Raw genomic sequence first — 223466 nt, forward strand, 5'->3', positions numbered from 1 at the left:
TCTACCGGGGCGACGACGCCCGCAGCCGGCGCGCCGACGGGCACGGCCTGGGCCTGGCCATCGTCCGCGCCATTGCCCGCATGCACGGCGGCAACGCGTTCGCCCGTTGCGGCGGCCAGGGCACCGAGGTCGGCTTCACGCTGTCCCGGACGCCGAACATTACAGGAAAGTAATCCTCCCGACAGGTTGCGGTGTGGAGCGCGTCACTAAAGTGGCGCCTCCTACCCCCAATTCGAGTCTAGAGGATACGCATGAAGAAACTGGTGAAACTCGCGCAGGGCGCCGTCGCCGCGGGCGCCCTTTTGCTTTCCTTCGGCGCCATGGCTGCCCCCGGCCACGGCGCGGGCCACGGCGGCGGCCATGAAGCCGCAGCCCCCATCGGCAAGCCCGGCAACCTCGCCAAGGTCTCGCGCACGATCGTGGTCGACATGACGGATGCGATGCGCTTCACGCCGGACAAGATCGACGTCAAGGCAGGCGAGACCATCCGTTTCAAGGTCAGCAATTCCGGCAAGATCCGCCACGAAATGGTGCTGGGCACCACGGCGGACCTGAACAGCCACTACCAGATGATGCTCAAGGATCCGGGCATGCGCCACGAGGAGCCGAACTCCGTGTCGCTGGAAGCGGGCAAGGCCGGCGACATCGTCTGGACCTTTGACAAGGCGGGCACCGTCGCCTTCGCCTGCCTCGAACCCGGACACTATCCCGCCGGCATGAAGGGCGCGGTTTCCGTCAAGTAATCCACAGCCGGGATGCCGGTCCGGCTACCGGGGAGATAGAGCATGAGTAGAGCAGTTTCGAATCCGCGCCGCCGGTTTGTGCAGGGCCTGGCCACGGGCGGCGCGCTGGCCGGCATGGGTCTGTGGAGTCCGTCCTCATGGGCGCAGTCCGGCGCCGCCCGGCAGAGCGTGCTGTCGGGCACCGAGTTCAACCTGGAGATCGGCGAGAGCCCCGCCAATTTCACTGGCGCTCCCCGCATCGCAACCACGGTCAACGGCATGCTGCCCGCGCCCACGCTGCGCTGGCGCGAAGGCGACCGCGTCACGCTGCGCGTCACCAACCGCCTGCGCGAAGATACCTCGATCCACTGGCACGGCATCATCCTGCCCACCGGCATGGACGGCGTGCCCGGCCTGAGCTTTCCCGGCATCGCGCCAGGCGAAACCTTCACCTACCAGTTCGACGTGGGCCAGAGCGGCACGTACTGGTATCACAGCCATTCCGGCTTCCAGGAGCAGACGGGACTGTACGGCGCCATCGTCATCGATCCCAAGCGCCCGGACCCGGTACGCGCGGACCGCGATTACGTCGTCCTGCTGTCCGACTGGACCGACGAGGACCCCATGAGCGTGTTCCGCAAGCTCAAGGTGATGCCCGACTACTACAACTACATCCAGCCCACGGTCGGCAGCCTGATGGACGACGCCGAGAAATCCGGCTGGAAGAACGCGCTGAACGAACGGCTCATGTGGCAGAAGATGCGCATGAACCAGACCGACCTGGCCGACGTCTCGGGTGCGACCTACACCTTCCTCACCAACGGCAAGTCGCCAGCCGGCAACTGGACCGGTCTGTTCCGTCCGGGCGAACGGATCCGCCTGCGCTTCATCAACGGGTCTGCCATGACCTACTTCGACGTGCGCATCCCCGGCCTGAAGATGACGGTGGTGGCCGCCGACGGCCTGGCCGTGCGCCCGGTGGAAGTGGAAGAATTCCGCATCGCGGTGGCCGAGACCTATGACGTCATCGTCGAACCTCAAGACGAGCGCGCCTACACGATCTTCTCGCAGGCCATGGACCGCTCCGGCTATGCCCGCGGCACGCTGGCGCCGCGCGAAGGCATGCAGGCCGAGATCCCGGCGCTGGATCCGGTGCAGGTGCTGACCATGATGGACATGGGCATGGCGCACGACATGCCCGGCATGGACATGGGCGGCTCGCAGGCCGGCGGCATGGACCACGGCGCACAGGTCGCGATGAACCATGGCGCCCAGGGCGGCATGAATCATGGCTCCATGGCAGGCATGGACCATGGCGCGGGCGGCAACGAAGGCGGCATGGTCGAGGTCAAGCACCCCTACCCCGCCGAATACAGTCCCGCCAACTCCATGGTGCCCGACATCGTTTCGACCCGGCTGGACGATCCCGGCGTGGGCCTGCGCAACAACGGCCGCCGCGTGCTGACCTATGCGGACCTGCATTCCATGGTCGAACCCGCCGACAACCGCCCGCCGACCCGCGAGATCGAGCTGCACCTGACTGGCAACATGGACCGCTACATGTGGTCGTTCAACGGACTGAAGTTCACCGAAGCCAAGCCCATCGTGCTCAAGTACGGCGAGCGCGTGCGCTTCGTGCTGGTCAACGACACCATGATGACGCACCCCATCCACCTGCATGGCTTGTGGAGCGACCTCGAATCCGCCGATGGCAATTTCCAGGTGCGCAAGCACACGATCAGCCTGAACCCGGCGCAGCGCCTCAGTTACCGCGTCAGCGCGGACGCGCGCGGCAACTGGGCCTATCACTGCCACTTGCTGTTCCACATGGAGGCCGGCATGTTCCGCGCGGTCGTCGTGGAATAGGAGGAATAATGAGAACAACGACTTCCAGAAAGCACTGGCCCGGGCTCGTCGCGGGCGCCGCCCTTCTTTCCGCCGCATCCGGACTGGCCGTGGCGCAGACGCCGGCGGGAACCATGAGCGGCATGGACCATGGTTCGATGCAAGGCATGGATCATGGATCGATGCAAAGCCAGGCGCCAGCCGCGAAGCAGAGCATGGATCACAGCACGATGCCGGGTATGGACCACAGCTCGATGCCCGGCATGGATCACAGCGCCATGCCCGGCATGGACGAAGCCCCGCCCAAAGGCCCGCCGGTGGGTTCGCTGCCCTCCAGCGACGGCAGCACGGAGCAGCGCTACGCCGCCTATCGCATCCATCCGCACATGATGGACAACGTCGTCACCAGCCACCTGCTGTTCGACAAGCTCGGCGTCGCCTACGACCGCAACGAACAAACCAGCCTGCAATGGGACGGCCAGTTCTGGATCGGCCGCGACCTGAACAAGCTCTGGATCAAGAGCGAAGGCGATCGGCTGAACGGCAGCACGGACGCCAAGATCGAGGCCTTCTGGAGCCACACGATCTCTCCGTTCTGGGATCTGCAGCTGGGTGCGCGGCGCGATTTCGGCACGGGTCCGAAACGCAACTGGGCCGCGTTCGGCGTGCAGGGCGTGGCGCCCTATGGCATCGAAACCGAGATCACCGGTTATGTCGGCGGATCCGGCAGGACCGCGTTGGCGCTGAAGGCGGAATACGATCTGCTGCTTACCCAGCGCCTGATCCTCACGCCCGAGATCGAAGCCAGCTTGTACGGCAAGAATGACGAAGCGCGCGGCGTGGGTTCCGGACTGTCCGACGCCTCGTTCTCCTTGCGGCTGCGCTACGAAGTCACGCGTGAGTTCGCGCCCTATGTCGGCGTGTCGTTCGGACGCAAGTTCGGCAAGACCGCAAGCTACGCCAGCGAAGCCGGAGAAAGCCGTTCCGAACGCGCGATCCTGGCCGGCGTGCGCATCTGGTTCTAAGCATCGCCGGCGCCGCGATTCGCGGCGCCGGTCAGAACTTTTTCAACTGCTACGCCCGCATCCGCGCAAGCTGTGCTGAAACACGGCCATTTCCGCTCGAACATTACAGGAATGTAAACCGCCAGCAATCTGGCGGTCAGACGCGCCTCCCTATAGTTTCCCCTTTGTCCACACAGCGGCGGGGCGGCAATGCTTGAAGCGATGGATCTGGGTTGCATGCGCGCTGAGCGCCCGCTGTTCAAGCAGCTGACCCTGCGCGTGGCGCCCGGCGAATGCCTGTTCGTCCACGGACGCAACGGCAGCGGCAAGACCAGCCTGCTGCGCATTCTGGCGGGTTTGGCGCGGCCCGCCCGCGGCAAGGTGCTGTGGCAGGGGCTCGGCATCTCGCAATCCGGCAGCAGGTATCGCAGCCAGTTCTTCTATCTGGGCCATGCCGACGGCCTCAGTGGCGAACTCAGCGCCATCCAGAATCTGCGGGCGCTGCAGGCCACAAGCGGAGACGCGGACCGTCCCGCGGCGATTGCGTCTGCGCTGCGCGAGGCAGGCCTCGAAAGCAGGCAGCATCTTCCGATCCGTGCCCTGTCGGCTGGCCAGAGGCGGCGGGCAGCCCTCGCTCGCTTGCTTGCCGATTTCCGCCCCCTCTGGATTCTCGACGAACCCGTGACCGCCCTGGACGCCGCCGCCCACTCATGGCTGGCACGCGCCATGGATCGCCATCTGCGCGATGGCGGCGCGATCGTGGCGACGAGTCATCAGGAGATCGCGCTGGACCATGCGCACCAGCAGATCCGGCTTGGCCCCTAGCGCATGAGTTCCATGACGAAATCGTTCGCAGCCATTGCGCTGCGCGACCTGCGCATCGCCCAACGGCGCGCCAGCGACACGCTGACACCGCTGGCCTTCTTCCTGGTGGCCGCCAGCCTGTTCCCCCTGGCTGTCGGCCCCGAACGGGAAATGCTGCGCGCCATTGCGCCAGGCGTGCTCTGGGTGATGGCCTTGCTGTCCTGCCTGATGTCGCTGGGCCGCCTGTTCGAGGCAGACCATCGCGACGGTTCGCTGGAGCAGTTGATCCTGTCCGCCGCGCCCTTGCCGGTGATCGTGCTGGGCAAGGTCGCGGCCCACTGGCTGCTGTCCGGTTTGCCGCTGACCCTGCTTGCGCCTGTGCTGGGCCTGCAATTCGGCCTGGATGCCGCCGCCCTTCTGATCCTGACGCTGGGCCTGGCCATCGGCACGCCCGCGCTTGGCCTGATCGGCGCCATAGGCGCGGCGCTCACCCTGACCGCGCGCGGCGGCGGCGCGCTGCTGGCCCTGCTGGTGCTGCCCCTCTTCATTCCCATTCTGGTATTCGGCGCGGGCGCGGTACAGGCGGCCCAAAGCGGCCTGGGCGCGAATGCGCACCTGTCGCTGCTGGGCGCCGTGCTGGCCTTGTCCCTGTTCCTCGCGCCGCTGGGCGCGGCGGCCGCCATACGCATCTCGCTTGAATGAGGAGCCCATGATCCGCTGGTTTCACTATGCCTCGCCCAAGGCCTTCTATCCCCTGGCCGGAAAAGCGATCCCCTGGTTCGCCACGGCCGCGGTCCTGCTGGCCGCGGCCGGCCTCTATATCGGCTTTATCGCCGCGCCTGCCGATTTTCAGCAGGGCCAGGGCTACCGCATCATCTTCGTCCACGTCCCGGTCTCCTGGATGTCGATGTTCGTTTATCTGGTGATGGCGTTCTGGGCGCTGATCCACCTGGTTTTCAACAGCAGACTGTCGGCCATGATGATCGCCGCGCTGGCGCCCACCGGCGCGCTGTTCACGTTCCTTTCGCTGTGGACCGGCGCACTGTGGGGCAAGCCCATGTGGGGCGCCTGGTGGGTCTGGGACGCGCGTCTGACCTCGGAATTGATCCTGCTGTTCCTGTACGCGGGCTACATCGCGTTGAAGGCCGCCATCGACGATCCGCAGCGTGCCGACCGCGCCGGATCGGTGCTGGTGCTGGCCGGCGTGGTCAACATTCCCATCATCTATTTCTCGGTGCAATGGTGGAGCACCCTGCACCAGGGCGCTTCGGTCTCGCTGACCGCAGCGCCCAGCATGGCCGGCATCATGCTCGCCGGCATGCTGCTGATGTCCCTGGCCGCGTGGATGTACAGCATCGCAACGGCGCTGGCGCGCCTGCGCTGCATCGTGCTCGAACGCGAGCGGCACGCGGCCTGGATCCGCGAACAATGGAGTAGCGAATGATGCACTGGTCCAGTCTGGGCGAGTTCCTCGCCATGGGCGGTTACGCGGTTTACGTGTGGGGATCGCTGCTGATGACGGCGTTCCTGCTGGGCAGCGAGCAGCTGCTGCTGGCGCGCCGCCGCCGCGCGATCCTGGCGGGGCCGCACCCCGCTGAACGGCGGGAGGACAACGATGAATAAGCGGACGCGGCGCTTGTGGCTGGCCCTGGGCGGCCTGGCTTCGGTGGGCGTGGCCAGCGCCCTGGTGCTCAACGCCTTCCAGAGCAATCTGGTGTTCTTCTACACGCCCACCCAGGTCAGCAACAACGAAGCGCCGGCAGGACGCGCCTTCCGCGTGGGCGGCATGGTCGAAGCCGGCAGCGTGCAGCGCACGCCGGGCGCGCTGACCGTCCGTTTCGTCGTGACCGACACGGCCCACACCGTCCCCGTGGCCTATGAAGGCATCCTGCCGGACCTGTTCAGCGAAGGAAAGGGCGTCGTGGCGCAGGGCCGGCTGGACGGCGATGGCCTGTTCCGCGCCGACGAAGTGCTGGCCAAGCATGACGAGAACTACATGCCGCCCGAGGCGCAGCACGCGATCGATCAGGCCGTATCGCAGGCCGCACCGAAGACCGCCCCCCAGGAGGCCCGCTCCCGATGATTCCGGAACTCGCTCATTTCGCCCTGATCCTGACGCTGTTCGTGGCACTGGCGCAAGGCGCGCTCGCGCTGCGGGGCGCGGCCCTGGACCGTGCGGACTGGATCGCCATTGCCCGGCCCGCCGCACGGATCCAATTCCTGCTGGTGTCCTTCAGCCTTGCGGCGCTGGTCTGGTCGTTCGCGGCCAAGGACTATTCGGTGGCCTATGTGGCGTACAACTCGAATTCCCAATTGCCCTTGTTCTACCGCATCGCGGCGACCTGGGGCGGGCATGAAGGCTCGCTGCTGCTGTGGCTGTTCATGCAGACCGGCTGGGCCTGCGCGGTCAGCCTGCTGTCGCGGCAATTGCCGGACGCCATGGTCGCGCGCGTGCTGGGCGTGCTGGGCTTGATCAGCGCGGGTTTTCTGCTGTTCGTGTTGCTGACGTCGAATCCGTTCGAGCGCCTGGTCCCGGCCCCGGCCGACGGGCTGGACCTGAACACGCTGCTGCAGGACATCGGCCTGATCTTCCACCCGCCGCTGCTATACATGGGCTATGTGGGCTTCTCGGTGGCGTTTGCGTTCGCCATCGCCGCGCTGCTGTCGGGCAATCTGGACGCGGTCTGGGCCCGCTGGTCGCGGCCTTGGACCACGGCGGCCTGGCTGTTCCTGACCCTGGGCATCGCGGTCGGCAGCTGGTGGGCCTACTACGAGCTGGGCTGGGGCGGCTGGTGGTTCTGGGACCCGGTGGAAAACGCCTCCTTCATCCCCTGGCTGGCCGGCACGGCGCTGATCCACTCGCTGGCCGTGACCGAGAAGCGCGGCAGCTTCAAGAGCTGGACCGTGTTGCTGGCGATCGGCACGTTCTCGCTGGCGCTACTGGGCGCGTTCCTGGTGCGCTCGGGCGTGCTGACCTCGGTGCACGCGTTCGCCACGGATTCGGCGCGCGGCGTGTTCATCCTGGCTCTGTTCACGGTCACGGTCGGCAGTTCCCTGTTCCTGTATGCCTTGCGCGCGCCCCGGATAGGTCACGGCGGCCAGTTCGCGTTCGTATCGCGCGAGTCGCTCTTGCTGGTCAACAACGTGCTGCTCGCGGTTGCCGCCGCGAGCGTGCTGCTGGGTACGCTGTATCCGCTGATCATCGACGCGCTGGGCCTGGGCAAGCTGTCGGTCGGACCGCCCTACTTCAACGCGGTCTTCGTGCCGCTGATGGTGCCCGCGCTGCTGCTCATGGCGGTGGGGCCTATCGCCAACTGGAAATCGGCCGATGCCGCCAGCCTGCTCAAGCGCCTTGCGATTCCCGCATTGCTGGCCGTGCTGGCGGCCGCGGGCGCCCCCCTGCTCTTCGGCCGCTGGTCCGCGGGCGCGGCCTTGGGGCTGGGACTGGCCGTGTGGTTGGCGGCCGCCATCGCCGCAGACGTGGCCAAGCGCATCCGCGCGACCCGCGACCGCTGGTGGCGCCAGCCTCGCAGCTGGCTGGGCATGCATCTGGCTCATCTGGGCGTGGCGGTATTCGTCGCCGGGGTTGCGCTGGTGGGCAGCTACGAGACCGAACAGGATCTGCTGCTGCAACCCGGGCAAAGCGCGCCGGTGGCCTCCTACCGCGTCGAGTTCAAGGGCGTGGCACGCGTGCGCGGCCCGAACTACGAATCCGATATGGGTACCTTCGCGCTCTACCGCGGCGAAAAGCGCCTGCGCGACCTGCATCCCGAAAAACGCACCTATGCGTCCTCGGCGCTGCCGATGACGGAGGCGGCCATCGCCGCCAACGGCCTGCGCCACGTCTACGTCGCCCTGGGCGAACCCATGGAGCAAGACGCCTGGAGCGTGCGCCTGTACTACAAGCCCTTCGTGGACTGGATCTGGGGCGGCTGCATCCTCATGGCCCTGGGCGGCCTGCTGGCGATCAGCGATCCGCGCTACCGCCTGAAACGCCGCGAAAAAAAGCAGCCGCAACGCACAGTACCGCAGGCGCCGGCGGAGGCCCGGCCATGAGCCGCTACATCTGGCCCCTGGCGGGCTTCGTGGTGCTGGTGTTCTTTCTGGGAATAGGCCTGACCCTCAACCCGTCCGAAGTGCCGTCTCCACTTATCGACAAGCCCGCGCCCGCTTTCGCCCTGCCCGAACTGCATGAACCCCGCAAGACCTTCACGCCTGAGAGCATGAAAGGCCGGGTCTGGGTGTTGAACGTCTGGGCGTCGTGGTGCTATGCCTGCCTGACGGAACACCCCTATATCCAGGAGTTGTCATCGCAGCACGGCGTGCCTGTCATAGGCTTGAACTACAAGGACATACGGGACGAAGCCATCGCCTGGCTGGCGCGCAACGGCGATTCCTACGAGGCCTCCGTGTCCGACACCGACGGCAAGGTCGGCATCGACTATGGCGTCTACGGCGTGCCGGAGACCTTCGTCATCGACCAGGCCGGGACCATCCGCTACAAGCACATCGGCCCGGTGACGCGCGAATCCCTGCGCGACACCCTGCTTCCGCTGATCCGGGGGCTGCAATGAAGATACTCCTGCGCGTATTCGCGCTCTCGCTGGCGCTGGGCCACGGCGCGGCCGCCCATGGCTCGCCCGAGGACCGCCGCGTCACCGAGATCGCCTCGGAACTGCGCTGCCTGGTCTGCCAGAACGAATCCATCGCCGCCTCGCGAGCCGACCTCGCCGTCGATCTGCGGCGTCAGATCCGCCAGCAACTGGACGCCGGCAAGTCCGAGGCCAACATCCTGGCCTATATGGAGGCCAGGTACGGCGACTTCATCCTCTACCGGCCGCGCCTGAAAGCCTCCACGCTGCTGCTCTGGTTCGGCCCCGCCGCGCTGCTGGCCGCCGGGCTGGCCGCGCTGGCCCTGACCTTGCGCCGGCGCAGGCTGCGCCAGCACCGCCCCGCGCTGACGCCTGCGGAGCGCCGAGCCGCCGACGCCCTGCTCGGCATCGACGCTGAAAAAGGACCTGGAACATGATGCAGTTTTTCTATCTGTCGGCCGCCTTGATGGCCGCCGTCGTGACCCTATGGTTGATCGCCGCGTTGCGGCGCACGCCCGCCGCCAGCGCCGCGGACAAGCGCCGGGCGGCGAACGTGGCGGTGCTGCGCGACCAGCTGCACGAACTTGAACGGGACCGCGCAAACGGCATCCTGTCGCAAGACGCCTTCGTGGAAGCGCGCACCGAACTGCAGCGCCTGGCGCTGGAAGAAGCCAGCCAGACGCAAGGGCATGCACCCGCGCCCGGCCGCGGCCGTCTGCTGCCCGCCAGCCTGGCCATCGCGCTGCCGCTGGCAGCCATACTGGTCTATGTCGCCCTGGGCAATCCTGGCGCCATCGCGCCGCCCCCGGCGCCTGCCGCCCAGCCCCAAGTCACCGCCGCCGACATCCAAGCCATGGTGGCAAAACTGGAGGCCCGGCTGGCCGCCAATCCCGACGACTATCAGGGATGGCTGATGCTGGCCCGGTCCCACCGCTACTTCGGCAGGCACGCCGACGCGGTCCAGTCCTTTGCCCGGGCCGCGCCGGTGGTGGACAACAACCCGGCAGCGCTGGCCGAATACGCCGAATCCCTGGTGCTCAGCGCCAACAGGGGCTTCGGCGGGCAGCCTGACCAGCTGTTGCGGCGCGCGCTGGACCTCAACCCCGAGGAGCCGTTGGCCCTGATGCTGGCGGGCGCAAGCCGCTTCGACCAGCGCGACTTCCCGGCAGCCATCGATTTCTGGCAGCGCCTGCTGGCCAGGCTGCCTGCCGGCAGCGACATGGCGCGCACGGTCAACGAGGGCATCGCGCTGGCCCGCGAGCGCCAGCGCGAAGGCGCGGCGCCATGACCGCGGCGGCGCGTCATGCTTGACCTGTCCCTCATCGGTTTCGCCACTGCCTTCATCGCGGGGACCGCGTCGTTCCTGTCGCCTTGCGTGCTGCCGCTGGTGCCAGGCTACCTGTCCTACATCGCGGGCGGATCCGGCGCGTCCGCGGACGATGGCCGCACGCTGCGCTGGCGCATGCTGGGGCTGGCGGCCTGCTTCGTGGCCGGCTTCTCCGCCGTCTTCGTCATATTCGGCGCCAGCGTCACGGCGCTGAGCCGCCTGCTGCTGTCCTACCGCTACGAACTGAACCTGGCCGCAGGCGCCATCATTGCGCTGGCGGGCCTGATGCTGCTGGGCGTGCTGCGCCTGCCCGCCTGGGCCCAACGCTACTACCGGTTCGATCCGGCGGGCAAGGGCAGCCCCGGCAGCGCCGCTGTTCTGGGCCTGGCGTTCGGCTTCGGCTGGACCCCTTGCATCGGCCCGATCCTGGCCGGCATCCTGGCGCTGGGCGCGGCGTCAACCAGCGTGGGGCAGGGCGTGGCCCTGCTGGGCGTCTACGCGCTGGGGTTAGGCGTCCCCTTTTTAGCCGCAGCCTGGTTCATGAGCCCCTTCCTGCGCCGCATGCAGGGTTTGAAACGCGCCGGCCGGATCCTGCGGATCCTGACCGGGCTGATCCTGATCGTGATGGGCTGGGCCATCGCCACCGGCCAATTGGCCCGTTTCGCCATTTGGATGCTGCTGACCTTCCCCGCCTTGGGCAGGCTGGGCTGAGCCAGGTCAAAACCCGTCCGATCAAACGCTTGACCTTGACATCATTGGAATCTTTATAGTGACACCCATCAGCAGGAAATTCCAAGTTTTCAAGGAGCGGATATGAGTGCCATCCCAGCAGACAGCGTCGCGGTCAGCCTGCCTATCGAAGGCATGACCTGCGCCTCGTGCGTGGGCCGGGTCGAAAAGGCCTTGAAGGCCGTGCCGGGCGTCAACCAGGCCAGCGTCAACCTGGCGACCGAACGCGCCGACATCACGTTTGCAGGCACGCCGGACGTTGCCGCCGCCGTGCAGGCGGTGCAGAAGGCGGGTTATGCCGTCGCCGAAACCACGATCGAACTGTCGGTCACCGGCATGACCTGCGCCTCGTGCGTGGGCCGCGTCGAAAAAGCCCTGAAGGCGGTGCCCGGCGTCAGCAGCGCCAGCGTCAACCTCGCCACCGAGCGCGCCAGCATCACCGCAGCCGGCGGCGTGCCCGCCAGCGCCCTGATCCAGGCCGTGGCCAAGGCCGGCTACGAAGCGAAGCCGCTGGCCGCCGAAGCCAGCGACACCGACGCCGTGGCCGAACGCCAGGCCGCGGAACTGAAGTCGCTCAAGCGCGCCCTGACCGTGGCCACGATCTTCGCGCTGCCCGTGTTCATCCTGGAAATGGGCGCGCACATCGTGCCGGCGTTCCACCACGTCATCGCCGAAACCATTGGCACGCAGAACAGCTGGTACCTGCAATTCGTGCTGGCCAGCATCGTGCTGTTCGGCCCCGGCCTGCGCTTCTTCAAGAAGGGCATCCCCGCGCTGCTGCGCGGCGCGCCCGACATGAACTCGCTCGTCGCGGTGGGCACCTCCGCCGCCTATGCCTATTCGGTGGTCGCCACCTTCGCGGCCGGACTGCTGCCCGCCGGCACCGTCAACGTCTATTACGAGGCCGCCGCGGTCATCGTGGCGCTGATCCTGCTGGGCCGCTACATGGAGGCGCGCGCCAAGGGCAATACGTCCGAAGCCATCAAGCGCCTGCTCGGCCTGCAAGCCAAGACCGCGCGCGTCGTGCGTAACGGCACGACGCTGGAACTCGCCATCAAGGAAGTGGTGGCGGGCGACCTGATCGAAGTCCGCCCCGGCGAGCGCATCCCGGTGGACGGAGAGGTCGTGGAAGGCAACAGCTACATCGACGAGTCCATGATCAGCGGCGAACCCGTGCCGGTCGAAAAGCAGCCCGGCTCCGAAGTGGTCGGCGGCACCGTCAACCAGAATGGCGCGCTGACGTTCCGCGCCACCAAGGTCGGCGGCGACACGCTGCTGGCGCAAATCATCCGCATGGTCGAACAGGCGCAAGGCTCCAAGCTGCCGATCCAGGCCTTGGTGGACCGCATCACGATGTGGTTCGTGCCTGCCGTCATGGCGGCCGCCGTCCTGACCTTCATCATCTGGCTGACGTTCGGCCCCGAACCCGCCCTGACCTTCGCGCTGGTCAATGCCGTGGCCGTGCTGATCATCGCCTGCCCCTGCGCCATGGGCCTGGCAACGCCGACCTCCATCATGGTGGGCACGGGCCGCGCCGCGCAGATGGGCGTGCTGTTCCGCAAGGGTGAAGCGCTGCAGTCGCTGAAGGACGCCCAGGTCGTGGCCGTGGACAAGACCGGCACGCTGACCAAGGGCCGCCCCGAGCTGACCGACCTGATCGTCGCGCCGGGCTTCGAACGCGCCGCCGTGCTGGGCAAGGTCGCCACCGTCGAAGCCAAGTCCGAACACCCGATCGCGCAAGCCATCGTGGACGCGGCGCGCGCCGAGAACATCGCGCTGGGCACGATCTCGCAATTCGAATCGATCACCGGCTTTGGCGTCAGCGCCCGTGTCGACGGCGACCTGGTCGAGATCGGCGCCGACCGTTTCATGCGCGAACTGGGCCTGAGCGTCGAATCCTTCGGCTCGGACGCCGCGCGCCTGGGCGACGAAGGCAAGACGCCGCTGTACGCTGCCATCAACGGCAAGCTGGCCGCCATGATCGCCGTGGCCGACCCCATCAAGGAAACCACGGCCGCCGCCATTCGCGCCCTGCATGACCTGGGCCTGAAGGTCGCCATGATCACCGGCGACAACCGCCGCACCGGCGAAGCCATCGCCCGCCAGCTCGGCATCGACGAAGTCGTCGCCGAAGTGCTGCCCGACGGCAAGGTCGCGGCGGTGCAGCGCCTGAAGCAGCAGTACGGCCCCATCGCCTACGTGGGCGACGGCATCAACGACGCGCCGGCCCTGGCCGAAGCGGACGTGGGCCTGGCCATCGGCACCGGCACGGACATCGCCATCGAAGCCGCCGACGTGGTGCTGATGTCGGGCGACCTGGGCGGCGTGCCCAACGCCATCGCCCTGTCCAAGGCCACCATCCGCAACATCAAGCAGAACCTGTTCTGGGCCTTCGCCTACAACGTGGCGCTGATCCCGGTAGCGGCGGGCCTGCTGTACCCGGTCAATGGCAGCCTGCTGTCGCCGGTGTTCGCGGCGGGCGCGATGGCCCTGTCCAGCGTGTTCGTCCTGAGCAACGCGCTGCGGCTGCGCCGCTTCGCGGCGCCCTTCCCGGCCCGCGGCTGAGCGGGACTTCCCGGCAGGCGCCAGGAAGCGCCCTTCCTGCTGGTTCTACTGCTTCGGCGCGCTGGCCACCAGCGCGCCGAATTTCTTGTCCAGCTCCGCCAGCGCATCATTGATGTAGGCGCGGCGCGCCTTGATCCAGGCGTCCTGCTCGGCCAGCTGCGCGCGCGCCTCCTTCAGCATGCGGTCCATTTCCGCCGGCTGCGGACCGCCCGAAGTGGCGCGGTTCTTGACGATGGCCACGGGGTCCAGCGTCGAGCGGAACTCCGCCTCGCTCATCGGCAGTTCGTTGCCGTACTTCGAGTCCTTCATGGCGTCCGCATAGATGCGGCGCGCCTGTTCGTACGGAAAGTCCAGCGGCTTGATGTTGTTGGTCTTGGCGTAGCTGACGACCTCGGACGCGAAGTGGTGGCCGTCGCGGAACGGCAGCTTGTACTTGCGCATCAGCACGTCGGCCAGTTCCTGCGAGGCGGTCCAGTCGCTGTTCAGTTCCTCCAGCGCCCGCTCGGGGCTGAGAACCATCGCTTTCAGCACCCGGTCCCAGCGCTTGAGCGCCGAAATGCCGGCGTCCACCATGGCGGAATTCTGCTTCACGTCCTTCGGGTCGCTCATGCCGGGCGTGATGTTGTGCGTCTGCACCACCGGCCCCATGGCCAGCGTCACGGCGGTGGACGCATCGCTGCGGGTGTCGTTGAGCAAGCCGGGATTACGCTTCTGCGGCATGGCGCTGGACACGTAGGTATTGCCGCCGCCCTCTTCCAGCAGGATCCAGGGACGCGGCTGGGCGTACTGCGTCATCACGTCCTCGACGAAATTGCCCGTGCGCAGCGCGATGCTGGCGACGATGGACGCGACTTCGACGGGCTGATCCATGGACGAGATCTGCGAGGCGTCATAGGCGTTGTCGACCAGCGCGGCAAAGCCCAGGTATTGCGCCATGCGCTTGCGGTCCAGCGGCCAGCTGGTGCCGTTGAGCACCGTCGTACCCATGGGCGAACGGTCGATGCGCACATAGGCTTCGCGGATGCGTTGGGCGTCGCGCGCCAGGCCGGCGGCCTGCCCCAGCAGATAGTGGCCATAGCTGTTGGGCTGCGCGGCCACGCCGTTGGTGTAGTTCGGCACGATGGTCGCGGCATGCTTGCCCGCCAGTTCCACCAGGGTGGTGGAGGTGGCGTTCAACTGGGCCGCCAGGTCCAGCAGCTTGTCGCGCAGGATGGCGCTGCGGTAGGTCGCGTGCATGTCCTGGCTGGAGCGCCCCGCGTGCAGCAGCGTCACGTCCTCGCCCGCCGCCTTGATCAGCAGCGGCTCGAAGGTAATGACGCTGGCCGGCCGCTTGGCGCCGGGCTGGTTGCCGTCGTTGATCACCTTGGCCACGCCGGCCGCCAGTCGCGGCGCCATGGACTTGTCCAGCAGCCCCTCGTCCGTGTTGATGACGGCGGTGGCCTTGTTGATCTCGCCCAGCCAGAAGAACGGATCGCGCGGCACGGAGGCCGCGGGCTGGGCTTGCTGGGCCGATGCCTGCGCGCCGAGCGTAAAGGCAAGCGCGGCGCCCAGGGCGGGAAGTAGATGTCTCATGGCTGTCTCGTTAGGATGGCGAGCGGCCAGTGTATCGGCGGGCCTGGCGGCGGGAAATGGCGGATTTCACCGAGCCATCCGCCCGCATGTGCCGGCAGGATCTTCAGGACTTGGTCAGCCTGACCAGCATCTTTCCCGTGTTGGCGCCCTTGAACAGCCCGATGAAGGCCTCGGGCGCACGCTCCAGCCCATCCACCACCGTTTCCCGCAGCTGCACCTGTCCGGCCTTGATCCACGCGCTCATCCGGGGAATGAATTCCGGCAGTACGTCAATGTGATCGGATGCGATCAGGCCCTGCAGCTTGATGCACTTTTCAATGGCCGAAAACAGGTTGCGCACGCCGACGGCCGGCTTGCCCTCGTTGTAGCCCGAGATCATGCCGCACAACACGAAACGCGCGTGATCGCGAGCCAGCGCCAGCGCGCTGTCCAGGTGGTCGCCGCCAACGTTGTCGAAATAGATGTCGATGCCCTGCGGCGCGGCCTGCGCCAGCGCCGCGGTCAGGTCAGGCGCGTTGCGGTAGTCGATGACCGCGTCGGCCCCGGCCACGTCGCGCAGCCAGCGCGCCTTGTCCTCCGACCCCGCGGACGCCACCACGCGCAACCCCATCCGCTTGGCCATCTGGACCACCACGCTGCCGACCGCGCCGCTGGCTGCGGACACGAAAATGGTCTCGCCTGCTTGCGCGTTGGCGATCCGCGTCAGCCCCACGTAGGCCGTCAAGCCCGGAAAGCCCAGCGCGCCCAGATAGGTCTGCAAGGGAATGCCGTCGTCGGCGACAGGGGTGGCGTGCGCCGCGTCGATCAGCGCGTGCTCGCGCCACCCGGCGAAATGCACCACGCGGTCGCCTGTAGCGAAGCGCGGATCGGCGCTCTGCTCGACCACGCCGACCGCCGCGCCGTCCATCACCTGATCCAGCGCGAACGGATCGATGTAGCTCTTGCGTTCATCCATGCGGCCGCGCATGTACGGATCTACCGACATCCACAGATTGCGGACCAGGATCTGCCCCGGCTTGGGCGCGGGCAGCGTTGTTTCGACCAGCGCGAAGTCGGCTGGCGTGGGCAGCCCCGTGGGGCGATGCTTCAAGTGGATTTCCCGGGTGGCGATGGACATGGCGGACCTCATTGAAAAGAGTAGGAAGAGAAAGGGTCAGCGCGCGGCTCGTGAGCCAGGCGCCGCGTACGACAAGCCGAGCGCGTGCGCATCCGACAGGCCGCGCACGCGCGCCTCGTCGTCACCGCTCTCGACATCAAGAAACAGGTGCGTGCGCACATCGCTCACGCCGCTGTAATGGAAGACCCCGTGTTCGATCTGCGTTGCAATCGCGGCGCGGTAGCCGTGTCCGTCATAGGCTTGCGCGCCGGCGCCGCCGGTCGCGATCAGGCGCACGCGCTTTCCGGCCAGCCGGCCGGGCTGCCCGTCGCCGACGCCGAAAGCCCATCCCTTGGTGAACACGCGATCGATCCAGCCCTTGACCAGCGCCGGCATGCTCCACCAGTAGACCGGGAACGCCAGCACGATCAGGTCGGCGGCCTCCACCCGCAATTGCTCACGCCGCGCGTCGCCGGGCAAGTTGCCGTTGCCGCGATAGAAGGCCAGGTCGGCCGCGGTCATGCGCGGGTCGAAGGACTCCGCGTCCAGGTCCGCCCAGACGACGCGGGCCCGGCCGCCAGCCTGGACGCCGGCCACGTAGCGCTCGGCAAGCGTGGCGGAGTAAGAGCCAGCAGGCGCGCTGGCGGCGATAACCAGGATGTTCATGTTGGCCCTTTGTGTCGCGATGACGATGAGCCATTGAATCATCTACCCATCAGATAAAATAGTTCAATATTTCGTTAAAACCTATCTAACCGGTAGATATATATGCCGCCTCGGATTTCGCTGGAGCAATGGCAGGCCCTGGTCGCCGTGGTGGACGCGGGCGGCTATGCCCAGGCCGCCGACGCGCTCAGCAAATCGCAGTCGACCATCAGCTACGCGATCCGCCAGATCGAGGAGCGGCTGGGCGTGGCCGTGTTCGCCATGGACGGACGCAAGGCCTTGCTCACGGACGACGGCAAGATCCTCTACCGGCGCGGCAAGTCGCTTGTGGGCGAGGCCCAACGCCTGGAACGGGCGGCGGCCAATCTGGCCAAGGGACGGGAGCAGATGCTGACGCTGGCCGTGGAAAGCCTGTTTCCGACGGACCTGCTGTTGCGCTGCCTGGACAGGATTGCCGGCGAGTTCCCCGAGACACGCATCGAACTTCACGAATCAGTGGTCGGCGGCACGGATGAACTGTTGCTATCGGGCGAGGCCGACCTCGCCATCTGCGCCGACCACATTCCGGCCGGCCATGTCGGCGACGCGCTGCTGCGCTATTGCGCGATCGCGGCGGCCGCGCCGTCGCATCCCCTGCACCAGATGAACCGTCCGCTGTCGCTCGAAGACCTCAAGGCGCATCGCCATCTGGTGATCCGCGACAGCGGCCGCCAGCGCGTGCGGCCCAGTGTCTGGGACGTCGCCGAGCAGCGCATCACCGTCAGCCACAAGAGCACGTCGATACGCGCGGCGTGCATGGGCATGGGCTTCGCGTGGTATCCGCAGGACTGGATCCGCGAACAGTTGGCCTCGGGCGAATTGAAGCCGCTGCCGCTGCTGGATGGCGCGCAGCGCTGGGGCGCGCTGTACCTGGTCTACCCCGATCCCGACGCAGCAGGACCTGGCGCGCGCCGCCTGGGCCAGATACTGCGCGAGGAGAGCCAGAAATCCGAATGAAACCGCGGCGCGGGCAGCCCGTCCGCGTCCTTTGGCCTTAACATACCGCCCAAAAACCACACCATGCGCCCATGCCCCGTCCGAATCTGACCAACGCCGAAACCCTGTGCCAGATCGCCAAGCTGGGCAGTTTCCGCGCCGCAGCCGAACGGCTGCACACTTCCCAACCCGCCGTCTCGGCGCGCATGAAGGAGCTGGAGCAGTCGCTGGGCTTTCCTCTCTTCGAGAAGCGCGGCCGCCGGCTGGAACTTACGGTGCCCGCGCGCCGTTTCGTCGAACGCGTGGAACCGCTGCTGCTGGCAGTGGAAGACGCCTTCACCGACGCGGAGGCCGTCAATAACGCTGCCGGCACGGTGCGCATCGGCATGGGCGAGATTTCCATGACCTGGTTTTCACGCGTGGTGCCCGAGCTGCGCCGCGCCCTGCCGCGCGTTTCCTACGAGATCGAGCTGGACCTCGCGGTCAAGCTGCAGGAGCACCTGACGTCCGGCGCGCTGGACATCGCGATCATGGCCAATCATCTGCGCGACGACCAGTTCATCTGCGAGTCGCTGGGTACGACCCGCATGTCGTGGATGGTCTCGTCCCGGCTGCTGAGCAACGCTGAAGGCCAGCCTCGCACCATGCAATCGCTACTGCAAACCGAGCCGCTGTGGTGCGTATCGCGCCCGTCGGGTTTCTTCGGACCGGCGCAGGACGAGCTGCGCGACATGGGAGCCAACCTGGACAACATCTGCAGTTGCAATCGCCTGAACAGCCTGATCGAAGTCGTCGAGGCGGGCGGCGGCATCGCGCAGTTGCCGGAAATGATGGTGGCCGAACAAGTTCGCGCCGGCACTCTGGTGCTGGTGGACCCGGCGCAGACGCCGCTGACGCTGGAGTTCACCATCGCCATCCACCGCAACCAGGGCCAGTCCGTCGTCCATCAGGTCGCCGAAGCCCTTGCCCGCCTGGGCAAGGCGGCTACCGGCCACGCCTGATGACTCGCGGCCGCGTTCAGGCGTCGAGCAGCGCGCGCTTCTGCACTTTGCCGCTGGCGTTGCGCGGCAACTCAGTCATGAACTGCACGTGCTCGGGTACCTTGAAATATGCGAGCCGCCCGGCGCAATAGGTCTTGATGGCATCCGCATCCGCCTGGTGCCCGGCGTGCAGCACGACGAAAGCCTTGACCGACTGGTCGCGCACCGGATCGGGTATGCCCACCACGGCCACGTCGCGCACGGCGGGATGCCCCATCAAGGCCTCTTCCACCTCCGCCGCCGAGATGTTCTCGCCAGCCCGCTTGATCACTTCCTTCTTGCGGCCGAAGAAAAAGAAGTTGCCCTTGGCATCCTGGTAGCCGAGGTCCCCCGTGTGCAGCCAGCCGCCCTCGAACACGGCCTGCGTCGCCGCCGGGTCGCGGTAGTAGCCCAGGGTCAGCGTGCGCCCAGGACGTCCGCGCACCACGATCTCGCCGACTGCGCCCACGGCCACCGGCCGGTTGTCGTCGTCGACCACGAACACTTCGCGGTCGGGCGTGGCGCGCCCGATGGACGGATAGGCCGAGGGCGAGGCATGGGGCTGCAAGGTGATGTAAAGCATGGTCTCGGACTGCCCGTAGCCGTTGCGCAACGGGATACGGAAACGCTCGATGAACGCCGCGATCTCGGCTTCCGAAATATTGATGGCATAGCCCGCGTACCGCACCTGATGCGCCGTATCGAAAGGCGTGGGCGGCTGGTTCAGCAAGGTGCGGCACAGCATGCCGGACAGGCTGCATATCGTGATGCGGTGTTCGATGAGCTGGCGCAGGTAGCGCGTGGCGCTATAGCGTTCCCCGATCACCGCGGTGGCGCCCGCGGTCAGGCAGGACAGCACGGTTTCCTGGCAGTTGGCGTGGAACAGCGGCTTGTTGTTGAACACGCGGTCAGCGCGGCCTATGCCGCTGTTGGCCGCGCCCGCCTGGCCACACCAGAGCAGGTTGGCGTGCGTGAGCATCACCCCCTTGGGCCGCGCCGAAGTACCCGACGTGTACAGGATCTGCGCAAGGTCGTCGCTGCATAGCTCGGGCTCGCGGTAATCCGCGGACGTCGCAGCCAGCGCGCCGCTCACGCCTTCCGGCCCCAGGCTGCCGCGCGCCACCGGCACGATTTCCGGGCCTTGATCCATCGCGTCGCGGACTTCGCGGATCAACGCTTCGTGCGCGGGCTCGACCAGCGCCAGCGCGGGCTGACAATGCTCAAGCTGATAGGCTACTTCCGGCGCAGTGAGATGGATGTTGCCGGCCACGATGACGGCGCCCGCCAGCATCAGGCCCATCCACAGCGGCACGTACTCTGCGGTGTTGCCCATGAAAACGAATACGCGGTCGCCCGGCTGCACGCCGCGCGCCTGCAAGCCCGCGGCGAATGCGCGGGCCGCCTCGCGCAACTGGATGAAGCTCATCTGGCTGATGTCGCCGTTCTGGTACTCATGCACGATCGCCAGCTTATGCCCGTGGCACAGCGCCTGTTCATCGAGCAAATCCGTGATCCCGCGGTTTCCTGCTGCGTCCATCCAGCCTCCGGCTATTCTGATTTTTCAACGGCGCGCCGGCTCCTTGCGGCTGCGCCCATGAGTAGGAAAATCAGTATAGGTAGCGGCATTTCGCGGCACTAGCTAAACGTTTTTATGCATATCCATCAAGGTTTTTCATGCATGCCGGCAAGGCTGAATGATTGATGGGATTTATGCTTTTCCATCAAAACGTTTGCTTAGTCGCCAGCTGTCGGAAAACCTATACTCCGGTTCAAAGAGGCCACGCAGCAGAAGCGCCGGCCAGACCAAGAAGAATGCAAAACTGGAGGAGCTGCCGTGCAAGAGGCATCGATCAAGGACCAGGTTTCGGCCGAGGAATGGGCAGTGCGCGTAGACCTCGCCGCAGCCTATAACCTGGCTGTCGAAATGCGTATGACCGACCACATCTATACGCATATCTCGGCGAGGGTTCCCGGCGCCCAGCCGCACTTCCTGATCAATGCCTACGGGCTGATGTTCAACGAAATCACCGCGTCCAACCTGGTCAAGGTGGACATAGACGGCGGCATCCTGCTGGACCAGACCGGCCTGGGCATCAACCCCGCCGGCTTCGTCATCCATAGCGCCATCCATCGCGTCCGCCACGACGCGGCCTGCGTCATGCATACGCATACCGCAGCCGGCATCGCGGTATCCGCGCAAGAGGCCGGCCTGCTCATGATTTCGCAGCATGCCATGCGCTTTCACAACCGCATCGGCTACCACGACTACGAAGGCGTCGCGCTCGACATGGACGAACAGCAGCGCCTGATCGCCGATCTCGGCCCCCACAGCGCGATGATCCTGCGCAATCACGGCCTGCTGGTCTGCGGCGCCAGCGTGCCAGACGCCTTCGACGCCATGTTCTATCTGGAGCGCGCCTGCCAGGCGCAGGTCGCGGCACTGGCCGGCGGCCTGCCGCTTGTAACACCCTGCGCCGCAGTTGCCGAGAAGGTCGGCCGCCAGTTCGACCGCCTCGACCGTCCGTCCCGCCACAAGCACTGGCCTCCCCTGCTCCGGCTGCTGCAACGCATCCGGCCCGAATACCAGGAATAGCGGCAACCGCGCCGCCCCCTGGCGGCCACTTTTCGTAGAGTAGAAATGGAAGATGCTCATCAATGCCGCGTCGCGGTATATGGTGCGGGCGCGATCGGCTGTCTGCTCGCCGCGCGCCTGGCCCAGGCTGGCTGCGAGGTGACCATGATCGCCCGCGGACAAACGCTGGCCGCCCTGCGGCAACATGGCGTCGGCTTGACGGCTGACGGCGCCACGCGCCACTACCCGGTGCGCGCCACCGACGATCCGCGTCAGGTGCGCGGCGCGGACTACCTGATTCTTGCGGTCAAGCAACAGGCGCTGGACGATATCGCCGCGCACCTGGCGCCGATGCTGGCGCCGCAAGGCGCCGTGGTGCCGGCCGTAAACGGCATCCCCTGGTGGTATCTGCCCACGCTGGACAGCCCGCTGGGCAACATGCCGCTGCAAACGGTGGATGGCCGCGGTGCCCTCTGGCAAGCGCTGCCATTGGAGCGGGTGCTGGGCGCCGTGGTGTACATCGCAGCGAACGCCACCGCGCCTGGCATCACGGCCCAGAACGCACGCAACACTCTCATACTCGGCGAACCGGACGGCTCCAGGTCTGCGCGGGCCGACCGGCTCGCCGGACTGTTGCACGCTTCAGGCCTGCAATGCGAGGTCAGCGGCGACATCCACCAAGCGGTCTGGGTCAAGGCGATGGGCAATGCCACCTTTAACCCCTTGAGCGTGCTGGCCCACGCCACCATGGAGGCCATGGTTCGCGATCCCCATCTCGGCAAACTGGCGCGCGCCATGCTGGGCGAGTACCTGGCGCTGGGCCAGGCGCTCGGGCTTGCGCTGCCGGTGACGGTCGAGCAACGCATGCAGGCAGCCGCCAGCGCGGGCGCCGCCCAGACCTCGATGTTGCAGGACGCGCTGCAAAACAAGCCGTTGGAAATCGACGCCATCGTCGGCGCCATGATCGAGATCGCAGCAAAGCTGAACCTGGACATGCCCCACGCCAACACGGTCTGGGGATTGATCCGGCACCGGAACCTCAGCGCAGGCGCCATCTGAACACCCCACCTAGAAAACCACAGGAGACAATCCATGAAATGGCTATCGCATTGCCTGGCCGCAACCCTGATCTGCACGGGCGCAGCCGCCCACGCCCAGGACTATCCCAACAAGCCCATCAACATCGTGGTGCCCTTCACGCCGGGCGGCGTCACCGACGTGATGACCCGGCAGGTCGCAGCCAAGCTGCAGGCAGATCTGGGCCAACCGGTGGTAGTGGTCAACAAGCCCGGCGCCGGCACCATGATCGCCTCGGCCTATGTGGCCAAGGCGCCGGCCGACGGCTATACGCTGCTGATGGCGGCATCGTCCCTGGGCATCGCTCCCAGCCTGTACAAGAACACCGCGAACTATGACCCGGTCAAGGATTTCCAGCCCGTTTCGCTAATCGCCAGCGTGCCTCACGTGCTGGTGACGGGCAAGCAGGTGCAGGCGTCCAGCGTGAAGGAATTGATCGCCACGCTCAAGAAAGACGGCAAGTCGGCGACCTTCGCCTCTTCCGGCAACGGCACGTCCAACCACCTGGAGGGCGAGCTGTTTGCCGCGCTGACCGGCCTGAAGATGACCCACATCCCCTACAAGGGCAGCGTTCCGGCGCTGACCTCCTTGGCAGGCGGTGAAGTCGACATGCTGTTCGTGGACATCGCGGCCGCGCAGCCCTTTCTCGACAGCGGCAAGGTACGGCCGCTCGCCGTCACCACCAAGACGCGGTCCTCGGTGCTGCCCGACCTGCCCACGGTCGAGGAATCCGGCCTGCCCGGCTACGACGCCATGCCCTGGCTGGGGATCGTGGCCCCGGCCGGCACGCCGCCCGCGGTCGTCGCGAGGCTGCAAGCATCCCTGCAGAAGATGAAGGCGGCGCCCGACGTGCAAGAGCAGTTCAAGAAAATGGGCCTGGACGCCCTGTTCACCAAGCCGGGCGATTTCGGCGCCTTCATCGTCAGCGACAGCGCCAAATGGGCCGAGTTGATCAAGAAGTCCGGCGCAACCGCCGAGTAGGCCGACACCCCCAACCCCCACGCCATTCCAGGAAGGACCCTTACATGCATCGCGATACTCCGGCCCCGGCAAAACCGCTCGGCAACGACGTGTGGGAGGCCACGCTCAAGCGCGCGCTGGCCAGCGCCAACATCCCCACCTTGCTCATGGTGCTGGTGCACCTGACGGGCGACACGCAGTGGCTGTCCGAACGCTACCAGTGTTCGCGCATCCGTGGCCTCGAAGACAACGACCCCGGCGGGCTGCCGCAAGCCGTGCAGGAGGAAATCCGTGAAGCCGCGTACTCGGCCATCCTGCGCAGCCGCAGCGGCCACCCGCCCAGACTGCCCGCCCCCACGCACGAACAGCTGGTCGCGATGCTGCGCACCAGCATCGGGGAAACCGTTCCCGACTCGTACGGCCCCATGATCGCCGCCTGGCTGGGACTGGATCCGGACTTCGCGCTGGAGCAACGCCATGCGTTCCGGGTGCCGCGAGGCTATCGGGTCCTGGTCATCGGCGCCGGCGTGGCCGGCCTGTGCGCCGCGATCCGCCTGCAAGGCGCGGGCATTCCTTATGTCGTGATCGAGAAGAACGCCGAAGTCGGCGGCACCTGGTACGAGAACCGCTACCCCGGCGCGGGCGTGGACACCCCCAACCACATCTACTCGTACTCGTTCGCCAAGCACGACTGGTCGCGCTACTTCGCCCTGCAAGGCGAGATCCAGGGCTATTTCGAAAGCGTCGCCGACCAGCATGGCGTACGCTCCAACATCCGCTTCAACACGCGCGTGGAGTCCGCCCGCTACGACGAAGCCGCACTGTGTTGGAACGTACGCACGGTCGGGCAGGACGGCCAGGTCCAGGACTACGTGGCGGACATCGTCATCAGCGCGGTCGGTCTGTTGAACGTACCCAAGCTGCCCCCCATACCCGGCCTGGAGAGTTTCAAGGGCCCCTGCTTCCATACGGCGAACTGGCCGGAAGGCCTGGACCTGCGCGGCAAGAACGTGGGCATCATCGGCAACGGCGCCAGCTCCATGCAGGTCGTGCCCGCCATCGCCGACCAGGTCCGCTCCCTGACCGTGTTCCAGCGCTCCAAGCAATGGGCCGCGCCGTTCGAGAAATTCCAGAAGCCCGTGCCAGAGGACGTCCGCTTCCTGCTGCGCGAGGTACCGTATTACCAGGAGTGGTATCGCCAACGCCTGGCCTGGATCTTCAACGACCGGGTGCACGCGACGCTGCAAATCGATCCGCAATGGCCGCACCCCGAGCGCGCCATCAATGAGATCAACGACAAGCACCGCGAACACTTCACCAGCTACATCAAGGCGGAACTCGGCGAACGCCAGGATCTGCTGCCCGACGTTCTGCCCGACTACCCGCCCTTCGGCAAACGCATGCTGATGGACAACGGCTGGTTCCGAACCATGGCGCGGGACCATGTCGAGTTGGTCACCGGCGGCATCGCGCGGGTCACGGAAAACGCAGTGGTGAGCGACAACGGCCAGGCGCACGAACTGGACGTGCTGGTGGTCGCCACCGGTTTCGACGCGATCAATCTGCTGTCCTCGTTCAAGCTCTACGGCCGCGGCGGACGCTCGATCCGCGAGGCCTGGGACGAAAAGGGAGCCGAGGCCTTCATGGGAGTCGCGGCGCCCGGCTTTCCCAACCTGTTCATCCTGGCCGGTCCCAACACCGCGCTGGGCCATGGCGGCAGCGTCGTCGCCCTGCTGGAGACCCAGGTGCGCTATGTCATGGGCCTATTGCAGCAAGGACTGGACAAGGCCGGCGGACGCTTCGAGATTGAAGTCCGCAGGGACAGGCACGACGCCTATAACGCCCGCGTCCAGGCCGCCCACGACCGCATGATCTGGACCCACAAAGGCATGAGCAACTGGTATCGCAACGCGCATGGCAAGGTGGTGGCGCCCACCCCGTTCCGCAACGACGACTACTGGCACATGCTGCGCAAGACGGACATGGGCGACTACCACTACCGCCCGGCGTCTCGCGTGAATGAAGCCGAGCCGTCCGCATCCGACCGCGTCGAGATTGCCTGAATGCCACAAGCGCAGAAGAAGCGTTGCCTGGTGCTGGGCTGCGGCGGCGTGACAGGGCTGGCCTGGGAGATCGGCATTCTGGCGGGCCTGGCGCGCCACGACGTCGACCTCTGCTGCGCGGACTTGTTCATCGGTTGCTCCGCCGGTTCCGTCGCCGGCGCGCAACTGGCGCTGGGCGTCCCGCCCATGCAGCTGCTGGCGACGCAGCTGTGCGGGACAGGCGCCGAACAATACCGTCCGTACTCGCAACAGGCGGCTGACGACAAGAACCGCGAGCTGTACGGCAAAGTGGGCGCTGACCTGGGGCAGGCGCGTCGGCGCATCGGCGCCTATGCGCGGCGCTCCGCCACGCCCACACTGGCAGAACGCCGCGCCATCATCGCCTCCCGTCTGGGCGCAAGCGACTGGCCCTCCCGTCCATTGCTGGTGGTCGCGGTCGACACGGCCACCGGCGAAGGGCGCAGTTTCAGCGCCGCCGACCAGGTCGATTTCATCGATGCCATCGCCGCCAGCTGCGCCGTGCCGGGCGCCTGGCCAGCCGTGCCCATCGGCGGCGCGACCTACATGGACGGCGGCATCCGTTCCATGACCAATGCCGATATGGCGGCCGGCTACCAGCAGGTCGTGGTGCTGGCGCCGCTGGGTTATCGGGAAGGGAATCCTGTCAGCGGCCATCTGCGGCGCGAACTGCAGACCCTGTGCGAGGCCGGCAGCCTGGTCCACGCCGTGCTGCCCGACGCGGCCAGCGTACAGGCCATCGGCGACAACGTGCTGGACCCTGCGCGGCGCGCCGACGCCGCCGAGGCCGGGCTGCGCCAGGCATCGGCGATCGCGCAAGCCCTGCGGCAAGCGTGGCGCTGATCCTGTCCCGCATTCCGCCCAGCGCTGTTCCCGTCAGAAAGCGGTCTGCTCACTTTCCTGAATGTGGCAGGTATCGACATACCGCCAGCACCCTAGACTCCCCGTTCAAGCCCGGCCGCCACGCGGCCTGGCCCCACCACGAACGCGGAGTGAACCATGAACGCATCACCGGCTGGCCTTAGACCCGCCGACTTCTTTTCCCCCACCGTCGCAGCCCTGATCTCGGTGCTGGTGAACTACGGCGGCACCTTCGTGCTGGTGTTCCAGGCGGCGGAGCTGGCCAGGCTGACGCCGGCCCAGACCGCGTCCTGGGTGTGGGCGGTTTCCATCGGCGTCGGCATCACCGGCGCGCTGCTGAGCTGGCGCTACAAGGCGCCCGTCATCACGGCCTGGTCCACGCCCGGCGTGGCGTTCCTGGCGACCGTGATGCCGTTCACGCCCTACGGCGAGGTCATCGGCGCCTACATCCTGTCGGCGCTGGGCTTCATCGTGCTCGGCCTGTCCGGCGCATTCGAGAAGCTGGTGCGCATGATTCCGGGCGGCATCGCCGCCGGCCTGCTGGCCGGCATCCTGCTGCAATTCGGCGTCAATGCCTTCGGCGGGGCCAGCGCCGATCCGCTGCTGGTGATCGTGCTGGTCATCTCCTACGCCCTGCTCAAGCGCTACACCTCGCGCTTCGCGGTGGTCGGCATCCTGGTCATTGGCCTGGGACTGCTCATCGCGCAAGGCCGCATCGACTTCTCGGCGGTCCACCTCAGTCTGGCCGCGCCGGTATTCGAGATGCCGCGGTTCTCGCTGCAGGCGCTGCTGGGCGTCGCCTTGCCGCTTTTCATCATCACGCTGACAGGGCAATACATGCCCGGCATGCTGGTGTTGCGCAACGACGGCTACCAGACCAGCGCGAATCCCATCCTCACCGTCACGGGCCTGGGCTCGCTCATCATGGCGCCCTTCGGCGCGCACGCCTTCAACGTCGCGGCGATCACCGCCGCGATCTGCACCGGCCGGGATGCGCATCCGGATCCGGCCAAGCGTTACCTCGCGGGCCTGGCCTGCGGCGTGTTCTACATCCTGGTGGGCACCTTCGGCGTCACGCTGGCGACCTTGTTCATGGTGCTGCCCAAGGCGTTCATCACCACGCTGGCCGGCCTTGCCCTGCTGGGCGCGATCGGCGGCAGCCTGGCCAATGCGATGGCCGACGCCCGCACCCGCGAAACCGCGCTCATCACCTTTCTGGCCACTGCCGCCAACGTCACCCTGCTGGGCGTGGGCGGCGCGTTCTGGGGCCTGGTCGCCGGCCTGACCGCGCACCTGCTGATCCATGGGGGCCAGCGAGCGCTGGCCGCCAATTCTTGACCTCCCGTCGCCACTTGCCAATCGAAACAGGAACCACCGTGACGAACACCGATCTTCCCGACAGCCTCGCGCTGCCTAGTGTCAACGCCCAGCCCCTGGCGCAGGCCGATCCCGGCATCTGGGGCGCCATCGACGCCGAACGGCGCCGGCAGAGGCACTCGATAGAACTCATCGCCTCCGAGAACTTCGTCAGCCGCGCGGTGCTGGAAGTCCAGGGCTCCGTGCTGACGAACAAGTACGCCGAAGGCTACCCCGGCCGCCGCTATTACGGCGGCTGCGTCAACGCCGACGTGGCCGAGGAAATCGCAATCGAGCGCGCCACGCGTCTGTTCGGCGCCCGCTACGCCAACGTACAGCCCCACTCCGGTAGCCAAGCCAACCAGGCGGTCTACCTGGCGCTGCTGGCGCCCGGCGACAAGATCCTGGGCCTGGACCTGAAGGCGGGCGGACACCTGACCCATGGCTCCAAGGTCAACATGTCGGGACGCTGGCTGCAGGCGCTGAGCTACAGCGTCGATCCCGCCACGCACCGGGTGGACATGGACGAGGTCGAGCGCATCGCGCGCCAGGAAAGACCCAAGCTCATCATTGCGGGCGGCTCGGCCTACTCGCGCACGCTGGACTTCGCACGCTTTCGCGCCATTGCCGATGAGGTGGGCGCGATCTTCATGGCGGACATGGCCCATTTCGCCGGCCTGGCCGCGGCCGGCGCGTATCCCTCGCCGGTGCCGCATGCGCACGTCACGACCACCACCACCCACAAGACCTTGCGCGGTCCGCGCGGCGGCATGATCCTGACCAACGACAGCGAGCTCGCCCGCAAGATCGATGCGGCCGTATTCCCGGGCCTGCAGGGCGGTCCGCTGATGCACATCATCGCCGCCAAGGCCGTGGCCCTGGGTGAAGCGCTGCAGCCCGCCTTCCGCACCTACGCCCACGCCGTGGTCGAGAATGCGCGCGTTCTGTGCCGCCGGCTGGCCGAAGGCGGCCTGTCCATCGTGTCTGGCGGCACGGACTGCCATCTGGGCGTGGTCGATCTGCGGCCCTGGGGGTTGGCCGGCAATACCGCGGAGCAAGCGCTGGAACAGGTTGGCATCACCTTGAACAAGAACGCCGTCCCCAACGATGCCGCCAAGCCTGCCGTCACCTCCGGCATACGCGTGGGCAGCGCCGCCTGCACGTCGCGCGGCATGGGGCCCGCCGAATTCCAGGAAATCGGCGACATGATCCTGGCCTTGCTGGGCGGCGTGCGCGCCGGGGCCGTCGACGCCCGCACGGAAAGCGCCATCCGCGAAGGCGTGGCCGGGCTGGCCAGGCGCTTCCCGCTGCCGTACTGAAGCGCCCTAGCGCTTCAGTGCATTCGACAGCCGCAGCACCGCGGCTTCGATCTCGTAGGCCGTCAGCGAGGCATAGCCCAGCAGCCAGCCCTGCTGCTTGTGATCGCCCGCATAGAGCCGGCTCAGTCCGGGCAGCCGCAGGCCTGCGGCCTCGGCCTGGCGGATGGTCTGTTCCTCGGACCATCCGCGCTCGAGCAGGCATGGGATCTGCAACCCTCCGGGAGGCCTGTAGGCCTGCACGACTCCGCCGAGCTGCTTGCCCAGCGACTCCAGCAACACCTGCCGCCGTCCCGCGTACAGTTTTCGCATGGCCCGCACGTGCGAGTTGTAATGGCCGTCGTCCATGAAGCGCGCCAGCGTCAGCTGCAGGATTTGCGGCGTATGCCCGTCCATGATGCTGCGCGCTCGGGCAAAGGCATCGACCAGGCCGGGCGGCAGCGCCATGTATCCCATCCTGAGGCCCGGATACAGCGTCTTGCTGAACGTGCCCAGGTAGAGGGTGCGCTGGTGCATGTCCAGCCCCTGCACACAGGCTGTAGGCAGGCCGTCGTAGTGGAATTCGCTGTCGTAGTCGTCCTCGATGATCCACTTGCCGTGTTCCGCCGCCCAGCCGATCAGATCCAGCCTGCGCTCAAGCGACAACGTCACGCCGGTGGGGTATTGGTGCGACGGCGTCACGTACACGCAGTTGGCGCCGCTGCGGTCCGCGCGCAGCAGGTCCATGCGTATGCCCTGCGCGTCGACGTCAATGGGCACGATGCGCGTTTCCGCGGATTCGAAGGCCTTGCGGGCGCCGAAGTAGCCGGGGTTTTCCATCAGGATGGGCTTGCCGGCGTCCGCCAGCAATTGCGCGCACAGGAACAGGGCCTGGCGGGTGCTGCTCAACACCAGCACCTGCTCGGGCAAGACCTTGGCCCCGCGCTCCAGGTTCAGGTAGGCGGCGATGGCGCGGCGCAAGGGCTCGGCGCCCTGCGGGTCGCCATGCAGCAGCACATGGCTGCGGTAGTCCTTCAGGACCTGGCGCTGCAGCCGTTCCCAGACGTCGGTGGGGAAGGTACGGGTTTCCGGCAGCCCCGTGGCGAACGCCTTGATGACCTGCTGGTCCGCGACCCCGCCGCTGTCCAGGATCATGCGCCCGCGCCGGCTCAGCCCCGCCCCAGGCGGTAGCGCGCCCAGCTTGCCATCCAACTTCGCACGCCTGCGCGCGGCGCCGCGCAGTTCGGTGCTCACGGTCTGCGACACGTAGCTGCCCGAGCCCTCGCGCCGCACGATGTAACCGTCGCGATGCAACTGCACATAGGCGTTCTCCACCGTATCGCGCGCCACCCCCAGCGATTTGGCCAATCCGCGGGTCGCGGGCAGCCTGAGGCCGGGCTCCAGCGCGCCGTCCAGGATCAGGGCGCGCAGCGCCCGCTGGATCCTCTGATGCAGCTCCAGGCGCTGGAGCTCCGCATCGTTCATGCGCATCTTCAGTGTATCCAGCTCGAAGGTCTTAGGCATGCGGTCTGCTCACAAGAAGAAAACTGGCCTGTCCGGGCCGGCCATTCTATCCGTAGACTCACCCCTTCGCCACGACAACCGCGGGCGCAACCATGCAGGAGCCCGCGCCAGGCGCGGCAGGATCGGGAAACATGGCAAGGTCATACAACTTCAGCGCAGGTCCGGCGGCGCTGCCGCTGGAAGTGCTGCAGGAAGCGCACGAAGAGTTCTTCGATTTCGCGGGCACCGGCATGTCGGTGATGGAAATCAGCCACCGCTCGCGCGTGTTCATCGATATCGCGCGCCAGGCGGAATTGGACCTGCGGGCCATCCTGCAAATCCCCGACCGCTACAAGGTGCTGTTCCTGCACGGCGGCGCTTCGCTGCAGTTCTCGCAGGTGCCGATGAACCTGCTGCGCGGCAAGGCGTCGGCGGACTATCTGCACACTGGACTCTGGTCCGGCAAGGCCATCGAGGCGGCGCGGCGCTACGGCAAGGTCCGCGTCGCGGCCAGCAGCGAGGCATCGGACTTCGACCGCATCCCCGCGCCCGGCGAATGGCGGCTTGACGCCGACGCGGCCTATCTGCACTACACGGAGAACGAGACGGTGCATGGCGTGCAGTTCCAGGCCGCGCCGGACGCATCCGTCCCGCTGGTGTGCGATGCCTGCTCCAGCCTGCTGTCCAAGCCGATTGACGTGTCCCGGCATGGTCTCATCTACGCCGCCGCGCAGAAAAACATGGGGCCGGCGGGCGTCACGGTCGTGGTGGTGGACGAAGCCTTGCTGGACGGCGCGCTGCCCATTACGCCCGATGTGCTGAACTATGCGCACGCCGCGCGGGCGGACTCGATGCTCAACACGCCCGCCACCTTCTCCTGGTATCTGACCGGGCTGACGCTGCGTTGGATCCGCCGGACCGGCGGCATGGAACGCATCCATCAGGCCAACCAGGCCAAGGCCGGGCTGCTGTACCGCGCCATCGACGCCAGCGGCGGCTTCTACCTCAACAAGGTCCGGCCGGAATTCCGGTCCATCAACAACGTGCCGTTCTTCCTGGCCGATTCCACCCTGGAGCCCCTGTTTCTGCGCCAGGCCGAGAGCGCCGGGCTGATGGGGTTGAAGGGACACTCCCACACCGGCGGCGTCCGAGCCAGTCTCTACAACGCGGTCGACCTGCCGGCGGTGGCCGCGCTGGCCGATTTCATGACGGACTTCCAGCGCACGCGAGGCTGAAGCCGGCGCGGCAGTCCTAAAAAAGACACGGGAAGACTGGCATGGATTTCAGGCAGCTCAGGCAGTTCGTGGTTCTGGCCACGGAATTGAACTATCGCAAGGCGGCCGCCCGGCTGCACATGACCCAGCCTCCGCTCAGCGTCGCCATCAAGCGGCTCGAAACCGAGATCGGCGCGGACCTCTTCGAGCGGGACCGCCTGGGCGTGCGCCTCACCGTCGCTGGCGGCGCCTTTCTGCGCGAAGCGAAGCGCCTGCTGGAAGGCGCCGACGCCGCACTGCAGGCCGCACGCGATGCGGCCGAAGGACGCATGGGTACGCTGCGGGTATGCGCGGTGCCCAGCGCCGCGTTGAACCTGCTGCCGCGCATCCTGCCCGAATTCGCACAGCGCTTTCCGCACATACGCCTGCGACTGACCAGCGGCAGCACCGTCGGCATCCTGGCGGGATTGCAGCGCGGCGAGCTGGACGCGGCATTCCTGGTGCCGCCCGCGTCCGGGGTGCCGGGCATCGCAATCACGGCCTTGCGGCGGGAGAGGCTGACGCTGGCCGTGCCTGCCGGCCATCGGATGGCGGGCATGAATAGCGCCAGGCTCTCGGACCTGGCGGACGAAACGCTGGTGACCCTGGCGCACTCCGACAGCCCGGGATTCGCGGGAGAGATCGTCGCGGCCTGCCAGCGTGCGGGATTCCATCCCCGAGTCCTGCAGGAATCGCCCCACGCCCTCATCAGCCTGCCGCTCATCGCCGCGGGCCTGGGCGTCGCCATCGTCCCGGCGGCGCTGCGCCGGATCGCCATCGACAACGTGGCTTATGTGGACCTCATGGACGTGGCCGGCGCGCCCTTGACCTACGCCATGGCGCTGGCGGCGCCCGCCGAGTCCATGAATCCGGCGGTCCGCTGGTTCATCGACGTGGCCCACGAGGTGCTGGGCGCGCAATCAGCCTGAGGCCCCCCCGGGGCTTACTGCGCCGGTCGCGAAAGAATGCCCGCCCACTTTTTCTGTTCGGCCACGACCCGCTGCTCGAACGCCGCCTGCGATCCATCCACGGGTTCGCTGCCGCGCGCGTAGATCTTGTCCTGCACAGACGGGCTTTTTGCCACCGCGGCGATGGCCGTGTTCAGGCGCGCAACCACATCGGCCGGCGTGCCTTTGGGAACGGCAATGCCCGACAGCGACCCGCCTTCCACGTCCTTGCCCAGCACCTCCTTGACCGTAGGAATGTCAGGCAGGTTGGCCAGGCGTCGCGACGACGTCACCGCGTAGGGCCGAATCTGCTTGGCCTCGACGAATCCCACCGCGGTGACGGCGGAAACGGCCGTCAGATCCGTGTTGCGGCTCATCACCGCCGTCATGGACTCCGATCCGCTCTTGTAAGGCACATGCAGCATCCTCACTCCGGTCGCCTGTTGCAGCAGCTCCAGGACTTGATAGTTGTCGGAACCTTCACCCGCCGTCGAAAACGCGATCTTGTCGGCCTGGGTCGACGCGGCCTTGATGATTTCCGGCAGCGACGCATACGGGCTGTCCGCGCCCACGGCCAGCACCGTGGGCGTATTGGCCAGCATGGCGACGTAGGTGAAGTCCTGGTTCGGATCGTAGGGCAGCTTCTTGTAGATCAGCGGATTGACCGCGACCATGCCGTTGGTGATCACCAGCAGCGTGTAGCCGTCGGCGGGCGACTTCGCCACCGCGCCCGCGGCGATGGAACCGCCCGCGCCGCCGCGGTTCTCCACCACCACCGGCTGGCCCAGTTCGCGCGTCAGCCCCTCGGCGAAGACCCGCGCCGTGGTGTCGGTCACGCCGCCCGCGCCGAACGGCACGATCAGGCGTATGGGCTGGTCGGGATATGGCCCCGCCCATGCCGCAGCCGGAAGCATTACACCCAACACAGCCGCCATGCAGCGGCGCAATCCCTTGTTCATCGCGTTATCTCCATTTTTTTGAGGATTTCAAGAAGCCGTCGTTCCAGGTCCGGGGCCAGCGGCGCCAGCGGCGCGCGCAGATGGCCGCTGTCCAGGCCGCGCAAGCGCAGGCCTGCGGCCACCGTCCGCGGCAGACCGTGGTCCATGAGAAAGTTCAAGAGATCGATCTGGCGGCCGAACCATTCGTCCGCGCCGCGCGCGTCGCCGGCCATGGCGCAGCGATACAGGTTCAGGGCGAATGACGCGCTGACGTTGGCCGACGCCGTGCACCAGCCCGCCGCCCCCTCCGCGAACCCGGTCCGCGCCATGCAATTCAGGCCGATGTACACCGCTGTCCGGTCCGGGCAGGCCGCGCGCAGCCGCGCGATCTTGGTCGGATCCGGACTGCTTTCCTTGATCATGGTGACGTTGGGCAGCTCGGCCAGCCGGGCCAGGAACTCCACGGGCAGGTCCATGCCCGTGGTGAACGGATTGTTGTAGACCATCACCGGTGTGGAGACCGATACGCAGACCTCGCGGTAGTAGGCGTGGATTTCGTCCTGGGTCAGCTTCCAGTAGGTGCTGGGCAATAGCTGCAAGGCTGCGGCGCCCGCGCGTTCGGCGTAGCGCGCGTGGCGCACCGTGCTGACGGTACTCAGGCTGGACACGCCCGCGAGCACGGGCAGCCGCCCGCGCGCCGCCTGGATAACGGTGTCGATGACGGCCTCGCGCTCGCCGTCGTCCAGGTAAGGCAGGCAGCCGACGCTGCCCAGCGGCGCCAGCGCATGCACGCCCTCGCCGATCAGGCGCTCTACGTGCGCTTCCAAGAGCGCGTGGTCCACCCGCCCGCGTTCATCGCAAGGCGTCAGCAGGTAGCCGATGATTCCCTTCAAGTGCATCGCTCGTTCTCCATGTCGGCTTGCAGTCTAGGGAGGCCGCCCCGGCCGGTCCAATACCTATTTCCAGGGCGCCTGATAGCTCCCGCCCGCGCTGCCGCGCGGGCGAATCTTGTATCCAGTAATTCCCGCGCAAGGCCGATAGACTTTCCCGGCCACTCACCAAGGAGCAAGCCATGAGCAGCAATGACGTTCTCGACCACGCGCAGACCCACCACATGCCGGAGTACCGCAGGCCGGAGGACATGGAATGGGAAATGGGCCGGTTCAAGAACAAGACGAAGTTCCTCTTCCACACGCGGGCAGAACGCCCCACCGAACCCAACGCGGGATTTCTGCGCTATGAACCGGGCGCGGGCTTCCGTCTGCACAAGCATGACTTCGCCCAGGTCTGGTACGTGATCGAAGGGGAATTCAACATGGGCGGAAAGATGTACGGCCCCGGCACCGTGGTGTTCCATCCGGACCCGCACATCGAGGAGGCCCTCAGCACCGAGACGGGCGGCACCTTGTTCTTCGTCCAGTATCAGGGTCCCACGACCGGCGGCCGGCCGGTGTACGAAGGCCGCATGAACATCAAGGGCGAGCCGCCCGCGATCACCGCGCAGGATCTGGAGCACTGATACGCGGTTCCCCGGGCGGCAGCCAGGACTGGCAGCCGCCCACGGCAGGACTGTCAAGACCGGCCCGCCCACCAAGAAATAGAACATTCCAAGGAGACAACCCTCATGCACGCACGATTTCTGCGCGCCAGCCTCGCGTCGTTGACGTTTTCGCTTGCCGCTCAGGCTCAGGCCCAGGCCCAGGCAGTAGTCGACTGGCCCGAGCGCCCCATCACGCTGGTCGTGCCGTTCGGCGCCGGCGGCATCACCGACCTCACCGCCCGCACCGTGGCCAAACAGCTGCAGGCCGAGCTCGGCAAGCCGGTAGTCGTGGAGAACAAGCCCGGCGCCGGCGGCAACATCGCCGCCGACATCGTGGCCCGGGCCAAGCCCGACGGCTACACGTTGATGGTGATCACCAACGGCATGGTCGCGGTCAATCCGCTCATCCACAAGCAGCTGAACTACGACGCGCTCAAGGATTTTGCCTACGTCTCCATGATCGCCAATACACCGCTGGCCCTGGTCGTGCCCCAAAGCTCGCCGATCCAGGACCTGCCGGCGCTGGTGGCGCGGGCCCGCAGCCGGCCGGATGCCGTCTCCTTCGCCAGCGCCGGACAAGGCACCTCGATACACCAGGTATTCGCCCTGATGCAGCAGCAGACCGGCACCACGCTCATGCACGTGCCCTACAAGAGCGGCGCGGAAGCCGCCACCGCCCTGCTTTCGGGGGTGGTGCACGTGACGGCGGTCGAGACCGTGGTGGTCGGGCCGTTCATCCAGTCCGGAAGGATGCGCGCGCTGGGCGTGACCTCGGCACAACGGGTGTCGAACCTGGCTGACGTGCCCGCGGCCCGCGAAGCCCTGGGCGGCGATTTCGATGTAGGCTCGATATCCGGACTGGTAGCCCCCGCCGCCACGCCGCAGAGCATCCTCGACAAACTGGAACAGGCGATGCAGGCGGTGGCGCAAAGCGAGGGCATGGCGCAGCTCCATGCGCAAGGCAGCCAGCCCATGCCTGCGGGATCGCAGGTCTTTCTGGAGCGCATGCGCCAGGAACAGCAGAAGTGGCGGCTGGTATTCTCCGCGGAGCCCGGGAAGTAGCCCGCGGAGAATAGCCGCAGCCGTCAAGAACAGGGGAGTCGGGCCATGGATCGCATATATCCCGCCGCGGAAGAACTGGTGCAGCATCTGGTGGAGTCGATCTCCGCGAAGATCTTCAATGGCGCCTACGCGCCTGGGCAGAAGCTGCGGCAGGAGACCCTGGCCGAAGAATACGACGTCAGCCGCACGCCGGTGCGCGAAGCGTTCCGGCAGCTGGAGACCAAGGGCCTGATCGTGCAGCAGCCGCGCTACGGCGCCACGGTGGTGGCGCCGACCCTCAAGGACATAGGCGCGAATTACTGGCTGCGTGGCGAACTGGAGGGCATGGCGGCCGAGCTGGCGGCGCGCTGGATATCCGACGCCGATCTGCAAAGACTGCAGGCCGCGCACGCCGAATGCGCCGAGGCGGTCGCCGCGCTGTATGCCGAGGTCAACGCCGGCGGCGCGGCCGCGCCGCGCCAGGCCGCCGCGCCCATGCGGCATTGGGTGGTCAAGAACCAGGAGTTCCATGCCCTGATCTTCCGCGCCGCCGGCAATCCGTCGCTGGAGCGCATCATCAAGGACCTGCACACGGACTACACCAAGAACATCCTCAACATGACCGTGCTGGGCATGTACGAGACCCGCATGAAGAAGAACGTCGAACATCATGCCACCATCGTCGAGGCGCTGACGGCGCGCGACAGCGCAGCGTCGCGCGCAGCCATGCGCACGCATATCCATGAGTCCGGCGAGTTCGTGGTGGACTGGCTGCAAAAGCGTCCCGCAGGCCGCAAGCCGCCACGGTAGCTGCGCCCTCGATTCGGCCGAAAGCCACGTGCTACCATGCCGGCGGAAGGGCGCAACGCAGACGCCAGGGACACGGATCAGCCTGGCCACCCGCAAGCCGTGGAGCGCCTGCCGACCCGCACAGGAAGCGACACGGATTCGAGCATGAGCGAGACCAGGAACACGTCTAGATCCTCGATCGAGATTTCGGAAGAAATTCTGCGGCGGATCAGGAACGGGCAATACCTGCCCGGCGATGCCTTGAGCCAGTACGAGCTGGCGACCGAGTTCGAAACCAGCCGCACCCCCATCCGCGAAGCCTTGCGGTTTCTCGAAGCGCGGCGCGCCATCACGCTGACCAGTACCGGCCGCGCCGTGGTCACCGTGCCCTCCATCCGCGCCATCCGCGAAGCCTTCCAGATCCGCGCCGAACTCGAAGGGCTGGCCGCGCAACTGGCGGTGGACTGGATCGACGACCATGACCTGGAGCTGCTGGCGCAGCACCAAAAGCACTACGCCGATGCCCTGCGTTCGCGCGTGCGCAGCGAAAGCGGTTCCGACTGGCTGAAGTTCAACGCCAAATTCCACAGCCTGATCACCCAGGCCAGCCACAACGAACGTCTGCACGAGCTGGTCGCCGAGTTGCAGGGCAGCATCGTTTCCAACGTGCTGGGGTTCGCCTCGAAGATGCCGCCCCGCCTGATGGAAGAGAACATCAAGCAGCACGAGGACATCATCGCGGCGCTGACCCTGCGCAATGGCCCCGCCGCTCGCGAAGCGATGGCCACGCACATATCCCGGACGACCGAACTCGTCATCGAATGGATGGAGTCGCGGCGCTAGCCAGCTTTGCGCCGCTCGCGCCTTGCGGCTTCCCATAGGGACGCATCAACACGCCGCACGCCGCCGCGACCAATCCCAGTCCCGCCAGATACAGCACAATGAACCGCGGCGATCCTCCGCCCAGGGACAGCAGGTACGTCGCCACCAACGGCGCGGTGCCGCCGCCTATCGCCCCGCCTATCTGCACGGCCAGCGAGATGCCGGTATAGCGGACGTCCGGCGGGAACATGCTGGAAAAGAGGCTGGATTCCTGCGCATACATCGCGGCGTATACCAAGCCGAACGCCACCAGCATCGCGATGTTCGTGTGATAGGCCGTCTTCTCATCCAGCAGCGAGAAGAACGTCGCGCTGAACAGCGAGATTCCCAGCGCGCCGGCGATGAATATCGCCCGCTTGCTGATCATGTCGCCCAGCAGCCCGAACAGCGGGATGGTGAACAAGGCCCCGACCGCTCCCCAAATGACACCCGTCAAGATGGTTTCACGCGGCAGCCCCAGCGTACCCACGGCATAGGTCAATGAGAACGTCGCCAGCGTATAGAACCAGGTCTTTTCGGAGATGCAGGCCACCAGCGCGGTCAACACGGGAACCTTGTGCTCTCGGAGCACCGTCTTCAAGGGCAGCGCGTCCTGTTTCGGCTGGGCCTGCGCCTGCTTGAATTCCGGCGATTCGCTGACCTTGGCCCGGATGTACCAACCGACCAGCAGCAGGAACACGCTTGCAAGGAATGGCAGCCGCCAGCCCCAGCTCAACATGTCCGCCTCCGGCAACCTGGAGACCGCGCCCATCGCCAGCGACGAGAGGATCAGGCCGGGCGCGACCCCGACCTGCGGCAGGCTGCCGAACAGGCCCTTCTTGCCTTCGGGCGCATGCTCCACCGCCATCAGCACGGCTCCGCCCCACTCGCCGCCCACCGCCAGGCCTTGCAGGAAACGGAAGAAGACCAGGGCCACCGCGCCCCAGTAGCCGATCGTCTCATAGCTGGGCGTAAGTCCGATCAGGATGGTGGGCACGCCCATCAGCATCAGGCTGATCATCAGCATCGACTTGCGGCCGACGCGGTCGCCGAAATGCCCGAAGACGATGCCGCCCAGCGGGCGCGCAATGAAACCGACCGCATAGGTGCCAAAGGCCGCCAGCGTTCCGCTGATGGGATCGATCGCGGGAAAGTAGATCTTGTTGAAAATCAGCGCAGCCGCAATGCCGTAAAGAAAGAAGTCATACCACTCGATGGTGGTCCCGATCATGCTGGACAGTCCCGCGTTCACGTAATGCTTCTTCGAGCGCGAGGACGGCTGTTGTGAGATGGCGTTCATCCCGGTCTCCCTTGTTTTCTTTTTTTGCGCCCGACTACACGGCGGTGGTCTCTTCCGCCAGGCTCTTGCGCTCGCTGACGTTGAAGCGGCCGTCGTAGATCGCGCCCTGGCGGGTGTGCGGGCCGACGTACTGCACGTACAGGATCGTGCCGGCCTCGATGGTTTCCAGCTTGCTTTCGAAATGGGGATCCGGATGGAAGATCATCGAACCCTTGCCGTGGAGCTTGCCTTCGATGAGGAACTTGCCGTTCAGGATGTACCAGATCTGCGCGAAGTAATGGTTGTGCAGCGGGTGTCCCGATCCCTTTTCGTAGCGCACGATGCCGGCGTTCGGAATGGTCGGATCCTCCGCCGTCGGATGGAACATCATCTTCGCGAACTGGCCTTCGTAGCGCAGGTTGGTCCACTCGAGGTCGTCCTCGTGCCGGGCGCGCATGCCCTGATGGTCCTCGGTCAGCGGACCGCCGCGGCCGCCCTCGTTGATGATCTTCTTGCCTGTGATGGTGTCGATGCTGCTCATGTGCTGTCCGTCCTGAAGAAAGAAAAGTGACAAACACAAATGGGATCCCATTTGTATAAAACGGGATCCTATTGATCGCATGCCAAAGCGGCTACTGGGTTTAACCCTTAGATTCAGCGGGAGAGATGGCGAGCGGAAGAAACGCCGAGAGCCGCGGGCCGCGGCGGGTTGGAACGGGGCGCGGCGCGGCCCTTGCGCCTATGCAAGGCTACGGTTGCGAAGCGCCCTGGCCGCCGGCAGGCACCAGGGCATGGGACGGACTCAGAGCTGGTCCAGCCATTGCTCCATCGCCTGGCGCGCGACGTGTTCAAGCTGGGGACCATAACGCCGCGCGTCCTCGCGGATGACCGCGGGATCGATCTGGCGCAGGCTCAGTTCGCAGGCATGGCCGATCAGCCAACGCTCGATCTGCGCGGAATCCGCCTCCAGGTGGAACTGCAGGCCCAGTATCCTGGGTCCCAGCGCGAACGCCTGGTTCGGAAAACCCGGCGTTTCGGCCAGGCGCGCCGCGCCTTCGGGGATGGCGAACTGGTCCCCATGCCAGTGCAGCACAGGCACGGACTCGACCGCGCTCAGCACGGAATCCTGCCCTTGCGGCGTAAGCGTCAACGGCGCATAGCCGATCTCGGCGCGGCCGGTGGACACCACGTCCGCGCCCAGCGCCGCCGCCATGAGTTGCGCGCCCAGACAGATGCCCAGGGTCGGTTTGTCCTGGCGCAGACGCTGCGCGATGGCGCGCAGCTCCTGCTCCAGGAAGGGATAGCGGCCGGTTTCATAGACGCCGATGGGGCCGCCCAGGATCACGACGAGGTCAGCGTTGGCCAGGGTGGCGGCGTCAATGGCGTCGACGCCGGCCTCCAGGTATCGCACGCTGTAGCCGCGATCAGCCAGGACCGGCGCCAATATGCCCAGGTCTTCAAAGGGAACGTGGCGGATCGCCAAAGCGCTGAGGCTCATTCCAGGGACTCCTATTGCGGGCTCGGATGGCGGTCCAGCCCGCCCAGCAAGCCTTCGGGGGTTGAGACGAACAGGTTTTCCGACGCCAGCAGCCGTATGCCTTGCGGCGTGCTTTCCAGCAGGCGCCGTTCGCCTTCGGCAACCTGCAAGCTGAGCTGATAGCCGTCCTTGGCCGGCAGGCGCGCCGCGATGTCGCGGCTGTCGTCCAGCGCGGACGCCGCAGTGGACTCGAAATGGCCGATCAGGCGGCCGTCACGCTTGATGATGAGTCGGTACACCGGCATGCGCGCTACTCCTGGGAGCCGGACGCGCGCGATTCCGCGCCGTTGTCGGTCGGCCAGTAGTAGGAATCGGGCGTGTTGCGCGCGCCGAAGATGGCTTGACCGACGCGGACCACCGTGGCCCCTTCCTCGATGGCAATCTCGTAATCGCCCGACATGCCCATGGACAAATCATCCAGGCCGATGCCCGCCGGCGCGTCCTGGCGCAATTGGTCGCGCAGCGTGCGCAACAGCACGAAGCACTCGCGCACGCGCGCGGCTTCGGCCGAGAACAGGGCCAGGGTCATCAGGCCGCGCACCCGCAGCCCCGAGAATGCAGGCAGTTCGCGCAGGAAGGCCGCGGTCTCGTCCGGCTGCAACCCGTACTTGCTGGCTTCGCCCGAGGTGTTGACCTGCACGAACACGTCCAGCTGACGGCCTTCCGCTTGCAGCCGGCGGTCCAGCGCTTCGGCGACCCGCAGGCTGTCGAGCGCCTGGAACTCGGCCGCATAGCGGGCCACGAGCTTGGCCTTGTTGGTTTGCAGGTGGCCGATGACAGACCAACGCAGATCGGTCAGGTCGGCCATGGCTTCCCATTTCCTCGACACTTCCTGCAGCTTGTTCTCGCCCAGATAGCGGCAGCCGGCCTCGTAGGCCAGCCGGATGCGCGCTTCCTCCACCGTCTTGCTCACGGGCAGCAGCCGCACCGTGGCCGGATCGCGCCCGGCGCGGCGCGCGGCATCGGCGATGCGTCCGTTGACCGTGGCCAGATTGCGGCGAAAGTCCTCGACCGACTGCGCCTGCGGCCAGCGGCCATGCTGGTCATGCTGTGTCTGGGTGTCCTTGTCTTGCCCAGGGTCTTGCTCGCTCATGCCTGAACCTCGCGGAGGAACAACGGCAGGCGTTTTCCATTACGCTTATGCCGTCTTAAGTTTTGTCATAGGTCAATATTATCACGCCGGCGCGAAGCGGGCTGATGCTACGCGTTGGCGGCCAGCCACTCGCGCGGTGAAACCCCCATCCGCTGCCGGAACGCCTTGGACAGGGAAGAGGCGCTGGCAAACCCCAGTTCCGCCGCCACCAGCTTGACCGCGCGGCCAGACCGCATCATGGACGCCGCAAGGCTCAGGCGCCAGTCGGTCAGGTAGGCCGCAGGCGTGGCGCCGGTAGCGTCCTTGAAGGCTGCCGCAAAGGCGCTGCGCGACATGCCCGCCATCGCCGCCATCCTGGCCAGGGACCAGTCTTCATACGGCGAGCGGTGCAACGCCACCAGCGCCCTGGCCAGACGGGGATCCGACAGGCCCATCACCAGGCCGCTGGTCACGCCCACCTCCTCCGGATGGTCGAGTATCCACCGGAGCAGCTGGATCAGGACCACCTCGAACAGGCGGTCGGCCAACAGGCGCGAGCCGCAGCGCACGTGATCCGCCTCGGCGAACAGCAGGTCCAGCGCGGGCCGCAAGCCTTCGACCGCGTCCAGCGGGATCCGCACCACGGACGGCAAGGACTGGACGATGGGATTTCGTTCGCCGCCGTCGAAATCCAACGCCGCGCAGGTGAAATCGGAACCGTCCCGCGGCGGGTTCACGAACTCGTGATGCACGGCGCGCGGGTAGAACAGCAGGGTCGGCTCGGCCAGCCGCAGGCGTGGCGTGGCGGTCTCGCCCGGCCGATGCCGTACCTCCATCTCGCCCCGGCGCAGCACGTGCAGAAAGCCGCGCCCCGGCACGGCTTCGAAGGCCTGGGTGCCGCATAGCGCACCGGTGTGGAACAGCGTGGCACGCACCCGGAAACGGTCCAGCAGCGCCGACAGCCGGTCAACCTGGAGAGGAAGAGGATCGCTCATATCTTGGACGAAATGACAATTTTTCAGGATTAAAAAACACCTTTCGTCCAGGCATTCTACGTACGATTTCTCCAGCCCGTCCGAAACCGGCGGCCTTTTTTTCATTTCCAGGAGTTACCGACATGTCCCGAGTCCCTCTTATCGATGCCAGCAGCGCCAGCGCGGACCGCAAGGCGCTGCTCACGCAGATCCACGGCGCCTTTGGCGCAACGCCGAACATGTTCAAGGCCGTGGCCAATTCGCCGGCGGCGCTGCAGAGCATGTGGGGCGCCTTCGGCGCGCTGGGCGGCGGCGTCATTCCCGCCAAGCTGGGCGAACAGATCGCGGTGGCGGTAGCCGACCGCAACGCTTGCGAATACTGCCTTGCGGCCCATACGGCCCTGGGCCGCAAGGCCGGCGCCAGCGCCGAAGAAATGGCGGCCGCGCAAGGCGGCGACGCCGCCGATCCCAAGACCGCCGCGGCGCTGCGCTTTGCGCTCAAGCTGGTGGAAGCGCGCGGGCAAGTAAGCGACGGCGACGTGCAGGCCGTGCGCGCGGCAGGCTACAGCGACCAGGAGATCGTCGAGATTCTGGCGCACGTCGCGCTCAACCTGTTCACCAACTACGTCAACGTGGCGTTTGCCGTGCCGGTGGATTTCCCGGCCGTGAAACTGCGCCGCGCCGCGTAGCAGGGCAACCGCGGCCGGCGGCGCGTGATTGCTCCGCCGGCCGCCTCACTGGAGTCTTCTGATGCCACGATCCGACACCCACACCGACGCACTGCCCCCGCCCTTGCAAGCGGACGAATGGCTGAATGCGGATGGTCCCATCGACCTCGCCGCCCTGCGCGGCAAGGTCGTGCTGCTGCATGCGTTCCAGATGCTATGCCCCGGGTGCCTGTCGCATGGGCTGCCCCAAGCCGAACGCGTGCACCGGATGTTCCGCGGCCAGGATGTCGCGGTCATCGGCCTACATACCGTGTTCGAACACCACGACGTCATGGGTCCGGCCGCGCTGCGGGCCTTCAATCACGAGTACCGCTGGAGCTTTCCCATCGGCATCGACCGGCCAGCGGCGACGGGCTCCATCCCAATGACCATGCAAGCCTACGGCTTGCGCGGCACGCCCAGCCTGGTCCTGTTGGACCGCCAGGGACGCGTGCGCTTGCAGCACTTTGGCAGCATCGACGACCTGGCCCTGGGCGCGGCCATCGGCAGGCTGCTGGCGGAGAACGATGCTCCTGCGGAACATGCGGCCGCATCAGATGATCCCGCCCGCGACGAGTGCAACGCGGAAAGCTGCCCCGCGCCGCGTCCGCAATAGGCACCGCGGGCCCCGCCCGTGCGGCTATGGCTGGACCTGGGTGCGCAGCGCGCGCACCAAACAGGCCGCCTGCTCCTCGGTACCCACGGAAATGCGCAGGTATTGCTCCACGCGCGGCCGCGGAAAATGGCGCACCAGTATTTTCGCGTCCCGCAGGCCGGCCGCGAGCGACCGCGCGTCGAAACGCGGATGGCGGACGAACAGAAAGTTCGCCTGTGACGGCAAGACCTCGAAGCCCATCAGCCGCAAATGCGCGCAGAGCAACGTACGGGTGCCGATGATGGCCTGCCGCGTCTCCTCGAAATAGGCCCGGTCCTGAAACGCCGCTGCGGCGCCCGCCTGGGCCAGCCGCCCGAGCGGATAGGAATTGAAGCTGTTCTTCACCCGCTCCAGCGCGGCGATCAACGGCGCCTGTCCCATGGCGAACCCCACGCGCAGGCCGGCCAGCGCCCTGGACTTCGACAGCGTCTGAACCACCAGCAGATTAGGATATTGCTCCACCAACGCAATGGCGGATTGCCCGCCGAAGTCCACATAGGCCTCGTCGACCAGCACCAACCGGCGAGGCTGGATCTCCAGCAACCGCTGCACGCGATCCAGCGGCAGGCACTCTCCCGTGGGCGCGTTCGGGTTGGCGATCACAATGCCGGCTATGCCGGCATCCGCAGCGCCCAGCGCCGCGAATCCGTCCAGGTCCAGCCTCAAGCGCTCGTCCACCGCGATCTGCGCACAGCGTATGCCGAACAGGCGGCAATACACCTCATAAAAGCCGTAGGTCACGTCCGCCATCAGCAAGGGCTGGACACCGTGCTGGAAGAACGCGCAGAACGCCAGCGCCAGCACTTCGTCGGAACCGTTGCCGGCGAAGACTTGCTCCAGCGGCACTCCGTGGTACTGCGCGATGGCCGCGCGCAAATGCGCGGCCTGCGGGTCCGGATAGCGCTCCAGGCCATCGGCAGCCGCCGCGGCGATGGCCGCTATCGCGGCCGGTGACGGCGGATAGGGATTCTCGTTGGTGTTGAGCTTGATCCATCCGTTTCCCGGAGCCTGCTCTCCAGGCACATAGGGCGACAAGGTTTCAACGCGCGGGCTGTGTAGGGAAACCATGTTGTTGCGGCAGCGGCCTCTCGGTAAGCGATCGACGGGATTCTTACTGTGTATTTTGTCCTATGCCATACTACACTATGATTCAGGACAATATCCGCCATCACGCACAGCCGCGAGTTTCATGTCGACCTCTCTTTCCCTGTTTGTCCACCGCATCGCGCCCAAGCGCTGGCTGACGCGTTGCGCCGGCCGGCTGGCCTCATGCCGCCAGCCATGGGTAGCCCAGCCGCTGATACGCGGCTACGCCAAGTGGTACGGCATCGATCTGAACGAAGCGCTGCACGCCGACCCGAAGGCCTATGCCAGCTTCAATGCCTTCTTCGCGCGCGCCCTGCGCCCGGGCGCGCGCAAGCTGGCCGATGCGGACTGGACCAGCCCCGCGGACGGCACCGTCAGCCAGTTCTGCCGCATCAGCCTGGGACAGCTGATCCAGGCCAAGCAGCGCCGATACAGCGCGGCTGCGCTGCTGGCCGATGCGGACCTGGCGTGCGCGTTGGGAGGCGGCTGGTTCACCACGATCTACCTGAGTCCGCGCGACTATCACCGGGTGCACATGCCCTGCGAGGGACGCCTGCTGGGCATGCGCCATGTGCCAGGGACGCTGTACTCCGTCCGGCCGGAGATCGTGCAGGGCATGGATGGCCTGCTGGCGCGCAATGAGCGGCTGGTTTGCTGGTTCGAGCATCCCCTCCATGGCGTCTACGCCATGGTGCTGGTGGGGGCCGCCATCGTCGGCAGCATCGCCACGGCCTGGCATGGCCAAGTGGCGCCGCATGGCCGGCGCATCCAGCAATGGGACTACGGCAGCCTGGCTCCCTTGCGCTTGCCGCAAGGCGCCGAGATGGGCCATTTCCAGTTGGGGTCGACCGTGGTGGTGCTGATGCCGGGCAGCGCCTGGCGCTTCCATCCCGGCTGGAAGACAGGGCGCGCCGTCAGATTGGGACAAGCCATGGCCGACCGGCGTTGACCCCGGCCGTGGCTAGAGCATGCTTTCCCGGATATCCCGCGCCAGCTTGCGGCACTGGCCGGGTTCGATCGCCGAGATGGTGATGCGCAGGCCCCTGACCGGATCCTGGACCCCGAAGGCATCGCCGTGGCGCACCAGCCAGCCGCGATGGGCCAGAGCCAGCGCAACCGCCTGGTCGTCGGTATCCAGCGGCACCCACAGGTTCAAGCCGTCGCCGTCCGCGGCGCACGGCACGCCTTGCTCCAGCAAGGCGCTTTCCAGGGCCTTGCGCCGCTGCGCGTAATCCTTACGGGCCTGGGTCATCTGCTTGGCCACCTCGGGCCGACCCAGCGTGACCTCGACCATGTCCTGCAGCAGATGGCTGACCCAGCTGGTGCCGGAAGCCAGCCGCAGGCGCAACTGGCGCGACGTCGCGGCGTCGCTGGCCACCATGGCCAAGCGCACGTCGGGACCCAGCGTCTTGGAGAATGAGCGCACCAGCGCCCACCGCTGCGTTCCCGCAGGCAACACCGAGTGGTATTCCTTGCCCGACAGCAAAGCGTAGTGGTCGTCCACGATGACCATGGCATGCGGATACTTGGCCAGTACCCGCGCCAGCGCCTTCGCCCGTTTTTCGCTCAGGCTGCAGCCCGTGGGGTTATGGGCCCGCGGCGTCAGGATCACGGCCTGCGCGCCCTTGGCCAGAGCCACCTCCAGCGCTGCCGCCTGCATGCCTTCGGCGTCGACCTGCACGCCCAGCGCCTGCAGGCCGGCGATGCGCAGCATGTTGATGCTGCTCAGGAAGCAGGGATTCTCGACCGCCACCTTATCCCCAGCCACCAAGTGCGAGCTGAGCAGCCGTTCAATGGCGTCCACCGCGCCGTGGGTCAGGTTGATCTCGAAAGGCGCCGGGCAGTCTCTCGCGAACCAGGCGCGGGCATAGCTTTCCAGCCCCGCGTTGACTGTGGGTTCGCCATAGAGACGCGGCTGATAGGGCCGGATGGCGAGGGCGGCGCTCAGGTCCGGCAGCCAGGCCGGATTGGGATTGCCGCTGGCCAGGTCGGCCAACGGCGAGTCCGACAGCGCGCCCTCCTGTTCGCCCGGGCCAGACTGGTCGCGAATGATGGTGCCCAGGCGGCCTTGGGTCAGCGCGATGCCCGCCGTCACCAACCGCTTGTAGGCCGCGGCAACCGTATTACGGTTGATATCCAGTTCGACCGCCAGATCGCGCACCGGCGGCAATGCCTGGCCCGGCGGCAGCTGGCCCGATTGAGCCAGCCCGCGCACGCAATCGAAGATCTCAGCGGCGGTCTTTCCTTGTATTTTCATAGCGTCCTAAGACAATTCCGTTCCTGGCACGGACAGCGGCCGGGCCGCGTCAAGTCAATGGGGCCGACTCCTGGCCGGGCCAACTCCTGGCCGGGCCGACTCCTGGCCGGGCCAACTCCCCGCGTAAGTTTGACATGGATTCCCGGTCCGCATAAAGCGTGCCTACCGCACGCAATCCACGTAATAGCGCAGGTTTCCGTCCGCGTCGCGCAGCTCCACGAAGCCATGGATGTCCGTGCCGAACCCCGGACACTCCCGGTTCAGCTCGCGCGAGAACTTCAGGTAATCGACGATGGTCCGGTTGAATGCCTCGCCCGGGACCAGCAAAGGTATGCCCGGGGGATAGGGTGTGATCAGACTGGTGGTGATGCGGCCTTCCAGATGGTCGATCTCCACCCTCTCGGTGCGCCGCTGGGCGATGCAGGCATAGGCATCGCAGGGCTTCATCGCGGGAGTGACGTCGGTCAGGTACATGTCCGTGGTCAGCCGGGCGATGTCATGCCTGGCATAGGTCGCATGAACATGCTGGCACAGATCGCGCAAGCCCATGTTCTCGTAGCGGGGATACTTGCGGCAGAACTCCGGCAGGATCCGCCACATGGGCTGGTTGCGCCCGTAGTCGTCCTTGAATTGCTGCAACGCCGTCAGGAGCGAACTCCAGCGGCCCTTGGTGATCCCTATCGTGAACATGATGAAGAAGCTGTACAGCCCGGTCTTCTCCACGATCACGCCATGCTCGGCCAGGAACTTGGTGACGATGGAGGCCGGAATGCCGCTGTCCGCGAAGTTGCCATCCAGGTCCAGCCCGGGCGTCACGATGGTGGACTTGATCGGATCCAGCATGTTGAAACCGTCCGCCAGCGCGCCGAATCCGTGCCAGGACGAATCGCCATCGCCGCCGCGGATGATCCAGTCCTCGGGCGAGCCTATGCCCTCCGGCGCCAGCGTCTCCGGCCCCCAGACCTTGAACCACCAGTCGCCGTCGGCGAAATGCGTGCCGACCTCCTGCATCGCACGCCGGAAGTCCAAGGCCTCGGCGATGCTCTCCTCCACCAGCACCGTTCCGCCGGGCGGCTCCATCATGGCCGCCGCCACGTCGCAGCTGGCAATGATGGCGTACTGGGGACTGGTGCTGGTATGCATCAGATAGGCTTCGTTGAAAAGATGCCGGTCCAACTGCCGCGTCAGGGAGTCCTGCGCCAGCACGTGGCTGGCCTGGCTGATCCCGGCCAGCAGCTTGTGCGTGGATTGCGTGGAGAAAACCAGTGATTCCCTGGGCCGCGCGCGCTGCTTGCCCATGCAGTGGTAGGCGCCATAGAACGGATGGAACACCGCATGCGGCATCCAGGCTTCATCAAAGTGCAAGGCGTCCACGTAGCCATCCAGCGCCGCCTTGATCTCCTCGGTCTGGTAGATGATGCCGTCGTAGGTCGACTGCGTCAGCGCCATCACCCGCGGGCGGACCTCATCGGCGTCCAGGTGCTTGAGCAGCGGATGGGCGCGGATCTTCTCGCGGATCGCCTGGACGTCGAACTCGCTGCGCGGAATCGGACCGATGATGCCGAAATGGTTGCGGGTGGGACGCAGGAAGACGGGAATCGCCCCCGTCATGACGATGCTGTGCAGGATGGACTTGTGGCAGTTGCGGTCCACCAGCACCACGTCGCCCGGCGCCACCATGTGGTGCCACACGATCTTGTTGCTTGTGCTGGTCCCGTTCGTCACGAAATAGCAGTGGTCCGCATTGAAGATGCGCGCGGCATTGCGCTCGCTCGCGCCGATGGCGCCATTGTGGTCCAGCAGCTGCCCCAGCTCCTCCACCGCATTGCAGACGTCCGCGCGCAACATGTTCTCGCCGAAGAACTGATGGAACATCTGGCCCACCGGACTTTTCAGGAACGCCACGCCGCCCGAATGGCCCGGGCAGTGCCAGGAATAGGAACCGTCCTCGGCGTAGTCCAGCAACGCCTTCAGGAACGGCGGCTTGACGCCTTCCAGATAGGCCCGGGCCTCGCGGATCAAATGCCGCGCCACGAATTCCGGCGTGTCCTCGTACATATGGATCACGCCCTGCAGTTCGCGCAGGATGTCGTTCGGAATGTGCCGCGCGGTCTTGGTTTCGCCGTACACGTAGATCGGCACGTCGGCATTACGCCGCCGCACTTCGCTGATGAACTCCCGCAACGCCAGCAGCGCAGGCGCAACCCCCTCTCCATGGGCGAGTTCCTCGTCGTCGATGGACAGGATAAAGGCGCTGGCGCGGCTCTGCTGCTGCGCGAACAGGCTGAGATCGCCGTAACTGGTCGTTCCCAGCACATCGAAGCCCTCGGCCTTGATGGCCTCGGCCAATACCCGGATGCTCAGGCCGGACGTGTTTTCCGAGCGGAAGTCCTCGTCGATGATGACGATGGGAAACTGGAACTGCATTGCTTTCCTCTGTCTATGGGTTGCCGCTTGCGCTTTAGTCTGTACTCGAACATAATTATATATGTCCTAGGACAAAATAAACGGCGCGGTGGCAGAGTGGCTATGCAGCAGGATTGCAAATCCGCAGAGGTTGGTTCGATTCCAGCCCGCGCCTCCAGTTTTCCTGGCCGCGGGCGCGGCGCGCTAGGCCGCGTGATCGCGCAGATGCTCGCGCAACGCGTCAGCGAATGAAAGCGCGATGACCGAAGACGGCCAATGCTCGGGCCATACCAGGCTGAGATCGAACGAGGCGCCCGGCTCCAGCGGCCGCAGTTGATCCAGTCCGCCCGGAATGCGCGCGGCGGTCAGCCGGTCTACCAGCGCGATGCCCACGCCGCGCATCACCAGCTCCATCGCCACCGAGGTCCAGAACACCTGCACGCGCCGCCGCGCGTAGACCTTCTGCTGCTCCAGCAGCGCTTCCAGCCAGAAGCGGGTGTGGTCCAGGTTGTCGTAGATGATGAGATCGCGGCCTGCCAGTTGTTCCACGCGGATGGTGTCGAACTTTTCCAGAGGGTCGCCGGGAGGGATGGCGCAATATAGCTGCAGGCTCACCAGCGGCTCGGCCACGACGCCCGGATGCTGCCCCCCGTAGAAGCACACGCCCATATCCACCTGGCGCGCCGCCACCCATTCGACGATGCGCGCCGAACTGCGCGTCTGCAAAGCCACGGAGATATTCGGCCGGTCCGCCATGAAACTGGCGAGCACATCCGGCATGACGGTCAAGGACAGCAAGGGCAAGGACGCGACGGTCAGGTGGCCCTGCTTTTCGCTGCCCAGGTCCTTGATGAAGCTATCCAGCTGCGAAAGACCGGAAAAAAGCCGGTCGACCTGGCCGTAAAGCGCCCGGCCTTCGGGCGTGGGCAGCAGACGCCCGCCCTTGCGCACGAACAGCGCCACGCCCACGCGGCGCTCCAGCTGGGCGATGTACTTGCTGGCCGCGGGCTGTGAAATCAGCAGCACCTGCGCCGCCCGCGACACCGAGCCTTCGCGCATCACCGCCCTGAAGATCTCTATCTCTCGCACGTTCATGCGCAGACTATAACTATTTAGCTATAGACATGGCAATTATTGGTATTAGGCAGTTATGTAGATTGTTCCTAGGATGAACGCTCGACTTTCATCCAGGACCCATCGTGTCGGAAAACTACGCACCCATGGAATTGCCGTTCGGCCCGGAAACCTATGCCGCGAACCTCTCGCTGCTGGCACGGGACATCCAGGCCCAGGGCCTGTCGGCGGCCATCCTGTTCGACCCTGAGAACATCTACTGGCTGACCGGCTACCGCTCCATCGGCTACTTCACCTTCCAGTGCCTGGTGGTCTCGGCCGACGGCGGCATTGCCATGGTCTCGCGCCAGGTCAACCACGCCGTGGCGACCGGCAACCGCAACATCGCGCGCTTTGTCGCCATCGATGACATCAGCGATCCGGTCGAGGTGCTGGCCAGCTATCTGAAGGACATCCTGCCCAGCGGCCGCGTCGGCCTGGAAACGGCCTCGGGCTACCTCAGCGTGGCCGCCTACAAGCAGCTGCAAGCCTGTCTGGGCGCGCGCCTGGCCGACTGGCAAGGTCCGATGGAAGAGGCGCGCAAGATCAAGACCCCGGCGCAGCTGGGCTTCATGCGCCAGGCCGCGGACGCGGCGGTCGCCGGCATCGATGCGGCGGTGCGCGCGATCGCAGTCGGCGCCACCGAAAACGACCTCGCCGCCGCCATGCTGCACGGCGCCACCAAGGCCGGCAGCGAATACACCCGCGTGCCGCTGGTGGCCGTGGGCCGCGCCAGCGGCGTCTGCTTCACCACCTGGCAGCGCCGCGAGATCAAGCAGGGCGACCTGGTGTTCCTGGAGGCCGCCGCCAACATCAACCGCTATCACGCCATGATCTCGCGCAATTGCGTGGTGGGCCGGGCCTCCGAGCGGCAGCGCTTCCTCGCCGGCACCGTCATCGCCGCGCTGGACGCCGCCATTGACGCCATCCGACCCGGCGTCACCTCCGCCCAGGTGGACCAGGCCTGCCGCGCGGTCTTCGAACGGGCCGGGCTGGGGCAGTACTTCGATCACCGCACCGCCTACGGCATCGGCATCGGCTTTCCTCCCAACTGGGCCGAAGGCCGCTTCCTGGCGCTGCGTCCGGGCGATCCCACGGTGCTTGAGCCCGGCATGACCTTCCACCTGGTGCCGTCGCTATTCATGCCCGAAGGCGGCTTCATGGCCAGCGAAAGCGTGGCCGTCTCCGAGGACGGCTGCGAGGTGCTCACCCGCTATCCGCGAGAGCTGATCGAAATCGACGCCTGACAACAAGACCGGCGCGCCAACAACATACAAGGGGAATTGCCGTGTTGAAGAACTGGATGTATCCAACCACCGCGGTCATGGGAGTGCTGCTTCTGTGGCATTTCGCGATACCGCTGTTCGGCCTGCCGGCCTACCTGCTGCCGCCGCCGCTGAGCGTGCTCGAACGGCTGTGGACGGACTGGGCATTCCTGGGCCATCACTCCTGGGTCACGTCCGTCGAAACCCTGGGCGGCTTTCTGCTGAGCATCGCCGTCGGCATACCGCTGGGCATCCTGCTGGTGTGGTCGCGCCCGCTGGAGCGCGCCATCATGCCGCTGCTGGTGGTGTCGCAGGCGTTTCCGAAGGTGGCGGTCGCGCCGCTGATCATCATCTGGTTCGGCCTGGGCCTGTTTCCCAAGATCCTGATCGCATTCTCGGTGGCCTTCTTCCCCATCGTGGTCAGTACGGTGGCGGGCATGCGTTCAGTGGACGCGGACCTCAACGACCTGGCCCGCTCGATGCGGGCGGGCGCCCTGCGGACCTTTCTGCGGATCCGGCTGCCCTATGCGCTGCCGCAGATCTTCTCCGGCCTGAAGGTCGCCATAGCCTTCGCCACGGTCGGCGCGGTGGTGGGGGAATGGGTGGGCGCCGAAAGCGGCCTGGGCTACGTGCTGCTGTCCGCCAATGCCAACCTCGACACCACGTTGCTGTTCGCCGTGCTGGTCGCGCTCATGCTCATCGGCCTGGTCTTCTACTACCTGGTCGAGTTTTCCGAACGCTTCCTCATTCCCTGGCACATCAGCGTGCGCAGCGACGCCCTGCCCTCTGTCTGACCCCGCCCTCCGGAGACACCACCATGAAATTCACCACCCGACTTGGCTGGACCCTGGCTTGCCTGCTGGCCGCAGGCGCGGCCAGCGCCCAGGAAAAACTGAGCCTGCGCCTGGACTACAGCATCTACGGCACGCACGCACCACTCTACTACGGCATAGAAAAAGGCCTCTACAAGGCCGAAGGCATAGACCTGAGCATTGGCGAAGGCAGCGGCTCCAGCAACACCGCGAAGCTGGTGGCGCAGGGCATCGATCCCATCGGCTTCATGGACTACGGCACCATGCTCAAGGGCGTCGCCGCGGGCATGCCGCTGAAGGCCATCTTCGCCGTGCACCAGCGCTCGCCCATGGTCATCATCAGCCACGCGGACGCCCCGGTGCGCGCGCCCAAGGACCTGGAAGGCAAGGTGCTGGGCATGAGCGCATCCGAGTCGACGGCGCAGATGTTCCCGGTGCTGGCCGCCCTCAACGGCGTGGACCAGAAGAAGATCAATGTCATCGCCCCCGCCGTGGGCACCAAGACCGCCTTGTTCCTGCAACGCCGCGCGGACGCCATCACCGGCGTGACCTACTTCCATATCCCTCCGCTGGAAGCGCAGGGCGCAAAGGTGCATTACTTCTTCTATGCCGACTTTGGCGTCAACGCGCTGGAAGGCGGGCTGGCAGCCAATACCAAATGGCTGGAGGCCAATCCCGACACCGCGCGGCGCTTCCTGCGCGCCACGCGCAAGGCCTACGAGGCCGCCCAGGCCGATCCGGCCGCCTCGGTCGACGCCCTGGTACGCCAACGGCCGGAACAGGCGCGCAACCGCGATCAGCTGGTGCGCCAGCTGCAGCTCTCACTGCAGGCCGCAGGCACGCCCAACACCAAGGGACTGCCGTTCGGCGTCTCCGCGGAAAAGGACTGGCAGGCCATGGTCGATCAGTTCGTGCAATCGAACCAGATCGCGAGCCCGGTGCCGACCAGCACGCTCTACACCAACGACTACAACAGGGAATAGACATGGCACAGCACGCAGCCCTGGCGCTCGCTCCCGCAGCGGGCGCGCCCGATACCGCGATCGACATCCGCGGCATGGTCCAGCGCTTCGGTTCCTATGTCGCGGTCGACGGCATCGACCTTGCCATACCCGAAGGCCAGTTCCTCTCCGTGCTCGGCCCGTCCGGCTGCGGCAAGAGCACCTTGATGCGAGCGGTCGCCGGCCTGACGCCGCCCACTGCCGGCGAGATCCGCGTGCTGGGCGAGCGCGTGACCGAGCCGGGCGCCAACGTGGGGATCGTGTTCCAGCGTGCGGCGCTCCTGCCGTGGCGCGACGTCGTCGGGAACATCTCGCTGCAGCTGGAGATGCGCAAACTTCCGGCCGCGCGCCATGAGACCCGGCTGCGCGAACTGATCAAGCTGAGCGGACTGGAGGGCTTTGAAGAATGCCTGCCGCACCAGTTGTCCGGCGGCATGCAGCAACGCGTGGCGCTGTGCCGCGCGCTCATCCACGACCCCGACATCCTGCTGATGGACGAGCCCTTCGGCGCCCTGGACGCGATGACGCGCGAAGCCATGAACCTGGAGCTGCAGCGGGTATGGCTGGAAAGCAAGAAGACCGTCATGTTCATTACCCACAGCATCTCCGAAGCCGTGTTCCTGTCCGACCGCGTGGTGGTGATGAGCAAGCGGCCGGGCCGCGTGTCGCTGACCGTCGACATCGATCTGCCGCGCCCGCGCAACTACGCCATGGTCGGACACCCCAACTTCGTCAAGGCGGCCACCGTCATACGCGAGTGCTTCGACGCCGCGGGGATGACGGAATGAATCCCGTGCGCTACGACGCCGGCCCCTACCCCCGCGCGCGTCTCGCCTTTCTGTGCGTGGCCAACGCCGGCCTGACCGAGGGCGAGATGCACGCCATGGCGCCCGAGGGCGTGGGCCTGAGCTTTGCCCGCGTGGCCATGGCAACGGCCTGCACCGTGCAAAGCCTGGCCGGCATGGAAGACGGACTGCTTCAGGCCCTGGACGGCCTGGCGCCGGGACGCCGCGATATCGACGTGGTCTGCTACAACTGCACCGCGGGCAGCTTCGTGATCGGCAACGACAAAGTGCGCGCGCTGCTCGCGCAGGCCCGCCCCGGCGCGGCCGTGGCCACGCTGCTGGACGGCGTCACGCAGGCGCTGGCCGCGGTCGGCGCGCGCCGCCTGGCTGTTGCCACCGCCTATGACGATGCCGTCAACCAACTGGAGCGCGCTTACTTCGAAAGCATCGGCCACGAAGTCGTCTCGCTACAGGGGCTGGCCCTGCCCGATGACGAGACCATGAACCGTGTCTCGCCTGACTATCTGTACGAATTCGCCTGCGCCGTGGATCGCCCCGATGCCGACGCCGTCTTCATCAGCTGCGGCGCGCTGCGCTCCACCGCCGTCATCGAGCGTCTGGAGGACAGGCTGGGCAAGCCCGTGATCGGCAGCAATCAGGCCAGCATGTGGCATTGCCTGCGGCTGGCGGGGATCCACGACCGGATGGACGGCTACGGCCGGCTGTTCCGGCAGCATTGAAAGCGGGACCTGTCATGGATGAAATCGATACCCGACTGATCGGCATCCTGCGGCGCGACGCGCGCACGCCGCTTTCCGTTTTGGCCAGCAAGGCCGGCGTGTCGCGCGGCACGGTCTCCAACCGTCTGCGCAAGCTGGAGGCGGACGGGCTCATCGCCGGCTACACGCTCAAGCTGCGTCCCGACTCCGATCAAGGCGGCCTGCGCGCCTGGATGGGCATTACCGTCGACGGCAACCAGACGCGCGCCGTGCTGGCCAGCCTGCTGGGCGAGCCGAGCGTTGAGCAGCTGCACGACACCAACGGCCGCTGGGACCTGCTGGCCGAAATACGCGCAGATTCCACCGCCGATCTGTCCAAGGTGCTGGAGCGCGTGCGCCTGATCAAGGGCATCGCGGCCACCGAAACCAGCATCCTGCTCGCGACGTACCGCTGAAGCCTGCGCGCTAGGCCGGCACCGGCTCGCCCCGCAGCCTGATCTGCGCGACAGTTCTGTCCCCGCGCTGCTCCAGCACGAACTGATGCCTGTCCGGATACCTCAGCGTCAGCCGCCGGCACAGGTTTCCCAGCCCGCCTCCGCCGCTGGCCAGATCGAAAGGCGCGTGCAGCCGGCCGGGGTTGTCCACTTCAATGAGCAGTTCGTCGCCCTGCAGACGCGTGCGTATGCAGATCGGAAAATGCGCGTGTTCCGAACGCATGCCGTGCTTGATCGCGTTTTCCACCAGTCCCTGCAGCGTCATGCGCGGAACACTGATCCGTAGCGTGGCCGGATCGATCTGGCTGCGCAGTTCAAGCCGCTGGTCAAAGCGCAGCGCCTGTATGCGCACATAGGCTTCGGCGGCCTCGATCTCCTCCTCCAGTATGGACAGGCCGCGCCCGCGCCGGTCCAGCGAATAGCGCAGGTACTCGGCCAGGCTGCGGGTCATTTCCTCCGCGATGGCGGGACGTTCGGCGATCTCGGCCACGATGGTATTGAGCGAGTTGAACAGGAAGTGCGGCTCGATCTGCAGCTGCAGATGTTCGAGCTCCAGCCTCAAGGAGCGCGTCTCGGCCTTCATCTTGGACAGGCGCTCACTGCGCGCGTTTAGCTCGGCCGACACGCCGAAATAGATCAGCGTCCAGATGGAGAGCATGCCCATGTAGTAGAGAAAGCCCAGCCGGTACTGGTTGCCCGGCAACACTCGGATCGCGCCGGGCAGAAACAGGCTATGGATGCCGTAGGCGATCGAGGCCAGCAAGGCCGAGGCGGTCAGGCAGAACAACACCGCGCAAACCAGCACCAGCAAGGGCGGATCGCCTTTGCCCGCACGGCGGCCATGCAGCACGGCCGCCCCGCTGGTCAGGACGAAGGCCAGCGGCTCCAGCGCCACGGTAAGCCAGAAGGCCGCGGTGGCATTGCCGAACACCGCCAGCCGGATGAAGAAACCCACGATCGCAAGAAAGAGCCAACCCAGCGTCTGCGCCCGCCAGAAGCCAAGCGAGGACTCCCCTGGGCTCAAGCCCTGGCCGATCGATGCGAACTTCATGGATGCGCTCCCCGGACGGGCAAAGGGTTCTCTGGAAACTGCATAGGCCTTATATTTACCCGCGTGCCAGACCGGACGACTATACCCGCCACACCATGGCGCCAGGGAGGAAAATGCTGCGTGTGCTTGTCATCGACGATGAAGCCCCGGCGCGGCGCTACCTGCGCCGGCTGCTGGAAGCCTCGGCCGACGTCCATGTCGCGGGCGAAGCCGACAGCCTGGAACAGGCGCGAGCGCTGATCCGCGAGCATCGTCCTGATGCCCTGTTCCTGGACATCGAGCTGACGGCCGCCACCGGCTTCGATCTGCTGGACCAGCTGGACGCTCCGCCCGCCGTCGTCTTCGTCACCGCGCACAGCGACTACGCCGCCCGCGCCTTCGACGTCCAGGCTGTCGACTACCTGCTCAAGCCCGTGCGGCCGGGCCGGCTCGAACAGGCGTTGGCGCGGCTGCGCCCGCGCGCTGGTGGCCACCTGACGCTGCGGACGCGCAACGGCACCAAGCTCATCAAGATCCATGAACTGACCATGGCGCAGGCGCAAGGCGACTACGTGATGCTTTGCAGCGCCGCGCACGCCAACGAGCTGATGCACATCACCTTCAAGCGCCTGGCGGCCCAACTGCCCAGTCCGCCCTTCTGCGCCTTGTCTCGCTCGGTGATCATGAATCTGGAACATGTCTCCCATCTGTCGCAACTGCCCGGCGCGCAGACCGAGGTCGCGTTCAACAACGGCGTTGCCCCCGTCGTGCTGGGACGGGTCGCGTCGCAGCGCCTGCGGCGCGCGGTGGCGCAGCGCTGACGCGACGGGCCAGCCCCGGGATAAGACCGCTGTAGCATCGGTTCGGGCCGGAAATGTGCCGATTGTCATCAACCGGCCCCGAGACATCACGCAGTTTTCGACGAAACGGGGATTTTCCTCGACCAAACATCGTCCAGGAAGACGGCGTCAATAGCCCATGGGGTAGCCGTCCTTGCGATGATCCGACGCGGCCAGATAGCCTCCCTGTTCCAGCCGGTAGGCCATCTGCGCGCTGCCGAACTCCAAATCGAAGCGCGGCGCCACGTCGACCCTGTGGCCGCATGCGCGCAGATGCTCGATAGCTTCAGGCGGGCAGTTCCATTCCACCGCCACGCCCACGTTGTCATCCTTGATGCGCCAACGCGGCGCATCGCTGGCTGCCTGCGGATTCAGGCCGAAGTCGGCCAGCCGGCTGGTCACTTGAAAATGGCCCTGCGCCTGCATGGAGCCGCCCATGACGCCAAAGCTCATCAAAGGCTGTCCGCCTTTCATCAGGAAGCCGGGAATAATGGTGTGGAACGGCCGCTTGCCTGGCGCCACCACATTGGGATGCCCCGCCTTCGTCGAAAAGCCCCAGCCCCGGTTCTGCATGGCAATACCCGTTCCCGGCACCACCACGCCGGAACCGAATCCCTTGAAGTTGGATTGAATGAACGACACCATGGTGCCGTACCGGTCTGCCGCCGTCAGATACACCGTTCCACCGCTGTGCGGATTGCCGGCCCGGGGTTCGCCCGCCCGGTCCGGATCGATGAGTTTCGCCCGTTCCGCCAGATAGGCGGGATCCAGCAGCTGCTCACTCGACACCTGCATATGGGCCGGATCGCCCACGTGTTCGTACAGGTCCGCGAACGCCAGGCGCATGGCTTCGATCTGCAGGTGCAACGCACGGCCGCTGTCGCGCCCGCAGCCCGCCAGGTCGAAACGTTCCAGCATGCCCAAGGCCATCAATGCGCCGATGCCCTGGCCGTTGGGACCGATCTCGTAGAGTTCCAGGTCGCGGTAGCGCATGCCTATCGGCTCCACCCAGTCGGCCGTATGGCCGGCCATGTCGGCCTCGGTGATATAGCCGCCCGTGTTGCGCGCGTGGGCGGCAATCGCCGCGGCCAGCTCGCCGCGGTAGAAGCTCTCGCCCTTGCTGCGGGCGATGCTCTCCAGCGTGGCGGCCTGGCCGGGGCTGCGGAAGCGCTCTCCGGGCAAGGGCGCGCGGCCCCCGGGCGCAAAGGACTCGGCAAAGCCCGGCTGCCCGCTCAGGCGCGGCACCTGCTTCTGCCACTGGCGATGCACCGTGGGCGAAACCAGGTAGCCGTCCCGCGCGTAGCGTATGGCGGGCTCGAACAAATCCTCGAACGGCAGCGAACCGAATTTCTCCCAGATCGCGCGCCAACCCGACACGACTCCGGGTACCGTCACGCTGCCCCAGCCTATCGGGTCCATGCCATCCAGATGCGCGAACCTGGCCGTCTCCCAAGCGGCCGGCGCGCGCCCCGACGCATTCAGCCCATGCAGGCGCCCGCCATGCCAGACGATGGCGAACATGTCGCCGCCGATCCCGTTCATGCACGGCTCCACGACGGTCAGCGCGATGGCCGTGGCCAGCGCCGCGTCGATCGCGTTGCCGCCCCTTGCGTACATCTGCAGGCCGGCAGCGCTGGCCAGCGGCTGCGACGTGCTGACCACGTTGTCCGCGAGCAAAGGCATGCGTTGCGATGCGTAGGGCAGCTGCCAGAAGGGATCGTTCGGAATGGGCATGGGAGTCGGGTCGGAAGTTTGGGACCGGCCGCCCGCGGGCGGCCAGGAAGAAAGCCGGGGCGGCCGCTACTTGCCTGCGGTAATGTTCAAGGCCTTGACCTTGTCGCGCCAGAACGCCTGCTGGTCCAGGATGAACTTGGGCAGAGTCTGGGCCGGAATCTCGCTGATCTGGAAGCCCTGCGCCTCGATGGCCTTGCGGAATCCTGCATCGCCCTGCGCCTTGGACAGCGCGCGGGCCACAATGTCCAGGCGGTCCTTGGGCGTTCCCTTGGGCGCCATCAACGCGAACAGGTTCTCTGCCTCCAGGCCCTGTACGCCCAGTTCCTTGAGCGTGGGCACGTCCGGCATGACCGGCAGACGTTTGGCGGAGGCCACGCCCAGCACGTCGATGCGGCCGCCCTGCTTATGCGGCAGCGAGCTGGTCACGCTATCGAACATGAAGACCGACGCGCCCGAGATCACTTCGGGCAAGGCCTGGCTGCTGCCCTTGTACGGGATCTGCAACGCGTCCACGCCCGCCTGCTCCTTGAAGATCTCGCCCTCCAGGTTGGACAGGGTACCCGCGCCCATCGACGCGTAGTTGTACTTGCCCGGCGCCGCCTTCAGATAGGCCACCAGGCTGGCATAGTCCTTGATGCCCAGCGTCGCCGGCGTGACCAGGATGTGCGGGGCGCTGGCTATCGCGCCCACCGCATCGAAGTCGCCGTCCAGCGACACCTGCTGCTTGCCGTTGAGCGCTTCGTAAATGGAGTTGGACATCACCGACGAGATGTACAGCGTGTAGCCGTCGGCTTCGGAACGCGCAGCGGCCTGCATGCCGATCAAGCCGCCCGCGCCGGGGCGGTTCAACACCACCACAGATTGGCCCAGCGAGTCGCCCAGCTTCTGGCTGAGTTCGCGAGCGAGCACGTCGGTCGCGCCGCCCGGTGGAAACGACAGGATCAGCTGGAGCGAGCGCTGCGGAAAATCGGCCGCCCCCGCCCCGGTAGCCGCCGATAACGCCAGCGCGGCAAAGGCGCGCTTCAGAATGCCGAGTCCCTGCGGGCGCGCGGCGGCGCGGCCCGATTTGCATACAACACTAGCCATGCGATTCCCCTTGGTTGAAGAGCCGTCGGCCGGGTCTGTTGCCCATGTGTCCTGGCGGCCCTGACCGGCCCATTCTAGGAATTGCCTTTGCGGCAATCAATATCAATAATTAGCACGCCAATTGCCATTTTGAGAATCAATATGCTCAGCACCGCGCACCGCTATTTCCTGGAAGTCGTACGCGCAGGCAGCATCAAGGACGCCGCGGCCACCCTCCACGTGGCGCCTTCGGCAATCAGCCGGCAAGTCGCCAAACTGGAGGATGACTGCGGCGCGGCGCTGTTCGAACGCCGGCCTCACGGCATGGAGCTGACCCGCGCCGGCGAAATGCTGGCCGACTATGCACGCCGCGTCGCCATGGATGCCGAGCACGTGCTGCGCGATATCCGCAGCCTGCGTCACGCGGAGCTGACCACCATCCGCATAGGCTCCAACGAAGCCGTGGCGCGCAACGTGCTGCCGCCCATCCTGGGCGCGTACCGCGCCCTGCATCCCGATGTGGCGTTCCAGGTACACATCGCTTCGCCCGGCGTCGTGACGCAACGCCTGCGCGACAACAGCATCGACGTGGGCCTGGCCTTCAGCCTGAACGCGGGCAACGGCATCGCCGTGCGCTACGAAATCGTCTCGCCCGTTCGCGCCATCATGGTCCCGGGCCATCCTCTTGCCAAACGCGCCAGCGTGTCCCTGGACGACCTGCGCCGCTACCCGATCGCGCTGACCGACTCCGGCACCACCGTGCGCCTGTTGTTCGACAGCTCGGCGGCAGGCAACGACGGGCCGCCTTTCGACATCGCCTATTCGAGCAACTCGTCATCGGTCATCCGCGCCATCGTCGAGGCCGGCCATGCTGTCACGCTGGCCGGCGAGATCACACTCGCCGAGCCGCTGCGCAGCGGCGCGCTGGTGGCCGTGTCCTTGCAGCAAGCCGTCTTCGCCGAACGCACGCTGCAGGTGCAGACCGCCAGCCACGCCCGCTTGCCCGAGGCGACGGCCGCCTTCATCGAGCACCTGATCGAAGCGCTATCCGCGGGCGCCCGTTCACGCGATTCTTGACTTGCCGCAGGCTTGCCGCAAAACTGAAGTTCTACACGCGCCCAGGCTTGGCCAAGCGCGGAAGGCCCCGATTCAATGGTCAGAGTGAATGATTGAAGGAGCTCCGCATTGACCACTGCCGCGATGCCCAGACTGAAGCTGCGCCGCCTTGTCACCGTGCTGGCGCTCGCGAGCGGACTCATCGCCTTCGTCAACACGCTGTACGCGGCCTACCTGGTGCAGCGCGAGCAGTTGATCGCCAACACCCTCGAGGCCAACCGGGCCTACGCGATCAAGCTGGCGGAAGTCACCGACATCTACATCGAATCCATACAGCGGCAATTGCTCCTGTCCGCCGAGCGGGCGCCGGGCCTGCTGGGTTCGAAACCCGCCATGGAAGACGAGCTCGCGCGCCTGGTGCAGCAGACCGACGGCGTCATGACGGCCGCCATCGCAGACAGTAGCGGCACCATCCTCGCCACCGCTCCCGCCGACGCGGGCTTCGAAGGCAGGACGCTGGTACGCCAGCAACTGACCACAGGCGCCCAACATCTGAAGGGCCACATATCGACGCCCTACGTGGGCATGGAGGGCCGGCTGATACTGGCGTTCTCCGAACCTTTCCGTGATGCCAAGGGCAACCATGCCGGCACCATCCTCGCGGCCATCTACCTTCGGCAGGGCAACGAGTTCGACAAACTCGTGGGCGAGCACTTCTACCGCGACGGCTCCTACCTGTATGTCGTCGATGGCGACGGCACCATCATCTACCACAAGGACAAGGATCGCATCGGCACCAGCGAAAGAAGCAATGCCGTGGTCGAAGCCGTGCTGCGGGGCGAGACCGGTGCGATGCCCGTGGTCAACACCCGCGGCGCGCACCTGTTGGCCGGCTACGCCGCGCTCAAGAACGCCGGCTGGGGTGTCGTGGCGCAACGCCCGCTGGACGAAACGCTGCGCCCGCTGCAAAGCCTGACCAGCAGGATCGTGCTCTACGCCTTGCCGGTGGGGCTGATCATGTTCCTGGCCATCTACCTGCTGGGCCGCTGGATCTCGCGGCCGCTGGAGGAGCTGGCCCAGGTCATCGAACGGGATCAGCCCGGCGCGTCGGCTGGCGACCTGCACCGGATCAAGGGCTGGTACTACGAGGCGGCCCGCCTCCGGAACGCCGTGACGATGAGCCAAAGCTCCCAGACCCGGCGCCTCGATAAGCTGAACACGGACACCATCACCGATCCGATGACGGGCCTCTTCAACCGCAGGGGCCTGGCGCTGCAGATCGCCACGCTGCGCCAGACCCAGCAGCCTTTCGCGGCGCTCGCGCTAGACCTGGACCACTTCAAGCGCGTGAACGACACCTACGGGCACGCGGCCGGCGATCAGGTGCTGATCGCGCTGGCCGCCATCCTCAAGACCTGTGTGCGGGCAGAAGACGCGCCGTGTCGCGTCGGCGGCGAAGAGTTCCTGATCCTGATGCCCAACGCCTCGCGCGACACGGCGGAAAGGGTGGCCGGACGCATCCGGGCGGCGACGGCGAGCCACGCCATGCCGCAGGCGGTGGGAAATGTCACGGTGTCCATCGGCATCGCGCTGTGGCCGTCGGATGATGCCGACATCGACAAGGTCATGGCAAAGGCCGATGAGGCCTTGTACCGGGCGAAGCATGCGGGGCGCGATCGGGTGGAGGTCTGGTCGGCGGCGAGTACCCAGGCCTAGCCTTCGTCCTCAGGACGCCGCGCATACCCCGCAGCCAAGGCATGCGCGACCCTTTCGGCGTATCGCTGCATGATGGCAGCCAGTGCCTCGAGATTCTTCGACTTCAAGCGCTGCAGAGGCCCGGTTACGCCGAGGCTGTAAATCACTCCCAGATGCGGCAGATGCACCGGCACGCCCAACGCCGCCAAGCCTTCATCGATTTCGCCGATGCAGGTCGCGTAGCCCTGTTGACGGACCTGGGCGTACTCGTCCCTGATGCGGCGGCTATCCACGCAGGTATGCGCGGTCAGGCGCGGTAGCGGTTCCGCCAACGCGGCATCAATGACCTTGGGCGCTTGAAACGCAAGAATGGCTTTGGCCGATGCGGCCGCATGCGGCGCCATGCCCTTGCCCGGCAATACGAATCCGCGCCAGGGCGTATCGGGCGCTTCCATCAACACGGATGACACCTGGTGACCGCTGTGCAGCTTCGCCAGGTAGCAGGTTTCATCGGTCTCGGCCGCCAGGTCCGCCAAGTGCGGGCGCACCACCGCCCCAATCCACTCCGTATCCGCGCTGGCGTATGCCAGCCGCTTCACCCGCGCGCCCAACACATAGGTGCTTGCGGCCAGGTCCACCAATTGGGAGTCCTGCATGGTGCCCAGCAGGCGATGCGCGCTGGTCTTGGGCAAAGCCAGCATGCGCGCGATTTCCGTGAGGGCCAGGCCGTCGGGAAAGGAGGCGAGCAGTTCGAGGATGCGCGTATAGCGCTCCAGCGGGGGGAGTTTGGAATCTTGGCTCATAGGCGTTCCTTGGTCGCGCATTGTAGGGCGGCAGAACGCCCATGCCGGGAAAACCCGGTCTTGCTGTCCATGCCGGCTATTTTTTATTATACCGAAAAAAGGAACGTTGTACCGATTTTCGGAACGACAAAAAGCCATCAAGAACCCTGGGGAACGCCGCCCCGCCTTCAACGTTGATCGTTACAGGAGCGCAGCATCATGTCTTTCAAGAACATCCTCATCCTTGCCCGCCGCGTTTTACCGGCCGTCGCCCTGGCAGGCTTTGCCAGCGCGGCCTGCGCCCAGAACGTGGTGGTGGGCGCCACGGTGCCCCTCACCGGCCCCTTGTCGCTGACCGGAAAGCAGTACTTCAATTCCCTCAAGCTGGCCGAGGACGACATCAACAAGGCGGGCGGCCTGCAAGGGAAGCCGGTCAAGTTCGTGTTCGAGGACGCCCAAGCGTCCAACGGCACGGCCGTCAATGCCTACGTGAAGCTGGCGCAGGAGAACAAGCCCGCCTTCACCTTTCTCACCAGCTACAGCACCCAGAACATGGCCGTCGCGCCGGAAGTGGCGAAAACCGGCATTCCTGCGATGTACGCCGGCGGCGCCGATGCCGTCGCGGATCTGCGCAATCCCTGGCTGTTCCGCATCCGCCCGCAGGACAGCACGGCGGCCGTCGCCATGGCGCGCTTCGTCAAGGACGAGCTCAAGCTGTCCAAGCCCGGCATCCTCTACATCCAGAACGATTTCGGCCAGGGCGGCGCCAATGCCGCGGCGGCCTTCCTGAAGGACCAGGGCATCACCCCCGTCGGCACGGAAGCGTATGGCCAGAACGACAAGGACATGTCGGCGCAGATTCTCAGCCTGAAGAACAAGGGCGCCGACGTCATCCTGGCCTTCGTCTACCCGCAGGACGGCGCGATGGTGCTGCGACAGATCAAGATGCTGGGTCTGAAGCAGCCGGTGGTGGCATCCTCGGCCGCCTTTGTCCCGGCCGCCATGCAACTGTTGTCGCCAGCCGACCTGGAAAACGTCTGGGGCGTAATCGATACCTACCTGCCCGCGACCGACAAAGGCAAGAACTACGCGGAACGCTTCAAGCAACGCTTCTCCATGGACGCCGATCCCTACGGCGCCGCGTACTACGACGGCGCGATGTTGATGGCCCAGGCCATCAACGCGGTTGGCGCCGACCCCCAAAAGCTCCAGGCCTATCTCAAGGACCTGAAGGGCTACCAGGGCGTTTCGCACGTCTACAGCTTCGATGCCAAAGGCAACGGCGTGCACGATGTCGCCATCGTGAAGTTCGCCAAGGGAAGCAAGGACATGCAGTTCATCAGCACCATCAAGGTCGACTGAGCATGGCCGGCGCCACAAGGGGAACTCCATGCAGGAAATGATCCAACTGCTGGTCAACGGCGTGGCGCTCGGCAGCGTCTACGCCCTGGCCGCGCTGGGCTTCGTCATCGTGTATTCGGCCACCAGCGTGGTGAACTTCGCCGCCGGCCAGTTCGTCATGCTGGGCACTTTCTTCGGGGTCAGCACCATCATCCAGGCGCAGTGGCCCGCAGCCCTGGCCTATCCGGTAGCCATCGCGATGATGGCGGCCTTCGGCCTGTTGTTCTATGCCCTGGTCCACTTGCCGCTGCAGAACCGTCCTGTCGTGACGGTCATCATCGGCACGGTGGCCGCCGGAATCGCCATGCAGAACGGCGCGTTGCTGGTCTGGGACGCCTGGCCCTTCCGCATGCCCTCGCCTTTCGGCGATGGCACCATCAGCCTGGCCGGCGGCGTCATCACGGTACACGCCCTGGCCACGATCATCATCACGCTGCTGTTGATTGCCGGTCTCTACGCGCTGCTGCACCGTACTTCCATCGGACGTTCGATGCGGGCGGTGGCGCAGGACGTCGAAACCGCAAGGCTGATGGGCTTGCCGGTGCGCCTGCTGCTGGGCTTCGCCTGGCTGCTGGCGGCGGTCTTCGCGGGCTTTGCCGGCCTGCTGGTGGGGCCCATGTGGTTCGCCGACGTCAACATGGGCGATGCCGTCGCGCTCAAGGCCTTCGCCGCCACCATCATCGGCGGATTCGGCAGCGTACCCGGCGCGATCGCGGGCGGGCTGGTGGTGGGCTTGATAGAGATCCTCGGCGCGGCATACCTGTCCTCCACCTACAAGGACCTGCTGGCCTTCGGAATCATGATTCTCTTCCTGCTGCTGCGGCCGCAGGGCATCTTCGGCGAACGCATCGCCGATCGGGGCTGACCATGAAACGATCCCATCTGCTCTGCGGTCTGGCCGTCCTGGCGTTGGCCGCCACCCTGCCCCTCTATACCCAGGGCTACGGCAACCGTCTTGCCAATACCGCGGTCATCTCGGCCATTGCCGTCATCGGCCTGAACTTCGTGTTCGGTTATGCCGGCCTCATCTCGCTCGCGCACGCCGCCTTCATGGGCGTGGCCGCGTATCTGGTGGCCGTCCTGACCACGTCCCACGGCTGGAATCCCTGGCTGGCGGCGCTGCTTGCGATTGCCGCCACCTGCCTGACCGCCTATGTCACAGGCCGCATCCTGCTGCGCCTGAAGGGGCATTATCTGGCGCTGGCGACCCTGGGACTGAACGTGAGCTTCACCATCGTCGTATCGAACTGGATCGACATCACGGGAGGGACCAATGGCATATCCGGCATTCCGCCGCTTGCGCTCGGAACGTTCTCGCTCGACAGCGAAGCCAGCTTCTACCTGTTCTCGCTGGCGGTCCTGACGTTGCTCGCACTGTTGGCCGCCCGCATCCGCCATTCCCACGCAGGCCGCACGCTGATGGCGGTGCGCGACGATGAGCTTGCCTCGGCCATGACCGGGCTGCCGGTCACCAATGTCAAGGTCGCGGCCTTCACGCTGGGCGCCGCCTACGCGGCCGTGGCCGGCTGCCTGTTCGCCTTCCACATCCGCTTTGTTTCTCCCGAGGACTTCAACTTTTCCCACTCCATCATCTACCTGGCCATGCTGGTCGTGGGCGGCGAAGGCAGCATCGTCGGCGCGATCCTGGGCGCGGTCAGCGTGACCCTGCTGCCGGAACTGCTGCGGGGCGTCGGCAACGCCTATCTGCTGGTGTTCGGCGTTCTGGTGCTGGTCATCCTGATCGTGCTGCCGCGCGGCCTGATCAGTCTGATCGACCCGGCCACCTACCGCCGGCGCGCCAAACGCGCCAGCCGCCGCGGCGTGGTCCATGGAGGCAGCCTGTCATGAGCCTCATGCAAGTACGGAACATCAGCAAGCACTACGGCGGCGTGCAGGCGCTCTCGAATGTCAGCCTGGAGATCGGCGCCAACCAGTTCTACGCCATCATCGGCCCGAACGGCGCCGGCAAAAGCACCCTGCTCAATGTGATGACCGGCCTGGTTCCACCCACATCCGGACAGGTCAGCTTCGACGGCAAAGTGCTGACCGGACTGCCCACGCACGCGATCATCCACGCGGGCATAGGCCGGATTTTCCAAAGCGGCCGCCTGTTCACGCGCCTCAGCGTCCTGGAAAACGTCATGCTGGGCGCCGCCATGCGCGACCCGCGCTCGCTGAGCGCGCTGCTGCTGCGCCCCCGATCCACGCGGGAGCGCGAACGCGCCGCCCGGGAAGCCGCCTACGAAACCCTGCGCCAGTTCGACTTGCACACGCTGGCCGACCGCAGCATAGGTTCGCTTTCCTATGGCAACCGCCGCCTGGTCGAAATGGCCAGGGTCATGGTCGCCCGGCCACGGCTATTGCTGCTGGATGAACCCGCGGCCGGACTGAATTCCGGCGAGGTCGAGCAGTTGATGGACCTGTTGCGGCGCCTGCGCGAACAGCACCGGCTGTCGGTCGTGCTGATCGAGCACAACATGGGCATGGTGATGCGGCTGGCCGAGAACGTGGCGGTGCTCAACTTCGGCGCCAAGCTGGCCGAAGGCACGCCCGCCGAGGTGCAGTCCGATCCCGCGGTGCTCGAAGCCTATCTTGGAGGAGGCTACCAGCATGTTGCAGTGTAGAAACCTGGGCGCGGCCTACGGCGACATCGTCGCATTGCGCGGCATCGATCTGGATGTGCGCGCAGGCGAGGCCGTAGCGCTGATCGGCGTCAACGGCGCCGGAAAAACCACGCTGCTGCGCGCGATCTCCGGATTGCTTCCCACCACGGGAGAACTGAACTTCGACGGCAGTTCCCTGGACGCGCTGCCCATCCAGCGCCGCGTAAAAGCGGGCATCGCCCATGTCCCGGAAGGCCGCCGGATATTTCCGGGCCTCACCGTGAAGGAGAACCTGGAAGTCGGGGGCTCGGTGCGCGGCGGCGGAAGCAGCGATGACTTCGACCGCGTCTACGACCTCTTCCCCCGGCTGAAGGAGCGGGCCAGCCAGCTGGGCTGGTCCCTGTCCGGCGGCGAACAGCAAATGCTGGCGATCGGCCGCGCCTTGATGGCACGCCCCCGCCTGCTCCTGCTGGATGAGCCGTCGCTTGGCCTGGCGCCCCGCCTGGCCGAAGAAGTCTATGCCCGCATCGCACGCATCAATGAGGGCGGCATGACCGTCTTGCTGGTCGAGCAGAACACCGTGCTCGCGCTCGGCGTGGCCGACCGAGGCTATGTCATCGAAAACGGCAGCATCGTATTGACCGACACGGCCGCGACCTTACGTCTACACCCGCGGGTCCGGGACGCCTACCTGGGCCGCTAATTCCTGCTTGAGAGAAACCATGTATCCCGATCCTTCTTCCCGTTCACAGGCGTTGCACACGCGCGCCAAGCGCACCCTGCCCGGCGGCAACACGCGCACGACCGTTTACCTGTCGCCCTACCCCGTCTACGCGGCGCAAGGCGCCGGCTGCCGCGTCCATGACGTCGACGGCAACGAGCTGATCGACTGCATCAACAACTTCACGGCGCTCATCCACGGCCATGCGCACCCGGTGCTGGCCGCGGCGGCGCACCGCCAGATCGACCTGGGCACCGCCTTCGGCATGCCGACGGAAAGCGAAATCGCGCTGGCCGAACTGCTGGCCGAACGCGTGCCGGGCATCGAACACATCCGCTTCACCAACTCGGGCACCGAGGCCGTAATGATGGCGCTGAAGGCCGCTCGCGCCTACACCGGCCGGCCCAAGATCGCCAAGGTCGAGGGCGCCTACCACGGCTCCTATGACCACGCCGAAACCAGCCTTGACGCAAGCCCCGCGAACTGGGGCGAGGCCGCGGCGCCCGCCTCGGTCGCGCACTCGCAAGGAACGCCGGCGGGGGTGACGGCGGACGTCGTGATCCTGCCCTTCAACGACTGCCAGGCCACCGAAGCCCTGCTGCGCACGCACGCCAGCAGCCTGGCCGGCGTGCTGATCGACCTGCTGCCCAACCGGGTCGGCTTGATTCCCGCCAGCGCCGAGTATCTGCGCATGCTCCGCCGGGTCACGACGGAACTGGGCATGCTGCTGATCGTCGACGAGGTCATCACGCTGCGCCTGGCGCCAGGCGGCGCGCAAGCGCGGCTGGGCGTCACGCCAGACCTGACCACCGTCGGCAAGATCATGGGCGGCGGCTTTCCCGTCGGCGGCGTGGCCGGACGCGCGGATGTGATGGCTGTCTTCGATCCCAGCGCCGGCCGTCCGGCGGTGCCCCACGGCGGCACCTTCTCGGCCAACCCCGTCAGCATGGTGAGCGGACTGGCCGCCATGCAATTGCTGGACGAGGCGGCCTATGCCCAGCTCGACCGCCACGGCGACATGCTGCGGCAGGGGCTGAACCAGGCCTTTGCCGACACCGGCATCGCCGGCCAGGCCACCGGACTGGGATCGCTCGTCAAGCTGCATCTGAAGGCGGAGACGTTGACCAGCTACCGGGATGCCTACCCCAGTCCGCAACAAGCCCAGGCCATGGCTCGCTTCAACCGCGAAATGCTGAACCGCGGCGTCCTGATGGCCAGCTATGGCCTCATTGCCCTGTCCACTCCCATGCGGGACCAGGACATCGCCCAGATCATCGAGACCGCGCACGATGCGCTCAATGTCTTGCGCCGTGTAGAGGTGTTGGCATGACTGTCACCGTAGGCATAGACGTAGGCGGCACCTTCACCGACCTCATCCTGGTGGACGACGAATCCGGCGCGGTGCGCATCTCCAAGGTTCCCAGCACGCTGGAGAACCAGGCCTTCGGCGTGCTCGAGGCGCTGCGCCGCACCGAAGTCCCCCTGGAACGGGTGGACAGCATCGTCCATGGCACCACCACCACCACCAACGCCGTACTGGAGCGCAAGCTCGCCAAGGTCGGCCTGATCACCACCGACGGCTTCCGCGACGTGCTCGAACTCGGCCGGCGCACCCGGCCGCATGCTTACGGGCTGACGGGCAGCTTCGTGCCGCTCATTCCGCGCGAACTGCGGCGTGAAGTTCCCGAGCGCATGGACGCCCAAGGCAATGTGCTGACGGCGCTGGACGAAGAGGCATTCGTAGCCCGGGTGCGGGAACTGGCGCAGACCGGCGCGGAAGCCCTGGTCATACATTTCCTGCACAGCTACGCCAATCCCGCCCATGAGCTGCGCGCCCTGGAACTGGCGCGCCAGCACTGGCCAAACGACTACATCACCGCCGGCCACACCATCATCTCCGAGTTCCGCGAGTTCGAGCGCGGCACCGCCGCCGCGGTCAACGCCTCGGTCCAGCCTATCCTGGACCGCTACATCGACCGCTTGCAGAGCAGCCTCACCGCGGCAGGCTTTCGCAACGACCTGCTGGTGATGCAAGGCAACGGCGGCACCGTGTCGGCGCGCACCATCGCGCGTGCGGCCATCAACACCGTCATGTCCGGACCGGCGTCGGGCGTCATGGCCGCGGCCTATTCCGGCCGGATGTCCGGCTATCCGAACCTGATTACCTACGACATGGGCGGCACGTCTTCCGACGTCGCACTCATTGAGAACAGCGTGCCCAAGGTATCCAGCGAGCTGGAGCTGGAGTACGGCATGCCCCTGCACGTGCCGATGGTCGATGTTCATACCGTCGGCGCGGGCGGCGGCTCCATCGCCCGAGTGCAGGCCGGCGGCATGCTGCGCGTCGGCCCCGACAGCGCAGGCGCCCGCCCCGGCCCCATCTGCTATGGACGCGGCGGCGAACTGCCGACATTGACCGACGCCAATCTGGTGCTCGGCCGCCTCGACCCCGACCGTCTGCTCGCCGTGGACCGTGCGGTCACCGTGGACGAAGTGGCCGCGCGCATCGAGGAACACATCGGCCGCCCGCTGGGCCTGGACGCGGTGCAGGCCGCGGCAGCCATTCTGCAGATCGGCAACAACAACATGGCCGGCGCAGTGCGCCTGGTCAGTCTGGCGCGCGGCTACGATCCCCGCGATTTCGCGCTCTTCGCCTTCGGCGGCGCCGGACCGCTGCACGCCGTCGCACTGGCGCGCGAGCTCGCCATACCGACCGTGCTCATTCCCGTGCGTCCGGGGCTGACCAACGCCCTGGGCTGCCTGGTGGCCGACGTGCGGCATGACTTCGTCAAGTCATTCAACCGGCCGCTCAAGGATCTGACGGACGCCGATCTGCAAGCTTGCCTGCGCGATCAGATCGCCCTGGGACACGCCGCCATCGAGCGCGATGGCATTGCCGTCTCCGACATCGAGATCTTCCATCACGCGCAGATGCAGTTCCAGGGCCAAAGTCATCTATTGACGGTCGCCGTCGAGACCAGCTCCGCCACCGTCGCGCAGTTGCAGGAGGCGTTCGCCCGCGCCTATTGGCAACGGTTCCAGGTCGAACTCTCCGAGTTGCGGCCGGTTCTGGTGACGCTGGACACCAGCCTGGTCGGCAAGCGCCACGCCATATCGCTGGACTCGCTGCGCAGCACGGGAACGGCCGCTGCGCCGCCACGGCGTCGTCCGGTGTGGTTCGCGGAAACTGGCTGGACCGACACGCCCATCTATGCGCGGGAGCACATCCCCGCCGAAGGCCTGAGCGGACCCGCAATCATCGAACAACTGGACGCCACCACTGTCATCGACCCCGGCGCGCATGCGCGCGGGGATGGCTACGGCAACCTCATCATCACTCTCTAGGGCAGATGCACTCCCATGACCCACATCGACCCCGTCACGCTGACCGTCATCCAAAGCGGGCTGCACCAGGTATGCAATGAAATGGACCTGGCGCATTGCCGCGCCGCCTTCTCGCCCATCATTTCGGAATCGCAGGACCGCTCCAATGGCATCTACCACCGCGACAGCGGCGAACTGATCGCCCAGGGAGAGCTGGGCCTGCCCATCTTCGTGGGCACCATGCAGTTTTCCACCCAGGCCGTGATCGCACGGGCCAAGGATATTGCCCCCGGCGATATCTTCATGGTCAACGATCCCTATCTGGGCGGGACCCACCTGATGGACGTGCGCTTCGTCAAACCCTACTTCTATCGCGGCAAGCTCTACGCCTGGCTCGCCAATACCGGACACTGGCCCGACATGGGCGGCATGGTTCCCGGCGGATTCTCCGCCCATGCCACCGAAATCGAACAGGAAGGGCTGCGTCTGCCGCCGGTCAAGCTCTACAAGAAGGGGGAACTGGATCCGGAAATCCTGTCCATCCTGATGTCGAACATCCGCATATCCGAGCAGCGCATCGGCGACATCAAGGCGCAGGCCGCCGCGCTGGCCATCGGCGAGCGGCGGCTGACCCAGCTGCTGGACCGATATGGCCAGGATACCGTCGACGCCGCCGTCGAAGAACTCAAACGCCAGGCCTCCGTCCAGACGCGCGCCGTGATCGCCGCCATTCCCGACGGCGAGTATCTCGGACAGGCGTTCCTGGATTCCGACGGCGTGCAGGACCAGCCTCTGAAGGTGGCGGTGCGCATCCGCAAGGAGGGCGAGCTCATGCACTTCGACCTCAGCGAATCCAGCCCGCCCTGCGCTGGACCGATGAACAGCGTCATCGCCACGACGCGCTCCTCCATCTACCTGGCGATCAAGCACGTTTTCCCCGAACTGCCCATCAATGCGGGCCTGTTCGAACCGCTACGCATCGAGGATCCCGACGGCACCTTCCTCTATGCTAAGTACCCCCGGCCGGTGTCGGGTTGCGCCGCGGAAGTCAGCCAGCGCATTGCCGAAGCCGTGTTCGACGCCTTGCAGAAGGCGATCCCCGAGCGTCTGTTCGCAGCGCCCGCCGGCACCACCGCCAATCTTGCCATCGGCGGCGATGACCCCATGCACGGACGCTCCTACGTCATGTACGTTATCTCGGGCGGCGGCTACGGCGGTCATCCCGCAGGCGATGGACTGACCAACGGCTGCTCCACCATCGGCATCTCCAAGGCCGCGCCGGTGGAGGTCCAGGAGCAGTTGTATCCGGTGCTCTTCGAGCGCTACGCCATCCACGAAGGATCCGGCGGACTGGGCGAGTTTCGCGGTGGCATGGGCATCCATTACCGCATCCGTCTCAGGGCAGGCTCGGCGCGCGCTTCCATGGTCATGGACCATGGAAAGTTCGGCCCACCCGGCGCGGCAGGCGGCCAGGAAGGCGGCCGCACCCGCGTAACGGTCTATCGCGACGGCGCAGCTTATGTGCCTGCCCATGTATCGAAGGATCAGGGGATCGTCATGCAGGCCGGCGACGTCATCGAGGTCTACACGCCCGGCGGCGGTGGCTATGGTGATCCCGCGCGGCGCTCGGAGCGCGCCCGCGAGAACGATATCCGGCAGGGCTACTATCCCGGCTGAAGCGCCATCCCGCGCGGGACGGCCGTGGCGCCCGCGGACTTCGCTCCGCGGCGCCATTCCTATTTTTATAATTCCTATTGGCTTTCACCCGATGACTAATCTTCATTAGACGGTTTTCACCACACGCCTACAATCCTCGCCAGGGTCAATTCAAATAAAAAGACCGTGGAGACAAGATGAAGACAGCCGTTCCCGGCGGGGCCGCCCTGATAACCCGACTCAAGTACCTGGCGTTGGCCGGCCTGTTCATGGCCGCCAGCGGCCACGCGCAGCAGCCTGCAAAGCTGGTCGTCGGCCTGCCGGCCGGCGGCTCGTTCGACACCATAGCCAGGATCGTGGCCGAGAAGCTTCCCAGCCATCTGGAGCGGCCGGTGGTGGTGGAGAACCGCCCCGGCGCGCAGACGCGCATCGCCATTCAGGCGGTCAAGGGCGCGGCGCCGGATGGCAACAGCCTGCTGGTGGCGCCAGGCGTGGCCATCTTCCTCTACCCGCACCTGTTCCGTCAGCTCGGCTACGACCCTTTCACCGACCTCAAGCCGGTGACGCAGCTGGTGAGCTGGGACATCGTGCTTGCCGTGGCGGCCGACAGCCCCATCACCTCGTTCGAGGGATTCCGGACCTGGGCCAAACAGAATCCGGACCAGACGTTCTACGGCACATCCGGCACCGGCAGCCTGCAGCATTTCCTGGGCGTTTCGCTGGCCAGGCGCCTGGATACGCCGCTGGAGCACATCGCGTTCAAGGGCGGCAAGGATGCCGTCACCGCGCTGCTGGGCGGACACATCAATGCCATCGTGATGGACGCCGGCGAAGTCGTCCCCCTGGCGCAGGCTGGCAAGCTGCGCGTTCTGGCGACCTTCAGCGCGCAACGCGAACCGGCGCTGCCGCAAACGCCGACCATGCGCGAACTCGGGCTGGGCGAACTCGAGACCTCGGGCTGGGCCGGACTGTATGCGCCGGCCGGCACCCCTGAGCCGGCCGTCCGCAAGCTGAACACGGCGGTGAACGAGATCCTGGCCCTGCCTGACGTGGCCAAGCGAGTCGCCGAGCTGGGCATGCGGCCGGCCGGCGGCACACCGCAGGCCGTCGATGCGCTCGCGCGGGAGCAGTTCGACCAGTGGCGCGACACGGTGGCCCAGTCCGGCTTCGTCATCGACTGAGCGACGCCTCTCTTTCCCATCTCACCGGATCAATACCCATGTTTGCATTGACCACTCTCGACGTCGCCTCCCGTCCTGTCGCCTGCCTGGAGATCGATGGCAGCCACTATCCCCTTGCCGCTTGCGCGAGGATCCTTGACCTGCCGGCGCTGGACGCGTCCGTCCGGGAACTCTTCGAGGACTGGCCGCGCTCGTTGGCATTGCTGGAGCAAGCGGCAGCCCGCCGCGCGGCGCTCGCCGGTCACGAAGTCGCCGGTCCGGTCCGCCATCTGGCGCCGCTGCAGTATCCAGGCAAGGTGCTGTGCGCGGGGGCCAACTACCATGATCATCTGGCGGAAATGAACGTGCCGAATGCCGCGGACAAATCCGCGCAGCGCCTGTTCTTCTTTTTCAAGCCGCCGCGCCAGGCCGTGGTCGGCGAGGGCGCAACGGTACACATGCCCATCGGTTGCGAACGCCTGGACTGGGAAATCGAACTGGCGCTGGTGATAGGCAAGACCGCCAGGAACCTGCGCCTGGAAGACGCGCTCGACCATGTGGCGGCGTATACGGTGGCCGTGGACATGTCGGCGCGCGATCTCAACAAGGCGCCCGACACCTTCTACAAGCTGGACTGGGTAGCCGGCAAGGCGCATGACACCAGTTGCCCCCTCGGCCCCAGGCTGGTGCCTGCGGCGTTCATCCGCGACCCCATGGATCTGAGATTGACGCTCAGCGTCAACGGCCAGTGCAAGCAAGACGCGCGCACCAGCGGCATGGTCTTCGACATCTGCGAGCAGCTGGTGACCCTGAGCCGCATCATGACGCTGGAGCCCGGCGATCTGGTACTGACAGGTACGCCCGCCGGCGTGGGCGCGCCGCAAGGCACGTTCCTCAATGTCGGCGACGAAATCAGCGCAACGATCGAAGGCATCGGTACGCTGGCGGTGCAGATCCAAGCGCCACGCTGACATCCTGGCCCGCCGCGGCCGCATCTTCCTCATGAGGCAGCTCCATGCAGTCCCTTTTCTCCCCCCTGCCCGCTGCGGCCGGCGATACGATCTTCGCGCTGGTTGAAGCCTTCCAGAACGATCCGGCTCCGCACAAGGTGAGCCTCAGCATCGGCACCTACTTTGCCGAGGATGGCACCATCCCCGTGATGCGCGCCGTGCGCCAGGCGCGCGACATGCTCGTGCAGGCGGACAAGCCGCATCCGTACCTGCCCATTCCCGGATCGGCGCCGTACCGCAACGCCGCCAGAGAACTGGTCCTGGGCGCCGATGGCCCTGCACCTGAGCGCGTGGTGACGGCCCAAAGCGTCGGCGGCACCGGCGCCTTGAAGCTGGGCGCGGACTTGCTGCGCCAAATCCGCCCCGACGCGACGGTCTGGGTCAGCGATCCGACCTGGGAGAACCATGCCCAGATCTTTCGCCAGGCAGGCTTCACGGTGCATGAGTACCCTTACTACGACGCCGAAACTGCCACCGTGCGCTTCGCGCAGATGCATGACGCGTTGCAGGCACTGCCGGCCGGGTCCATCGTCGTGCTGCACGCCAGCTGCCACAACCCAACGGGCGTGGACCTGTCCGCGGATCAGTGGGAGGCACTGACCGAACTGTTTGCGCGCCAAGGCCTGATTCCCTTTTTCGACCTGGCGTACCAGGGGTTTGGACTAGGCCTGGACGCAGACGCCGAACCAATCCGTGCAATGGCGCGTGCTGGCGTGGAATGTCTGGTCGCCAGCTCCTTCTCGAAGAACTTTTCCCTGTACGGCGAACGCTGCGGCGCCCTGAATATCGTGTGTCGCGACAAAGCCGCCGCGGACCGCGCGCTGGGCCAGCTCAAGTTGCTGATACGCGGCAACTATTCCACACCTCCTACGTTTGGCGCTGCCTTGGTCGCCGCCGTTCTGAGCGATGACGCGTTGCGGCAGGTCTGGACCGAAGAACTGGAGCAGATGCGGACACGGCTCGTCAGCCTGCGCACCCGCCTGTCCGGCGCGCTGACGCAACTGACCGGCGCGCCCGAAACCTGGGACTACATCGAGCGGCAGCAAGGACTGTTCAGCTACATGCGGTTGAACCCGCAGCAGGTCGAATCGCTGCGGCGCGAACATGCCGTGTATCTGCTGAAATCCGGCAGACTCTGCGTGGCCGGCCTGACCGACGGCAACATCGACTACGTCGCAGGCGCCATCGCGGCCTGCGCCCGGCGCTGAGAATTTCTCCCTGGCCCGCAGATCCGAGGCGACCCACTGATTGGAGCAAGGCATGCCCCTCCTCAACCGGCTTATGGCCGCGAGTTCCGGATTGATGCTGGGTCTGACCCTGGCTCCGTCCACGCCCGTGGCCGCCTCCGGCGCCGGCCTGCTGCAGGAAGCCCTGCAACGGGCGGACCAGACCGAACCTGAAGTGATCGCATGGAGACGCCACATACACCAGCATCCGGAGCTGTCGTACCAGGAGACGGAAACGGCGAAATACATCGCCGACGCCCTGCGCGCGATGCCGGGCATCACCGTCGAGACCGGCGTGGCGCGTACCGGCATCAAGGCCGTGCTCAAGGGCGGCAAGCCGGGGCCTGTAGTGGCATTGCGCGCCGACATGGACGCCCTGCCCGTCGAGGAACGCAATGACCTGCCATTCCGCTCGCAGGCCAAGGCCGTCTGGCGCGGAGAGCAGGTATCGGTTTCCCACGCCTGCGGCCACGACACTCATGTCGCCATGCTGCTGGGCGCGGCCAAGGCCTTGTCGGCGATGCGGGAGGAACTGCCCGGCACGATCGTCTTCCTGTTCCAGCCCGCGGAAGAATGGGGCCCCGACAAGGAGCCCAGCGGCGCCAGGGCCATGATCGCGCAGGGCGTGCTGGAGAATCCCAAAGTCGACGTGGTCTTCGGCCAGCACATCGGCGCCGGCGCGCCCTCCGGCACCATCGCCTATCGCGCCGGTCCCACCATGGCCAGCGGCGACCGCTTCGAGGTCTCGCTGCACGGCAAAGGCGGACACGGCGGCCGCCCATGGACCGCCAATCCCGCGCTCGTACCCGCGGCCGAACTGACATTGGCGTTGCAGGGCATCACCAGCAGCAAGGTGGATCAGTCTGACGGCGTCACCGTGCTGTCCATCGGCATGTTGCAAAGCGGCCGGCGCGCAAACATCCTGCCCGAAAGCGCCGAACTGGCAGGCACGGTACGCTCGCTATCGTCGCACAACCAACGCATCGTCCACGAGGCCATCCGCGCACGCGCCGAGCATATTGCGCTGGCCTACGGCCTGAGCTCCAAGGTGAACATCTACACCGGCTACGAGGTCGTCGACAACGATAAATCCCTGACCGGCAACCTGATACCAGCATGGCAGGCAGCGGCCGGCGCCGGCAAGACGGTTGAAATGCCGGCGCCGTCCACCGGCAGCGAGGACTTCGGCGCCTATGGCGTCAGTGGCAAGGTGCCCTCGGTCTTCTGGTTCATCAATGCCTCGCCGTTCGGCGACAAGAGCGGCGCGCCCAACCATTCGCCGGAGTTCGCCATCGACGAGAGCGCGCTGCGCGTGGGCGCGCGCGCGCTGGTGGCTTCCGCGCTGACGTATATGGACAAGCAGTAGGCAGCGAGGATCGGATCCGACGCTGCCGACGCGCCAACGCATCGGCAGCGCCGCCCTTCAGAACTTCGGCGCGCGCTTCTCGATGAATGCGGTGACCGCCTCGCGGTGTTCGGCGGTCTTGTGGGCCAGGGCCTGGTAACTGGCCGACAGCTCCAGCAAGGACGCCAGGCTGCTGTGCTGGCCTTCGCGCAGCAGGCGCTTGGTCATGCGCATGACGCCGCCGGGATTGGCGGCGATCTTCGCGGCCAGCGTCCTGGCGGCGGGCAGCAGATCGGCGGCTGGAACCACCCGGCTGACCAGGCCCCAGGCCAGCGCATCCTGCGCGCTGATGGCCTCGCCCGTGTAAGCCATTTCGCTGGCGCGGGCCATGCCCACCGCGCGCGGCAGCAGCCAGGCGCCGCCGTCGCCGGGCACGATGCCCACGCGCACGAAGCTCTCGGCAAACGTGGCCGTGTCGGCCGCGATGCGGATGTCGCACATGCAGGCGATGTCCAGGCCGGCGCCGATGGCCGGGCCATTGACCGCGCAGATGACGGGCACGTCCAGGCCATGCAGCGCAAGCGGAATACGCTGGATGCCCTGCCGGTACTCCTCGCAGATGCGCTCGGGAGTCAGCGCATCGTCGAAAAAGCGGCGCATGTCCTTGACGTTGCCGCCCGAGCTGAAGATCGGCCCGGCGGCGGTCAGGATCAGCACCTTCACGCCGGCGTCCTGGCGGATGTCCGCGCACAACTGCACGATCTCTTCGATGGCGGTGTTGCCGGTCAGCGCATTGCGTGTCTCCGGCTGATTCATGGTGGCGACGACAATGCCGCGGTCGCGCTCTATTTGCAGAAAAGCCATGCAAGTGTCTCCTGAAAGCCAGGCTTACGCCGGGACGTCGGTAATCGTGCGCACCAGGTCCAGGGTTGGCCCTGCGTGCGCGAACAGCGCCTCGCCCGCCACGTCCTGCCAGTAGGCCTCGCTGCCCGCGGTCTGACGCCAGGCATGCAAGCGGCGCGTGTAGAGTTGCAGGTCGTATTCTTCCGTGAAGCCGATCGCGCCATGTACGGCGTGCGCAAGCTCGGACACCACCAGCGCCGCCTCGCTGCAGCGCGCCTTGGCGACCGCCACCCGCAGCCGGTCCGGCGCCACGCCGTCGGCATGGCAGCCGACCTGCGCCGCCATGCGGGCAGCGCAGACGTGTTCGCTCATGACGGCCAGTTGATGCTGGATGGCCTGGAACTTGCCGATGGGCCGGCCGAACTGCTGGCGCTCATTGGCATATTGCAGGGTGCGCTTCAGCACGCTGCCCAGCGCGCCCGCCATCTGCGGCGCGACCACGCTGGCCTGCAGGGTACGGAGGTCGATAGCCGCGTCCATCGGCGCCGGCGACGCTGCCGCGACCTGGACCGACGTCCAGCTCATGGCGGCGTCCAATGCCAGCGCTTGCGGCTGCTTGCGAGCCTGCGCGACGTCCAGCAGGCGCCAGGCATCACCCGTCTGCACCAGCACGCTGTCAGCCACCGCGCCGCCGCGCACCAGCGCGCAATGCCAGGCGCCATCCGCCTGTTGCACGCCGCGTGCCAAAGCAATGCTGCCAGCCGGCCGCAGCGCCGCCGGCAGCAGCGCGCGCCCGATCATGGTTTCGCCCAGCAACAAGGGCAGCGCGTGGGCGCCGCATTGCTCCAACACGCCGAATACTTGGTCCAGGCTCAGCCCGGAGCCCCCCTCTTCCTCGCCGACCAGCGCGTCGGCCAGGCCAGCATCCTCCAGCTGTTGCCAGAGCCTGCCGGCGGCGTCGCCGCCTGCTTCGATATCGCGCACCGCCTGCGGCGTGCAATGGTCCGCCAGCACCTGGCGCGCGGCATCGGCGTACAGATCGTTGTCGCTCATGTCATGCTCCTTCAACGCAGGCCCAGGCCGCGCGCGATCATGCCGCGCAGGATCTCGCGGGTGCCGCCCCGCAGGGAAAACGAAGGCGAAGCCTCCGTCACGTATTTCAAGGTCATCAGCAATTCCACCGGAATGTCCTCGGCCTCGCGCGAATACAGGTCTTCCGCGATCCAGGCGGGGATCATCTGTTCCAGCGTGGTGCCCAGCTCCTTGACCAGCGCCGCCTCCACGATGGGGCTGGCGCCGCGCGTCAGCTTCTCCTGCACCGATACCGACATGGCCCGCAGCGGCGTCAGTTGGCCCAGCACCTTGCCGGCCAGCCGCTGGGCCGAGGGCGTGCGATTGGCCGGCTGGCGCGCATAGTCCAGCCATTGATCGAACAGCACAATGCTGGAGTACAGCCGTTCCGGACCGCTGCGTTCGAACGCCAGTTCGGCCGTGACCTGTTCCCAGCCCTGCCCCTCGTCGCCCACCAGCGCATCAGCGTCCAGCTGCACGTTGTCGAAGAACACTTCGCAGAAGTGGCTGTCGCCCGACAAGTCCTCGATCGGCCGCACCGTCACGCCGGGCAGGGACAGGTCGACGATCACCTGCGACAAGCCCTTATGCCGGTCCTCCGGTCCGCCCGAGGTGCGCACCAGCGCGATCATGTATTGGCAGTGATGGGCATTGGTGGTCCAGATCTTCTGGCCGTTGAGCAACCAGCCGCGGTCGTTCGGCACCGCGCGCGTGCGCACGCTGGCCAGGTCCGAGCCCGAGTTGGGTTCGCTCATGCCTATGCAGAAGAACGACTCGCCGCGGCAGATGCGGGGAACGTGGAAGCGCTTCTGCGCTTCCGTGCCGTACTTGAGGATGAGCGGCGCGCTCTGCCGGTCGGCAATCCAGTGCGACCCGACAGGCGCGCCGGCATTAAGGAATTCTTCCACCAACACATAGCGCGCGAATGCGCTGCGTCCGCCGCCGCCATACTCGCGCGGCAGGGTCAGGCCGATCCAGCCGCGTTCGCCCACGCGGCGGCTGAACGCGGTGTCGTAGCCGCCCCAGGAGCGCGCCCGGACATGCGCCGGCATGTCGCGCACCGCTTCCTGCAGGAAGGCGCGGACGGCGGGGCGCAGGGCCTCGTCTTCGGGAGGAATGCGCGTCAGCGGCAACGCCAGTGAATTCAGACTGCTCATCCCAGGACTCCATTGATTCGATGCGTGTGCAGGGTATCCGCGCTCAGGCCCAGCAGGCGGGCCAGGACGGCGTCGGTATGTTGGCCCAGCTGCGGCGGCGCGTGGCGGTAGCTGACCGGCGTATCCGACAGGCGGATGGGGCTGGCGACCAGCGGCACTTCGCCCGCCTGCGGGTGCTGCATGCTCATGCGCAGGCCGCGCGCCTGGACCTGCGGATCCTCGAACACGTCCGCGACGCTGTTGATGGGTCCGCAAGGCACGCCGTGCTGCTCCAGCAGCGCCACCCAGTCGCGCGTGCTGCGGGTGACGGTGATGGCGCGCAAGCCATCGATCAGTTCGTCGCGATGAGCGATCCGCGCCGCATTGCGCGCAAAGCGCTCGTCCTCGGCCCATTGCGGCCGCTCTATGGCGGCGCACAGCCGGGCGAATTGCCCATCGTTGCCGACGGCCAGGATCATGTGCCCGTCCGCCGTGGGAAAGTCCTGATACGGCAGCGTATTCGGATGCGCGTTGCCCATGCGGCGCGGCGTTTGCTGGCCATACAGATAGTTCATCGCCTGATTGCCCAGACAGGCAACGCCCACGTCCAGCAAGGCCAGATCGATATGCTGGCCGCGCCCGGTGTGCGCGCGCGCCTGCAACGCGGCCAGGATGGCGGTGCTGGCATACAGTCCCGTCAGGATGTCGGTCAGCGCCACGCCCACTTTCATGGGACCGCCTCCGGGCGTGCCATCGGGGTGGCCCGTGATGCTCATCAGGCCGCCCATGCCCTGGATCAGGAAGTCGTAGCCGGCCCGGTGCGCATACGGGCCATCCTGGCCAAAGCCGGTGACCGAGCAATACACCAGCCTGGGATTCAGCTCGCTCAGCGAGGCATAGTCCAGGCCGTATTGCGCAAGCCCGCCGGTCTTGAAGTTCTCGATCAACACGTCGCATTGCTGCGCCAGCTGCCGCACCAGTTCCTGCCCCTCGGGCTTGGTGAAATCGATGCCGACCGACTGCTTGTTGCGGTTGGCGCACATGTAGTAGGCGGACTCGCCCGTGGGCTGCCCCGCCGGATCGGTCACGTAAGGCGGCCCCCAGGCGCGGGTATCGTCACCCGTACCCGGCCGCTCCACCTTGATCACTTCCGCGCCCAGGTCGCCCAGCGTCTGGGTAGCCCAGGGGCCGGCCAGCACGCGCGACAGATCGAGCACCTTCACGTTCTGCAGGGCTTGCGACGTCATGCTCGCCTCTTCCTTCATTGTTGGGGAACGTTCGCCTTCTTGACGATGCGCTGCCACAGCGCGATTTCCTTCTGCTGGAATTCGTGCATCTGCGCGGGTCCGCCCGTCATCGGCGTGGCGCCCAGGCGTTCATAGAAAGCACGGGTTTCGGGCATTTTGGAGATGCGCGTGAACAGCTCGGCCAGGCGCCCGGTCTGTTCAGCCGGGGTCTTGGCGCTGACCATCGCGCCAACCCAGGTATAGGCTTCGAATCCTGGCAGGCCGGCCTCGGTCGCGGTCGGCACGTCGGGTGAAGTCCCGACACGCTGGTCCGACGCCACCGCCACCACCTTCACGCGGCCGTCCTTGGCCAGTTCCTGCACCGCTGTCACCTCGGCGAACGTGTAGTCCACCGTGCCCCCGGCCACAGCCATGATGGCGTCGCCGGCGCCCTTGAACGGCACATGTACCGTCTTCAGGCCGGCGCTGTCGTTCAGTAATTCGCCCATCAGCTGATAGCCAGCCGAACCGGCGCCGAAGTTCACCTTGCCGGGATTGGCCTGGGCGTAGGCGATCAGATCCTTCAGGGTACCGTACGGCGCCTGCGGACTGACGGCCAGCATGGCGGGCGAACGCATCATCATGGTCAGCGGCGCGAAATCCTTGACCGGGTCGTACGGCAGCGCCTTGAACAGCGCCGCATTGACCGCCAGCGTCGAATTGCTGCCGATGAACACCGTGTAGCCATCCGCCGGCGCCGACAGCACGTTCTTCACCGCGATGAAGCCATTGGCGCCCGGCTTGTTCTCCACCACCACCGGTTGCCCGGTCAGTTCCTGCAGCTGGCGGGCGAAATAGCGGGCCGACGTATCGGTGCCGCTGCCCGGGCCGAACGGCACGACGAACTTGATCGGCCGGGACGGGAAGGTCTCGGCGTGCGCGACGGGCTGATGGCCGGCGGCGCCGAGCAAGGCCACGGCCAACATGGCCGTCAGCATTTGTCTGCGGTGCTGCATGGAAGTCTCCTTTGCGTGGATGGCCGGCCGCTCTAGGTGGCGGTCCTGGCCGTATGGTCCAGCGGATGACTTTAGGCGTGCTTCGCAGGGCTGTCTAATATTAAGAATTTGAGAATTGATATCGAATGAATATCAGAGGCCACCGATATCCACCCGCCATCAAATAAGCCCGCTGATCAATGCGCCGCCACGCCCAACTCCTTGATCAGCCCCGGCACAACCGAATACTCCTCCCGATACTCCTTCAGGAACTCCTCTGGCGTATTGCCCACGGCGTCGAAGCCGATGTTCTCCAGATACTTGCCGAACTCTGGATCCCGCACCACCTGCTGGGCCGCCGCAGCAAGCTTCTGCACAACGTCCGCAGGCATGCCGGCAGGGCCGCTCAGGCCGACCCAGGCCTTGTTCTTGAATATGAAGGCGTCGTATCCCGCTTCGGCGAAGGTCTGGACCTCAGGCAGCAGCGCCGAACGCCTGTCGCCGATGACGGCGATGGCCTTGACCTTGCCGTCCGCGATCATGGGCGCCGCAATGCTGGTGGACGTGAAGGTAAACGCCAGTTGTCCGCCCAGCAGATCGGTCATCGCCGGCGGCGAGCCCTTGTAGGGGACTTCGATGAACTTCACCGTAGACTGCCTGGCCAGGCTCTCCATGATCAGTTGCGGGTATGAGCCCGGGCCATATGACCCATAGGCCAGAGGGACCTGCGCCGCCTGGGCCTCCTTGACCGCCCCGGCCAGGTCGCCGGCCGGCATGGACTTGTTCGCGATGAGCACAGGACCTGATGCGGCAATCTTGCTGATCAACGTGAAGTCGCGCTGCGGGTCATAAGGCACCTTCATGGTCACGACCGAAGAAATGAGCGCGTCGCCCACGCTCAGCATCAAGGTGTAGCCGTCGGGCTTGGCCCGCGCGACTTCCGTAGCGCCGATGGTGCTGCCGGCGCCGGGCTTGTTTTCTATCACGATGGACGCGCCGAGCCGCGCGGACATGAGTTCGCCCAGCTTGCGTCCGATGGCGTCGATAGGCGCGCCGGCCGGCGAGGGAACGATCCAGCGGATGGGCCGGTTCGGATAACCGGTTTGCGCCATGGCGGCGACGCTGGCCAGCGCCATGACGCCAGCCAGCCCGAATCCCAGTGTTTTCTTGATGGCAGCCATGTTGTCTCCTTCTTGCAGGATCAGGAACTAGTTGTGTGCGTCCAGGAACTCGAGCACCACGCGATTGAATTCGTCCGGCGTTTCGAAGTAAGGAGAGTGGCCTGAGCCTTCAAAGGTGTATTTGCTGCTGCCAGGCAACAGCTTCGCGACCAGATGGTGGCTTTCCGGAGTCAGGAAATCGTCGTGGCTGCCACCGGTCATCAAAGTGGGTACGCGGTAGCCCTCGAACTCGGCGGGATGGATCTTGACGTCGTCGGCCTGCATGGTCAGCGCCAGGAAACCCTTGGGGTTGAGCGCCTTGATGCAGCCGTACAGGTGCAGCATCTCGGGCCGGGCCTCGACGTTCTTGCGGTTCCAGCCGATGCTCTTGCTGCGCAGGTCGTGGCGCCCGTCGTCGAAGGTCTTGCCGGCCTTGCGCAGGATTTCCCAGGTCTCGGGCGAATAGGCCGGCGTCGGCGAGCCGCTGATGAACAGCGTCTGGACGCGCTCCGGATGCTTCACGGCCAGCGGCAGGCCGGCCCATGCGCCCAGCGACTGGCACACTAGGTTCACGTTGCTTATGCCTTCCTGGTCCAGTATGGCCAGCACGTCTGCGGGGTAATGCCGCGGATGGTTGCGTTCCGGCGCGCAGGGAGAGTTCTTGAAACCCCTCAAGTCCATCACGATGACCTTGTACTTCCGGGCGAAGAAAGGCACCTGCTGATACCAGCAGATGGTGTTGCCGCCGCCGCCATGGATGAACAGGACGGGTGCGCCCTCGCCATAGGTTTCGTAGTAGATGCGGGTGTCGTCGGACGCGGTTGCATAGGGCACGGATAAGCTCCTTGGAGGACGCGGTTGATCTAATATTTGCGTGTTGATTTTGTTCGATCCTCCGCGGAAAGACCGCGCTCCAAACAGACATCATGGGTGCCGCTCCAGACAACTACCCTCTGCATGTGGAACTGCTGCTGCCAGCCGGCAGATTGAACGGCCCCATCCATGCCGCGATCGATACGTTCCGCACCGCCAACGGCATTGCCCGCAGCCGCAGCGGGCAAGCGAGCGGCCATGTGGTGACGTGGCGCTGCGCGGAAGTGGACCTATCGGCGGAAGCGGAACACCTATGCTTCATGCCGCCGGGCGCGCCGGACTCGGCGATGGAGCGCGCCATCTTCGTGCCGCCCCTGGAAACGGTCTCGGTGCCGCAGCTGCGCGCCAGCGTGGCAAGCAACGAAGCCGTGCTGCACGAAATCCGTAGCGCCGTGGCGGACAAACGCTACGTCTGCGCGGTCGGCACCGGCGTCTGGCTGGTTGCGGCGGCAGGCGTACTGGACAAGATGCAGACGCCGGTGCAATGGGCGTACCAGTCCGGCTTCGCGCGGACCCATCCGGACCTGGCCATCGCCAACGATCCGATTGTCTGGGCCAGCGAGCGAATCCTGCTGGCCGGAACGCCTTCATTGGCCTATGACTGCGTGCTTGAACTGATGGAGCGCACGGGCATCGCCGGACTGGCCGGCGCATCGCGCGACAAGCTCGTCTTCGATCCCACGCGGCAGATCATCGCGTCGACGCTGCCCATAGAGAAGGTCAGCGGCCTCACCCGGGACAGCCCGCTCTATCGCGCCGTGCAGTGGTTGTTGGCGCATGCGCAGGAAGCCGTGACGATAGGCGGCGCCGCGCAACATGCGGCGGTCAGTGAAAGAACCTTGGCACGCCTTTTCCGGACGCATTTGGCGATCACGCCGCATGAATTCCTCACCGATATACGGATGAGAAAGAGCCAGATGTGGCTGGAAGTGACACTGCGTTCGGTGGAGGACATAGCCAATGACTGCGGCTATCTGGACGTCGCAGCCTTTCGCCGCGCCTTCAAGCGCAAGTTCGGCGTAACGCCGGCGGATTATCGGCGCGAATACACGCAGCGGGGGCCGCGGGCGCGGTGGAAGATGGAGCAGTATGGAAGCGAGGCCTAGAGACTGGTTGCCGAGAACGCCAGGAGTATTCGTGGAATACTCAGGGAACTTCAAGCGCGATGGGAATTACTGCAGTGGCTAGTCACAAACTGCGTATGCTGTTCGGCGCGGCAGCTTCGATCGTCTTTGCCTGGTACTGCTTCCATGGATTGTCGTGGCTTGCACGCGGTGTCGGAATCATTCCGATCGTGCACTACGATCCGCCGGTAGACCAATGGATTCTGATCGGCGACCCGATGCTTCAAAGCTGGCACAAGGTCCGCGTATCCGAGGACTTTACGCTTGCTGGCATCGCACTCATTTTCCTGACCCTGGTGCTGTCCTATTACGTCGCACGCGTGGCCTATCACCTCAGTTTCGCGAAGGTCTTCACCCGCCACGACCGTTGGTTTGTCGCGGGATGGATGATCGGCGCGCCATTGATGGCCGCGCTGGGGCACGTGTTCGTCCTCCTGGTGTTCGAGCAGTCCTGGGCTGATCGATGGCCCACGCTTGCTGGCGCGGCCGTGCTGATCGCTTTTGCCGTGTCGGCGAAACTGTTCGCGGATGCCTGGCGGTGGATCATGCGCAGGCGCAGGGTTCATGCGATCTGACACGCCCCTGCGGCCTTGCAAGCGACGCCCGTTCCCGGCCTGCCCAGCATCCATCCGCATTCCGTCCTAAAATGCCGGGTTTGCCGAAAGAACCGTCATGGCCATCGCCATGAAGGGCTTTCATCCTTTACGAATGAGTGTGGTGAAGATGAACAAGCCTTTCATTTCGCTGTGCCCGGAAATTACCCGGACGCACGCGCTGACGCTGATGGATTGGTTGGAAGACGAGCGCGTCACCTGCTATCTGAGCGATTCGCGCAATGTCTCCCGCTTCATCGAGCAAGCCATCGATCGGACGCAACTGCCGATCCTGACCCATCTGTTCAACCAGGGCGGCCGCTTCTTCATGGCCTATGACAGGCGCGACGTCCCGGTGGGCTTCGTGCGCCTGGTCAAGACCGGCCCCGACTGCGAAATCGTCCTGGTGATCGGAGACTGCGACAACTGGGGCCGGAACCTGGGGGCAAGCACGATCCGCGAAGGCATGAAGCTGGCCTTCCTCGACATGCGAGCCGAAAAGCTCATCGCCAAGATCCACCCGGACAACGCACGCTCGCTGAAGACCTTTCTGCGCAGCGGCTTTCTGCTTGAGACCGAAACGCCGACACTGAAGTCGTTTTCCATGACCGCGGGGCGCTATCTCCGGCTGTTGCGCGAAGGCGTCGTTGTCGACTCCACGGATATCTACGTCACTGAGATCGACAAGGCACGGCTCAAGGAGCTGATCGAACTCGAGCAAGGCCCGGCTGTTGTCGAACTCGAGCACGAGCTTGAACGAGCCATCGTCGTCGCGCCGCAGCAGGTGGCACGGAATGTCGTCACGATGAACTCCAGGGCCTTGCTGCAGCTGGACGACGAAGAAATGGAAGTAGCCCTGGTCTACCCGGAAGACGCCGACAGCAGCGCCGGAAAATTTTCCGTGTGTTCCGACGTCGGCGCCGCCATCCTGGGCTATCAGGAAGGGGACGCCATCGACTGGCGGATTTCAGACCGGACTCGCCGGATCGGAATCAGGAAAGTGCTTTACCAGCCGGAAGCCGCGGGCGATTTCCATCTGTAGACCGCTGGGAGGCTGGGGCGCCTGCGCATAGGCGGCCACAGCCTTCAATCAGGGTTGAACCGTCAGCAGGTTGGCGTCGCGCGCAAGCCGCCACTTGCCGTCGGACTCTTTACGCAGAAGCGTCAGCGTGTATCCCGAACGCCGCACGGAGTTTCCGCCGGGCGGCGTGGCCGTCATTTCGATGCGGTTACGGATGAACGCCCAGTCTCCCAGCAGCTGCAACTCGACGATCTGGTTCGTACCCTCGATCTGCATGTCGCCCATGCTTTGAGAGAGCGCCGCAAACGCCTCTTTGCCAAACGGCTCCTGCCCCGGCACCGAGAACACCACGTCGTCGGTCATCAAGGTCAGAACGGTTGCGAGGTCGCCTGCCTTGCTCGCAGCCATCCAGGTCTCTACAACCTGCCGGATCGCTTTTTCGTCGTCGGTCATTGCGGGCACCTCGATTCTTGGGCGTCAGACCTTGGGACCGATCCCAAAATCACAGTCGAATATCGGAGGAGAGAGATGGAGCGGGTGATGGGAACATCATCGTGTTCCCAACTCGTTGATTGATAACGAGTTTTCCGCACTCGGCGAACCGAGATGGACATAATTATGGACTGAAAAACCACGCTTGGTCAACGCGCGCTCCGAGCAAGTCCAGTGCGAGCCATGGACAGCCAGCAGTAGCCAATGTACCCGAGCGCTCAACGTCACGAGGCCGGTTCATCTCCCTTTGGCAGGAACTCCTCGCGGGCGCGCTGCAGAAACCGCTTCATGGGCTCAGAGGGTTCGGCGCTGCGGCGCAGCAGGTAGGTGGACAGCATGGGCGGCGTGCCGGCCAAGGGGCGAACGGTTATGTCGGGGCGGTTCAGGGTCTGCACCTGCGAGGCAATGGCGAAACCTAGGCCATAACCGGCACCGACCAGAGTCAGCATCACGCCTAGGCTCGTCACCTGATCTACCAGCTTGAGTGGCTTGGACGCACCTTGAAGCACCGCCTGGATCTGGTGGTGGCAGCCCGATCCCGCGTCCGGATGGCACAGTACCAACGGAAACTTCAAGGCTTCATCCAATGGCACTTCCGCGTGCGCCAACAAGGGGTGGCGCACGGGCACGATCACCGACAGAGGATCGGTCCACACGGGCTCGGCGACAAGGCCTTCACTCACCGCGTCCGACAGCGCAAAACCGATGTCCAGCAGATCGTTGTGCAGGCCCTTGAGCTGCTGCGCGAAAGGCAGCTCGAAGACGCGAATCTCCAGTTCGGGCTCTTCCTCGCGGCTGCGCGCCAGCAAGGTGGCAATGTGGGGCTGCGCCAAGCTGTCGCAGATGGCGATGCGCAGATAACCCTGATAGCCCTGCGCCGCCGCCTTTGCGGCACTCACCGCCTGCTCCACGGTGGCCAGCACGCGCCGGCACTCACCGAGGAACACTTGACCGGCCCAGGTCAGTCGCGTCTGGTGCGCGCTGCGGTCGAACAACTGCACGCCGAGCGTGGCTTCGAGATTTCGCATTGCGCGCGACACAGGCGATTGTTCTACGCCAAGGCGCTCGGCCGCTCGCGCGAAATGCAGTTCTTCCGCGACCGCAACGAAATAGCGCAGTAGTCTGAGTTCCAATGCGGCCTCCTGTTTGCCTCGTTCCTGGCCTGCGTCCACCTCATGCGGATTGCGCCTCGCTTTCTCCTTCGATGATTGGCAAGAGGTTCCGGCGTTGCATGCTTGCCTATTCGGATAGGCAGATCGCATCCGAAAATTACGGAGGTTGAGGCGGAACGCTACCTGGCCGAAGACCTGAGAACCTCAATCGCCGCGACGCTGCACTACCGCCTGATCCACAGGTTCAGTTCAATCAATTCCCGGGTTGCAGCTCCACACGCACCTCGCGCGATTTGCCGGCCCGCTCCACTGACAAGACCACCACATCGCCGACCTTCCTGTCGTCTAGCCGCGCGAGCAGCTTGGCCACATCGTCCGTCGCCTGGCCATCAACATCGATGATGCGGTCGCCCGGCACGATGCCTTGCGGCGTGACTTCGACACCCGCGAGGCCGGCCTTGTGCGCTGCCGAACCAGGGGTAACACGCAACACGAACACGCCCTTGCTTCCAGTCAGCGCCAGCAGGCGCTGATTGAGCTGTTCGTCCACCTCAATGCCCAGCGCCGGACGGATGTACTTACCGGTCTTGATGAGTTGCGGGACTACGCGCATGACGGTGTCCACCGGCACGGCGAAACCAATCCCGGCCGAGGCGCCGGAGGGGCTATAGATCGCCGTGTTGATGCCGATGAGCCTTCCTGCCGAATCGAGCAGCGGCCCACCGGAGTTGCCAGGGTTGATGGCGGCGTCGGTCTGGATCAGGTGATCGATGGCCGGGCCGCCCGCTTCTCCGGGTAACGAGCGGTCGAGCGCGGAGACGATGCCGGTGGTGAGCGTCCAGTCCAGGCCGAAGGGGTTGCCGATAGCGAACACCTTCTGACCCACCTTGAGGTCGGCACTGGTGCCGACCGGCACGGCCGGCGGGCGCTTGAAACCGACGCCGATCTTGAGCACAGCGATGTCGTGCGCGGGGCTCGTCCCCACCAGTGCGGCCTGGTAGTCGCGGCCGTCGGCCAGTTTGACGGTGGCTTCGGACGCGCCCTGGATGACGTGGAAGTTAGTGACGACGTGGCCGGCGTCGTCCCAGATGAAGCCCGAGCCAGTGCCGCGCGGCACGGAGAAGACGTTGCGCGTCCAGACATCGCGTACCAATTGTGCGGTAGTGATGTAGACCACCGAGGCGCGCGATTTCTCGAACAGTTCGATGGTGGCTTTCTCGTCCGCCGCCAGATCGCCACGCGCCGTCACAGTGCGTTCTGCCGCCTCGCGCGGACTGAACCAGGCCTCGATGGCGGGCAGGAACTGCCACAGCAGCATGAGCGTGGCAATACAGGCGGTGATGAAGAGCCAGCGCCGGATGAAGGGGTCCGGTGCGGGGCGTGGGTACGGGTCGGGGTAGGCCATGAGAAGTCTCCTGTTGATAGGCAATCAGCGCCACAGCCCGCTCGGGTGCCAGCGCGGCGGGCGCGGCGTCACAGCGGATTCCGGCAAGAAATGGGGCGCGTGGAATGGCAACGCTGATGCTGGCCCAGGCGCCAACGTCAGCAGGCGTGCGATACGCTCTTGCGTTGCCGGATGCGTGCGCAAGCAGGAGGGCTCGGGATTGCCCCATCCCGGCCACAGCCAGGCACGCCAGGAGCGGCTGACCCGCTCGATTTTCGCCAGCGCGGACGCCAGCCCCTGCGGGTCGCCCGTCAGTTCCGCCGCGAGGCGGTCAGCGTCGAACTCACGCACGCGAGACAAGCCGAGCTGTGCGAGCAGGGCCAGCTGGGGCGATGCGGCCAATAACAATAAACCAGGCCAATAGACCTCCGCCGCGCCAACCAGCAGCGCGGGCAGGCTCAGCAGGATCGCGATCTGTCCCATAAGGGCCAGTAGGCTCGTGAAGCGACTGACGGAATCCGCCAGCCCCATGACGCGCAGATCCTCACTGGCGATGTGCGCGATCTCGTGCGCGAGCACACCCGCCAGCTCGCGTGGGCTCAGGCTGCGCAGCAGGCCATCGGTGAGGGCGATCGATGCCTCCTGCTTCGATCCGGTGGCGAAGGCGTTGACGACGGCACTGGGCACATAGTGCGGCACCGGCGTGGCGGGCAAACCGGCACGGGCGGGCAGCTCGCGCAACAGGGCCCACATCTCGTGGGCTTCTTGCGGGTGCAAGGCCCGTACGCGGTACAGGCGCAAGCTCAGCGCCGACGCGGCTACCGGTTCCAGCAGCAACGCACCTGCAACGGCAAACAGCGCGAGCCACAGGCCGCCTTCCCCAAACGGCAGTCTCCCTGCTACGGCTGCGATCCCGACCAGGGTCAGGACCAACAGCCCGGTCTGCAGGCGGTTGAGCCAGCGGTGTTGCAACAGCGCCGTGCGCGGATCACTGGGATGATGACGGGTCATGCTCAGAGGTCTCGGCGGCGCGGTCGTCGCGCTCGCGCAGCAGCCAGTAAGTGGCACCAAGCGCCAGCGTGGCGCCTGCAAGCGCGGCGATCTTGCCAGGGCTCGCCTCGGGGTCGAGGATCACGAACTTGCGCGCCAGCGCGATCAGGCCGATGAGGATCACGGTCTTGACCTGGATGATGCTGTCCCGACGCAGCGCCACGCGCACGATGGAATGCTTGAACTCCATCGCGATCAAGAGCGTCATGATCATGCCGAACACACTCTGGAATACCTTGTGATCCAGGGGATTGAAGGCATCGAGAACCAGCAGCGTGAAGACGATGGAGATGAGCTGGAACAGCGACACCACGATGATGACGGCAATCACCGCCGACAGCACGAGCGCGACGACCTGCTCGAAGCGCTCGTAAAAACTCATGATGGCCAATTGGTCGCGCAAGACCTGAAATGAGTTAAGGCGTGTTGATTTCATGACGATGAACTCCCTGGAAAACGGCTGCTGTCGAGACGGCGGCGCATTGCGCTGATGTGTCCTTCAATCAGCTCGGTCGACATGCCAAGCGTCGACATCACCTGTTCCGCCAGCCCAATAGCTGCGGCAAAGGATTGCTGGTACACGCGCACGTTGGGCATGGCGCGAAATGCATCGGCCGCGGTCGTACTTCTGCATGACACCCACAAGGTCAGCGCCGGACGGCGCTCGGCAATCGCCTGGGCGATGCGCAACGCTTGCTGGGCATGGGCGAACGTCAGCACCACCATGTGCGCATGCGTCAAGCCGGCAGCCAGCAAGGTATCGGGCCGACTGGCATCGCCATGGAACACCGGCGCGCCGGCGGCACGCGCGGCCTCGACCTTCTGCGCGTCCGCCTCCAGCAGCAGATGCGCCACGCCGGCGTGGCGAAGAATCTCACTGACGGTCAGGCCAAGCTCGCCCGCGCCGCAGATGATGACGTGGTCTCGATATCGCGCTGTCTGCGCGGTGATCTCAACTTCTTCAGCCTGGGGTGGCTGAATGACGCCGCCGGTGCGGCTCAAGAACCGGGCAAGTACATCGTGATGGCGGATCAGTAGCGGTGCCAGGGCCATGCTGAGCACCAGCGCAACTAGCATGGGTTGTACGACGGTCGCGGGGATCAGATGCTGCTGCAAGACCATGCCCAACAACAGCAGGGCGAACTCGCCGCCATGCCCCAACGCTATGCCCGTGCGCCAGGCATCGAGGGCGGACAGGCGCGTCGCCCGCAAGGCCAGGGTGTTGAGCCCGATCTTGACCGGTACCAGCACTGCCAGCCACGCGAACACCGCCAGTGGTGCCGAAAGAATCTGCGCTCCGTCCAACTGCAGGCCGATGGTCACGAAGAACACCCCCGACAACACATCGCGAAACGGTTTGAGGTGGCTTTCCATGTGGTGACGGAAGTCGCTCTCGCCCAGCACCATGCCGGCCAAAAACGCACCCAGGGCGGCGGATACGCCGACCGCGTGTGCAGCAGCGGCGGCAGCCACCACCACGCACAAGGAAACCAGCACGAAGGATTCTTCGTGGCCCTGCCGCGCCACCCAGCCCAGCAGGCCATGCAACAGACGACGGGAGGCGAGGGCCGCTGCCGCGAACAACATCAGCACGCCCAACACTTCGAGCAGCATGCTCTCGACCTTCGGCGACTCGCCGCGCGCCCAGATCGCCAGCAAGGCCAACAGGGGCACGCTGGCCAGATCCTGAAAGACCAGCACGGCGATGGCGCTGCGGCCATGGCGTGTGGTGAGTTCACCCTGGTCGGCCAACTGCCGGCTGACCAGCGCCGTGGACGACATGGCCGCCGCAGTGCTGAGCAACGCAGCGCTCTGAACTGGCTGTCCCAGCCACATCAACATCAAGGTCAGTGGCGTGGCGACAGCGATCATCTGCAAGCTGCCGGCCGCCAATACGGTTTTACGGGAAAGCCAGAAGTGCCCGAGGGAGAACTCCAGCCCAACCATGAACAGCAGCAGGGCCACGCCCAGCTCGGACAGAAAATCAAGCGCTTCTCCCGGCGCGACTACACCGCTGACCGACGGGCCCAGCAAGGCGCCGACGGCGAGGTAACCCAGCAAGGCGGGTACTCTGAACGCCGCCGTCGCCACCGCCGCGAGGCTGCATGCCGCCAGCAGGATCAGGGTGGCGCCGAGCAAGTCCTGCATCGGTCAGCGCCCCACCTGTGCAGATGCCCAGCGCACGATGTCCTGCGCGCCCAAGGCGCCGGCCTGACGCCCGATCTCCCGCCCACCCTGGAACAGGGCGAGCGTCGGAATGCTGCGGATGCCGAACTGCGCGGCCAGGTGGGGTTCTGCCTCGGTATTGACCTTGGCCAGCCTGACCCTGGGTTCGAGCTGGCGCGCCGCTTGCTGGAACTGCGGGGCCATCATCTTGCACGGCCCGCACCAAGGTGCCCAGAAATCGACCAACAGTGGCAGGTCGCTGCGCTCCACGTGGCGCGAGAACGTCGCCGTGGTCAACTCGATGGGTTCGCCCGTGAACAAGGGCTGCTGGCAGCGGCCGCAGTTGGGATGTTCCGATAGCTTCGCAGTCGGTACGCGGTTGATGGACTGGCAATGCGGACAGACGAGGTGAAGATCATTCTTCATGGTTCGCCTCCTTGGACCACAGTGAGGCTGCCGCGCTTCGGGTCACAGACAATGCCGACCAATCAACGCCTTGGAGCCAATCGTTCCCGTCTTTGCTTACTCCGGCCTCTTCCAAATGAGCAGCGATGAACGCTTCGGCCTGCATGAGCCACCTTTGGACAGTATCTTCCTTACTAGGAATCAGCAGGATTTCAGAGACGCTGCTGGCATCCAGCCCGTCCACACGGATAAGCAGAAAAATGCGCCGCCACAAACGCGGCATGTCCTTCAGCAGGTCGAATGCAAAAGCGAACTCGCTCGACCGATCAACTAGCTCCTCCTGTTCCGCGATCGTTGCGGCATCGGGATGCTGACTGTCAGCGATGATATCGGCCAGCCTGAGTGTGTCATCGGGCTGATAAAATTCGAAGACTTCCTCTTCCACCATGGCCTCGGCGACGTCTTGGGCATCCGGTTCGACCGGCGCGTCCAGAGAAACGAATTCGCCAAATTGCCGGCTGCTTGCCACTTCGTTATCCAGGACGGCGAACAGATGCTTCAAAAGACCGGTGTAAGCCTCTTTTTCCCCCGGCACGGATTGCCATTCCACCTCAGCTCGGACAATCGCTTCATCCACCACGTCGCGCAGCGTCGGATAATCGCGCGGTAAATCGCCGACGGCCCGCAGATAAGCCAGCTCACGCCTTGCGACAGCCTCAAGTTTCGACAGTAGAGGCATTCGGGTCGCCTCGGCCTCATGGGCGGCTGATGCGGGTTTTGCGGCAATCCGCACCTTGAGCTCGCGCAAGCGCTCGCGTCGTGCTTTGCGCTTGATTTGATCCTGAGCATGCAGTCGGTCAAAATGCTTCTTGGCCTGACGGAACAACGACTGTGCGAGCATCTGCGCGAGGGGCGTCAGCTCGTCATGTGATGCAGTAACGCTGACAGTCTTTTTGCCGGGCAGGTGCATATAGCCACTGGCCAGAAATTGCCGCTTGATCTTGTCGCGATCAAGGACGATTTGAAGTTGCGCTGAATCTTTAGTGTGTTTGTCGAGCAATGGCTTGAGGGCGTGCTCGATCACATTTCCCAAAGCTCTCTGCCAAGGTTCATGAAACTCTTTGTCGATAGCTCGATAGCTATATTGCATCTGCATGTATGACTCCTTCGATGTCATTTCTATGGAGGTATGAATCGAGGATGCTCATATCCATAGATTTAGCTTTCTTGACTTTTTTTGTGGGAATCTTGTCAATGAGTCCCCCGAGCTAAGTAGCTCCGCTTTCATGAACAGCTTTACCCCAAGTGATATAGATACTGCGGGCGGGTTGAAGCGGTGCAGAGTTGTCCACGGCGGCGGTCGGCGCTTGCGACGAACCGGCCGACGCTGTGGGCAACTCGGGGCGCACCAGGGATTTTCATTCTAGGCGGCCTCCCGCATTGTCGGCAGTAGTGCCCAGTAGGTCCGATCCTGCGTCTCGTCTCCCTGGCTGCTGTGTTGTTGCTCGGTGTTGTACCTGTCTATGAAATGCGCAATGTCCGCCTTGGCCGCACTCACGTCGTCGCAGGCACGCAGGTACACCCGCTGGTACTTGATCGTTCGCCACACGCGCTCGACAAACACGTTGTCGCTCCAGGCCCCCTTGCCGTACATGGCCAGGTGGCAACCGCGCGCGAGGACAGCCCGGGTGAAGTCTTCGACTGTGAACTGGCTGCCCTAATTGTGTTGACGATCTCGGGCACCCCGAAGCGGGCATATGCCTGCTCGATGAATTCGCAAGCGTGGCAGGCTTTCAGCGTGATGGCCACCTTTTGGGCCAGCACCCGGCGGTTGGCTACATCGACGACGGCGGTGAGGTACACGAACCCCCTGGCCATGCGGATGTAGGTTGTATCCAGAGCCCAGACCTGGTTGGCGCGACAGATGTCCGTAAGCACCCGGCAAACCCATCTTGCCGTCTCGCTCAGGCGCGGTCGGCCGGCTGCCAGCGATGCGGCAGCAACTCCCCAATCCGGCTGTAGGGCTGGGTCGGCAACCGTTCGAGCACATCCTTCAGGTACGCAAAGGGCTCGTGGCCGTTGAGGCGCGCGGACTGAATCAGGCTCATGACCGCAGCCGCGCGCTGGCCCGCCCGCAGGCTCCCCGCGAACAGCCAGTTCTTGCGCCCGAGCGCAATGGGCCGGATCTGGTTCTCGATCCAGTTGTTGTCGATGGGCACGCGACCGTCGTCGACGTAGTGCGTGAGCGCGGCCCAACGCTTGAGGCTGTAATCGATGGCGCGGGCGATGCCCGAGCCGTTGGGAACCTGGGTGCGCCGCGCGAGCAGCCACCCATGCAGGCGTTCGAGAATGGGTCGGGCTTTCGTTTCCCGTAGGTGCTGCCGGGCATCGAGGTCGAGTTCAGCCGCTTCGCGTTCGACACCGTACAGTTGGCCGATGGCTTCAAGTGCTTCGCTGGCGATCTGGCTCTGGCCTTGGGCGGTGAGATCGAAGAACTTGCGTCGCGCGTGCGCCATGCAGCCGGCTTCGGTCACGCCTAGCGCGATCAGCGCCTTGTAGCCGGCGTAATCGTCGCAGATCAGCGTGCCGCGCCACTCGCCCAGAAACGCCTGGGCATGGCGGCCCGCGCGGCTGTCGGCGAAGTCGTAGACCACCGCCTTGATCGGATCGAACGCGCCGACGCTGTAGGACCACAGATAGGCGCGGTGCGTCTTGCCCGCACCCGGGTCGAGCATCGCCACCGGGGTCTCGTCCGCGTGCAGCACGGGGTGGCTCAGCAGATCGGCCTTGAGCGCATCGACCAGCGGCTGCAGATGCACGCCGCTTTTGCCCACCCACTGGGCCAGCGTCGATTGCGGGATCGCCAGCCCGGCCCGGCTGAAGATGCCTTCCTGACGGTAGAGCGGCAGATGGTCCTGGTATTTGGCCACCAGCACTTGGGCCAGCAGCCCGGCGGTCGGGATCCCCTTGTCGATGATGTGCGCGGGCACCGGCGCCTGCACCAGCGTCTCGCACGCCGCACACGCCCACTTGCCCCGGATGTGGCGCTCGACGGTAAAGCGGCCCGGGGTGTAGTCGAGCTTCTCGGCGACGTCCTCGCCGATGCGGCGCAGCTCACAGCCGCAGGCGCAGGTGGTCGAATCGGGTTCGTGACGGATCTCGGTGCGCGGTAGCTCGGGCGGCAGCGGCTTGCGCCGGGGCTGACCCTTGGGCGCCGACGTGCTGACACTGGGTTGCAGTTGCTCAAGTTCTTCGCTCATCGCCGCCAGGTCGGCCTCTGCGGTTTCCTCGAAGAGCTGCACCTGCTCGACCGACAGGCGCTCGGCCTTCACGCCGAAACGATGACGCTTGTGCAGCGCCAGCTCATGCGTGAGCCGCTCGATCTTGGTCTGACGCCACACGAGCTCACGCTCCTGCTCGATGAGCAGGCGGCGCAAGGTGTCGGCATCGAGTTGGTCGAGGTCGGCGGGCAGCGGCATGGATCGATCATGTCCGATGCGCGCATCCGCCGCCATCCGGGCATCCGCCGATGGCGCGCGCTCAGAGTGTCCGGATCACACCGCCGTCACCCAGGCGCTGCCACGGCAGCCCGAGCACCAGCGCGTCGAACTGCGCCCGGTTAAGCGCGACACCGCCCTGGCCCTCGGTCCAGTGAAACCGGCCCTGGTTCAGGCGCCGGCATGCGAGCCACACCCCGAAGCCGTCATGGACCAGCACCTTCAAGCGCGTGCCGCGCCGGTTACTGAAGAGGTAGGCGTGATGCGGCTGGGCCTCGCCGAACACGCGCACCACCTGCGCGAGCAGCGTGTCCATGCCGGCGCGCATGTCCAAGGGCGCGGCTGACAACCACAGCGCCTCGATGCGGATCATGCGAGCCACTCGCGCAGCCACGCCCCACATGCATCGGCGGCCTGGAGCGGCCACTCGAGCTTGACGCGGGCGTTGCCACGCTGCGCCTCGAGGCGAATCACCGGCGCCTCGATGGCAGGAGCGAGCTGCACCGGCACAAAGCCTGGCTCAGCCAATGGAGTGAGTCCTACGCCGACCGGCTTGCGCTGGCTCGGCGGCTCAACGCCGCGCTCGCGCATCCAGCGATGGACCTGATTGGCGTTCAGGCCGTTGGCCAAGGCCACGCCGGCCACCGAGACGCCCGGCTCACGACACGCCGAGATCACTGACTGCTTGAATGCTTCCGTGTGCGTGCGCCGACTCCGGCGCGGGATAACCACATCCATCGTGTCCACCACCGAAAATTAGTGGACACGATCTTCAAGGCGCTAAGCGGCTCGCGGAAGGTGGGTTCGCCGGGGGCTTACAGATGTCCACCTTGCGCAGCAGGTAGGGGTTGACCTTATGCTGGGGGTTGCGCACGCTGGTACCCGGCTCTGGACATAGGACTTCGATGCCCATGCGTTGCATGAGCGTGCCCAGCTGGCGCCGGCCGACCCGCACGCCCTCTCGCAGCAGCATGCGAACACCCTTGAGGGGCGGCAGCTTCGGGCCGCGAAGCCGGACGATCGCAGTACCCCTCGACACCGGTCTTCGAAGCCGTCAGCCGGCGACTCGTTTCGTGAAGTCGGTTGTAAATCGTCGATGGCTGTAGTCGCTACACAGCGGCCCTTCGGGTCACGAAGTCCGTTCTAGGCTGATAGCGGAAATCCAGGCTTACCACGGTGAACGTCCGCTGCATCGCATTCCATTCGCTGACCAGCCCAAAGAGCATGGTTGCGATCGATATCAGCTTGCAAGCGCCCGGCAGCGACTGCCCCATCAGCTTGATATCACTACTAGAGGATGGTTTGTGACGGTGCGGAGAAAGAGGCTCGTAGAGCCAAGAATGGCAAGGTGGTCATTCTCGATGCCCGCCTTGGACAGCCCCGGTTGAACAATACCGACGCGAAAGACAACGTACTTACGTCGCGACGCCTTTCTCAGCACAACGAGCCTGTCCAGACTTCCGCGAACAAAGCGCGTCGGGCGACCCGCACGATGCTTGGTCTCACGCTCTGTGAGATGAGCAACCAAATTGGGAAAATTCCATGTCCACTTGGTCGATTTTTGCGCTTGGCCGCAGACCTCGTAGAGGTCTTTCACGCGGTTTCCAGGCGCGGCTCCAGAGGAATACTTGCAGTGCCACAAAGTCACAGTGATGGTCTGCTCCCCATCTTCAATAGCTACTACATCCGCGCTTTCCCCGGCATCGTCGTCATCAATGATGAACGCCGAAGGCCCTTGCTCCAGGTGCTCGATAAATTTTTGTTGAATAGAGCGGGGCCGAAGCGCGCCATCTTTCCATCGGCTTTCCTGATTTTGGAGCGTGTCGCCCCACGCCAGCGGAGCGATCAACTCTTGGTCATAAACCTCCGCTAGTTCTACACGCGGTTTCAGCAGTATTTCGCCCGAGAGTTGCGAGCCATCTGCAAGTCGTACGAGAGGTGGGTTGGTAGTGAAGAAGTTAACCGCCAGATCAGTCTTATTGAAGGCCTCGATGCTGACATCAGGTCCTTCGACCCGCACAATCGAATAGAACAGTCCCTGAGCTTCTCCTTCGGGAACTAGCGTCATCTTGAACACGGTCTCGACTTCACTGCCAGCCTTCAGCTTGAACGTAAACTCGTTACCTGCCGGGGTCCACTCGACAAGATCTAGCTGACACTCATGGAAACTGTATTTGTTTTCTCCATGCACAACCGTGATCTTGAAACTCGCCAACTCGAAGAGCTGATCGGGCCAGTCGATCATCATCGCGTGCTCATCGGGAAGCACGCCGCCTTTGCGTAACTCAGGGACGAGGGTGTGCTTGAGGAAGTCGTTGGGCTCGATGTTCTCGTTTGAGAGCTTGATCCCCAGGTCTCGGCACCAATCTCTCCAACCGGCCAGTGAGTCCGTTTGAAGGGACCAAATTTTTCCTTTACGTGAGCACCCAATGCTCACCCTCTTTCCGTCTTCGTAGCCAACGCCCATGACGTTCGACTTCATCTTGTCCTGCTGCAGCACGGGATCGATAGCGTCACGGACATCGAGGCCAGCAAACATCTGGTATCTGACATTCCGGCTCAAGCCCGTCAAACCCACGCTGTGCAGCGTCATTCGTCGCAGATTGCTGAAAGCCCTGAACACCTCCTCATCGCGAACCGGTTGCGGGTCAGTCGAGAGACTTTGAGCCAGCTTCCATGCGAAATACTTGCGGGAACTGTTAATGAAGAGAAGGTCTTTTTCCTCATCATAGAAGGCGATAAAAAGGTCCCAGGTATCGATGACGATGTCACGGGAGTCTGTCCAGTCAACCTTGTCTTCCTGATTGACAATGAAGACCAGCATCTTGTCTTGCTGACTGAAGATCGGCTGATAAATGACCTGGTTTGGTCGAAATGCATTTGCATACCCGGTGTGGTCGAAGTCCGTGACGCGAAACACCTCCGTGCTCAGCTTCGGGTTCATCGTGAGCGTAGATATCTCCAGTTCCGTCGCAACTTCCTCCAGTGGTTGAAGGTTTTCCACAAGCTCCGACAGCCTCGCTTGCGGGTCGATTGCGTCATAACTCAAGTCCGACAGCAGGTTGTTCCAATCAGCATCTTCTTGATAGAGGCTTTCAAGTGCTTCAGGCACGCCGTCTTCAGCAGTATTTGCCACGAAACTTGCGTCCCCGACATTGTCGGCCGCACGAGCGAAGCGACCAATAAACTGCAGCGTGATGCCAAGGCTCTTGTGGACGGAGTGCAGCGCGGCCACTTTGAGTTGTGGCAAGTCAAATCCTTCGCCGAACATATCCACACAGATCACGATCCTGTGCTCACCGCTTCGGATATTCCGAAGAACCTGTTCGCGGCCTTTCGTGTAGCTGTGGACGAGGACCGGGTTCAGGTCCGGAAACTCTGCGCTGTAGATGTTGTCAAACAGATCCTTAGCTTGACCAATCGTGTTGGCTCTCGCCAGCAGCATGTGGTCTAAGCCGCTTGCCAGATCGGCCCTCAGTCTCTCTACGGCTTTCCCGGCGATCCGAAGATCGGCCACAGAGCTGTCCGGCTCAAAGACTTGAAGGAACTGGATCGGCTTGAAGAACTCGTTCTCCTGGGCAAGCTGAAGTGGGTAGTTGTAGATGATCTTCCCGTTCAACGCCTTGCCGTCTTCCCGGAATGGCGTAGCGGTGAACAACAGCATTCGAGCATGAGCGCAATAACTTGAGAACCTGTTCCAGGTTGTCGCTTGCGCATGGTGCGCCTCATCGAAGAAGACTTCACTGAAGAGCGCTGCAAACGCTTTTTGCTCATTCTCATCACCTCGGCTGATGGAGGCCATCGTGGTCACCACAATGTTGCAGCTTCGGAGCGCGTCGAACTGGGCCGCGGTGGGCTTTCCTGTCAGCACGCCCACGACCGGATTGAGCACGTCAGTGACGATGCCCAATTTCCTCAGGAGCCCGTACTCCCTGAACTTATCTGCCGTCTGCTGCCGCAGAGCGTCTGTGGGCACTATGACCAAGATGCGATCACCGCGCGATTCGACGGTGATGGCCAGCATGACCTCCGTCTTCCCCGTCCCTGTGGGCATCACAATGATGGCCGGGTCTTTGCTCAAACTCCAGTGCGCCGCTATCGCGTGGAGCGCGCCGATTTGAGGTGCGCGCAAGCCAGGCCTAGCGGCGTGCCCCTCAACTGCAACAAGCTCGGAGACGTAGTTGATCCCGCCTCGCCATGATGCATGGGCCTCAGCCCTCAGCCGGTTGCCTTCAGCCAAGCTGTCTTCGACTTCCCGGAAGCGCGCATCCGCGATTTCAAGTATTCCGTCTATAACCTCACCATCAGTCCCGCGTAGCACCCCGGCGGGAGCCAGATCGGTGAAGTCAAATCCATTGACCATCAAATCGATGGCGTAGACAGCGCCGTCTTCAGTGGTCGCCTTGAGGCGTTTGAAATTCGGGCCTCGGGATCGATGGGCAACGACGGTGGCCGGATAAACCGCGCTCGCACGCCCGATGCAAGAGGCGTCGATTACGCCGTCCCGGTTCTGGAAGGCATATCTTGTCGGCAGGCGCAAGCGTGTTGCCTCAGCGAAATCCGCTTCTGTGACCATTCCCCTGCCTCCGTTCTGTATTCGCGCATCGTACTCATAGCGAGCAAAACTCATCAATCTTACGTAAGTCCATGCGCTGCCTGGTGCTGGACGGGGTGTAGCGGTGCGGCGCCAATGGCGCACCCACTTTCATCGAGGCGGCTGCGTCCACCAACGAAGAGTTGCACACGCTGCTGCAGACCGTCATCGCCCGGTTCATAAATGTGCTCACGCGCCGGGGCGTATTGGTCTAGGAGATGGGGCAGACCCAGCGACGACCTCACCTTCTGCATGCTGTCGACCGATAGCGCGGTGTTCTGAACGTCCGCAACGTAGCGCATGCAGAACGAACGTTCGGCGCCCGCTCCCAGCAGACCGCACTCGCTGCAAAGATAACTGGGAGGACTTGCGCCGGCCGAACCTACTGCACTGCGGCAGTAAACTGGGTACTGCACAGACCTACCAAGCGAGCGTCTCAGACGGTCAATGTAGCGTTCGCGACGTGCTGGCCTCTTCGTAGCGGTTCAGGCGTGGGGCGTTCGAGAATGAATGTTCACTCAGTGAGAGCGCATGACGATTGTTGTAGCCGGATTCGACATCGACCCGCCGTCTTCATACCGTAGGTTCGTAGGTCTCCTAGACGACGAGCCGACCACCCAGCCTGCTCCGACCAAAGCGGAACTGGCGGAGGAGGAACGTCAGCTCTACGCCGAGGCGCTCAAGAAGCCAACGAAGGCATTTCTCTTCGCAGATTCTTTGTTGTCAAGAGCTGCAGATGGCCGTCGTCAGGCGGTAGCGGGCGAAGCCGAGAAGCTTTTCGAGCTAGAGATCAGTCTTTCGATTCCTGATTTTTCTCCACATGGCTATCCGTCTCGAAGATTCACGATCCTGCGCAAGACTTCGTGCGGAGTCGCTTATTCGGGAAGTCCACACATGTGGCAGTTCACCGTCGAGCGCTTCAGGGAGGAGATGCGCAATCTGCACTACACCTGGGCAGGAAGCGACTATGGAGTTCCCGGGCACTACGCCATCTGCAAGGCTAACGACCCGGAGGACATGGCTTTCGCGAAAGGCACGTTCGACGAGAGCATTAACTTTGACTCGAGAGAGCTCCCGCCTCTCGAGGGCGCATTCGTGGCGGACGTGTTCGCTTCTTGCTTCGACGCTGCGCTCATGGATCACTTCCCGAAGGAGTACGACAACGAGGGACAGCCTGTCAGCTTCGAAATACCGATCGAATTTCTCTTGCAGGTGTATTGCGAGAAAGATAAGGCACCAAAGATCTACAGGTTCGGTTGGGAAGACGACAGAGGGCAGTTTCCCACGGGGTACAAGTCTGTTCGCGCTGAAGTTCAGTGCGACGAGGTGGCAGTTCTTGGCCAGGTCAGTTGGTGGCCACCCTTGGTACAAGTCCGACAGCAGGCCATCGCCGAAGGAAAGTCAGTACAACGCGCGATGGAGCAGAAGCTCGTCTCTTTAATAGTCGCGAACGCTCAGGCTAACTATGTCGGGGGTCGACTTCGTGCCGGGACACTTTCATGCAGAGGCTTTGAAAAGCGCAAGTTGCAAACGGGGAACTGTGCGACATCCTCTGGAACCCAAGCATGACCACGCCACCACGGATCTGGCAGCCGATGCCGAACGGGATGTTTTCGCAGTGTTGGGAGGATGGCGCGCACCGTCTTGATGCGATCGGACGGCAATTCGAGGGACATAGTCGAAACGCAGGCGGCGGTCAATCCAGTTCCAGTACTGCCTTCTCGGAGGCAGCCATGCAGCGGTAGCGGACCTCCGGCCCCATGTCCTGAGTGACGGCTCCAGTTAAGGCTTGTGTGACACCTGCCCAGCCGCACAGGCGGTCGAGCACCCTCACTGCTGTCGGGCAGGTGTTGCATAAGCCTCGAGGGAGGAAACCGCGGCGACCGCTACGGTAGCTGTCGAACGCGGTGGCTATGGCGATTGCTCTACGCGCGGGTCGCGAGTTGGCAGCCTGCAACTGAGCATCGACACCGCATCGATGACCGCAGGCGCCCATCTGTGTGCCACTTCGATGCGGCAGGAGCTCTTGGCCGAGCCTGCGCAGACGCTGACCAGGCGACACACGCAGCAGCCCACCGGGCGCCATGTCCAGCGTCGAGTTGATCGGCGGTGTTCGAGTGTGGTCATGGTGCCGGCGGCGCCCGAATCGAGCAGTCGCGCAAGAAGACCTGCAGCACCACCATCGCGTTGCCGCAATGCGCACAGACGAAGGTCGGACGTGGTGAGTCCGACCCATCGTCGGCCACCGCTTCAGGCGGTAGCGGTATCACCTGCAACAACTGGCGCGCCAGCGCCAGGTTATCCCGCCGGTTGCTGTTGGCCAGCAGGCCGTAGTGCCGGATCCGGTGGAAGCCGCCCGGTAGCACATGCAGCAGGAAGCGGCGCATGAACTCCTGCGGGCTCAGCGTCATCGCCTTGTGACGCGTCTTGCCCTTGGCGCCGTCCTTGGCTCGATAGTCCTTCCAGTGGAAGGTGACGCCGCGCTCGTCCATCGCCAGCAGCCGGCTGTTGGAGATGGCCACACGGTGCGTGTAGCGCGACAGGTAGGCCAGGACCGCCTGCGGTCCGGCGAATGGCCGCTTGGCATAGACCACCCACTCGCACCTGCGCAGCGGCGCGAGCCAGGCCTTGAATGCAGCGGCTTGGGCCAGTGCTGCGTGCTCGCCGAAGAACCTGAGCTTGCTGCCGTCGTGCAGCCGCTGCAGCTCCTCCAGGAAGCGGCGCCTGAACAGCCGGGACAGCACGCGCACCGGCAGGAAGAACCCCGGGCGGCAGGCGACCCAAGTCCTGCCGTCGGGCGCCAACCCGCCGCCTGGCACGATGCCGTGCACGTGGGGGTGGTGGGTCAGTGCCGAGCCCCAGGTGTGCAGCACCAGCGTGGCGCCGATGTGGGCGCCCAGGTGCTTGGGATCGGCCGCGATACGCAGCAGCGTCTGGGCGGCGATGTCGAACAGCAAGCCGTACAGCGCCGCCTTGTTCTGGTACGCGATGTCGGCGATCGGCGCCGGCAGCGTGAAGACCACGTGGTAGTACTCCACCGGCAACAGATCGGCCGCTCGCGCATCTAGCCAGCGCTTAGCCGCGCGGCTCTGGCACTTCGGGCAGTGCCGGTTGCGGCAGGAGTTGTACGAGACCTCGTCCTGGCCGCAGCCATCGCAGCGCAGGACATGGCCGCCCAGTGCCGCCGTGCGGCACTGGGTGATGGCCGACATCACCTTGAGCTGCGCCAGGCTCAGGTGACCGCGCTGGGCGTCACGCCAGGCGGATCCATGGGCACGGAAGATGTCGGCGACCTCCAGGGCGGGTCGCGCCTGCACGATGGCGTACCACTACAGGGCTGGTGGCTGCGGTGCAGGTTCGGGCGCTGGTTCGCCAGCGGGCTTGGCGGACGTGTGATCCAGAGGGCTGATGACCCGGCGCAGCAGGTCGGTGGCCACAGCAGCGTACAGGGTGGTGGTGTCCAGCCGCTTGTGCCCGAGCAGCACCTGGATGACGCGGATATCGACCTTCTGCTCCAGCAGATGGGTGGCAAAGGCATGGCGCAGACCGTGTGGCGTGATGCGCTTGTCGATGCCGGCGGTGGCGGCGGCCAGGTGCACGGCGCGGTTGAGCTGGCGCGCGGTGACGTGATCGGTGGGGTCCAGGCCCGGGAACAGCCAACCACCGTGGCGGATCTTGCCCTGGGCATGGCCCAGCCTCCACCAGGCGCGCAGCCGCTCCAGCAGCACCGGGCTGAGCATGGCGTAGCGATCCTTGCGGCCCTTGCCCTGCTCCACGCGCAGGGTCATGCGCTCGCCATCGATGTCGCCGACCTTGAGCGAGACGACTTCGCTCACGCGCAGGCCCGCGCCGTAGGCCACCGACATGGCGGCCTGGTGCTTGAGGTTGGGCGCAGCGGCGATCAGGCGGCCGACTTCCTCGGGACTCAGGATCACGGGCAGCTTGCGAGGCACCGCCACATGCGTCATCTTGAGCATGAGCTCGGGCCGGCCCAGCGTGATGTCGAAGAAGAACTTCAGCCCGGTGATGGTGGCGTTGATGGTGACCGGTCCAGTTCCGGTATCCACCAGGTGCAACTGGAAACGGCGCAGATCCTCGGCGGTGGCGGTGTGCGGCGAACGGCCCAGGAAGCTGGCGAGCTTGCGCACGGCGCGGATGTAGCCCTCCTGCGTGTGCTCGGCGAACTGGCGCATGCGCATGTCGTCGAGCATGCGTTGGCGCAGCGGCGAGACGGCCGCGGATGGGGTCGGGGTGGAGATGTCCATGATCCTGCTCCTGTCGGTGACCGAGGCGGATTGCCTCGATCGCCAACATCGCAGAATCACGGGCGTAACGAAACGCCACCAACGTAGCCGGAGCGTCTACCGCGCGAGCGGTTTAGTCCATCGCTGCATTACCGACATCGACATCACCTGCATTGCTCGGATGGCGGCCGCGGATGACTGTCGTTCGAGCTACGCTCCCGCGTTCTTTCGTCCACAGCTTCGCTACTCGACACAACCAACTCAACTGGACCATACCCCGCGTAAACAGTCTCGCCATCGGTCAACCGAGTGACCATCCACCATCCATGGTGCTGCTGCACGAGATAGTCAATCGGCATCCCCTTCAACGGAATTTCTCGCAGGCGCACCGCGCCGCGCAGGTCAGGTACACGTAGCCGCGTGGCGTAAATCGTTTCCACGGTCATGCCCTTGCTACAGGCACATCCGCCAGACAGGTGGTGTAGGCCGGCGTGCGCCGCTCCTGCTTCATGGTCCATACCCGATTCACCCCGAGCTTGCCGGTCCCGCCCGAGTGAATGGTCCCTTTGCCGAAACGGGTGTTGATCACATCCATGGCGGTCATGAGTCTTGTGCGATCACGCGTGGCCGGTGCATCGTTGGGATCGTCAAGCTCCAGCTCCCTTTGATGGACATTCGCTGATTGCAGGTCCACCAGGATGACACCGGCCTTGATGAACTGGTAGCCGGCCAAGTACATGAAGCGCATGCCGTCGGTGGCAGCCTTGGTCAGCGCCAGGGTGTCGTCGGTGGGTCGGCGCAGCGGCACGACCACACTGCGCGAACACTGCGGCCCTGGCCGATAGGGTGAGGTGTGCATGAATACCAGCATCTCGGTCGCCAGGCTCTTCTGCTTTCTCAGCTTCTCCGCGGCACGGGCGGCAAACTCGCTCACCGCTTCGATCAGAGGCGCCAGCTGATGCACCGGCTTCCCGAATGAGCGCGTGCAGGCGATCTGCTGCTTGGGTCCCGGCGCGTCGTCCAGATCGACGCAGGGCTGGCCCTGCAGTTCACGCACGGTCTTCTCCAGGGTCACGCTCCAGCCCCGTCGAGCAGTGGCCGGATCCATGCGGGTCAGGTCCAGCACGGTCCGGATGCCGCCGTCTCGAAGCTGCGCGGAGATCCGGGGCCCCACACCCCAGACATCGCCCACTTCGGTGGCCTGCAACACATCGTCCAGGTCCTGGGCAGGCAGGGCAGCCAGGTTGAACACCTGGGCAAATTCCTTGGGATAGCTGCCCGGCTTGCGCTCGGTGGTCTTGGCAATGTGGTTCGCCAGCTTGGCCAGCGTCTTGGTTGGCGCCATGCCGATGCAGGTCGGGATGCCCGTCCACTGCAGGATGCGCTCCCGCACCTTGCGACCGCGGGCCACGAGATCACCGCGCACGCCATGCAGGCCGATGAAGCTCTCGTCGATCGAATAGATCTCCTGCGTCGGCCCAAGCCCGGCCGCCAGGGTCATCATGCGGTCGCTCATGTCGCCGTAGAGCACAAAGTTGGCCGACAGCGCCACCAGCCCAGCCGACTCTTCCAGATGACGGATCTTGAACCAGGGCGCGGCCATCTTGATGCCCAGGTCCTTGGCCTCGTTGCTGCGCGCGATGGCGCAACCATCGTTGTTAGACAGGACCACCACCGGACGCCCGTTCAGGCTGGGCCGGAACACCCTTTCGCAGGAGACATAAAAGTTGTTGCCGTCGACCAGCGCGTACATGGCGGCATTCCTCGCATCGGATGACCGCTCAAAGCACGAAGCGCTTGATGCTGGACGTGACCACACCCCAGACCTCGATGGTCTGTCCTTCCTTGGGCACGATGTCCGGGAACGTGGGGTTGGCCGCCTTCAGGCGCATGCGACCAAGGCGCTGGGAGAGCTCCTTGACCGTGAATTCCCCGTCGACGGTCGCCACCACGATGTGGCCGTGAACCGGGCGCACGGCGCGATCCACCACGAGCAGGTCACCGTCGTCGATGCCTTTCTCCCGCATGGAAATCCCGCGTGCGCGCCAGAAATAGGTCGACTGGGGGTGCTGGATCAGGATCTGGGTCAGATCCAGGCGGTTGACCTCGAAGTCTTCCGCAGGAGACGGAAACCCCGCACGGATGTACCCGGCAGCGATGGGCAGCATCAACGACGCGGCCGACAACGGCACGGGTTCGGAGAAATTGCCAATACTGTTCATATGTACAGTATACGGCTTTGATCATCTGCACACCAGAATGTCCGCATGTGCTCCAACTACGATGCCTGCACCAGCACCGAGCGCCTGAGGCTGCACTTCGGTGTCGAGCTGCCCGCCGGGGTAAACCTGCGGAAGGACGTCTGGCCGGCGTACCAGGCGCCGTTCGTTCGCAGGCACCCCAACGCCGATGTGGGTGACGATGCCGTGCCGCCACGCGAATCGCTGGTGGGACTATTCGGGATGGTGCCGCACTGGAGTGGTGACGTGGCCTTCGGCCGGCGCACCTACAACGCCAGGTCAGAGACTGTGGCAGAGAAGCCCAGCTTCAGGGACGCCTGGCGCAACGGGCAGCACTGCATCGTGCCGGTGGAGGCGATCTATGAGCCCGACTGGCGCAGTGGATCCGCGGTGCCAACGCGCATCCAGCGCAAGGATGGCCACCCCATCGGCATCGCCGGTTTGTGGACCAGCAACCGCAAGGCCACGGGGGAAGAACTCTTGAGCTTCACCATGCTCACGATCAACGCAGACGACCACGAGCTGTTCAAGCACTTCCACAAGCCCCAGGACGAAAAGCGCATGGTGGTAATCCTGCACGAGCACCAGTACGACGAGTGGCTGAAGGCGCCGGCGGCGAAGTCGATGGACTTCATGCGGCAGTATCCGGCACACCTGCTGATCTCGACGCCGGATCCAGACCGCGGGAAGAAGAAGCGGTAGTCAACAGGACAGCAATAGAGAGAGGAGAAACATCAAATCAAGCGGTCTAAACCGACCTTGGCGAAAACAGATGGCACAGAAAAAGAATAGCCCGCCAGAGCGGGCCGAACCTTGGATGCTGTCACGCACTCAAGGAGGATTGGACTGAAATGGTGCCAGTTGTTATCCAGGAATGCATCCTCAGAATGAGGTAGTGGCGCAAACGACAGAACGATATGCTGAGGGGGCCACCGCGGGTTTCGTTGAATCGTTTAGAGGATCGCCATCGTCGAGATTCACCCGGCCTCGCTGCCAGAGCCCACACAGCAACTCCCCAGGAAGCAAACCTCTTCGATGCTGCGAGCACAAGGCCTACGAGCGCGCAATAGACTCTTCTCCAGGGCGCTCCCCACTTCCTAAGTAGCGCTTCGCTTTTTCGCGGACCTTCTCTCTTGTTCCGCACGCCGGACGATAGTTCGAGTGAGCTCCACCACTTCGACCTCCAGAGCGTTAGCTAGTCGAAAAAACACCGCCAAAGAAGGCTGAGTCTCAGCAAGCTCCAGCCTCGCCACAAAGCTCCTGTGAACGTCAGCACGATGAGCAAGCTCCTCTTGGCTGATGTTGATCTCCGTGCGCCGAGCCTTGATCGCTGTCGCCGCAGCGAGAAGTACCGGCAGATCTTGCACTTTGCGCATGCCCGCGACTCTTAACGGGAAAGCGCATTTATGCACCCGCATATATGGTACAAATTGGATGCGTGGAAGACCCGCTACTTTTGTTTTCAGGAGCCGTATGTTGACCCTCGCCAGCCTTCGTCCGGACGCGCCAACCGATCTGACAAACCTGTCCAAGGTGCTTCAGAAGCAGAACGCCGGAACAGCAGCACTCCCTGTTGCCGGCTCCCTGATTCCGCACAAATCTGGCGTCGTTAAACGGCGTCGTCGAGTGGGCGCCGGCGGCGCCGTAAACGGCACGAGGGCCGCGCGCGTCGGCCCTCGTTGTGCTGGGGGGCGGGGCTCGATCAGAACGACGGATCGTCGAACGGCAGCTCGGCCTGCGTGAGGCGGTCCTGGCGGTAGTGCTCGAACAGGGCGAGCTCGTAGTGCGCCCAGATGCGCTCGCGCAGATCGTCGAGCAGCTCGATCACGGCCCGGGCCTGCTCGGGCGTCCAGTCGGCGTCGATGAGCAGGTCCAGGCCGCGCAGCAGCCCGGACGGCGGGTGGTCGGTCTTCATGCGGGACTCCGTGCGGATTTGCGTTTGCGGGCGTTGGTGGCGGCGCGCTCCTGGGCTTCCTTGTGGCGCCAGGACGGGCCCTTGAGGGCGATGATCTCGGCGTGATGGATCAGGCGGTCGATGAGCGCGACCACGCAGGCGGCGTTGGGGAACACCTCGGACCATTCGGCAAAGGACTTGTTGGTGGTGATGAGGGTGCTCTTTTTCTCGTGGCGACGGCTGATGAGCTCGAAGAGCAGATCGGCGTGGCGGTTCGAGTAGGAGAGGTAGCCGACCTCGTCGATCACCAGGAGCGTGGGGCTGGCGTAGTGGCGCAGGCGGCGGCGCAGCGCGGAGTCGGAGTCGAGCGCGGCGAGCTCGCCCAGGAGTTGGCCGGCGGTGGTGAAGAGCACGGTGTGCCCGCGCAGCACCGCCTGGTGGGCGATGTTCTGCGCGATGGTGGTCTTCCCGAGCCCGGAGGGGCCGACCAGCAAGGCGTTGGTGGCGGTCTCGAGGAAGCCGAGTGTCATCAGCTCGGCGATGGCGGCCTGGTCGCACTGCTCGGGCCAGCGCCAGTCGAAGTCGGCCAGCGGCTTGAAGCGGCCGATGTGCGCGCAGCGCAGCCGGCGCTCGAGTGAGCGTCGGGCGCGCTCGGTCTCCTCCCACTCGATGAGCGGGGCGATCCACGGGGCCTGGGCGCACTCGGCCCAGTGGCTCACCACCCCGTGCAGTTGCAGCGCACGGGCGCGCGCGAGCAGCGGTTCAGGCGTCGTCATGGTCGTCCTCCAGCAGGCGGTCGTAGCCGGCCAAGGGGTGGGCGCGCACGGTGACGTCGCGCGTCTTCAGATGCGCGGGCAGCGGCACACCCAGTGGCGGGGGCGCCTCGCGCCGACGCTCGAGCGCCAGGCGCACCGCGTTGGGATGCGGCACGCCGCGCGCGAGCGCCTCGTCGACGGCAACGGCCAGTTCGCCCGCGCCGTAGCGGTCGAGCAGGTCGGTGAGCGCGCGCGTGGTGCGCCCGAGCGGCTCGCCGCGCTCGGCGGCCTGGGCGAGCAGCGCCTGGCAGGTGGGCACGGCCGCCGTCAGGCGGTCGGTGGCGCGGTGCGCACTGGCCGCGTGCTTGTGTGCGACGAGCGCCTCGAGGTGGGCGTCACACTCGATCTGCTGGCGGCGGTCGTAGCTGCGCGCATGGGTGGCGATGACGTCCTCGCCGTCGAGGATGCGCACCCGCAGCGGGTCGGCGAGCACGGTGAGGGTGCGCCGTACATGGGTGTGGGGGATCGAGTAGTCGTTCAGGTCGAAGCGCACGTACGGGGTCTTGCCCGCCGACACCGCGCGCAGCTCGTCGGTCGGAAACGGTGTCTCGGGCCGCGCGAGCAGGCGCTCGCGCTCCGCCGCGAAGGCCTCGGCCACCGTCATCGAGGCGTCCTCGGGGCAGCGCCGCGCACCGGCGGCGCCCTCGCACCAGGCCTGGGCCTGCGCGTTCAGGTCGTCCAGATCGGCGAAGGCGCATCCGGCGAAGAAGGCCTCGCGCACGTAGCGGATCGCGCGCTCGACGCGCCCCTTCTCGTTGCCGCGCGCCACCGCCACCGGGCGCGGCTCGAAGCGGTAGTGGCCGGCGAGCGCGAGCAGGGTCGGGTGGAAGCGGATCGCGTTGCCGCAACGCTCGAGCACCGCGCTCTTCAGATTGTCGTAGAGGGCGATGCGCGGCACCGCGCCCCAGCACTCGAAGGCGCCGACATGGCCGCGCAGGAAGTTCTCCATGCGCGCATCGAGGAAGAAGCGCAGATAGATCTGGCGCGACCACGACAGCACCATGACGAAGGCCATCAGCGGACGGCGCGCGCGCCCGATCGTCAGGTGCCCGAAGTGCCCCCAGTCGACCTGGGCCTGCTCGCCGGGCAGGGTGCGTAGCCGCAGGTAGGCCTCGGCGCTCGGGCGCGGGCGGTGGCGGGCGATGAGGTGGCGGAAGTGATCGGGGCGCCCGGGGTAACCGCGTGCGCGCACCATGTCGTAGAGCCGCGCGGCCGTAAGGCGCGGAAACTGCGCGAGCGTGTCGTGGATGAAGGGCAGATAGGGGTCGATCGCCGAGGCGCGCTGCACGGGGCCGTGCCGGGGCAGGCCGGCCTGGGCGAGCACGCGCGCGACGGTGTCGCGGTGCAGCCCGAGCTGCACGGCGATGGTGCCGATGCGCCAGCGCTCGGCGTGGTAGTAGCGCAGGATCTGCGCTTCGTGTTCAGGGGACAGGGCCATGGCGGGGCGGACTCCGTTCGGATCGCGGACAGGGGCGCCGAACCGGGGAGTGCAGGAAGTCCTGACGCACGAACGGGGACAGTGCGCGGTGGCACAGGTGGCACTGCCCGCTCGCGGACGGTACGGACTCGGGCACGGTCGGCGCGGTCCTTACTTCAACAGGCGGGGCCGGCGGCGGGGAACCCTGATGCGTCACTTCCTGGCGTCGCGCGCGGTAGCGGCGCTGGCGTTGCGCGTGCGCCAGGCGCCCCGCAAAGCTCGCCTGGTAGCGCGTGCCGGCTGCCCGCAGCGAGGCCGCGCGGGCACGCTGGGCGCAGCCGGCGGCGCAATAGCGCTGCCCCCGATCACAGTGGCTGCAGATCAGCACTGCCGCGCGGCACGCGGCACAGAGATAGCGTCGTCCGGTCGACTCCATGGGCCTTGAGGCCCGTGGGAGACTCGACGCCAGCGCCCACTTCGTGAAAGACTACGGGCGCAACGACCGCGCAGCCTTGCGCGGGTGTGGGGCGCGACACTGGGGATGACTTGGCGGTTTGAGCCGGTGTCGCGCCTGCGTTGCCACAGGCCGAGCCCGATTGTGCGCGCATCGGCCACTCGGGTGCCAAACGCCCTCCCTCCCGATTGCACGAACACCCCGCCCGCCATCGGCGCGCTGGGGTCAGGGGCGTTTCCAGTCGCCCTACGGGCGCCTTCCAACGCCCCTGACCCCATCAAGCAAACAGCCGCTATCCGCTCACCAGATCAAGGTCATGCTGTGCCGTGCCGGCGGTGGACGCCGGATTTGTGCGGGAATCGACCGCCGTTAACACTCCCGAATGCGCTTCCTGAACCACTTCTGATTTCAGTGGCGCGCGACCTGAGATCGCTGGAAGCCTTCGACGAAGATTCAGACAGCGGGCAAGCGACTTTGGCCGCACCGATGATGCTGGTGTTTTCCCTCCTCCTCGGATCGCCAGGGCAGAACGCATCGCAGCTTTCGATTGGAGGTCGAGCCATGTTTGAGTCTCTCAAGTCGTACCAATGGGCGGTCGAAAGAGAGATCGTCACGAGGCTCACGGGCATTTCGGGATGTGACGACATGGATGTACTCATAGATCGTCTGACCGAAATCAACTCTGACGACAGCCCTTCAGATTCGACGGCCCTTTAGACACCACCGACCTTTCCTCCAGAAGCTCAAGAGGAAGATCAGGAATAGTCTTTGCCCATCTGAGTATGAATATCACTGAAAGCAGCAGTTTCACGGAGGACTTCCTCGAACCTGGCACAACACGTCTGTCTGCTTCTGCCGTCGCGAAACTGTTTGACATGAGGCCGCAAGATCTGGCCGAGTTCGCTGGCGTCCAGATTGTCACGCCGCTCCCCCTCCCAGAGTCGGAAAAATTGCAAGGTGTTCTGCGTGAACTTATGCGCCTGGTGTCATTGGCCACCAGGGTGGAGCCGGATTTGCAACGCTCGGTCGGCCTCATCAAAGGTGCCTCGATTTCGGCGCTCGGTGGCAAGACGTTGATGCAACTGGCTGGCGCAGGCCGGATGGATGACGCAGTTGGCTATCTTGAATCAATCAGGTCCGGGTACCTTGGGTAACGAGTAACACGCCTTGCGTCGCCATGCTGAAATACATCCTCGCTTCGAGTGTTGATGCCGACCGGAAGCAGGCAGATGGATGAACCTGACGGGCAGTACCGATGCGGGAAACGGAGGACGTCATGACGATGCCAAATGAACGCGCGCGGGCTCTCCGCTTGGCCGGTGAAATTCTGCGGAAGATGCTTGCAAGGGACGACATGCCTGAGAACCTTCGTTGCCTGGCAAGGGTTGCGTTGCGCCACTATCCGGATCCACGCGAGCTCGAACAGATGATCGGTGATATCGATCGCCTGCCGCACGGGTTTCTCGATCAGCGATGGCTTGCCCCGGAAGAGACCGTCAAAGATTATGCGACCGGTACCGTGTCAGGAAATGGCGCGAGAAGCCGATCGACGATGACCAAGAACGTGAGAAAAGCTATGCAATCGGCTCCTGAGTCGTCTGAATGGGGTTGCGTCCGGCCAGTAGGTCGAGAGTTCGGCAGTCCGGACTCCGTCCCCTGAATGAACCGCCCCGGGTTTTGAAGAGGCTCTTTTCCCTGAGAGGATAGAGCCATGAGCAAGAATTCGAACCAATTTTCACCCGAGGTGCGAGAACAAGCCGTTCGCTTGGTGCGCGAGCACCGAGGCGAGTACCCCTTGATGTGGGCCGCCATCGAATCCATCGCCCCCATGATCTGCTGCGTTCCCCAGACCCTCAACGAATAGGTCAAGCGAGACCAGATCGATTCCAGCGAGCGCGACGGCATCACGACATCCGAGCGTAAACAGATGAAGGCGCTGGAGTGCGAGGTCAAAGAGGTGCACAAAGCCAATGAGAGATCCTCAAGCTGGCCAGCGCGCTTTTCGCCCAGGCGGAACTCGACCGCCGTCTGCAGTCCTGAACAAGTTTGTCGATCAGCGTCGACAGGCCTACGGGGTCGAGTCGATTTGCGAAGTGTTGAAGATCGCCCTGTCAGGCTATTGGCGCCATGCTGCTCATCAGCGCGGTCCTCAGCTGCGCTGCACGCGCGCCCAACGTGACGACAATCTGGTGCCGCACATGGAACGCGTGTGGCACGCCAACATGCAGGTCTACGGCGCCGACAAGGTCTGGAGACAGCTCAACCGCGAAGGCATCACCATTGCCCGCTGCACAGTCGAGCGGCTGATGCGGCGCCTTGGCTTGCAGGGCGTGCGCCGTGGCAAGGTGGAGCGCACCACCATCAGCGACGCTCGGGCACCGTGCCCGCTGGACCGGGTCAACCGGCAATTCAAAGCCGAGCGGCCCAACCAGCTGAGGGTCTCGGACTTCACCTACGTTTCAACCTGGCAAGGCTGGCTGTACGTGGCCTTTGTGATCGACGCGTGCGCCCGGCGCATGTGGGCTGGCGGGTGAGCAGTTCGATGCGTACGGACTTCGTGCTCAATACGCTGGAGCAGGCGCTGTACGCACGCAAGCCTGAGCGCGACGGCGGCTTGGTCTGTCACTCCGACAGGGGGCGCAATATGTCAGTATCCGCTACACAGAGTGACTGGCCGAGGCCGGTATCGAACCCTCTGTGGGCAGCAAGGGCAACAGCTATGACAACGCGCTGGCCGAGACGATCAACGGGCTGTACAAGGCCGAATTGATCCACCGACGAGCAACGTGGAAGACAAGGAATCGGTGGAGTTGGCCACCCTCGAATGGGTGTCATGGTTCAACCACCACCGGCTGCTCGAACCCATCGGCTACATCCCGTCCGCCGAGGCTGAGGCAAACTACTACCGGCAACTCGCCAGTCAGGTCTCCATGGTGGTGGCCTGACTTAAACCAACCGGCCTCCACGATTCCCGGGGTGGTTCACCATGCCCATGAAAATCAGAACGCCAAGTTTGCGCAAACAAACGGGGGCATCCATACCAACAATAAGGCTGAACTCCAGCACCAAGGATTCTCTTGAGGCTTTACTGCGAGAGGTCAGAGCCTGCAAGATATGTTCCGCAAGTCTCCCGATGGACCCACGGCCAGTACTTCAATGTCATGGATCTGCACGTATCCTCATCGTCGGACAAGCACCCGGCCGGAAAGTACATGAATCAGGCATTCCGTTTCAAGACGCCAGCGGCGAGCGGCTCCGTTCTTGGCTTGGGGTTACATCTGAAATCTTCTATGACGAACGTCGAGTCGCCATCTTGCCCATGGGGTTTTGCTTTCCCGGAACTGGTGTTTCGGGCGATCTACCCCCACGACCTGAGTGCGCTCCAGCATGGCGAAATGAACTTCTCAAGCACCTAAAGTCCATCCAACTCACCTTGGTCATTGGGCAGTTTGCTCAAGACTACCATCTCCCCAATGCAGGCTCATCGGTGACGGAGGTGGTTCAGTCTTGGCGCATGCACCTGCCAAGCGTCATTCCACTTCCTCATCCAAGCCCGAGGAACAATCGATGGCTTGCACAAAACCCCTGGTTCGAAGCTGAGCTATTGCCTGTACTAAGGAAACGTGTCGCCCTCTCACTCAGTGATGCCTAACAAGTCACTTGTAGGCTCCCTCTGAGTCACATCTTAAGGACACGTATCGTGTTTCCTAACAGCGCACCCGTCCTTGATGGACGGCTCCGAAGATACATCTCAGAGAGTCCACAAACCGTCTACTAAAGCCATTTGAGCCAGCGAAAAACCGCTAACAACCCAACACTCATTAGTAAGCAAAGACCTACCAACACCCAGAAACCGTTGGTGGCATCTGCGAACGGCAGTCCCAGAAGATTGGCGCCAAACAGGCCAGTGACAAAGTTCAAGGGCAAGAAGATTGTGGATACCACGGCAAAAACATAAGAGCTTTGGTTCAGCTGTCGCTCCTGAATGCGGTTTGCCTGGTCACTGAGGATATCGATACGGTCACGCAAATTCTCCAGCGTTTCGAGCAACCGCAACAGCTGGTTCAGGTGCTCCTCCAGTCGGCCTCGATGATTGGTATTCAGCGGCGGGACGACGAGGGTTGTCAACGTTTGAAGAACGGCCCGCTGGGGGCCAAGATGACGCAGAAAGCCAGAGATCGCGGTCTGGGTATTGGCCATGCTCGGGCATGCCGCTTCCGTCTGGTGTTGAACCAGAAGGCCGCCGATCAGATTCACCCCATCCTCTAGCATCTCGACCTGCTCGGAAACTTCCGAGAGGTGCTCTTCGATGAGATCGCAAAGGAAGTCACCTGGCGTTGCCGAGCCCCGCCCCTGAGAGATGTCTTCCGCAAGTTCGAGGATGGGATCCACATCCTCCTCGCGGGTCGTGATAACCCGACGCTCATCAATCCAGATTCGCATGGACACCATGTCCTCCGGATGCCCCACTCCATCAGCTCTCAAATGCATCGCTTTGAGCAAAACCATCACGCCCTGCCCGTGGACGCGCAACCGCGAGCGGGTATCTTCAGACACCATCGCTGCGGCGATCAGCTTGTCCAGGCCGGTCACGCTTGAGAGAAAACTCTCCGTCTCGCGGTGGTGGATGCACATGTGCAACCACGACGCACCGCCGGTCATCTGGAGAAGATGGAGAAACCCAGGCGTACGCTCTGCTTCGATCATGGCTATCAACCCACGGTGGATTCAACCTCGAAGTTAACGGTATCTCCAACCCGTAGCACGCCACCTACGACGATCCGTGCCGTGGCGCCCCCGTGACCGCGCAGCGCGGCGTAACCGCCTTCACCGAGTTCGTCCTCCATGCGTGAACAAGGAGGACATGGCCCCGTGATTTCAATGCGGACCGATCCGCCAATTCGCCAGACAAAGCGTTCTTCCCGGAAGGGTGAATGCATTGCGGCGACGTTGATGCCCGAGATCACAAGGTTGCGCCGCAAACGCTCCGGGGCAATTGGAGCTTGCCCCGTCCAGACCCCGAGCAAGCCAAGGTGCTCAGCTTGGATCAGACTCAGCTCGCGATGGCGTTGCGCATCCGACTGACGAAGCTTCAGGGAGCGGTGATCGCCAATCAGCCCGAGACCCGGTTCGGCCCTGGCCTCCTGCACGGACACTGCGTCCTTGAGGCGATCCGGGCGCAGAACGATGGCATCAAGCCGACCTGTGCCATGAAAGCGCCGGACCAGGTCGCGCAGCGTGCTGCCCATCGTTCAGACTCGAATGAGGTGCATCACAAGACTTCCTCTATGTGCAGTTCGCGTTGCCGGAAGCTGACAACATCACCGGCTCGGGCATCTGCGATCGCTGCGTAGATGGGCGCCTGGGTGGAAATTCCCATGTAGGTGTTGCCGTCGCACTGGAAGGCATCGCTGGCAACCGCAATCACGAACCAACGCCCGTCGATGCGAACCACGGCGCCTGTCTCCACCGAATCCCGGGGACCGAAATCGATCTGACGCAAGACTTCCAGGGCCTCCTGGTGGTCGTGAATGGGGCATTCGAACGCCTGCGCCAGAGCAGCATTGTTGACGGCCCGCGACGCCGCATCGCTTTCACTGGGTTCATCTCCGCGGCCCGCCGCACCGACCAGGTATTGCGCATAGGTCTGTTCGGCAAACCGCAGGCGCCCTTCGGCAAGGTCCAGCATGGTCTGGCGCAGATGGGTCTTGTTGCTCATTAGGACTCCTATGTCAGGTCGACGTTTGTTGCGTTGGGGTGAACGGTAGCCGGTGCCAGACGGTGATGGCGTACCAGCCTCGGGGGTCGGTCAGGGTGCAGGTGTTGTCAAACCCGCTTCGGCCTGCGAGGTGTTCGATCGAAGCCAGGGAGTATTTCTGGGATTGCTCTGTATAGATGGTCTCCCCGGCATGGAATACGAACCCTCGGTCAAGGGTTCTGCTGTGGACCACCTGGTCAACCTGGCTCACCAGAAAGCTTCTGGCCACGTGTTCCAGCGGACAGTAGCTGGCGTAGTGCCGAAATTTCGTCAGATCGAAGTCCATGCCCAACTCGCGATTCAGCCGCGTCAGCAGGTTCAGATTGAACGCAGCAGTCACGCCCTGGGAGTCATCGTAAGCTGCGCGCAACACGGCCGGGTCCTTGACCAGATCCAGACCAAGCAGCACAAGGTCACCTGGGCGCAAATGCGAATGCACCCGTTGCAGCAGCTTGACGGCACCGTGTTCGTCCAGGTTGCCCAGATTGCTGCCCAGCAACATTGCAACCTGGCGTCGCCCTTCGGCAACCTGAGGCCAATGCTCGAAATAGTCTCCCAGCACCGGTTCGATGGCCATGCGGGGGAGGTACGTGTCAAAGCGGCGGCTCAGATCCGCTAGGGCGTGTGCGGACACATCCATAGGCCTGTAGATGCAATCCACTTCACGTTGCGCCAGTGCCTGGCACAGCGACAGCGTTTTGGCCCCGTCGCCGCTGCCCAGTTCAATCAGATCGATCGGGCTGCACCGAGGATCTATCCACCGGGAAAGCTCATCCGCGCGTGAGCGCAGCAGCTCGTGCTCAAGGCGTGTGAGGTAGTACTCGGGCAGCGCCATGATCTGCTGAAACAGGCGCGAGCCCTCATCGTCGTAGAACCAAGCGGATGAGAGCGCCTTCTGTGGTCGCGTCAACCCTTGCAGAACATGCTCCGTCAGTCTGTCCCGATCAGTCATGCGGACTCCCGCGAGCGAACAGGACGGATGCCCGTGAACTGCCAACGCAACGGAGCGTGAAAGAAGTTCCGGTATGTCAAACGGGCGTGGCCCGGCGATGTGGCCCAGGACGCTCCGCGCAAGACCTGCTGGTTCACCATGAACTTCCCGTTGTATTCCCCCACCGCGCCCTCGCTGCGGGCAAAACCGGGATAGGGCTGATAGGCGCTCCGCGTCCATTCCCATCGACGCCCCCAGCCGAACAGGCTTGCCGCTGCCTCCCACTCGAACTCGGTGGGCAATCGCCACCCCGCCCAATCGCAGAAAGCGTGTGCCTCGTAGTAACTGACGTGCGTCACCGGTGCCTGACTGGTCAGCGGCATCACACCCTGGAGCGTGTAATGACCCCATCCTTCAGGCTGGTTAGGGTCGGGCTGCCAGTACATCGGCGCACGGTGTTCGAGCGTTTGCACCCAGTCCCAGCCTTCCGCATGCCAGAGCGAATGGCGCTGATATCCTCCGTCGCGCATGAACTGAAGGTATTCATCATTGGTGACTAGCGCCACACGGATGTCTACCCCTTGAATGAGCGCCAAATGCGATGGCGACTCGTTGTCGAAGGCGAACCCTGGCCCCTGGTGGCCGATGCGAATCGTCTGCCCTTCGACGCTAAGCCAATCGTCCAGGGGTGGGCAGGTTCCATCATGTTCGGCCGTCACATCTTGGGGACCGATGCCCAGAGGGTCATACGCCGGATGCAATGGGTTGTGGCCCAGGATGTACTTGATGTCTGTGATCAGCAACTCCTGATGCTGTTGTTCATGCTGCATGCCCAGCTCTACCAAAGCCGCGACTGCGGGCTCCAGTGGTTCCTTCAGCAGACGGCGCATGGACTCGTCCACATGCGCGCGGTACGCCATCACCTCAGCCACCGTCGGGCGACTCAAGCTTCCTCGCTGCGGGCGTGCCAGGTGAGCGCCCTCCGATTCGTAGTAGCTGTTGAACAGGTAGCCATACAGAGGATGGAACAGTCGATAGTCCGGCTGTTGTTTCGCGAGGACAAAAGTCTCGAAGAACCACGTGGTGTGGGCCAAGTGCCACTTCGGCGGACTGACGTCGGAAACCGGTTGGGGAATATGGTCCTCGGCGCTCAGAGGGGCACACAGCCGTTCGCTGCGCGAACGGACAGAGACGTATCGGGTTAGGCGGATGTCTTCAGGTGTCACGGCAGATGAGAAAAAAGAGAGTCAACTTCCGAAGCGCTCGGTGCGGATGGAGACCTCGGGCACATTTAGCCCGGTGACCATATGAACGATGGACTCGACAAAGTCATTACGCCCGCAGATGAAAACCTGCGCAGATTCGGTCGCCACATCACCCAATTGCTGCAATGCCCAAGCAACATCGGCCTCATCAATGCGGCCAACGTGGTCCTGTGCGCGCGGGGCACAGGTATCCCGCGAGAGCGCCAGTCGGCTGCGAAACCGCGGCGTAAACGCTTCCCATCGCTGCAGGGTGGGCCAGAGCAACACTTCGTCCAGATGACGTGCGGCAACCAACAGCGTTGTATGCGCTTGGCTGTATGCACCCACGCGTTGCGCTGCCATGGACAAAAGGGGAACAACGCCAGATCCTCCCCCAATCAGCAAGGCTGGTCGTGTGTTCGACTCGTCAAGCACAAAATGACCACCAACCGGCCCGAGAATTTCAATCGTTTCGCCGTGCTGGGCCCCATCGTGAAACCAGGTGGATACTTCGCCATCGTCCAACCGCTCAATGCCCAGCTCATAGAGCCCGGTACGTTGAGGAGGTGAGAGGAGCGAATAGCTCCGTTGTGCCTGATAGCCATCTTCTGCTGTCAGTCGGACATCCAAATGCTGGCCCGGCCTCGGGCGAACCCATCTGTCAGGACGCAGCACCACCCGCATGACGCGTGGGGTCAGTGCCTGCAACGCTTCGATGCGTGCGGACTGCCAGCTCAGCCGTTGCTGACCAACGGCCTCATCCATAGCGCTCTTCCTTGAAAGGGTCGCCTCGCATGTGATAGCCCCGCAGTTCCCAGAACCCGGCCTCGTCGCGCTCGTTGAACTGCAGCGCATTGACCCACTTGGCCGACTTCCAGAAATAGAGATGCGGCACCAACAGGCGTGCCGGTCCCCCGTGCTCGGGCGCGAGCGGTCGGTCGTCGTAGTGCGTTGCGATCATTGCGCGCCCTTGTGTCAGATCGGCCAACGGCACGTTGGTGGAGTAGCCGTCCTGGGAATGCGCCAGCACCCAAGGCGTGGGCGCTTCCAGTCCGGCCGCCTGCAACAAGGTGTCCAACGTCACACCGCGCCAGCGGGTGTCGAATTTCGACCAGGTGGTAACGCAGTGGATGTCGACCACCTGCTCGGTCTGGGGCAGGGCCTGGAATTCGCTCCAGGTCCAAACGCGAACCGGCCGCACACCGACCTTCAAGGTCAAGCGCCAATCGCCAAGCGCCAAGGCTTTTGGGGTGGGGCCCGCAGTCAGCACGGGAAAACCTTCCGTCAGGGACTGTCCTGGCGGAAGTCGACCGCCGTGGTTGTGGACATCGCGATTGCGGCCGCTGAATGAGCGGTTGATGGGCATGGTGTGGGTCCTCCGGCTCACCCAGGACTTGCGGTCAAGGGCTTGCGTCGATCAATGATGGTGGGCAGGAACTCGGTGACCGTCGGGTGAACGGGCAATGCATCCCGGACCACCTTCCAGGTGCCGCCACTGGCCATCACCAGACCGATCGCCTGGATGATCTCGTCCGACTGGATCCCGAGCATGGTCGCTCCGAGGAAATGACCACTGTCCTCATCGATGAGGAGCTTGATCTTGCCCACGGTTTCGCCTTCTTCCTTCGCGCGACTGACGTCCTTCATGGCGTGAACCGCCTGGGAAATGCGTCGCCCTTCGGTCACGAGTTTTCGCGCGTCGGCCTCATAAAGACCGACGTGGGCCAGCGGAGGATCGGTAAACATGGCATAAATGCCGACGCGCGCGGCGGCGCTGCGTTGCCCTCCGGCCAGGTTCTCCGCCACGATGTCCTGATCGTGGTAGCTGGTGTGGGTAAAGGCCCCGCGCTGATTGATGTCACCCAGCGCCCAGATGCCGGGAACCGCGGTTTCGAGCCGGTCGTTGGTGACCAGGTAGCCTCGCGCACTGACCTCCAGGCCCACCGTTTCCAGGCCCAGACAGTCGGTGTTCGGTATTCGCCCGGTGGCCACCAGCAGGTGGCTGCCATCCACGCTGCGGCCACCAGCCAACTGCACCCGCACGCCAGCGTCGTTGTCCGCCTTGCCGACCCGCTCAATGCGCACGCCGGTGTTCACTTCGATGCCTTCCGCTGTCAGCATTCCGGTCACAGCGGCTGCAATGTCCTCGTCCTCGCGGGCCGTGAGGCGGGGCCCTGTTTCCAGAATGGCAACCTCACTTCCCAGCCGCCGAAAGATCTGAGCCATCTCCAGGCTGATGTATCCACCGCCGATGATCACCAGCCTGGACGGTAATTCACGCAGCGCCAACAGCCGTTCGTTGTCCAGGAACGGCAGCTCGTCCAGCCCAGGCACCGGCGGAACAAAGGGACGTGTGCCGGTGTTCAGCACCACCTTGGGCGCCACCAGCTGATGCTCGCCGGCCAGCACCACGAACTGTTCGCCGTCACGGCCCGCCAGGCGACCGCGCGCCTTGATGATGGTGAGTCCTTCCAACTGGCCCAGCCAGGCCTGCAGGCCAGAGCGAGCCTCCTCCACCCGGCGTTGCATGCGCTCCATCGCTGCCCTGAAGTTGACCTGGACCGACCCGGTTTGCACACCGAATTCGCTGGCCCGGCGCGCCATGTGAGCCACACGAGCCGACTTGCGTAGGGTCTTGGTTGGGGTGCAGCCCCGATTGACACAGGTACCACCCAGGTCACGCTCCTCGATGAGCGCCACCTTCATACCCCGGGCAACGAGTGTCGCGCCCAGAAAGGGACCGGCCTGACCGGCTCCGATCACGATCGCGTCGAACCTCTGTTCCCCGCTCATGGCCGCACCTCGACACCGCGCCAGAACGCCACCCTGCCGGTCACCGCCTCCGCACCAGCCTTGGGCGACGGGTAGTACCACGCCGCGTCAGCGTTCACGTCTTCGCCGACCACCACGTCGTAGTAGCTGGCCCGCCCCTTCCATGGACAGGTGGTGTGCGTATCGCTTGGTTTGAAATGTTCCGGGCGCAACGCGTCGAGTGGGAAATAGGCGTTGCCTTCAACTTCCACGATGTCATCGCTCTCAGCGATGGTGGTGCCTTTCCAGATGGCTCTCATGCTCCGTCTCCTTCGTTTGTGTGTGGTTGGGATCAGTCCCGAATCAGTGTGGTGGTGATCACCGGATGGTTCTCCAGCGTTCGATGCACGGGGCAACGATCGGCGATGCGCAACAGGTCCTGTCGCTGGCTTTCACTCAACGGTCCGCTCAGCAGGAGCTGCCGCGTGACGTGGTCAACCTGTCCCGAGCGATCCCCGCACTCCTGGCAATCGGTCGCGTGCGCGCGCTCATGACGCAACCTGACCTGGACATCCTTGAGCGCATAGCCTTTTCGCTTGGCGTACTGGCGCAATGTCATGGACGTGCAGGCGCCCAGCGACATCAGCAGAAGTTCATAAGGATCGGGCCCGCGTTCGCCACCACCCACTTCCTTTGGCTCATCGGCGTCGAGGTGGTGCGGACCTGCTCGCATCGATCGCCAGAAGGCGTGATCGTGCTCCCCCACCCACACCTCGCCCGCACGAAGGTCCGACGGCGCATCGTTTCGCTCGGCTCGCATCGGCAGAAACCGCGAGGCCCAGGCGCCAATCAGGTCAGCCGCATACTGCGCATCGGCCGGGCGCGTGAGCAGATGGTCCGCATCGTCCAGGCTGATGAAACTCTTAGGATGTCTGGCCGCCTTGAACAGGTCCTGTGCCTCGCCGATGTCCACCACCGCGTCACTTGGCGCGTGCATAACCAGCAAGGCCGCGCGAAGCCCCTTGACCGGGTTCTCGTGGGCTTGGGCCTGGAGCTCTTCAATGAAGGCCGGCGCGATCCTGAACGCCCGGCCGCCCAGGTCGACCTGGATCTGCCCATCCTCTTCGGACTTGGTCGGACCGAAGTGACGAAGCACATGGTCGGCCGTCGCGGGTGCGCCCAGCGTGCAAACCGCCCGTATGCCGTCGAGGCGGGCAGCCGCCGCGATGGCCGCCGTCCCCCCCAGGCTGTGTCCGACCAACAGTGCAGGCATGCCGATCGTGCTCTGCATCCAGTGCACCGCCGCCACAATGTCCGCCACGCTGGACGAAAAGCCACCGCGCCCGAAGTCGCCTTCGCTCTCGCCCAGACCGGTGAAATCAAAGCGCAGCGTGGCGATGCCCTGCTGAGCCAGCGCCCGGCTGATGCGGGTCGCGGCGAGAGAGTTCTTTCCGCAGGTAAAGCAGTGGGCAAACACCGCCAGGGCTTGTAACGGTGCATGGTCCGGGCGTTCCAAGACACCCACCAGCAGACCCTGGCTGCTGCCAGCGAAGCCTACCTTTTCGCTGCTCATGCTTTCTCCAGTGCCAGGGCGTTGATGCAGTAGCGCAGACCGCTGGGCTTGGGTCCGTCGGGAAACACGTGACCCAGGTGGGCGTCGCAGACGTTGCACGTCGTCTCCACCCGCACCATGCCGTGGCTGTTGTCTCCGTGATAGCCCACCAGACCCGGGGCAATGGCCTGCGTGAAGCTGGGCCAGCCGCTGCGGCTGTCATATTTGGTCGACGCATCGAATAGTTCAGTGCCGCAGCACACGCACCGGTAGATCCCGGGCGAAAACAGCGTACACATCGAGGAGCTGTGCGCCCGTTCGGTGCCCTTGAGCCGCGTGATTCGGAACTGCTCGGGCGTCAGCTGTTGGGCCCACTCGGCTTCGCTGCGCTCAACTCGGCGCGGTGGCGTCGGGTTGCCCGTTTCCACCAGTTGAATCACTCCTTTCCAAGTCAACATGTCGGGCCCAGGCTCCGGTGCCGCCGGTTCGTTTTCCAGCCGCTTGAGAAAGGTGACGAGCTTGTCGGCGTCGATTCGGAAATGGTTGTAGACCACTCTGCCATCGGGATCGATCAGAATGAACCAGGGTGTGCCGCCGTTGCGGTAGCGGCGCATCAGCTCCGAACCCGCGCCGTCCTGTTCGTCACCGGCGTCGTGCCCGAAGGGAATGCCCAGCGCGTAGCGGGCGTGATTGGCCAGCATGCGCTCCCAGGTGTTCGAACCGAAGTCCTCGAACACGGTCTGGACTGCGGCGAACCCGACGAAGTCGCTCCCCCGAAACGCGTCGACCACCCGGGCAAGCGCCGGAAAGCCGGTCGCATGGCACCCCGGGCAGGCGTCCTGAAAACAGAAGATGAGCTTGAACCGGCCGGGCATGCGGTCCAGGTCGAAGTGTTCCAGCGCCTGGCCCGACGCGTCCACCCACCGGGTCACACCCAGGGGAGCGGCCGCCTCGCCAAGGACACCGGGTTCCTGTTTCATTGTGGTCATGCGAAGTCTCCTTTCAGAAATCGTTGGGTACCCCAATCAGGTGCCGCAGAAGGTGCGGTGGGCTGCGGCCACTTCGGGCGAGGCCGGCAGCGTGAATGGCCGCGCGGACTCCACCGTCTCGTACGGCCGCCCCAGCACCGCCAGCAGGCGCTCGAACGGACCGAGGTCGGCCTCGTCCACGGCACTCGACAGCGCCGCCTCCACCTGGTGATTGCGCGGGATCACGAAGGGATTGACCGACCACGCCGTTGCGGCGCAGTCCTGCAAGGTCCTTCCCTCCCGGGCCATGCGCTGGCGCCAGCGCGCCAGCCAGTCCGAGAGCGCCGGGCGCTCCCGTCCGAACAGGTCGTGCAGTGCGGCATCCGGCCCCGTGATGGCGTCGGACAGGAGGCGGAACGCCAGCGTGAAGTCCACCTTTTCCCGCTGCAGCAGCTGCAGGAAGTCGTCCGCCAGGGCGCGGTCGTCCGGCTCTTCAGCGGCCAAGCCCAGCTTGGCGCGCAGCTGCCCGGTCCAATGCCGGTCAAAGCGCACGGCAAACCCGGCCACCACCTGTTCCACCCGTTCCACGACGTCGATATCGCGGGCGTCCAGAACCGGCAGCAACGCTTCGGCCAGACGGGCCAGGTTCCATTGCGCCATGGCCGGCTGCTGGCCGTAGGCATATCGCCCCTGACGGTCGATCGAGCTGAACACCGTGGCCGGATCGAAACCCTCCATGAACGCACACGGACCATAGTCGATGGTCTCGCCCGAGATGCTCATGTTGTCGGTGTTCATCACCCCGTGGATGAAGCCCACGCCCATCCAGCGTGCAATCAGCTGCGCCTGCCGCTCACAGACGGCCTCCAGCATCGGAATGGGCTTGTCGGAAAGCTTGGCGAGGGCGGGGTCATGCCGCGCCACGGCATAGTCGAGCAGCCGCCGAAGCATCACCTCCTCCTCCCGCGCCGCGAAGAACTCAAAAGTGCCCACCCGCAAGTGGCTGGCCGCCACGCGCACCAAGATCGCCCCGGGGGGCGAGCCCTCGCGGTTCACCCGCTCACCGGTCCGGATCACCGCCAGCGCACGCGTCGTGGGAATGCCCAACGCGTGCATGGCCTCGCCCATGAGGTACTCGCGCAGCGCCGGGCCCAGTGCCGCCTTGCCATCGCCACGGCGCGAAAACGGCGTACGGCCCGACCCCTTGAGGGCCAGGTCCCGACGCTGTCCTGCCGTGTCGATGAGTTCCCCGAGCAGCAAGGCGCGGCCATCCCCCAAGTGTGGCGAGAACTGGCCGAACTGGTGCCCCGCGTAGGCCTGCGCCAGCGGCGCCGCCTCAGCCGGCATTTCCACGCCGGACAGCCACGCCAGACCGGTCGCAGACTTCAGCACCGCCGGTTCCAGCCCCAGCTCCAGCGCCAGGGCGTCGTTGAACTGCACCCAGGCCGGGGCCGGGGACGGCTCGGGCTTCCAAGGCACATAGAACCCCTGCATGTCCCGGAAGAAGCTGTTGTCAAACGGCAGCCGAAACGCCGGGCCCGTCCCCGGCGTCTTCGGCTCCGACACGGACTTTGGTGTGGAAGCACGCATGGCTTCAGGCCGCCTTGAGACCATCGTTCGAAGCGCCGAACGCCCCGATCAGCTGCCGCTCGTCGAGCTCGAAGTCGCTGTAGAGCACCTCATCCAGCGGATCGATCACCAAAAACCACGGCGTGCCCCGCGTCCCGTAGTCGGCCATGAGCGACGACGCCCGTCCGATCGCAGGGTCGTGTCCGAAAGGAATGTTCAAGCCGTAGCGCAGCTGCGTCTCGCGCAGGCGCTCGAAGGTGTTGGACTCGACGCCCTCGAACACGGTCTGCACCGCGGCAAACGCGAAGCCGCGATCACCCAACGCCTTGATCAGCTTCTGCAGGGTCGGAAAGCCATGGCTGTGGCAGCCCGGACACCAGTGCTGGAAGCAGAAGATCACTTTGAACCCGTCGCCCAGATCGGCCAGCTTCAGCGGTGCCATGCTGCGCCCTTCGCCGTCGATCCACCACGGCACCCGCAGCTCGGGCGCCCGTTGAATGCACTGGGATTGCATCACCATCTCCTCAGGAAGAAAACAGACACACCGGGTCGGCCCGCCCGCTGGCGCGCCGACCCCCACCGTTCTTGAGCGTTGACCGTCAGCCGATCTCGCGGCGCGGCAGCTTCCAGCCCGCGCGGGGGTAGTGACAGGTGTAGCCGTTGGGGTGCTTGACCAGGTAGTCCTGATGCTCGGGCTCGGCCTCCCAGAACGGCCCCGCGGGCGCGAGCTCGGTGACCACCTTGCCCGGCCACAAACCCGAGGCATTCACATCGGCAATGGTTTGCTGCGCCGTGGCCAGCTGCTCGTCCGAGGTGTAGAAGATGGCCGAACGGTAGGAGCTGCCGCGGTCATTGCCCTGGCGCCCCGGGGTGCTCGGATCGTGGATCTGGAAGAAGAACTCCAGCAGGTCGCGAAAGCTCGTCTGCGTGGGGTCGAACTCCACCTCCAACGCCTCGGCGTGGGTGCCGTGGTTGCGGTAGGTGGCGTTGGGCACATCGCCGCCGCTGTAGCCCACACGGGTGCGCAACACGCCAGGCAGCTTGCGCACCAGGTCCTGCATGCCCCAGAAACAACCGCCGGCCAGGACTGCTTTTTCGCTCGGGTTCATCGTGATCTCCTTCAAAGTTCTGCCTCAAGGCATTGAACCTGAAGTCGGGTCCGTTCGGCACAGCACAACGGCATTCGGCGTCCGCATCACGCCACCGATCGTCCAGAACCAGGGCGCGATGGACCTACGGCTGACTCAGATGCTCCATCTGCCAAGCGCTGGGCGATTGCCCCGAGGCCCGTTGAAACGCTCGCGCGAATGCGGTGGCATTACCGTAGCCCACCTGAGAGGCCACCGCCTTCACTGCCTGCCCTTGCGCGAGTAGGTTGCGGGCAACCGCCATGCGCCAGTGGGTCAAGTAGGTCAACGGCGGTATGCCCACCACCTGGACAAAGCGCAGGGCAAAGGCAGACCGGGACAGGTGCGCCAGCTCCGCCATGCTGTCAAGCGTCCAGTCGTGCTCTGGCGATTCGTGCAGCATGGACAGCACCACACCCAGACGGCTGTCGACCATGGCCTCCAGCACACCGCCGGACAGCAGTTGCCGATCAATCAGGTGACGCACAAGCACCACGAAGGTGTATTGCAGCAGGCGGTCGATCGCTGCCCGATAACCAAAAGCACGTGCCTCGGCCTCCTCGAACAGCAGCTCTACCGGTCGCTGCAGCGATGACGTGGCGGTCAAGTCAATCACCGTGACGTCCGGCAAGATCATGTCCAGCGGCGGCGCCAATTCACTGAGGGTGGCGCACATCAGGTCCACCCCCTGCGGCCCTGAGCCCTGAACCCAGTGCTCCAACGCGCGGGGAAGCAACAGCACGCTGGGCGCCCGCACGTTCAGCGGCGCAAAGCCCTTGCGCGTCAGTTGCAGCTCGCCGCGACTCAGCAGGTGCATCGTCCCCTGCTTGAGGCCGTCAGCCTCGGATCCCTGCGTCAGGGTACAGAGATTTCCCGAGAAAAACATGCGCGCCGTGGGAGTGAACCGTAACAGCTGGTTCAGCAGAGAGGCGTTCGGCAAGGGAGTGCTTTGGTTCAAGCGCGTGACACCTGTTGTGGGTTAGACCTTGATTATCTTGGAGCTTCCGCCTCTCCTTAGCCCGCATTTCTCACAGATAGGAGGCGCATCGCGGCCGGAAATATGAGAAAGTTGTTTTGCGAGAACGACTTAACCATACTCCGGAGGAATCCGCGATGCCGACACAGTGTACCGGACGAAGTCCAGGTGCGGAGCGTATTGAGGGCCGCCAGGTGGCGGTTGATTTCGACGGAGGGCAGATCAGCTCGGATGCGGGCGCGCTGTTGCTGCGCGAGGTCGATCGCACGTTGCGACTGACCGAACGGGTGGCGGCCTGCTTCGAGGATGGGCGCGATCCGGAGCTGATCGAACACACCGTGCACACGCTGGTGATGCAACGGATCGTGGGGATCGCGCTCGGCTACGAGGACCTGAACGACCACGACCAGTTGCGCCGTGACCCGGTGCTGGCTACGCTGGCTGGCAAGCTCAGCGCTCGGCGCAAGGGCTGCGAGCCTCTGGCGGGCAAGTCGACCTTGAACCGGCTCGAACATGCCCCCGACACCAAGGACGGTTCGCGCTATCACAAGATTGCTCACGATCCGGCGGCCTTCGAGTCGCTGTTCGTCGCGTGCTTCATCGAGGCGCACGAGCAGGCACCTGACGAGATCATCCTCGATCTGGACGCCACCGACGACCCGCTGCACGGCCAGCAGGAAGGGCGCTTCTTCCATGGCTACTACGGCGGTTACTGCTACTTGCCGCTGTACATCTTCTGCGGCCGACATCTGCTCGCCGCCAAGCTGCGCCGGGCCAACACGGATGCCTCGGCGGGCAGCATCGATGAACTCGAACGCATCGTCACCCAGATCCGCCGCCACTGGCCGAAGGTGCGCATCGTGCTGCGTGCCGACTCGGGCTTTGCGCGCGATGCCTTGATGAGTTGGTGCGAGGAGACGCACATCGACTTCGTCTTCGGGCTGGCCAAGAACGACCGACTCAAGGCCCAGATCGACACCGAGATGAGCGAGGCGCAGGCCGAATGCACCCAGACCGGCAAGCCCGCACGGCGGTTTCGTGACTTCACCTACCGCACGCTGGACAGCTGGTCGTGCAGCCGACGAGTCGTCGGCAAGGCCGAGCAACTGCCGGGCAAGGCCAATCCGCGCTTCATCGTCACCACCCTGGACGCCCAGCGCTTGCCAGCACGCGAACTGTATGAGGCGCTGTACTGCGCCCGCGGCGAAATGGAGAACCGGATCAAGGAGTGCCAGCTTCATCTGTTCGCCGATCGCACCTCGACGGCGACGATGCGGGCCAATCAGCTGCGGCTGTGGTTCGCCTCCTTTGCCTACGTGATGCTCGAAGCGCTGCGTCGCATTGGGCTGGCCGGCACCGAACTGGCCGATGCCACCTGCGAGAGCCTGCGCCTGAAACTGCTCAAGATCGGCGCACGGGTCAAGATCAGCGTGCGCCGCATCCACGTCAGCATGGCCAGCAGTCATCCGTTCCAGACCACCTGGCGCCTGGCCCAGGCCAGACTCGCCCCCGGCTGATCCGCCACGCCACCATGGCCCTGCTGATCCGATCGCGCTCCCGTTCGCGCGAGGCGGTCTCATGCCCGAACAGCGCCGCTTGCCCCCTCAACGCACCTGGCCGCTCGCAGAACCTCACCCGCCTGCCCTCGATTGGCCGCTCGCGGGCCTGAACCCTCGCGGTCACGGCGACGCGTGAAGCAAAAAGCCGCGCCACCGGGGGCCGAACCGTGAGGGTGTGAGAAATGCGGGTTAGAATGACTGCATGCCCCCCCCGTCCCTTTCGTCCAGCATCTCTCGACACCACCAAGCTCCCGCAGAAATAGAGGGCCAGGCGCTCAGGACGTCAAACTTCCTGCGCCAGATCATCGAGAAAGACCTCGAGACGGGCACCTACGCCCAGCGTCAGTGGGGAGGTGGCCCGGGTGATGCCGCCTTCCACGCCGCTGGCCAGCCCGACCCGGCCAAGATCCGTACCCGCTTCCCGCCCGAGCCCAACGGCTACCTGCACGTGGGCCACGCCAAGAGCATCTGCCTGAACTTCGGCCTGGCGCGCGACTACGGCGGCGTCTGCCACATGCGCTTTGACGACACCAACCCCGAGAAGGAAGAGAAGGAGTACGTGGACTCCATCCTCGACGCGGTGCAGTGGCTGGGCTTCAACTGGGAATCCAGCTTCAACGGCAAACAAGAGAGCCACCTGTACTACGCGTCGAACTACTTCGACTTCATGTACCGCGCGGCCGAATACCTGATCACCGCCGGCCACGCCTATGTGGACGAACAGACCGCCGAAGAAATGCGCGTCAACCGCGGCGACTTCGGCAAGCCCGGCGTGGACAGCCCCTTCCGCACCCGCACGCCCGACGAGAACCTGGCCCGCTTCCGCGAAATGCGCGACGGCAAGCTCGCCGACGGCGCCGCCGTGCTGCGCGCCAGGATCGACATGGCCTCGCCCAACATCAACATGCGCGACCCGGCGATCTACCGCATCCGCCGCGCCACGCACCACAACACGGGCGACGCCTGGTGCATCTACCCGATGTACACCTTCGCGCACCCCATCGAGGACGCGCTGGAGCAGATCACCCACTCCATAGCCACGCTGGAATTCGAAGACCAGCGCCCCTTCTACGACTGGCTGATGGAGCGCCTCATCGAAGGCGGCCTGCTCAAGGCCCCGCCGCCGCGGCAGTACGAATTTGCGCGCCTGAACCTGACCTACGTCATCACCAGCAAGCGCAAGCTGGCGCAGCTGGTGAACGAGAAGAAAGTCAGCGGCTGGGACGACCCGCGCATGCCCACCATCGTCGGCCTGCGCCGCCGCGGCTACACGCCCGAGGCCATCCAGCTATTTGCCGAACGCATCGGCGTCACCAAGAGCGATTCCTGGATCGACTACAGCACGCTCGACGGCTGCCTGCGCGAGGACCTGGAAAACAAGGCCCACCGCGGCATGGCCGTGCTCGACCCCGTCAAGCTGGTGCTCACCAACTGGGCCGAAGTGTTCGGCTCGGACGGCTACACCGAAGACTGCACCCAGCCCGCCCTGCCCCACTCGGCAATAGCCGAAGGGCAAACGCCCCCGCCCGACCGCGTGTTCAAGATCGGCAAGGACGTGTGGATCGAACGCGAAGACTTTGAAGAAGTGCCGCCCAAGGGCTACAAGCGCCTGTTTCCCGGCAACGTGGTGCGCCTCAAAGGCGGCTACGTCATCGAATGCTCGGGTTGCGCCAAAGACGCGGACGGCAAGGTGACCGAAGTGCACGCCAAAGTGATCGCCGGCACCAAGAGCGGCACCCCCGGCGCCGACAGCGTCAAGGCCAAAGCCGCCATCACCTGGGTGGGCGCAGCCGACGGCGTGAGCGCCGAAGTGCGCCTTTACGACCGCCTGTTCACCGACCCGCAACCCGACGCGGGCGGCAAGAACTTCCTGGACGCGCTGAACCCCGACAGCCTGAAGGTGGTGACGGCGGTCGTGGAACCCTCACTGGCCGCAGCGAAGCCGGACCAGAAGTTCCAGTTTGAGCGCCACGGCTACTTTGTGGCCGACCGTGCGGACCATGGGGTGGGCGGGAAGGTAGTGTTCAACCGAGTGACGGGGTTGAAGGACGGCCGGAGTTGATCACTAATCCCACACTATGCTTGCTTGATGCTCCGTACAAATCGCTTGTGTTGATGACGCCGTCCGAGGATACCGAACCGTTCGGTTACAGAGAGAGCCGGCATGATGAACGCCGAATGGGCAGGAGCATGTCGTGAAGAAGAGCAAATTCGCCGAGGAGCAAATCGCTTTTGCCCTCAAACAAGCTGAGCAGGGTACCCGAGTGGAGGAGGTCTGTCGCAAGTTAGGCATCAGCTAGGAGACCTTCTACGTCTGGAATAAGCGTTACGGCGGAGTTGGTCCTTCCGAGTTGCGCCGCTTGCGCTAGCTGGAGGAAGAAAACCGCAAGCTCAAGCAGATCGTGGCCGATCTGAGCCTGGACAAGGCCATACTGCAGGCGGTGGTCGAAAAAGCTCTGTGGCTCTCCCTGCGACGCGAGTTGGTGCCCGAGTGTTGATTTCCACCGAATCCTGACCCACCGTTTCCATCCAATATTGACCCACCCTGGATAGTGCCCTGCAGGGCTCACGGTGTGGATAACTTCTTCGGTTTGGACTCCTTCTTGAGGGGTTGAGCGGAGCTGTTTTTGAACCGGTAGCTGTCGTTGCCGGTTTCAAGGATATGGCAGTGGTGCGTGAGGCGGTCCAGGAGCGCGGTGGTCATCTTGGCATCGCCGAACACGCTGGCCCATTCGCTGAAGCTCAGGTTCGTCGTGATGACCACGCTGGTGCGCTCGTAGAGCTTGCTGAGCAGGTGGAACAGCAAGGCACCACCTGAAGCACTGAAGGGCAGATAGCCCAACTCGTCGAGTACCACCATGTCCATATGGGCCAGGCGGTGAGCCATCTGTCCGCTTTTGTTGCAGACCTTCTCTTGATCGAGCAAGTTGACCAGCTCGACCGTGGAGAAGAAGCGCACCCGGCGCCGATGGTGCTCGACGGCCTGCACCCCGATGGCACTGGCCAAGTGCGTCTTGCCAGTGCCAGGGCCACCGACCAGCACCACGTTCTCAGCCCTCTCCATGAACTCGCAGCGGTGCAGCTGTCGCACCAGGGTCTCGTTCACCTCGCTGCTGCTGAAGTCAAAGCCTGCCAAGTCCCGGTACGCCGGTAGCTTGGCCTGTTTGAGCTGGTAGGCCACGGCACGCACTTCTCGCTCGGCTGTCTCGGCTTTGAGCAACTGCGAGAGCATCGACTGCGCGGCCTCGAAGGCTGGCGCGCCTTGCTCGGCCAACTCTGAGACGGCCTGCGCCATGCCGAACATCTTGAGTTCGCGCAGCATGATGACGATGGCTGCAACGGCGGGGTCATGACGCATGGCGCACCTTCCCTTCCGACGCACGCAGGTCGTCATAGCGGCTCACGTTGGCCAGCGGTTCGTGAACCAGGCGCAGCGCCTGCGGTGCGGTCACTGGTGGTGGCGCGGCCTTGCTGTCGAGCAGCCGGTGCAACACATTGAGTACATGCATCTTGGTCGGCACGCCGGCCTCCAGTGCCAGCTCGACGGCGGTCAGCACCGCCTGTTCTTCGTGGTGCAGCACCAGTGCCAACACCTCGACCATCTCGCGGTCACCACCGGGCTGCTTGAGCAGAGCGGCCTGCAGTTGCCGGAAGGCCGCTGGCAGTTCGGCGAACGGGGCGCCGTTGCGCAGCGCTCCGGGCTTGCGTTGCAGCACCGCTAGGTAATGGCGCCAGTCGTAGACGGTGTGGCCTGCGCTGTCGTGGCGGCGGTCGATGACGCGCGGGTGCTCGCAGAGCAGTTGACCCTCGGCCGCCACCACAATCCGCTGGGCATAGACGCGCAGGCTCACCGGGCGGTTGGCGAAAGAGGCCGGCACGCTGTAGCGAACACGCTCGAAGGTCACCAGGCATGTGGGCGAGACGCGCTTGGTGTACTCCACAAAGCCATCGAAGGGGCGTGGCAGCGGCATCAGAAGTGCCCGCTCCTGCATCCAGACGTCCGCGACGGTGCCCGGCAGTTTGCCGTGGTCAATCTCGTGCCACAGGGTCATGCAACGCGCCTCCAGCCAGTCGTTCAAGGCCGCCAGCGTGACGAAGGCTGGCACGTGCTGCCAGAGCCGGTGGCGCGCATCGCGCACATTCTTCTCGACCTGGCCCTTCTCCCAGCCTGAGGCCGGATTGCAGAACTGCGCCTCGAACAGGAAGTGGCTGACCATGGCACCAAAGCGCGCGTTCACGTCGCGTTCCTTGCCACGGCGAACCTTGTCAACGGCGGTCTTCATGTTGTCGTAGATGCCGCGTCTGGGTACGCCGCCGAGCACGCGGAACGCGTGGTTGTGGGCGTCGAACAGCATCTCGTGCGTTTGCAGCAGGTAGGCCCGAACAATGAAGGCGCGGCTGTGGCTGAGCTTGGTGTGGGCCACCTGCAGCTTTGTGCGCTCGCCGGCGACGACGGCCCAGTCTTCGCTCCAGTCGAACTGGAACGCCTCACCAGCGCCAAAGACCAGTGGCACGAAGGTGCCGCGGCCGGTGGTCCGCTCTGCTTCCTGCCGTTTGGCCTGCCAGTCGCGAGCGAAGGCGGCCACGCGGTTGTAAGAACCGTCGTAACCCAGCGCTGCCAAGTCGGCATGCATCTGTTTGACCGTTCGCCGCTGCTTGCGCGACTTGCCGGTCTCGGTCTTGAGCCAGCCTGCCAGTTTGTCTGCGAAGGGGTCGAGCTTGCTGGGGCTCACGCGCTTGGCATAGCGCGGCTCGACCGCATCGGCCCGAAGGTACTTCTTGATGGTGTTTCGAGACAGGCCGGTACGGCGCGCTATCTCGCGCAGGGACAGATGCTCTCGCAGTGCCCAACGCCTGATGACACTCAATGTCGCCACGTCAATCACTCCTGTACTCCTGCCACTAAAAGCAGCAGGTTAGGGTTCTTACGTGTCGCATCCCGGATGATTGCGTAGACCCCAGGAGATATCCGTTGCTGGCCGCGCGCGAGGCGATGCGCCAGTTGGTGGATGATCTGCTGGGTCGTTCAATCCTCGCCCCGGGAGCCTTCTCATGATGATTGCGCTGCACAAGAACGCTCGCACCACCCCAGCGATTCGAGCCGAGATTGCCGCCAGCGGCGACAGTGCGGCGGCCCTTGCCCAGCGCTTTGGCATCACCGAGGCAACGGTTTACAAGTGGAAGAAGCGCACCAGCGTGCACGACGCATCCCACACACCGCACCGGCTGCAGACCACCCTCACGCCCGCGCAAGAACGTGTGGTGGTTGAACTGCGCCGCACCTTGCTGCTGCCCCTGGATGACCTGCTGGCGGTCACCCGCGAGTTCATCTGCCCCAAGGCCACCCGCTCGGGCCTGGATCGCTGTTTGCGCCGCCACGGCGTGGGCAACCTGGGCGACCTCAAACCCGCGCAGCCCGCGCCGGTGAGCGAGACGTTCAAGGCCTACGAGCCGGGCTACCTGCACGTGGACCTGAAGTACCTGCCGCAGATGCAGGACGAGAACAGCCGGCGTTACCTGTTCGTGGCCATCGACCGCGCCACCCGCTGGGTGTTCGTGCAGATCAAGAAGAACAAGACGGCGGCCAGCGCCAAGGCGTTTCTCAATGGGGTTCTAAGCCGGAACCGCCGAAAATTCCGTCAGCCGATCAACGTGGCTTGTCCCGCGCCCGGTCGATGGGGTAGACCCAACAGTCGTGTCACTAGCCGCCATTTCGATCACGGCAATGCCAGCCGGACGTCACGTCCAGATTGTTCCGGTCTGGATGAGGCCGACTGACGTCTCGGATGACGGGTGGCATACAACTGCTGTGAGTCCTGCAGGGGGGCAGCTGCCTGACCGGACGGCGAGCATCAGCCCATCTCATGTATTAGTCATGTCAGCTTTGACACTGCGCACGCGACGGCACCCGACCCGTTGCAGACCCCCAGACATATGGAAAGCTGACGCTCAACGTGGAGTTAGCCGGCGCGGCGCGGCTTCATCGCGCAGCGTCCGTGTTGATGGATGGGTTAGAACTCTCTGGGGCACACATTTGAGAAAGACTATTTTTCAGCCAACGCAAAACCCGCGTTGCCAGATGCAACCACTGAGACAAATACAAACGGCACTGGACTAGTATTTAGAGCGCCATGCACTTGGCCAGGTTTTGCTATGGCAATATCTCCAGCCTTTAGATGAGCGACTTTGCCGCCTCCTTGGTAATACTCAGCCTCTCCAGAGATAACCGTCCAAGTATCTTGGCCGTCCGGGTGAACATGAGCGGTTATTTCTTGCCCAGGATGGGCATGCCAAACAACAACTGCTGAGTCCTTGGTTTCCAGAACCACTGAACGAATTGGTTCGCCGTCAGACGGACGAATATATTCTGTTACCGAAAATATTCTTGATTCCATTTCCATATCCACTCCAAAAATCAATTTGGCTTGAGAAGTTATTACAGAACAACTGTATCCGAGAGTTCTACGTTGCCGATAACCGGCCCGAAACGGCGGCGCAACGCGCCGCTGTTGGGGGTCCGTGTTCATCGGCGGGTTAGACCTGTGCTTGCGTAAGACGAATATCGACTTCTCGGTCGACGTATTTCCATTCCTCTGACGCACGCAGTTCGGAAAGCAGCCTGTTGAACTCAACCTCATGAATTGGCGCGTATTCGAACCAATTCAGAAAATCGAACGGTTCATTCTCTGAGAGGTCGCGGCAGTGGTGGAGCTTGCGCGCTACTGCAGGCAAATACTGAAGCCCGATTTGGACGTGCTTCGACTGTTCGAAAACGCTCCGGCGTTCGTCTTGCGTGAGCTCCCACCAAGCTGCGTTCTTCCGGATCGGTATTAGCGCACCGCACGTTGCTTCTGGGCGCGCCAGACCTTGCTGCTTCGCTACAATTTCATTCTTCTCTGCGCGCATGACATATCGTTCATTGCTGGTTATTCCACGAAGTATCCAGGGTGCATTGGTTTCAGACTGCAACTCTGAAGCGGATACGACGTTGAGCCTTTTGGCTTCAGGCAGGGGCTCGCCAACTCTCGTTTCGGCCCTGACAATCCGCCAAGGGCCAATGTCTGCGCCGACGAAAGCAAATAATCGTGTATCCATTTCAATCTTTCATGTGTGAATGTTTTAACTCTTGCAGCTTCGAAGAACCTATCTGCCGATCCCGTGCTTGTGCATCATCGCCTCCGCGCAACTGCGACGACCGCCCGCAGCAATCACATTGAACTTTCGAATCGAAACTGCTGAAGCGAACCTACGCGGACGTACGGCCGCAGTCTGTGCGCTGCCGGACGGAGCGCTGCCAATTTGCGCCTACTGGCAGGCTGTGAGTGCGCGGATGGGCCAGCGACCTCCCTTCATAGAGGGAGCGAAGCAGGTCAGAGACACTATTGAACGTCCGCTACCGGGAAGATGCTTGACCGTCCGCAACTGGCCGCCTGCCGCCGACCGCGGTCTGGCTCGAAAGCAGTCTGTCAACGCGCCGTTTCATTGTTGCCATGATCATATCTTAATCGCGCACAGGCGGCCACAGGCGGGCAGTATGAACCAGCGTCAGTATCCACACCGTTTCGCCGTCGATCTGATACACCAGGCGATAGCTTTCGTGCGGGATCAACTCGCGGGTCCCGGGAATCTTTCCCGGCTTGCCCAGCATGGGGTGCTGGATCAAGCGGGCGGCCGCGTCGCTGAAAATCTCATCCATCCGGGCCGCCGCGCGCGGATTGTCGGCTGCGATGTAGTCCCACACATCGGCACGGTCTTGCTGCGCTTCGGGCGTCCAAACAACCCTCACGCCTGGCTCGCCACACTGGCACGCCGTGCGGCGAATTCGGCCTCAACTTCATCGTTCGACCGCCCCAATCCAGCGCGCATCGAAGCCCGGCCGGCTTCGACCTTGCGGCGCAGGAACTCGTCGTACTCGCGCGACTCGCGCTGGCGCTGAACGAACTCGCGCATCAGCTCGCGCAGCACTTGCGACGCCGGGCGATGGGCCGCCTCGGCTTCGGCCATAAACTCGGCGCGCAACTCAGGCTCCAGCTTCATCGTGAAAACGGCTTGTTTTGACATGATCGGGGCCTCCTGCCACTTGATACTAACAAAGTATATACGCCGTCATTACTAAGCGCTATTCACAGAACGCTGCAAGGCGGGCGTGCGCTAGGCCAAGGCCTGTCGGAAAACATTTGTTTTTCGACAGGCCTTCAACGGTCCTCTGCACCAACCTCCGAGTGGCCGCAAAATTGTGCGGAAAACTCTGTCGCCAGACGCTACCATACGGAAACCTCGTCTTAATGGTTTTCCGCTTATGTTGGTAGGTTACATGCGCGTGTCGTCGGACTCCGACCGCCAGAGCACGAACTTGCAGCGCGATGCGCTGCTCGCCGTCGGCGTCGATGCGCGGCATCTGTTCGAGGATCATGCTTCCGGCGCGAAGGACGACCGCGCGGGCCTGGCGCGGGCGCTCGAATTCGTTCGCCCTGGCGACGTGTTGGTCGTGTGGAAGCTCGACCGGCTCGGCCGTTCGTTGTCGCACTTGCTCGCCATCGTGACCTCGCTCAAGAAAAAGCAGGTGGCGTTCCGCTCGCTGACGGAGAACCTGGATACCACGACGCCCTCGGGCGAGTTTCTGTTCCAGGTGTTCGGCGCGCTCGCGCAGTACGAACGCGCCTTGATCCAGGAACGTGTCGTCGCCGGTCTGGCTGCCGCCCGCAAACGCGGCCGGATCGGCGGCCGGCCGCAGGCGATCACCGGCGAGAAGCTGGAGGCCATCGTCGCTGCGCTCGATGGCGGCATGTCCAAGGCGGCGGTGTGCCGCAACTTCGGCGTCAAGCGAACCACGCTGATCGAGACCCTGGCACGGGTTGGTTGGACGGGCTCTCGTGGAGCGTCATCGCGATGACGACCAAGAGCGAACGATTGACCGTCCTGTCGGACGCCGAGCAGGAAGCCCTGTACGGCCTGCCGGACTTCGACGACGCCCAGCGGCTGGAATACTTGGCGTTGACTGAAACCGAACTGGCGCTCGCCAGCAGCCGGCCTGGTCTCCATGCCCAGGTCTATTGCATCTTGCAGATCGGTTACTTCAAGGCCAAGCATGCCTTCTTCCGCTTCGACTGGAGTGAGGTCGAGCACGATTGCGCCTTCGTGCTGAGCCGCTACTTCCACGGCGAGTCCTTCGAGCACAAGCCAATCTCCAAGCACGAGCACTACACCCAGCGCGAGTGGATTGCCGATCTGTTCGGCTACCGGCCGTGGGCGGCCGAGTTCCTGGCGCAGCTCGCGCAGCAGGCCGCGCAGACCGTGCGGCGCGACGTGATGCCGGGGTTCATCGCCGCCGAGCTGATCGTCTGGCTAAACGAGCACAAGATCATCCGGCCCGGCTATACCACCCTGCAAGAGCTGGTGAGCGAAGCCCTGTCCGCCGAGCGTCGGCGGCTGGCTGGCCTGCTGTCGGAAGTGTTGGACGAATCGGCCAAGGCCGCGCTGGGTCGGCTTCTAGTGCGTGACGACACCCTGTCGCAATTGGCGGCGCTCAAGCAGGACGCCAAGGACTTTGGCTGGCGTCAGATGGCCCGCGAACGCGAAAAGCGCGCCACGCTGGAGCCGCTGCACCGGATCGCCAAGGCGCTGCTGCCCAAGCTCGGCGTCTCGCAGCAGAATCTGCTGTACTACGCCAGCCTGGCGAACTTCTACACCGTCCACGATCTACGCAACCTGAAGGCCGATCAGACCTACCTCTACCTGCTTTGCTATGCCTGGGTGCGCTACCGGCAGCTTTCCGACAACCTGGTCGATGCGATGGCCTACCACATGAAGCAGTTGGAGGACGAAAGCAGTGCGGGCGCAAAGCAATCCTTTGTCGCCGAGCAGGTGCGCCGTCAGCAAGACACACCGCAGGTCGGCCGCCTGCTGTCGCTTTACATCGACGACAGCGTGCCCGATCCCACGCCGTTCGGCGATGTGCGCCAGCGCGCCTACAAAATCATGCCCCGCGATACGCTGCAAACCACCGCGCAGCGCATGAGCGTGAAGCCGGTGAGCAAGCTGGCTTTGCACTGGCAGGCGGTGGACGGCCTGGCTGAGCGCATCCGCCGCCATCTTCGGCCGCTGTATGTCGCGCTCGACCTCGCTGGCACTGATCCGGGCAGCCCGTGGCTCGTGGCGCTGGCCTGGGCCAAGGACGTGTTCGCCAAACAGCAGCGCCTATCGCAACGGCCGCTCGCCGAATGTCCAGCGGCCACGCTGCCGAAACGCTTGCGACCGTACCTGCTGACCTTCGATGCCGATGGCAAGCCGACGGACCTGCATGCCGACCGCTACGAGTTCTGGCTGTACCGCCAGGTCAGGAAGCGCTTCCAGTCGGGTGAACTCTACCTCGACGACAGCTTGCAGCACCGGCATTTTTCCGACGAGCTGGTTTCGCTGGATGAGAAGGCCGCCGTGCTGGCGCAGATCGACATCCCGTTCCTGCGGCAGCCACTCGATGCCCAGCTCGATGCGCTCGCGACCGAGCTGCGCGCTCAGTGGCTGGCCTTCAACCGCGAGCTGAAGCAGGGCAAGCTGACGCACCTAGAATACGACAAGGACACGCAGAAGCTGACATGGCGCAAGCCCAAGGGCGAGAACCAGAAGGCGCGCGAGAAGGCGTTCTACGAGCAACTGCCGTTCTGCGACGTGGCCGACGTGTTCCGCTTCGTCAACGGCCAGTGCCAGTTCCTGTCGGCGCTGACGCCTTTGCAGCCGCGCTATGCGAAGAAGGTCGCCGACGCCGACAGCCTGATGGCGGTCATCATCGCGCAGGCGATGAACCACGGCAACCAGGTCATGGCACGCACCAGCGACATCCCGTACCACGTGCTGGAGAGCGCCTACCAACAGTACCTGCGCCACGCAACGCTGCACGCGGCCAACGACTGCATCAGCAACGCCATCGCCGCGCTGCCGATCTTCCCGTACTACTCGTTCGACCTCGATGCACTGTACGGTGCCGTCGATGGTCAGAAATTCGGCGTCGAGCGGCCGACCGTGAAAGCGCGCCACTCGCGCAAATACTTTGGGCGCGGCAAGGGCGTGGTCGCAAAGTAGGCAGCCAACTCGTCGAGTGTGAAGATCGCCTGCTGGCGCGCTGTCATACCACCCCCACTATTTCCGTCGTCACGCGGCCTCGCTCGAGGAAGTTCTTGCAAGACTTTGCTGGATGTTGCACCTAAGGATGGTGTTCAAAACACGTTTGACGATGGACGCTGAGGCGAGATATTCCACATGGTGACGAATCCGGCGGTTTTCGGGGCTCAAACAAGGGCATTTCACCCTTGTGGACGGTCCCTTGCCCGCTTTCGGACGCACTCATCCCTGCAGTCCCTGCAACAGCCGGTGCCGCGCCATCCACAGATTGCTCAACGCAAACAGCGTGTGCAACTGTGCGGTGTTCTTGGCCAGACCGCGATAGCGCACTTTCATGTGTCCGAACTGGCGTTTGATGACCCGGAATGGGTGCTCCACCTTGGCGCGGATACGTGCCTTGACGTGTTCAAGCTGGTCGAGCACAGAGCCCATGGGGCTGTGCTTGTCCAACGCGCGGCGTTTACCCGGGCGCATGGCCACATGCCAATTGGCTTGGATGCCTTGTACTTCTTCTCTTTTGGTCACACCCTGATAGCCCGCATCGGCGAACACATCCATCTCTTCGCCATGGACGAGCGCACTGGCCTGCGTCACATCGTTGACGTTGGCAGCCGTGCCGACCACGGTGTGAACCAGCCCGGAATCGGCATCAACGCCAATGTGTGCCTTCATGCCGAAATGCCACTGGTTGCCCTTCTTGGTTTGGTGCATTTCGGGGTCGCGTTCCCCGTTCTGGTTCTTGGTCGAGCTGGGCGCGGCAATCAAGGTGGCGTCCACCACCGTGCCTTGTTTGAGCATCAATCCTTTGTCGGCCAGGGTGGCGTTGACCACGCCCAGTATCTGCGGGGCCAACTGGTGCTCTTCGAGCAGGTGGCGAAAGCGCAAGATGCTGACCCGGTCGGGGATGCGCTCGACACTGGAGAGGCCAACAAACTCGCGGTACAGCGCGGTCTCGAACAGGACTTCTTCCATGGCCAGGTCACTAAGGCCGAACCATTGTTGGAGGAAATGAATGCGCAGCATGGTCGCCAGCTCAAAAGGCGGGCGACCGGTCTTGGCGCGTGGTGTGTGCGGCGCAATCAGCGACAGCAACTCCGTCCACGGCACCACCAGGTCCATCTCGTCGAGGAACACCGCCTTGCGCGTGCGCCGCGTACTCAGGTTCAGGCCAAGTTCTTGCTGGGTCATGACGCCATTGTTCCTGCCGCACTTCGCTTACGCCATCCGGGCTTGACCGGGGTTTTGAACATCATCCCTAACATGCAGAAAGTCAAGAGCCAACATCCAGCGATCTGCTGGCCGATCGATGTGAATCAATCGTAAGCAGCGAGGAAACAAATGTTGGCTGCCGCCGCGATGGTGCTCCCCAAGTCGTCAATCTGTAGCCATGTGAAGGGGAAGTCCATGAACGAGATTGCGCGAGTCGGGGTGGATCTGGCTAAGCGGGTTATCTAGGTGCATGCGGTGGATGCGCGCGTGGTGGTTGCCAAGGCGCTGGCCGCTGACAAGTTTGCGGCCTGGTGCGCGGAGCTGCCTCCCGGCTGCCTGGTGGCCCTGGAGGCCTGCGGCGGTGCGCATCACTGGGCACGCAAGCTGCGCGGCTATGGGCTGGATGCGCGGCTGATTGCAGGCCACTTCGTCACGCCCTACCGCATGGCCGGCAAGGGTCGCAAGAACGATTCGGCCGATGGGCAACCCGCCCGCACATGCGCTTCGTGCCGGTGAAGACGCCGGCGCAGACGCTGCTGACCACCCATCAGCTGCGCAAACCTCCCGATTCACTCACGCAGCTGATTCCTGCTTGCCTAGGGACGACCATGTAAGCCGCAGATGGTCGGAGTCCTTTGCGACCAGCACCTACGTGAGCAGCCCGGAGGTGGGGATGCCCTTGGCGATGATCTCCGCCGGGACTGGCGCCTGGGTCAGCGTTCGGCACCTGTGCGCAGGTCCACTTGCCGCGGATGTGGCACTCTACCGTGAATACGCCCGGTGTGTTGTCCAGCTTCTCGCTGATGCGCTTGAGCGCACAGCCGCACGCGCAGCGAGTGTTCTCGGGCTCGTGGTGGCAGTCCACGCGCGGCAGGTCCGCCGGCAAGGCGGTGCGCTTAGGCATCGCGCCAGGCGTAGCCGGCGGCTTCTTCTTGCCCAGCAGTTCCTGGAGCTGCGCCTCAGCCGCGGCAAGGTCGGCGTCCAGAGCCTCGTCGAACAGCGCGCGTTGTTCGGCATCGAGCTGCTCGCTATTCTTGCCGAACTTCAGGCGTCGCAGCTGGGCGATCTCGAACGAGAGCTTCGCCGTAGGCGCTGACATGGGCGAAAAGCATCCGAGCATCACCCCCCAGGATGGCTCTCATCTCGATACAGAGGTGAATCCTCCGCACTATTCGGCTCCCTACGATGATATGGACTGATCACATCGGTAGGGAGAAAGCATGAACTTACGCCATCTTCGCTGCTTCATCGCCGTAGCCGAGGAACTGCACTTCGGCCGGGCTGCTCGACGGCTGCACATCGAACAGTCTCCACTGTCGCGCACGATCCGCCAGATGGAGGCGGATTTAGGGGTGCCGCTGCTCAACCGCTTGCCACGCAGTGTTCGTCTCACACCGGCGGGACAGGTCTTCCTCGAAGAAGCCCGGCGCGTACTGCTGGCCTTCGAGCAAGCGCAGACCAAGGCACGCGCCGCAGCGAACCAGCGGAACACGCTGCGCATCGCACTATCTGGTGACATGGGGCAGGCCCGCTTGTCGGCGTTGCTTGCGCTTTGCCGCGAGGAGGCACCACAGGTCGGCATTCGGATATTTGAAACGCCACTGGCGCAGTTGGTGACTGGACTGCGCAACGACTTGTATGACGCAGGTTTTGCATTGGCTGGTGAAATGGACGCCGGCATCGTCGCCATGCCGGTGTGGCGAGACCCGCTGGTGGTGGCTTTGCCCGCCAGGCATCCGCTGCTGGCTTTCAAGGAAGTGCCGCTGGAGGAAGTGGCGAGCTATCCGCTGGTGCTGTGCGATCCCCAGGTCTGCGAAGGTTGCAGCCGGCAGCGCGAACGGCTGCTCCGCACGGTGGATGCGCAGCCGACGGTAGCCGAGTACGTCAAGACCCATTCCCTGATGCTGGCCCTCGTGGCCGCCGGCTACGGCGTGGGCTTTTCGAGCGCGGCGCATCTGGCGGGTTGCCATCAGGCCGATGTCGTCGTGCGGCCGCTGGCCGACGAGACCGCTTCGCTGACGACCTATCTACTGCGACCCGAAGGCGAAATCATGGAGCCGCTGCGGCAGTTCATCGACCGCGTGGAGCGTGTCGGACGCCCGCAAGGCACCGATCAACGCCCGATGTGACGCGGGGATTTTGGACGGTACGATTCCCTTTCGGTCTGGACCTTGACCCGCATTGCATCGGCGGCCGACCTTTTGCGTCACGGGCATGGATGGCGAATCGGGCCTATCCACCCGGCATCAAGCAAGGCACCTTCAAGCTGTCGAGGTCACAGCAGTGACGCAGAACGCATGAGCCCTTGCTGGATGCAAACCGGCTCAGCCGGAAGTCGCATTGGCGCTTTACCCCGCCCGTATTCCTACGAAAACTTTGCCCTGGTTTTCCGGTAAAGCGCGGCATCCCTTCCTGATCGAACTTGGATGCGCGGCTTTTCAGACCGTTGCGCCGGTAACAAGATTTTTCGCAGGTGCATTATGGTTGAGGTGTAGCGGGCACCGCAAGGAGGTTTGCCCCCTGCGTAACGCTCGGCGACATCGCCGCACCCAACGTCCACCACGATGCCGACCGGCTCGCGCTTTATCGGGTTCTTTGGGCAATCGCTGCGCCCATGTGGGCCGCGCGCGCTTGCCATGTGTCGATCCGACGATGGGAAGAGCGCGTTATGCCGAAATCGAGCAGCCACGCCTTTGGCGCAAAGACGTACTACCGACCGATCGAGGCGGCCGTCCGCTGGTGCGGTCTCCTGCGCTTCGAGCAGCGTATTCTGGAGGCGCTGGAGCAGCGTGCCATGCCGGAGCCCGGCGAATTCCCGCGCTGGCCGCTGCTGCGCCTGTATGCCGAGCGCATCTTCGACGCGCTGACGCATGGCGAATTGCCCGGTGGCAAGGCCGGCATCGTGCTGGACTCGCAGCGGCCGGCGCTCGACGACCCCGAGTTGACCGTGCGCCACGTGGACTTGAAAGCGTGGATGTCGCAGTTCTACCCCGGCGATCGGCCGGGGTTTTTGTTTGACGGCATCGAACGCGCGGTGCATCCGGCGGTGAGCGTGGACACGCTCAACATTCTGCTGGCCGATCGCGAAGCAGCGAAGTCGCAACTTGCCGAACTTGCCCTGGTGCATGAAACGCTGCGCACCGCGCACGAAGCACTGGCGAAGGAACATGCCACGCGCGCGGCCAACGACGAACAGGCGCGCGAGCCTGGCCTGCGCAGCGAGACGACTTACCTCAACATCATCGGCGGACTGCTGACGCTGCTGCTGGGCAATTCGCCGTCAGGCGCGGCCTATTCGTCGTTCCGCAGCATGGATGCCGTGGTCAGCGCGCTGATCGCACACCATGAGGGGCGGCCGGGTCTCAGCGAGCGGACGCTGTGGAGCAAGCTCGCGCAGGCGCGGCGCCACCTGGAGGCGTCGCGCTGACGACGCGGCCAGCATGATGCCGATGCGGCGCACTGCAATTGCAGTCGCTGCTTCTGCAATTGCAGTGATTTCGGCGACCGCGGTGTATTGAATACGAGGCACTTTCCGAACAGCGCCAGTGAGCGTCAAGGAGTGTCTCTCATGTCTTCGCAGACCACCGCGCCGGCAGTGCCGGCCGAGCACCGCATCCTGCGTCGCGCCGAAGTCGAGGCCAAAACCGGCTTCAAGCGCGCGCACATCTACAGCCTGATGAAAGAAGGCAAGTTCCCCAAGGCGCTGCGCTTGGGCGTGCGCGCCGTGGGCTGGGACTCGGCGGAGGTCGAGCAGTGGATCGCCGATCGCCTCGATGAGCGCGCCTGACGCTTTTCCTCGGTACATGCCATTCAACCGGGAGAGGCCCATGCAGGTGGTGTCCATCATTTCGACCAAGGGCGGCGTCGGCAAGACCACGACGGCGGCCAACCTGGGCGGCTTCGCAGCCGACACCGGGCTGCGCGTGCTGCTGCTGGACCTGGACGTGCAGCCCACGCTGTCGAGCTACTTCACGCTGGCCGAGCGCGCGCCGGCCGGCATCTACGAGATGCTGGCCTACAACGAGCAGCGCGCCGAGCAACTGGTGTCGCGCACCGCGATCGAGCGGCTTGACCTGGTGCTCTCGAACGACGACCGCGGCGAGCTGAACACGCTGCTGCTGCACGCGCCCGATGGCAGATTGCGGCTGCGCCACCTGCTGCCCACGCTGGCGCCGCACTACGACCTGCTGCTGATCGACACCCAGGGCGCGCGCAGCGTGCTGCTGGAGATGGCGGTGCTGGCCTCGAACTTGGCGCTTTCGCCGGTGACGCCGGAAATCCTCGCGGCGCGCGAGCTGCGGCGCGGCACGCTGCAACTCATCGAGGACATCGCGCCGTACCGCCACCTCGGCATCGAGCCGCCGCCGCTGCACCTGCTCATCAACCGCGTGCATCCGGTGTCGTCGAATGCGCGGCTGATCCAGCAGGCGCTGCGTCAGGTATTCCAGGAGCAGCCTGGCGTGCGCGTGCTGGACACCGACGTGCCGGCGATTGAAGCCTATCAGCGCGCCGCGACGCGCGGACTGCCGGTGCATCGGGTGGAATACCGCCAGCCGGCGGGCCGCACGGCACCTGCCGCATTGGAGACCATGCGCGCGCTGGCCGGCGAGCTGTTCCCGGCGTGGCAGGAGCGCTTTGCGCTCGTCACCGGCCGAGGCGACGCGGGAGGGGCCGGCCATGGCCAGCGCACATGACCTGGCCCGCGGCCACAAGCGGCTGCGAGGGCTGATCGAGTTCGCCCTGGGAGAAGGTTGGAAGGTGGTGCGCACCCGCGGCGGGCACCTGCTGTTCACGAAGCAAGGCTGCGCGCCGATCTACACCAGCTCGACGGCGAGCGACCACCGCGCCGAGCGCAACGCCCGTGCGCAGCTTCGCCGCGCCGACCGACAGGCGGCCCAGGGTGTTGCAGCATCTCAGGAGAATGGCCGTGGCTGACCTGACGCCGCAGGACATGGCCGCCAATCTGCTGGCCTCGGGCTTCGAGCGCAACGGCCCTTCGGTCGCGGCCCTGAGCGACCCCATCGCCGACACGCCGATGGTGGTGACGCTGGACCAGTTGCGCCCCTACGACCACGACCCGCGCGTGACGCGCAACCCGGCCTACGAGGACATCAAGGCCTCGATCCGCGAACGCGGGCTCGATGCGCCGCCCGCGATCACGCGCCGGCCCGGCGAACCGCACTACATCATCCGCAACGGCGGCAACACGCGCCTGGCGATCCTGCGCGAGCTGTGGAGCGAGACGAAAGACGAACGGTTCTTCCGCATCCCCTGCCTGTTCCGCCCGTGGCCGCAGCGCGGCGAAGTGGTGATGCTGACCGGGCACCTGGCCGAGAACGAGTTGCGCGGCGGGCTCAGCTTCATCGAGCGGGCCTTGGGCGTGGAGAAGGCGCGCGAGTTCTACGAGCAGGAAATGGGGCGGGACAGCGGCCAGCCGCTGTCGCAGAGCGAGCTGGCGCGGCGGCTTACGGCCGATGGCTTCCCGCTGCCGCAGTCGCACATCAGCCGCATGCAGGACGCCGTGCACTACCTGCTCCCGGCGATCCCCACGCTGCTGTACGGCGGGCTCGGCCGGCATCAGGTGGAACGGCTCGCGGTGCTGCGCAAGGCCTGCGAACGCACCTGGGAGCGGCGTGCCCTGAGGCGCAACCTGTCGATGGACTTCGCTACGCTGTTCCAGGACGTGCTGGCGCAGTTCGACACGCAGCCCGACAACTTCTCACCGCAGCGGGTGCAGGACGAGCTGGTCGGCCAGATGGCCGAGCTGCTGGAAGCGGACTACGACACGCTGAGCCTGGAAATCGACGACAGCGAGAGCCGGCAGCGCGCATTGACCAGCGATCCTGCGCCGCTGCAGGCGGCAAGACCTGCGGTGCCGGCCGGGCCACCGCGACCACCGTCACCGCCTTCGCTGCCGCCCGGCCCCTCGGTGCAGTCGTCGGAGCCTGGCCCTGGCCAGGCTGCGCAGGCCGGTTCCACGCCGGCCGCCAGCGACAAGGGCATGCAGCAGGATGACGAACGCCTGCAGGGTCACATCGTGTCCCCGGCCCCGACCACCGAACGCCTGCAATCCATCCAGCGCATGGTGGCCGATCAGATGGGCGACAAGCTGCCCGACTTCGAGGCCGACGCGCTGCGCGCGATCCCTGTGCAGGCGGGCGGGCTCTACCCCATCTCGGATGTCTGGTACATCGAGCCCGGCCTGGATGTGCCGGATCGGCTGCGGGTGCACATCGCGCAGTTCGCGCGCGAGATCGCCGAGGAAGCCGACGTGGCCGGGCAGGTCGAACCCAGCGAAGGCGGCATGGGCTTCGTCTGCGTGGCGCCCCCGGCGGTGCGCGCATTGCCTCCGTTCGCGTGTGCGGTGCTGACCTTGCTGCATGCGCTGTGCGCCGCGCCCCGACCCGCCCCCGGCTTCGATGGCGCCCGGCTGGCCGACGACCTGGCGGCCTTGCTGCATGGCGGCGGCGCATATCCGCGCCTGAGCGATGCCGGGCTGGTAAAGCTGTTCCGGCTGCTGCGCATGGCGCGCCGGCTGCTGGATCTGGAGACCGGCGCGGCCTCCAGCAACCCCGGCCACGGCGCCTGAGCAGAGGCCATCATGTCGGCACCGCATCCGCTCAACCAGGCCGTCATCGCACAGGCGCTGCACGACCTGCGCAATGGGCAACTGCGGCGCTGCAAGGCGATGGGCTTCGGCGAGGAGGAGCTGGACGCGCTCAAGCACCCCGAACTCGTGAGCATGCTGGTGAACGCCACGGTGTCGTGGTGTTCGGTGTCGGTGAACCGCGATGTGCTGAAGCGGCTGCTGAGCCAAGTGCACGACGTGGAGCGAGAGATCGCGACGGTCGACCGCATGCTGCGCCTGGGCGCCAGCACGGAGATGGTCAGCCGCTTCTACGGGCTTACGCACCAGGAGGTGGCCCTGCGCCGCGACATCCTCGGCCTGCCCAAGCGCAAGGGGCGGCATCCGGTGCTGGACGAGGCGCAGGACACGGCGCTGTGGAAGCAGTGGAAGGCCGGCGTCATGGAGCGCGGCATCGCGCTGGACGATGAGGTGGCGATGCTGACGCTGACCATGGACCTGGCCGAGACCTTGAACCTGCCGATGTCGGTGATCTGGTCGGCGATACGCAACTGGATCGACCAGGGGCTGGTGTAGGCCATGGCGACCGGCGGCGCACCCCGGCGCGATGGCCCCGTGGCGCTGTCGGCACTGTTCGACGACGCGCTGCGGGAACTGGTGCCACGGGCACCACCGACACCGCCAGCCCCGCGCGGCGCTGCTGCTGCATCGCCGGCCGCGCCGGTCAGCGACGGCTTCCTCTACAGCGGCAACCGGCACGAGAGCGTGCCGCGTGCGCTGTTCCTCGACCGGCGCCTGACGCCGCTGGAGCGCAACGCCTGGCAGGTGCTCCGCCTGCAGCTCCAGAGCGACGGCGTGACGGCGTTCCCGACCTACGACCAGCTTCGCCCCTACCTCGCCTCGATGCCCTGCGCGGCGCAGGCCTCGCACGAGACCGTGGCGCGCGCCTTGACGCTGCTGCGGCTGACGCGCTGGCTGAGCCTGGTGCGACGGCGCCGCGACCCGAAGACCGGGCGCATCCTGAGCAACCTCTACATGCTGCACGACGAACCGCTGACACCCTTCGAGGCGATGCAGCTCGACCCCGACTACCTCGGCCTGGTCGGCCAGGCGCTGACCCATGCGGCGAAGGCGGTGCAGATCGTCGGCATGAACACCCTGCGCGAGATCGCCGAAGACCCGATGCTCAACGGCCGCACGCTGCCCACGCGGCTGCAGGTGCTGGCACAGCGCATGGCGCGCAACGAATGGGCGGACGCGAGTTATCCACAAGCGCCTGTGGATCACGAATCCGAAGAAGGCCAGGACGGCCTGCTTCGGAATCTCGAAGGCCCGTCTTCGGAATCCGAAGCAGGGCTGAAATCCGCGCCAGACGGCTCACTTCGGAATCCGAAGGAGGACCGTACTGTACGTATGGATCGTATAAATCAAGTACGTACAGTACCGCGCGCGAAGTCGTTGCAGCACCTGCGCCTGCCCGAGCGCCTGCTGCGCTTGAAGGACGAGCAGCAAAGCGGCGCGATGGTGGCCTTGCAGCAGGTGGACGAGTCGCTGCGGCAGGCGGTGTTGGACGAATGGGATGCGCGCTGCCGCAACAGCGCGGTACGCAACCCGGCCGGCTATCTGTTCGGCATCATCCAGAAGGCGATCCGCGGCGAGTTCAACGCCTGGGCCGGCGAAGGCGGTTCGCCATCGACGCCGCCTGCGCCGCCGCCACGGCCAGCCGCACCGGCACCGTCTGCACCGCCACCGCCCGCGCCGAACGGCCCTGGCCGCGAGGCAGCGCGGGCCTACCTGGCGAAACTGCGTTCAACCCTGGGCGATTCCTGAGCAGCTATCCCCAGGGGATAGCTGGGACACGAAGCCTTCCAGGCATCGGCTTCGGTTCTGTCATGCGTCGCACGGTCGCAGCCCGGCGCGGACCTATCCCCTGGGGATAGACGGAACACGCGACCTTCCGGGGCGACAACCGGGAGCGCACCCGCTGCGGTTTGTTGACTGACGCCCTTCCGGGCGATGCCGATGCTGGCGGCTCGTTCCCGTACCGCGAGTCGTCACCATGGCCAATGAATCCCAGCCGCCCCTGCAGTTGAATCTCGGATCGCTGCGCAGCGCGATGTCGCTGACGCTGCACACCCACCACGCTTCACGCATCTGGCATGGCCGAGCGCCTGCCGAGGGCCGGCCCGGGATCATCGGCCTGAACGGATACATCAGCGTGATGAACAAGATGAAGCGCGGCGCCGAGCAGGACGATCCCTACTCGGATTTCTGGATGCTGCGCATCGAGGACAAGCTGACGCAGACCAAGGACAGCTTGCAGGCGCTGCGTGAGCAGGTGGACCAGGCGCTGGCCGACGTGCCGCCCGCGCTGTCGCTGGGCGAGAACATGAACGTGCAGCCCGTGAAGCTGCCGCTGTTCGTCAATGCGCAGCTCGGCTTCATGGCGGTGTACCTGCTGGCCGACTACGACGACCTGGCCCGCAAGCTGATCCTCGCCCACCACACCGCGCTGATCGACCGCAGCACGCTGGAACGCTGGCTCAACGACGGCGCGCATGCGCTGCGCAGCCTGTTCTCGCTGGCACAGCAGTACCGCTACTCCGGCGCGACGCGCGACGACTTCGCCTCGAAGAACGCGGTGGCGCGGGCGGCGCTGGAGAAGTTCGGCGAGTTGCCGCAGGACGTGCTCGAAGGCACGCGCCGCTCGCGCTTTGCGCCACCGATCGCACGGCGGTCGGGCAAGCCTGGTACAGCCGCGGATGCCGCACCCAGCGCTGGCGCAGCCGACGTGGCGGACGACGACCACGACCATGACGGCGAAGGCACGAAGGCATGACAGCATCGTCTTCCACCGGCCAACCGGCGCGCTTCCTGCCGCTGGAACAGGCGGACTTCCAGCGCCTGGAACACGGCTCCTACCTAAAAGGCCTTTTACAGCCTTTTAAAGGTAAGGGGAGTCTGGAGGCCTGGGCCAACCAGTGCACGGCGCTGCGCGACGACTTAATCGGGCTGGCGCAGCGGCGCGTGCTGCAACAGGCGCGGGCCTACCCCTTCTCGCTGCTCGACGTGCAACTGGCCCAGCAGACCACTGGCGCAGGCACGACCTTCCTGCGCTGGCGCAACCACGACCGTTCTTCCATGGGCGTGGCGCTGTGGGAATCGCTGCTCGACCGCCCGGCGACGCCGGCCTCGCTGATCGACGACCTGTACGCGATGGAGCTGCAGCGCATCGCTTTGAACATGCAGATCAGCCTCCTTCACACGCTGGGCCGCCAGGCCCAGGAGTGCGCCAGCAAGGCCGCGCAGGCCGAAGCGGCTTACCTGCGACGTGTCCACGGGCATGCCGCGTCGGTTCCATCCACCACCCCCAAGGAGTCTCCATGAGCACGCACTTCGTCGGCGAGGGCAACATCGGTTCCGCGCCGGACTATCGCGAATTCCCTAACGGCAACGACGAGCCGCGCCGGCTGCTGCGCCTGAACGTCTACTTCGACAACCCGATCCCAAAGAAGGACGGTGAATTCGAGGACCGCGGCGGCTTCTGGGCGCCGGTGGAGCTGTGGCACCGCGACGCCGACCACTGGAAAGACCTGTACCAGAAGGGCATGCGCGTGCTGGTAGAAGGCCGCACGGTGAAGGACGAGTGGGAGGACGCCGACGACAACGAGCGCACGACCTTCAAGATCGAGGCCCGCCGCATCGGCATTCTGCCGTACCGCATCCAGGCCGTGACCCTCAGCGCCAGGACGCTGGAACCCGAGGCCGCAGTACCGCCGCCGAAGGAGACCAAGGGGACGAAGGCGTCGAAGGAAACCAAGGCCAAGGGCTGATTCCCCGCAGGGGGCGGCTGTAGCAACCGTCAGACGCCCGCCATGCACCAGCTATCCCCAGGGGATAGCTCCAGGGTGTTCCACCGGGTTCCAGCCGCCCTCCCGAAACGACGCTCCCGCTGCGCCAGCCGTTGCGGCTTCGCGCATGCCGCTGCGGCAACGCATCGCCTGCCGATCACAAAGCGGTGTCTGCGCCAATCGGCTTCCTTGCTGCCGTCATCCGCTGGCCCGGCCAAGCTGGGGCCATCCGATGACCGCACACTTCCAAGGAGGCTTCATGCGCGTGTTCCTGTGCGAGAAGCCGTCCCAGGGCAAGGACATCGCCCGTGTGCTGGGCGCCGGCCAACGCGGCAACGGCTGCTACAGCGGTGCGGGTGTCGTCGTGACCTGGTGCATCGGTCATCTGGTCGAAGCGGTTCCGCCCGAAGGCTACGGCGAGCAGTACAAGCGCTGGGGCATCGAGCAACTGCCTATTCTTCCCGAGCGTTGGCGTGTCGAGCCCAAGGCGGCGACCGCGGCGCAGTTCAAGGTCGTGCAGCAGCTCGTCGCCAAGGCGGGCGAACTGGTGATCGCGACCGACGCCGACCGCGAGGGCGAGATGATTGCCCGCGAGATCATCGAGCTGTGCGGCTACCGCGGCCCGATCCAGCGCCTGTGGCTGTCGGCGCTCAACGATGCGTCGATCCGCAAGGCCCTGGGCACGCTCAAGCCGTCCGCCGAGACACTGCCGCTGTACTTCTCCGCGCTCGCCCGATCGCGTGCCGACTGGCTGATCGGGATGAACCTGAGCCGCCTGTTCACGCTGCTGGGCCGCCAGGCCGGCTACAACGGCGTGCTGTCGGTCGGGCGCGTGCAGACGCCGACGCTCAAGCTGGTCGTGGACCGTGATCGCGAGATCGCACGCTTCGTCTCGGTGCCGTTCTGGGCCATCGAGGTCGCGCTCTCGCATGCAGGCCAGTCCTTCGTTGCAAGCTGGACGCCGCCACAGGGCAGCACCGACGACGCCGGCCGCTGCTTGCAGCAGCCGGTGGCGCAGCAGGCCGCCGAACGCCTGCGCGCGGCCGGCACCGCCCAGGTGCTGTCGGTAGAGACCGAGCGCGTGCGCGAAGGCCCGCCGCTGCCGTTCGACCTCGGCACCTTGCAGGAAGTGTGTTCCAAGCAGTTGGGCCTCGACGTGCAGGAGACGCTGGACATTGCCCAGGCGCTGTACGAGACGTACAAGGCAACGACCTATCCGCGCTCGGATTCGGGCTACCTGCCCGAGAGCATGCTGGCCGAGGTGCCGGCCGTCCTCGACAGCCTGGTCAAGACCGATCCCGGTCTGCGGCCGCTGATCGACCGCCTGGACCGCCAGCAGCGTTCGCGGGCCTGGAATGACGGCAAGGTCACGGCGCACCACGGCATCATTCCGACGTTGGAGCCGGCCAATCTCTCGGCGATGAGCGACAAGGAGCTGGCCGTCTACCGGCTGATCCGCGCCCATTACCTCGCGCAGTTCCTGCCGCACCACGAGTTCGACCGGACGGTGCCGCAGCTCACGTGCGGCGGGCAGTCGCTGGTGGCGGTCGGCAAGCAGATCGCGGTGGCCGGATGGCGCCAGGTGCTGGCGGCGCCTGAGCCCGAGGACGGTGACGGTGACGGTGACGGTGAGGATGCACAGCGCGGACAGGTGTTGCCGGCGCTGCAGACAGGTGCCGCCTGCCAGGTCGGCCAGGTCGAACTGAAGGCGTTGAAGACGCTGCCGTCCAAGCCCTACACGCAAGGCGAGCTGGTCAAGGCCATGAAGGGCGTCGCAAAGCTCGTGACCGACCCGCGCCTGAAGCAGAAGCTCAAGGACACCACGGGCATTGGCACCGAGGCCACGCGCGCCAACATCATCAGCGGGCTGCTGGCCCGCGGTTATCTGTTGAAGAGGGGTCGGTCCATCCGCGCGTCGGATGCCGCCTTCACGCTGATCGACGCCGTGCCTGCGGCCATCGCCGACCCGGGCACCACGGCGGTGTGGGAGCAGGCGCTGGACATGATCGAGGTCGGCCAGATGACGCTGGACACCTTCATCGCCAAGCAATCGAGCTGGGTCGCCCAGCTCGTGCAGCAGTACCGCGGCGCCACGCTGAACCTCAAACTGCCGCCCGCACCGAGCTGCCCGCAGTGCGGCGCACCGATGCGCCAGCGCAGCGGCAGGAGCGGCGCGTTCTGGTCTTGCAGCCGCTACCCGGACTGCAAGGGCACGCAGCCGGTCGAAGATACCGGAGCAGGCAAGCGCGGCGCATCCAGCCGTGCATCAGGCCCACCGCGTCGGCGCCCCAGGGCGAACTGACGCCCCCATCTCCCTCTGCCACGCCGGCTGCTGCCGACGGCGGGGCAAACCTCCCGCGCCTCGCGGGACTCCCCAGCGCGCGTTCCCTTCTGCAACGGTGTGCGCGTCCTGCACGGGCCGATCACGGCTGGCAGGGCGAGAAGGTCATTGTTCCATCGAATCGCGCTCGCCGCGATTCCGCTGATCGACGTGCTTCCGTCCATCCGCGAGCGGTCTCCTGACGCCTTGGCCCGCAAGGCTGCGAGGTGTCAGGAGACCGTTTGCGGTCGACGGTATTCGGTGCCGGTGCCCGCCGGCGGAACAACGGGTTCCCTTTGTGTGTGGATACACGCCAGAGGATGCCGGCCCCAGCCACGAAACGGGCCGGGTGAGATTGCTGACGCAGCGAATGGCTTTGACGATGGCCTGGCCTGCTTGCAGCCCACAGGTGGATTGATTTCTCTCCAGCCGAAGCCTTGCGAGGCTTCGGCGCCTTTGTCGTGGGCGAACGGAATCGTGCATCGCTGCTCTTGCCAGCGCTCGGCCCAAACTGGACGGCGTTCGGTTCCGTTTGATCAGCGACGGAGTGCCGCCGCGCTTTCATTCTTCCCGCATGTGTCGCTGACGGTCGTCAGCACCATGCCCTGGCAGCCCCGGTCCTCAAGGCTGCAACGCGGTTCGCCGCGTTGACCGATCCAGTCCGCTTCGCACCGACCACCGCGGACGCGCGTCGCCACGACGCGGGTGCTTTTCATGTTCAACCCTTCGGGAGGTATCCGCTCCCGTCAGGGCGTGGTGCTCCCGGTCTTCAACCAACAGGAGAAAACCATGTCCCTTGCGCTCGCATCGGCACCTTTGAGTGCTGAACAGGCCCGAGCCGAATCCATCGGCTACCAGGCCCTGGCCTGCGTCGGCAAGCGCCTGCCCCTGCAAGTGCTGTGCAGCGCAGCCGGCCACTACATCGGCACCGCCGATGCGGACGGCCCGGTCTCGCGGGAGTCGGTCAGCTACTTCCGCTCGCACCACGCCGCCGAGCACGCCCTGCAAACGGGCCGCTGGCAGCAGCGCCTCCACCCGTGATGTCCAACCACCAGGAGCCCATGTCATGAACCGTGCCCTGCCTCAAGAGGTACTTGATCAGATCGAGCTGGAACACCAGCACTTCGCCGCCGCGCCCCAAGCCTTCTTCGAGGCGTGGAAACGCGGCGTCGACATCGCCGGAGCCGAATGGTTCGGCGACGGCACCCGCGAAGGCCTGCAGCGTGCCACCACCAAGTGGGATCTGCGGCCGAAGCTGCTGATGCTCAACGATGCCCTCGGCGTCCTGAGCAGCGGCCAGCGGATGTTCCTGTCCGCGATGGTGAGCTTCTACAACGCCCGCGAGGGCGGTGCGATGCTCAAGCGTTGCGGCTTCGAGGGTCTGTCCGACCTGGGCGGCCTCGACCTGGAACGGCGCAAGGTCGTCGCCGACCTGACGCTGAACTACAACGGCTGGTGAGCCGCGCTGCGGCCTGCCGACGTTCTTCTTTTCTTCCCACCCCACGAGGGACATGCGTCCCTGCATGGGGCCATGTCCCTCCTTTTCTTGAAAGGAGTGATTCATGTCCCCTGACTTTTCCATCGGTCTGCTCGTGACCGACGACGACATCGATGCGGTCATCCTTGAAGGCTGGCCGGCCGACGTGCGCAAGCCGCGCATCGTGGTGCTCGACTACGCCGGCAATGATGTGCCCGACGAGTATGTGCTGCATGTCAGCAGCGGAACCCCGAATACCGGATTGACCGGGCGCGAGGTGTTCCCGGTCGAGTACGGACCCGACTGCCGCTACCCATCGCCCGCTGAAGTCCTTTCGGTGCTCGATGCACCTAAGCCGGCCGGAAAACCTTCCGCGCTGAGCATCGCCCGCAACGTGCACCAGAGCATCCTCAACCTGGATGCGCGGCTGGATCGCCTGGAGCAGGCGCCGACCGGCGACGACTACAACCGCCTGTACCAGCTTGCGAATGGCGGCCTGCTCGACCTGTTGAAGGCGCTGGGCGACCCGTCCTCTACCGCTGCCGACTGACCGGCTGCCACTTTATCCACCCGCTGGGGTTCAATCCCCAGCAGGGGATCGCCTCGGCCATCCTCTGCTGGAGAAATCCCATGTCCTACTCGAACAACAATCCCTTTATCCGCGGCTACGATGGCCTGTCGGTCGAGCGGCTGCTCGCCATCTCCTACGATGACGACTGCCCACTGACCTACCTGCCGCTGCATCCCTCGCAGTCGAATCTACCGGACAGCCAGATCGAACGGCGTAGCTGTGTCTTCTCGGACGACTTCGCGCTAATCACCGAAGACCAGGCCGTGCCTGCCGAGCTGGAAGCGCAATGCCGCAGTCACGGCCTCGCCCGCAACGTGGTCTATGCCGTCATGGCCGAGGAAGAAGGCAAGCCGCTGCACGTGGGCGATACCTACTCCGAGGAATCAGCCCGCGAAGTCGTGCAGCGCCTGCGCTTCGAGACCGGCTACTACAGCCGGTGCTGGGAGATCAGCAGCGCGCACCTCGACGTCGACGCGCATCGCTTCCTCGCCGAGCTGGCGGACATCGCCACGCCGACGCTGTTCCTGTTCGTCGCCTTCCGCATCCCGTACAGCCCGGCCATTGGGTTGAAGCTGATCGCCACGCCCTGGACCGACGAGAACCTGCGTGTGGTCGAAGGCATCACGGCCAAGCGGCTGATGCAGGAGCATCGCAAGAAGGGCATGCCGGAATCCCTCATGCACGTGCTGCACCTGGCCGCGCTCGCCGACGTGCGCATGCTGGTCTTCGATGCCGATGCGCAGGTGCTGGACGGCCTGCCGATCTACGACGACTGACACCACCTTTCGAGCCCCCACGCGGGGCTCGTATTCTTTCTGGACGAAGCCGGTGGACGCGCAGTGCCGATTCCCCCGCGTCGCTGGCCCACGCCTGACGCACGCTGCTCGCATGTTCGCTGGCGTTGCCGGCAAGCATGCCCAGGCAGTCGAGACCTTCGAGGCTGCGGCACGGTTCGCCGTGCTGGTTGCTATTCCTTCTCCGGGCGCATGTCGCGTCCATCCACCTCACCCCCAAGGGACACACCTCCCTTGCGGGCGGAAGTCCCTTGGTTGCCACAAGGAGTCTTCCATGGATACCCAAGCCATCCGCGCACAGATGCCGACGCTGGTTCGCGGCCACGTGCCTTCCAACGTCCGCAGCTTCAAGTTCAACATCTTCGACGGCCAGCCCAAGGTTTCGACGCTGGGCTTCCACGTTGATCCCAAGCCCTTCGAGGGCAAGGTCATCGCCACCACCGACGAGGCCATCGTCGTCAAGACGGGGCGGGCCGAGTTCGCGGTGCTCGACAAGGCCCTCGTCACCGACGTGCCCGACGAAGGCGCCAAGGTGCAGGTCGAACCGTATGCGCGGCGCCGCTTCGACGGCTTGCGCGCGGATACGCCCGAGGAGAGCACTGAGTTCACCGCCGACGGCCAGCCGTACACGGTGAAGCGGCTCATCCTGGGTTCCGCGCCGGCCAAGCTGCCGATCCCCGAGCCGCAGTGCCCCGAGCTGCAGGAGCTGATCCACCAACTGGAGCAGTTGCCCGCGCCCGATGGATTCCGCCGCATCACGCACCTGCTGGTGGATGCCGGCGCGCGGGACTTCACGGTGGTCGATCCGAGCCCCAGCAACATCATCGCCACGCCGCCGGCCATCGGCTTCACCGTCGCTTCGGCGAAGTTCCAGGGGCGCGTCACCGTGCTCTACGAACGCGGCCTCGACACCTACGCGGTGGAGCTGCATCGCGAAGGCGAGCTGGTCGAGCGGGTCGATGAAGTGTTCTTCGACACCTTGGGCCAGGTGCTGGAGCGGCTGATCGACGACGGGAGCTGGCGCCTCATCCGCGTACAGCGCCTGTCCGGTCGCAAGCCCGTCCAGCACTGATCCCCTCACGTCCCCAAGCGGCTTCCCGTCCTCGCGGCGGGAAACCTTCTTCCTTCACCGTTGGAGACCACTTCCATGACTGTTCGATTCAAAGGCACCGAGCTTCGGCCCGTGCTTGCCGAGGCGGCGGCCAACCAGTGCCGCGTCATCCTGGTCAAGGACCAGGGCGTGTATTTCATGGCCGAGCACGGCGAGAGCCGGCCCGATGGGCGGCGCAAGACCATCGCCTACGCCGTGGGCTGCAACCCCGATGTCGATGCGTTCGACGACTGGTGGGAACTGGCGCGCGCCGAATTCGGCGGCGACGACTTCGGCGAGTTCTTCGCCCTGCAGGAACGGGTCCTCACCCGTATCCTGCACAGCGAGGACGACCTCGAAGTGTCGGCCACGGTCACGCACCTGTCGATGCAGGCGGTATCCGCTGCACCGGCCGGCCACTGACCGTACTGCTTCCCAGCCCCCTTCACGGGGGCTTCTCTTTATCTCGTGCCGCGGCCCATGGCCGCATCGCACGCGCTCGTCTCCAGTCCGGCTCGGGCCGCTCACGCCGGCATCTGCCGGTGCCACCGCCTGGTGACGCCTGCATGCGAGACCCGTTCAAGATCGAGCAACCGACCTGCATCAGCTTCAGCGGCGGCCGCACCAGCGCGTACATGCTCTGGCGCGTGCTGCAAGCCAACGGCGGCCTGCCCGCAGATGCCGTCGTCTGCTTCGCCAACACCGGAAAAGAAGTGGAAGCCACCTTGCGCTTCGTGCGCGACTGCGCCGAGCACTGGCAAGTGCCGATCCACTGGCTGGAGTACCGGCCCATCGAACCGGGCTTCGTGGTGGTGGACTTCGATACCGCCAGCCGCGCGGGCGAGCCCTTCGAGATGCTGGTCCGCAAGCGGCAGTACCTGCCCAACCCGGTGGCGAGAGGGTGCCACTAATGCGGACAGCCGCCGGTGCCGATTGCCGCTCGCGCGGGCGCGCGCCTGGCGCCACGCTGCCGCCATGTTCCGCTGACGCCCGTCAGCAGCATGCCCAGGCAGTCTCGATCTTCAAGACTGCGACGCGGTTCCGACCGCGTTGATCAACCAGTTCGCTCCGGCATCCCAGCGCGAACAGCCATCGGTTCTCCCGATGGTGATGCCACCCAAGCTGTTCCTTCAACCCACGCGGGGGTTCCACACCTTCCCCGCCTTGGGTCGGGTGTGTCTCCGCCTCATTGTTCTCAGGAGATTCACCATGACCACTTCCACCGACAAGTCCTACTTCGACCTGCACATCACCGGACTCGGGTATCTCAATCGCATCCGCGAAGTGAAGCCCAAGAAAGGCGATGCGTTCCTGGCCTGCGACATCGCGGCGCTCAACGGCCCCAGCGATGACGTGGCCTACGTGCGTTTCGACACGCGCGTCTCGGGCTCCGAAGCGCAGCACCTCGTGCGCCGCTGCATCCAAGCGGTCGATGCCGAGAAGAAAGTGATGATCGGCTTCCGTCTGGGCGACCTGTGGGCCGACACCTTCACCTACTCCAAGGGCAAGCGTGCCGGCGAGCAGGGGGTGAGCTTCAAGGCCCGCCTGCTGTTCGTCAGTTGGATCAAGGTCGACGGCAAGCTCGTCTACAAGGCCGAGCCCAAGCCGACCGATGCCGACCAGCGCGACGAACGCGACGTGCGTAACACGGATGTCCCCGCGACGTTCGCTGAGCCGCAAGCCGCTGCGTTCGAGCCCGCCAGGCCCGCCGCCGAAGCTGCCGACGAAGCCACTGCCGATGCGCCTGCATTGGAAGTTGCCGAGTCGTTCTGATCCGCAAGGCCCCGTCCCCTGGGGCCTTGTCTTCTTCCCACTCGCGTGCGCATGCGACCGTCGCCATGACGGCCGTGTGCGTGATCGCAGCTTCGTCCGCAGGAGTTCTTCATGATCACCATTCCCGGCCAATTGGCCATCAAGACCATCCACGGCCGTAACGGCGACTTCAACGTCGGGCGCCTTGCGACCTCCATCGGCGAGTTCGTCGTGAAGAACGCCGAACTCGACCAGTACGCCGAAGGCAAGTACGAGGGCGATTTCGCCATCGCGGAGATTCGCCCGTCCACGTACACCGCCAACGGCCGCATGGTCATTGAGATCCGCGCCCTCCTGGGTGGGATGACTTTGTCCAACATCGACGCCCTGAGCCGTGACGACGCCCGCCGGCTGAGTCCGCAGGAAGTCGATCCGATCGACGAGGAAGCGCAGACCGCCACGCCGACGCCGACGACCGCCCCCAAGGCGGCCGGCCGGAAGAAGGCGCGCAGCTCGCGCGACCCGCTGGTCGATACCACGCCGTTCGGCAGCGAGCCGGCTGCTGCGTCTGCCGAGGCTACGGCCCATGCGGACGACGACGGCGACGCGGCGCTGTTCGGCACACTCTGGCCGCTGGGCGATGTCGTCAAGCTCGATGCCACCGTGGATCGGCGCGTGCTGCGTCAGCAGCGCGACCGCCTCGGCGACCTGGGCTACGAGTTCGCTCCGCTGTCCCAGGACTGGCACCTCACCAGGGTCTGATCTCATCGCCATTTCACGCCGCATGCCTGCGGCTTTCCACCACCCGCCGGGGCTCCTTCCCCGGCGGGAGGACTCCGGCCCTTTCTCACAGGAGTCATTCCATGGGCTGGACATTCGTTCGATTGACGCGCGATCAGTTGATCCGCGAGCTGACCGCAACCGAGGAAACCGAGCGGTCGCGCAGTGAGGTCATCGACCACACGCTGGTCGGCAACGTGCTGTGGACGGTGGCGCGCGTCACCGCCAAGCAGGCCGGCGTCCTGGGTCTCGCACCCGGCGAGTCGGCCACCTTGATCGGCTGCCATCTGCTGGAAAGCGAGGGCCGCGAATGGGGCTACAAGTTCCTGGTCGAGGCCGAGCACCCGTACTACTACTCGTGCCCGCTGCGCTATCTCGACATGGCGCCGCAGCGCTGCGCCACCTGGCGCGCAAGGGTGCATGCCTTCCACCAGCAGCCGACGCGCAAAGCGGCCGGCGATGCAGCCACCGACTGAGGCGAACATGGACACCCTCATGTCGTCCTTGCCGCCCGAGCTGCTTCGCTTCGTCGAAGACCAGTTGGCCAACAACGAGGTTTCCGACGACGACGAACTGCGCGAGCACTTCATCGCCAACGGCCTGAGCGAAGAACAGGCGTGGCAGGCACTGACCTACCGCGCGCTGTACCTGCGACACGTCTTCCTCGACGGCTTCACGCCGATCCTCAAAGGCCAGGAAGCGCTTTGCTTCAACCCGCACAGCCGCGGCTGGGAGCCGGTTCCGAACCCATAGGCCGGCCTTCACGCGGCGCACTTCTTCATCCCTTTCATCAGGCCCTGTTCAGCAGGGCTTTTCTTCGTCCTACGCAATCGCGCGCATCCGGCCTCGGCCGCTGGATGCCGATTGCTCCATTCCGCAAGGAGATCATCATGCAACTCGCATCCCGCTTCGCCCCTCGTTCCCCGGTGCTGCGCGCCGACCATCCGTTGTCGGACGATCAGATTCGCACCGTGGCCCCATCCATCTTCGCGGACACCCCGCACGAAAGCCGCTCCGAACGGTACAGCTACATCCCCACGGCGGCTGTGCTGACCGAACTGCGCAGAGAAGGTTTCCAGCCGTTCATGGTGTGCCAGACCCGCGTGCGACACGAGGATCGCCGCGACTACACCAAGCACATGCTGCGCCTTCGCCACGCCAGCCAGATCAACGGCGCCGAGGCGAACGAGATCATCCTGCTCAACTCGCACGACGGCACCAGCAGCTACCAGATGCTCGCGGGCATGTTCAGATTCGTCTGCCACAACGGTCTGGTGTGCGGCGACACCTTCGCCGACGTGCGCGTGCCCCACAAGGGCAACGTCACCGATCACGTGATCGAAGGCGCCTACGAGGTGCTGCACGGCTTCGAGCGCGTGCAGGACTCGCGCGACGCCATGCGCGTCATCACCCTCGACGACGGCGAGGCCGAAGTCTTCGCCAGGTCGGCGCTGACCTTAAAGTACGACGAGTCGGGCAAGGCCTTGCCCATCACGGAGACGCAGATCCTGCGGCCTCGTCGTTTCGACGACAACCGTGCCGATCTTTGGTCGGTCTTCAACCGGGTTCAGGAGAACCTTGTCAAGGGCGGCCTGACCGGCTGTGCCGCCAACGGGCGCCAGCAGCGCACGCGACCCGTTCAGGGCATCGACCAGAACGTCCGGCTCAACCGGGCGCTTTGGCTGCTCGCGGATGGCCTGCGTCAGCTCAAAGCCTGACCCACAAGCGGATCGTGCCTCGCGGCATGGTCCGCTTTTTCTTTGGCGGCGCTGTGCTGCCAGCGCACCACGTTCAGTTTGGCTCGGTGTAACCCTAATGCGGCAATTCGCTGCCGCCGCGAAAATTGCGGTTCGACTGCATACCTCCCTGGCTTTTCCTCCCTGAGCCAAGCAGTCATCTTTGCCGCCTCGGTGTCCCCGGGGCGGTTTTCTTTTGTGGCCGTCCTTCCGGCGCCGCGGGCGATGCGCCAGAGCAAACAGGGTTGCGCGCCGGGTCGGTTTTCCGCTCCCGCGACACGCGCACCTTAGCGCAGGCTATGTCCCATGTCCGTCGGCGTTGCCGACAACATGCCCAGGTAGCCCAGACCTTCAAGGCTACGGCGCGTTGCGACGCACGGTCTGATTCTTCACCACGACGCTCACCGCGTCTTCTTCCATCCCCCTGGGGCAGTGACTGCCCTCGCGGGCGGTGCTGTCTCCGCTCACTTCGAGGACATCACCATGCCTGCACCTTCTTCCCCTAAGACGCTCTATCGCATCGACGAATGCCCCGACCTGATGGCCGATGGCGTCGTCGGTGACGAGAACGGCAACCTGGTCTTCATCTCCCTCTGGGCGCGCGACACCGCCGTCCAGGAATTCCTGGCCCGCCTTACCCTGGGCCGGGACGAACAGGGACTGGATCAGTTCCACCTCATCACCGAGCAGGGCGCGAGCATTCCGATCTTCGTCAGCAACGTCGAGAACCTGGAAAAGCGCAGCGCACGCGCCTACCGACGCACGCTGTTCGGCTCGCTGACCAACATCTGGCTGTTCGATCGGCGCTGCGTCAAGCCCGACAAGGCCAACGCCAGCGCGCTGGCGCTCCTGCCTCGCGATTCCACGCACCGGCTCGACCGGCTGTGGAAGCTGGTGCGGGATACCTGCCCGCTGCCGCTTCTTGATCCCTGGCGCGAACCCGTGCTGGAGCTGCTGCAGGCGAAGTCGATGCTGACGCGCCTGCCGTTCGCCCTCGGACCTCTGGAGGGCCATCGACTCGCCATCGACGTGCCGACGCTGACCCAGGTGCTGGGCGGCCTGATCCGCAGCGGCGCGCTCGTCGCGGGCACACCCGCCAGCCGCACCCCTTCGGCACGACCGCTCGAAGCGGTGGCTTGAGGTTTTCGCATCGGACATGCACGCGCGCATGTCCGCATCCCTTCATCTTCAATGCCAGGAGATTCCCATGGCCCTCATGTTCCCGCGGCTCGCCCGCAACTTCGTCAAGAACGGGTACTTCCCCACGGATGAACCCACGCTCGAAAGAGCACTCGCCGCACTGGCGCCCGCCGAATCCTCGAACGGGCCGCTGTGCATCATCGATCCCTGCGCCGGCGAAGGCGTGGCGATCGCCGAAGCCGCGCACGCCCTCGGGCGCGAGCAGGTCCAGGCCTTCGCCGTCGAGTACGAGGCCGAGCGTGCGCACCACGCCCGGCAACTGGTCGATCGCTGCATCCACGGCGACCTGATGGACACGCTGATCAGTCGGCAGAGCTTCGGCCTGCTGTGGCTCAACCCGCCGTATGGCGACCTGGCCAAGGACACCAACGGCAACGTCGGCTACCAGGGCCAGGGCCGCGCGCGGCTGGAAAAGCTGTTCTATCAAAAGGCGCTGCCACTGCTGCAGTACGGCGGCGTGCTGATCTACATCGTGCCGCACTACGTGCTCGATGCCGAGCTGGTCGGGTGGCTGACCCGGCACTTCGCCGATCTGCGCATCTACCGCGCGGTGGAAGCGCAGTTCAAGCAGGTGGTGATCTTCGGCCGCCGTGTTCGTCAGCGCGACCAGGCATCGGATTCGGTCAAAGCCACGCGCGCGCTGCTGCTGCAGATCGGGCAAGGCGACGCCGAAGCGGAGGAGCTGCCGGTCGAATGGCCGTTCCTGCCGTACACGGTGCCTGCCAGCCCGGCCGAGCCGGAGCACTTCTACCGCGTGACGATGGAGCCCGAGCAGTTCGCCGATGAAGTCGGCCGGCTGCAAGGGCTCTGGCCGACGCTCGACACGCACCTGGGCGCCGCGCAGCAATCGCTGCGGCCTCCGGCGCGGGCCTTGTCGCACTGGCATCTTGCCTTGGCGCTTGCTGCCGGCGCGATCTCCGGCGTGGTGAAGTCCAAGACGGGCCGCGTGCTCGTCGTCAAGGGCGACACCCACAAGGAGAAGACGCTGCAGACGGAATACACCGAACGCGACGACGGCTCCGTGGCCGAGACGCGCATCCTGACCGACAAGTTCGTGCCGGTCATCCGTGCCTGGGACATGACACCAGGCTCGCCGACCTGCGGCGAGGTGTTGACCATCCGCTGATCGCTGTTCCCTGACGGTTCGCCGTCGATCTGTTCTTCCACTGCGGCTTCGCGCCGTTCCCCTCTTCCCACCCCGGGGCATGCCATCGCCCCGCAGGGGAGTTGCATGCCCCATTTTCTTTGGAGCATCACCATGTCCCTCGATACCGACGTTGTTCCCGCCGCCGACAGCACGCCCATCCAGGGCGACCTGCTCGAAGCGGCCGCTTCTCCCTTGGCCTTGAGCCTTCAGGATTTCGTCGCCGAGTTCGGCGACGAGCTGCTGGATTCGCTCAACCGCGCCAACCCTCCCGTCTACACCGGCCAGGCCCGGTCGCACCGCCAGCTCGTGCTGGCCAGTCTCAAGCGCAAGCTGTTCCAGGCGCAGGCCGAGGTGGTACATGCCGTCACCGAGCTGTTGGCCGACCGTGGCGAACGCGCCGCGATCGTCAATGGCGAGATGGGCTGCGGCAAGACGACCGTCGGCATCGCCACGGCCGCCGTGCTGCACGCCGAAGGCTACCGCCGCACTCTGGTGCTGTCGCCGCCCCACCTGGTCTACAAGTGGCGCCGCGAAATCCAGGAGACGGTGGCCGGTGCCAAGGTCTGGGTGCTCAACGGCCCGGACACGCTGGTCAAGCTCATCAAGCTGCGCGAGCAGTTGGGCGTACCGGCGCGCGGCCAGGAGTTCTTCGTGCTCGGGCGCGTGCGGATGCGCATGGGTTTCCACTGGAAGCCCGTCTTCAACGTGCGGCGCACGCGGCACGGCGAAGTAGGCGCATGCCCGGACTGCGGCCAGGTCATCACCAACCTCGACGGCGAGCCGATCAACCCGGTCGAACTCGAAGCCGAGGACTACCGCCGCCGGTGCAGCCATTGCGCCGCACCGCTGTGGACGCTGATGCGACCGAGGAGCCTGTCCGCCAGCGACCAGTCCACGGCCGTCTTCAAAGCCTTGCAGCGCATCCCGACCATCGGGGAAGTCACCGCGCAGAAGCTGATGCGCAAGTTCGGCGACTCCTTCCTGGCGTCCATGCTCGGCGACAACATCCACGAGTTCATCAACCTCATGGATGCCAACGGCGAGCTGGTCTTCTCGGATCGCCAAGCGCACCGCATGGAGCGGGCGATGGCGAACATGGAGTTCGGCTTCGGCGAGGGCGGCTACCAGCCGTCCGAGTTCATCAAGCGCGTGCGACGTGAAGTCGCCTGAGTAATTGTTCCAACGGGGGCAACCCCGCCGAGGAACCTGATGTTCCGTCATCAGTAGCCTACCGGCACATGCAGGACTGGTAACGGTCTTGTGTGAAGCTGCCGAGACAATGTAGCTGGGCCTTCGGGCCGCACCGATGCCGTGAGGCAAGGTGTTACCTGCGAGCATCAATGCGGTTACAGCGCTAGGCTGGGTGGTATGACCAACGCAAGTGAACTGCTGTTAAACACCGTTATGAACAACAAGCCAAAGATGCTGACAGGCTTGAACCAAAAGGTATGCGGTCGGTTGCCCTTTATCCGTTTTGGGGGCACACGGACATCATGACCGCCGGTGGAAAGGCAGGGTCTAACCCATCTCGTTACTCAGGTGAAACACGGTAAGCCCGTATCGCTGCCCTTCGGGGCAGGCAGACCGCAAGGAATGCTGTTGGCGGTGCGGGTAAAGGAATGTGGAGAAAGCGAATGCCGTCCTGTAATGGGGCGGATAGGGGTTGAGCCGCAAGGCGACATCACCCCACGCGAAAGCGGGCAGACTTCCACTTGGTCTTTCTCTACGAGAAAACTTGTCCAACCTTCTACAAGAGGGAATGCAGATGACTACGCAAGAAATTGCTTGCGCGGGTGCGCCCTCACACGAATCGGTCACATGGCACAGCATCGACTGGGCTGCGTGTCACCGTGAGGTGCGAAGGCTCCAAGCGCGTATCGTAAAGGCGACACGGCAAGGAAAACACGGCAAGGTGAAAGCCCTGCAGTGGATTCTGACCCACTCGTTCAGCGGCAAAGCATTAGCCGTCAGACGAGTCACCGAGAACCAAGGCAAGAAGACGCCGGGTGTGGATGGCATCACGTGGTCCACCCCGGAAGCCAAGTCTCAAGCCATGTTGTCAATCAAGCGGCGCGGGTATCGTCCCCAACCGCTGAAGCGTGTCTATATTCCTAAAGCCAATGGGAAGATGCGACCGCTGGGTATCCCGACCATGAGAGACAGGGCGATGCAGGCGCTATACCTGCTGGCTCTTGAACCCGTGGCCGAGACCACAGCGGACGGACGCTCGTTTGGGTTCCGACCGGAGAGATCCACGGCGGACGCCATCGAACAGTGCTTCACGGCACTGTCCAAGAAGGTGGCACCGCAATGGGTTCTCGAAGGCGACATCAAAGGCTGCTTCGACAACATCAGCCATGACTGGCTCATGGGTCATGCACCGACGGATCGCGAGATCCTGAAAAAGTGGCTCAAGGCCGGATACATGGAAGATCGGCAACTTTTTCCAACTGAAGCCGGTACCCCGCAAGGGGGCATCATCTCGCCAACCCTGGCGAATCTCGTCCTCGACGGACTGGAAGCCAAACTGGATGCCGCGTTCGGAAGAAAGCGGTACGCCAACGGTGTACAGACCCGTTTGATGGTCAACTATGTGCGGTATGCGGACGACTTCATTGTGACGGGACGCTCGAAAGAGCTACTGGAGCAGGAGGTCATGCCGATCATCAAGGACTTCATGCGGGAACGGGGGCTCACGCTCTCACCCGAGAAGACCAAGATCACGCACATCGACGAGGGCTTCGACTTCCTCGGACAAAACGTGCGCAAGTACAACGGCAAGCTGTTGATCAAGCCGTCGAACGCGAACGTGGCGACCTTCTTGGAGAAAGTGCGCTCGGCTGTCAAAGGCAATAAGGCGCTGGATCAGCCTCGGCTGATTCGGATGCTCAACCCAATGATCCAAGGCTGGGCGAATTATCACCAGCACGTCGTGTCCAAAGCGACGTTCGCGCGTGTCGATCATGAGATTTGGCGTGTGTTGTGGCAGTGGGCCGTTCGTCGGCATCCGCAGAAAAGCAGCGTCTGGATCAAGCAGCGCTACTTCCACTCCGTAGGCACCCGTAACTGGGTATTTGCGGCGGCAACGGGTGAAAGGTTCCCTGATGGGAATCCCATCCTGTCGTCACTGCGGAAGGCAACGGATACGCCCATTCGGCGACACCGGCCAATCAAGTTGGAAGCCAATCCATTCGACCCGACGTGGGAGACGTACTTTGAGGAGCGTGTAAGCCTCAAGATGCAGAACTCACTGAGGGGCAGGAAGAAGCTCATCAACCTCTGGTTGGAACAGGATCGTCGTTGTCCGATCTGCCAAGAGTTGATCACGCAGGAGACGGGGTGGCATGTCCACCACATCATCCGGCGGGTCGATGGCGGAAAAGATGGGAACACCAATCTCATCATGGTGCATCCGAACTGTCATAACCAGATTCATGTCAATGGTCTCAAGGTGGTGAAGCCGGTTCGCGAAAGCGGGCTTTGAAAGGCTTGAGCCGTATGAGGGGAAACTCTCACGTACGGTTCTTAGGGGGGGATGGGCCAGCAATGGCCTGTCCCTACCCGACTACCTGCCGCAAGGCACGTTCGACCTGCTCATCGCCGACGAGGCGCACGAGTACAAGAACGGCGGCTCCGCACAGGGCCAAGCGATGGGGGTGTTGGCGGCCAAGGCACGCAAGACGCTGCTGCTCACCGGCACGCTGATGGGCGGCTACGGCGACGACCTTTTCCACCTGCTGTTCCGAGCCCTGCCGGGGCGAATGATCGAAGATGGCTACCGCCCGACCAAGAGCGGCAGCATGACCTCGGCCGCGATGGCGTTCATGCGCGATCACGGCGTCCTCAAGGACATCTATTCCGAGAGCACCGGCACGGCGCACAAGACGGCCAAGGGCAACAAGATTTCGGTGCGCACCGTCAAGGCGCCGGGCTTCGGCCCGAAGGGCGTGCTGCGTTGCGTGCTGCCGTTCACGGTCTTCCTCAAGTTGAAGGACATCGGCGGCAATGTGCTGTCGCCCTACGACGAGGAGTTCCGCGAGGTGGCGATGGACACGGCGCAAGCCGCGGCCTATCGCGATCTGTCAGGTCGGCTGACCACAGCGATGAAAGAAGCGCTGGCGAAGCGCGACACGACGCTGCTCGGCGTGGTCCTCAACGTGCTGCTGGCCTGGCCGGATTGCTGCTTCCGGTCGGAGGCGGTGGTGCACCCGCGCACGCGCCAGACCTTGGCCTTCGTTCCGGCTCAGTTCAACGAGCTGGAGGTGATGCCCAAGGAGCGCGAGCTGATCGAGATCTGCAAGCAGGAGAAGTCTGCGGGTCGCAAGACGCTGGTCTATTCGGTCTACACCGGCACGCGCGACACCACGTCGCGCCTGAAGGTGCTGCTGGAGCAGGAAGGCTTCAAGGTGGCGGTGCTGCGCGCAAGCGTGGATGCCTCCCGCCGCGAGGACTGGATCGCCGAGCAGTTGGACCGCGGCATCGACGTGCTGATCACGAACCCGGAGCTGGTCAAGACGGGTCTCGACCTGTTGGAGTTTCCGACGATCGTGTTCATGCAGTCGGGCTACAACGTCTACAGCCTGCAGCAGGCGGCCCGGCGCTCATGGCGCATCGGCCAGAAGCTGCCGGTTCTCGTGATCTACCTCGGCTATGCGGCTTCCTCGCAGATGACCTGCCTGGGGCTGATGGCGCGAAAGATCATGGTCTCGCAGAGCACGTCGGGAGACGTGCCCGAGTCGGGATTGGACGTGCTGAACCAGGACGGTGATTCCGTCGAGGTAGCACTGGCCCGGCAACTCGTCGCGGCCTGATCCACCCACCCACGCCGGCTGCCCTTCGGGGCGCCGGCTTCTTTTTTCCGTGCATCGATGGCGCGCGATGAAGTCGGGCGCCTGCCAGTTCCCTTTGTTTGCTGCCCGAACGCTTCGCGGCGGCGATGGTGAGGGCTCCGTGTTCCAGGGAACTTGCCCCATGCAACCACTCACCTGCGTCGCCCACCGCCTGGCTGTGCCTGCATTGCTCGCCGGCTGCGTACTGATGGCCGGCTGCGCCACCACGGGCGTGGCGAATCCCCCGACGGCCGCTGCCACCGCGCCCGAGCCTTCGGCGTTTGTCAGGGCCATCGCCCCGGAGTCTGAGCCGAACCTGATCCCGGTGGCGCGCTACGGGCGCTACACGCTGGTCGAGATGGTGCCCGAGCCGGCGCAGCGCGACCTGCTGCGGCAGGTGATCGAGATTTCGATTCCGCCGACCTTGGACGCGAGCGTCGGCGATGCGCTACGGCACGTGCTGCTGCGCACCGGCTACCGCCTTTGCGACGCGCCGGACGCCGCTTCGCTGTTCACGCTGCCGCTGCCGGCGGCGCATCTGCGGCTCGGGCCACTGCCGTTGCGCGATGCCTTGCTGGCGCTCGCCGGGCCGGCCTGGGAGTTGTCCGTCGATGACGCTGCGCGCGCGGTGTGCTTCGCGCGCGTGACGACTGCGCGTGCGCCGAGTGCAAGCCCGATTCCCGCGCCTCCGGCACCGAGCGCGCCGGCCGACGAACCCGCCGATCCCCATGTGCCCCAGGAGGCCCAGCCATGACCATCCCGCAGCTTCCCGACGAGAATGCCGGCCGCGCGCGCTGGTTGAAGATCACAGCGGCCGCGTGGCTGCTGCTCGTGAGCATCCTCGCGGTGGTCAACAGCGTGGGCCTGTCGCGCCTGAGCGAGCAGAGCCAGGCCAGCGCCCAGGACGCGCACGTGCAGGCGCTCAACACGCGCGTCGCCGAACTCGAACAGCAGGCGGCGACCTCGAAGAATCAGCCCAAGCCTGTCACCCAGCCCGACTTCGAGGCCACCCGCAAGGCGCTGGACGAACGCCTGGCACAGGTGGAGCAGGCCCAGGCCACAGACGCCCATGCCGGCGACGTGCAGGCGCTGCAGGCCCGCGTGGGCGACATCGAAGCCCGCATGAAGCGAACCGCCGCGCCTGCCGCAGCACCCCAGCGCACCGCCGAGCCGGCCAAGCCCAAGGTGCCCGAACCGCCATTCAACGTCGTGGGTGTGGAGCTGCGCGGCGGCGAGCGCTTCCTGTCGGTGACGGCACCCAAGGCGTCGTCGGTGCTGGACGTGTGGCTGCTGCGCGAAGGCGATGCCGTGGGCGCGTGGCATCTGCTGGCGATCGAGGCACGCGCCGCCGTGTTCCGCGTGGACGGCCAGACCCAGCGCCTCGCGCTGCCGTAGGGGCCGGCCATGAAGCACGCCGCGATCTGCTTCGCCGCCATCCTCGCCGCTGTCGCAGGAACGGCAGGCACGGCCTCGGCACAGTCGGCGCCGGTCGCGTCCTCGCGCACGGTGCCCGCCCAGATTCAGAACAGCAGCGACGCCGCGCTGGACGAACGGCTGGCGCGCGATTGGGGCCTGCGCTCCGATGAGTGGGCGCGCTACCGCCAACTGATGCAGGGGCCGCTGGGCATCTATTCCCCGAACCTCGATCCGCTCACGGCGCTGGGCATCGAGGCGCGCAGCGACGAGGAACGCAACCGCTATGCGGAGCTGCAGGTGCAGGCGGAATCGAAGCGCGTGGGCAAGACGCTGGCCTACCAGCGGGCCTACGACGCGGCGTGGAAGCGGCTCTATCCGGGACAGCAGCGCGTGAACATGCCGGGTGCGAAGGCGCCGGGCGCCGGCAACCGGGGCTCGGGCCGGCTGGCGGTTTTCGTGAAGGCCGAGTGCCCGTCGTGCGAGCAGCGCGTGCGCCAGCTGCAGGTGGCCGGCACCGCCTTCGACCTCTACATGGTCGGCAGCCGCCAGGAGGACGCCCGCATCCGCCAGTGGGCGACGCAGGCTGGCATCGACGCCGGCCGCGTGCGCTCGCGCGCCATCACGCTCAACCATGACGCCGGGCGCTGGCTGTCACTCGGCCTGCCCGGCGATCTGCCCGCCGTGGTGCGCGAGGTCAACGGCCAATGGCAGCGCCAATAGCGGCATCGAGTTTGGCTCGCCGCGCCGGCCGCGCGGCAGTGGCCCTGGTGCTCTGCGCCTGCACGGCCATCGCCTTCGGCCAGGAGGTGCCACCACCCGCCTACCAGCTCGCCGCCCAGCAGGCGGGTGTGCCGTCGCCGGTGCTGTACGCGGTGGCGCTGCAGGAGAGCGGCGCGCGGCTGCGTGGCCGCCTGATCCCCTGGCCTTGGACGCTCAACGTCGCCGGCCGCGCCGAACGCTACGCCACACGGGCCGGGGCCTGCGCCGGCATTCGCCAGGCGCTCGCCCGCGTGCCGGCCAATCGCATCGACGCCGGACTCGGCCAAGTCAACCTCGGCTACCACGCGCAGCGCTACGAGCATCCCTGCGAACTGCTCGACCCGTACCGCAACCTCGCCATCGCCGCGGAAATCCTGCAGGAGCAGCACACGCCGGGCGAGGACTGGTTGATCGCCATCGGCCGCTACCACCGCCCCGCGGGCGGGGCGCCTGCCGCCCGCTACCGCCGCAGTGTCCACCAGCACCTGACCCGCGTGCTCGGGCCGGGCGCTGCACTTCCCACTGCCCGGAGCCCCATGTCATGAACCGCATCCTCCTTGCCGCCATGGCGGCACTGCTGGCCGCCACGGCCCACGCACAGGGCCGCGGCCCGGTCATCAAGAGCAGCTCCCCGCCGTTGATCGTCGTCGAGGACAAGGGCGGCAGCTCGGCACTGCCGCACTACCGGGCCTTGAACCCGCAGGATGCGCAGCCCAGTCAGCCAGCCACGCCGCAACCAGCGCCGCAATCCAGGCCGCGCATTGGCGGCCCGACCGATGCCGAGGCGGCCATGCTGCCGGTGCGCTCGATGCGGCTGACACCCGGCGACGAGCCGCGCCGCGTGATCCGCGCGCCGGGCCTGACGCCGCTGTTCCTGGTCGGCGACGACGACCGCTCGCGCGACTGGCTCCAACAGCGGGGCAAGGACTTACAGGCGCTGCGCGCCGTGGGGCTGGTGGTCAACGTCGCGACACCCGAAGCACTGGCCGCGCTGCGCCGCCTCGCGCCGGGCTTGGTGCTGTTGCCCGTCTCGGGCGACGACCTGGCGCAACGCCTGGGCATCAAGCACTACCCGGTGCTGATCACCGCCACGGGCATCGAGCCCTGACGTGACGTGAAGCGCCCGCCATGGCCCAGTCCCAAGCCGTCGAAGTCCTGCTGCGGCCAGCGGTGGAGCTATACACCGTCGCGGTCTGTGCGGGCGCCGCGTTTCTGTGCCTGGTGGCCCCGTGGTCGCTCGCGCTGAGCCCCTTGCTGGGCCTGGGCAGCGCGCTGGCCTTCCTGACCTTCGGCGCGCTGCGCTTGCACGACGCCTGGGCCATCTTGCGCTACCGGCGCAACATCCGGCGCCTGCCGCGCTATGTGATGACCAGCCGCGACGTGCCGGTCAGCCAGCAGCGGCTCTTCGTCGGCCGGGGCTTTCGCTGGGACCAGCGCCACACGCACCGGCTGATGCAGACCTACCGGCCGGAGTTCCGACGCTACGTCGAGCCGACGGCGATCTACCGGATGGCGCGGCGCATGGAAGAGCGCCTGGAGTTCGCGCCGTACCCGTTGTCCAAGATGGCGAAGGCCCTGGCCTGGGACAACCCGCTCAACCCGGCGCGTCCGCTGCCGCCGGTGGGCGGTATGCCGCGGCTACACGGTATCGAACCGCACGAGGTCGACGTCACGCTGCCATTGGCCGAGCGCGTCGGCCATAGCCTGGTGTTAGGTACGACCCGCGTCGGCAAGACGAGGTTGGCCGAGCTGTTCATCACCCAGGACATACGGCGCAAGCTCAACGGACAGCACGAGGTCGTGATCGTCTTCGATCCCAAAGGCGATGCGGACCTCCTGAAGCGCATGTACGTGGAGGCCAAGCGTGCCGGGCGCGAGGGCGAGTTCTATGTGTTCCACCTGGGCTGGCCGGACATCTCCGCGCGCTACAACGCGGTGGGACGCTTCGGGCGCATCTCGGAAGTTGCCACGCGCATCGCCGGCCAGCTTTCCGGTGAAGGCAACAGCGCGGCGTTCCGCGAGTTCGCCTGGCGCTTCGTCAACATCATCGCGCGGGCGTTGGTCGAGCTGGGGCAGCGGCCCGACTACCTGCTGATCCAGCGCCATGTCATCAACATCGATGCGCTGTTCATCGAGTACGCCCAGCACTACTTCGCCCGGAACGAGCCCAAGGCCTGGGAGGTCATCGTCCAGCTCGAAGCCAAGCTGAACGACAAGAACATCCCGCGCAACATGATCGGCCGCGAGAAGCGCGTCGTCGCGCTGGAGCAGTACCTGTCGCAGGTGCGCATCTACGACCCTGTGCTCGACGGCCTGCGCAGCGCGGTGCGCTACGACAGGACGTACTTCGACAAGATCGTCGCATCGCTCCTACCGCTGCTGGAGAAGCTGACCACCGGCAAGATCGCGCAGTTGCTGGCGCCGAACTATTCGGACCTCGCCGACCCACGCCCGATCTTCGACTGGATGCAGATCATCAGGAAGCGGGCCGTGGTCTATGTCGGCCTCGATGCACTGTCGGACGCGGAAGTCGCGGCGGCGGTCGGCAATTCGATGTTCTCCGACCTCGTATCCGTCGCGGGTCACATCTACAAGTTCGGCATCGACGACGGCCTGCCGGGTGCCGCGACGGGCATCAAGGTGCCCATCAACGTCCATGCCGACGAGTTCAACGAACTCATGGGCGACGAGTTCATACCCATGGTCAACAAGGGCGGCGGCGCGGGCGTCCAGGTCACGGCCTACACGCAGACCCTCTCGGACATCGAGGCGCGCATCGGCAACCGCGCGAAGGCGGGCCAGGTCGTCGGCAACTTCAACAACCTGTTCATGCTGCGCGTGCGCGAGACCACCACGGCCGAACTGCTGACGCGCCAACTGCCCAAGGTCGAGGTCTACACGACGACGGTGATGAGCGGCGCCACCGACAGCTCAGACCCGACCGGCAACACCGCCTTCACGTCGAACACGCAGGACCGCATCAGCAGCAACAGCGTGCCGCTGATCGAACCAGCGCACGTCGTGGGCCTGCCCAAGGGCCAATGCTTCGCGCTGATCGAGGGCGGCCACCTGTGGAAGGTGCGCATGCCACTGCCGGCGCCCGACCCCGACGAGGCCATGCCCAAGGATCTGCAGGAACTGGCCGGCTACATGCGGCAGCACTACGTCGAGGCCGGCGAGTGGTGGGACAACAAGGGGCTTCCCGGCCTGCAGGACCAGGCGCTGCCCGACGATCTGCTGGCCGACTTCAAGCAGATGGCCAGCGCGGATGAAGGGGCCACGGCATGAGCGACCCCGCCGTCGCCGTCCAGCGCCAGCAGGTTCGCCAGCAGGGCCTGATCGCAGGCCTCATCACGCTCCCGTTCCGGCTGTTCGGGGTGTTGGCCGGTTCGCTGGTGCTGTGCATCGCGATCGAGTGCATCGGCATGCACTTCTTCTGGCCCGAGCAGGGCTGGCGCCATGCGCAGGGCATGCTGAACTACGAGCTGTCGCAGGTCTCGGAGCATTTCACGCAAAGCGTGCTGGTGCAGGAGCCGGGGCGCAGCGCCCTCCAGCTCGTCGAGTGGGCCAACCAAGGACTGTTCGTGAAAACGGGCCTGCTGGACTGGATACGCGACGCGGCGGCGCAATCGCGTGCCGGCGCGCGCAGCCAGGCGCAGGACTTCCGCTACTACATCGGTCAGCTCTACGTGCATGTCGAGAGCTACCTGATCGCCTCGGCGTACACAGTGCTGGTGTTCCTCGTGCGGCTGCTGGTGCTGGTCCTGACCTTGCCGCTGTTCCTGATGGCGGCCTTCACCGGCCTGGTGGACGGGCTCGTGCGCCGCGACGTGCGCGGCTTCGGCGCCGGCCGCGAATCGGGCTTCGTCTACCACCGGGCGAGAGCCAGCCTGATGCCGCTGGCGGTGCTGCCCTGGGTCACTTACCTCGCGCTGCCGGTCAGCGTGCATCCGCTGCTGATCCTGCTGCCCAGCGCGGCGCTGCTCGGCGTCGCGGTGTGCATCGCGTCGGCGACGTTCAAGAAGTATCTGTGAAAGCGGTTCAAGATAATCTCCGTCTCACTCTTCATGGCGACTCATCGACACCAAACATCTTTTGACCTTTGACACTGCATCCACCCTACATCTTCGAGGCCATGTGGCCACTCAGACACACGAACGCAAATGGCCTCAGCGGCGCCTGCTGCGTCCCGGCCACGGTAGCTGCCCAGTGAGTTCAGCCAAGCCACCGTCGTCCTCGACGCGTACACCGAAGCGGTTCACTTCGACCTCAGGTAAATCGTCGCTGTCGAACCAGAGCAGCGAGGTCGTGGTGTCAGTACGTGCGTAGTGCCTGGAGAGTTCCCAGAGATCGAGGCCCTTTTCCCAGTTGTCGAACCAGATGTCTTGTGCAACCTCATCTGTGTCGGCAGCACTGCTGCCTGAAGAACGGAGACGGTGAGCCACAGAGCCGACAGGAATGGCAGACCTGGGAGATATCCAAGCCCCAGCCTGTCGCAAACTGGTGGAGCGTGCCGCGTAGCGCACTGCACCGCGCTCCATGGTGACGAAGGCGCAAGGGATGTCGCTGAGGGAGGCGAACCGCGACGCAGCGGCGGGAAATGATGTGCTGAAAAGCGCCGCCATGCCCTGGATCAGCTCCAGCGAAGGTTCTTCCTTGGGCACAAGCGATAGCCATTGCTGATACGGCATCAGCAACTCGGCGGCGAAAGTGTCGCATGCGATTTCGTTCGGATGCCGCTTCGCATAGGACCAGGACGGCACCTCTTCGTGGCTCGATTCCAGCGCAAGGACGATATGCGCAATTTCGTGGCAGATGGTGAAGCGTTGGCGTTCTTCTGTCTCCAGCGAATTCACCGTGATCACGTGCTTGCCATTCGGCTTGGTGATCGTGTAGCCGGACTCCCCCTCACTAAGGCTACGCTGAACAAGTCCAGGGGTGGCGCGAGGTTTGCATGTATTGATGCACCCGAGACAAGAAGGTGAAGATGAAGCAACTGACCCTGGCGATGGCAGCCGATCAAGGCGACGGATTCGAGCCCTACCGTAAGCCGACCAAGCGCGATGCGTTCCTGGCGACGATGGAACAGATCGTGCCGTGGCAGGCGCTGTGCTCGGTCATCGAACCTCACTACCCCAAAGCCGGCAACGGGCGCCCACCGATCGGGCTCGAACGCATGCTGCGGATGTACTTCGTGCAGCACTGGTTCAACCTGGCCGATGAAGCCTGCGAAGAGGCCCTGCTCGACAGCACGGCGCTGCGCCGCTTTGTGGGCATCGATCTGGGGCGGGAGCGTGTGCCTGACGGGACCACGCTGTTGAAGTTTCGCCGCCTGCTGGAGCAGCACAAACTGGGCGAGGCATTGTTTGCCAAAGTGGGGGAGGTGCTGCAGGCGCGAGGCTTGAAGGTGGGCACCGGCACCATCGTGGACGCCACCATCATCGGCGCGCCCAGTTCCACCAAGAACGCGGACAAGCAGCGCGACCCCGAGATGCACCAGACGCGCAAGGGCCAGCAGTGGTATTTCGGGATGAAGATGCACATCGGCGTGGACAGCCGCACCGGGCTGGCGCACAGCGCTGTGGTGACAGCAGCCAACGTGCACGACAAGCACCCGCTGCCCGATCTGCTGCACGGCAATGAGCAGCGTGTGTATGGCGACAGTGCCTACGCCAGCCAGAAGTCATTGATCGAATCGAAGGCCCCCAAGGCCAAGGACTTCACCAACCAGCGCGTGCGCAGGGGTGGCGATATCGACGAGGCCGAGCGCTCCAGAAACCACAACAAGTCCAAGGTCCGCGCCCGGGTCGAACACGTCTTCGCTGTGGTCAAACGGCTCTGGGGCTTTGCCAAGGTGCGCTACCGGGGCCTGGCCAAGAACGCCACGCGCTCGTTCGTGGTGCTGGGTCTGGCCAACATCTACCTGGCGCGTCAGCGCCTCGCGGTATGAGTGCGTCCGTTGCGCACGGTGGGTGCGCGAGCACGGCTGGTATGTCCAGCGAACGCGGTCGAATCGCGCCGCTTGCCCGCGTCGGCAACCCTTTGCGCAGCGGGCCACTCAATTCGGCTACTTGTTCAGCGCAGCCCTAAGCTCCTCTTTCTTGACTTTGGCGTTGGCCGCGACCACATAGGGCGTCAGGTCTTCTCGGATGCCGGACACATCAACCTTCGCAACAAAGGCCCGTGCTTTCTGTGTGACATCCGCTTCATCCATATTCAGTCGTCCTCGTCCTCGAATGCTCGCTGTATCCGGGCGATCAGTGTCGCGGGATCGGGCCTTGTATTTCCACGATGCCTCACGCCTGCTGCAGCCGAAAAGATGTCGATGCTGATGGAAGGATCGTTCAGCACGAATTCAACAAGGCGGGGATCGGCCTCCGCATGGTCGACAAGCCACATCACCAGCGCAGCATCTCTTTCACCTGGTTTGAGAACCTTCAGCAGCTTCTCGACTAAGTCCACTGACGGATTTGTCTTTTCGCCGGACTCCAGCCGGTGGACATAGGCATGGTCCACCGAAGACAGTTGACCGATTTCGCGCAATGAGAGGGTTCTGCGCTCGCGTAGCGTCTTGAGGGCGACGCCCAGGCCTGTTTGTGACATCCGTTCCGTTCCTTGTGGCTGCGGCGGACAACGGTGTGTGTCCGGTCCGAAGCAGTTGCGTTCTGCGGCACCAAGCCCACCATTTGCAGCTTGGCACCAAGTCTGATACATTGTTGTCCAGCCAGACAACAGAAGTGAGTTCTACGACTGCAGCAAGTTGATTTGGCTTGACTCGCCCGTTGTCTGCAAGAGCAACGAATTTTGCTTCAACCGGTGGTCATTGGCAACCCGGCCGGCTGGCCGGGGTCTCGATGGTTCAACTTTAGGAAATTCGCCATGACAGGCAAAAATCAGCATGTAGTTCCTCACCAGGACGGTTGGGCCGTCAAGGGTGCCGGCAATCAACGGGCAACCTCCGTGCACGATACGCAGCAGCAGGCCATTGACGCGGCGCGGGACATCGCACGCAACCAGCAGTCCGAACTGGTCATCCACCGTCCGGACGGTCGCATCCGTGACAAGGACAGCCACGGTAACGACTCCTTCCCGCCGAAGGGCTGAGTGCCATGATGGGCGTGCCCACCTACCATGTGCTCGCCCTGTCTGGGGGCGGCTATCGCGGCTTGTACACAGCGACGGTTCTTGCCGAGCTTGAAGCCGTGCTAGGCCGCCCCATCGCTTCGCACTTCGACCTGATCTGCGGCACCTCTGCAGGCGGGATGCTGGCCTTGGGGCTGGCCGCGGAAATCCCCGCCATTGAACTCAAAGCCTTGTTCGAACGACAGGGCTCCCGCATCTTTGGTTGCCGAAGTCTCGCTCGGCGCCTTCTGGGCTTCTGGTTGACCGCCAAGCACGACTCCGCAGGGTTGCGGGGCGTGCTGACCGAGCGCTTTCAAGACGCCACGATCGGCAACTTGAAGCACCGCGTTCTCGTGCCAGCCGTCAACTACTCGACGGGGCGCGGCCAGTTCTTCAAAACGCCTCACCATCCCTCATTTGAGATGGACCACCGCATGAGGATCGTGGATGTGGCGTTGGCGACCGCCGCTGCGCCCGTTTACTTTCCGCTAGCGCGCAACGATCGTGGCGTCTTTGCGGATGGAGGACTGGTCGGCAATGCGCCAGGACTGTTCGGGCTGCACGAAGTCAATACGTTCCTCGCGCCGAAACAGAATGCACTGGTCCGGGTGCTGTCCATCGGCACGATGACGATCGGTGCAACCGTCCGTGGCGGCGCCAGCCTCGACCGCGGATTCGGCAAGTGGCGCGGAGGGCTGTTCGATCTGGTGATCTCTGCCCAGGAGTCGTCGGTGGACTACATGCTGCGCCAGTCGTTGGGTAGCAACTACTTCCAGATCGACGACAAGGCCACGCCCGATCAAAGCAAGGACGTAAAGGCGCTGGACCGGGTTTCCATCGGCGCCACGAATACGCTGAAGGACCGCGGCAATCATGCAGCGCAGCGCGCGCTTGGCGACCCTCTTTTCCAACCGTTTCGAGCGCACCAGGCCGGCGCACCCACCTTCTATCACGGCCCCAACAAGAATGTGCCGGAGGCCGAATGCTGAACCTGAGCCCGCTTTTCTTTACCACCGTCGATGACGAATCCTGCATGCATGACGAGCTGGATCTGTCGCCCGAGCAACGAGCCTGGATCGCCAGCGCCCGAAATGATGTCAGGAACTGCCTTCGCACCGGAATTCCGCGCGTGCTGCGCGAACGCGGGTACACGGACGACGTGCCTCAGCCACGCTTCTTCACGCAAGGATCGTGGGCGTACAAGACCTTGAACGGCCCGGCACAACGGCCCCAGCAGGCGGATGTCGATGATGGTTGCTATCTGCCGTTGAGTTTTGTCTCGCAGACGAAGCGTCCCAGCAGGGCCACAACGGTGTTCTTTGCAGCTGCTGAAGAAGCCTTGAGGCTGTTGGTCGAGGAGAAGCACTGGAAGCTTGTCACCGACAAGCCGACATGCATCCGGATTGTCATTGCGGCCTATGCCCACATCGACATTCCGTTGTACGCCATCCCCGACGAAGAATTCGTCACGCTCGCGAAAGCCTCGATGGAGCGATACGGCTATGACTCGCTGACGGAGGCGGTGAACATGGCAGAGCGGGATGCCTGGACGGCATTGCCCGCTGATAAAGTGCTCCTGGCTCACCGCGAGTGCAACTGGATGCCCTCCGACCCCAGGCCTGTGAAGGAATGGTTTTTGGGCGAGGTGGAGGCCAAGGGCGAACAGTTCCGCCGCGTGATTCGCTACTTGAAGGCGTTTCGCGATTGGCGGTGGTCGAGCGGTGGACCGGCTTCGATTCTGTTGATGGCCGCTGCGGCTCCGCTATTCGAGAAGCGGGATCGGCGCGACGACCTGGCGTTGCTGGATGTCGTCGCGGCATTGCCGGCCCGGCTGCGCGCGGGGGTGAACAACCCCGTTGATGAGTCGGAGTCGCTTACTGCACGCCTTGGTAAAGAGGGCGTCGAAGAGGCTGCGAAAGCGTTCGAAGCATTCGAAAAAGTGCTGCGCGGAGCCACCAACGCCGGCAGCCCTTCACAGGCCTGCGTCTGGATGCAAGGCGAATTCGGTCCGCGTTTTCCGAACGAGCCGGACCGGGTCAAGGTGGTATCCGTTGTCGCCACCATTGCCGCAGCGCCGGCTACGGCTGGTCCGAGCGAATTGGTCGGGCGCACGAAGGCCGGATGAGCAGCGTCGCCGTGGTCTCCGATGTGGTCGAAGCCTTCAGGCTGCAAGGCTTCGAGTTTGTCGGCAAGACGGACGACGGCTGGTTCAAGCTGAGGGGGCCGTTGATCCCGTGCGGCGCGGACGATGGCATTCCATGTGAGGTTCAGCTCGACCCTACCTTCTTCGACCTGCCTCGCATTCGGCTGCTCGAAATTCCGCCTGAACTGCCCAATGCAGTTCCTCATCTTGGCGCGGAGGGCGGCCTTTGCTATCTGGCCAAGGGAACTGTCGTGCTGGACATCTACGATCCTGTAGGGCAGTCCTTGGCGTGCCTGCAACGGGCGGCAGCGGTGCTCGGGCAGATCTTGAAGGGCGAGATGATCGAAGATCTCGCCGAAGAGTTCTTTGCCTACTGGAACGGCTGGCTTTGTTTTGTGGACATGCAAGGCGAAGATCTGGGGCGACAAAACTGTATCGTTGCGCAAGCCAATGGGAATCCACTCTGGTTCATCACCGACAACGAAGATCGAACAACAAGAAAGTTGCATTCACTCGGCTACCAGGTCACTGATAAAACGGTGCTGACATACCGGGTCAAGACCACCGCGCAACCCCGCCCACTAACCAGCCACTGGCCCCCCGAAACGGTGGGGGACGTCTTGGCTTGGCAAAGCACCCTGGACCCACGGTGTCGGCGCAAGATTCACGAACGAATCAAGGAAGGGCAAAGCAAAAAAGCAAATGGCGTCCTGATCATCATCGAATCGCCACTGATGACCTACGGCTTTGCCGTGCTCTTTGACCACCAAGTGAGTCAAAAGACCAAGCTTGCTGATCGCAGGGATTCGAGTTTTGGGCTGAAGGTAATGCCCGTCTCAGTGATCAGGATCGATGACCGGTATCTGGCCCAGCGCAACATCCCCAAGTCGAAAACGTTGGCGGGGAAACGAATCGCACTTGTGGGTTGCGGCACGATCGGCGGATACCTCTCGGACATGCTGGTCAAGGCCGGGGCAGGATCATGCGGAGGGAAACTCACGCTGGTGGATTTTGATGGCCTCCTTCCACAGAACATCGGACGGCATCGGCTCGGCTTCCCGGACCTGTTGTCGAACAAGGCTGAGGCGATGGCGAAGGAACTCAAGCGCTTGTCGCCAGGCGTCGAGGTTCATGCGCTCCCCGTGGACGTGAGACAGGCCCAACTGGGAAAGCTGGACCTACTCATCGATGCCACCGGCGAAGAATCCCTCGGGCATTGGCTGTGCGGCCGCTACAGGGCTCCCACGCCCATGCTTTCTGTTTGGATCGAAGGGCCGGGAACGGCTGTGCGTGCGCTCCTGAGAACGAACGCATCGGGTGCGTGCTACCGATGCCTATGGCAGAGCCACAGAAGAGGCGAACTTCGCTCGACCATTGATGCTCTGCCTAACATCTTGGCAGGCCACGGGTGCGAGGGCTTGTATGTGCCATTTCCGGCTTCGGTGTCGGTGCAGGCAGCCAGCTTGGGTGCTGAGATGGCCCTTGATTGGGTCAAGGGCGTCCACTCTCCTGCATTGCGGACCCGGCTGATCGACCAGACCCATCATCTGGCCACGCCTGACTGCGATCCTCTGCGAGATCATGATTGCCCTCTATGCAATTCCTAGGGTCCTGGGCAACTGGCGACAAGAGCAGGTTGCTGCATTTTTCGACCCAGACGCTGGAGACATTCAGTCAGCATATCCAGGCTAGTGATGCCGACTGCGAAGCGGGCGGACTCTTGCTTGGTTCTGTACATGGAGCCCATTTGCTCATTGAGCAGGCGACGGTTCCTACCGCGTGGGACAAGCGGTTTCGCTATCTGTTCGAGCGGATGCCGTTTGGTCATGAGGCTATTGCGTTGTCGCGATGGACGGCGAGTCAGGGAACTGTCCGCTATTTAGGCGAATGGCATACCCACCCGGAAGACCATCCCCAGCCTTCTAGCCTTGACAGATCTGAATGGACTTTGTTGGCAGCGCAGCGTCGGGACAAGCGGCCAGTGCTCGCTGTCATCATCGGGCGTAGATCTCTGTATGCAGAGTTGGTGCCGAGATCAGGCGAAGGGTCGATATTCTTCCCCGTGGAGTAGAGCACTAGCGCAACAACCATCATCGTCTTGACTTGCACCTCCACTCAGACGGTAGTGCATTAAAGACGACGTCATCGGGGAAATTCCTTCCTCTGCAGCGGAGTTTGCCGCGGAAAGCGGTGGCTGGCCGGTTCCGATTGATTGCGGCGCCGGAAGACCGGCCGTTTGAGCATCGAGCCATCCGCATCCCTCGGAGAACGGCTCGATGGAAACCACTCGCAATCCCGCGCAGGTTCGGCGCTTCGCCGTCGAGGCACCCTGGGCCGTGCGTGTTGCCGCGCTGCTGCTTGCCGCTGCCGGATTGCAGCCCGCCATCGCCGCTGACGCCTCCGACAACGCTGCGGAGCGCGAGATGCTCGCCGCGGTAACGCGCCAGCTCGAACTGCTGGACCGCCTCGCCGAGCACGCCGCCACCACCGCGCCGCAGGAGCGCGCCCGCTACCACTTCGACTACGCGCGGCTGCGCGCCGACCTGGAGCGCGTGCGCACCGGCGTGCGCGACTACCTCGTTCCGCAACGCGCCCAGCCGCGTGATCCCGTGCCGCTGGCCGGTGACTACACGCGCAGTAACGCGGCGCCTGCGACGTCGCCCAAGGAGGCGCCGTCGCCATGACGCCTTCCGCCGATCAGGTCGCCGCCTTCACGGCCAACGGCGGCTTCGCGCCCGGGGCCGTCTCCACCGTCGTGCTCGGCTTCGTCTTCGCCATCCTGCTGCTGTGGGGCGTGTGGGCGATGCGCACTGCCTATGTCGGCTGGGCCGAGCACCACCTGACCCAACGCCAGTTCCTCGGCGTCATCGTGCGCTTCGTCGCGATGTACCTGGTGCTGGGCTTTTTCCTCCTGTCCTGACCCCATGAAAGGTACTTCGCCATGAACGCTCCCGCTACTTCTCGCCGTCCCACGTCGCGGCCCGCCGCGCGCATCGCCGCGCTGCTGATCCCGCTGGGCATCGCCGCCACGCCGCTGCCGTCGTTCGCCGACCTTCCCACGCTGGAAGACCCGTCGCGCGGCACCGGCAGCGGCATCATGCAGACGCTGCAAAACTACGGCTACGACATCGTGCTGCTGATCGCGCTGCTCGTCGTCGCCTCGATGTTCGTCGGCGTCTGCTACCACGCCTACACGCGCTACGCCGAGATCCACACCGGCCGCGCAACGTGGGGGCAGTTCGGGTTGACCGTCGCGGTGGGCGCGATCCTGCTGGTCGTCGGCATCTGGCTGCTGACCAAGGCTACCGGCGTCCTGTAAGGCCCGGCAACGATGGCCGGCGCCCTGGAGAGTCCGTCGCGCGACGGGCTCGTGACCTTCCTGCCGCACCGCCTCAACCGCCACCCTGTGGTCGTGCGCGGGCTCACGGCCGACGAGCTGTGGGTCTGCGCCGGGCTGTCCGGCGCGGCCGGTCTCGTGGCCGGCGTACCGCTGGCCTGGCTGACGCACAGCATCGCGATGGTGCCCACGCTGATCGTCGCCGGCATCGGTGTCGGTGTCTTCGTGGGCGGCGGCCTGCTGCGGCGGTGGAAGCGCGGCCGGCCCGACACCTGGCTGTACCGCCAGCTCCAGTGGCGCCTCGCGCTGCGCTACCCCGCGCTGGCTGCGCATGCGGGCGGGGGCCAGCTCATCACCCGGTCGGGCTGGTGGTCCACGCGGCGCCTGCGGCCCGATCCGTCCCTGCGTCGAGGTAGACCATGAGCCGATTCAAGAACGAGGTCGCGCACCTGCAGGCGCATGTGAAGACCTTGCGCCTGGCTGGCGCCGCACTGTTCGTCGTGGCGCTGCTGCTCGGCTTCGGCTGGTGGAGCGCACCCAAGAGCCTGACCATCCACGTGCCACCCGACCTGCGCTCGGGCAGCACGCGCAAGTGGTGGGACGTGCCGCCGGAGAGCGTCTACGCCTTCACCTTCTACATTTGGCAGCAGGCCCAGCGCTGGCCGACCAATGGCGAGCAGGACTACCCGCGCAACCTGCATGCACTGTCTGCGTACTTCACGCCGAGCTGCCGTGCCTTCCTGCAGCAGGACTACGAATTCCGGCGCAGCAACGGCGAGCTACGCCAGCGCGTGCGCGGCATCTACGAGATTCCCGGCCGCGGCTACGGCGACGAGCCGGCCATGCGCGTGCGCACCGTGTCGGCCAACAACTGGATCGTCACGCTGGACGTGAGCGCCGACGAGTACCTGGGCGCCGAGCAGGTCAAGCGCGCGCTCGTGCGCTATGCACTCAAGGTTGTGCGCATGGACGTGGACCCCGAGCGCAACCCCTTCGGCCTGGCGCTGGACTGCCATGCACGCGCGCCGGAGCGCATCGAGACCCCGCCGCCTGCGGCGCCGCCCGGCCGGGCCGCAAGCGCCGGCTCCAACTTGCAGGGAGACACCCCATGAAGTCCCTCGTGAAGCGTTCATCTGCGGCGGCCCTGGCTGGCCTGCTGCTGTGCCTGGCCTTCGTGCCTGCGGCCCATGCCGTCGAAATCCTGCGCTGGGAGCGCCTGCCGCTGGCGGTGCCGCTGGTGGTCGGCCAGGAGCGCGTGGTGTTCATCGAGCGCAACGTGCGCATCGGTGTGCCGCCCACGGTTGGCGAGCAGTTGCGCGTGCAGAGCGCTGGTGGCGCGATCTACCTGCGCGCGAGCGCGCCGATCCCGCCCACACGGCTGCAACTGCAGGACGTGGAGTCGGGCGCGCTGATCCTGCTGGACATCGCGGCCGAGCCGGCGAAGGCGGGCCAGCCTGCACTCGAACCCGTGCGCATCGTCGAAGGCGACGTGCCGGCGACGCGCTACGGCGAGCCGGCCAAGCCGGCGGACGACGATGCGGAGCGCACCGTACCCGCAGCGAAGCGCGCCACGCCGGTGGCGGTTGTGCTCACGCGCTATGCGGCGCAGAACCTCTACGCGCCGCTGCGCACCGTGGAGCCCGTTCCCGGCCTCGGCCGCGTCAATCTGCGCCGTGGGCTGGAGCTTTCCACCTTGCTGCCCACACTGCCGGTGCGTGCGCAGGCGCTGGCCGCTTGGCGGCTCGAAGACCAGTGGGTGACGGCGGTGAAGCTCACCAACGCCTCCGGGCGCTGGCTCGACCTCGATCCCCGCGCGCTGCAGGGCGACTTTCTCGCCGCGACCTTCCAGCACCCGAATCTGGCGCCGGCCGGCCGCGCCGCCGACACCACGGTGGTCTACCTCGTGACCCGTGGCCACGGCCTGGCCGAGTCGCTGCTGCCCAAGCTCTCACCGATCGACGCGACGGTGAACCTGCCGCCGGCCGCGGCGGCCGGCCAGGCCGAAGGAGGTGCCCGCCATGAAAAGTAACCCCCTCCTGAAGTGGCTGCTGATCCCGATGGCGCTGGTGCTGCTGTTCGTCGGCATCAAGATGTTCTCCGGGGATCGCGGCGCCAAGCCCGTTCCGGCCGGCAGCGCCAACTCGCTCACGCCCGAAGAGATGAAGGCGCTGGGCATCGAGGGCGACACGCCGCGCGATACCGTTGCCACACTGGTGGCCCAGGTCAAGCAGTTGCGCAACGAGCTGCAGACGGCGCTCAACGACAACAAGAACCAGAAGAGCGAGAACGAGCGTATGCGCGCGCGGGAAAGCGCGATCGACCAGCGCATCCAGTCCGCGCTGGATGGTGAACGCGGCCGCCTGCAGCAGGACCGCGAGCAGTTGGCCGGCGACCGCCAGCAGACCCAGGGCCTGCTGCAAGACCTGCAGCGGCGCCTGGATGGGCTTTCCGGCAAGGGCGGCCAGGCCGATCTGCCGGTCGGGCTCGGCCTGGAGGACGGCGACGGCAAGGGCTTCAGCGGCAGCCAGGGCGGCGCCGCGCGCAGCACCAGCGGCACGCGCTGGGTGGAACCGGACGATGCGAAGCCTTCGGCGAAGAACGGCAGCAGCGGCGGCCTGAACTTTCCGACCAGCTTCGGGCCGGCGCAGAAGACGCTTTCCGACACGGCCGACAACGTGGCCAGCACCGTCGCGGATGCAGGCAGCCGCGCCGTGGGCACGTCGTCCAAGCCGGTCTACACGGTGCCGTCGAACTCGACGCTGATGGGCTCCATCGCGATGACCGCGCTGATCGGCCGCGTGCCGATCGACGGCACGGTCAACGACCCGTACCCCTTCAAGGTGCTGATCGGCCCGGACAACCTCACCGCCAACGGCATCGACATTCCCGACGTGGCGGGCGCGGTGGTCAGCGGCACGGCCTCGGGCGACTGGACGCTTTCCTGCGTGCGCGGGCAAATCCGCTCGGTGACGTTCGTCTTCAACGACGGCACGGTGCGCACCATGCCGGAGGACGGCAACCGCAACCAGAACGGCGGCTCGGGCGGCAACGCGAACAGCACCACGCACGGCGGCCTGGGCTGGATCAGCGACCCCTACGGCGTCCCCTGCGTCAGCGGGGAACGGCGCAGCAACGCGCAGCAGTACCTCGGTTCGCAGGCCCTCATCACCGCGGCCGGTGCCGGTGCGGCCTCCCTCATCAAGTCGGACAACGGCAGCGTGGCCGTGGTCGCCAACAGCAACGGCTCGCTCGGCACGGTGGGCATTACCGGCAACGAGGCCATGGGCCGCATCCTGGCCGGCGGTGTGCGCGACATGGCCGATTGGGTCAACAAGCTTTACGGGCAGGCCTTCGCCGCCGTCTACGTGCGCCCCGGCGCCAAGGTCGCCGTGCACCTGGAGCAGCCGCTCAACATCGACTACGACGCCAAGGGGCGCCGGGTCAATCACCGCATCGGAGGCAAGCATGCGTCGGATTTGGATTGAATCGGCCGTGGTGCTGTGCGCGGTCGTGGTGCTGGGCGGCTGCGCCACCAGCAAGGACAAGGTACTCCCGCACGGCGACTACACCATGCTCGACGTGTGGAACCAGGAGACGGGCGGCAGTGCCGGCGGCGGGCAAGCGGCGCGGCAACTGCTCGATGCACGCCAGGGCCTGCGCCGGCCGCTGACGGAGGCCGACGTGCATGCGGCGCCCGCCGCCGCTACCGCCTACACGCGCACCGCGGCCAACGAGATCTACCGCCAGTTCCACCGGCTCCCCAACCCCGATCTGGTCATGTACGTGTTCCCGCACCTGGCTGGCAGCGATCCGGTGCCAGTGCCTGGCTACACCACCGTCTTTCCCCTGTATCAGAGGGTCCAGTACGCCATGCCCGGCGAACGCCTGGAGGACTACTGATGGCCTGGACCTTGCCCTGGCCGCGCAAGGCCCTCGCATCGGCTGGCCCTGAGCTGCACGACGAGGATGCCTGGTCGCGGCATGTGACGACACTGGCGGCACACGGCATCCCGGAGCCGGGCACCGTCGCGGATGACCGGCTGCACCGTCCTGCTACCGAGGCGGACCAGCAGGCGCTCTACGGTGTGGCGCCGTCCTTCGCCGACCTGCTGCCTTGGGTGGAGTACCTGCCGGGTTCCAAGAGCATGCTGCTGGAAGACGGCCAGTCGGTGGCGGGCTTCTTCGAGCTGGCGCCGGTGGGCACCGAGGGCCGCGAGATGGCCTGGCTGTGGCAGGCGCGCGATGCGCTGGAGAACGCACTGCAGGACTCCTTCGACGAACTCGACGAGAACCCCTGGGTGGTGCAGCTCTATGCCCAGGACGAATCGAGCTGGGACAACTACCTGCGCGGGCTGGCCGACTACGTTCGGCCGCGCGCCCAGGACAGCGCCTTCACCGACTTCTACCTGCGCTTCTTCGGCCATCACCTGCGCGCCATCGCCAAGCCCGGCGGCCTGTTCGAGGACACGACGGTGACGCGCCTGCCGTGGCGCGGCCAGGTGCGGCGCGTGCGCATGGTGGTCTACCGGCGTGCGAGCGCTACGACCGCATCGCGGCGCGGTCAGTCGCCCGAGCAGGCACTGACGACGATCTGCGACCGGCTCGTGGGCGGCCTCGCCAACGCGGGCGTGAAGTCCCGGCGCATGGCGGCCGACGACATCCACGACTGGCTGCTGCGCTGGTTCAACCCGCACCCGACGCTGCTCGGCCCCAGCGCCGATGACCGCGAGCGCTTCTACGAGCTGACCCGTTACCCCGAGGAAACCGAGCAAGGCGAGATCGAGCTGGCCAGCGGGGACTTCGCGCACCGCCTGTTCTTCGGCCAGCCGCGCTCGGACATGGCGAACGGCACCTGGGTGTTCGACGGCATGCCGCACCGGGTCATCGTGATGGACCGGCTGCGCATGCCGCCCGCCACCGGCCACGTCACCGGCGAAACCCGCAAGGGCGGCGATGCGGTCAATGCGCTGTTCGACCAGATGCCCGAGGACACGGTGATGTGCCTGACGGTCGTCGCGACGCCGCAGGACGTGCTCGAAGCTCACCTGAACCACCTGAGCAAGAAGTCGGTCGGCGAGACGCTGGCCTCGGAGCAGACACGCCGCGACGTGCAGGAAGCGCGCGGGCTGATCGGCAGCGCGCACAAGCTGTACCGCGGCGCGCTCGCCTTCTACCTGCGCGGGCGCGACCTGGCGCAGCTCGACGCCCGCGGCCTGCAACTGGTCAACGTCATGCTCAACGCCGGTCTGCAGCCGGTGCGCGAGGAAGACGAGGTGGCGCCGCTGAACAGCTACCTGCGCTGGCTCCCGTGCGTGTTCGATCCGGCGCTGGACAAGCGCCAGTGGTACACGCAACTGATGTTCGCGCAGCACGCCGCGAACCTTGCGCCGGTGTGGGGCCGCAGCCAGGGCACGGGGCATCCGGGCATCACGTTCTTCAACCGCGGCGGCGGGCCGATCACCTTCGATCCCTTGAACCGGCTCGACCGCCAGATGAACGCGCACCTGTTCCTGTTCGGGCCGACCGGCTCTGGCAAGTCGGCAACGCTCAACAACATCTTGAACCAGGTCACGGCCATCTATCGGCCGAGGCTGTTCATCGTGGAGGCTGGCAATAGCTACGGTCTGTTCGGCGACTTCGCCACGCGGCTCGGCCTCAAGGTGCATCGCGTGAAGCTCGCGCCCGGCGCCGGCGTCAGTCTCGCGCCGTTCGCCGACGCGCACCGGCTGGTCGATACGCCCAGCCAGGTGCAGACCTTGGATGCCGATGCGCTGGACGAGGACCAGGAGCCCGCAGCGCAGGCGGCGAGCCGCAGCGACGAAGTGGACGAGCAGCGCGACGTGCTCGGCGAGCTGGAAATCACCGCGCGGCTGATGATCACCGGTGGCGAGGACAAGGAAGAGGCGCGCATGACGCGCGCCGACCGCAGCCTGATCCGCCAGTGCATCCTCGATGCGGCCCAGCGTTGCGTGGCCAACCAGCGCACCGTCCTGACGCGCGACGTGCGCGATGCGCTGCGCGAGCGCGCCCGCGATACGGCACTACCCGAGGTGCGGCGCGCGCGGCTGCTGGAAATGGCCGACGCGATGGATATGTTCTGCCAGGGCGTGGACGGCGAGATGTTCGACCGGCCCGGCACGCCCTGGCCCGAGGCCGACATCACCATCGTCGATCTGGCGACCTTCGCACGCGAGGGCTACAACGCGCAGCTTTCCATCGCCTACATCAGCCTTATCAACACGGTCAACAACATCGCCGAGCGCGACCAGTTCCTCGGCCGGCCGATCATCAACGTGACGGACGAGGGGCACATCATCACCAAGAACCCGCTGCTTGCGCCCTACGTCGTCAAGATCACGAAGATGTGGCGCAAGCTCGGCGCCTGGTACTGGCTGGCGACGCAGAACATCGACGACCTGCCCAAGGCCGCCGAGCCCATGCTCAACATGATCGAGTGGTGGATCTGCCTCTCGATGCCGCCCGACGAGGTGGAGAAGATCGCGCGCTTTCGCGAGCTGAACGCGGCGCAGAAGGCGCTGATGCTGTCGGCCCGCAAGGAGGCCGGCAAGTTCAGCGAGGGCGTGATCCTTTCCAAGAGCATGGAAGTGCTATTCCGCGCGGTGCCGCCCAGCCTGTACCTGGCGCTGGCTCAGACCGAGCCGGAAGAGAAGGCCGAGCGTTTCCAGTTGATGCAGCAGTACGGCATCGGCGAACTGGACGCCGCTTTCAAGATCGCCGAGAAGATCGACCGCGCCCGCAGCATCGAGCCGCTGGTGCTCGATGCGCTGGCGTGACGGGGAGTCCACGATGCGCATCCCTCGCTTCGCGCCGTCCCGCACCGTCCTTGTCGTCGCGCTGCTGATGGCCGCGGCCCTGACAACGGCCGCATGGCTCGGCCTGCGGCCGCAGTCGCCGCCCGCCGAACCCGATTTTCCTTCGGCAGAAGCAACGCCTGCGCCGGCAACGGCACCAGCCGGCCCGCCCTGGCGCTATGGCCGCGCCGATGCGCGCTTCACGGTGGTCGAGTACGCCGACCTCGAATGCCCGTTCTGCCGCGCCTACTTCGCAGTGCTCAAGCGCTGGATCGACGCGCACCCGGACGTGAGCTGGCAATGGCATCACCTGCCGTTGCCGTTGCACGAGCCGGCCGCGTCTGCCGGTGCGCGCCTGGTGGAGTGCGTCGGCGAGGCCGGCGGCCAGGCCGCGTTCTGGCAGGCCGCCGAGTGGGTCTACACGCACACCCGCGGCGACGGTCAGGGCCTGCCCGAGGGCCTGCGCTATCCCGACCTCACGCCGGCCGCGCAGCAGTGCCTCGACAGCGACCGCCCCGATGCGCTGATCCGCGCACAGTCGGCGAGCGCGGCGCAGGAGGGCATCAAGGTCACGCCCACGCTGCGCCTGCAGGATCGCCAGTCCGGCAAGACGCTGCTGCTGCACGGCCCGGTCGAAGGAGATGCCTTGCTGTCCGCGATCGACCTGCTGGCGGCCAGTGCAGCGGCCGAGCCCGCATCGAAGGAAATGCCTGCCGAGTCTCTCGGAGACATGCCCAGGTAGCCACGATCTTCAAGGCTACGACGCGGCTTGGCCGTGCTGATCGACCCCGTTCGCTGCGCATCCCTGGACGCGAACAGCCACTGTGCATGCGGTGGCGGATGCCCGCTCTTCTGCCGCTTGTTCTTCATCGTCCCCGGAGGGTTTGTCCCTCCCGGGACAGGCGTCCTCCGACTTCATCCCGTGGAGGTTCGCCATGTCCTATGTCGTCGCCGACTCGCGTCCCGAGTCGCTCAGCCTGATCGCCGCCCAGCACGAAGACTGGATCATCCGCCAGGCCATCGCCTTGCTGGAACAACGCATCTTCAAGGCCGGCCCGATGCTGAACAGTCCCGCCGCCGTGCGCGACTACCTGCATCTGAAGCTGGTCGCGGAGCCCAACGAGGTCTTCGCCGTCGTGTTCCTCAACTCTCAGCACCAAGTCCTCGCCTACGAGCCGATGTTCAAGGGCACGGTCGATCAAACCTCGGTGTACCCGCGGGTGCTGGTGCAGCGCGCCCTGGCCCTCAACGCCTCGGCGGTCATCCTGGCCCACCAGCATCCATCTGGCATGACCGTGCCTTCGGCCGCCGATCAGGCGCTGACCGACCGGCTCAAAGCCGCCCTGGCGATAGTCGATGTCCGGGTGGTGGATCACTTCATCGTCGGCAAGGGCACGCCGTACTCCTTCGCCGAATCCGGCCTGCTGTAGCGCCGCTGACCGCCTGGTCCCCGCGGGAGCCTCGGCTCCCGCTTTTCTTTCGCCTGTCTGCCCAAAGCGGAGCGCGCGCGGTGCGCATTCCTTGTCGCGGTTGGACTGCCTTCGGCGTTCGACTAGAGCCTTGCTCTCATTCCCAGGACGCCCGCCATGACGGCTCCCTTCTTGAAACCCATCCCGCGGCTGCGGTGTACGCGCATCGCCTGCGCGGGAGGGCTGCTGCTGTGCCTGCTCGGCCAGGACGCATCCGCAGCCGACGTGCTGGTCGTGACCGACAGCCGCCATCCCGTGCAGTCCGCATCCGGCGCGCGCGTGATCGAGCTGGATCTGCCCGAGCGCATCGAGGCCGAACTGGCCGCGGGCCTGCCTGCCGATCCGGGCCGCGCGGCCGCGCTCGTGCAGCAACGCCTGCGCGATGGCAGCCAGGCACTACAGCGCCGCATCGGCAGCGCCTACCAGGGCGTCGCCGATGCCTGGGGCTTGGGGCTGGCCAAGGTGCCTGCCGTGGTGGTCGATCGCCGCTACGTGGTCTACGGCGAGCCCGATGTCGCGCGCGCCGTGGCACGCATCGAATCACATCGGAGGGCACAGCCATGAACCGCCTGCTGTCGGCGTCGTCGCGCCGGGCCCGCCTTGCCATCGCTTCGGTGCTGCTCGGCGGCGCCGCTTCGAGCTTCGCGCTGAACACGGCTACCATCGTGTCCTCGGCCCTGTCGCCCGACTGCCTGGAATATCGCGTCGTCGGCATCTGCTACTGGCTGTTCTGCACCTGGACGGGCTGCACGGTGCGCACCTCGGTGAAGGTGCGCCACTACATTCCCGACGCGGTGGTGTCGAGCTACAGCAACACCGGCGAGAACCCGTGGATCGAGGTGCGCGCCATGAGCATGCCCAATCCCACGGCGCAGGCCGGCGGCGACGGGACGACGAACCACGACAACGAGAACAACCTGGCGAAGTTCAAGAACGCCGACGTGATCGGGCATCCCGGCGGTTCGGTGTTCAGCCAGTTCGCCAGCGCGTCCGGCTACGCCTGCCAGGGCGCAGGCACGGCCTTCATGCCGTACCTGCTGAGCACCCTCGACACGCTGGCCTGGCGCTACAACGTCCCGGAGATGGTGTACCCCGAGGCGGTGATCCCCGGCATGCGCGAGATCGGCGGCCGCACGACGCTCAACCTGTGGGGCAACGTCTATCCGCGCGGCGGCTTCCTGCATCAGACCGACGACTACAAGAGCGGCGCCGTCGTCGCGCAGCGCGCGGGCGATGTCGTCACGCGGCGCATGCAGCCGCACGTCTACCAGCCGCTGCTCGCGAGTTCGAGCGACGGCTATTGGCCGGCCGGCGCCCTGGTGGAGAGCGATGCCTCCACCGGCAAGTGGCAGGAGCTGACGCCGACCCTCTCCAACTCCTGCGCCGTGTTCCCCCACTCCAACACGCGCGTGCAGGCCCAGCAAGGCGACTACGCCTGGGCGCTGTGGCGGCCCTATGCCTGCTGCCAGCGCCGCGGGCAGGTCTTCCTCGGCAGCGTCGATTTCCTCTGAGGTATTCCGATGAAAGCGTCTCTCTCCCGTTTCGCACAGCGCGCCAGGCCCTACGCGCTCAGCATCGCGCTCGCCTGCGCCGTCACGGCCACAGCCGGCGTCGCGTGGGCGCAGACCCGCATCAGCCCCACCGGCGTCGGCGTGAGCGGCAGCGTCATCGGCGACGACGTGCTCTACAGCATCGGCGGCGGCCGGGCCGTGTCCATGGGCGGCGCCGGGAACATGCAGAGCATCGGCGTGGGCATCGGCTGGAACAGCAACCTGATCTGCGGAAACATGAGCATCACGACGACGCTGCAGAACCAGTTGAACGGCCTCACCAATGGCTTTCTGCAGATCATGTCCTCGGTGATCCAGAGCGCCACCAGCGCCGTGGCGTCGCTGCCGGCCCTGATCATCCAGCGCGCCGATCCGGGCCTCTACAACCTGCTGACCAACGGCGTGCTGCAGGCTCGGCTCGATTTCGACCGCAGCAAGTTGACGTGCAAGGCGATGGCCAACCGGATGGCGGACATGGCCGGCGGCCAGGCCGGGTGGGATCAGCTCGCCGAAGGTTTCGCGCTGCGCGATGCGGTGAGCAGCACCGATGCGGTGTCCGCCGTCGAGCAGGCCGAATCGAACAAGGGCAACAACGGCGTGCCCTGGGTGGGCGGCGGCAACGCGGGCGGCTCGGGCCAGGGTTCCATCAAGGTGGTCGGCGACGTGACCCGTGCCGGCTACAACCTGCTCAACAGCCGCGGCGTCAGCGACACCTCATCCATCCCGCGCGCGTCCTGCGGCAACCGGCTGACCTGCCAAACCTGGTCCTCGCCGCAGGCCGCAGCGGACTTCGCAACCCGCGTGCTCGGCGAGCGCGAGCAACGCACCTGCGAGACCTGCACCAAGACGCAGACCACGCCTGGCGTCGGCCTGACGCCGGTGATCCAGGAAGAGTACGAGACCAAGCTGCAGGCACTGCAGGGCCTCGTGACGGGCTCGACGCCGATGACGGTGGCAAACCTCGAAGCCGCCGGCAGCAACTCGCTGCCGATCACGCGCGGCGTGATCGAGGCGCTGCGCGACGAGCCCGATCAAGACCTGCTCGGCAAGCGCCTGGCGTCCGAAGCCGCGCTGTCGAGCGTGCTGGAGAAGGCCCTGCTGTTGCAGCGCACGCTGCTGACCGGCAAGAAGGAGCCGAACGTCGCCGCCAACGAGCTGGCCGTGAAGGCGGTCGATCAGGAGAACAACGCGCTGGAGCAGGAGATCAACAACCTCAAGACCGAGCTGGAGCTGCGGCGCACGCTGGCCGGCAATTCGGCGATGGCGATCGTGCAGCGCCACGGCACCCGCGCCGCGGGCTCGCGCGGCATCTTCGAGGGCGACACGACGCGCGACCGGCTCAAGGAAGTGCAGAAGCCGCGGAGCGGGCCATGACCAGCCGGGCCTGGCTGCGGCCGGCACGGCTGCTCGGCCGCCGCGTCGGCATCGTGCTGCTGTGGGTGCTGCTGGTGGCGGGCATCGCGGTCGGCGTGAACGTCGTCGGCCTCCACATCGTCGGCAGCATCGACGGCTGGGAGCAGTGGCTGCGCGAGCACTCGGTCCACTTCCTCGTCTGGCGGCTGCTGCTCTACGCGGCGACGGCCTACGGCTGGTGGTGGATGCGTCGGCGCCTGCGCGAACGCGAGCCATTGGCCGAGACCCATCAGCGCCTGCTGCGCGCCGAGATCGCGGCCGTCGCCACCCTCGTGCTGCTCGAAGGCAGCCAGCTACTGCGCAATGGCTGAGCCCTGGAGAACGCCATGACGCTCAACACAACGGACTACCTGGAGTATTACCTGACCCTGGTCGGGTGGATCGTCAGCAACGGCATCTGGAACATCCTCGTGGCCAGCGGCGTATTCGCGCTGCCCTTCGTGGTCATGGTGGTGCAGGAATGGCTGCGCGCGCGGGCCGAGGGTGCGGACGAGGGCAACAAGGGGGTGCTGTCATCGATGCGCATCGAGAACCGCGTGTGGGTGGCGATCGTCGTCATCCTGTTCGCCGGCATCCCCTTCATTCCGGTCGACCTCAGCACCATCAAGTTCGACACGACGCGCTCCGCGCAATGCCAGGTCAGCGTCCCGCAGCCCACCGACACGGGCTGGTCGAACGCCTACACCACGCTCAACAACCAGAGTGCGCTGGTGCCGGTGTGGTGGTTCTTCATGCACGCCATCTCGAAGGCGGTGACGGGCGGCGCGGTGGCGGCCATCCCCTGCGGAACGGATCTGCGTCAGATGCGCATGGACGTGGATGCCACGCGCATCGATGACCCGGTGCTGGCCCAGGAGGTCGGCGACTTCGTGCATGACTGCTACGGCCCCTCGCGCGCCAAGCTGTTCATGTCTCGGCCCACGCTCTCCGACGAGCAGATGAATGACGTGACCTGGATCGGTTCGAGCTACTTCCTGAACAACGCGGGCTTCTACGACACCTACCACTCGAACACGCCACGCACGGCCTGGCCCTACGACGCGACGCGCGATGCGGGGCTGGCCCAGGTGGATAGCGGCGGGGGCTACCCCACGTGCCGGCAGTGGTGGTCGGACGGCGGCAGCGGCCTGCGCGCGCGCCTGCTGGCCCAGGTCGATCCCGACCTGCTGACGCGCATCGGCCGCTGGGCGGGCTTCCTGTCGCAGAGCGAGGTGAACGACTCGGTGATCCGCGCCGTGGTCTCGCCGCGGCAGCAGAAGATGAACCAGGGCTCGGTCTACACCGACTACGGCGGCCAGATCGAGAAGACGCTGCCCAACGTCGTGACGCGCGGCGCCGGCGACCTGGGGCTGACCATGGGCTCGCTGGGCTTCTTTCCGGCGATGGACGTGGTACGCCAGGCGCTGCCGATGGTGCTGTCGCTGCTCAAGATGGCGCTGGTGATCTGCATCCCGCTGGTGCTGGTCTTCGGCACCTACGAGCTGAAGGCGCTGGTCGCGGTGAGCTGCGTGCAGTTCGCGCTGTTCTTCGTGGACTTCTGGTTCCAGCTCGCGCGCTGGCTGGACAGCACGATCCTCGACGCGCTCTACGGCTGGGGGTTCGGCGCGAACCGGCCGCACAGCAACTTCGATCCGCTGATCGGCCTGAACAACGCCTTCGGCGACATGCTGCTGAACTTCGTCATGGCGACGATGTTCATCGTGCTGCCTACCTTCTGGGTGGCTGCGCTGGGCTGGGTAGGCGTGCGCGCGGGAACGGCAATTCAAGGGCTGGCGGCAGGAACCAGGGATGCCCAAGCTGCTGGCGGCAGGGGTGCGGGTGTCGCTATGAAAGCAGCGAAGTAACGCCTCTAGGCTTGCTCGTCTTCTGGATCGTGGGGGTCGATCCGGTAATCGTCATGGGTGTAGAGGCCGTACCCGGCAGGGCCGTATCGCCATTCCGGCTTGTGTTCCTCGTCGTAGCTCCCATCGTCGTTGCGGACTACCCAGGCGCCGACCAGCGCGAACGCAAGCAGCAGTGCCAGCCAGAACGCGGTGTAGAGCAGGACACCGATCGCAGCGAGCTTGACGGCCAGCAGCGCGGCCTTGGCAATGCCAGGCGCCCATCCCTGCGCGAGCAGCCAGCCCTGCGCCCGCCGATCCAGACGCGCGCAGCCTCTCCACGCCCGGCCCAGTGTCCGGCCGAGGCGTTCTGCGAAGGTGGTCTGTGCGGCGGTCTTCATGGTGGCTACCTCATGTTCATCCTGTCGTGTGGCTGTGATCCCTGTCCGTGTCGCGATTGAAACCTGTGCTGTTCTTCAACCGCGGTCTAGCCCGCATTTCTCACACCCTCACGGTTCGGCCCCCGGTGGCGCGGCTTTTTGCTTCACGCGTCGCCGTGACCGCGAGGGTTCAGGCCCGCGAGCGGCCAATCGAGGGCAGGCGGGTGAGGTTCTGCGAGCGGCCAGGTGCGTTGAGGGGGCAAGCGGCGCTGTTCGGGCATGAGACCGCCTCGCGCGAACGGGAGCGCGATCGGATCAGCAGGGCCATGGTGGCGTGGCGGATCAGCCGGGGGCGAGTCTGGCCTGGGCCAGGCGCCAGGTGGTCTGGAACGGATGACTGCTGGCCATGCTGACGTGGATGCGGCGCACGCTGATCTTGACCCGTGCGCCGATCTTGAGCAGTTTCAGGCGCAGGCTCTCGCAGGTGGCATCGGCCAGTTCGGTGCCGGCCAGCCCAATGCGACGCAGCGCTTCGAGCATCACGTAGGCAAAGGAGGCGAACCACAGCCGCAGCTGATTGGCCCGCATCGTCGCCGTCGAGGTGCGATCGGCGAACAGATGAAGCTGGCACTCCTTGATCCGGTTCTCCATTTCGCCGCGGGCGCAGTACAGCGCCTCATACAGTTCGCGTGCTGGCAAGCGCTGGGCGTCCAGGGTGGTGACGATGAAGCGCGGATTGGCCTTGCCCGGCAGTTGCTCGGCCTTGCCGACGACTCGTCGGCTGCACGACCAGCTGTCCAGCGTGCGGTAGGTGAAGTCACGAAACCGCCGTGCGGGCTTGCCGGTCTGGGTGCATTCGGCCTGCGCCTCGCTCATCTCGGTGTCGATCTGGGCCTTGAGTCGGTCGTTCTTGGCCAGCCCGAAGACGAAGTCGATGTGCGTCTCCTCGCACCAACTCATCAAGGCATCGCGCGCAAAGCCCGAGTCGGCACGCAGCACGATGCGCACCTTCGGCCAGTGGCGGCGGATCTGGGTGACGATGCGTTCGAGTTCATCGATGCTGCCCGCCGAGGCATCCGTGTTGGCCCGGCGCAGCTTGGCGGCGAGCAGATGTCGGCCGCAGAAGATGTACAGCGGCAAGTAGCAGTAACCGCCGTAGTAGCCATGGAAGAAGCGCCCTTCCTGCTGGCCGTGCAGCGGGTCGTCGGTGGCGTCCAGATCGAGGATGATCTCGTCAGGTGCCTGCTCGTGCGCCTCGATGAAGCACGCGACGAACAGCGACTCGAAGGCCGCCGGATCGTGAGCAATCTTGTGATAGCGCGAACCGTCCTTGGTGTCGGGGGCATGTTCGAGCCGGTTCAAGGTCGACTTGCCCGCCAGAGGCTCGCAGCCCTTGCGCCGAGCGCTGAGCTTGCCAGCCAGCGTAGCCAGCACCGGGTCACGGCGCAACTGGTCGTGGTCGTTCAGGTCCTCGTAGCCGAGCGCGATCCCCACGATCCGTTGCATCACCAGCGTGTGCACGGTGTGTTCGATCAGCTCCGGATCGCGCCCATCCTCGAAGCAGGCCGCCACCCGTTCGGTCAGTCGCAACGTGCGATCGACCTCGCGCAGCAACAGCGCGCCCGCATCCGAGCTGATCTGCCCTCCGTCGAAATCAACCGCCACCTGGCGGCCCTCAATACGCTCCGCACCTGGACTTCGTCCGGTACACTGTGTCGGCATCGCGGATTCCTCCGGAGTATGGTTAAGTCGTTCTCGCAAAACAACTTTCTCATATTTCCGGCCGCGATGCGCCTCCTATCTGTGAGAAATGCGGGCTAGTCCTTGTCTGCTGCGCGCCAGTCGGCCTGGCTTGCGGCCACCAGCGCCGCCCAATCGTCCGGCGGGTTGCCGCGTCCCAACATCTTCTCGAACACCGCATAGGGGTCGGACTTGCTGCCCGACGACCGCAAGGTCTGCTCGTCGTTGACCCAGGCGAACACGATCGCCTTGGCCTTGGAGTCGAAGCGGAAGAACAGCCGGAACCGCCTCCCGATCTTTGCGCGCCGCCAGTGCCGGTAGGCCGGCCCCAAGGTGTTGCCCTGGCGGAATTCGTCGCGCGCAGGATCGCTCGGCACGACATCCATGATCAACTGGCTCAACGCCCGGAACAGCTTGACGTTGGCGTTGCTCTCGAACCCCTGCGGGTCGTTCTGTTCGGCCCGTTCCGCGGCCGCGTGCAGCTTGCGCAACTGCTCGATCACGCCCTCGTGGAACAGGAGCGTCCAACCGTGCCGCTGCATCAGAGCGCCACTTCGCCTTCGATGTCTTCATCGAGGTTCACCGCGTGGTGCGCGTTGGCCAGCATGGCCCGCGCCAGATCGTCCGGCAGGGACTGGACGTGCCGCCCGGCCCGGATGTCCGCTTCCAGCAGCCCCAGGAAGGCGCCGATGGCCGGGTCTTCATGGTCGGCGTCGGCGCGGGTCACGACGACTTCGCCGCCGCGCAGGTCGAACGCCACCTTGCCGCCGGTGTCCACGCCCAGCGCTTGCCGGATGGACTTGGGCAGCGTGATCTGACCCTTGGAGGTCAGCGTCGCGACTTCGTGGATTTCGGGCATGGCGGCACTCCTGATGGCAATGCCTGGATGGTAAGGAAATTTCCTTACCTTGTCAATCTGGGTGTGCATGGTGCTCCGTCCGGTCGATGAAACGGCTCCATCGTAGGGGCGGCACAGCCAGCCTTCCCGCATCAATCCGACTTGGGCCAAACCCGCATTGGTTGTGGTTCGGCAGGCGTCGTTGCCCTATATCCAAAGGTTTCCGTAAAGGCCAAAGGGCTGGGGAAGGGGCAAGGGAATGGGGCCAAGGGGAAAGGCCCTACCCGAAAAGGCCAAAAGGCTCTCCCGACCGGCCCGCCGTCTGGGGTTCGCCATGCTCTCGCTGTTCCAACGCAAACGGGTGCCACCTGCCGCCAGTGCGCCACCGCCCAAACCTCCCGCCGAGCCCGGCAAAGGGCTGATGCGGCCGGAGCCGGCCGCATCGCTGCTGGCGACGCCGCGCCGGCAGAAGCTGCTGGAACACATCTGGCAGCGCACCTCGCTGTCGCGCCGGCAGTTCGCCACGCTGTACCTCGCCCCGCTGGAACGCTACGCCGAGCTGGTCCAGCAATTCCCCGCGTCGGAGGCCCATCACCACGCCTATCCGGGCGGCATGCTGGACCACGGCCTGGAGATCGTCGCCTACGCGCTCAAGCTGCGGCAGTCGCATCTGCTGCCCGCCGGCGCCACGCCGGAGGCGCAAGCCGCCCAGGCCGAGGCCTGGACCGCAGGCACCGCCTATGCTGCGCTGCTGCACGACATCGGCAAGATCGCGGTCGACCTGCACGTCGAGTACGCGGACGGCACGGTCTGGCATCCCTGGCACGGCCCGCTGCGGCGGCCGTACCGCTTCCGCTACCGCAGGGAGCGCGAATACCGGCTGCACAGCGCCGCCACCGGGCTGCTCTACGCCCGGCTGCTCGATCCGGGCATCTTCGACTGGCTCGCCGACTACCCCGACCTGTGGGCCGCGCTGCTGTACGTCCTGGCCGGCCAGTACGAGCACGCCGGCATGCTCGGCGAACTGGTCGTGCAGGCGGACCAGGCATCCGTCGCCCAGGAACTCGGCGGCGATCCGAGCAAGGCCCTGGCAGCGCCCCGGCACGCACTGCAGCGCAAGCTGCTCGATGGCCTGCGCTACCTCCTGAAGGAAGAATTCAAGCTGAACCAGCCCCAGGCCTCGGATGGCTGGCTGACCCAGGACGCGCTCTGGCTGGTGAGCAAGACCGTCTCGGACAAGCTGCGCGCGCATCTGCTGTCGCAGGGCATCGACGGCATCCCGGCCAGCAACACGGCGGTGTTCAACGTGCTGCAGGATCACGGCATCGCCTTGGCCACACCGGACGGCAAGGCGATCTGGAAGGCCACCGTCACCAGCGATGCCGGCTGGTCGCACAGCTTCACCTTCCTGAAACTGTCTCCGGCCATGGTCTGGGATGCGGCCGACCGGCCGGCGCCGTTCGCGGGTCGCGTGCAGGCCGACGAGGAACAAGGGGCGCCGACACCGCAGGCACCGGCATCCGAAGCGCCAGGCTTGGAAAGCGCCGATACGGCGCCACCAAGCATCGCGCCGACCGTCCCTATGCCCACCGACAACGGCGTGGCTGCGCTGCTCGATCTGCTGAGTGACACGGCCCCACCCGTAGCGCCGGAGGCCCCGAGCGAACCCGAGCCTGCCTCGCCACCGGCGCCTACGGTGCTGCCGCAGATAAGCCTCGCGCCATTTCAGGATCGGCCGGAGCCATCCGGCGAGCATTTCATGGCCTGGCTGCGTCAGGGCATCCAGACGCACAAGCTCATCATCAACGACGCCAAAGCCTTGGTGCACAGCGTCGCCGGAACGGCCTACCTGGTGAGCCCCGGCGTCTTCCAGCGCTATGCGCAGGAACATCTGCAAATCGCCGCACTGGCGAAACCGGAGAACCTGGAGGGATGGCAGTGGGTGCAGAAGCGTTTCGAGAAGCTAGGCCTGCACCGCAAGCAAGCCAGCGGGCTGAATATCTGGACCTGCGAAGTCACGGGGCCGCGCAAATCCAGGCGACTGCACGGCTACCTGCTGAGCGCTCCCGAAGCGCTGTTCCAGGAAATGCCTCCGGACAATCCATACCTGCGCCTCCTCTCCGAGGCCGTAAAGCGCGAAAATTCAGCCGCCGGTAATAAGAACGACAACGAACAGGGGTAGACAAGGAGCCACGGCGCGGGCCGGCTTCAGTCCGCTGATTTAGGCGGAGCCGTCTCTGCCAGCTTGGCTTCAGTCAGCGCCATCAAGTGGGCAGAACTGCATTTCAGCGCACGGGCGATTTTGAGAATGAGGGGGAGCGTGGGGACATGCTCGCCACGCTCGATCTTTCCCATGTGCGAACGCTCGATTCCTGACAGATGAGCCAGCGTTTCCTGGGCGATGCCTTGACTGGTTCTTTCTTCGCGCACGGAGGCCCCAAACGCGATGGCTGGTTCCGCTTCGTAGGTTGTTGTCCCGGTGGGCCGGCCTCTTTGAATCGAACGCTTTTGCATTGCCAAAAGCGTCGAGGATTGACACGATATAAACCACGTTAAACTTAACTCAATAGAAGCGACTTCATCGGTCGCCGCGAGTTCACTGCCTGGAGGAACTGGACGTGAAATCGAGCGATGCCTCCACTGAAATCCGGGTGGCTGTGCTCGGCGAGTGGGTGCCTTCACCGCTTGCCGACTTGCTGGCGTTGCAGCGCGCCGAAGAGCCAGAGACCGCCACCGCCTTGATCGGATGCAGTTCCACAGCGCAGGCGCAGGAACTGCCGCACGATAACTTTGACTTGGCCCTGTCCACAGCCGCCTGGGAGTGGCCAGGCTGGGTGTGCGAGCCGTTGTGGCATGACACGCTGGCAGTCGCCGTCGCCAAGCGCTCGCACCTGCTGTCCTACCGTGAAGTGCCTCGCCAAGAGCTGCTCAAGCAGCCGTTGATCTGCGCGCAGTCAACGGCCGACGAGCCGTGGCGCGCGGTGGCGCATGGCCTGGTCGAGGATGCACCGCAGGGCCATGAGCAGACCGTCAGCACCTTCGACATGGCGATGACGCTCGTCTCCGCGGGCTACGGCATTGCCGTCGCACCCGCCGCGAGACTGACCTGCTACCTGCGTCGCGGCATCGCCGCGCGGCCATTGGCTGGCGCACCCATCATCGTGATGGCCTACCTGCTTCGCCCGTCCTCGTCCTTGACCGAGCCCCAGGAAAGATTCGCCCGCCGCGCGCGCTCCGTGTCCTGAGACAGGGGCGCGCACTGCTGGGCGCTGGCGCGCTACGCAAACGCCACCTGCTGCGGGGACCACTCGCTTTCCTTCACCGTCGTGCTCACCGCCATGATGATCTTGTCGAGATTTGTGGCACTGACGCTTTCCAGAGCCGAGCCGCCGCGCAGCTTCGCGCGCGGCTGCAGGAGCGCGTTGTAGATCTGCCAAGGGTCGGCGCCCCTGGTCAGCTTGAGGACCGCCTGGATCAGCGCGTGCTTGACCGGATCGAGATGCCAATCCGGCACGCGCTGACCACGGTTGCCCAGGTTCAGCGCCAGCAGGTTGCCGGCCTTGATCTCGTAGCTGATCCACCGGCGGGACTTGCCCGCCATCTTCGCGTACTCGGCGACTGGCAGGTTGTGTGGTGCCTCGAAGACATCGACCAGTTCCATCCGCTGGCGCTGTATGTCGGACAGCGGTTCCTCCATGACGGAACGCGGCAACGGCACTGCGGGCAGCCGATGCGTCTCGGCTGACACCAGTGGCATCGCGTCTCCCGGCCTGGTCACGATCAGGAGCGGCGCCGACGCGGCCGCTGGTTTGGGTGGCGCACTCGCGGCTTCCTCATCCGAGAGGACGGGCACGCCCTCCAAATGAATGGTGAGCGGCATGCTCGCTGCCTCGACCATGTTCTGCTCGAAGAGATCGAGCCGGTCGGCCCAATCCTGCATCATCCGCCGCCGCTGCTCGACGTACTCGGCGTGGTTGTAGGTGGCACTGACCTTGTTGGGATCGACGTGCGAGAGTTGCGCGTCCACCCACACCTTCGGGTAGCCGATCTCGTTGAGCGCGGTGGACATCGTGCCCCGGATGCCGTGCCCGGTCAGCAGGTCGCGATAGCCCATGCGCTTGAGCGCGCCGTTGAGCGTGTTCTCGCTCATGCGCTTCTTCAACTCGCTGTCGTGGCGGAACAGATAGTGCTGGGCCGGTTTGAGCTGTTCGAGCAGGTGCCGGACGATCTCGATGGCCTGCACCGACAGCGGCACGATGTAGGGTGGAATGTCCTTGGGCAACTGGCGCTTCCTGCGCATGTCCACCTGGAGCTGCTTCACGACCTCGGGCGGGATGATCCAGAGGCCGCGATCGAGGTCGAACTGATCCGGCGTCGCCAGGCGCAGCTCGCCCGTGCGCACGCCGGTGAATAGCAGCAGCCGCAGACCGAGCTGGGTCTGCAGCCGGCCACGATACTTGCGCAGGCGCTGCAACAGCTTCGGCAACTCGGCCATGCGCAGGAACGGGTTGTGGTTCACCGGGGGCAGCGGCAGCGCCACCACGTCGAGGTCGGAAGCCGGGTTCTGCTCCAGGCCCGGCACGACCACCAGCGCGTAGCGGAACATCTGGTTGAACCACGTCCTGACTTTCTCGGCGACGGAGAGCGCCTTGCGCCGCTCGATCCTGGCGATCACTTCCAGCAGGTCAGGGCGTTTGATGTCGTAGATCGAGCGCTTGCCCAGCAAGGGCAGCACATCCTTGGCGAAGACGCGAGGGAGGATCGAGAGGGTGGTCTGCCGGCCCTTCTTGAGGCCGAGTTCGCGGTGGGCAAGCCACTTCTTGTAGATCGCCTCGAAGGTGTTTTCACCGGCGAGTTTGACCGCGGCGCGCTTTTGCTTGCGGTGAAGGCGCGGGTTGATGTCCTTGGCCACCAAGGCGCGCGCCTCGTCACGCAGGGCGCGTGCCTCACGAAGGGACACCTCGGGATAGGTGCCCAGCGACATGCGCTTGGGCTCCTTCATCCAGTAGTAACGGAAGTGCCAGCTCTTGCTGCCCGTGGCCGTCACGGCCAGGGAGAGACCATCGATGTCTGGAAGTGTGTAGGCCTTGCCGGTGGCTTTGGCTTGGCGGACCACCAAGTCTGAGAGTGCCATGCTCTAGCTCCTGAACATGAGTCAGGAACCAGATGCTTAACCCATCGACCTCAGCGCCCTAGCAACAATCCGGAAGCCGTCGTGCCCGCAAAAATGGACACAAAAATGGACATAAACGTCGTGGCTTCAGGTGGATTTCCGTGGAGCCCACTGGAACATCGAGGTGTCGAAAACTCAAACAGAATCAACGACTTACGATGCCTCTTGGACTTCCTCAGAATTCCCTGGAACGATGCAGTGGAGCGGGTGATGGGAATCGAACCCACGCTTGAGGCTTGGGAAGCCGCCGTTCTACCATTGAACTACACCCGCTCGGGTGTCGTGCCCTCGGCGCAAAGCCGAAGCAGAGGCGGCGATTATAGCGCGCCTTTTTTCATCGCCGCCGCCTGCCGTCGGCCTGCCGCAGGGGCCCTCAGCCTCAAGGTTGTAAATATGTCCCCAATTTAGTGCATCTGGGCGACAGCGGCGCGCCGGGCCTGCCACTACAATTCGGGCTATGAATACGAACACCCCCGAAAACAACCCCGCAGCCGCCTCGGCCCCGGCTGCCGCAAGCACCCCCGCGACGCCTGGCGGCGAACCCTCGGCTACCGCCGTTTCCCCGGAAACGCAGGCTGCGCTGGCCAGTACCGCCCACGCTCCCAACAGCCCCGGCGCGACCCATATCCGCAGTTTCGTGCACCGCCGCGGCCACATTACGCAGGGCCAGCTGGCCGCGCTCGAGCGCCTGATGGGCCAATGGTCCATCCCGTATGCGCCGCGCCGCCTGGATCCCGCCGCCGCCTTCGGCCGGCAGGCGCCGACGGTGCTGGAGATCGGTTTCGGCATGGGCGAGACCACCGAGAAGATCGCGCTGGCACGCCCGGGCGACAACTTCCTGGGCGTGGAAGTGTTCAACGCCGGCGTGGGCTCGCTGCTGCGCCGCATTGAAGACTCCAGCATCCCGAACCTGCGCATCATCCAGCACGACGCCGTGGAAGTGGTGCGCGACATGATCGCCCCCGATTCGCTGGCCGGCGTGCACATCTACTTCCCAGACCCGTGGCCCAAGAAGCGCCACCACAAGCGCCGCCTGATCCAGCCCGCGTTCATCTCGCTCTTGGCCAGCCGCATCGCGCCGGGCGGCTACATCCATTGCGCCACCGATTGGGAAGACTACGCGGTGCAGATGCTGGAAGTGCTGGGCAACGAGCCGCAGCTTGCGAACACCGCGGACGGCTACGCCCCCCGCCCCGATTACCGCCCCCTGACCAAATTCGAGAACCGCGGCCTGCGCCTGGGCCACGGCGTCTGGGACCTGATCTTCAAGCGAGTCGCCTGATGCTATACCCGCCCATCGAACCCTACCGCCAAGGCACGCTGGACACCGGCGACGGCCACCAGATCTACTGGGAACTCTGCGGCAATCCGCAGGGCAAGCCCGCCGTGTTCCTGCATGGCGGCCCCGGCAGCGGCTGCTCGCCCGTGCATCGGCAGCTGTTCGATCCGCAGCGCTACAACGTGCTGCTGTTCGATCAGCGCGGCTGCGGCCGTTCGCGGCCCCACGCCAGTCTGGAAAACAACACGACCTGGCATCTGGTATCCGACATCGAACGCCTGCGCACCGAGGTCATGGGCGCGGAAAAGTGGCTGGTGTTCGGCGGGTCCTGGGGTTCGACGCTGGCGCTGGCCTATGCGGAAACGCATGTATCGCACGTGAGCGAGCTGGTGCTGCGGGGCATTTTCGGGCTGCGCAAGGCAGAAATCCGGTGGTTCTATCAGGAAGGCGCGTCGTGGCTATTCCCCGACCGCTGGGAAGAATATCTGGCGCCGATTCCGGAAGACGAGCGCGGCGACCTGGTGGCCGCGTATCACAAGCGCCTGACGGGCGACGACCCGGCCGAGCAGTTGCGCGCGGCCAAGGCCTGGAGCAAGTGGGAAGACAGCACCATCACGCTGCTGCCCAGCCCGCGCCATCAGCAAAGCCATGCCGCCGACCGCGCCGCGCTGGCATTCGCACGCATCGAGAACCACTACTTCGTGAACCACGGCTTCATGGAAGAAGGCCAGTTGATCCGCGACGCGCACAAGCTGCGCGGCGTTCCGGGCACCATCGTGCAGGGGCGCTACGACGTCTGCACGCCTGCGCGCACCGCCTGGGACCTGCACCGAGCCTGGCCCGAAGCCGAATTCCACCTGGTCCCGGATGCGGGCCATGCGTTTGACGAACCCGGCACGTTGGCGCGGCTGATCGCCGCCACCGACGGCTATGCGCGATAACTGAGGAGACCTGCATGCACATCACCCTGAACGGAGACGCACGGGAGTTTCCCCTGGACACGACCGTGAACGAACTGCTGGAGGCCCTGGGCTATGCCGGCAAGCGCGTGGCCGTGGAACGCAACGGCGAAATCGTGCCCAAGAGCCAGCACGCGCAGACCGCGCTGACGGACGGCGACCAGGTCGAGATCGTGGTCGCCGTGGGCGGCGGTTGAAGCCCGCGCCGCACTGAAAGCTGCAAAGACAAGGGCCGCTGCGATAGCGGCCCTTGTCGCATGTAGCCGCGCGCCCGATGCGGTTTAGACCGATCGCGGCGCATTCCCTGCAAACTGACCAGCATTCTTGCGTAGTCTGCCAACAGGCTAGCAACCTGTTACACGTTAACCCCTCGTCGCGCGGGGAATGTGCGAGTCATAATCGTTCCTGCTGGTTTCGTACTCTCTTGTCTTGCTGTTGTTCTAGCGTTGCACATCGCCCTCGCGGGGCAGAGGAGGCATCATGAACACCGCAGTCATCATCAACCTGATCATCCAGCTTGTCGCCGGCGCAGCCGGGGGCAATGGCCTGGGAAAGATGCTCCAGCAGTTCAATCTGGGTCCGTTGGGCAACACCATCGCAGGCGCCATCGGCGGCCTGGCTGGGGGTTCCTGGCTGGCTCCGATGATCACCGCAGGAGCGAACGCGGTTGCAGCGGGCAATACGGGACTGGATCTTTCCGCGATCGCCAGCAGCGTGGTCGGCGGCGGCGTCGGTGGCGCCGTGCTGACCCTGATCGTCGGCGTCGTGCGCAAAATGTTCATGGGCCAAAAGCCCTGATGGCACTTGTTTCTCTCACCGCAACATAGATAAAGGAAACACTATGGGTCTGCTCAATTTCATCAAGGACGTTGGAGAAAAGCTCTTCGGCGCCAGCGAGGCCAAGGCCGCGACGGCGGACGAACTGAAGAAAGAGCTCGATAAGCACGGCCTGAATGCCGACGGCTTGCAGATCTCGGTCGATGGCGACAAAGTCACGGTGGCGGGCGAGGCCCTCAGCACGGAAGCGGCCGAGAAGATCACTCTGGCGCTGGGCAACACCGTGGGCGTGGCCCAGGTGGACAACCAACTGAAGGTGAAGCAGGCCACCCCGGAAGCCAAGATGTACACCGTACAGAAGGGCGACAACCTGTGGAAGATTGCCGAGGCGCAATACGGCAAGGGCCAGGGCGCGAAGAACAACCTGATCTTCGAAGCCAACAAGCCCATGCTGACCAGCCCCGACAAGATCTATCCGGGCCAGGTGCTGCGCATCCCGCCCCTGTCCTGATCATTGCGATAAATCGGACAGGCCGGAAGGCACCCATGCGCTTTCCGGCTTGCATCGCGGCAGGCGCCCCCTGCTAGCCGCGATTACTTGGCCAGACGCAACGTCTGGCCATTTTTTTGCCCGTCTCTCCAATAAAAAATGCCCCAACAGGGGCATTCCAGTCCGGCGCAAGAAGGCCTTTTTCCGCCGGGCCGCCCCAAGGAAAAAGAGCCCCCTCGGGGGGCAGAGAGCTCACGCAGTGAGCGAAGCGTGGGGGGCACCGCAAGCGCACGCAGTGCGCGCGCCGCGGGGGGCCTCACTTCATTCCAAAGCGGCCCAAGCCCTTCATGCCGCCCATGGCGCGCATCATCTTGGCCATGCCGCCCTTTTTCATCTGCTTCATCATGCCCTGCATCTGGTCGAACTGCGCGAGCAGGCGGTTGACTTCCTGCACCGGCACGCCGGAACCGGCCGCGATGCGGCGCTTGCGCGAGGCCTTGATGAGTTCGGGCTTGGCGCGTTCGGCCGCGGTCATGGAATTCAGGATGCCTTCGGTGCGGCGCAGCTGCTTTTCAGCCTGCCCGCCCTGCAGCTGGCCCGCGGCCTGCTGGAACTGGGCCGGCAGCTTTTCCAGCAGCGAGCCCATGTCGCCCAGCTTCTTCACCTGGCCGAGCTGGTCGCGGAAGTCGTTCAGGTCGAACTTGTTGCCCGACTTGATCTTCGCGGCCAGCTTCTGGGCTTCGGCGATGTCGATGTTCTTCTGAGCCTGTTCGACCAGCGACACGATGTCGCCCATGCCGAGCACGCGCTGCGCCATGCGCTCGGGGTAGAAGGGCTCCAGGCCATCGAGCTTTTCCGAGACGCCGACGAACTTCAGCGGCTTGCCGGTGACGTGGCGCACCGACAGGGCCGCGCCGCCGCGGGCGTCGCCGTCCAGCTTGGTCAGCACCACGCCGGTCAGGGGCAGCGCTTCGGCGAAGGCGCGCGCGGTGTTGACCGCGTCCTGGCCCTGCATGGCGTCGACCACGAACAGCGTTTCCACCGGCTTGACCAGGTCATGCAGCGCGCGGATTTCGCGCATCATGGCCTCGTCGATGCCCAGGCGGCCGGCCGTGTCCAGGATCAGCACGTCATAGTGATGGCGGCGCGCATGGTCCACCGCGTTGCGGGCGATGTCCTCGGGCTTCTGGCTGGGGTCGGACGGCAGGAAGTCCACGCCAACCTGGGCCGCCACGCTCTTCAGCTGATCGATAGCGGCCGGGCGATAGACGTCGGCGGACACCACCAGCACTTTCTTCTTGCCGGTCTTGCGGCCGTGCTGGGTGTGCTGGCCTTCGCTGAGCCAGCGCGCCAGCTTGCCGGTGGTGGTGGTCTTGCCGGCGCCCTGCAGGCCTGCCATCAGGATGACGGCGGGCGGCTGCACCGCCAGCGACAGTTCGCCGGAGTCGGCGCCCAGGTCGCCGCCCATCAGGGCGGTCAGCTCCTTGTGGACCACGCCCACCAGGGCCTGGCCCGGGCTGAGGCTGCTGGCGACTTCTTCGCCCAGCGCCTTTTCCTTCACGCGCGCGACGAACTCGCGCACGACGGGCAATGCCACGTCGGCTTCCAGCAGCGCCATGCGCACTTCGCGCAGCATCTCCTGGGTGTTGGCCTCGGTCAGGCGGGCTTCCCCGCGCAGCGTCTTGACGACGCGCGACAGGCGTTGAGTTAGGTTATCGAGCATGAGAGGCGTTTCCGCTTAAACTAGTTGATTGAACGGTGGCCGCAGGCGCGGATTCTGCGCTTTCGGGCGGCATGCGCCCCAAGGCCCCATCCAGACAACGGTTTCTATGTCACTAGGCATTGTATTTCACACGGCGGCTGCCTTGGCGTACGCGGTGCTCGGGGGGTCGCTCTGGATCCGCCTGGCCGGCGCCGGCGGCGTGGAACAGACGGGTAAAATCGCCCGCCTGTGCCTGCTGGGAGCCCTGGTTCTCCATGGAATCGGGCTGCAACAATCGATGCTGGGCACCCAGCACCTGTTCATAGGCTGGGCGCTGGCCCTGTCCGCCGCCATCTGGCTGGGCATGGTGGTGTTCTGGCTGGAAAGCCTGCTGGTGCGCATAGACGGCCTGCAATTGCTGCTGCTGCCGGCAGCCACCATCGCCAGCGGCCTGGCCGCCATCTTCCCCCAGGGCCAGTTCGTGCCCCACGCCAATGACGCCTGGCTGCGCGTCCACCTGCTGATCGCCCTGGCGGCCTACGGCCTGATCACCATCGCCGCGCTGCACGCCATGATGATGGCGCTGCTGGACCGCCACCTGCACCGTCCGCTGGACGCCCCCGCCGAACGCAGCATCATCGGCCGCGTGCTGGACTCCCAGCCGCCGCTGCTGGTGCAGGAACAGCTGCTGTTCCGCATCATCTGGATCGGCTTCATCGTGCTGACGCTGGCCGTGGGCACGGGATCCGTGGCGTCCATGAAGCTGACGGGCAAGATCCTGCCGTTCGACCACAAGACCGTGTTCACGCTGTTGTCATGGCTGACCTTCGGCGTGCTGCTGGCCGGCCGCCACATCTGGGGCTGGCGCGGCCGCGTCGCCCTGCGCTGGACGCTGACGGGTTTCGGGTTCCTGATTCTGGCCTATACCGGCAGCCGGTTCGTGCTGGAAATGATTCTGCATCGAGGTTGAAGTGGGCAAGTTGCTGTTCTGGATTGTTCTGATCATCCTGGTGCTGTTCGTGGCCCGCCTGGCCGGCCGCATGGCAGCCGCGCGGCAAGCCGGCCAGCAGGGCGCGAAGAAGCCCAAGACCGATGCGCGCGGCCCCAAGCCGCTGGAGTCCATGGTGCGCTGCGCCCACTGCGGCATCCATCTGCCCCGCTCCGAGGCCTTGCAGCAGAACGGCCAGACCTGGTGCAGCGCGGAACACGCGCGTCTGGGCCCGGCCCGGCACTGATCCGCCTGATTAGAGGCTTGCCGCCCCGCACGGCATAATGCGTGTTGGAAACCACACGCATGCTCTCTTCCCATGGCCTTGCTTCTGGATCGTCATGGCTGGCTGGCGCCAGCCCCGGGTGTTTCGCTCATGCCCTCCCCCAACCGCGATGCGCGCCCCGCCGGCGCGCAGGCGTCGCTGCTGGTGCTGCACAACATCAGCCTGCCGCCGGGCCAATTTGGCGGCCCTGAAGTCGCCGGGCTGTTCCTGAACACCCTGGACTACGGTTCGCATCCCTGGCTGGAAGGGCTGCGCGGCCTGCGCGTGTCGGCGCATTTTTTCATCCGCCGCGATGGCAGCATCGTCCAGTTCGTGTCCACCGACGAACGCGCCTGGCATGCGGGCGTGTCGCGCTTTGCAGGCCGCGAACGCTGCAACGATTTTTCCATCGGCATCGAGCTGGAAGGCACTGACACCTTGCCCTATGCCGAACCCCAGTACCTGGCCCTGCGCAAGCTGACGCCGGTGCTGCGCGCGCGCTATCCCCTGGCGGCAGCCTGGGGGCACGAGCACATCGCCCCCGGGCGCAAGACCGACCCCGGGCCCGCTTTCAACTGGACGCGCTTTGCGCGCGACAGCGGCTTTGCACGGCGGCAGCTGCCGCCCGTCTGACACTACAAGGAATGGTTATGTTGAAGATCTGGGGACGCCTGACTTCCGTCAACGTTCAGAAAGTCATGCTGGCGGTGCGCGAACTGGCGCTGCCACATTCCTTCATTCAGGCGGGCGGCCCGTTCGGCGTGGTCGACACGCCCGAATTCGCCAAGCTGAATCCCAACCGCACCGTGCCGCTCATCGACGACGGCGGCTTCGTGCTGTGGGAGTCGAACGCCATCGTGCGCTATCTGGCCGCGCGCTACGGCGCGGGCAGCCTGTGGCCGGAAGACGTCTGCATGCGCGCGGATGCGGACCGCTGGATGGACTGGCAGGCCACCGAATGGCAAGGCGTCATGGGGCCCGCGTTCCTGGGCATGATCCGCACGCCCGAGGATAAGCGCGACCGCGCCGCCATCGAAAACTCGGTCAAACGTTCAAATGCGCGCGCCCAGATCCTGGACCAGGCCCTGCAGGGCCGCGAGTTCATCGCTGGCCGCCACCTGACCATGGGCGATATCGCCCTGGTCTGCTCGGCCCACCGCTGGCTGGCCCTGCCGATCGAACGGCCCGACACGCCGGCGCTGTCGGCCTGGTACCGCCGCGTCATGATGCGTCCGGCCCCGCAGGGCGTGCTGACGCTGCCGCTGGAATAAGACGCAGGGCCGCGGCCTCAGCCGCGGTCCACCTTCCACCCCAGTTCCGCTGAAATCCCCGCCGCGGCGCCCTGCACCACGGCGACCATGTCGCGCATGCGCTCCAGCGACATGTAGGGCACCGTGCTGGACACGCTGATCGCCGCGACGATGCCGCTGGAAGCGTCGCGCACGGGCGCCGCCACGCAACGGATCGACGGCTCGTTGTCTTCCAGATCGAACGCATAGCCGTGGGCGGCATAGTCGCGCATGCGGTCGCGGAAGGCCTCCCAGGTCGGGCTGCCGCCTCCCGCGCGCGACGACACCGGCGCGCCGACGCGGTACAGCGCTTTCCATTGCGGCTCTTCGGTATCCAGCAGCAAGGCCTTGCCCACGCCGGTGGCGGCCAGCGGCATGCGGTGCCCCACGCGGGAGCGCATCTCCAGCCCCTTCTTGCCGGGGATCTTTTCCAGGTACAGGACTTCGTCGTTGTCGCGCACGGCCAGGTGGATGGTGTCGCCCGTCTGCTCAGCCAGGCTGTCCAGGTAGGGACGCGCCAGCGTCGCCATCGGAAAGGCTTCGCGCGCCTGGAAGCCCAGTTCGATCAGCTTCGGCCCCAGCACATAGCCCACGCCGGGCAAAGACCGCAGATAGCGTTCCTGCACCAGGCAACTTGCCAGCCGGTGCGTGGTGCTGCGCGCCACGCCGATGCGGGCGCAGATTTCCTTCAGGTCGCGCGCGCCGCCGGACACGGCCTGCACCACCGCCAGGCCGCGCATCAGCGTCTGCGTGCCCGCGGGCGCGGCGGCATCGGGATCCAGGGTGGGCGTACGGTCGGGAGTCTGCGTGGAGGTCATGAAAGCGGGGCCGGGCAACAAGAGACGAGTGCAAGCATAACCGCCGCGATCGCGGCGGGATGCGGGGATAAGACGCGGATTGCGGGCGATTCCCGCAAAGAACGCCGAGGAGGTGAAACAAGCTTCACCGCCATTTATTCCCTATATATGGGATTTAATTCTATATTTTGAGATTTTTCAAGCGCTGATCTAGAATTTTTCCCATCGCCCGCCGCGCGCTCACCTACGCCCGGCAGGCATGAGACAACAAGGTCCGCAGAACCCTGCCCCGCGCCAGCCTCACCGCGCGTCCGCAGCCCGGTTTGCGGCCGGAAACGAGACAGCTTCTGATGACTACCGGATCTCCCGCCCGCGCGGCGCTTATCGCGCTGGATTGGGGCACCTCCTCGCTGCGCGCCTACCGGCTGGATGCCGCCGGCCGCACGCTGGATACGCGCCATCTGCCCTGGGGCATCATGCGCCTGCCGCAGCCGCTGCAGGACGGCGCCGCCACCACCGCCCTGTCGGGCTTCGAACTGGCTTTCGAACAAGCCTGCGGCGACTGGTTGCGCGCCGAACCGGCCCTGCCGGTGATTGCCTGCGGCATGGTCGGCAGCGCCCAGGGCTGGAAGGAAGCCGCCTACCTGGACGTGCCGGTCGACCTGCAGCGCATCGGCACGCTGCTGACCAAGGTCGAGCGCGAGGGCGGCCCCGCCCTGCACATCGTGCCCGGCCTGATCCAGCGCCACGGCCTGCCCAACGTCATACGCGGCGAAGAAACCCAGGTCGTCGGCGTGATGGCGGACCAGGCGACCCGCAGCGCAGACAGCGTCCTGATCGGCCTGCCCGGCACCCATTCGAAGTGGGTCAGCGCCCGCCGCGGCCGCGTCACCCACTTCGGCACCTTCATGACTGGCGAGGTCTACGCCGCGCTGCGCGGCCACACCATCCTGGGCCGGACCATGGCCGACGCCGCCAGCGCCGACATGGCCGCCTTCGAACGCGGCCTGAAGGTCGCCGGGGCGCCGGCCGGGCGCGCGGGCGTGCTGTCCACCATCTTCAGCACGCGCGCGCTCGGCCTGACTGGCGAACTGGCGCCCGAATCGCAGGCCGACTATCTGTCGGGCCTGCTCATCGGCCATGAAATCGCGGCGCTGGCCGGCATGCTGCAGCAGCAGGGCGAACTGCCCCGCATCGTGCTTTGCGGCGACGCCGCGCTGTGCCGGCGCTACATCCAGGCCATGCAGCACTACGGCCTGGGCACGCCCGAACAGGCGCAGAACGCCACCGAGCGCGGCTTGTGGCACCTGGCCGTCTGCGCCGGGCTGGTCGCCTCGCCCTCCACGGAATAGGAATCGAACATGAACCATCCCGGTCTGCAAACCGCCATGGCCCACTGCGGCCTGATCGCCATCCTGCGCGGCATCAAGCCCGCCGAGGCCGAAGCCATAGGGCTGGAGCTCTACGCCGCCGGCTTTCGCCTGATCGAAGTGCCGCTGAATTCGCCCGACCCGCTGGACAGCATCCGCGCGATGCGCGCGGCGCTGCCCCCCGACTGCCTGATCGGCGCGGGCACCGTGCTGGACCCCGAGGACTGCGCCCGCGTCCAGCAGGCCGGCGGCGAACTCATCGTCATGCCGCACAGCGACGCCGCCGTGATCCGCGCAGCCAAGGCGCTGGGCATGGCCTCCTGCCCCGGCGTGGCCACGCCCACCGAAGCCTATGCCGCGCTGGCCGCAGGCGCCGACGTGCTGAAGATGTTCCCGGCCGAGCAGCTCGGCCCCGCCGTGCTGAAGGCCTGGCGCGCCGTGCTGCGTCCGCCGATCGCGCTGGCGCCCGTGGGCGGCATCACGCCCGACAACATCGCCATCTACGCCCAGGCGGGCGCCAGCGGCTTCGGCCTGGGCTCCGCCTTGTACAAACCCGGCCTGTCGGCCGCCCAAGTCGGCCAGAACGCGCGCGCATTCATCGCGGCCTGGCAACGCGCCTATCCCGCCCAGGAGACCCAAGCATGAAGATCACCAAGCTCACCACCTACATCGTGCCGCCGCGGTGGTGCTTCCTGAAGATTGAAACGGACGCCGGCATCGTCGGCTGGGGCGAGCCCGTGGTCGAAGGCCGCGCCCATTCGGTCGCCGCCGCCGTCGAGGAACTGTCCGACTACCTGATCGGCAAGGATCCCCGCAACATCGAAGACCACTGGACCGTGCTGTACCGCGGCGGCTTCTACCGCGGCGGCGCCATCCACATGAGCGCGCTGGCCGGAATCGATCAGGCCCTGTGGGACATCAAGGGCAAGGATCTGGGCGTGCCCGTGTCGCAGCTGCTGGGCGGCAACGTGCGCGACCGCATCCGCGTGTACTCGTGGATCGGCGGCGACCGCCCGGCCGACACCGCGGCGGCCGCCAAGAGCGCCGTGGAGCGCGGCTTCACCGCCGTGAAGATGAACGGCACCGAGGAACTGCAGTACATCGATTCCTTCGACAAGGTCGAGAAATGCCTGGAGAACGTGGCCGCCGTGCGCGACGCGGTCGGCCCCAACGTCGGCATAGGCGTGGACTTTCATGGCCGCGTGCACAAGCCCATGGCCAAGGTGCTGATGAAGGAGCTGGACCCGTTCAAGCTCATGTTCATAGAAGAGCCGGTGCTGAGCGAACACTACGAAGCGCTGAAGGAACTGGCCCCGCTGACCTCCACCCCGATCGCGCTGGGCGAACGCCTGTTCTCGCGCTGGGACTTCAAGCGCGTGCTGTCCGAGGGCTATGTGGACATCATCCAGCCCGATCCCTCGCACGCCGGCGGCATCACCGAAACCCGCAAGATCGCGGCCATGGCCGAAGCCTATGACGTGGCGCTGGCCCTGCACTGCCCGCTGGGCCCGATCGCGCTGGCCACCTGCCTGCAGATCGACGCCGGTTGCTACAACGCCTTCATCCAGGAACAAAGCCTGGGCATCCACTACAACGCCGCCAACGACCTGCTGGACTATGTCAGCAATCGCGAAGTCTTCGCCTACGAGGACGGCATGGTCGCGATTCCGCAAGGCCCCGGCCTGGGCATCGAGGTCAACGAGGAATACGTGAAGGAGCGCGCCGCCGTGGGCCACCGCTGGCGCAACCCTGTCTGGCGCCACGCCGACGGCAGCTTCGCCGAATGGTAAGCCGATAAAAATCAGCCGATAAAGAGAAAGAGGAGACATCCCTTGTCCACAGCCACCCACGCCGGCCTGCAGAGCGCCCAGCGCCCCACGCGCAGCCGGTATCTCATCATGGTGATGCTGTTCATCACCGTCGTCATCAACTACCTGGACCGCAGCAACCTGTCGATCGCAGCACCCGCCCTCAAGGACGAGTTCGGCCTGGACACCGTGCATGAAGGCCTGATCCTGTCGGCCTTCGGCTGGACCTACGCCGCCATGCAGATCCCCGGCGGCTGGCTGGTGGACCGCGTATCGCCGCGCCTGCTGTACGCAGCCGCGCTGATCCTGTGGTCGGCAGCCACGTTCTTCATGGGCTTTGCCGGCAGCTTCGTCATCCTGTTCGTGCTACGCCTGGCCGTGGGCGCGCTGGAAGCGCCCGCCTATCCAATCAACAATCGCGTCGTCACCACCTGGTTCCCGGAACGCGAACGCGCCACCGCCATCGGCTTCTATACCTCGGGTCAGTTCGTCGGCCTGGCGTTCCTGACGCCGGTGCTGGCCTGGCTGCAGCACCACTATGGCTGGCACATGGTGTTCGTCAGCACCGGCCTCCTGGGCATCGTGTGGGGCGTGCTGTGGTTCATGATCTATCGCGAGCCGCGCCAGTTCAAGGGCGCGAACGCGGCGGAAATCGAGCTGATCCAGCAAGGCGGCGGCGTGGTCGACCTGGACCGCAGCGTCAAGGAAAAGAAGGCGCCGTTCAACTGGAACGACCTGGGCCTGGTCATGAGCAAGCGCAAGCTGTGGGGCGTGTACCTGGGCCAGTTCTGCCTGACGTCGACGCTGTGGTTCTTCCTGACCTGGTTCCCCACCTACCTGGTCAAGTACCGCGGCATGGACTTCATCAAGTCCGGCTTCCTGGCCTCGGTGCCGTTCCTGGCGGCCTTCGTCGGCGTGCTGTGCTCGGGCGTGCTGTCCGACTTCCTGATCCGCCGCGGCGCCACCGTCGGCCTGGCGCGCAAGCTGCCCATCATCCTGGGCCTCTTGATCTCCACGTCCATGATCGGCGCCAACTTCACCGATTCCACGCCCTGGGTGATCTTCTTCCTGGCCCTGGCCTTCTTCGGCAACGGCCTGGCATCGATCACCTGGTCGCTGGTGTCCACGCTGGCGCCGGTGCGCCTCTTGGGCCTGACCGGCGGCGTGTTCAACTTCGTCGGCAACCTGTCGTCGATCTGCACGCCCATCGTGATCGGCTTCCTGGTGACGAAGGAAAGCTTCGCGCCTGCCATTGTGTACGTGTCGTCGCTGGCCTTGCTGGGCGCGCTGTCGTACATCCTGCTGGTGGGGAAGGTGGAGCGGATCGAGGCTTGAAACGCTGCGGTTCTCCGGCATGAAAAAGGGCGCCTGCATGCCACAGGCGCCCTTTTTGCTTGCTGCGCGTCGCGCGCTCAGCAGCCCTGCATCGCCACCTTGCGCTGGCGCTCGTTGCTTGCGCGCTGCCACAGCACCAGGCCCAGGCCGGCCGCGGCGATAACGGCGCCGGCTACAGGCACCGCGGCATAGCCCATGCCCGCCGAGATCACGCCCCCGCCCGCCGCCGCGCCCAGCGCGTTGCCCAGGTTGAAGGCGCCCACGTTCACCGACGAGGCCAGACCTGGCGCATCGGTGGCGGCGCGCATCACCCGCATCTGCAGCGGCGGCACCACGGCGAACGTGCCGAAACCGAAGATCAGCAGCGCAATGGCTGCGCCGGTCTGCGTCGTGGCCAGCCACGGGAATGCCAGCAGGTCGGCGATGATCAGCACCAGGAAGGCGATCAGGCTGCCGTCCAGCGAACGGTCGGCAAAGCGCCCGCCCATCGTGTTGCCGAGGGTGAAGCCGATGCCGATCAGCACCAACATCGCCGTGACGAAGTTGGGCGAAGCGCCCGTCAACTCCGCCAGGGTCGGCGCCACGTAGGTGTAGAGCGTGAACATCGCGCCCGCACCCAGCACCGTGGTCAGCAAGGCCACCAGTACCACCGGGCTCTTCAGCACGGCGAGTTCACGGCGGATGTCGGGACGGCGACCTGCCTCACCCGCCGGCAACGCGAACCATAGCGACAACATCGCGATCAGGCCCAGCACCGAGGTCGCGGCAAACGACATGCGCCAGCCGATGACCTGGCCCAGCCAGGTGGCTGCTGGCACCCCGCCGACGTTGGCGATGGTCAGCCCCAGGAACATGGTGGCCACGGCGCTGGCCTGCTTGTGGCGCGGCACCACGCTGGCCGCCACCAGCGAACCCAGGCCGAAGAACGCGCCATG

Annotated in this window: 223 protein-coding genes, 2 tRNA genes, 6 pseudogenes and 1 other annotated feature (2 of these 232 cut by a window edge); of the genes and pseudogenes, 145 read left to right on the top strand and 86 right to left on the bottom strand. The window is 65.3% G+C overall.

From position 1 onward, the window contains the following. From ACM1PE_RS24465 to ACM1PE_RS24535, 15 genes are all read left to right on the top strand, one after another. Window positions 1–173 carry the 3' portion of a heavy metal sensor histidine kinase gene (locus tag ACM1PE_RS24465; protein ID WP_419341223.1) on the top strand. 1210 nt of this gene lie to the left of the window's left edge, so the window shows 173 of its 1383 coding nt (coding positions 1211–1383); its start codon lies off the left edge, out of view; the stop codon is at window positions 171–173. Between the two features lie 78 nt (window positions 174–251). After that, entirely contained in the window at window positions 252–743 is a 492-nt protein-coding gene (locus tag ACM1PE_RS24470; RefSeq protein ID WP_419341225.1) for a cupredoxin domain-containing protein, read from the top strand. Window positions 744–785: 42 nt separating this feature from the next. Beyond that, a complete protein-coding gene (locus ACM1PE_RS24475; RefSeq protein ID WP_419341226.1) occupies window positions 786–2588 on the top strand; it encodes a copper resistance system multicopper oxidase in 1803 nt (600 codons plus the stop codon). Between the two features lie 8 nt (window positions 2589–2596). After that, window positions 2597–3592: a copper resistance protein B gene (locus ACM1PE_RS24480; protein ID WP_165867767.1), complete on the top strand. Its 996-nt coding sequence runs from the start codon at window positions 2597–2599 to the stop codon at window positions 3590–3592. 189 nt (window positions 3593–3781) lie between these two features. Further along, window positions 3782–4396 (top strand): cytochrome c biogenesis heme-transporting ATPase CcmA, encoded by a 615-nt coding sequence (ccmA, locus tag ACM1PE_RS24485; RefSeq protein ID WP_419341228.1) that lies wholly within the window; start codon window positions 3782–3784, stop codon window positions 4394–4396. Window positions 4397–4408: 12 nt separating this feature from the next. Next, on the top strand, window positions 4409–5077 hold the full coding sequence (gene ccmB, locus ACM1PE_RS24490; protein WP_251879029.1) for a heme exporter protein CcmB: 669 nt from the start codon (window positions 4409–4411) through the stop codon (window positions 5075–5077). A 7-nt stretch (window positions 5078–5084) separates the two neighbouring features. Next, window positions 5085–5819 (top strand): heme ABC transporter permease CcmC, encoded by a 735-nt coding sequence (ccmC, locus tag ACM1PE_RS24495; protein WP_059371219.1) that lies wholly within the window; start codon window positions 5085–5087, stop codon window positions 5817–5819. Next, the gene (gene ccmD, locus ACM1PE_RS24500) at window positions 5816–5998 is read left to right on the top strand and encodes a heme exporter protein CcmD (RefSeq protein WP_316253428.1); all 183 of its coding nucleotides are present in this window, start codon (window positions 5816–5818) and stop codon (window positions 5996–5998) included. Before ccmC ends, ccmD begins: the two co-directional genes overlap by 4 nt. Continuing rightward, window positions 5991–6458 carry a cytochrome c maturation protein CcmE gene (ccmE, locus tag ACM1PE_RS24505; protein WP_251879025.1) on the top strand — a complete coding sequence of 156 codons (468 nt, stop codon included), beginning with the start codon at window positions 5991–5993 and terminating at the stop codon, window positions 6456–6458. The genes ccmD and ccmE overlap by 8 nt, the downstream gene beginning before the upstream one ends. Next, entirely contained in the window at window positions 6455–8431 is a 1977-nt protein-coding gene (locus ACM1PE_RS24510; RefSeq protein ID WP_419341230.1) for a heme lyase CcmF/NrfE family subunit, read from the top strand. Before ccmE ends, ACM1PE_RS24510 begins: the two co-directional genes overlap by 4 nt. After that, window positions 8428–8949, top strand: coding sequence for a DsbE family thiol:disulfide interchange protein (locus tag ACM1PE_RS24515; RefSeq protein ID WP_251879021.1), 522 nt, complete (start codon window positions 8428–8430; stop codon window positions 8947–8949). The genes ACM1PE_RS24510 and ACM1PE_RS24515 overlap by 4 nt, the downstream gene beginning before the upstream one ends. Continuing rightward, entirely contained in the window at window positions 8946–9404 is a 459-nt protein-coding gene (locus tag ACM1PE_RS24520) for a cytochrome c-type biogenesis protein (protein WP_419341231.1), read from the top strand. Before ACM1PE_RS24515 ends, ACM1PE_RS24520 begins: the two co-directional genes overlap by 4 nt. Further along, window positions 9401–10255 (top strand): c-type cytochrome biogenesis protein CcmI, encoded by an 855-nt coding sequence (gene ccmI, locus ACM1PE_RS24525; RefSeq protein ID WP_419341232.1) that lies wholly within the window; start codon window positions 9401–9403, stop codon window positions 10253–10255. Before ACM1PE_RS24520 ends, ccmI begins: the two co-directional genes overlap by 4 nt. A gap of 15 nt (window positions 10256–10270) precedes the next feature. Then, window positions 10271–11005: a cytochrome c biogenesis CcdA family protein gene (locus tag ACM1PE_RS24530; RefSeq protein ID WP_419341234.1), complete on the top strand. Its 735-nt coding sequence runs from the start codon at window positions 10271–10273 to the stop codon at window positions 11003–11005. 102 nt (window positions 11006–11107) lie between these two features. Next, the gene (locus ACM1PE_RS24535) at window positions 11108–13588 is read left to right on the top strand and encodes a heavy metal translocating P-type ATPase (RefSeq protein WP_419341236.1); all 2481 of its coding nucleotides are present in this window, start codon (window positions 11108–11110) and stop codon (window positions 13586–13588) included. 45 nt (window positions 13589–13633) lie between these two features. Here the strand turns inward: ACM1PE_RS24535 and ACM1PE_RS24540 are convergent, their stop codons facing one another. From ACM1PE_RS24540 to ACM1PE_RS24550, 3 genes are all read right to left on the bottom strand, one after another. Further along, complete coding sequence (locus ACM1PE_RS24540; RefSeq protein WP_419341238.1) at window positions 13634–15160, bottom strand: argininosuccinate lyase; 1527 nt, start codon at window positions 15158–15160, stop codon at window positions 13634–13636. 103 nt (window positions 15161–15263) lie between these two features. Next, window positions 15264–16277, bottom strand: a complete 1014-nt coding sequence (locus ACM1PE_RS24545; protein ID WP_419341240.1) for an NADP-dependent oxidoreductase — start codon at window positions 16275–16277, stop codon at window positions 15264–15266. A 36-nt stretch (window positions 16278–16313) separates the two neighbouring features. Beyond that, window positions 16314–16922 (bottom strand): NAD(P)H-dependent oxidoreductase, encoded by a 609-nt coding sequence (locus ACM1PE_RS24550; protein ID WP_419341242.1) that lies wholly within the window; start codon window positions 16920–16922, stop codon window positions 16314–16316. 102 nt (window positions 16923–17024) lie between these two features. On the opposite strand from ACM1PE_RS24550, the gene ACM1PE_RS24555 reads away from it, so the two are divergent. Both ACM1PE_RS24555 and ACM1PE_RS24560 read left to right on the top strand, forming a co-directional pair. Then, the gene (locus ACM1PE_RS24555) at window positions 17025–17918 is read left to right on the top strand and encodes a LysR family transcriptional regulator (RefSeq protein WP_118931552.1); all 894 of its coding nucleotides are present in this window, start codon (window positions 17025–17027) and stop codon (window positions 17916–17918) included. Between the two features lie 71 nt (window positions 17919–17989). Next, window positions 17990–18898 carry a LysR family transcriptional regulator gene (locus tag ACM1PE_RS24560; protein WP_059371207.1) on the top strand — a complete coding sequence of 303 codons (909 nt, stop codon included), beginning with the start codon at window positions 17990–17992 and terminating at the stop codon, window positions 18896–18898. Between the two features lie 16 nt (window positions 18899–18914). Here ACM1PE_RS24560 and ACM1PE_RS24565 read toward each other — a convergent pair whose 3' ends face one another. Then, the gene (locus ACM1PE_RS24565) at window positions 18915–20453 is read right to left on the bottom strand and encodes an AMP-binding protein (RefSeq protein WP_419341244.1); all 1539 of its coding nucleotides are present in this window, start codon (window positions 20451–20453) and stop codon (window positions 18915–18917) included. Between the two features lie 297 nt (window positions 20454–20750). Between ACM1PE_RS24565 and ACM1PE_RS24570 the strand changes: the two genes are divergently transcribed. From ACM1PE_RS24570 to ACM1PE_RS24600, 7 genes are all read left to right on the top strand, one after another. After that, window positions 20751–21509: a class II aldolase/adducin family protein gene (locus ACM1PE_RS24570; protein ID WP_419341246.1), complete on the top strand. Its 759-nt coding sequence runs from the start codon at window positions 20751–20753 to the stop codon at window positions 21507–21509. 45 nt (window positions 21510–21554) lie between these two features. Then, the gene (locus ACM1PE_RS24575) at window positions 21555–22547 is read left to right on the top strand and encodes a ketopantoate reductase family protein (RefSeq protein ID WP_419341247.1); all 993 of its coding nucleotides are present in this window, start codon (window positions 21555–21557) and stop codon (window positions 22545–22547) included. A gap of 33 nt (window positions 22548–22580) precedes the next feature. Continuing rightward, the gene (locus tag ACM1PE_RS24580) at window positions 22581–23546 is read left to right on the top strand and encodes a Bug family tripartite tricarboxylate transporter substrate binding protein (protein WP_118931549.1); all 966 of its coding nucleotides are present in this window, start codon (window positions 22581–22583) and stop codon (window positions 23544–23546) included. Between the two features lie 44 nt (window positions 23547–23590). Beyond that, window positions 23591–25588, top strand: a complete 1998-nt coding sequence (locus tag ACM1PE_RS24585; protein ID WP_419341248.1) for an NAD(P)-binding domain-containing protein — start codon at window positions 23591–23593, stop codon at window positions 25586–25588. Further along, entirely contained in the window at window positions 25589–26449 is an 861-nt protein-coding gene (locus tag ACM1PE_RS24590; RefSeq protein ID WP_419341250.1) for a patatin-like phospholipase family protein, read from the top strand. A gap of 156 nt (window positions 26450–26605) precedes the next feature. Beyond that, the gene (locus tag ACM1PE_RS24595; RefSeq protein WP_059371200.1) at window positions 26606–27805 is read left to right on the top strand and encodes a benzoate/H(+) symporter BenE family transporter; all 1200 of its coding nucleotides are present in this window, start codon (window positions 26606–26608) and stop codon (window positions 27803–27805) included. Between the two features lie 38 nt (window positions 27806–27843). Beyond that, the gene (locus ACM1PE_RS24600) at window positions 27844–29142 is read left to right on the top strand and encodes a serine hydroxymethyltransferase (RefSeq protein ID WP_165867765.1); all 1299 of its coding nucleotides are present in this window, start codon (window positions 27844–27846) and stop codon (window positions 29140–29142) included. 6 nt (window positions 29143–29148) lie between these two features. Here the strand turns inward: ACM1PE_RS24600 and ACM1PE_RS24605 are convergent, their stop codons facing one another. Next, complete coding sequence (locus tag ACM1PE_RS24605; protein ID WP_118931545.1) at window positions 29149–30642, bottom strand: PLP-dependent aminotransferase family protein; 1494 nt, start codon at window positions 30640–30642, stop codon at window positions 29149–29151. A gap of 131 nt (window positions 30643–30773) precedes the next feature. Here ACM1PE_RS24605 and serC point away from each other — a divergent pair, with 131 nt between their 5' ends. Further along, window positions 30774–31856: a 3-phosphoserine/phosphohydroxythreonine transaminase gene (gene serC, locus ACM1PE_RS24610; protein WP_419341251.1), complete on the top strand. Its 1083-nt coding sequence runs from the start codon at window positions 30774–30776 to the stop codon at window positions 31854–31856. Window positions 31857–31897: 41 nt separating this feature from the next. Next, window positions 31898–32803 carry a LysR substrate-binding domain-containing protein gene (locus tag ACM1PE_RS24615; RefSeq protein ID WP_419341252.1) on the top strand — a complete coding sequence of 302 codons (906 nt, stop codon included), beginning with the start codon at window positions 31898–31900 and terminating at the stop codon, window positions 32801–32803. A 14-nt stretch (window positions 32804–32817) separates the two neighbouring features. Here ACM1PE_RS24615 and ACM1PE_RS24620 read toward each other — a convergent pair whose 3' ends face one another. Then, window positions 32818–33780 carry a Bug family tripartite tricarboxylate transporter substrate binding protein gene (locus ACM1PE_RS24620; protein ID WP_251878990.1) on the bottom strand — a complete coding sequence of 321 codons (963 nt, stop codon included), beginning with the start codon at window positions 33778–33780 and terminating at the stop codon, window positions 32818–32820. Beyond that, window positions 33777–34658 carry a dihydrodipicolinate synthase family protein gene (locus ACM1PE_RS24625; protein WP_419341254.1) on the bottom strand — a complete coding sequence of 294 codons (882 nt, stop codon included), beginning with the start codon at window positions 34656–34658 and terminating at the stop codon, window positions 33777–33779. The genes ACM1PE_RS24620 and ACM1PE_RS24625 overlap by 4 nt, the downstream gene beginning before the upstream one ends. Window positions 34659–34831: 173 nt before the next feature. Here ACM1PE_RS24625 and ACM1PE_RS24630 point away from each other — a divergent pair, with 173 nt between their 5' ends. From ACM1PE_RS24630 to ACM1PE_RS24645, 4 genes are all read left to right on the top strand, one after another. Then, window positions 34832–35278 carry a cupin domain-containing protein gene (locus tag ACM1PE_RS24630; RefSeq protein ID WP_059373850.1) on the top strand — a complete coding sequence of 149 codons (447 nt, stop codon included), beginning with the start codon at window positions 34832–34834 and terminating at the stop codon, window positions 35276–35278. 105 nt (window positions 35279–35383) lie between these two features. Beyond that, entirely contained in the window at window positions 35384–36361 is a 978-nt protein-coding gene (locus tag ACM1PE_RS24635; protein WP_419341255.1) for a tripartite tricarboxylate transporter substrate binding protein, read from the top strand. A 45-nt stretch (window positions 36362–36406) separates the two neighbouring features. Continuing rightward, window positions 36407–37150 carry a GntR family transcriptional regulator gene (locus tag ACM1PE_RS24640; RefSeq protein WP_419341256.1) on the top strand — a complete coding sequence of 248 codons (744 nt, stop codon included), beginning with the start codon at window positions 36407–36409 and terminating at the stop codon, window positions 37148–37150. A gap of 144 nt (window positions 37151–37294) precedes the next feature. After that, window positions 37295–37972: a GntR family transcriptional regulator gene (locus ACM1PE_RS24645; RefSeq protein WP_059373853.1), complete on the top strand. Its 678-nt coding sequence runs from the start codon at window positions 37295–37297 to the stop codon at window positions 37970–37972. Here the strand turns inward: ACM1PE_RS24645 and ACM1PE_RS24650 are convergent. From ACM1PE_RS24650 to ACM1PE_RS24675, 6 genes are all read right to left on the bottom strand, one after another. Then, window positions 37944–39290: an MFS transporter gene (locus ACM1PE_RS24650; RefSeq protein ID WP_419341258.1), complete on the bottom strand. Its 1347-nt coding sequence runs from the start codon at window positions 39288–39290 to the stop codon at window positions 37944–37946. The two genes, ACM1PE_RS24645 and ACM1PE_RS24650, sit on opposite strands and share 29 nt — an antisense overlap. A gap of 34 nt (window positions 39291–39324) precedes the next feature. After that, window positions 39325–39810 (bottom strand): cupin domain-containing protein, encoded by a 486-nt coding sequence (locus tag ACM1PE_RS24655; RefSeq protein ID WP_419341260.1) that lies wholly within the window; start codon window positions 39808–39810, stop codon window positions 39325–39327. Between the two features lie 261 nt (window positions 39811–40071). Next, window positions 40072–40767 carry a glutamine amidotransferase gene (locus ACM1PE_RS24660; RefSeq protein ID WP_419341262.1) on the bottom strand — a complete coding sequence of 232 codons (696 nt, stop codon included), beginning with the start codon at window positions 40765–40767 and terminating at the stop codon, window positions 40072–40074. An 11-nt stretch (window positions 40768–40778) separates the two neighbouring features. Next, entirely contained in the window at window positions 40779–41051 is a 273-nt protein-coding gene (locus ACM1PE_RS24665; protein WP_054452121.1) for a hypothetical protein, read from the bottom strand. Between the two features lie 5 nt (window positions 41052–41056). After that, window positions 41057–41899: a YggS family pyridoxal phosphate-dependent enzyme gene (locus tag ACM1PE_RS24670; RefSeq protein WP_280015628.1), complete on the bottom strand. Its 843-nt coding sequence runs from the start codon at window positions 41897–41899 to the stop codon at window positions 41057–41059. Between the two features lie 107 nt (window positions 41900–42006). After that, the gene (locus ACM1PE_RS24675; RefSeq protein WP_059373857.1) at window positions 42007–42873 is read right to left on the bottom strand and encodes an AraC family transcriptional regulator; all 867 of its coding nucleotides are present in this window, start codon (window positions 42871–42873) and stop codon (window positions 42007–42009) included. 122 nt (window positions 42874–42995) lie between these two features. On the opposite strand from ACM1PE_RS24675, the gene ACM1PE_RS24680 reads away from it, so the two are divergent. Then, window positions 42996–43541 carry a carboxymuconolactone decarboxylase family protein gene (locus ACM1PE_RS24680; RefSeq protein ID WP_059373858.1) on the top strand — a complete coding sequence of 182 codons (546 nt, stop codon included), beginning with the start codon at window positions 42996–42998 and terminating at the stop codon, window positions 43539–43541. A 61-nt stretch (window positions 43542–43602) separates the two neighbouring features. After that, window positions 43603–44175: a redoxin domain-containing protein gene (locus ACM1PE_RS24685; RefSeq protein WP_419341265.1), complete on the top strand. Its 573-nt coding sequence runs from the start codon at window positions 43603–43605 to the stop codon at window positions 44173–44175. Between the two features lie 24 nt (window positions 44176–44199). On the opposite strand, the gene hisC is transcribed toward ACM1PE_RS24685, so the two are convergent. Beyond that, on the bottom strand, window positions 44200–45282 hold the full coding sequence (gene hisC, locus ACM1PE_RS24690; RefSeq protein ID WP_059373860.1) for a histidinol-phosphate transaminase: 1083 nt from the start codon (window positions 45280–45282) through the stop codon (window positions 44200–44202). Window positions 45283–45403: 121 nt separating this feature from the next. On the opposite strand from hisC, the gene asd reads away from it, so the two are divergent. Further along, window positions 45404–46249, top strand: a complete 846-nt coding sequence (gene asd, locus ACM1PE_RS24695; RefSeq protein WP_419341267.1) for an archaetidylserine decarboxylase — start codon at window positions 45404–45406, stop codon at window positions 46247–46249. A 12-nt stretch (window positions 46250–46261) separates the two neighbouring features. Here the strand turns inward: asd and ptsJ are convergent, their stop codons facing one another. Beyond that, window positions 46262–47557, bottom strand: a complete 1296-nt coding sequence (ptsJ, locus tag ACM1PE_RS24700; protein WP_419341269.1) for a transcriptional regulator PtsJ — start codon at window positions 47555–47557, stop codon at window positions 46262–46264. A 162-nt stretch (window positions 47558–47719) separates the two neighbouring features. After that, complete coding sequence (locus tag ACM1PE_RS24705) at window positions 47720–49984, bottom strand: Orn/Lys/Arg decarboxylase N-terminal domain-containing protein (RefSeq protein ID WP_306635309.1); 2265 nt, start codon at window positions 49982–49984, stop codon at window positions 47720–47722. Window positions 49985–50066: 82 nt separating this feature from the next. Between ACM1PE_RS24705 and ACM1PE_RS24710 the strand changes: the two genes are divergently transcribed. Beyond that, window positions 50067–50141 (top strand) — tRNA-Cys (locus ACM1PE_RS24710). Window positions 50142–50167: 26 nt separating this feature from the next. Here ACM1PE_RS24710 and ACM1PE_RS24715 read toward each other — a convergent pair. Next, entirely contained in the window at window positions 50168–51058 is an 891-nt protein-coding gene (locus ACM1PE_RS24715; RefSeq protein WP_280015623.1) for a LysR family transcriptional regulator, read from the bottom strand. A gap of 104 nt (window positions 51059–51162) precedes the next feature. Between ACM1PE_RS24715 and ACM1PE_RS24720 the strand changes: the two genes are divergently transcribed. Genes ACM1PE_RS24720 through ACM1PE_RS24745 form a run of 6 tightly spaced genes read left to right on the top strand, consistent with a single transcriptional unit; the run spans window position 51163 to window position 56113 of the window. Next, window positions 51163–52323 carry a M24 family metallopeptidase gene (locus ACM1PE_RS24720; RefSeq protein WP_419341272.1) on the top strand — a complete coding sequence of 387 codons (1161 nt, stop codon included), beginning with the start codon at window positions 51163–51165 and terminating at the stop codon, window positions 52321–52323. A gap of 56 nt (window positions 52324–52379) precedes the next feature. Beyond that, window positions 52380–53135, top strand: a complete 756-nt coding sequence (locus tag ACM1PE_RS24725) for an ABC transporter permease (RefSeq protein WP_059373866.1) — start codon at window positions 52380–52382, stop codon at window positions 53133–53135. A gap of 23 nt (window positions 53136–53158) precedes the next feature. Beyond that, window positions 53159–54136 carry an ABC transporter substrate-binding protein gene (locus tag ACM1PE_RS24730; protein ID WP_059373867.1) on the top strand — a complete coding sequence of 326 codons (978 nt, stop codon included), beginning with the start codon at window positions 53159–53161 and terminating at the stop codon, window positions 54134–54136. A gap of 2 nt (window positions 54137–54138) precedes the next feature. Further along, window positions 54139–54942 carry an ABC transporter ATP-binding protein gene (locus ACM1PE_RS24735; protein ID WP_419341274.1) on the top strand — a complete coding sequence of 268 codons (804 nt, stop codon included), beginning with the start codon at window positions 54139–54141 and terminating at the stop codon, window positions 54940–54942. Beyond that, entirely contained in the window at window positions 54939–55679 is a 741-nt protein-coding gene (locus tag ACM1PE_RS24740; RefSeq protein WP_306635302.1) for an arylmalonate decarboxylase, read from the top strand. The genes ACM1PE_RS24735 and ACM1PE_RS24740 overlap by 4 nt, the downstream gene beginning before the upstream one ends. A 14-nt stretch (window positions 55680–55693) precedes the next feature. Then, on the top strand, window positions 55694–56113 hold the full coding sequence (locus tag ACM1PE_RS24745) for an Lrp/AsnC family transcriptional regulator (RefSeq protein WP_118931526.1): 420 nt from the start codon (window positions 55694–55696) through the stop codon (window positions 56111–56113). A gap of 10 nt (window positions 56114–56123) precedes the next feature. Here the strand turns inward: ACM1PE_RS24745 and ACM1PE_RS24750 are convergent, their stop codons facing one another. Then, window positions 56124–57203, bottom strand: a complete 1080-nt coding sequence (locus tag ACM1PE_RS24750) for a sensor histidine kinase (RefSeq protein ID WP_419341276.1) — start codon at window positions 57201–57203, stop codon at window positions 56124–56126. A gap of 113 nt (window positions 57204–57316) precedes the next feature. On the opposite strand from ACM1PE_RS24750, the gene ACM1PE_RS24755 reads away from it, so the two are divergent. Beyond that, the gene (locus ACM1PE_RS24755; protein WP_251878960.1) at window positions 57317–58003 is read left to right on the top strand and encodes a LytR/AlgR family response regulator transcription factor; all 687 of its coding nucleotides are present in this window, start codon (window positions 57317–57319) and stop codon (window positions 58001–58003) included. Between the two features lie 147 nt (window positions 58004–58150). Here the strand turns inward: ACM1PE_RS24755 and ACM1PE_RS24760 are convergent, their stop codons facing one another. Beyond that, on the bottom strand, window positions 58151–59755 hold the full coding sequence (locus tag ACM1PE_RS24760; protein WP_419341278.1) for a gamma-glutamyltransferase family protein: 1605 nt from the start codon (window positions 59753–59755) through the stop codon (window positions 58151–58153). A gap of 66 nt (window positions 59756–59821) precedes the next feature. Then, on the bottom strand, window positions 59822–60841 hold the full coding sequence (locus ACM1PE_RS24765) for a Bug family tripartite tricarboxylate transporter substrate binding protein (protein WP_118931523.1): 1020 nt from the start codon (window positions 60839–60841) through the stop codon (window positions 59822–59824). Window positions 60842–60982: 141 nt separating this feature from the next. Here ACM1PE_RS24765 and ACM1PE_RS24770 point away from each other — a divergent pair, with 141 nt between their 5' ends. Both ACM1PE_RS24770 and ACM1PE_RS24775 read left to right on the top strand, forming a co-directional pair. Further along, window positions 60983–61897: a LysR family transcriptional regulator gene (locus ACM1PE_RS24770; protein WP_059373874.1), complete on the top strand. Its 915-nt coding sequence runs from the start codon at window positions 60983–60985 to the stop codon at window positions 61895–61897. 108 nt (window positions 61898–62005) lie between these two features. Then, window positions 62006–63592 (top strand): diguanylate cyclase, encoded by a 1587-nt coding sequence (locus ACM1PE_RS24775; protein WP_419341280.1) that lies wholly within the window; start codon window positions 62006–62008, stop codon window positions 63590–63592. Here ACM1PE_RS24775 and ACM1PE_RS24780 read toward each other — a convergent pair. After that, window positions 63589–64374, bottom strand: coding sequence for an IclR family transcriptional regulator (locus tag ACM1PE_RS24780; RefSeq protein WP_419341281.1), 786 nt, complete (start codon window positions 64372–64374; stop codon window positions 63589–63591). The genes ACM1PE_RS24775 and ACM1PE_RS24780 overlap by 4 nt on opposite strands. Window positions 64375–64572: 198 nt before the next feature. Here ACM1PE_RS24780 and ACM1PE_RS24785 point away from each other — a divergent pair, with 198 nt between their 5' ends. The 12 genes from ACM1PE_RS24785 (at window position 64573) to ACM1PE_RS24840 (ending at window position 78820) form a co-directional block, all read left to right on the top strand. Then, window positions 64573–65715 carry an ABC transporter substrate-binding protein gene (locus ACM1PE_RS24785; protein ID WP_059373888.1) on the top strand — a complete coding sequence of 381 codons (1143 nt, stop codon included), beginning with the start codon at window positions 64573–64575 and terminating at the stop codon, window positions 65713–65715. Window positions 65716–65743: 28 nt separating this feature from the next. Then, window positions 65744–66619 (top strand): branched-chain amino acid ABC transporter permease, encoded by an 876-nt coding sequence (locus tag ACM1PE_RS24790; RefSeq protein WP_306635253.1) that lies wholly within the window; start codon window positions 65744–65746, stop codon window positions 66617–66619. A 2-nt stretch (window positions 66620–66621) separates the two neighbouring features. Further along, a complete protein-coding gene (locus tag ACM1PE_RS24795; RefSeq protein WP_419341284.1) occupies window positions 66622–67602 on the top strand; it encodes a branched-chain amino acid ABC transporter permease in 981 nt (326 codons plus the stop codon). Next, window positions 67599–68378 (top strand): ABC transporter ATP-binding protein, encoded by a 780-nt coding sequence (locus ACM1PE_RS24800; RefSeq protein ID WP_306635250.1) that lies wholly within the window; start codon window positions 67599–67601, stop codon window positions 68376–68378. The genes ACM1PE_RS24795 and ACM1PE_RS24800 overlap by 4 nt, the downstream gene beginning before the upstream one ends. After that, window positions 68365–69060, top strand: coding sequence for an ABC transporter ATP-binding protein (locus ACM1PE_RS24805; RefSeq protein ID WP_059373892.1), 696 nt, complete (start codon window positions 68365–68367; stop codon window positions 69058–69060). The genes ACM1PE_RS24800 and ACM1PE_RS24805 overlap by 14 nt, the downstream gene beginning before the upstream one ends. A gap of 19 nt (window positions 69061–69079) precedes the next feature. Further along, entirely contained in the window at window positions 69080–70408 is a 1329-nt protein-coding gene (locus ACM1PE_RS24810; RefSeq protein WP_419341286.1) for an aspartate aminotransferase family protein, read from the top strand. Further along, entirely contained in the window at window positions 70405–72423 is a 2019-nt protein-coding gene (locus ACM1PE_RS24815) for a hydantoinase/oxoprolinase family protein (RefSeq protein WP_419341288.1), read from the top strand. The genes ACM1PE_RS24810 and ACM1PE_RS24815 overlap by 4 nt, the downstream gene beginning before the upstream one ends. A 15-nt stretch (window positions 72424–72438) precedes the next feature. Beyond that, a complete protein-coding gene (locus ACM1PE_RS24820) occupies window positions 72439–74079 on the top strand; it encodes a hydantoinase B/oxoprolinase family protein (protein WP_059373895.1) in 1641 nt (546 codons plus the stop codon). Window positions 74080–74255: 176 nt separating this feature from the next. After that, window positions 74256–75239: a Bug family tripartite tricarboxylate transporter substrate binding protein gene (locus ACM1PE_RS24825; RefSeq protein ID WP_059373896.1), complete on the top strand. Its 984-nt coding sequence runs from the start codon at window positions 74256–74258 to the stop codon at window positions 75237–75239. A gap of 38 nt (window positions 75240–75277) precedes the next feature. Further along, a complete protein-coding gene (locus ACM1PE_RS24830) occupies window positions 75278–76189 on the top strand; it encodes a fumarylacetoacetate hydrolase family protein (RefSeq protein WP_419341289.1) in 912 nt (303 codons plus the stop codon). A gap of 44 nt (window positions 76190–76233) precedes the next feature. Further along, window positions 76234–77436, top strand: a complete 1203-nt coding sequence (locus ACM1PE_RS24835) for an aromatic amino acid transaminase (RefSeq protein ID WP_419341290.1) — start codon at window positions 76234–76236, stop codon at window positions 77434–77436. A 52-nt stretch (window positions 77437–77488) separates the two neighbouring features. Continuing rightward, complete coding sequence (locus ACM1PE_RS24840; RefSeq protein ID WP_419341291.1) at window positions 77489–78820, top strand: M20 metallopeptidase family protein; 1332 nt, start codon at window positions 77489–77491, stop codon at window positions 78818–78820. A gap of 57 nt (window positions 78821–78877) precedes the next feature. On the opposite strand, the gene ACM1PE_RS24845 is transcribed toward ACM1PE_RS24840, so the two are convergent. The 7 genes from ACM1PE_RS24845 to ACM1PE_RS24875 all read right to left on the bottom strand — a co-directional run bounded on the left by ACM1PE_RS24845 (window position 78878) and on the right by ACM1PE_RS24875 (window position 86064). Then, window positions 78878–79663, bottom strand: a complete 786-nt coding sequence (locus ACM1PE_RS24845; protein WP_419341292.1) for a crotonase/enoyl-CoA hydratase family protein — start codon at window positions 79661–79663, stop codon at window positions 78878–78880. A 24-nt stretch (window positions 79664–79687) separates the two neighbouring features. Further along, a complete protein-coding gene (locus ACM1PE_RS24850) occupies window positions 79688–80695 on the bottom strand; it encodes an acyl-CoA dehydrogenase family protein (protein ID WP_419341293.1) in 1008 nt (335 codons plus the stop codon). Window positions 80696–80706: 11 nt separating this feature from the next. After that, window positions 80707–81870 carry an acyl-CoA dehydrogenase family protein gene (locus tag ACM1PE_RS24855; RefSeq protein WP_118931510.1) on the bottom strand — a complete coding sequence of 388 codons (1164 nt, stop codon included), beginning with the start codon at window positions 81868–81870 and terminating at the stop codon, window positions 80707–80709. Then, window positions 81867–83114 (bottom strand): CaiB/BaiF CoA transferase family protein, encoded by a 1248-nt coding sequence (locus ACM1PE_RS24860; protein WP_419341295.1) that lies wholly within the window; start codon window positions 83112–83114, stop codon window positions 81867–81869. The genes ACM1PE_RS24855 and ACM1PE_RS24860 overlap by 4 nt, the downstream gene beginning before the upstream one ends. Next, window positions 83111–84091, bottom strand: a complete 981-nt coding sequence (locus tag ACM1PE_RS24865) for a Bug family tripartite tricarboxylate transporter substrate binding protein (protein ID WP_419341297.1) — start codon at window positions 84089–84091, stop codon at window positions 83111–83113. Before ACM1PE_RS24865 ends, ACM1PE_RS24860 begins: the two co-directional genes overlap by 4 nt. A 176-nt stretch (window positions 84092–84267) precedes the next feature. Beyond that, window positions 84268–85251, bottom strand: coding sequence for a Bug family tripartite tricarboxylate transporter substrate binding protein (locus ACM1PE_RS24870; RefSeq protein ID WP_280015606.1), 984 nt, complete (start codon window positions 85249–85251; stop codon window positions 84268–84270). 27 nt (window positions 85252–85278) lie between these two features. Further along, the gene (locus tag ACM1PE_RS24875; RefSeq protein ID WP_419341298.1) at window positions 85279–86064 is read right to left on the bottom strand and encodes an alpha/beta fold hydrolase; all 786 of its coding nucleotides are present in this window, start codon (window positions 86062–86064) and stop codon (window positions 85279–85281) included. A 92-nt stretch (window positions 86065–86156) separates the two neighbouring features. Here ACM1PE_RS24875 and ACM1PE_RS24880 point away from each other — a divergent pair, with 92 nt between their 5' ends. The 3 genes from ACM1PE_RS24880 (at window position 86157) to ACM1PE_RS24890 (ending at window position 88862) form a co-directional block, all read left to right on the top strand. Continuing rightward, window positions 86157–87209, top strand: a complete 1053-nt coding sequence (locus tag ACM1PE_RS24880) for a GlxA family transcriptional regulator (RefSeq protein WP_306635229.1) — start codon at window positions 86157–86159, stop codon at window positions 87207–87209. Between the two features lie 95 nt (window positions 87210–87304). Further along, complete coding sequence (locus ACM1PE_RS24885; protein WP_419341299.1) at window positions 87305–87802, top strand: hypothetical protein; 498 nt, start codon at window positions 87305–87307, stop codon at window positions 87800–87802. A 97-nt stretch (window positions 87803–87899) separates the two neighbouring features. Then, window positions 87900–88862 carry a bifunctional GNAT family N-acetyltransferase/nucleoside diphosphate kinase regulator gene (locus ACM1PE_RS24890; RefSeq protein WP_251878916.1) on the top strand — a complete coding sequence of 321 codons (963 nt, stop codon included), beginning with the start codon at window positions 87900–87902 and terminating at the stop codon, window positions 88860–88862. A gap of 48 nt (window positions 88863–88910) precedes the next feature. Here the strand turns inward: ACM1PE_RS24890 and ACM1PE_RS24895 are convergent, their stop codons facing one another. From ACM1PE_RS24895 to ACM1PE_RS24960, 14 genes are all read right to left on the bottom strand, one after another. Next, window positions 88911–89294, bottom strand: coding sequence for a YybH family protein (locus tag ACM1PE_RS24895; protein ID WP_419341300.1), 384 nt, complete (start codon window positions 89292–89294; stop codon window positions 88911–88913). Between the two features lie 263 nt (window positions 89295–89557). Beyond that, complete coding sequence (locus tag ACM1PE_RS24900; RefSeq protein WP_003141085.1) at window positions 89558–90466, bottom strand: LysR family transcriptional regulator; 909 nt, start codon at window positions 90464–90466, stop codon at window positions 89558–89560. A gap of 232 nt (window positions 90467–90698) precedes the next feature. Beyond that, window positions 90699–91850 (bottom strand): S1C family serine protease, encoded by a 1152-nt coding sequence (locus ACM1PE_RS24905; protein ID WP_003454970.1) that lies wholly within the window; start codon window positions 91848–91850, stop codon window positions 90699–90701. Between the two features lie 24 nt (window positions 91851–91874). After that, a complete protein-coding gene (locus tag ACM1PE_RS24910; RefSeq protein WP_003454968.1) occupies window positions 91875–92840 on the bottom strand; it encodes a zinc metalloprotease HtpX in 966 nt (321 codons plus the stop codon). Next, window positions 92818–93315: a heat resistance protein PsiE-GI gene (gene psiE-GI, locus ACM1PE_RS24915; RefSeq protein ID WP_126220053.1), complete on the bottom strand. Its 498-nt coding sequence runs from the start codon at window positions 93313–93315 to the stop codon at window positions 92818–92820. The genes ACM1PE_RS24910 and psiE-GI overlap by 23 nt, the downstream gene beginning before the upstream one ends. Further along, window positions 93312–95027: a heat resistance system K+/H+ antiporter KefB-GI gene (gene kefB-GI, locus ACM1PE_RS24920; RefSeq protein WP_126220054.1), complete on the bottom strand. Its 1716-nt coding sequence runs from the start codon at window positions 95025–95027 to the stop codon at window positions 93312–93314. Before kefB-GI ends, psiE-GI begins: the two co-directional genes overlap by 4 nt. Window positions 95028–95030: 3 nt before the next feature. Continuing rightward, complete coding sequence (trx-GI, locus tag ACM1PE_RS24925; RefSeq protein ID WP_012761376.1) at window positions 95031–95471, bottom strand: heat resistance system thioredoxin Trx-GI; 441 nt, start codon at window positions 95469–95471, stop codon at window positions 95031–95033. After that, on the bottom strand, window positions 95461–96606 hold the full coding sequence (locus tag ACM1PE_RS24930) for a hypothetical protein (RefSeq protein ID WP_003454962.1): 1146 nt from the start codon (window positions 96604–96606) through the stop codon (window positions 95461–95463). Before ACM1PE_RS24930 ends, trx-GI begins: the two co-directional genes overlap by 11 nt. Before the next feature lie 267 nt (window positions 96607–96873). After that, complete coding sequence (locus ACM1PE_RS24935; RefSeq protein ID WP_419341301.1) at window positions 96874–97104, bottom strand: integrase core domain-containing protein; 231 nt, start codon at window positions 97102–97104, stop codon at window positions 96874–96876. Then, window positions 97005–97388 (bottom strand): DDE-type integrase/transposase/recombinase, encoded by a 384-nt coding sequence (locus ACM1PE_RS24940; protein ID WP_419341303.1) that lies wholly within the window; start codon window positions 97386–97388, stop codon window positions 97005–97007. The genes ACM1PE_RS24935 and ACM1PE_RS24940 overlap by 100 nt, the downstream gene beginning before the upstream one ends. A gap of 26 nt (window positions 97389–97414) precedes the next feature. After that, a complete protein-coding gene (tnpC, locus tag ACM1PE_RS24945; RefSeq protein ID WP_419341304.1) occupies window positions 97415–98929 on the bottom strand; it encodes an IS66 family transposase in 1515 nt (504 codons plus the stop codon). Between the two features lie 61 nt (window positions 98930–98990). Further along, window positions 98991–99320: an IS66 family insertion sequence element accessory protein TnpB gene (tnpB, locus tag ACM1PE_RS24950; RefSeq protein WP_419341305.1), complete on the bottom strand. Its 330-nt coding sequence runs from the start codon at window positions 99318–99320 to the stop codon at window positions 98991–98993. Then, window positions 99317–99685, bottom strand: a complete 369-nt coding sequence (locus ACM1PE_RS24955; protein WP_419341306.1) for a transposase — start codon at window positions 99683–99685, stop codon at window positions 99317–99319. Before ACM1PE_RS24955 ends, tnpB begins: the two co-directional genes overlap by 4 nt. Window positions 99686–100220: 535 nt before the next feature. Then, entirely contained in the window at window positions 100221–103523 is a 3303-nt protein-coding gene (locus ACM1PE_RS24960; protein ID WP_419341308.1) for a DEAD/DEAH box helicase, read from the bottom strand. A 549-nt stretch (window positions 103524–104072) separates the two neighbouring features. Here ACM1PE_RS24960 and ACM1PE_RS24965 point away from each other — a divergent pair. Continuing rightward, on the top strand, window positions 104073–105110 hold the full coding sequence (locus tag ACM1PE_RS24965) for a hypothetical protein (RefSeq protein ID WP_419341309.1): 1038 nt from the start codon (window positions 104073–104075) through the stop codon (window positions 105108–105110). 554 nt (window positions 105111–105664) lie between these two features. On the opposite strand, the gene ACM1PE_RS24970 is transcribed toward ACM1PE_RS24965, so the two are convergent. Then, entirely contained in the window at window positions 105665–106858 is a 1194-nt protein-coding gene (locus tag ACM1PE_RS24970; protein ID WP_419341310.1) for an IS91 family transposase, read from the bottom strand. 12 nt (window positions 106859–106870) lie between these two features. Further along, window positions 106871–107806, bottom strand: a complete 936-nt coding sequence (locus tag ACM1PE_RS24975) for a tyrosine-type recombinase/integrase (RefSeq protein ID WP_419341311.1) — start codon at window positions 107804–107806, stop codon at window positions 106871–106873. Between ACM1PE_RS24975 and ACM1PE_RS24980 the strand changes: the two genes are divergently transcribed. Next, a complete protein-coding gene (locus ACM1PE_RS24980) occupies window positions 107805–108098 on the top strand; it encodes a hypothetical protein (protein WP_419341312.1) in 294 nt (97 codons plus the stop codon). The two genes, ACM1PE_RS24975 and ACM1PE_RS24980, sit on opposite strands and share 2 nt — an antisense overlap. A gap of 129 nt (window positions 108099–108227) precedes the next feature. Here ACM1PE_RS24980 and ACM1PE_RS24985 read toward each other — a convergent pair whose 3' ends face one another. Both ACM1PE_RS24985 and ACM1PE_RS24990 read right to left on the bottom strand, forming a co-directional pair. After that, a complete protein-coding gene (locus ACM1PE_RS24985) occupies window positions 108228–109538 on the bottom strand; it encodes a Y-family DNA polymerase (protein WP_419341313.1) in 1311 nt (436 codons plus the stop codon). Between the two features lie 28 nt (window positions 109539–109566). Beyond that, the gene (locus ACM1PE_RS24990) at window positions 109567–110007 is read right to left on the bottom strand and encodes a LexA family protein (RefSeq protein WP_419341314.1); all 441 of its coding nucleotides are present in this window, start codon (window positions 110005–110007) and stop codon (window positions 109567–109569) included. A 45-nt stretch (window positions 110008–110052) separates the two neighbouring features. Here ACM1PE_RS24990 and ACM1PE_RS24995 point away from each other — a divergent pair, with 45 nt between their 5' ends. Next, a complete protein-coding gene (locus tag ACM1PE_RS24995) occupies window positions 110053–110727 on the top strand; it encodes an SOS response-associated peptidase (RefSeq protein ID WP_419341315.1) in 675 nt (224 codons plus the stop codon). Window positions 110728–111122: 395 nt separating this feature from the next. Here ACM1PE_RS24995 and ACM1PE_RS25000 read toward each other — a convergent pair whose 3' ends face one another. The 4 genes from ACM1PE_RS25000 to istA (ACM1PE_RS25015) all read right to left on the bottom strand — a co-directional run bounded on the left by ACM1PE_RS25000 (window position 111123) and on the right by istA (ACM1PE_RS25015) (window position 114172). Then, a complete protein-coding gene (locus tag ACM1PE_RS25000; protein WP_419341316.1) occupies window positions 111123–111443 on the bottom strand; it encodes a helix-turn-helix transcriptional regulator in 321 nt (106 codons plus the stop codon). A 284-nt stretch (window positions 111444–111727) separates the two neighbouring features. Further along, window positions 111728–111940, bottom strand: coding sequence for a hypothetical protein (locus tag ACM1PE_RS25005; RefSeq protein WP_004359146.1), 213 nt, complete (start codon window positions 111938–111940; stop codon window positions 111728–111730). Further along, window positions 111937–112695 (bottom strand): IS21-like element helper ATPase IstB, encoded by a 759-nt coding sequence (gene istB, locus ACM1PE_RS25010; protein WP_419341318.1) that lies wholly within the window; start codon window positions 112693–112695, stop codon window positions 111937–111939. The genes ACM1PE_RS25005 and istB (ACM1PE_RS25010) overlap by 4 nt, the downstream gene beginning before the upstream one ends. Continuing rightward, window positions 112682–114172, bottom strand: coding sequence for an IS21 family transposase (istA, locus tag ACM1PE_RS25015; RefSeq protein ID WP_419341319.1), 1491 nt, complete (start codon window positions 114170–114172; stop codon window positions 112682–112684). The genes istB (ACM1PE_RS25010) and istA (ACM1PE_RS25015) overlap by 14 nt, the downstream gene beginning before the upstream one ends. A gap of 1215 nt (window positions 114173–115387) precedes the next feature. Here istA (ACM1PE_RS25015) and ACM1PE_RS25020 point away from each other — a divergent pair. The 4 genes and pseudogenes from ACM1PE_RS25020 (at window position 115388) to ACM1PE_RS25035 (ending at window position 118257) form a co-directional block, all read left to right on the top strand. After that, complete coding sequence (locus tag ACM1PE_RS25020; protein WP_419341320.1) at window positions 115388–115759, top strand: DNA-binding protein; 372 nt, start codon at window positions 115388–115390, stop codon at window positions 115757–115759. Window positions 115760–115881: 122 nt separating this feature from the next. Then, complete coding sequence (locus tag ACM1PE_RS25025) at window positions 115882–116265, top strand: BPSL0761 family protein (protein ID WP_419341321.1); 384 nt, start codon at window positions 115882–115884, stop codon at window positions 116263–116265. A 51-nt stretch (window positions 116266–116316) separates the two neighbouring features. After that, window positions 116317–117550 (top strand): annotated as a pseudogene (locus ACM1PE_RS25030) (IS3 family transposase). Continuing rightward, window positions 116600–116716: a sequence feature (AL1L pseudoknot), on the top strand. (Overlaps the previous pseudogene by 117 nt.) A gap of 41 nt (window positions 117551–117591) precedes the next feature. Further along, window positions 117592–118257, top strand: a complete 666-nt coding sequence (locus tag ACM1PE_RS25035) for a uracil-DNA glycosylase family protein (protein WP_419341322.1) — start codon at window positions 117592–117594, stop codon at window positions 118255–118257. A 122-nt stretch (window positions 118258–118379) separates the two neighbouring features. Here ACM1PE_RS25035 and ACM1PE_RS25040 read toward each other — a convergent pair whose 3' ends face one another. The 15 genes from ACM1PE_RS25040 to ACM1PE_RS25110 form a co-directional block, all read right to left on the bottom strand. After that, window positions 118380–119312: a CorA family divalent cation transporter gene (locus ACM1PE_RS25040; RefSeq protein ID WP_008647290.1), complete on the bottom strand. Its 933-nt coding sequence runs from the start codon at window positions 119310–119312 to the stop codon at window positions 118380–118382. Between the two features lie 5 nt (window positions 119313–119317). Next, entirely contained in the window at window positions 119318–119854 is a 537-nt protein-coding gene (locus ACM1PE_RS25045; RefSeq protein ID WP_008647291.1) for an MOSC domain-containing protein, read from the bottom strand. A 23-nt stretch (window positions 119855–119877) separates the two neighbouring features. Continuing rightward, complete coding sequence (locus ACM1PE_RS25050) at window positions 119878–120324, bottom strand: hypothetical protein (RefSeq protein WP_008647292.1); 447 nt, start codon at window positions 120322–120324, stop codon at window positions 119878–119880. A gap of 13 nt (window positions 120325–120337) precedes the next feature. Next, the gene (egtD, locus tag ACM1PE_RS25055; protein ID WP_008647294.1) at window positions 120338–121315 is read right to left on the bottom strand and encodes an L-histidine N(alpha)-methyltransferase; all 978 of its coding nucleotides are present in this window, start codon (window positions 121313–121315) and stop codon (window positions 120338–120340) included. After that, window positions 121312–122520: an ergothioneine biosynthesis protein EgtB gene (gene egtB / locus ACM1PE_RS25060; protein ID WP_206537003.1), complete on the bottom strand. Its 1209-nt coding sequence runs from the start codon at window positions 122518–122520 to the stop codon at window positions 121312–121314. The genes egtD and egtB overlap by 4 nt, the downstream gene beginning before the upstream one ends. 21 nt (window positions 122521–122541) lie before the next feature. Next, window positions 122542–123303 (bottom strand): FAD-binding oxidoreductase, encoded by a 762-nt coding sequence (locus tag ACM1PE_RS25065; protein ID WP_008647299.1) that lies wholly within the window; start codon window positions 123301–123303, stop codon window positions 122542–122544. Next, window positions 123296–123904, bottom strand: coding sequence for a sulfite oxidase-like oxidoreductase (locus ACM1PE_RS25070; RefSeq protein WP_008647302.1), 609 nt, complete (start codon window positions 123902–123904; stop codon window positions 123296–123298). The genes ACM1PE_RS25065 and ACM1PE_RS25070 overlap by 8 nt, the downstream gene beginning before the upstream one ends. 17 nt (window positions 123905–123921) lie before the next feature. Further along, the gene (locus ACM1PE_RS25075; RefSeq protein ID WP_008647310.1) at window positions 123922–125331 is read right to left on the bottom strand and encodes a mercuric reductase; all 1410 of its coding nucleotides are present in this window, start codon (window positions 125329–125331) and stop codon (window positions 123922–123924) included. After that, window positions 125328–125609 carry a DUF427 domain-containing protein gene (locus ACM1PE_RS25080; RefSeq protein WP_008647312.1) on the bottom strand — a complete coding sequence of 94 codons (282 nt, stop codon included), beginning with the start codon at window positions 125607–125609 and terminating at the stop codon, window positions 125328–125330. The genes ACM1PE_RS25075 and ACM1PE_RS25080 overlap by 4 nt, the downstream gene beginning before the upstream one ends. A 32-nt stretch (window positions 125610–125641) precedes the next feature. Beyond that, window positions 125642–126862: a bifunctional alpha/beta hydrolase/OsmC family protein gene (locus tag ACM1PE_RS25085; protein WP_008647313.1), complete on the bottom strand. Its 1221-nt coding sequence runs from the start codon at window positions 126860–126862 to the stop codon at window positions 125642–125644. Beyond that, on the bottom strand, window positions 126859–127299 hold the full coding sequence (gene msrB, locus ACM1PE_RS25090; RefSeq protein ID WP_034054008.1) for a peptide-methionine (R)-S-oxide reductase MsrB: 441 nt from the start codon (window positions 127297–127299) through the stop codon (window positions 126859–126861). Before msrB ends, ACM1PE_RS25085 begins: the two co-directional genes overlap by 4 nt. 567 nt (window positions 127300–127866) lie before the next feature. Then, window positions 127867–129399 carry a protein adenylyltransferase SelO gene (locus ACM1PE_RS25095; protein WP_008647315.1) on the bottom strand — a complete coding sequence of 511 codons (1533 nt, stop codon included), beginning with the start codon at window positions 129397–129399 and terminating at the stop codon, window positions 127867–127869. 4 nt (window positions 129400–129403) lie between these two features. Beyond that, entirely contained in the window at window positions 129404–129892 is a 489-nt protein-coding gene (locus tag ACM1PE_RS25100) for a peroxiredoxin family protein (protein ID WP_008647316.1), read from the bottom strand. Window positions 129893–129977: 85 nt separating this feature from the next. Beyond that, window positions 129978–130487 carry a peptide-methionine (S)-S-oxide reductase MsrA gene (msrA, locus tag ACM1PE_RS25105; protein WP_008652077.1) on the bottom strand — a complete coding sequence of 170 codons (510 nt, stop codon included), beginning with the start codon at window positions 130485–130487 and terminating at the stop codon, window positions 129978–129980. A gap of 124 nt (window positions 130488–130611) precedes the next feature. Then, window positions 130612–131463, bottom strand: coding sequence for an AraC family transcriptional regulator (locus tag ACM1PE_RS25110; protein WP_052157284.1), 852 nt, complete (start codon window positions 131461–131463; stop codon window positions 130612–130614). 155 nt (window positions 131464–131618) lie between these two features. On the opposite strand from ACM1PE_RS25110, the gene ACM1PE_RS25115 reads away from it, so the two are divergent. The 3 genes and pseudogenes from ACM1PE_RS25115 to ACM1PE_RS25125 form a co-directional block, all read left to right on the top strand. Then, entirely contained in the window at window positions 131619–132998 is a 1380-nt protein-coding gene (locus tag ACM1PE_RS25115) for an IS1380 family transposase (RefSeq protein ID WP_419341329.1), read from the top strand. 244 nt (window positions 132999–133242) lie between these two features. Next, window positions 133243–135102 (top strand): glutamine--tRNA ligase/YqeY domain fusion protein, encoded by a 1860-nt coding sequence (locus ACM1PE_RS25120; protein WP_419341331.1) that lies wholly within the window; start codon window positions 133243–133245, stop codon window positions 135100–135102. Window positions 135103–135235: 133 nt separating this feature from the next. Next, window positions 135236–135526, top strand: a pseudogene (locus ACM1PE_RS25125) (transposase); the annotation flags it as partial. Window positions 135527–135606: 80 nt separating this feature from the next. Here ACM1PE_RS25125 and istB (ACM1PE_RS25130) read toward each other — a convergent pair. Continuing rightward, window positions 135607–136398 (bottom strand): IS21-like element helper ATPase IstB, encoded by a 792-nt coding sequence (gene istB, locus ACM1PE_RS25130; RefSeq protein WP_123676618.1) that lies wholly within the window; start codon window positions 136396–136398, stop codon window positions 135607–135609. After that, complete coding sequence (gene istA, locus ACM1PE_RS25135; protein ID WP_419341334.1) at window positions 136388–137926, bottom strand: IS21 family transposase; 1539 nt, start codon at window positions 137924–137926, stop codon at window positions 136388–136390. Before istA (ACM1PE_RS25135) ends, istB (ACM1PE_RS25130) begins: the two co-directional genes overlap by 11 nt. A gap of 166 nt (window positions 137927–138092) precedes the next feature. Here istA (ACM1PE_RS25135) and ACM1PE_RS25140 point away from each other — a divergent pair, with 166 nt between their 5' ends. After that, entirely contained in the window at window positions 138093–138818 is a 726-nt protein-coding gene (locus tag ACM1PE_RS25140) for a hypothetical protein (RefSeq protein WP_419341336.1), read from the top strand. Window positions 138819–139084: 266 nt separating this feature from the next. Here ACM1PE_RS25140 and ACM1PE_RS25145 read toward each other — a convergent pair whose 3' ends face one another. The 4 genes from ACM1PE_RS25145 to ACM1PE_RS25160 all read right to left on the bottom strand — a co-directional run bounded on the left by ACM1PE_RS25145 (window position 139085) and on the right by ACM1PE_RS25160 (window position 141101). Further along, window positions 139085–139441 (bottom strand): cupin domain-containing protein, encoded by a 357-nt coding sequence (locus ACM1PE_RS25145; RefSeq protein WP_012435589.1) that lies wholly within the window; start codon window positions 139439–139441, stop codon window positions 139085–139087. A gap of 133 nt (window positions 139442–139574) precedes the next feature. Beyond that, entirely contained in the window at window positions 139575–140135 is a 561-nt protein-coding gene (locus ACM1PE_RS25150; RefSeq protein ID WP_011514928.1) for a chlorite dismutase family protein, read from the bottom strand. A gap of 406 nt (window positions 140136–140541) precedes the next feature. Then, window positions 140542–140826 carry a type II toxin-antitoxin system mRNA interferase toxin, RelE/StbE family gene (locus ACM1PE_RS25155; protein ID WP_011342942.1) on the bottom strand — a complete coding sequence of 95 codons (285 nt, stop codon included), beginning with the start codon at window positions 140824–140826 and terminating at the stop codon, window positions 140542–140544. Continuing rightward, a complete protein-coding gene (locus tag ACM1PE_RS25160) occupies window positions 140823–141101 on the bottom strand; it encodes a hypothetical protein (protein ID WP_011342941.1) in 279 nt (92 codons plus the stop codon). The genes ACM1PE_RS25155 and ACM1PE_RS25160 overlap by 4 nt, the downstream gene beginning before the upstream one ends. 238 nt (window positions 141102–141339) lie before the next feature. Here ACM1PE_RS25160 and ACM1PE_RS25165 point away from each other — a divergent pair, with 238 nt between their 5' ends. Together ACM1PE_RS25165 and ACM1PE_RS25170 are read left to right on the top strand one after the other, a co-directional pair. Beyond that, window positions 141340–141933, top strand: a complete 594-nt coding sequence (locus ACM1PE_RS25165; RefSeq protein WP_012435588.1) for a recombinase family protein — start codon at window positions 141340–141342, stop codon at window positions 141931–141933. Further along, window positions 141930–144113 (top strand): annotated as a pseudogene (locus ACM1PE_RS25170) (Tn3 family transposase); the annotation flags it as partial. The gene ACM1PE_RS25165 and the pseudogene ACM1PE_RS25170, both read left to right, overlap by 4 nt. Window positions 144114–144380: 267 nt before the next feature. On the opposite strand, the gene ACM1PE_RS25175 reads toward ACM1PE_RS25170, so the two are convergent. After that, window positions 144381–145346 carry an IS5 family transposase gene (locus ACM1PE_RS25175; protein WP_419341341.1) on the bottom strand — a complete coding sequence of 322 codons (966 nt, stop codon included), beginning with the start codon at window positions 145344–145346 and terminating at the stop codon, window positions 144381–144383. A 267-nt stretch (window positions 145347–145613) separates the two neighbouring features. Between ACM1PE_RS25175 and ACM1PE_RS25180 the strand changes: the two genes are divergently transcribed. Continuing rightward, the gene (locus ACM1PE_RS25180) at window positions 145614–145883 is read left to right on the top strand and encodes an IS110 family transposase (RefSeq protein ID WP_033873718.1); all 270 of its coding nucleotides are present in this window, start codon (window positions 145614–145616) and stop codon (window positions 145881–145883) included. A gap of 135 nt (window positions 145884–146018) precedes the next feature. Here ACM1PE_RS25180 and ACM1PE_RS25185 read toward each other — a convergent pair. After that, a pseudogene (locus ACM1PE_RS25185) lies at window positions 146019–146448 on the bottom strand (IS66 family transposase); the annotation flags it as partial. A 139-nt stretch (window positions 146449–146587) separates the two neighbouring features. Between ACM1PE_RS25185 and ACM1PE_RS25190 the strand changes: the two are divergent. The 36 genes and pseudogenes from ACM1PE_RS25190 to ACM1PE_RS25365 all read left to right on the top strand — a co-directional run bounded on the left by ACM1PE_RS25190 (window position 146588) and on the right by ACM1PE_RS25365 (window position 179709). Beyond that, window positions 146588–147496: a LysR family transcriptional regulator gene (locus tag ACM1PE_RS25190; protein WP_012761385.1), complete on the top strand. Its 909-nt coding sequence runs from the start codon at window positions 146588–146590 to the stop codon at window positions 147494–147496. A 539-nt stretch (window positions 147497–148035) separates the two neighbouring features. Next, window positions 148036–148794 carry a hypothetical protein gene (locus ACM1PE_RS25195; RefSeq protein ID WP_003454930.1) on the top strand — a complete coding sequence of 253 codons (759 nt, stop codon included), beginning with the start codon at window positions 148036–148038 and terminating at the stop codon, window positions 148792–148794. 141 nt (window positions 148795–148935) lie between these two features. Then, a complete protein-coding gene (locus ACM1PE_RS25200; protein WP_003454927.1) occupies window positions 148936–149154 on the top strand; it encodes an AlpA family transcriptional regulator in 219 nt (72 codons plus the stop codon). A gap of 40 nt (window positions 149155–149194) precedes the next feature. Beyond that, window positions 149195–150061, top strand: coding sequence for a ParA family protein (locus ACM1PE_RS25205; RefSeq protein ID WP_003454923.1), 867 nt, complete (start codon window positions 149195–149197; stop codon window positions 150059–150061). Then, window positions 150045–150302 carry a hypothetical protein gene (locus ACM1PE_RS25210; RefSeq protein WP_003454921.1) on the top strand — a complete coding sequence of 86 codons (258 nt, stop codon included), beginning with the start codon at window positions 150045–150047 and terminating at the stop codon, window positions 150300–150302. Before ACM1PE_RS25205 ends, ACM1PE_RS25210 begins: the two co-directional genes overlap by 17 nt. After that, window positions 150295–151956, top strand: a complete 1662-nt coding sequence (locus ACM1PE_RS25215) for a ParB family protein (RefSeq protein WP_003454909.1) — start codon at window positions 150295–150297, stop codon at window positions 151954–151956. The genes ACM1PE_RS25210 and ACM1PE_RS25215 overlap by 8 nt, the downstream gene beginning before the upstream one ends. Before the next feature lie 12 nt (window positions 151957–151968). Next, a complete protein-coding gene (locus ACM1PE_RS25220; protein ID WP_003454899.1) occupies window positions 151969–152529 on the top strand; it encodes a DUF2857 domain-containing protein in 561 nt (186 codons plus the stop codon). A gap of 3 nt (window positions 152530–152532) precedes the next feature. Then, entirely contained in the window at window positions 152533–153783 is a 1251-nt protein-coding gene (locus ACM1PE_RS25225) for an STY4528 family pathogenicity island replication protein (protein ID WP_003454897.1), read from the top strand. A gap of 229 nt (window positions 153784–154012) precedes the next feature. Then, entirely contained in the window at window positions 154013–154792 is a 780-nt protein-coding gene (locus ACM1PE_RS25230) for a PFL_4669 family integrating conjugative element protein (protein ID WP_003454895.1), read from the top strand. Next, a complete protein-coding gene (locus tag ACM1PE_RS25235; protein ID WP_003454894.1) occupies window positions 154789–155340 on the top strand; it encodes a DUF3158 family protein in 552 nt (183 codons plus the stop codon). The genes ACM1PE_RS25230 and ACM1PE_RS25235 overlap by 4 nt, the downstream gene beginning before the upstream one ends. Further along, window positions 155337–155786, top strand: a complete 450-nt coding sequence (locus ACM1PE_RS25240) for a single-stranded DNA-binding protein (protein ID WP_003454893.1) — start codon at window positions 155337–155339, stop codon at window positions 155784–155786. The genes ACM1PE_RS25235 and ACM1PE_RS25240 overlap by 4 nt, the downstream gene beginning before the upstream one ends. 277 nt (window positions 155787–156063) lie before the next feature. Beyond that, window positions 156064–158106, top strand: coding sequence for a DNA topoisomerase III (locus ACM1PE_RS25245; protein ID WP_003454892.1), 2043 nt, complete (start codon window positions 156064–156066; stop codon window positions 158104–158106). Between the two features lie 807 nt (window positions 158107–158913). Then, window positions 158914–159165, top strand: a complete 252-nt coding sequence (locus ACM1PE_RS25250) for a hypothetical protein (protein ID WP_003454891.1) — start codon at window positions 158914–158916, stop codon at window positions 159163–159165. Window positions 159166–159190: 25 nt separating this feature from the next. Beyond that, window positions 159191–159583 carry a hypothetical protein gene (locus ACM1PE_RS25255; protein WP_003454890.1) on the top strand — a complete coding sequence of 131 codons (393 nt, stop codon included), beginning with the start codon at window positions 159191–159193 and terminating at the stop codon, window positions 159581–159583. Between the two features lie 103 nt (window positions 159584–159686). Next, window positions 159687–160151 carry a hypothetical protein gene (locus ACM1PE_RS25260; RefSeq protein WP_003454889.1) on the top strand — a complete coding sequence of 155 codons (465 nt, stop codon included), beginning with the start codon at window positions 159687–159689 and terminating at the stop codon, window positions 160149–160151. Between the two features lie 80 nt (window positions 160152–160231). Continuing rightward, window positions 160232–160948 (top strand): hypothetical protein, encoded by a 717-nt coding sequence (locus tag ACM1PE_RS25265; protein WP_003454888.1) that lies wholly within the window; start codon window positions 160232–160234, stop codon window positions 160946–160948. Between the two features lie 292 nt (window positions 160949–161240). After that, a complete protein-coding gene (locus ACM1PE_RS25270; protein WP_003454887.1) occupies window positions 161241–162038 on the top strand; it encodes a hypothetical protein in 798 nt (265 codons plus the stop codon). 75 nt (window positions 162039–162113) lie between these two features. Further along, window positions 162114–162479 (top strand): DUF3085 domain-containing protein, encoded by a 366-nt coding sequence (locus ACM1PE_RS25275; RefSeq protein WP_003454886.1) that lies wholly within the window; start codon window positions 162114–162116, stop codon window positions 162477–162479. A 143-nt stretch (window positions 162480–162622) separates the two neighbouring features. Beyond that, complete coding sequence (locus ACM1PE_RS25280; RefSeq protein WP_003454883.1) at window positions 162623–162967, top strand: hypothetical protein; 345 nt, start codon at window positions 162623–162625, stop codon at window positions 162965–162967. 298 nt (window positions 162968–163265) lie between these two features. Continuing rightward, window positions 163266–163829 carry an STY4534 family ICE replication protein gene (locus ACM1PE_RS25285; RefSeq protein WP_003454879.1) on the top strand — a complete coding sequence of 188 codons (564 nt, stop codon included), beginning with the start codon at window positions 163266–163268 and terminating at the stop codon, window positions 163827–163829. Window positions 163830–163940: 111 nt separating this feature from the next. Continuing rightward, entirely contained in the window at window positions 163941–164570 is a 630-nt protein-coding gene (locus tag ACM1PE_RS25290; protein ID WP_003454876.1) for a DUF3275 family protein, read from the top strand. A gap of 101 nt (window positions 164571–164671) precedes the next feature. Beyond that, window positions 164672–165064 carry a hypothetical protein gene (locus ACM1PE_RS25295; protein ID WP_003454873.1) on the top strand — a complete coding sequence of 131 codons (393 nt, stop codon included), beginning with the start codon at window positions 164672–164674 and terminating at the stop codon, window positions 165062–165064. A 7-nt stretch (window positions 165065–165071) separates the two neighbouring features. Beyond that, window positions 165072–165341, top strand: a complete 270-nt coding sequence (locus tag ACM1PE_RS25300) for a hypothetical protein (RefSeq protein ID WP_003454871.1) — start codon at window positions 165072–165074, stop codon at window positions 165339–165341. 137 nt (window positions 165342–165478) lie between these two features. Next, on the top strand, window positions 165479–166306 hold the full coding sequence (locus ACM1PE_RS25305; protein WP_003454853.1) for a DUF932 domain-containing protein: 828 nt from the start codon (window positions 165479–165481) through the stop codon (window positions 166304–166306). 501 nt (window positions 166307–166807) lie between these two features. Further along, on the top strand, window positions 166808–167464 hold the full coding sequence (locus ACM1PE_RS25310) for a hypothetical protein (protein ID WP_003454850.1): 657 nt from the start codon (window positions 166808–166810) through the stop codon (window positions 167462–167464). Between the two features lie 67 nt (window positions 167465–167531). After that, entirely contained in the window at window positions 167532–168650 is a 1119-nt protein-coding gene (locus ACM1PE_RS25315) for a DUF6094 domain-containing protein (protein WP_003454847.1), read from the top strand. 132 nt (window positions 168651–168782) lie between these two features. Then, window positions 168783–169820 (top strand): annotated as a pseudogene (locus ACM1PE_RS25320) (DEAD/DEAH box helicase family protein); the annotation flags it as partial. A gap of 616 nt (window positions 169821–170436) precedes the next feature. Continuing rightward, complete coding sequence (gene ltrA, locus ACM1PE_RS25325) at window positions 170437–172155, top strand: group II intron reverse transcriptase/maturase (protein ID WP_057386398.1); 1719 nt, start codon at window positions 170437–170439, stop codon at window positions 172153–172155. Between the two features lie 82 nt (window positions 172156–172237). Further along, window positions 172238–173482 (top strand): annotated as a pseudogene (locus ACM1PE_RS25330) (helicase-related protein); the annotation flags it as partial. Window positions 173483–173642: 160 nt separating this feature from the next. After that, window positions 173643–174254: a PilL N-terminal domain-containing protein gene (locus tag ACM1PE_RS25335; RefSeq protein WP_003454835.1), complete on the top strand. Its 612-nt coding sequence runs from the start codon at window positions 173643–173645 to the stop codon at window positions 174252–174254. Then, entirely contained in the window at window positions 174251–174895 is a 645-nt protein-coding gene (locus tag ACM1PE_RS25340; protein WP_003454833.1) for a hypothetical protein, read from the top strand. Before ACM1PE_RS25335 ends, ACM1PE_RS25340 begins: the two co-directional genes overlap by 4 nt. Window positions 174896–174904: 9 nt before the next feature. Further along, complete coding sequence (locus tag ACM1PE_RS25345; protein ID WP_003454822.1) at window positions 174905–175636, top strand: TIGR03759 family integrating conjugative element protein; 732 nt, start codon at window positions 174905–174907, stop codon at window positions 175634–175636. After that, window positions 175621–176220, top strand: a complete 600-nt coding sequence (locus ACM1PE_RS25350) for a transglycosylase SLT domain-containing protein (protein ID WP_033873711.1) — start codon at window positions 175621–175623, stop codon at window positions 176218–176220. Before ACM1PE_RS25345 ends, ACM1PE_RS25350 begins: the two co-directional genes overlap by 16 nt. Then, window positions 176217–176783 (top strand): integrating conjugative element protein, encoded by a 567-nt coding sequence (locus tag ACM1PE_RS25355; RefSeq protein WP_059889462.1) that lies wholly within the window; start codon window positions 176217–176219, stop codon window positions 176781–176783. Before ACM1PE_RS25350 ends, ACM1PE_RS25355 begins: the two co-directional genes overlap by 4 nt. 20 nt (window positions 176784–176803) lie before the next feature. Then, complete coding sequence (gene traD, locus ACM1PE_RS25360) at window positions 176804–178963, top strand: type IV conjugative transfer system coupling protein TraD (RefSeq protein ID WP_003454810.1); 2160 nt, start codon at window positions 176804–176806, stop codon at window positions 178961–178963. Further along, entirely contained in the window at window positions 178960–179709 is a 750-nt protein-coding gene (locus ACM1PE_RS25365) for a TIGR03747 family integrating conjugative element membrane protein (protein WP_003454808.1), read from the top strand. Before traD ends, ACM1PE_RS25365 begins: the two co-directional genes overlap by 4 nt. Window positions 179710–179844: 135 nt before the next feature. On the opposite strand, the gene ACM1PE_RS25370 is transcribed toward ACM1PE_RS25365, so the two are convergent. Then, window positions 179845–180708: an ImmA/IrrE family metallo-endopeptidase gene (locus tag ACM1PE_RS25370; protein ID WP_419343859.1), complete on the bottom strand. Its 864-nt coding sequence runs from the start codon at window positions 180706–180708 to the stop codon at window positions 179845–179847. On the opposite strand from ACM1PE_RS25370, the gene ACM1PE_RS25375 reads away from it, so the two are divergent. After that, window positions 180663–181625 (top strand): IS5 family transposase, encoded by a 963-nt coding sequence (locus ACM1PE_RS25375; RefSeq protein ID WP_374408614.1) that lies wholly within the window; start codon window positions 180663–180665, stop codon window positions 181623–181625. The genes ACM1PE_RS25370 and ACM1PE_RS25375 overlap by 46 nt on opposite strands. Before the next feature lie 117 nt (window positions 181626–181742). Here ACM1PE_RS25375 and ACM1PE_RS25380 read toward each other — a convergent pair whose 3' ends face one another. Both ACM1PE_RS25380 and ACM1PE_RS25385 read right to left on the bottom strand, forming a co-directional pair. Further along, a complete protein-coding gene (locus ACM1PE_RS25380) occupies window positions 181743–181889 on the bottom strand; it encodes a hypothetical protein (RefSeq protein ID WP_419341358.1) in 147 nt (48 codons plus the stop codon). 2 nt (window positions 181890–181891) lie between these two features. Beyond that, a complete protein-coding gene (locus tag ACM1PE_RS25385) occupies window positions 181892–182278 on the bottom strand; it encodes a helix-turn-helix domain-containing protein (RefSeq protein WP_003454804.1) in 387 nt (128 codons plus the stop codon). Between the two features lie 276 nt (window positions 182279–182554). On the opposite strand from ACM1PE_RS25385, the gene ACM1PE_RS25390 reads away from it, so the two are divergent. From ACM1PE_RS25390 to ACM1PE_RS25490, 21 genes are all read left to right on the top strand, one after another. After that, window positions 182555–182779 (top strand): DUF2188 domain-containing protein, encoded by a 225-nt coding sequence (locus ACM1PE_RS25390; RefSeq protein WP_003454802.1) that lies wholly within the window; start codon window positions 182555–182557, stop codon window positions 182777–182779. A 5-nt stretch (window positions 182780–182784) separates the two neighbouring features. Further along, window positions 182785–183786, top strand: coding sequence for a CBASS cGAMP-activated phospholipase (locus tag ACM1PE_RS25395; RefSeq protein ID WP_003454800.1), 1002 nt, complete (start codon window positions 182785–182787; stop codon window positions 183784–183786). Beyond that, window positions 183780–184922, top strand: coding sequence for a CBASS cGAMP synthase (locus tag ACM1PE_RS25400; protein ID WP_003454798.1), 1143 nt, complete (start codon window positions 183780–183782; stop codon window positions 184920–184922). Before ACM1PE_RS25395 ends, ACM1PE_RS25400 begins: the two co-directional genes overlap by 7 nt. Then, a complete protein-coding gene (locus tag ACM1PE_RS25405) occupies window positions 184919–186547 on the top strand; it encodes a ThiF family adenylyltransferase (protein ID WP_003454796.1) in 1629 nt (542 codons plus the stop codon). Before ACM1PE_RS25400 ends, ACM1PE_RS25405 begins: the two co-directional genes overlap by 4 nt. Continuing rightward, window positions 186535–187011 (top strand): Mov34/MPN/PAD-1 family protein, encoded by a 477-nt coding sequence (locus tag ACM1PE_RS25410; RefSeq protein ID WP_003454794.1) that lies wholly within the window; start codon window positions 186535–186537, stop codon window positions 187009–187011. Before ACM1PE_RS25405 ends, ACM1PE_RS25410 begins: the two co-directional genes overlap by 13 nt. Before the next feature lie 205 nt (window positions 187012–187216). Then, window positions 187217–187624, top strand: coding sequence for an RAQPRD family integrative conjugative element protein (locus ACM1PE_RS25415; RefSeq protein WP_003454792.1), 408 nt, complete (start codon window positions 187217–187219; stop codon window positions 187622–187624). Further along, on the top strand, window positions 187621–187860 hold the full coding sequence (locus tag ACM1PE_RS25420) for a TIGR03758 family integrating conjugative element protein (RefSeq protein ID WP_003454790.1): 240 nt from the start codon (window positions 187621–187623) through the stop codon (window positions 187858–187860). Before ACM1PE_RS25415 ends, ACM1PE_RS25420 begins: the two co-directional genes overlap by 4 nt. A 21-nt stretch (window positions 187861–187881) precedes the next feature. Continuing rightward, window positions 187882–188259 (top strand): TIGR03745 family integrating conjugative element membrane protein, encoded by a 378-nt coding sequence (locus ACM1PE_RS25425; RefSeq protein WP_003454787.1) that lies wholly within the window; start codon window positions 187882–187884, stop codon window positions 188257–188259. Window positions 188260–188271: 12 nt separating this feature from the next. Further along, window positions 188272–188700: a TIGR03750 family conjugal transfer protein gene (locus tag ACM1PE_RS25430; RefSeq protein ID WP_003454784.1), complete on the top strand. Its 429-nt coding sequence runs from the start codon at window positions 188272–188274 to the stop codon at window positions 188698–188700. Next, window positions 188697–189389 carry a PFL_4703 family integrating conjugative element protein gene (locus tag ACM1PE_RS25435; protein WP_003454780.1) on the top strand — a complete coding sequence of 231 codons (693 nt, stop codon included), beginning with the start codon at window positions 188697–188699 and terminating at the stop codon, window positions 189387–189389. Before ACM1PE_RS25430 ends, ACM1PE_RS25435 begins: the two co-directional genes overlap by 4 nt. After that, window positions 189386–190306 carry a TIGR03749 family integrating conjugative element protein gene (locus ACM1PE_RS25440; protein ID WP_003454777.1) on the top strand — a complete coding sequence of 307 codons (921 nt, stop codon included), beginning with the start codon at window positions 189386–189388 and terminating at the stop codon, window positions 190304–190306. The genes ACM1PE_RS25435 and ACM1PE_RS25440 overlap by 4 nt, the downstream gene beginning before the upstream one ends. After that, window positions 190296–191762 (top strand): TIGR03752 family integrating conjugative element protein, encoded by a 1467-nt coding sequence (locus ACM1PE_RS25445; RefSeq protein ID WP_003454772.1) that lies wholly within the window; start codon window positions 190296–190298, stop codon window positions 191760–191762. The genes ACM1PE_RS25440 and ACM1PE_RS25445 overlap by 11 nt, the downstream gene beginning before the upstream one ends. Next, entirely contained in the window at window positions 191743–192177 is a 435-nt protein-coding gene (locus tag ACM1PE_RS25450) for a TIGR03751 family conjugal transfer lipoprotein (RefSeq protein ID WP_033873709.1), read from the top strand. The genes ACM1PE_RS25445 and ACM1PE_RS25450 overlap by 20 nt, the downstream gene beginning before the upstream one ends. Next, window positions 192177–195071 (top strand): conjugative transfer ATPase, encoded by a 2895-nt coding sequence (locus tag ACM1PE_RS25455; protein WP_003454755.1) that lies wholly within the window; start codon window positions 192177–192179, stop codon window positions 195069–195071. The genes ACM1PE_RS25450 and ACM1PE_RS25455 overlap by 1 nt, the downstream gene beginning before the upstream one ends. A 13-nt stretch (window positions 195072–195084) precedes the next feature. After that, the gene (locus ACM1PE_RS25460) at window positions 195085–195831 is read left to right on the top strand and encodes a DsbA family protein (protein ID WP_003454752.1); all 747 of its coding nucleotides are present in this window, start codon (window positions 195085–195087) and stop codon (window positions 195829–195831) included. A gap of 193 nt (window positions 195832–196024) precedes the next feature. Next, window positions 196025–196519: a RadC family protein gene (gene radC / locus ACM1PE_RS25465; RefSeq protein ID WP_003454748.1), complete on the top strand. Its 495-nt coding sequence runs from the start codon at window positions 196025–196027 to the stop codon at window positions 196517–196519. A 156-nt stretch (window positions 196520–196675) separates the two neighbouring features. Next, window positions 196676–197122, top strand: a complete 447-nt coding sequence (locus tag ACM1PE_RS25470) for a TIGR03757 family integrating conjugative element protein (RefSeq protein ID WP_003454745.1) — start codon at window positions 196676–196678, stop codon at window positions 197120–197122. Further along, window positions 197119–198069, top strand: a complete 951-nt coding sequence (locus tag ACM1PE_RS25475; protein WP_003454742.1) for a TIGR03756 family integrating conjugative element protein — start codon at window positions 197119–197121, stop codon at window positions 198067–198069. The genes ACM1PE_RS25470 and ACM1PE_RS25475 overlap by 4 nt, the downstream gene beginning before the upstream one ends. A gap of 9 nt (window positions 198070–198078) precedes the next feature. Continuing rightward, on the top strand, window positions 198079–199482 hold the full coding sequence (locus tag ACM1PE_RS25480; protein WP_419341359.1) for an integrating conjugative element protein: 1404 nt from the start codon (window positions 198079–198081) through the stop codon (window positions 199480–199482). Then, window positions 199479–199832, top strand: a complete 354-nt coding sequence (locus ACM1PE_RS25485; protein WP_003454736.1) for a hypothetical protein — start codon at window positions 199479–199481, stop codon at window positions 199830–199832. Before ACM1PE_RS25480 ends, ACM1PE_RS25485 begins: the two co-directional genes overlap by 4 nt. A 15-nt stretch (window positions 199833–199847) precedes the next feature. Next, window positions 199848–201365, top strand: coding sequence for a conjugal transfer protein TraG N-terminal domain-containing protein (locus ACM1PE_RS25490; protein ID WP_003454733.1), 1518 nt, complete (start codon window positions 199848–199850; stop codon window positions 201363–201365). Between the two features lie 5 nt (window positions 201366–201370). Here the strand turns inward: ACM1PE_RS25490 and ACM1PE_RS25495 are convergent, their stop codons facing one another. From ACM1PE_RS25495 to ACM1PE_RS25510, 4 genes are all read right to left on the bottom strand, one after another. Further along, window positions 201371–201742, bottom strand: a complete 372-nt coding sequence (locus ACM1PE_RS25495; RefSeq protein ID WP_003454730.1) for a DUF3742 family protein — start codon at window positions 201740–201742, stop codon at window positions 201371–201373. Window positions 201743–202063: 321 nt separating this feature from the next. Then, window positions 202064–203443: an IS1380 family transposase gene (locus tag ACM1PE_RS25500; RefSeq protein WP_419341329.1), complete on the bottom strand. Its 1380-nt coding sequence runs from the start codon at window positions 203441–203443 to the stop codon at window positions 202064–202066. A 95-nt stretch (window positions 203444–203538) separates the two neighbouring features. Continuing rightward, window positions 203539–204003 carry a type II toxin-antitoxin system YhaV family toxin gene (locus tag ACM1PE_RS25505; protein ID WP_003454727.1) on the bottom strand — a complete coding sequence of 155 codons (465 nt, stop codon included), beginning with the start codon at window positions 204001–204003 and terminating at the stop codon, window positions 203539–203541. Beyond that, window positions 204003–204320: a type II toxin-antitoxin system PrlF family antitoxin gene (locus ACM1PE_RS25510; protein ID WP_003454724.1), complete on the bottom strand. Its 318-nt coding sequence runs from the start codon at window positions 204318–204320 to the stop codon at window positions 204003–204005. Before ACM1PE_RS25510 ends, ACM1PE_RS25505 begins: the two co-directional genes overlap by 1 nt. A gap of 313 nt (window positions 204321–204633) precedes the next feature. On the opposite strand from ACM1PE_RS25510, the gene mobH reads away from it, so the two are divergent. Then, window positions 204634–206481 (top strand): MobH family relaxase, encoded by a 1848-nt coding sequence (gene mobH, locus ACM1PE_RS25515; RefSeq protein ID WP_033873707.1) that lies wholly within the window; start codon window positions 204634–204636, stop codon window positions 206479–206481. A 26-nt stretch (window positions 206482–206507) separates the two neighbouring features. Here the strand turns inward: mobH and ACM1PE_RS25520 are convergent, their stop codons facing one another. Then, window positions 206508–206813: a helix-turn-helix domain-containing protein gene (locus ACM1PE_RS25520; RefSeq protein WP_003454714.1), complete on the bottom strand. Its 306-nt coding sequence runs from the start codon at window positions 206811–206813 to the stop codon at window positions 206508–206510. Window positions 206814–206917: 104 nt separating this feature from the next. On the opposite strand from ACM1PE_RS25520, the gene ACM1PE_RS25525 reads away from it, so the two are divergent. Then, window positions 206918–207544: a LysR substrate-binding domain-containing protein gene (locus tag ACM1PE_RS25525; protein WP_003454711.1), complete on the top strand. Its 627-nt coding sequence runs from the start codon at window positions 206918–206920 to the stop codon at window positions 207542–207544. A 32-nt stretch (window positions 207545–207576) separates the two neighbouring features. Here the strand turns inward: ACM1PE_RS25525 and ACM1PE_RS25530 are convergent, their stop codons facing one another. After that, window positions 207577–209433, bottom strand: coding sequence for a tyrosine-type recombinase/integrase (locus ACM1PE_RS25530; RefSeq protein WP_003454710.1), 1857 nt, complete (start codon window positions 209431–209433; stop codon window positions 207577–207579). 238 nt (window positions 209434–209671) lie between these two features. After that, window positions 209672–209745, bottom strand: a tRNA-Gly gene (locus ACM1PE_RS25535). A gap of 184 nt (window positions 209746–209929) precedes the next feature. Here ACM1PE_RS25535 and trmB point away from each other — a divergent pair. The 5 genes from trmB (at window position 209930) to lysM (ending at window position 212998) form a co-directional block, all read left to right on the top strand. Next, complete coding sequence (trmB, locus tag ACM1PE_RS25540; protein ID WP_165867763.1) at window positions 209930–210754, top strand: tRNA (guanosine(46)-N7)-methyltransferase TrmB; 825 nt, start codon at window positions 209930–209932, stop codon at window positions 210752–210754. Beyond that, window positions 210754–211692, top strand: a complete 939-nt coding sequence (gene pip, locus ACM1PE_RS25545) for a prolyl aminopeptidase (protein WP_306635224.1) — start codon at window positions 210754–210756, stop codon at window positions 211690–211692. The genes trmB and pip overlap by 1 nt, the downstream gene beginning before the upstream one ends. Window positions 211693–211706: 14 nt before the next feature. Next, window positions 211707–211907, top strand: coding sequence for a sulfur carrier protein ThiS (gene thiS / locus ACM1PE_RS25550; protein ID WP_057285417.1), 201 nt, complete (start codon window positions 211707–211709; stop codon window positions 211905–211907). 283 nt (window positions 211908–212190) lie between these two features. Then, window positions 212191–212508, top strand: a complete 318-nt coding sequence (locus ACM1PE_RS25555) for a hypothetical protein (protein WP_059373913.1) — start codon at window positions 212191–212193, stop codon at window positions 212506–212508. Between the two features lie 43 nt (window positions 212509–212551). Further along, the gene (gene lysM / locus ACM1PE_RS25560) at window positions 212552–212998 is read left to right on the top strand and encodes a peptidoglycan-binding protein LysM (protein WP_054459342.1); all 447 of its coding nucleotides are present in this window, start codon (window positions 212552–212554) and stop codon (window positions 212996–212998) included. A 295-nt stretch (window positions 212999–213293) separates the two neighbouring features. Here the strand turns inward: lysM and ffh are convergent, their stop codons facing one another. Beyond that, on the bottom strand, window positions 213294–214700 hold the full coding sequence (ffh, locus tag ACM1PE_RS25565; RefSeq protein ID WP_054459340.1) for a signal recognition particle protein: 1407 nt from the start codon (window positions 214698–214700) through the stop codon (window positions 213294–213296). A gap of 106 nt (window positions 214701–214806) precedes the next feature. On the opposite strand from ffh, the gene ACM1PE_RS25570 reads away from it, so the two are divergent. The 4 genes from ACM1PE_RS25570 to ACM1PE_RS25585 all read left to right on the top strand — a co-directional run bounded on the left by ACM1PE_RS25570 (window position 214807) and on the right by ACM1PE_RS25585 (window position 217203). Then, the gene (locus ACM1PE_RS25570) at window positions 214807–215649 is read left to right on the top strand and encodes a cytochrome C assembly family protein (protein WP_059373914.1); all 843 of its coding nucleotides are present in this window, start codon (window positions 214807–214809) and stop codon (window positions 215647–215649) included. A gap of 1 nt (window position 215650) precedes the next feature. Next, window positions 215651–215914, top strand: a complete 264-nt coding sequence (locus ACM1PE_RS25575; RefSeq protein WP_059373915.1) for a PP0621 family protein — start codon at window positions 215651–215653, stop codon at window positions 215912–215914. A gap of 72 nt (window positions 215915–215986) precedes the next feature. Next, window positions 215987–216565, top strand: coding sequence for a 1,6-anhydro-N-acetylmuramyl-L-alanine amidase AmpD (gene ampD / locus ACM1PE_RS25580; protein WP_419341360.1), 579 nt, complete (start codon window positions 215987–215989; stop codon window positions 216563–216565). A gap of 17 nt (window positions 216566–216582) precedes the next feature. Then, window positions 216583–217203, top strand: a complete 621-nt coding sequence (locus ACM1PE_RS25585) for a glutathione S-transferase family protein (RefSeq protein WP_419341361.1) — start codon at window positions 216583–216585, stop codon at window positions 217201–217203. A gap of 17 nt (window positions 217204–217220) precedes the next feature. Here ACM1PE_RS25585 and ACM1PE_RS25590 read toward each other — a convergent pair whose 3' ends face one another. After that, entirely contained in the window at window positions 217221–218039 is an 819-nt protein-coding gene (locus ACM1PE_RS25590) for an IclR family transcriptional regulator (RefSeq protein ID WP_059374026.1), read from the bottom strand. 329 nt (window positions 218040–218368) lie between these two features. On the opposite strand from ACM1PE_RS25590, the gene ACM1PE_RS25595 reads away from it, so the two are divergent. From ACM1PE_RS25595 to ACM1PE_RS25610, 4 genes are read left to right on the top strand one after another with little or no spacing between them, the layout of a single operon-like run. Next, window positions 218369–219370, top strand: a complete 1002-nt coding sequence (locus tag ACM1PE_RS25595; protein WP_419341362.1) for a 2-dehydro-3-deoxygalactonokinase — start codon at window positions 218369–218371, stop codon at window positions 219368–219370. 9 nt (window positions 219371–219379) lie between these two features. Beyond that, on the top strand, window positions 219380–220033 hold the full coding sequence (locus ACM1PE_RS25600; protein ID WP_419341364.1) for a 2-dehydro-3-deoxy-6-phosphogalactonate aldolase: 654 nt from the start codon (window positions 219380–219382) through the stop codon (window positions 220031–220033). Further along, window positions 220030–221178 carry a galactonate dehydratase gene (gene dgoD, locus ACM1PE_RS25605; protein WP_059373920.1) on the top strand — a complete coding sequence of 383 codons (1149 nt, stop codon included), beginning with the start codon at window positions 220030–220032 and terminating at the stop codon, window positions 221176–221178. The genes ACM1PE_RS25600 and dgoD overlap by 4 nt, the downstream gene beginning before the upstream one ends. 42 nt (window positions 221179–221220) lie before the next feature. After that, the gene (locus ACM1PE_RS25610) at window positions 221221–222531 is read left to right on the top strand and encodes an MFS transporter (protein ID WP_419341365.1); all 1311 of its coding nucleotides are present in this window, start codon (window positions 221221–221223) and stop codon (window positions 222529–222531) included. A gap of 77 nt (window positions 222532–222608) precedes the next feature. Here the strand turns inward: ACM1PE_RS25610 and ACM1PE_RS25615 are convergent, their stop codons facing one another. After that, window positions 222609–223466 carry the 3' portion of an MFS transporter gene (locus ACM1PE_RS25615; RefSeq protein WP_419341367.1) on the bottom strand. 342 nt of this gene lie beyond the right edge of the window, so the window shows 858 of its 1200 coding nt (coding positions 343–1200); its start codon lies off the right edge, out of view — the gene reads right to left on this strand; its stop codon occupies window positions 222609–222611.

This window comes from Achromobacter sp. PD1 (assembly GCF_048541815.1).
Lineage (GTDB): Bacteria > Pseudomonadota > Gammaproteobacteria > Burkholderiales > Burkholderiaceae_B > Achromobacter > Achromobacter bronchisepticus_A.

Coding starts and splice junctions, on each gene's coding strand:
- ACM1PE_RS24470 (WP_419341225.1), top strand. CDS start 252: ATGAAGAAACTGGTGAAACTCGCGCAGGGCGCCGTCGCCGCGGGCGCC.
- ACM1PE_RS24475 (WP_419341226.1), top strand. CDS start 786: ATGAGTAGAGCAGTTTCGAATCCGCGCCGCCGGTTTGTGCAGGGCCTG.
- ACM1PE_RS24480 (WP_165867767.1), top strand. CDS start 2,597: ATGAGAACAACGACTTCCAGAAAGCACTGGCCCGGGCTCGTCGCGGGC.
- ccmA (WP_419341228.1), top strand. CDS start 3,782: ATGCTTGAAGCGATGGATCTGGGTTGCATGCGCGCTGAGCGCCCGCTG.
- ccmB (WP_251879029.1), top strand. CDS start 4,409: ATGACGAAATCGTTCGCAGCCATTGCGCTGCGCGACCTGCGCATCGCC.
- ccmC (WP_059371219.1), top strand. CDS start 5,085: ATGATCCGCTGGTTTCACTATGCCTCGCCCAAGGCCTTCTATCCCCTG.
- ccmD (WP_316253428.1), top strand. CDS start 5,816: ATGATGCACTGGTCCAGTCTGGGCGAGTTCCTCGCCATGGGCGGTTAC.
- ccmE (WP_251879025.1), top strand. CDS start 5,991: ATGAATAAGCGGACGCGGCGCTTGTGGCTGGCCCTGGGCGGCCTGGCT.
- ACM1PE_RS24510 (WP_419341230.1), top strand. CDS start 6,455: ATGATTCCGGAACTCGCTCATTTCGCCCTGATCCTGACGCTGTTCGTG.
- ACM1PE_RS24515 (WP_251879021.1), top strand. CDS start 8,428: ATGAGCCGCTACATCTGGCCCCTGGCGGGCTTCGTGGTGCTGGTGTTC.
- ACM1PE_RS24520 (WP_419341231.1), top strand. CDS start 8,946: ATGAAGATACTCCTGCGCGTATTCGCGCTCTCGCTGGCGCTGGGCCAC.
- ccmI (WP_419341232.1), top strand. CDS start 9,401: ATGATGCAGTTTTTCTATCTGTCGGCCGCCTTGATGGCCGCCGTCGTG.
- ACM1PE_RS24530 (WP_419341234.1), top strand. CDS start 10,271: ATGCTTGACCTGTCCCTCATCGGTTTCGCCACTGCCTTCATCGCGGGG.
- ACM1PE_RS24535 (WP_419341236.1), top strand. CDS start 11,108: ATGAGTGCCATCCCAGCAGACAGCGTCGCGGTCAGCCTGCCTATCGAA.
- ACM1PE_RS24540 (WP_419341238.1), bottom strand. CDS start 15,160: ATGAGACATCTACTTCCCGCCCTGGGCGCCGCGCTTGCCTTTACGCTC.
- ACM1PE_RS24545 (WP_419341240.1), bottom strand. CDS start 16,277: ATGTCCATCGCCACCCGGGAAATCCACTTGAAGCATCGCCCCACGGGG.
- ACM1PE_RS24550 (WP_419341242.1), bottom strand. CDS start 16,922: ATGAACATCCTGGTTATCGCCGCCAGCGCGCCTGCTGGCTCTTACTCC.
- ACM1PE_RS24555 (WP_118931552.1), top strand. CDS start 17,025: ATGCCGCCTCGGATTTCGCTGGAGCAATGGCAGGCCCTGGTCGCCGTG.
- ACM1PE_RS24560 (WP_059371207.1), top strand. CDS start 17,990: ATGCCCCGTCCGAATCTGACCAACGCCGAAACCCTGTGCCAGATCGCC.
- ACM1PE_RS24565 (WP_419341244.1), bottom strand. CDS start 20,453: ATGGACGCAGCAGGAAACCGCGGGATCACGGATTTGCTCGATGAACAG.
- ACM1PE_RS24575 (WP_419341247.1), top strand. CDS start 21,555: ATGGAAGATGCTCATCAATGCCGCGTCGCGGTATATGGTGCGGGCGCG.
- ACM1PE_RS24580 (WP_118931549.1), top strand. CDS start 22,581: ATGAAATGGCTATCGCATTGCCTGGCCGCAACCCTGATCTGCACGGGC.
- ACM1PE_RS24585 (WP_419341248.1), top strand. CDS start 23,591: ATGCATCGCGATACTCCGGCCCCGGCAAAACCGCTCGGCAACGACGTG.
- ACM1PE_RS24590 (WP_419341250.1), top strand. CDS start 25,589: ATGCCACAAGCGCAGAAGAAGCGTTGCCTGGTGCTGGGCTGCGGCGGC.
- ACM1PE_RS24595 (WP_059371200.1), top strand. CDS start 26,606: ATGAACGCATCACCGGCTGGCCTTAGACCCGCCGACTTCTTTTCCCCC.
- ACM1PE_RS24605 (WP_118931545.1), bottom strand. CDS start 30,642: ATGCCTAAGACCTTCGAGCTGGATACACTGAAGATGCGCATGAACGAT.
- serC (WP_419341251.1), top strand. CDS start 30,774: ATGGCAAGGTCATACAACTTCAGCGCAGGTCCGGCGGCGCTGCCGCTG.
- ACM1PE_RS24615 (WP_419341252.1), top strand. CDS start 31,898: ATGGATTTCAGGCAGCTCAGGCAGTTCGTGGTTCTGGCCACGGAATTG.
- ACM1PE_RS24620 (WP_251878990.1), bottom strand. CDS start 33,780: ATGAACAAGGGATTGCGCCGCTGCATGGCGGCTGTGTTGGGTGTAATG.
- ACM1PE_RS24625 (WP_419341254.1), bottom strand. CDS start 34,658: ATGCACTTGAAGGGAATCATCGGCTACCTGCTGACGCCTTGCGATGAA.
- ACM1PE_RS24630 (WP_059373850.1), top strand. CDS start 34,832: ATGAGCAGCAATGACGTTCTCGACCACGCGCAGACCCACCACATGCCG.
- ACM1PE_RS24635 (WP_419341255.1), top strand. CDS start 35,384: ATGCACGCACGATTTCTGCGCGCCAGCCTCGCGTCGTTGACGTTTTCG.
- ACM1PE_RS24640 (WP_419341256.1), top strand. CDS start 36,407: ATGGATCGCATATATCCCGCCGCGGAAGAACTGGTGCAGCATCTGGTG.
- ACM1PE_RS24645 (WP_059373853.1), top strand. CDS start 37,295: ATGAGCGAGACCAGGAACACGTCTAGATCCTCGATCGAGATTTCGGAA.
- ACM1PE_RS24650 (WP_419341258.1), bottom strand. CDS start 39,290: ATGAACGCCATCTCACAACAGCCGTCCTCGCGCTCGAAGAAGCATTAC.
- ACM1PE_RS24655 (WP_419341260.1), bottom strand. CDS start 39,810: ATGAGCAGCATCGACACCATCACAGGCAAGAAGATCATCAACGAGGGC.
- ACM1PE_RS24660 (WP_419341262.1), bottom strand. CDS start 40,767: ATGAGCCTCAGCGCTTTGGCGATCCGCCACGTTCCCTTTGAAGACCTG.
- ACM1PE_RS24665 (WP_054452121.1), bottom strand. CDS start 41,051: ATGCCGGTGTACCGACTCATCATCAAGCGTGACGGCCGCCTGATCGGC.
- ACM1PE_RS24670 (WP_280015628.1), bottom strand. CDS start 41,899: ATGAGCGAGCAAGACCCTGGGCAAGACAAGGACACCCAGACACAGCAT.
- ACM1PE_RS24675 (WP_059373857.1), bottom strand. CDS start 42,873: ATGAGCGATCCTCTTCCTCTCCAGGTTGACCGGCTGTCGGCGCTGCTG.
- ACM1PE_RS24680 (WP_059373858.1), top strand. CDS start 42,996: ATGTCCCGAGTCCCTCTTATCGATGCCAGCAGCGCCAGCGCGGACCGC.
- ACM1PE_RS24685 (WP_419341265.1), top strand. CDS start 43,603: ATGCCACGATCCGACACCCACACCGACGCACTGCCCCCGCCCTTGCAA.
- hisC (WP_059373860.1), bottom strand. CDS start 45,282: ATGGTTTCCCTACACAGCCCGCGCGTTGAAACCTTGTCGCCCTATGTG.
- asd (WP_419341267.1), top strand. CDS start 45,404: ATGTCGACCTCTCTTTCCCTGTTTGTCCACCGCATCGCGCCCAAGCGC.
- ptsJ (WP_419341269.1), bottom strand. CDS start 47,557: ATGAAAATACAAGGAAAGACCGCCGCTGAGATCTTCGATTGCGTGCGC.
- ACM1PE_RS24705 (WP_306635309.1), bottom strand. CDS start 49,984: ATGCAGTTCCAGTTTCCCATCGTCATCATCGACGAGGACTTCCGCTCG.
- ACM1PE_RS24715 (WP_280015623.1), bottom strand. CDS start 51,058: ATGAACGTGCGAGAGATAGAGATCTTCAGGGCGGTGATGCGCGAAGGC.
- ACM1PE_RS24725 (WP_059373866.1), top strand. CDS start 52,380: ATGTATCCAACCACCGCGGTCATGGGAGTGCTGCTTCTGTGGCATTTC.
- ACM1PE_RS24730 (WP_059373867.1), top strand. CDS start 53,159: ATGAAATTCACCACCCGACTTGGCTGGACCCTGGCTTGCCTGCTGGCC.
- ACM1PE_RS24735 (WP_419341274.1), top strand. CDS start 54,139: ATGGCACAGCACGCAGCCCTGGCGCTCGCTCCCGCAGCGGGCGCGCCC.
- ACM1PE_RS24740 (WP_306635302.1), top strand. CDS start 54,939: ATGAATCCCGTGCGCTACGACGCCGGCCCCTACCCCCGCGCGCGTCTC.
- ACM1PE_RS24745 (WP_118931526.1), top strand. CDS start 55,694: ATGGATGAAATCGATACCCGACTGATCGGCATCCTGCGGCGCGACGCG.
- ACM1PE_RS24750 (WP_419341276.1), bottom strand. CDS start 57,203: ATGAAGTTCGCATCGATCGGCCAGGGCTTGAGCCCAGGGGAGTCCTCG.
- ACM1PE_RS24755 (WP_251878960.1), top strand. CDS start 57,317: ATGCTGCGTGTGCTTGTCATCGACGATGAAGCCCCGGCGCGGCGCTAC.
- ACM1PE_RS24760 (WP_419341278.1), bottom strand. CDS start 59,755: ATGCCCATTCCGAACGATCCCTTCTGGCAGCTGCCCTACGCATCGCAA.
- ACM1PE_RS24765 (WP_118931523.1), bottom strand. CDS start 60,841: ATGGCTAGTGTTGTATGCAAATCGGGCCGCGCCGCCGCGCGCCCGCAG.
- ACM1PE_RS24770 (WP_059373874.1), top strand. CDS start 60,983: ATGCTCAGCACCGCGCACCGCTATTTCCTGGAAGTCGTACGCGCAGGC.
- ACM1PE_RS24780 (WP_419341281.1), bottom strand. CDS start 64,374: ATGAGCCAAGATTCCAAACTCCCCCCGCTGGAGCGCTATACGCGCATC.
- ACM1PE_RS24785 (WP_059373888.1), top strand. CDS start 64,573: ATGTCTTTCAAGAACATCCTCATCCTTGCCCGCCGCGTTTTACCGGCC.
- ACM1PE_RS24790 (WP_306635253.1), top strand. CDS start 65,744: ATGCAGGAAATGATCCAACTGCTGGTCAACGGCGTGGCGCTCGGCAGC.
- ACM1PE_RS24795 (WP_419341284.1), top strand. CDS start 66,622: ATGAAACGATCCCATCTGCTCTGCGGTCTGGCCGTCCTGGCGTTGGCC.
- ACM1PE_RS24800 (WP_306635250.1), top strand. CDS start 67,599: ATGAGCCTCATGCAAGTACGGAACATCAGCAAGCACTACGGCGGCGTG.
- ACM1PE_RS24805 (WP_059373892.1), top strand. CDS start 68,365: ATGTTGCAGTGTAGAAACCTGGGCGCGGCCTACGGCGACATCGTCGCA.
- ACM1PE_RS24810 (WP_419341286.1), top strand. CDS start 69,080: ATGTATCCCGATCCTTCTTCCCGTTCACAGGCGTTGCACACGCGCGCC.
- ACM1PE_RS24815 (WP_419341288.1), top strand. CDS start 70,405: ATGACTGTCACCGTAGGCATAGACGTAGGCGGCACCTTCACCGACCTC.
- ACM1PE_RS24820 (WP_059373895.1), top strand. CDS start 72,439: ATGACCCACATCGACCCCGTCACGCTGACCGTCATCCAAAGCGGGCTG.
- ACM1PE_RS24825 (WP_059373896.1), top strand. CDS start 74,256: ATGAAGACAGCCGTTCCCGGCGGGGCCGCCCTGATAACCCGACTCAAG.
- ACM1PE_RS24830 (WP_419341289.1), top strand. CDS start 75,278: ATGTTTGCATTGACCACTCTCGACGTCGCCTCCCGTCCTGTCGCCTGC.
- ACM1PE_RS24835 (WP_419341290.1), top strand. CDS start 76,234: ATGCAGTCCCTTTTCTCCCCCCTGCCCGCTGCGGCCGGCGATACGATC.
- ACM1PE_RS24840 (WP_419341291.1), top strand. CDS start 77,489: ATGCCCCTCCTCAACCGGCTTATGGCCGCGAGTTCCGGATTGATGCTG.
- ACM1PE_RS24845 (WP_419341292.1), bottom strand. CDS start 79,663: ATGGCTTTTCTGCAAATAGAGCGCGACCGCGGCATTGTCGTCGCCACC.
- ACM1PE_RS24850 (WP_419341293.1), bottom strand. CDS start 80,695: ATGAGCGACAACGATCTGTACGCCGATGCCGCGCGCCAGGTGCTGGCG.
- ACM1PE_RS24855 (WP_118931510.1), bottom strand. CDS start 81,870: ATGAGCAGTCTGAATTCACTGGCGTTGCCGCTGACGCGCATTCCTCCC.
- ACM1PE_RS24860 (WP_419341295.1), bottom strand. CDS start 83,114: ATGAAGGAAGAGGCGAGCATGACGTCGCAAGCCCTGCAGAACGTGAAG.
- ACM1PE_RS24865 (WP_419341297.1), bottom strand. CDS start 84,091: ATGCAGCACCGCAGACAAATGCTGACGGCCATGTTGGCCGTGGCCTTG.
- ACM1PE_RS24870 (WP_280015606.1), bottom strand. CDS start 85,251: ATGGCTGCCATCAAGAAAACACTGGGATTCGGGCTGGCTGGCGTCATG.
- ACM1PE_RS24880 (WP_306635229.1), top strand. CDS start 86,157: ATGGGTGCCGCTCCAGACAACTACCCTCTGCATGTGGAACTGCTGCTG.
- ACM1PE_RS24885 (WP_419341299.1), top strand. CDS start 87,305: ATGCTGTTCGGCGCGGCAGCTTCGATCGTCTTTGCCTGGTACTGCTTC.
- ACM1PE_RS24890 (WP_251878916.1), top strand. CDS start 87,900: ATGGCCATCGCCATGAAGGGCTTTCATCCTTTACGAATGAGTGTGGTG.
- ACM1PE_RS24895 (WP_419341300.1), bottom strand. CDS start 89,294: ATGACCGACGACGAAAAAGCGATCCGGCAGGTTGTAGAGACCTGGATG.
- ACM1PE_RS24905 (WP_003454970.1), bottom strand. CDS start 91,850: ATGGCCTACCCCGACCCGTACCCACGCCCCGCACCGGACCCCTTCATC.
- ACM1PE_RS24910 (WP_003454968.1), bottom strand. CDS start 92,840: ATGACCCGTCATCATCCCAGTGATCCGCGCACGGCGCTGTTGCAACAC.
- psiE-GI (WP_126220053.1), bottom strand. CDS start 93,315: ATGAAATCAACACGCCTTAACTCATTTCAGGTCTTGCGCGACCAATTG.
- kefB-GI (WP_126220054.1), bottom strand. CDS start 95,027: ATGCAGGACTTGCTCGGCGCCACCCTGATCCTGCTGGCGGCATGCAGC.
- trx-GI (WP_012761376.1), bottom strand. CDS start 95,471: ATGAAGAATGATCTTCACCTCGTCTGTCCGCATTGCCAGTCCATCAAC.
- ACM1PE_RS24930 (WP_003454962.1), bottom strand. CDS start 96,606: ATGCAGATGCAATATAGCTATCGAGCTATCGACAAAGAGTTTCATGAA.
- ACM1PE_RS24935 (WP_419341301.1), bottom strand. CDS start 97,104: ATGTACGGCAAGGGGGCCTGGAGCGACAACGTGTTTGTCGAGCGCGTG.
- tnpC (WP_419341304.1), bottom strand. CDS start 98,929: ATGCCGCTGCCCGCCGACCTCGACCAACTCGATGCCGACACCTTGCGC.
- tnpB (WP_419341305.1), bottom strand. CDS start 99,320: ATGATCCGCATCGAGGCGCTGTGGTTGTCAGCCGCGCCCTTGGACATG.
- ACM1PE_RS24955 (WP_419341306.1), bottom strand. CDS start 99,685: ATGGATGTGGTTATCCCGCGCCGGAGTCGGCGCACGCACACGGAAGCA.
- ACM1PE_RS24960 (WP_419341308.1), bottom strand. CDS start 103,523: ATGGTCACAGAAGCGGATTTCGCTGAGGCAACACGCTTGCGCCTGCCG.
- ACM1PE_RS24965 (WP_419341309.1), top strand. CDS start 104,073: ATGACGATTGTTGTAGCCGGATTCGACATCGACCCGCCGTCTTCATAC.
- ACM1PE_RS24980 (WP_419341312.1), top strand. CDS start 107,805: ATGATCCTGCTCCTGTCGGTGACCGAGGCGGATTGCCTCGATCGCCAA.
- ACM1PE_RS24975 (WP_419341311.1), bottom strand. CDS start 107,806: ATGGACATCTCCACCCCGACCCCATCCGCGGCCGTCTCGCCGCTGCGC.
- ACM1PE_RS24985 (WP_419341313.1), bottom strand. CDS start 109,538: ATGTACGCGCTGGTCGACGGCAACAACTTTTATGTCTCCTGCGAAAGG.
- ACM1PE_RS24990 (WP_419341314.1), bottom strand. CDS start 110,007: ATGAACAGTATTGGCAATTTCTCCGAACCCGTGCCGTTGTCGGCCGCG.
- ACM1PE_RS24995 (WP_419341315.1), top strand. CDS start 110,053: ATGTGCTCCAACTACGATGCCTGCACCAGCACCGAGCGCCTGAGGCTG.
- ACM1PE_RS25000 (WP_419341316.1), bottom strand. CDS start 111,443: ATGCGGGTGCATAAATGCGCTTTCCCGTTAAGAGTCGCGGGCATGCGC.
- ACM1PE_RS25005 (WP_004359146.1), bottom strand. CDS start 111,940: ATGAAGACCGACCACCCGCCGTCCGGGCTGCTGCGCGGCCTGGACCTG.
- istB (WP_419341318.1), bottom strand. CDS start 112,695: ATGACGACGCCTGAACCGCTGCTCGCGCGCGCCCGTGCGCTGCAACTG.
- istA (WP_419341319.1), bottom strand. CDS start 114,172: ATGGCCCTGTCCCCTGAACACGAAGCGCAGATCCTGCGCTACTACCAC.
- ACM1PE_RS25020 (WP_419341320.1), top strand. CDS start 115,388: ATGAATATCACTGAAAGCAGCAGTTTCACGGAGGACTTCCTCGAACCT.
- ACM1PE_RS25025 (WP_419341321.1), top strand. CDS start 115,882: ATGACGATGCCAAATGAACGCGCGCGGGCTCTCCGCTTGGCCGGTGAA.
- ACM1PE_RS25035 (WP_419341322.1), top strand. CDS start 117,592: ATGCCCATGAAAATCAGAACGCCAAGTTTGCGCAAACAAACGGGGGCA.
- ACM1PE_RS25040 (WP_008647290.1), bottom strand. CDS start 119,312: ATGATCGAAGCAGAGCGTACGCCTGGGTTTCTCCATCTTCTCCAGATG.
- ACM1PE_RS25045 (WP_008647291.1), bottom strand. CDS start 119,854: ATGGGCAGCACGCTGCGCGACCTGGTCCGGCGCTTTCATGGCACAGGT.
- ACM1PE_RS25050 (WP_008647292.1), bottom strand. CDS start 120,324: ATGAGCAACAAGACCCATCTGCGCCAGACCATGCTGGACCTTGCCGAA.
- egtD (WP_008647294.1), bottom strand. CDS start 121,315: ATGACTGATCGGGACAGACTGACGGAGCATGTTCTGCAAGGGTTGACG.
- ACM1PE_RS25065 (WP_008647299.1), bottom strand. CDS start 123,303: ATGGATGAGGCCGTTGGTCAGCAACGGCTGAGCTGGCAGTCCGCACGC.
- ACM1PE_RS25070 (WP_008647302.1), bottom strand. CDS start 123,904: ATGCCCATCAACCGCTCATTCAGCGGCCGCAATCGCGATGTCCACAAC.
- ACM1PE_RS25075 (WP_008647310.1), bottom strand. CDS start 125,331: ATGAGCGGGGAACAGAGGTTCGACGCGATCGTGATCGGAGCCGGTCAG.
- ACM1PE_RS25080 (WP_008647312.1), bottom strand. CDS start 125,609: ATGAGAGCCATCTGGAAAGGCACCACCATCGCTGAGAGCGATGACATC.
- ACM1PE_RS25085 (WP_008647313.1), bottom strand. CDS start 126,862: ATGAGCAGCGAAAAGGTAGGCTTCGCTGGCAGCAGCCAGGGTCTGCTG.
- msrB (WP_034054008.1), bottom strand. CDS start 127,299: ATGTTGACTTGGAAAGGAGTGATTCAACTGGTGGAAACGGGCAACCCG.
- ACM1PE_RS25095 (WP_008647315.1), bottom strand. CDS start 129,399: ATGCGTGCTTCCACACCAAAGTCCGTGTCGGAGCCGAAGACGCCGGGG.
- ACM1PE_RS25100 (WP_008647316.1), bottom strand. CDS start 129,892: ATGCAATCCCAGTGCATTCAACGGGCGCCCGAGCTGCGGGTGCCGTGG.
- msrA (WP_008652077.1), bottom strand. CDS start 130,487: ATGAACCCGAGCGAAAAAGCAGTCCTGGCCGGCGGTTGTTTCTGGGGC.
- ACM1PE_RS25115 (WP_419341329.1), top strand. CDS start 131,619: ATGCCGACACAGTGTACCGGACGAAGTCCAGGTGCGGAGCGTATTGAG.
- ACM1PE_RS25120 (WP_419341331.1), top strand. CDS start 133,243: ATGCCCCCCCCGTCCCTTTCGTCCAGCATCTCTCGACACCACCAAGCT.
- istB (WP_123676618.1), bottom strand. CDS start 136,398: ATGCGTCATGACCCCGCCGTTGCAGCCATCGTCATCATGCTGCGCGAA.
- ACM1PE_RS25140 (WP_419341336.1), top strand. CDS start 138,093: ATGATGATTGCGCTGCACAAGAACGCTCGCACCACCCCAGCGATTCGA.
- ACM1PE_RS25145 (WP_012435589.1), bottom strand. CDS start 139,441: ATGGAAATGGAATCAAGAATATTTTCGGTAACAGAATATATTCGTCCG.
- ACM1PE_RS25150 (WP_011514928.1), bottom strand. CDS start 140,135: ATGGATACACGATTATTTGCTTTCGTCGGCGCAGACATTGGCCCTTGG.
- ACM1PE_RS25160 (WP_011342941.1), bottom strand. CDS start 141,101: ATGTCAAAACAAGCCGTTTTCACGATGAAGCTGGAGCCTGAGTTGCGC.
- ACM1PE_RS25165 (WP_012435588.1), top strand. CDS start 141,340: ATGTTGGTAGGTTACATGCGCGTGTCGTCGGACTCCGACCGCCAGAGC.
- ACM1PE_RS25175 (WP_419341341.1), bottom strand. CDS start 145,346: ATGACCCAGCAAGAACTTGGCCTGAACCTGAGTACGCGGCGCACGCGC.
- ACM1PE_RS25190 (WP_012761385.1), top strand. CDS start 146,588: ATGAACTTACGCCATCTTCGCTGCTTCATCGCCGTAGCCGAGGAACTG.
- ACM1PE_RS25195 (WP_003454930.1), top strand. CDS start 148,036: ATGCCGAAATCGAGCAGCCACGCCTTTGGCGCAAAGACGTACTACCGA.
- ACM1PE_RS25200 (WP_003454927.1), top strand. CDS start 148,936: ATGTCTTCGCAGACCACCGCGCCGGCAGTGCCGGCCGAGCACCGCATC.
- ACM1PE_RS25205 (WP_003454923.1), top strand. CDS start 149,195: ATGCAGGTGGTGTCCATCATTTCGACCAAGGGCGGCGTCGGCAAGACC.
- ACM1PE_RS25210 (WP_003454921.1), top strand. CDS start 150,045: ATGGCCAGCGCACATGACCTGGCCCGCGGCCACAAGCGGCTGCGAGGG.
- ACM1PE_RS25220 (WP_003454899.1), top strand. CDS start 151,969: ATGTCGGCACCGCATCCGCTCAACCAGGCCGTCATCGCACAGGCGCTG.
- ACM1PE_RS25225 (WP_003454897.1), top strand. CDS start 152,533: ATGGCGACCGGCGGCGCACCCCGGCGCGATGGCCCCGTGGCGCTGTCG.
- ACM1PE_RS25230 (WP_003454895.1), top strand. CDS start 154,013: ATGGCCAATGAATCCCAGCCGCCCCTGCAGTTGAATCTCGGATCGCTG.
- ACM1PE_RS25235 (WP_003454894.1), top strand. CDS start 154,789: ATGACAGCATCGTCTTCCACCGGCCAACCGGCGCGCTTCCTGCCGCTG.
- ACM1PE_RS25240 (WP_003454893.1), top strand. CDS start 155,337: ATGAGCACGCACTTCGTCGGCGAGGGCAACATCGGTTCCGCGCCGGAC.
- ACM1PE_RS25245 (WP_003454892.1), top strand. CDS start 156,064: ATGCGCGTGTTCCTGTGCGAGAAGCCGTCCCAGGGCAAGGACATCGCC.
- ACM1PE_RS25250 (WP_003454891.1), top strand. CDS start 158,914: ATGTCCCTTGCGCTCGCATCGGCACCTTTGAGTGCTGAACAGGCCCGA.
- ACM1PE_RS25255 (WP_003454890.1), top strand. CDS start 159,191: ATGAACCGTGCCCTGCCTCAAGAGGTACTTGATCAGATCGAGCTGGAA.
- ACM1PE_RS25260 (WP_003454889.1), top strand. CDS start 159,687: ATGTCCCCTGACTTTTCCATCGGTCTGCTCGTGACCGACGACGACATC.
- ACM1PE_RS25265 (WP_003454888.1), top strand. CDS start 160,232: ATGTCCTACTCGAACAACAATCCCTTTATCCGCGGCTACGATGGCCTG.
- ACM1PE_RS25270 (WP_003454887.1), top strand. CDS start 161,241: ATGGATACCCAAGCCATCCGCGCACAGATGCCGACGCTGGTTCGCGGC.
- ACM1PE_RS25275 (WP_003454886.1), top strand. CDS start 162,114: ATGACTGTTCGATTCAAAGGCACCGAGCTTCGGCCCGTGCTTGCCGAG.
- ACM1PE_RS25280 (WP_003454883.1), top strand. CDS start 162,623: ATGCGAGACCCGTTCAAGATCGAGCAACCGACCTGCATCAGCTTCAGC.
- ACM1PE_RS25285 (WP_003454879.1), top strand. CDS start 163,266: ATGACCACTTCCACCGACAAGTCCTACTTCGACCTGCACATCACCGGA.
- ACM1PE_RS25290 (WP_003454876.1), top strand. CDS start 163,941: ATGATCACCATTCCCGGCCAATTGGCCATCAAGACCATCCACGGCCGT.
- ACM1PE_RS25295 (WP_003454873.1), top strand. CDS start 164,672: ATGGGCTGGACATTCGTTCGATTGACGCGCGATCAGTTGATCCGCGAG.
- ACM1PE_RS25300 (WP_003454871.1), top strand. CDS start 165,072: ATGGACACCCTCATGTCGTCCTTGCCGCCCGAGCTGCTTCGCTTCGTC.
- ACM1PE_RS25305 (WP_003454853.1), top strand. CDS start 165,479: ATGCAACTCGCATCCCGCTTCGCCCCTCGTTCCCCGGTGCTGCGCGCC.
- ACM1PE_RS25310 (WP_003454850.1), top strand. CDS start 166,808: ATGCCTGCACCTTCTTCCCCTAAGACGCTCTATCGCATCGACGAATGC.
- ACM1PE_RS25315 (WP_003454847.1), top strand. CDS start 167,532: ATGGCCCTCATGTTCCCGCGGCTCGCCCGCAACTTCGTCAAGAACGGG.
- ltrA (WP_057386398.1), top strand. CDS start 170,437: ATGACTACGCAAGAAATTGCTTGCGCGGGTGCGCCCTCACACGAATCG.
- ACM1PE_RS25335 (WP_003454835.1), top strand. CDS start 173,643: ATGCAACCACTCACCTGCGTCGCCCACCGCCTGGCTGTGCCTGCATTG.
- ACM1PE_RS25340 (WP_003454833.1), top strand. CDS start 174,251: ATGACCATCCCGCAGCTTCCCGACGAGAATGCCGGCCGCGCGCGCTGG.
- ACM1PE_RS25345 (WP_003454822.1), top strand. CDS start 174,905: ATGAAGCACGCCGCGATCTGCTTCGCCGCCATCCTCGCCGCTGTCGCA.
- ACM1PE_RS25350 (WP_033873711.1), top strand. CDS start 175,621: ATGGCAGCGCCAATAGCGGCATCGAGTTTGGCTCGCCGCGCCGGCCGC.
- ACM1PE_RS25355 (WP_059889462.1), top strand. CDS start 176,217: ATGAACCGCATCCTCCTTGCCGCCATGGCGGCACTGCTGGCCGCCACG.
- traD (WP_003454810.1), top strand. CDS start 176,804: ATGGCCCAGTCCCAAGCCGTCGAAGTCCTGCTGCGGCCAGCGGTGGAG.
- ACM1PE_RS25365 (WP_003454808.1), top strand. CDS start 178,960: ATGAGCGACCCCGCCGTCGCCGTCCAGCGCCAGCAGGTTCGCCAGCAG.
- ACM1PE_RS25375 (WP_374408614.1), top strand. CDS start 180,663: ATGAAGCAACTGACCCTGGCGATGGCAGCCGATCAAGGCGACGGATTC.
- ACM1PE_RS25380 (WP_419341358.1), bottom strand. CDS start 181,889: ATGGATGAAGCGGATGTCACACAGAAAGCACGGGCCTTTGTTGCGAAG.
- ACM1PE_RS25385 (WP_003454804.1), bottom strand. CDS start 182,278: ATGTCACAAACAGGCCTGGGCGTCGCCCTCAAGACGCTACGCGAGCGC.
- ACM1PE_RS25390 (WP_003454802.1), top strand. CDS start 182,555: ATGACAGGCAAAAATCAGCATGTAGTTCCTCACCAGGACGGTTGGGCC.
- ACM1PE_RS25395 (WP_003454800.1), top strand. CDS start 182,785: ATGATGGGCGTGCCCACCTACCATGTGCTCGCCCTGTCTGGGGGCGGC.
- ACM1PE_RS25400 (WP_003454798.1), top strand. CDS start 183,780: ATGCTGAACCTGAGCCCGCTTTTCTTTACCACCGTCGATGACGAATCC.
- ACM1PE_RS25405 (WP_003454796.1), top strand. CDS start 184,919: ATGAGCAGCGTCGCCGTGGTCTCCGATGTGGTCGAAGCCTTCAGGCTG.
- ACM1PE_RS25410 (WP_003454794.1), top strand. CDS start 186,535: ATGCAATTCCTAGGGTCCTGGGCAACTGGCGACAAGAGCAGGTTGCTG.
- ACM1PE_RS25415 (WP_003454792.1), top strand. CDS start 187,217: ATGGAAACCACTCGCAATCCCGCGCAGGTTCGGCGCTTCGCCGTCGAG.
- ACM1PE_RS25420 (WP_003454790.1), top strand. CDS start 187,621: ATGACGCCTTCCGCCGATCAGGTCGCCGCCTTCACGGCCAACGGCGGC.
- ACM1PE_RS25425 (WP_003454787.1), top strand. CDS start 187,882: ATGAACGCTCCCGCTACTTCTCGCCGTCCCACGTCGCGGCCCGCCGCG.
- ACM1PE_RS25430 (WP_003454784.1), top strand. CDS start 188,272: ATGGCCGGCGCCCTGGAGAGTCCGTCGCGCGACGGGCTCGTGACCTTC.
- ACM1PE_RS25435 (WP_003454780.1), top strand. CDS start 188,697: ATGAGCCGATTCAAGAACGAGGTCGCGCACCTGCAGGCGCATGTGAAG.
- ACM1PE_RS25440 (WP_003454777.1), top strand. CDS start 189,386: ATGAAGTCCCTCGTGAAGCGTTCATCTGCGGCGGCCCTGGCTGGCCTG.
- ACM1PE_RS25445 (WP_003454772.1), top strand. CDS start 190,296: ATGAAAAGTAACCCCCTCCTGAAGTGGCTGCTGATCCCGATGGCGCTG.
- ACM1PE_RS25450 (WP_033873709.1), top strand. CDS start 191,743: ATGCGTCGGATTTGGATTGAATCGGCCGTGGTGCTGTGCGCGGTCGTG.
- ACM1PE_RS25455 (WP_003454755.1), top strand. CDS start 192,177: ATGGCCTGGACCTTGCCCTGGCCGCGCAAGGCCCTCGCATCGGCTGGC.
- ACM1PE_RS25460 (WP_003454752.1), top strand. CDS start 195,085: ATGCGCATCCCTCGCTTCGCGCCGTCCCGCACCGTCCTTGTCGTCGCG.
- radC (WP_003454748.1), top strand. CDS start 196,025: ATGTCCTATGTCGTCGCCGACTCGCGTCCCGAGTCGCTCAGCCTGATC.
- ACM1PE_RS25470 (WP_003454745.1), top strand. CDS start 196,676: ATGACGGCTCCCTTCTTGAAACCCATCCCGCGGCTGCGGTGTACGCGC.
- ACM1PE_RS25475 (WP_003454742.1), top strand. CDS start 197,119: ATGAACCGCCTGCTGTCGGCGTCGTCGCGCCGGGCCCGCCTTGCCATC.
- ACM1PE_RS25480 (WP_419341359.1), top strand. CDS start 198,079: ATGAAAGCGTCTCTCTCCCGTTTCGCACAGCGCGCCAGGCCCTACGCG.
- ACM1PE_RS25485 (WP_003454736.1), top strand. CDS start 199,479: ATGACCAGCCGGGCCTGGCTGCGGCCGGCACGGCTGCTCGGCCGCCGC.
- ACM1PE_RS25490 (WP_003454733.1), top strand. CDS start 199,848: ATGACGCTCAACACAACGGACTACCTGGAGTATTACCTGACCCTGGTC.
- ACM1PE_RS25495 (WP_003454730.1), bottom strand. CDS start 201,742: ATGAAGACCGCCGCACAGACCACCTTCGCAGAACGCCTCGGCCGGACA.
- ACM1PE_RS25500 (WP_419341329.1), bottom strand. CDS start 203,443: ATGCCGACACAGTGTACCGGACGAAGTCCAGGTGCGGAGCGTATTGAG.
- ACM1PE_RS25505 (WP_003454727.1), bottom strand. CDS start 204,003: ATGCAGCGGCACGGTTGGACGCTCCTGTTCCACGAGGGCGTGATCGAG.
- ACM1PE_RS25510 (WP_003454724.1), bottom strand. CDS start 204,320: ATGCCCGAAATCCACGAAGTCGCGACGCTGACCTCCAAGGGTCAGATC.
- mobH (WP_033873707.1), top strand. CDS start 204,634: ATGCTCTCGCTGTTCCAACGCAAACGGGTGCCACCTGCCGCCAGTGCG.
- ACM1PE_RS25520 (WP_003454714.1), bottom strand. CDS start 206,813: ATGCAAAAGCGTTCGATTCAAAGAGGCCGGCCCACCGGGACAACAACC.
- ACM1PE_RS25530 (WP_003454710.1), bottom strand. CDS start 209,433: ATGGCACTCTCAGACTTGGTGGTCCGCCAAGCCAAAGCCACCGGCAAG.
- trmB (WP_165867763.1), top strand. CDS start 209,930: ATGAATACGAACACCCCCGAAAACAACCCCGCAGCCGCCTCGGCCCCG.
- pip (WP_306635224.1), top strand. CDS start 210,754: ATGCTATACCCGCCCATCGAACCCTACCGCCAAGGCACGCTGGACACC.
- thiS (WP_057285417.1), top strand. CDS start 211,707: ATGCACATCACCCTGAACGGAGACGCACGGGAGTTTCCCCTGGACACG.
- ACM1PE_RS25555 (WP_059373913.1), top strand. CDS start 212,191: ATGAACACCGCAGTCATCATCAACCTGATCATCCAGCTTGTCGCCGGC.
- lysM (WP_054459342.1), top strand. CDS start 212,552: ATGGGTCTGCTCAATTTCATCAAGGACGTTGGAGAAAAGCTCTTCGGC.
- ffh (WP_054459340.1), bottom strand. CDS start 214,700: ATGCTCGATAACCTAACTCAACGCCTGTCGCGCGTCGTCAAGACGCTG.
- ACM1PE_RS25570 (WP_059373914.1), top strand. CDS start 214,807: ATGTCACTAGGCATTGTATTTCACACGGCGGCTGCCTTGGCGTACGCG.
- ampD (WP_419341360.1), top strand. CDS start 215,987: ATGGCCTTGCTTCTGGATCGTCATGGCTGGCTGGCGCCAGCCCCGGGT.
- ACM1PE_RS25585 (WP_419341361.1), top strand. CDS start 216,583: ATGTTGAAGATCTGGGGACGCCTGACTTCCGTCAACGTTCAGAAAGTC.
- ACM1PE_RS25590 (WP_059374026.1), bottom strand. CDS start 218,039: ATGACCTCCACGCAGACTCCCGACCGTACGCCCACCCTGGATCCCGAT.
- ACM1PE_RS25595 (WP_419341362.1), top strand. CDS start 218,369: ATGACTACCGGATCTCCCGCCCGCGCGGCGCTTATCGCGCTGGATTGG.
- ACM1PE_RS25600 (WP_419341364.1), top strand. CDS start 219,380: ATGAACCATCCCGGTCTGCAAACCGCCATGGCCCACTGCGGCCTGATC.
- dgoD (WP_059373920.1), top strand. CDS start 220,030: ATGAAGATCACCAAGCTCACCACCTACATCGTGCCGCCGCGGTGGTGC.